Source organism: Sphingobacterium paludis, assembly GCF_004364125.1.
GTDB classification, from domain to species: Bacteria; Bacteroidota; Bacteroidia; order Sphingobacteriales; family Sphingobacteriaceae; genus Sphingobacterium; species Sphingobacterium paludis.
The window spans coordinates 230687-461372 of sequence record NZ_SNZV01000002.1 but is presented as its reverse complement, the minus strand read 5'-3'; the positions used below and the strand labels follow the sequence as shown (position 1 = coordinate 461372).

Here is a 230686-nt window from a genome sequence, read left to right as displayed (position 1 = left end):
TAGACGGCTTATCGCTCCTTTTCGCTTTGCTGATCACCGGCATAGGCTCCGCTATATTTTTCTATGCACGCACCTATCTGAAGGGGCATGTATACTACGATCGATTTTTTGCCTACCTATTGCTTTTTATGAGCGCTATGTTAGGCGTCGTTTTATCCAACAATATTTTAACGCTTTTTGTATTTTGGGAGCTGACCAGCATAAGTTCCTTTTTCCTTATTGGCTTCAATAATGATAGCAAGGAGTCACGTGCCAGTGCACTTACAGCGCTAAGCATCACCGGGCTGGGCGGTTTTTTCTTGCTCGCAGGACTAATTTTAATGGGGCAAATTGCAGGTACCTTCGTGATCAGCGAATTGTTTAACAAGCATGATTTTTTGCTGGCACACCCCCTTTATCCGTTGATTGCTGGACTTATTTTTATCGGAGCCTTTACAAAATCGGCGCAATTTCCTTTCCATTTTTGGCTTCCCGGAGCCATGAAGGCACCCACGCCAGTCTCTGCCTACCTCCACTCGGCCACCATGGTGAAAGCAGGAATTTACCTTCTTGCACGCTTTACACCGGTATTGGGGGGCAGCGAACTGTGGAATAACACCTTGCTTATTGTAGGAGGCTTTACCATGGCTTTCGCAGCTATACATGCATTGTTTCGTGTAGATCTGAAGGGTATCCTGGCCTACTCAACCATCTCTGCACTAGGCATGTTAACCTTCCTTCTTGGCTTGGGCACGCAGGAAGCCTTCATTGCGGCAGCTGTATTTACCCTCGTGCACGCTTTGTATAAAGCCAACCTGTTTATGGTCACCGGTATAATTGACCACGAAACACACAGCCGTGATATCAGCAAGCTAAGTGGTCTTCGGAAGGTATTGTTCCCTGTATTTATTGCAGCGCTGTTGGCGGCCCTTTCCAGCGCGGGTCTACCTTCTACCTTCGGGTTTATCGGTAAAGACCTTATCTATGAAGCCACGCTTCATTACGAAGCAAACTGGGCACTATGGCTCACAGGCCTTGCGATCATCACCAATATCGGTTTGGTTGCAGCGGGTTTTATGGCGGGATTGACCCCGTTTACCGGCAAACTCCCTGCTACTTTTGAAAAGGTGCACCTACCCTATCCTTCTATGTGGATACCGCCCCTGCTTCTGGGTGTATTGGGTTTAGCCTTTGGACTTTTCCCCGGAATAGTGGGCGATCTTTTCAATAACCAAGCGGCCAATGCTATTGCCCAAGCAGAAACAGGCATGAAGTTAAAAATCTGGCACGGTTTCAATACGGTATTGTTATTAAGTATTGCGACGCTGGCTGTCGGAATACTCGTTTATCTGATCAACAAACCCAGCGAACGGAAGTTGGCCGCTGTGGAACGCTTTAATAGCATAGCCCCACAGCGCATTTTCATTCGCCTTGGAAGATCTATCGTTCGCTTATCTGCATGGTATACGCAGACGTTTCATAATGGCTACCTTCGCTCTTACCATATCAAGATTATCATCTTTGCAGAATTGCTGCTTGCTTACAAGCTTTGGATAAGTGGACCAATACAAATCAATTGGGAAGAACTTACGCCCTTATCGTGGTACGAAGTGGGCATCGTCGCGATACTGCTCGGCGCCCTGTACATCATCGTAACAACGGGTTCCCGATTGACGTCTGTCGTATCGACCAGTGTCATTGGGTACTGCATATGTTTGATGTTTGTGTTCTACAGCGCCCCCGATCTTGCGATGACGCAGTTTACCATCGATACATTGACAACAGTACTTTTTGTGCTGGTACTGTACAAGCTGCCCAGCTTTATTAACATCACAAGCCGATGGATACTTATCCGCGATGCAATCGTTGCGCTTGGCTTTGGCGTTATTTTATCGTTGATTGCGCTGAAAGTGCTTCAGGAGCCGAACTCTACCGAAGTTAGCAACTTCTATGGCGAAAATTCTTACTTATTGGCGAAGGGAAAAAATGTAGTGAATACCATCTTGGTAGATTTTCGGGGGATCGATACCATGTTTGAAACGGTGGTACTATCGATCGCTGCCATAGGGGTATACAGTTTAATAAGACTCCGATTAAAAGCATCGGAAAAAGAATAGTAAGATCCGTCAGGTTGATGGATATATATGATACGTGAACATTTATGAAAAGTGCGATTTTACAAACAGCAACCCGGTACCTGTTACCTATTTTGCTTCTATTTTCTTTTTTTCTATTACTGCGGGGGCATTACTACCCTGGAGGAGGATTTGTGGGTGGATTGGTAGCTTCCATTGCTTTTGTCTTGCATAGCTTTGCCAATGGCACCGAGAATACCATGAAGATTTTACGATACAAGCCGCTCTCGCTCATTCCTATTGGATTGGCCATATCGACGTTGAGCGTGGTTGCACCCCTGTTATTTGGGCTACCGCCGATGACGGGTCTATGGTTCGAAGAGCCTATACCGGTGATCGGCATGATCGGATCCGCATTGTTTTTCGACCTTGGTGTTTATCTCGTTGTTATTGGTGTCGTACTCACCATTTTATTTACTATAGCGCTAGAGCAGTAATATGGAACTTCTTTTAGTTATTGTGATTGGTTTACTGTATTCCGCGGGGGTGTATCTTATCCTGCGCCGGAGTATGGTAAAACTACTCCTAGGAATTATGCTTCTTGGTAATGGCACAAATATCCTTATCTTCCTCTTAGGAAAGATCACCAAGGGTACGCCGCCTGTCATTAATGAAGCGTATAAAGTCTTTCAGGATATTTACGCTGACCCTATTCCACAAGCGTTGATACTAACGGCAATCGTCATCAGCTTTGCCCTTACATCTTTTGCTATTGTTTTGTTGAAACGCGTCTATGCATTGGTCGATTCGGACGACCTTGACGACTTAAATACCCCCGAAGAAGAAGATTTATGATAGACAACCATATTTTGGCTCCTATTTTTGTGCAGTTGTTTACAGCTATTGCCCAGCTTATGTTTTGGCGAAAAACGCTTACCCAACGTTTTTTAAGTGTAGGGGGAAGTATTATTAGCTTACTGGTTGCAATCCGACTTTTCAGCAGGGTGCAGTCGGATGGAATATTGACCATGAATGCGGCAAATTGGGATGCACCTTTCGGAATTGTATTTGTTGCAGACACCTTGAGTGTGACGTTGGTGCTGCTCACCTCCCTTGCTGGGGTGGCTGTATCCATATTTTCTTCCGTTAGTCTGAGTAGGCAACGGATGCTGTATGGCTATTTCCCGATCTTTCACTTCCTGATTATGGGCTTGTATGGAGCTTTCTTGACCGGAGACATCTTTAATCTTTATGTATATTTTGAGGTGATCATCATATCTTCGTTCGTACTGATGACTTTGGGCGGTAGGAAGGCGCAACTGGAAGGTGCCGTAAAGTATATGGCCATGAACATCCTCGCTTCCATGTTTTTTCTAACAGGCATTGGGATTCTTTACGGTATTACGGGTAGTTTAAATATGGCAGACCTTGCCCTGAAAATACAATCCGTACAAAACAAGACGTTAGTGGGGATCACATCCTGCTTCTTTATCATCGGGTTTGGGATTAAATCTGCTGTATTTCCGCTGTATTACTGGCTACCCTCCTCCTATCATACACCACCATCCGCCGTTGCCGCTACATTCGGCGGGTTGCTTACCAAAGTAGGTATTTATGCTATGATACGCGTGTTGAGCCTTATTTTTATACCCGATGATTTCACGAAAACGTTACTGATGGTGATTGCTGTATTAACCATTGTAACAGGTGCTTTCGGCGCGCTTATCAAATCCAACGTACGTCGGCTTTTCTCTTACCTCATCGTTTGTCATATCGGATTTATGGTAGGTGGTATCGCCATGTTTACCAAAGTTGCGCTGATGGGTACGGTGTTTTATCTGATTCATGATATTATGGTGAAGACCAATATGTTTCTGATAGCCGGGTTGATTCGCCAGCTACGTGGAACATTAGATATGGAAAAATTAGGCGGTCTTTACCGGGATTATCCGAAAATATCGCTGCTGGTGGCGATCGTTCTCTTTTCATTAGTAGGCATACCGCCCCTCTCCGGCTTTTGGCCAAAAATCTTTCTGTTTCAGAATGCCTTCAGCCAACAGCAATACTTTTTCGCAGGGGCTTTGTTGTTCGGAAGCTTTATCACGCTATTTGTTATCGCGAAAATGTGGTCGCAAGTATTTTGGAAAAATCCGCCGCAGGAGGAGCTTATTGATGACCGTTTCGCGCCGATGCCACCTTACAAAAAGTTACTGATGGTCCTACCTATCGCTTTTCTAGGAGCTATCACGCTATACATTGGGTTGAACGCAGAAGCGATCGTCAACGTTACAGATGAAATTTCTAATCAACTAATAGATAACTCTTCTTATATCGAAGCGGTATTGGGAGACAAAACGAACTAGCACATGATTAAGTACTTTTTAATGAATTTGCTTCTTTCGGGGATCTGGGTAGCACTAACGGGCTCCATGTATTACACGAATTTTTTGTTCGGCTTTATGCTTGGCTTCTTTGTGCTGTGGATTATGAACAGGACAGAAACAGATCAGCGTTATTTCTATCGCGTTCCCAAGATTATCAGTTTTATCTTTTATTTTTTGTACGAAGTATTTCGCGCGAATATACAAGTAGCATTTGACGTCGTTACGCCAAAATATTTCTTTAAGCCGGGGATCGTGAAATATCCGTTGAATGCTTCTACAGACTTTGAGATCAACTTGCTGACGACGATGTTGTCCTTGACGCCAGGCACACTGATCTTAGATATTAGCGAAGACAAAAAAACGATCTATATACATGTGATGTACCTCACTGATCCCGAAACCTTTGTTAGGCAAACTAAAACTGGATTGGAAAGAAGACTATTAGCAATTTTACGATGATTACACTCGAAACATATTTTGATTACGTGATCCTGCCCATCTTGGCGATCTCCGTCATGATGGTCTTCATTCGACTGTTCAAAGGTCCTTCTTTAGTCGATCGCGTGATCGCTCTGGATCTGATCATCACGACCGGGATCGGGATCATTACCGTGTACAGCATACGTTCCAATCAAGCTGTATTCTTGGATGTCGCCATCATCCTCGCACTGATTGCCTTTTTGGGAACCGTTGCTTTTGCTTACTATATAGAAAAACAGAAAGATGATTGATATAATTTTAGCGATCCTGAGCTCCATAGGTGCCTTGTCCATTTTGTTTGCTTCCATCGGCATCTTGCGCATGCCCGATTTCTATTTAAGGCTATCGGTTACCGTAAAGGCATCTACACTGGGTGTAGGACTGTTGCTAATATGTGCCGCCATTATGTTTCCCGACGTTTCCGTGACCACAAAAGCAATTGCCATTATTTTCTTTTTGATCATTACGGCACCCATTGCAGCACACATGATTGGTCGTTCTGCTTACTTCACAGGAACACCGCTTTGGAAAGATACGGTTATAGATGAGCTTGCAGGGATGTATAACAAAGAAACCCACGAGTTAGAAAGCAAAGAGGAGGAAGCAGAAAACCCCGCCAATGAAGGTCCGAATATCGCGAAATCGGAAGAAGAGACGGAATAAAAAATAAGAAAAAAGCATCTCCTTATGATGTTCAAACAACTTAAGAGATGCTTTTCGTACTGTAGGTTACGGCATTAAAAAAGGATACAGACTGGTGTGGAAACCTCAATCTTTTTGCCGGTATCTTGAAGCTCACCGGTGTTAAGGTCTCTCGCGAATACCGTAATATCATCTGTTGACTGATTGGCCACAAGTAAAAAGCGCCCATCAGGACTGATATTAAAATTACGGGGCTCTTCTCCCTCCGTAGCATATACCTTTTCGCGTTTTAACGTACCTGATTTTTCGACAGAAAACAAAGCAATGCTATTGGCCTCGCCGCGGTTACTGGCATATAGGAATTTAAAATCGGGAGAAAATTTGATCTCAGCAGCGCCATTTTCGCCGGTAAACCCGTCGTCGTTGATGGATAGTGTATCAAGCAGCTGCCAAGTCTTATTTCCCTTTTTGTAATGAGCGATCTGCGCCTTCATTTCCAAAAGCACATACATGTTCTCCTCTTTTTTATCGAATGCGATATGTCTGGGGCCTCCTCCGGCTGGTGTGGAAATAACAGTTTCCTCCACAAGTTGGTACGTGCCTTTTTCCTGTGCTACCCGAAAAATCGTAATTTGATCGGTACCAAGGTTTTGTACGAAAACGTGCTCTTCGTCGGCACTAAAAAAAGCTGAATGCACGTGCGAGGCTTCTTGGCGCTCTTTATCAGGACCCTGCCCTTCTTGCTGGATCAATTGGATGTGCTCACCCAATGCTCCATTGTCCTCAAGCTTAAAAACAGTTAATGAGCCGCCTCCGTAGTTGGACACAAGCGCCAACGGATGATTTTTCGCCACGGCAACATGGCATGGCGAGGACCCCAGCGTAGGCTGGCTGTTAACGAAGGAGAGGATGTCACCATCAAAAGTAAACGCAGCTACTTCGGCGCTCTTTTGATCTTGTTCTTTCACCGCATAAAGTGTCTTACCATCCTTGGATTTTGCTAAAAAGGAGGGATCTTCCGCAGCCGTGGCAGAGTATAGTGTCGCTTCACCATCTTCGGTATTAAACATGTATAGATAAATGCCTTGACTTCCTTTATGGGTATAGGTTCCGACAAACATAGGTATTTCCTGCGCAATTGATTGAAGCATAAAACAACTAAATAAAAATGTAATTAAAGTTTTCATATTATCCACATGTAATAACTGTTACAAGGTACATATTATTACAACAATAAGGAGAACAATCGAGCTGTTAAATATGGTTAAAGAATAATTACTTTTTAACATTTTTAATAATTTAGCGCGCTGAGATTTACGTATCTTTGGATACGATAGTGAGCGTTTAAAATTATGAAGAAAGGATCATTACATTCCCATTATTTCTGATAATTTTGCAATGCGTAAAGGCGGAGATTCTATGACAAAAAAATACATATACTTATTAGGAACAGTACTTATGGCGATCTGTTGTCTGCAGAATGCGGTAGGTCAAGAACGTTTGGTAGATCGAGTTGTGGCCACTGTAGGTTCTGGCATTATTTTGCAATCCGATATTGAAATGCAGTACGCACAATACCTGGCACAAGGTGAAAAGCCAAATGATAACATGAAATGTTATTTGTTGCAGCAGTTGGTTACGCAAAAACTATTGTCACAGCAAGCCATTATTGACTCGATCGAAGTGTCAGAAGCGGAAGTCGATGATAACTTGAACAGACGTATGCAAATGATGGTAAGGCAGGCGGGCGGTAAAGAACGTTTGGAAGAATTCTTAAATCGCTCCTTACTTCAATACAAGGAAGAGATGCGTCCAAGTATCGGCGAACAGTTGAAGGCGCAAAAAATGCAACAAAACATCGTGACCACGATCAATGTTACACCGCAAGAGGTGAAAAGTTATTTCACAGGTCTTAACCAAGATAGCCTGCCCTATTTCAATACCGAGGTGGAAGTTGGTGAGATTGTCATCAATCCTGTACTAACGAAAGAAGAAAAGGAGCAATTTAAACAGAAAGCAGAGGGCTACCGTCAACAGGTCGTCAACGGTTCTGATTTTGGTACAGTAGCTCGTCTTTATTCGGAAGATGGATCGGCGCCATACGGTGGTGAATTAGGATTCGCGACAAGGGATAACTATGTGAAAGAGTTTTCGGCCATGGCGTTCAAACTTAAAGAGGGCGAAGTATCACCCGTATTTGAAACGATGTATGGGTTTCACTTTTTGCAGGTTCTACAACGCCGGGGCGAAGAAGTAAATGTACGCCACGTATTGATAAAGACAAAACCAACAGCATCTAGCCTAGAACGTGCAAAAGCAAAATTGGATAGCATTTACGATAAGGTAGAGCAAGGCAAATTAGGGTTTCACTTGGCCGCGTCTACCTATTCCGACAATAACGACACGAAATACACTGGCGGTATGATTGTGAATGAAGAAGATCGCTCCAGCTTGATTCCTATGGATAAGTTGGATCGGGAAACGTTTACGGCTATTGACCCATTGAAAGTAGGTCAATATTCCAAATCATTCCTTTCTAAAGATCGCATGGGAAGTCAGGTATATAAATTTATGTATTTGAAATCTCGCGTGGCGCCGCACAAAGCTAACTTAGAGCAAGATTTTGCCAAAATTCAGGAAGCTGCCAAGCAGGATAAAGTTAATAGGAAACTTAGTGAATGGTTTGAAGCACGGAAGGAAAATACTTTTATCGACATCAATGCCGATTTCCTTACCTGCGATGAACTGAAGCTTTGGATGACTAACGAAAGCTTAGCGCAAAAATAGTAACGCTCGGTATCTTAAACCGTAGAATGGGATCAAAAACAAACGGCCTCTATTCGGATTAAGCCAACATAAAAAAAAGACTGAACGAAAAAAGCGTTCAGTCTTTTTTTATGCGCCCAACTTTTCTTACTTGCCCTTTACGTGTGTAGTTTTATCCCCCTACCCATGTAAAAAAGAAATCAAATCTTAAAGCCTTTATACGCAGCATGAAAGAAAATTCTGGACGCTATTCAGTGGACATCCAACTGCAACAAAACCGCATATCCGAGACGAGTACGAGCTAATTATTGTTTAAAGGTTCGGAGTGGATCGCGCAGCGCGCGGAAGATATCCAACAGCGTTAAAAAGTAACTATACATGGGCCCTCACGACATCCCTATATCTACAAAAGTGACGAAATATCTACGCCTGCTTGGTGGGATGGTTTAGAGATTTCATAACAAAAAAGCGCATTCCAAAAAGGAATGCGCTTTTTTGTTATGTCGTTGCGTCGCGTTTATCGCTCGAACATCATTTCGATAAGTACGCGCCATTGATAGTCATCCTTCAACTGCCATATGCGGATATAGTTAAATTTCACCACTTTCTCCTTTGAGCGTACAGAGGCCGTGCCTGATGTGTAAGCATATTCGCCACTGTAGGCCCGTCCCACGCCGGATGGATCTGTGGTTATCTCAATACGTTTTTTCTTCAGGAAAGCCAGCACATTTTTCTTGCCCTCTATTTCTGGCTCCCAAGGGTAATAGTAACGTATATCATCCGACAAAAACTCCTTAAAGGCCGCTTCGTTATTGGCTTTCAAAACAGTAGAAAATAGTTCATCACTTTGGGTCACAACTTCCTCGCGTTGTTGCAAACGAACTTTCGAGCGGTGCTTCAAATACCAAGAATCATCAGGTTCATAATAGACCAAATCAGACTTTGGCCCTTTACCAAAATTTTCAACTTCGGCACGTAGATGCGCTTTCCAATTTCCTTTTCGATCCCTGCGCCAAACGGTAAGGTATTGGCCGTGTCTTTTGACAGCGCCCACTTTTTGAAATTCCATAGGCCCCGAAGTAACCCCCCAGTCCAAACTTTTAGAAACCAACGCAAAATTGGGTTGCCATGTTAATACGTCAGGAATATTGGGCCTATTACTTAGGTAGTTGACCGCATTCACAGGAGACGGAACATACAGGGTAGATTCTTTGTCCACGATAGACATCAAAGCATCATGTGGGTTCGACGTCTTCGAGATATTTGCCGCTGTGCGATCTGCTCGTATTAAGCCTCCTACCTTATCAGGCAGCTGCGCGTGCGCAACCATCGATAGGGTCAGTAGCCATGCACAAACAAACGAACAAATTTTGATTAATTTCATGTACACATTTTTGTCGTCTTACAATCAAATCTTATTCCAAAGTGTGCCATCCTTACTATCTTTTAGTTGGATACCAGCCGCGCTAAGCTTTTCACGAATGCGATCGGATGTTGTAAAGTCTTTATTTGATTTTGCCTCATTACGTATGTTGATAATAATCTGCATCAGCTCATCCATATTTCCAGCATCTGAACCAGTCGAATCATCATGCAATCCCAAAATGTCATGAACGAAGCTCTTCATTAGTGCTTTAATTTCCGAAAGGAGTTCCGCACTAAGCTTTGCCTTTCCATCGTACGCCGCATTGATAAACCGTACAACCTCGAATAGCTCTGCAATTAAAACAGGGCTGTTAAAATCGTCATTCATCGCATCATAGCAGCGTTGTTTGACGCCTTGGATATCAAAATCACTTTTATCAGCATTTTCTGGCTTCAACTTATCGAGCAAAGAGATGGCTGTCATTAAACGTCTATATCCCTTATCAGCTGCATCTAGTGCGTCATTCGAGAAATCCAACGTACTCCTGTAATGCGCTTGCATCATAAAGAAGCGCACGGCCATAGGGGAATAGCCACGGTTTAACAAGGCATGCTCTCCAGTGAACAGTTGATGGGGCAAAAAGCCATTGCCCGCAGATTTTGACATACGTGCTCCATTTACCGTTAACATATTGGTGTGCATCCAATATTTGGCAGGATGTACATGGTTACATGCTTCGGATTGCGCAATTTCGTTGGTATGGTGCGTAGCCGCTAAATCCATACCTCCGCCGTGAATATCAAACTGTGCACCCAAATATTTGCTGCTCATAGCAGAGCATTCAATATGCCATCCTGGAAAACCAACGCTCCACGGCGATGGCCAGCGCATGATATGCTCGGGTTTGGCTTTGATCCACAACGCAAAATCCAATCGCCCACGCTTCTCATCTTGTCCACCTAGTTCACGCGTATTATTTAAAAGATCCTCGAGTTTGCGATTCGTCAATACCGTATAGTCATGGTTCTTGACATATTTTTCCACATCGAAATATACCGTTCCATTAGCTTCATATGCAAACCCATTCGCGATGATTTCTTTGACCATCTCGATTTGTTCGGAAATGTGCCCTGTAGCCGTAGGCTCGATGCTGGGCGGAAGGGTATTAAACAACCGCAAAACATCATGGAATCCCAAGGTGTACTTCTGCACGATCTCCATCGGCTCGAGTTGCTCCAGCTTCGCTTTCTTTGCAAACTTATCATCGCCTTCATCGCGATCGCCTTCCAAATGTCCGGCATCTGTAATATTGCGCACGTAACGAACCTTAAAGCCGAGGTGCAATAGGTATCGGAATATAAGATCAAAAGAGATGAACGTACGGCAATTCCCCAAATGCACATCGCTATACACAGTTGGGCCGCAGACATACATGCCAACGAAAGGCGCATTTAATGGTTCAAACTTCTCTTTTTTTCGTGTTAACGTATTGTAAAGGACAAGATGGTTTTCCATGTATTTACTAAAATAAACCGCTTATTTTTGTCTAAAGAATATCTGAATGGGCACTCCTTTAAAATCGAAATTATCCCGCAGTTTGTTTTCAACAAATCGTTTATAGGGATCTTTGATATATTGCGGAAGATTGCAAAAGAAAGCAAACATTGGCGATCTTCCTGGGAGTTGGGTTGCGTATTTAATTTTGATGTATTTTCCTTTTGTGGAAGGCGGCGGGTAGTTTTCAATTACCTGGAGCATTACATCGTTTAATTTCGACGTCGAGATTTTTTTTGTTTTGTTTTTGTAAATCTCCATGGCCGTCTCGACGACCTTGAAAATACGCTGTTTTTCCGTTACTGAGGTAAAAACGATCGGAACATCAGTGAACGGCGCAATTTTCTCTCTAATCTTCGCTTCAAACTCCTTCGTTGTTTTGTGGTCTTTCTCGATCGTATCCCATTTGTTGACAACAATCATAATTCCTTTTTTGTTCTTCTCTGCAAGATGGAATATATTGATGTCTTGTGCTTCAATTCCGTCATTAGCATCCAACATCAAAATAACAACGTCGGAATCTTCCAACGCTTTAATGGTGCGCATAACCGAGTAAAATTCAATATCCTCATTCACTTTGGATTTACGGCGAAGTCCTGCGGTATCAATCAGCAAAAATTCGTGTCCAAACTGATTATAGTGTATACGGATAGAGTCGCGCGTAGTACCAGCGATATCAGTAACGATATTACGATCCACGCCAAGAAGGGCATTTGTAAGAGATGATTTACCCACATTTGGGCGACCAACAATGGTAATTTTAGGAAGTGTTTCCTCTTCCTCATCTTCCTGCTCCGGGAAGTGAGATACTACAGCATCGAGCAACTCGCCTGTTCCGGATCCTGTAGCCGATGAAATATTGTAAATTTCACCCAACCCAAATGCATAAAACTCGGCCGAGTCGTGGTGAAGTTTGGCATGATCAACCTTATTGGCAACCACATATACGGGTTTCGAACTGCGGCGTAATAAGTCTGCAATTTCATCGTCCAAATCGGTAATACCCGTGGTGACATCTACCATAAATACAATTACTGAAGCTTCCTCGATCGCGATATGCACTTGATCGCGGATGGCCTCTTCAAAGATATCATCCGAGCCATGCACAAAACCGCCGGTATCTATCACCGTAAATTTCTTTCCAATCCATTCCGCTGATTCGTAATGACGGTCACGAGTAACTCCGCTAAAGTCATCTACGATAGCTTTTCTACTCTCTGTCAAACGATTAAATAATGTGGACTTACCCACATTTGGGCGACCAACGATTGCAACAATATTTGCCATAACTATATCCGGTATTTAAAACGTTACCTCACGGCAACTTGCTTTTATTCAAGCCCACAAAGTTACAATAAAATACCTGATTATTTAGGCTCCGCCGTAAAAATGGCTTTGCGGTGTTGCAAAGCCATTCTTGTTTCATTTAAATAAGCCAGACTTAGCTAGACCCTACTGCGTAGGGTTCTGCGTTAATGTCCCAGGATACGAATTTATAGCGTCTTGTGGGATGTAGTAAATAACGCGATAATCGGTGGCTAAGATGCTTTCGGTTTGCACTTGCGGCCCAGGATAGGCCCGTCTCAATGAGCCGCCGTTACGAAAAACATCGTAACTGCGCTCCGCTTGGTAGGCCAACTCCAACTGACGCTCTTTATCGATGCGAAGACTAGCGTTGGAAGCATCTAGATTTGTATAGCCACCGTTGACAATGGAACGTGTACGAATAACATTCAAATCCGTTAGCGCCGCAGCATAGTTCCCAAGTTTCGCGTGAGCCTCTGCCCGGTTGAGATAAATCTCCCCCAAACGGCTGATTACAGGTGAATGCAGATGGGAGTCTTCTCCCTCACGAGATGCTTTGGTAATGTAAAACTGTGGATATACCCTATTTAGGGTTATAAAGTTATCCAGCACACCGGTATACGTTTTATTATCGCTGTAATTGATACTATATACCTCTTGCGCAGCATCGACGACCGATAGCGTGTATGTTTGATCACCATCTCGACAGGTGATCACATTTCCATTGCGCGTAATAGGCGCCTGTACATAATTGAAACCATTGGCAGGGTCTTGCTTAATAAAACGGAACACTTCCGTGTAAGCTCCTGTAGTCGCATTTCGAGCATAGGTCGGCTCGATAAATGCGGCGCGCGCATCTATAATACTGTATTTTTCTGGCCTCCAATCATTACGCCCCGTTTCATTAAGCAGGTCAATATATTTTGCACTTGCATACATTTCACCCCAGCCCATTCCCCCAATATTGGCATACATACCGCCCACGCCATAAAAATGATCGGTACCCGAAAACTCAGATGCTACCCGCTTCACCGCAAAAATTGTCTCTGCATTGTTCTCTGGCGTATAGGTATTATAACGCATAAATTGTTCGCGTGGCAACAATGCATAATCGCCCGAATTGATCACCTTATCGGCATATTCCACAGCTAATTGTGCATACTGTGTGTTCGGGGATGTGTAGGTTCCGCTCATATAAAGATATACTCGAGAAAGCAGCGCTTGGGCTGCCCCTTTAGATGCATAAATATGACCATTATCAAGCGTAAGCATTTCTTCGGCTTTACTTAAATCTGCAATAATCTGTTCGTAGGTTTGCTGAACCGTAGCTCGATCGGGCAACTCCAAATTAACAACATCTTCCGGAGTACCATTGACAATCGGGACACCTAAATTGCTGTTGGGGTTTTGATAGAATGGTCTGCCGTAGGCGCGAACTAAATAGAAATACATCATGCCTCGTATGTAATAACACTCGCCCAATTTATTGTCAAACTCCGCACTTTGTCCCTCTTCGAACATATTGATGATGTTTGAGGCCTGTGCGATCGCTTTATATCCATAGTTCCAGAATTGGTTTAAGCGTCCATTATTAGGCGTCCGGGAAAAGGAAATAAATTCGTAGAAAGCATCGGTAGAGGCTCCACGGATCATCATATTGTCACCGGCATATTCACCGCATCGGTGCATCGGGTCTGCCCATAGCTTTAATTGGGCGTATGTGCCATTCAATAGAGACTCAATGTACGCATTCGGGTCATCCTCTATTCGATCAGAGTCCATTGATCCGTAAGGCAAACGATCTATATCGCAGGAAGCGAGGCCAACACAGGTCAGAATAGCAAAAAATATTTTTTTCTTCATGTTTTTCAGTAGTTTTAGAATGAAAGATTTAGGCCCATCATAAAGCGCCGAGTAGCAGGGTAAACGGATGGACCGGTGGATCCGAGCAATGCCTCGACAGGCTCTCCTAAGCTCGCCTCCTCATCAACTTTGATAGACAATTCGGGATCTACACCCGAATATTTAGTCAGCACAAACAAATTCTCCCCGGCAAAATACACGCGTAGATTTCTGACCTTATATTGATCTAACTTAAAAGTATAGCCAATCGTTAAGGAGCGGAGGCGTAAAAAGTCACTACTTTCGATAAACCGCGACGACGCTTGGTTTCCACCATCCCGGTTGTTGTATTTCGCAACGGGATGAGTCGCGTGGTCACCCTCCTTTTCCCAACGGCTCCAACCCGGCATCAACTTCATTTGATTACGATCCGTGTAGGTTCCGTCGGCATCGTACTCCTGCCGAGAATAATTGTAAATCTCTCCGCCTATTGAGTAACCGAATACAGCGTTTAAATCGATAGCTTTATAGCGCAGGGCGGTTGAAAATCCACCAAAAATATTTGGGGCAGCATTGCCTAATTTCTCGAATGTTGCTTCAGAGTAATTAGACGTTGTGGCGCGCGATGTTTCATTGCCGTTGGCGTCCCGCTGCACTTTGTACCACATCGGCGCACCGTTCTCCGGGTTTACCCCTGCCCATTCTTTTAGGTAATACGTATCAACAGGAAGCCCTGGCTCTAAAATACGCTGTGATGACCCGGCAATGCCTAAACCATCTCCTACAATAACTGGACGTACCACAAAATTGCCACTCGCATCCTTTGTTGGGTACAGTTGGGTCAGTCGGTTTCGGTTGTGTCCAACATTCAGATCTACACTCCATAACCAATCGTCGTTTCGAATGATGTCACCACCGATAGCAAGCTCAAAACCGGTATTGCGCATCTCGCCGATGTTTCTCCATATGCTGGTGATACCTACCGTTCCTGTGACTGGCACCTCATACAGGATGTTATCCGTGTTCTTGATATAGTAGTCAAGTGTTACGCGTGCACGATTATTCAATAGCGAGGCATCAACCCCCACACCTGTGGTGTACGTTTTCTCCCAGGTCAGATCCGGGTTTCCTTTTTGATTGATAAGCGCACCGGGATTCCCATTGTATCCTGATGTAGCAGATACGGCATACAGATTGTACTGCGGGTACAATGCACTAGGCCGATTTCCTACAGAGCCATATGCCGCCCTCAATTTCAAAGCGTCTACCCAATCGGCCTTAAACCATTCTTCATTATTCATATTCCAACCAGCGCTGACTGAAAAAAAGTTTCCATATTTTGCGTTGTCGCCGAAATTCGAAGCTCCATCGCGACGAAAGGAAACTTGCGCCAGATACCGATTGTCGTAGGCATAATGTACATTGGATAGCAACGATTGCACGGCCCATTCATTAATTTTACCACGTGTGCGCTCGGGCTTGTTCACGACATCCAATACCTGAAAACCTGGAATAAATCCTGTTCCATAGACGTCTAACACCTTTGCGCTATAGTCGTTAAATTCGTAAACTAAAACGCCGTTTAGCGCATGGGCACCGAAGGTTTTGTTCGCCCGCAAGATCTGACTCGTATAGCGTCTCGCAAATTCGGTACGATACTCCGTCAATCGGCCGCTTACACTTTCGCCTTCATTAGAGCGCGGGTCTATATAACCGCTGGAGGAATAGTTGTTGTAGCGGTAATTATTTACCGAAGAGAAAGTAAGCCAGTCGGTAAGTTTGACATCAAAATCAAGATTTCCCATGAGCTCGTAGTTGGTATTCGTGGAATTATTCCACTGCAAATCATACAAGTAGTTGGTACTTGCGCTGTTTACCCAACCACTGTAGCGGTGTGGCACTAAATTACCATTCGCATCAAAGGGACTATCCCACGGGAAATTGGAGTACATGGCCGTTGTAGAATATTCTCGATCTTCTACCCCTCGGCGCGCCCCAACGAAGGATGGCTTCACCGTTAACCAATCAAAAGGTTTATAGGTCTGTCGAAAACGGACGTTGTAGCGCGTAAAGTCATAGCCTCTCACCGCCCCTTGCTCGTCGTACAATCCAATGGAAAGCAAAGATTGGACAGTTTCCGTTCCTCCCTGCAAAGTTATATTATGGTTTTGCGTAAATCCGTTCTTGGTTGCAACCTTCCACCAATCAAAATTACTGTTCCGTAAATCGGCATTCCATCTGGGAAAGGCAATGGTATTTGCATTGGCGAACGAAGCATAATAGTCGTAAAGCTCCTCCCCATTCATCATCTCGAGATTACCGTTGGTAAGTTGATTGAAACCTACCTTGGTTGAGACATCGATGGTGGTTTTTCCACTCTTTGCATTCTTGGTCGTTACCACAACAACGCCATTGGCCCCTTGCGAGCCATAGATCGCCGTAGACGCAGCGTCTTTAAGAACCGTCATAGACTCCACATCATCAGGATTAAGGTCGCCAGGAGATGTACCGATGATCACCCCATCTATTACCCAAAGCGGACTGGTTGTCCCACTGAGGGTTGCCTGCCCGCGTATCACCACCGCACCTCGTGAGCCGGGCTGTCCGGTGCCCGGCGCAACATACACACCGGGGGCCTTTGCATTTAACATGTTCTCCACGGAAGGCGTCGTAATATCGCGTAGCTCATCGCCTTTTACGGAGGTCAGCGCTCCAGTCAAGCTCTCTTTTTTCTGTGTGCCGTAACCCACCACAATCACCTCCTCTAAAGCTTGATCACCGTTCGTTAATAAAACTTGTATGGAATTTCCATCGACCACTTGGGTATGCGGCTCGAAGCCTATAGCGTTAAATACCAAAACATCGCCTAACTTGGCATCAATCGTAAAGTTACCCTGATCATCCGTTGCCGTAGAACTAGATGCTTTTCCCTGCACGGAAACTGTAGCACCTGCAACCGGGCCGGATGCCGCTGTAACGCGCCCGGTTACCATTTGTTGGTAGAATGAATGTGCGTAGAATGCTGTAGTCTTTCCGAACGCGGCGTTCTGGTGGACTACGGCCCCTAGCACCACCAGGGAAGCTAGCCGAAAACTTCTACAAACAGACAAAGGGTTTGTCGTTTTTTTTATCATAAAAATGCTTTTAAGGTTTTTGTTGAACTAGTAGATTACCATAATCTTATGGAGCCAAGTTAACGGAAAGTAACCTGATCGAAGACTCTTCACGAAACGAAATCGATTGCACAAAATCACACAATCGTTTGCGCAGGAACTCCTTCGGAACCGTGCAAATTGTTCACTTTAATGTGAATTCTCCAAATATCACTTAAGGCAATGCATCAAAATCTATGACAGGAGCTATCTGCGGACTTGGAATGGAAAAGCTGCTGGTAGGCTCCACTATCGTATTAAAGAAACCACCGTTCTGTAAGTAAAATTGGTTGCTTTCTACACCTCCGATAGCGTCTATACGTTGTTTGGCGTTGTAAGTTGCGTCAACGGTGAACTTTGCTGATTGTATAGGAAGCCATGTTCCGGAAACGGTACGCACCCAGCGATTAGTGAAAAGTACCTTACGCCCTAAATGTCCGTTGTTAGGATTAAAATTTTCTAGAAAACTATGAAAACCCGACAGATTTTTATCGGTTTCTGGTCTTTTCCAGCTGGCTATCAGATACCATCCACCCTTTTCTGGAAGGTCTATCCAAGCCGTATAGTCTGTAGAACCTGAGCCATCCGGTTGACCTTTTAGCAGAAACCTATACGTTGCTCCCGCTACCCAATTGTATCGTAAAAAACTTTGTCCTCCAGATCCCTCATTTCCAAACTCTCCGGTCTGGACATCGGCGCCTTTTTTATTGAGTTTCACCCGTAAGTGTTCGGGGATATCTGCTGGGTTATCGGTGTTATGCGGACTCCAAACAGAAAACAGAATCCGACGTTCCGCTTCAGCATTTACTTGGATCCCGAAATAACCTTCCGAGAAACCGTTGCTCATAAAGTATGATCCTATGGCGTCCTCCCCTGTCGGAACTGTGAGCTCTCCATAGTAATACTGAATGGGATCCTGCGTTGGGATGTTATACCCGATGTGGCAGGAAGGACCCCTTCTAGCCCAATAGTAATAATCAGGGTCGTCAGCGTATAAAAGATTTCCTTGGGCCACTCCGCCGACTAATACATGCGATACGTCTCCAAAATAGCCACCGGTCTTTGAAATTCCTTGTATATCAACTTTTACATAGCCCGCCGGGACAGTAAAATGTCCGATTTCGTAGTCCTCGAAATCAGACCCAACTAGATCAATCTCTCTAGCGTTTCCATTAACGGTGATCTTGATTTTACTACTATTATTTGCAGGCGCAACCTTAGCCCGCAGCTTCAAGCTTACACTGCCTGAATCCTGTACCCGGAAGTAGACGCTAGTGACGCTTTCCTTGTTTGTCCAGTTGGCGAGGCCATTTTCAGTAATAAGCTCATTCGCATCCGAAGGCTTAATCGTCACGAAAGCATTGCCGGCTAATGGCACGTCATAAAAACTGGTATCTGTGGCCGTTATACGTTCTGGAATTCCTGCTAAATCTTCTGTAACATGTGCACAGGAAATTAATCCGGTCAAAAAAATGCTAAATAATGCAAGAAATTTAAAAAAGGTTTTGGTACGCATATTTCAAGTTTATTTCAGTAAACCTAAACAAGATTGTCGAGCTAAAAAAGTGGAAGCGGCAAGCAAACGATTGCGCATTTTTCTACATACAATCTAAGAAATCGGAATATGCATTCGTTTTTTCCCCTCAATCCGCTAGAGGCTTTACTAACCAAGGTCCTAATAAATAGTCTTCCTCGTGCGCTTTTTAACTCTTTCTCCCGGCGCATAGCTTCCTGCTTGGTCGAATATGCCTCGGTATAGCGTAGTTGTCAAGGGCGGAACCGGATTGTCCATCCTTTACTTCCTAATTCATTATGTGACGAGAGGCGTCCATTAAGATCTGGGGCATATCCGATATAGATCTTATCGTAATTTAAAGAATAGATTACATAAACCGTATATGCCATAATTGGTAGTATGGTATCTAAATAAGAGCTTAGCGAAACTTAAATCCAGACTCGAACTGATGTCCGCCAACTGGCGGATAGGAGCCCGACATCTTCAGTAACCTCTCCACAAAAAGCCTAACATTATGTAAAAACAAAGCCCTAAGTTTCCTTAAGGCTTATTGTGTAGCGGGAACCAGACTCGAACTGATGACCTTCGGGTTATGAGCCCGACGAGCTACCAACTGCTCCATCCCGCAATGTGTTGTGAATGTCTTCGAGCTAGGCTTACGCCTAGCTCTTTAGTAGCGGGGACCAGACTCGAACTGATGACCTTCGGGTTATGAGCCCGACGAGCTACCAACTGCTCCACCCCGCAATGTATTTTCTGTTATTTAGCTAAAGCATCGCGCTTCGCTTTTTCAATATCTTCGAGCTAGGCTTACGCCTAGCTCTTTAGTAGCGGGAACCAGACTCGAACTGATGACCTTCGGGTTATGAGCCCGACGAGCTACCAACTGCTCCATCCCGCAATATATCTTTAATTTCAACTGGTCAAGCATCGCGCTTGACTGATCGGGTTTTGAACTGATGTCCGCCAACTGGCGGATATGAGCCCGACGAGCTACCAACTGCTCCATCCCGCAATATATCTTTAATTTCAACGGGTCAAGCATCGCGCTTGACTGATCGGGTTTTGAACTGATGTCCGCCAACTGGCGGATATGAGCCCGACGAGCTACCAAAGCTCTATCCCGCATATATTTTCAATGTCGTCCATCAAGCATCGCGCTTGAATCCAGTAATGTTTCCTGTAAAAATCGCGTTTTTCGTATCGTTAACGCAAGATAACATTCCGTTTAATTGGAGTACAAAGATATTATTTGTTTCTTTGTATTCCAAATAAAAAACAGATAAAATGTCGCATAAAGCAGGATTTGTAAGCATCATCGGAAAACCTAACGCAGGTAAGTCTACCTTAATGAACTCATTAGTAGGTGAGAAGATGTCCATTATCACACCCAAAGCCCAAACAACGAGACACCGTATTATTGGCATTGTCAATGACGAGGACCATCAAATTGTCTTTTCAGACACCCCCGGCGTGATAAAACCGAACTATTCTTTGCAGGAATCCATGATGAATTTTGTTCAAGGATCGCTTATCGACGCCGATATTATCCTTTTTGTTACGGATATCCATGAGAAATATGATGAGAACGATGTGATTGAGAAATTGAAAAAAACTTCCTCACCGGTAGCCGTTTTGATAAACAAAATTGACAAATCTTCGGAGGAAGAAGTAAAAAGCAAGATAGAATTTTGGGAGGAGAAGCTGCATCCCGATGCCATTTTCGCTATATCCGCGTTGAAAGATCATGGCGTGACGGGCATTATGCAATACATCAAAGAAAAACTTCCGGAGCATGCTGCATACTACGAAAAAGATGAGTTGACGGACAAAAACATGCGATTCTTCACGGCAGAAATGATACGGGAAAAGATTTTCAAGTTGTATGACAAGGAAATCCCTTACAGTACGGAAGTGGTTGTAACATCCTACAAAGAAGAGGCAAACATCACGAAAATTGCTGCCGAAATAATCGTCGAGCGCGATTCTCAGAAAAATATTATCATCGGCAAAGCGGGTGCAATGATCAAAAAAGTCGGCACTTATGCCCGTCAAGACATGGAAGAGTTTATTGGCGGAAAAGTATTTCTTGAACTTTTTGTCAAAGTTATTCCTGATTGGCGTAGCAAAAAGAACTATCTAAAAAAATTCGGTTACGACGATTAGTCCTGAAAATAGCCGCGAAGTGCCTTAACCTGCTTTTGGTTAAGCACTTTGCCTAAATCTTCATCACTAGCTGCTTGTACCTTTTTCGCGGATTTAAAAGTTTTTAATAATTTCTCGACCGACGTTTTTCCTATCCCCGGTATGTTCTCTAGTTCTGAAACAAATGTTTTCTTACTCCGCTGATTTCGGTGAAAGGTAATCCCAAATCGATGGGCCTCGTCCCGCAAATGCTGAATGATCTTTAGCGTTTCCGATTTTTTGTCGAGATATAACGGATATTGATCTCCGGGATAATAAAGCTCTTCCAAACGCTTTGCAATGCCGATTACGGTTACCTTCTTTTCAATTCCTAGCAGCTTTAAACTTTTCAACGCAGCCCCCAATTGCCCTTTACCTCCATCAATAATGATAAGTTGAGGCAACGTTTGGTCTTCGTCCAACAAGCGTCTATAGCGTCTAAAAACTGCCTCTTCCATTGTGGCAAAATCGTTCGGTCCTACAACCGTCTTGACGTTGAAATGCCGATAGTCTTTTTTAGATGGCTTCGCATCTTTGAATACAACAATGGCAGATACGGGAAAGTTCCCCTGTATATTGGAATTATCGAAACACTCAATGTGGCGCGGCAACACATTCATGCGAAGATCTTTCTGCATCTGCTTCAATACACGTTCCGTTTTAAGCTCCGGATTCAGTCGTTCGTATTGCAGCATACGTTCCTTCTTGAAATACGCTACATTTTTATATGAAAGATCCAATAGATTTCGTTTATCTCCGGCTTTCGGGATGGTAAATTTAAGATCCCCACTTTCCTCGATGTTGATATCAAACGGGACGATAATCTCTTTGGAAGTACTTTTGAATCGGCTGCGGATCTCTGGGATCGCTAAGGCTAATAGTTCTTCTTCTGATTCATCTAACCTTTTCTTCATCTCCAAAGTCTGAGTTTGGATCACGACACCGTGTGCGACCTTGAGGTAATTGACAAACGCATGGCTATCGTCCGACGCTATGTTAAATACATCGATGTTGTTGATGGACGAACTTACTACGGTAGATTTGCTTTGATAATTCGAGAGTTTATCCAGCTTACTCTTCATTTTATAAGCGACTTCGAAATTCAGGTTAGTAACCGCATCATTCATTTGCGTTTTCAAACGATTTGTGACGACAGAGATTTTGCCATTTAGAATGTCTTTGATATCCGATAGATTCTGCGCATAATCTTCTTCAGATTGATAACCTTCGCAAGGCCCTTTGCAATTACCAATTTGATATTCTAAACAAACCTTGTATTTGCCTTTGGAAATGTTTTCTGGGGCAAGGTTTAGGTTGCAGGTACGCAGCGGAAATAACTCGCGAATCATATCTAAAATGATGTGCATCATACCTACAGAAGCATAGGGGCCGTAGTATCTGGATCCATCTTTAATATACTTTCTTGTCCAAAATATACGTGGAAAATGCTCGTTCTTGATCACAATCCATGGATAGGTTTTGTCATCCTTCAGCATCACGTTGTAACGTGGCTTATGCTTCTTAATCAGGTTGTTTTCAAGCAGCCAAGCATCGATCTCGGTATCGACAATGGTAAAAGCTATACGCGTTATCTTGCGAACCAAAACCCGGGTTTTACTGTTCAGCTGACTGTCATTGACAAAATAAGAACCAACTCTGTTACGCAGGTTCTTTGCTTTCCCGACATATATCAGTTCGTTATGTTTATCAAAATACTGATACACCCCAGGTTTATGTGGTATCCTCTTTAACTCTTCTTTATAATCAAATGACTCCATATCCACAAAAATGCCGAACAACAAATTTCGTTAAAATTTACTGTTCGGCCATCATAAAGTTATTGCACGTTAAAAACCTAAACGGTCATCATTCAGTTGTCCTTCCTCAGATGGTGTACCGTAGAACGGCGTATACCGGCTACAGTCAATTTCCCTCGTCAGCCCTCCCGGAGGCTGTGGAAAATCGTCCTGCGTATAACGGAGTTGTTTATCATTATACACCTTGCGCATATATAAACCGAAAATAGGCAGCGCAGCAGAGGCTCCTTGCCCGGAGGCCATACTGTAAAAACGGATGCCACGATCCTCCGCACCGGTCCAAACTCCCGTCACCAAGTCTGGTGTAATGCCGATAAACCACGCATCAGAGTTGTCATTCGTCGTACCTGTTTTCCCACCCATTGGGTTGGTTAAACCACCATACTCAGCGCGGCGAACACGTGATCCTGTTCCGCCGTCGACAACACCTTTTAGCATATCCACCATGATATAAGCCGACTCGCTATTAATAGCCTTCACCACTTTAGGCGTTCGCTCATAAATTGGCGTGCCGTTTTTATCTTCAATGCGCAAGATCATCGTTGGCTCAATCCAAGTTCCATGGTTCACAAACGCAGAATAAGCACCTACCATATCAAAAACGGAAGCTTCATACGCCCCCAAGGATATGGATGGATAGTTCGGAACATTGGAGGTGATTCCCATCCTCTTTGTCAAGGAAGCTACATTTGATGCGCCCACTTCGTTAATAACGTGAGCAGTTGCGAAGTTTTGGGAATACTTTAAGGCATTTTTTAGCGTGATAGGGTCACCACCCTGTACCGTGCCTCGCGGCGTCCAGTTTCCATATGTCTGCATATGGTTGGGTACCGTGAAGCACGGTGAATAACCATTATCAATAGCTGTGGCGTAGGTGAAAGGTTTAGCCGTCGAACCAACCTGCCGTTGCCCTTGCTTGACGTGGTCAAATTTAAAGTGCTCAAAATTTATCCCACCTACCCAGGCTTTTATATGCCCTGTTTTAGGTTCCATAGACATGACAGCATTACGCAGGAAAAGTTTGTTGTAGCGAATGGAATCCATAGGCGTCATCGTCGTATCGACGTTACCTTTATACGTAAAAAGGGACATCGGCACCTTTTTATTAAATTCCTTCTTGATTTCATCCTCAGACATCCCGGCGTCTTTCAATACGCGGTATCGATCCGATCGTTTCATACCGGCAACCAAGAGCTTGGCATTTTCCCCGCGAAACGGATCCGAATTGCGATATTGACGATCGAAATCTCGTTGCAATTTCATCATCCATTCTTTTTGAGCGTCTTCCGCATATTGTTGCATGGAGTAGTTGATCGGCGTGTAGATTTTTAATCCATCACGATCCAAATCATAAGGCGTACCATCTGCTTTTGTGATGGACAGGCGTTGAAATTCCTTCTTTATTTCCTCTTTCAGAACAGCGCGGAAATAAGGAGCTAGACCTTCGCCATAGTTGGAAATGCGTAGCTTCAAGTTAATAGGGTTAGCCTTTGCTTTCGAAAGTTCATCGGCCGTCAGAAAATTCTGATTGGCCATATTGTTTAATACCGTGTTTCTTCTCGCTAAAGCGTTGTCAGGAAATTTCACGGGTGAATACAACGATGGTCCCTTCAACATACCTACCAAAATAGCCGCTTCTTCGGCAGACAATTTATCGGGTGTTGTGCTGAAAAAAGTCCGGGCAGCCGATTTTATACCATAGGTATTTTTGTATCCAAAATCCACGGTATTGAAATACATAGTAATAATCTCTTCCTTCGTATAACTCCTTTCCAATCGTACTGCCGTGATCCACTCTTGGAATTTTTGCATGACGCGTTTAAACGTGTTACGTTCTCTTCGCTCGGAGAACAAATTGAGTGCGAGCTGCTGCGTAATTGTACTGCCGCCCTGTTTGTCGCCTAAGATCGTATGGAAAACAGAAGTTATTGTTCTGGAGTAATCAATCCCGGCATGGTCATAAAACCTTTTATCCTCGGTGGATATCAATGCTTGTACCAAATATGGAGATAGCTCACTATACTTCACATTGGAGCGGTTGTGCCGATAGTAGGTACCCAATACCTTCAGGTCGTCAGAAAGAATCTCGGATGCCAGATTGCTTTTCGGATTTTCCAACTCTTGAAACGACGGCAGTTTACCGAAAACCCCAAAGCGCACGCTCGCTATAAATAGCGCACCCAGAAAAATAATAGCTGCCAATATTTTCCAGAAATTAAGCGTATATCGTTTAATATCGTCTTCTGTCAATCTATTTTGCTTAGATTCTCTCTTCATAGCATTTTAAATACTTTTTACTGCCTTATATACCAACGGGTACTTTCAAATTGTAGTTCATCAGTTAACGTGCCAATTCCTTCTCGCAGGATGACAAAGCTGTTGTAATCTTCTTGTGGCACGTTCATACTTCCGAGAAGCAAAGGTAAGATTCTAGTTTCATAAGTTTTAACTTCTTCAAAAGTTTCGAACAGCGCTAACTGCAATAGATGATTTTATGTATCTAATCTGCGAGATCTCTAACGAAGCACGCACTTTGTATATTTGTTCAGCGAGTTACCTGCGTACGCTCTAAATCGTGGATTCAAAAATATTTGTGTCACTCCTAATTAAAACACTACTTTAGGAAAAAAATTAGAAATGAGCCATTAGGCTTTCACTATGCTAGTAACGAAAAAATCCGGTTTATTTTTTATTTTTCTAACCGTCGTCATCGATACGATAGGGTTAGGCATTATTATCCCGGTCCTTCCATCGCTAATTAAAGAGTTAATCCACGGAACCCTCAGCGATGCTTCGCGTTATGGAGGCTGGCTGATGTTTGCCTACGCATTTACACAATTTCTTTTTGCTTCCGTATTAGGTAATTTAAGCGATTGCTATGGGCGACGCCCCGTATTGCTATTTTCCCTTCTTGGGTTTTGTGCAAACTATGTGTTGATGGGATTCGCGCCTTCGATTGCCTGGCTGTTTTTGGGAAGACTTGTAGCAGGTGTGACGGGCGCAAGCCACACGGTAGCTGCTGCTTATATTGCAGACATCAGCAGTCCGCAAAACAAAGCACAGAACTTTGGGTTACTCGGAGCTGCCTTTGGCCTCGGCTTTATTATAGGTCCCGTTATAGGCGGGTTGCTAGGGCAATACGGCGCCCGCATTCCATTTTTTGCAGCTGGCGGACTTAGCTTATTGAATTTCATTTATGGTTATTTCGTCGTCCCGGAATCACTGAAGGAAGAAAACAGACGATCATTTTCATGGCGCAATGCGAATCCCGTTGGAGCATTTCGTCACATGGCCAAGTACCCGCAGATATACGCACTGGTGGCCTGTATTTTTCTTGTCAATATTGCTGCGCATGCCGTGCAGAGCACATGGTCTTACTACACCATGGAAAAGTTTCAATGGGATGAAAAAATGGTCGGCATCTCCTTGGGCTTTATCGGCACCCTACTTACTATTGTACAGGCGGGGCTATTGCGTATTGCTATTCCTAAATTAGGCCTCCCTAGATCCATATTAATAGGTCTGTTATTGCACAGCATCTCGCTACCACTTATTGGCTTGGCAAACTCCACATTCATGCTCTATGCTGTCAGCATTCTTTACGTTTGTGGGGGCATCGGCGGGCCGGCCCTGCAGAGTATGATTTCAAACCTCACGCCTACCAATGAGCAGGGACAGATACAGGGTGGTATAGCTTCCCTTATCAGCCTCACTGCCATATTTGGTCCCCTACTCATGAGCAATCTTTTCGCTGTGTTTACAACAGAGAAGGCGGCATTTTATTTTCCCGGTGCACCGTTTATGGCAGGGGGCCTCATGACATTGACCGCCTTGTTTACCGCCTATATTTACTTCCGAAACGTTAAGGCTTCGAAATAAGACAGACCGCATACGCCACCACACCTTCTTTTCTACCAATAAAGCCCATAGTCTCGTTTGTGGTCGCTTTAATTGATATATCGTCAATATCTAAGCCTGTAACGTCAGCCAGGTATGCTTTCATGGCTGGTATATACGCCTTTATTTTTGGTGCTTCCAACACGAGCATCGCATCTATATTCCCGATTTCATAACCTTTTTCAGCTATCAATCGCACGCATTCCTTCAACAACAGCAGACTGCTTATCCCCTTCCACTTTACATCCGTATTGGGAAAATGGTAGCCTATGTCTTCCAAATTGGCCGCCCCTAAAATGGCGTCGCAAATAGCGTGCACCAATACATCTGCATCGGAGTGGCCAAAAGCGCCGGCATGATGATCCAGCGTAACGCCGCCTACCACAAACGGATGTCCTTCTTTCATTTGGTGAACATCAAAACCAAAACCAACTTTCATTTTCATATCGCCGCTAATTTATGAATAAAAACCATCGAAAATTAAATTTTTACCGCGCGCATCAGCCCTAAAACGATACCGCCTTTTGCCATGCAATAAGCGATCTTAAAAAGTCTCATTTGCGGTGTGCAGCCTAATACATAGTGATAATTATTTCCTATTTTTGACAGGCAAAAGCTATGCAAAAGTCTATTGGGACGACAGACCATGTAATCATACTGTCAATAGATCGGTGTAGGGTTTAACAAGAAAACACATAAAAAGTAAAAAAATAATCCTCGAACTAGGTTACTATTTGGCTAAAAAGGTATTAATAAGTGAGTAAGGAAAAAAGCGATATACATATTGATTTAGAGATCCTACAAGGTATTGCAACTGGAAATAATTTGGCCATCCAAAAACTGTACAAATTGCATTTTCCGGCGATAGCAAAACTGATCATTAACAATCAAGGTAGCAGAGAAGAGGCGCAGGATATTTTTCAGGAGGCTGTAATGGTGCTCTACGACAAAGTAAATCAAGGAAACTTCACACTGAGCAGTAAATTGCAGACCTTTCTTTATGCTGTTTCCAGAAGACTATGGCTGAAACAACTTACTCGCGGGGTCTCAAAATATCATCAAGACCAGATCGATAGTTTGGAGGACTCCTTAGCTGCTGAAGAGGCAATCGAAGAACATGTACTAACGGAGGCAAATCTGAATCAAATGGAAGATGCGCTGCTGAATTTAGGCGAACCTTGCAAAACGATCTTGCACGATTTTTATATCATGAATGCTTCGATGACGGAAATTTGCGAGAAATTTGGGTATACAAATCCAGACAACGCAAAGAACCAGAAATATAAATGTCTTCAACGCTTAAAAAAGATATTTTTTAAAAAGTAAGGAATTAGAAGGTCATGAGAGACTTAGGTACGCAAGAGTTTATGGAATGGGCAGACAGTTACCTCCGGGATGAATTGTCAGTTGAGGAACGGTTGAAGTTTGAAGAGTTTTGCGCGCAAAACCCTACTTATGCAACCCAATTTTCGGAGCATGCCACTTTTCTATCTCAGTTAAAGCAAATGGATGCAAGAGCCACTTTTCGGCAGACCCTCGCAAAGTCAGCTCAGCAATATCACCACGAGCAGCGTGTCAAAAAACCGGCGAAAATCATCCGTTTATGGAATAGTTTACAATTAAATGCTGCTGTAGCAGCAGCCATCGCTATTGTATCTGTCTTTTCTACGCTCTGGCTAACCGGATACTATTCCAATCTGAAGAAAACCACAACCGACTACAGCGCATTACGTCGTGATATGAATACCGTAAAGCGGAATGTCAATGCACATAACGCTGAAATCAAGAATATCAAAAGCGACAAAGATAACAGCGAAGATATGCATTTCGGTGCCACGGGTTTTATGATTACGCGAGATGGCTATGTGGTTACCAATTATCATGTCATCACAGGAGCGGATTCGGTGCATCTCCAAAATCACAAAGGACAGTCTTTCAAAGCAGAGATTATTTTTACAAATCCTGAGAAAGATTTGGCGATTTTGCATATTAACGATTCTACGTTTAAATCGTTAAAAAACCTACCCTATACGTTTAAAAAACAAGATTCAGATCTAGGCGAAGATATTTACACGATTGGTTTCCCTCGCGACGAAGCTGTATATGGACAAGGTTACCTAAGTTCGTCGACAGGCTATGCAGGAGACACGCTTGCCTATCAAATATCCATACCCGTCAATCCGGGCAATAGTGGCGGGCCTGTGCTAGATAAAGACGGAAATGTAATCGGGATTATCAGCGGCAAACAAAAGGGCATTGATGGCGCTGCATTTGCCATCAAAACAAAAGCATTATTGGAAACATTGAATAGCATTCCCGTTGATTCGCTCAAAGGAAATATTGTACTAAGTAACCGCAACGGTTTAACCAACCTAAACCGTACCGATCAGATTAAACGCCTTCAGGACTATATCTATATTGTAAAAGTCTATTAAACAAGATTAAGTTAAAAACAAGAAGGGTGAACGCATGTTCACCCTTCTTGTTTTTCCGTAGTTTGCTAATTTTAGTCCTTATTTGGTTGCGGGGTAGTGCGTAAATAAGGCTTAATTTCCGTATACCCTTTTGGAAATTTCGCGGGTATGTCTTCCGTTTTTATGGCCGGAACCACAATTACATCTTGCCCATCCGTCCAATCAGCTGGTGTAGCTACGGAATATTTATCCGTAAGCTGCAACGAGTCAATCACGCGCAACACTTCATTAAAGTTTCTCCCTGTAGATGCGGGATATGTCAAAGTCAACTTTACTTTTTTGTCCGGCCCTATAACAAAAACAGAACGAACGGTCGCTGTAGCCGATGCATTTGGGTGAATCATGTCGTAAAGCTCAGCCACTTTACGATCTTTGTCTGCGATGATTGGAAATTCAACCGTTGTGTTTTGCGTTTCGTTAATGTCTTTTATCCACTCCAAGTGATCTTCCACTGAATCAACGCTTAACGCCAAAACTTTAACATTTCTTTTTTCAAATTCCGACTTCAACTGCGCTGTACGTCCCAATTCGGTCGTACACACAGGTGTATAGTCAGATGGATGCGAATAAAGCACGGCCCATCCCCCGTCGATGTACTCGTAAAAATCAATTGGCCCTATCGATGTCTCAGCCTTAAAATTTGGTGCAGTATCTCCTAGTTTTATACTCATATTGAATCTCCTTTCGTATTAAATGATAATCTACAAATTTAGTAGATTATTTTGCTTTTCAAAGCTTTAGCTAAAAAACCGAAACAAAACGAGGAAACATTACAATTAATTTACTATGCTAGCATATCATTATTTAGTATATTTGATTCAACTAAATAAATCTGTTATGCATTTTGAACTAAGCGAAGAGCATCAACTTATCCGCAAAGCAGCCAAAGAGTTTGCTAAATCATTATGGGAAGGCGTTGTCGAACGTGACGAGCAGGCGAAATTTCCTGACGAGCAAGTCCGACAAATGGGCGAACTTGGTTTTATGGGGATGATGGTGGAAGAGAAATACCATGGCGCCGGTATGGATACCCTCGCCTACGTGCTCGCTATAGAAGAAATATCAAAGGTGGATGCGTCTGCAGGCGTTATCATGTCTGCACATAACTCACTTGTACTATACGGATTGCAGGCTTTCGGAAGCGATGCGCAACAAGAGAAATACCTTAAGCCTCTGGCATCCGGCGAGAAACTTGGTGCATTCGCACTTTCGGAACCAGAAGCTGGATCTGATGCCACTTCGCAGCATACGACCGCTATCGATCATGGTGATTATTATTTGCTAAACGGAACTAAAAATTGGATTACGAATGGCGGCCATGCCGATGTCTATCTTGTCATTGCACAAACAGATTCGGAAAAAGGTCATCGCGGGATCAACGCGTTGATTGTAGAAAAAGGTGCGGATGGCTTCACCATTGGGCCGAAGGAAAACAAACTAGGCATTCGAAGTTCAGATACCCATTCTTTACTGTTTACGGATGTGCGTGTTCCCAAAGAAAATCGAATTGGCGACGAAGGTTTTGGATTTAAGTTTGCAATGAAAACCCTAGATGGTGGACGGATAGGGATTGCGGCGCAAGCATTAGGCATTGCTGCCGGCGCTTACGAGCTATCCTTAGCTTATTCCAAAGAGCGCAAGACTTTCGGAAAGGCCATTTGCGAACATCAAGCCATACAATTCAAGCTGGCAGACATGGAGGCAGAAATTGAAGCAGCACGCCTGCTGACATACAAAGCGGCCTGGCTCAAGGATCAAGGAAAACCGTATGCCAAGGAGGCCGCTATTGCTAAGCTTTACGCTTCCGAGGTTGCAATGAAGACTGCAATAGAGGCGGTGCAGATACACGGCGGATATGGCTATGTTAAGGAGTATCATGTGGAGCGCTTTATGCGCGATGCCAAGATCACGCAGATATACGAGGGTACATCAGAGATACAGCGTTTAGTTATTGCACGCGATATTTTAAAGTAAACCATAGCATACGACCGGATCGAAGCAGTGAACGAATTTGCTTATCATAGGCTTGCATGATTGATTTTTGCGGCTTTTGGCTGCATATGTTCAATCTCGTTGTTATTCAGAGCGCAACAATTTATCGATGGTGGCTAGGTTTCCATAATCTTCGAACGAGAAACTTCCTAGCTTCGTGGAAACATAATTCAATAAAAATTTGGAACGTTTCAGCAGCGTCTGTTGATCTTCTGGATTAGACGCAACCAACGCATCCTGCAAAAAAAGAAGCGCTAGTGGACGTATCTGTTCGAGCTCCAATTCGTTGTCAACGTAAGCCTGTAGATCGGTTTCAGAACGGGTTAGCATCCATGTTCGCTCTTTGTTAAAAAACTCGCGATATCCATTCGCTATAATCGTGGGATCGACAGGTTCATCAAAAGCCTCATATTTATCAACTAACAGCCTTAAAAACTTCCCCATCTCATTCACCCAATTGAGTATGGTATCTTTCTCATAACGTATTCCCATGTCTTATCTTATTTGTCCATTACCCGTGACGTACCATTTTTCCGTTACTAATTTCTCTAGCGCGAATGGCCCTCGAGCGTGTAATTTTTGAGTAGATATGCCAATCTCAGCTCCCAACCCGAATTCCCCGCCGTCAGTAAATCGGGTGGAGGCATTCGCATACACCGCAGCTGCATCTACCGCCTCCATAAAAATAGCAATCTTTTCTGCATCTTCCGAAACGATGCACTCCGAATGCTTCGAAGAGAAGTTGGCGATGTGCGTTAGGGCTCCTTCCAACGTTTCAACAACTTTTACGGAACATTGTAACGATAAAAATTCGCGTCCGAAATCTTCGGAGGACGCCTTCTCCAAATGCGGATATTGCAGTTTGCTTAAAATCGCGTAAGAGGGGGCGTCCGCATACATGCGCACTTGATGTTCCTTAAATAAGTTAGTCAAGATCGGAAGAAAAGATTCCGCCACCGCCTGATCAATGAGCACGGTATCCAATGCATTGCAAACGGAGGGTCTAGAAATTTTAGCGTTTGCCACAATTTGAGCAGCTTTTTGAAGATCCGCATGCTTCTCTACATACGTATGACACACCCCAGCTCCCGTCTCTATGACAGGCACTTTTGCATTCGCCCGCACAAAATCTATTAAGGTTTGCGAACCTCGAGGAATAATAATATCAACATACGCAGTTGCTGTTAGCAGCTCGGTGACATGCTTCCTTTCCGTCGGCAGCAACTGCAGCATATTTACGTTTAGTCCATGTTTGGCGTATACACCCCGAACAAGATGAACCAACACGGTGTTGGTGAACCAAGCGTCAGAGCCGCCCCGCAACAAGCATACGTTGCCCGATCGTAAACATAAGGCCGCGACGTCTACCGTGACATTGGGTCTCGATTCATAGATAACACCTACAACACCTAACGGCACGGTCTTCTTCTCCACCAATAAGCCGTTGTCCAATTGTTTACTTGACAATAATGTTCCTGCGGGATCATCTAAATCGGATACCGCCAAAACGCTATCCGCCAGACCCAAAATGCGATCTTCGGTAAGAAGCAGCCGATCGTAACGAGAATCCGTAGGCTCCATTCGCGCCAGATCCTTCTTGTTTTCGCGGAGAATATGGCCAACGTTATCTTTCAATTCAGCGGCTATTACAACCAAAAGATCACGTTTCAATTCGTTTGGTAATTGCTTCGTCCCAACGGTAGCCGCTTTTGCAGCGCTTAGTTCCTCTTCGATATTTTCTTTCATTATTTTTTTCAGCGTTATAGATCAAAGTAAAACAATGTCATCGGCATGTGCTACCGCTATGTTTTTCTTTTTGTGAATGGATGGCAGATCAACGATCGCTATTTTTGCCTTGGCTACGGCGAACACACTACCATCGGCATCAGCAATTTGAAATACCTCCCCCACTTCCAGACTTTGGTTGACGGCAATAATGCCTACCGCAAGCAAGCTCTTACGATCTTGTATTGCTTTTGCTGCACCTAGGTCTACGGTGATGAGTCCTTTAATTAAACTCCCACTCGCCAGCCATTTATTGCGAGAAGACACTTTCTTTATCTGTGCTTTACAAACAGTGCCAGTCTCTCCACGAACAGCTTTTAAGATCGCATCTTCCGTTTGCATACTAAAAATAACTGCTTGAATGCCCATTTGATTCGCTAAGCGAGCAAAATTAAGTTTAGACGTCATGCCGCCCAATCCCACAGCAGATTTTTCTTTTTTTGCGAGTAATAAGGCATCCTTATCAATAACCTGTATTTCTGGCACCACTTTGCCCTTTGCATCAAGTACACCGGGCACGGAGGTACCAAACAGTATCTGCTCTGCATCAAAACCTACCGCGATCAATGTTGCCAGTTCGTCATTATCTGAAAATTTAAGTTCCTTGTTACTCACCACGTCATTCTCATTGGCAATGGGGATCACATTGTTCTTCCATAATTCGCGATAGGTATCCTTTAACTGTAGGAATTGTGCGCGGTTTGCGAAATGCTGACGCTCACATAAACTCTGCGCCAATGCAATCTTAAAAGGCTTAAAATAGGTGTTGTAGGTACGGACGAGTAGCGGGTTTCCAATGGCTGCCGCTGCCTTACGTTCAGACAAGGTTCCTTCGTAGTTGACCAAAAACTTCTTTCCTGCTGCCACCGCTCCCGACGATACCAAAACAATATTGTATTTCGCCTGCAGCTGTGCTGTTTGCCGCGCAATCTCAAGTACAATACGCTCGTCAATCTCGCCATCTTTCGTAGTGATAGACGCTGACCCAAATTTTATGACCAGTACTGGCTTTTTCATTTATTAAAAATTTGACAATCGTTTACAGGTTTATTTAAACAAATGTAAATGTAACAAGCTTTTTGTTAAAAATTGAATGCTTATTGGAATTTTAGGTTAGTTTTTGGTACGGTTTATGGGTTAGCTGCATAGTAAACTTAAATAAGCACATGAACGTTCCCATGTTTGTAAAGCACGAACGTCGAGGAACAAAGGCAGAACATGCCGCCGGCGAATGCCCCTGATTACCCGACACTAAAAGGATCGAAAACCAGGCGGACGTGCCGGAAACAGTTTAACATTAATTATCTATATATGAACTATGCTACCCTAATACTATTAGCGCTTTCACTATCAGCATGCCATAGTCCGTCTCGTGAAACAGCCAAAGACAATAAGTCGGATATTCCGCAGATAGGCGGAAATCAAGATACGAACGGCTGCCTCACGGCAGCAGGATATACATGGTCTAAAGTGAAAGAAGATTGCATCAGACCATGGGAAGAGGCTATAACGTTAAACGTTACAGACACATCTACCAATTTTGAAACAGCCGCCTTTGTCTTGATTGACTCTACGAAACATAAAGCGGAAATCTTTCTTAAAGAAGCCGAAGAGAGCATTCTGCTGGACAGTATATCTCCACTACTCTATGCGAATAAGCAGTATCAGCTGAAGCAGGAAAACCATTGCTGGTCTTTGATTCATCAAAATGAAATGCTTTACGAAGAAGTAAAGTAGGCAACACCTACTTTATTTCTTTCCAAAACGATCTTCGTAGAGTTTTTCCATAGCAAACATCTCGTCCCGCAATTTTGCAGCAGCGAGAAAGTCCATTTCTTTCGCCGCCTTTTCCATTTGTTTGCGTACATTTTCGATGGCCTTACGCATATCCTTATCGCCCAAATATTCCATTACAGGGTCTGCAGCGATTAATGTTGCGGCATCCGGCTCTACGTAAGCTTTCGCTTCTCCCGGTTTAAAGTCAGCAACGGAGGTTTGTTCCAAGATTTCCTCTCTGGTCTTTCCTACCGTGCGCGGTACAATCCCATGCTCCGCATTATAAGCAATTTGCTTCTCCCGTCGTCGATTGGTTTCATCTATCGTGATACGCATACTGTCCGTCATCTGATCGGCATACATAATTACCCGGCCTTTGTCATTCCGGGCGGCACGTCCGATAGTCTGGATCAAGGAACGCTCCGAGCGAAGGAAACCTTCCTTATCCGCATCCAAAATTGCAACCAACGTAACTTCCGGAAGATCGAGTCCCTCACGCAGCAAGTTGACACCAACCAAGACATCAAACTCGCCAAGACGCAAACCCCGCAAAATTTCTACGCGCTCCAAGGTTTTAATTTCCGAGTGGATATAGCGCACTTTGATGTTGAGCCTACTCATATATTTCGTCAGCTCTTCGGCCATACGCTTGGTTAGCGTGGTGGCTAATATTCTCCCACCTTCTTTAATCGTTTTATCTACCTCTTCCAGGAAATCGTCGACCTGGTTGATAGCGGGGTGAACCTCAATTATCGGATCAAGCAACCCGGTAGGACGAATAACCTGCTCGACCACTACGCCTTCCGTTTGCTGCAGTTCGTAATCCCCGGGCGTAGCCGACACATATATCGTTTGATTGGTCAACGATTCGAATTCGGGAAAGTTCAAGGGCCTATTGTCCAGCGCCGCCGGCAAGCGAAAGCCGTGCTCCACGAGCGAAACCTTACGCGACCGATCTCCTCCATACATCGCTCGCAATTGGGGCAAGGTAACGTGACTTTCATCGATAACCAGCAAATAATCTTCTGGAAAATAATCGATCAGGCAAAAAGGGCGCATGCCCGGTTGACGGCCGTCGAAAAAGCGAGAATAGTTCTCTATTCCGGAACAGTAACCCAATTCACGCATCATCTCCAGATCGTAATTCACGCGCTCTTCCAATCGCTTTGCTTCGAGCATTTTTCCTTCTCCTTCCAGCTGCGTCTTGCGCTGCACCAGCTCATCCTGAATTTCCCAGATAGACTTGGTAAATTTATCTTTCGGCGTTACGAATAGGTTTGCAGGGAACAAGGCTATATCTTCAGTTTTAGACAATGTCTTGCCCGAAGTAGGGTCTATCTCACTGATTTCATCAATCTCGTCGCCGAAAAAGGAAATCCGAAAAGCGTAGTCCAGATAAGCAGGGTAAACGTCTACAATATCACCTTTTACACGGAATGTCCCGCGCTTGAAATCTGCGGTGGTACGTGCATACAATATTTCGACAAGCCGATGCAGAAAAGCATTCCTGCTGATGGTCATGCCTACCGCAAACCGAAATATGGAACGAGAAAAATCTTCTGGATTTCCCATACCGTAAATACAAGACACCGAGGACACCACTACCACATCGCGCCGGCCAGACATCAACGATGATGTCGTGGCTAGTCGAAGCTTTTCAATCTCTTCATTTATTGCTAAATCCTTCTCAATATAGGTATTTGAAGAAGCGATGAAGGCTTCCGGCTGATAATAATCATAGTATGAAACAAAATAATTTACCGCATTTTCGGGAAAAAATTGTTTAAACTCCCCATACAACTGCGCAGCCAATGTTTTATTATGGCTTAAAATCAGGGTAGGCCGCTGCGTTTCCTGTATCAGGTTTGCGACGGTAAAGGTTTTACCAGAACCCGTAACACCTAATAGTGTTTGGTACCTTTCCCCTTGTTCCACGCCTGCTACCAACTCTTTAATCGCCTGCGGTTGATCACCTGTCGGCTTATATTCAGATGTTAAATTAAACTTCATTCGAATTTTCCGGATTAAAATCTAAAAATAACGAAAAAAGAATAAATCTTTATCGCTACACTGTCACGTTCGTGGTATAAAAATTGAAAGGCTTTTAGTAAATTAGTAAAACACTTAAACAGTCTCCCTATGGTAACGATACTGACCAAAGAAAATAGTATTGCTAATCACTACCTCGTTGAGTTACGTGATATCAATATTCAACAAGATCGCATGCGTTTCCGTCGCAACCTAGAACGTTTGGGTGAAATTACGGCCTACGAAATCAGTAAAACACTCCCTTTTGTTCCTACTACGGTGGAAACACCGCTAGGAATGGCTAGCCATAACGTTTTGGAACAACAGCCCATTTTAGCAACCATTATACGTGCCGGTCTACCGTTTCACCAGGGTCTTCTCAACGTCTTTGACCGCGCTGATAGCGCCTTTATAGCGGCCTACAGACACACAAAGAAGAGCGGTGAAATCGAGATTCATAAAAAATACAGCAACACACCGAACTTGGACGACAGGATTGTCATTATCGCAGATCCTATGCTCGCTACAGGGCAGAGTCTCGTGTTGTGTTGTAAGGAACTTTTAGCAGATTACAACATAAAGGAATTGCACATAGCCGTGGTCATAGCTTCAGAAGAGGGACTGCAACATGTACGCGCTTTCCTCCCCGAAGCGCACCTATGGATTGGCGCGGTTGATAATGAAATGACTTCAAAAGCTTATATTGTACCAGGATTAGGTGACGCTGGAGATCTGGCCTACGGCAATAGAGAAGAAGGATAGCACACGTAAACACCAGCATTAATAACACAAATTTAACAGCAAATAAAAACACAATGCACACATTATCAATAAATTTATATAAACAATTTCATCACTATGGTTTGGCAAAAATACAATGGCGAAACAATTCGCTCATCGATCAACGAGGCCGTTGAGGAAATTATCAAGGCGGAGACGCATATCGGAAACAAACTAAAGGTATACATCGGTACCGACTCGCAAGTTAAGCGTGGAATTATAGAGTTTGCTACGGTGATCGTCTTTCTGCGGGAACACAAAGGTGGTTTTATGTTTATACACCGCGATCGCAAAACGCAACGGCAAAGCATCAAAGAAAGGATGCTTACTGAGGTCCAAAAGTCTATCGACATTGCTTACCTCTTGTGCCCTCTTCTGGATCAGTACCATATCGATCTGGAGGTCCATGTCGACATCAACACCAATCCAAACTTTGAATCCAATGTAGCGCTGAAAGAGGCTATGGGCTACATTATGGGCATGGGCTTTCAATTTAAGGCTAAACCGGAGTCATTCGCCAGCACAAACTGCGCCAATAAAATTGTGCAGTAAACACCGAAGGTTGCCTACTCTTTAAATGAAAGTGTATCTTTAGATGAAATTTAAAGGTATGCCTGAACTTTTCACCTCTTTATATCAGCAATTTCTTACCACAACCCCTTTAGAATGGCTCGCCACGCTATCTGGCTTTCTTTGTGTCCTTCTAGCGGCCCGGCAACATATCTTAAATTGGCCAATAAGCATCATTAGCGTTTCGATCTACGCCTATATATTTTTTCAAAACAAACTGTATGGCGATACGGTACTACAGTTTTATTTCCTCCTTACGGCGGTCTACGGTTGGTATTATTGGTCAACATCAGACACACAGGACAATCGACCAATCACGGGATTTACAACCCGACAGATGTTGGCGACAGTTTCCCTCACGTTGTTATTGGCAGCGATACTAGGTGGACTACTTCGGTTCTTCACCGATACAGATGTACCTTTTGCAGATGGTTTTTGCACCGCGGTAAGCTTCGTAGCGCAATTTCTCATGACAAGAAAAGTATTACAAAACTGGCTGATGTGGGTGTTGGTTGATTTGCTCTACATCCCGTTATACATCCATAAAGATTTACTATTGACGGCTGTTCTTTACATTGCTTTTGCTATTATTGCATGGAAGGGCTACCGCGCGTGGCAGCTCGCTTATCAAAAATAACATCGAGACGTTGAACAATAATTTAATAAAAAAAATCGCCGTCGTCGGCCCCGAATCTACCGGAAAATCCACGGTAGCAAAGTTCCTTGCTGCTCACTTTAACACAGTATGCGTCCCGGAGTACGCCCGATACTATTGTGAAGGTTTAGACCGGCAATATACCTTACAGGATGAGGTCAACATGTATCACGGGCAGCGAGCTTTAGAAGATGCATCACACGCGCTCGTGCAAAACGACTTCATGATTTGCGATACAACGATCTTAACCGTGAAAATCTGGTGCGATCACCTCTTCGGCGGAACGCCCAAAGAGGTAACGGACGAAATCCAACGGAGGAAATACGATTTTTATTTGTTAATGGACATCGACTTGCCGTGGGAGGATGACCCCCTACGAGATTTCCCGCAAGAGCGAGAACATTTTATGGCGGTGTGGGAAAAGGAATTGACGACGCTAGGTGCTCCGTATACCATTATTTCGGGAATAGGCGATGAGCGATTAGAAGCGGCGCTACGTTATTTTAAAACGATGTTATTGTAATACACAAAACGGGGCGGAAAAATTTTGTTTGATAAGGAACCAGCAAATAGACCGAATGATACAAAAAAAATCATCCTAGGAAAGTATAACTACAGCTGAAGACCGCTCCAAAAGAAACCAATCTGCATTTTTTTACAAACTATAGATTGCTTCGTCGTCGTTCCTCCTTCTCGCCATGAAGCTCGAGTACAGCAACTTTATACCAAAAAACACGGCATTTAAGTAAGAAAGACGAAGCAATCTCATTTTTATAAACTATAGATTGCTTCGTCGGCCTTCCTACTTCTTCAGTAGGCTTAATACACTAGTACCTGTATGCTTCAGGCTTATAAGGCCCTTCAACTGTAACCCCTATGTATGCGGCCTGATCCTGCGTTAAGGTCTCCAGCTCCACGCCAATATGCGCTAAGTGCAAGCGTGCAACTTTCTCGTCCAGGTGCTTCGGTAAGGTATAAACTTCCTTACCATATTTATCTGTATTCGTCCACAATTCAAGCTGCGCTAGCGTTTGATTAGTAAATGAATTTGACATCACAAAAGAAGGGTGTCCTGTCGCGCATCCTAGATTCACGAGACGGCCTTCCGCCAGCAAAATAATATCATTCCCGTCTATCGTATATTTATCGACTTGTGGTTTGATTTCAACCTTTGTTGCACCGTAATTACTATTTAACCAAGCGACATCAATTTCATTATCAAAGTGGCCGATATTACAAACAACCGTCTTATCTTTCATCGCCTTGAAGTGTTCTGGACGAACGATATCTTTATTACCCGTTGTCGTCACCACGATATTCGCTTCCTTCACCGCATCGGCCATTTTCTTCACTTCAAAACCTTCCATAGCAGCTTGCAGTGCACAAATAGGATCAATTTCAGTCACGATAACTCGTACGCCCGCTGAACGAAGAGATTCTGCAGAACCCTTCCCCACATCGCCATAACCAGCCACAACAGCCACTTTGCCGGCTAGCATTAAGTCTGTTGCACGACGAATGGCGTCTACCAGAGACTCCCGGCAGCCATACTTATTATCAAACTTTGATTTCGTTACCGAGTCATTTACATTAATCGCCGGCAGATGTAGCGTTCCGTTTTTCATGCGCTCATACAAGCGATGTACACCAGTTGTTGTTTCTTCCGAAAGCCCCTTTATGCCAGCAATGAGTTCTGGGTATTTGTCGAATACCATATTCGTCAAATCTCCACCGTCATCCAAAATCATGTTCAGCGGTTGGCGATCTTCGCCAAAGAATAAGGTTTGCTCGATGCACCAATTGAATTCTTCTTCATTCATTCCCTTCCAGGCGTATACCGGGATGCCGGCAGCAGCAATCGCAGCAGCAGCATGGTCTTGCGTAGAGAAGATATTACATGATGACCAGGATACGTCAGCTCCAAGTTCAACTAAAGTTTCGATAAGTACTGCTGTTTGGATGGTCATATGGAGACATCCGGCAATGCGTGCTCCTTGTAACGGTTTAGAAGCGCCAAACTCGGTGCGTAAACTCATCAAACCTGGCATTTCGGCCTCAGCCAACTCTATTTCTTTCCTTCCCCATTCCGCTAAAGAGATATCTTTTACTTTGTAAGGAACATACGTAGTTTCTATAGAAGACATAATATTTAATATTTAAGATTCACAAAAATAACCTATACTGTATTGATTTCAAAGTGATTTGGAAAGCATTGTAGCTAAATCTGACATTATCTTGAGGATCGGTTCTTGACTCATGTGCAGCAATATATTACATTTGTACAATAGGTTTCGGCAGGCTGAAGTCGTGTTACTACAGCGCGTGAATCTTACTTGGCAATGTATATTATTTAATAAAAAACAAGATGTATCCAGAATATTTAGTAGCCCCTATGCGTCAAGAATTAACTGATGCAGGTTTTCAAGAATTAAAAACGGTAGCAGACGTTGATACGGCAATCCCATCAGAAGGTACCGTATTTGTTGTGGTTAATTCAGTGTGTGGTTGTGCGGCAGCCAATGCTCGCCCTGCAGCTCGTTTCGCTGTGGAGAATGGCAAGAAACCTAGCAAGTTGGTAACTGTCTTCGCAGGCATGGAAAAAGATGCTGTCGATAAAGCACGTGATTATATGTTGCCTTACCCGCCATCATCTCCAGCCATGGCATTGTTTAAGGATGGCAAATTGGTACACATGATCGAAAGACATATGATCGAAGGGCGCCCGGCACAAATGATCGCTGATAACCTGATAGCAGCTTTCGACGAGTACTGCTAGTCTTTAGATTTTTGAATGTTGAATAAAAAGGCTTTCCTATTTTTCTGGGAGAGCCTTTTTTAGTACTTTAATGGTTTCCAAGCCTGCTAACATGAAGTTTATATATAGTTTATCGGTTATTGCTTTTTTCTTTCTACATGCCTGTACAACAAACAAGGAGGTTGATCTTATCGTCTACAATGCAAAAATTTATACGGTAGATTCCAGTTTTACGATTGTTGAAGCACTGGCCGTAAAAAATGGTGTTTTCGTTGACATGGGCAGCTCCAAGGAGATTTTGCGCAAATATAACGCAAAGGAGAGCATTGATGCCGCTGGAAAGCCCATTTATCCCGGCTTTTATGATGCCCATGCACACTTCTTTATGTTTGCCGACTTATTGGATCAAGTGGATCTCAATGGCGTGAAATCAGTTAGCGAAATTGTACAGCGACTCCAACTCTACCAGAATGCCCACCCTGATAGCAAATGGATAATTGGTGGCGGATGGGATCAAAATCTATGGAAATCGAATGGGTATCCGACAAAAGATAGCCTCGACAAATACTTCCCTGAGACCCCGGTTTTCCTATCGCGCGTAGATTATCACGCTGCATTTGTCAATAGCAAAGCGTTGGAACTTGCGCAGGTAGACTCCCTCTTTCAGGTGGAAGGTGGCCTTATTATCGCCGATAGCACCGGCGCACCAAGTGGAATTTTGATTGACAACGCCATGTCTCTCGTATCCCAGCATATTCCTTTATCCGAAGAACGCACGCTCCTGCTCCGCTTAAGAAGAGCACAGGATTCTTTATTATCTGTAGGGTTGACAACAATTGTCGATGCAGGCCTGACATTGGAACAATTGGATTATCTAAAGAAATTCTACGAGCAAGATTCGTTGAAGATTCGGGATTATGCCATGATTGCGGGCAATCCGCTTAGTATTGATCGCTACTTGAAGGAAGGTTTCTACAATTCCGAACGCCTAACCATACGCTCGATCAAATTGATGGCCGATGGCGCTTTAGGATCGCGGGGCGCCTGCTTATTAGACCATTACCAAGACGCGCCGACGCGTGGATTTCTCTTGCATAGCCCGGCGCAATTTGATGAAGTAATCAAAAAGCTTGCAGCCACAGATTTTCAGGTTAATACCCACGCCATAGGCGACTCCGCAAACAGGCTTATCCTCGATAGTTATGGAAAATACCTTAAGCAGCCGGAGGAAAGACGATGGCGGATAGAACATGCGCAGATCATTGCACCCAATGACTTTTCGAAATTTGATAAATTTCATATTATTCCCTCGGTGCAGCCTACGCATGCCACCTCCGACATGTATTGGGCGGCAGAACGTCTAGGTGCCGAACGCTTAAAAAATGCATATGCCTATAAGGAGCTTTTAAAACAGTATGGCATGCTAGCGCTAGGTAGCGATTTCCCCGTCGAGCACTTCAATCCGCTGTATGGGTTCCATGCTGCCGTAGCGCGCGTCGATAAAAATGGATTTCCCCAGGGAGGATTCCAAATGGAAAATGCATTAACGCGAGAAGAAGCGCTACGTGGAATGACTATATGGGCGGCCTATTCTTGCTTCCAAGAGCGCCAGCGGGGGAGTATAGAACGGGGCAAGGATGCTGATTTTGTAATCTTAGACGATGATATTATGAGCGCAGCATTCGATGATCTTCGCGCTATAAAAACTTTGCGAACGGTTATTGCGGGTAAAACGGAGTTTGAAAGGCGTTAGTGTTTGTCAGCATGCGGCCTAAGCCGTCCCACTTACGTAATCAAGCGGGGCAAAAGCCTATAAAAAAGAAGCCCCGGCTACATCAGTCGGGGCTTCGCTATATATAAATAATTCCTGTTATTGCATATCAAACAAATGCTTTTCAGCGTGATAGGAGGAACGAACCAACGGTCCAGATTCCACATACTTGAATCCCATTTTTAAGCCAATCTCTTTATACTTCTCAAACTGTGCTGGCGTGATCCATTCCACAACCGGATGATGTGCTTTTGTAGGCTGTAAATATTGGCCAATCGTTAAAATATGAACACCGACGTTATATAGATCTTGCATAGCTTCTATGACATCTTCCTCGGTTTCGCCAAAGCCAAGCATGATACCTGACTTAGTACGCAGCCCTGCTTCGGAGATGCGACGAAGACATTCCAGTGAGCGATCATATTTTGCTTGAATACGCACCTCGCGCGTCAACCTGCGAACGGTTTCTAAGTTATGCGAAACCACTTCCGGACGTACCGCAAGAACGCGTTCCAAATTTTCCCATTGGCCTTTAAAGTCTGGGATCAATGTTTCCAACGTCGTTTCTGGGCTTTCCCGGCGGATAGCGTTAATAGTCTCTGCCCAAATGGTCGAGCCGCCATCTTTCAGATCGTCTCTATCCACAGAGGTAATGACACAATGCTTAACCTGCATCAGCTTAACAGAATCTGCCACTCGATTAGGCTCATCCAGTTCTACTGCCTTGGGACGTCCCGTTGCCACCGCGCAGAATGAACACGAACGCGTACAGATGTTTCCCAAAATCATAAAGGTCGCTGTACCCGCTCCCCAACACTCACCCATATTCGGGCAGTTACCGCTTTCGCAAATGGTGTGCAGTTTATGCTCATCCACCAGATTCCGAACATGACGATACTCTTTGCCCACAGGCAATTTAACGCGTAGCCAATCTGGTTTGCGCTGCGTTTCTGCTACTCGAATTACAGGAAGTTCAATCATAAGGCAAAGTTAATCATTATTCTCTTAAAATGACGACACCTCAATTGTAGTTACAATATCATATTCGGTAGCCCGATTAAAATGTAATGAATGTCGATAAAAAAATATTTGTGATATTTGTCAGATCAAACTAATACGAAAACTAGACATGCGAATTATCCCGATCCTCTTGTTGATTTTATTGCATCCTTATTTGAGCATTGCGCAAAAAAATGGCTTGAACTTAATCCCCAAACCCAATAAAGTGGTGTACGGAGAAGGGACCTTTCAGATACCAGCGGATATCGCCTTATTTACAACCGTCGATTTCGTCGAAGCAACTGCGCTACTTACAGCATATCCGCAGCTCAAAACAGCTCCGGTTGAAATTTTAAAGAAAATTACCAAAAAGCACCAACACGGGCTTCGCATCTTGCCAGCGGAGCCTGTCGATAAAATTGCGCCCAATGCCTACCGTCTGCAGGTCGACGAATCCGGCATACTTATCAAAGCAAATGATCAAAAGGCTATGCTGGCCGGCATGTACACGTTTATTCAGTTAGGATTACTGCAAGATGATCCGCTAACGCTACCGCAATTAACCATTGATGATAGTCCGCGCTTTGGTTACAGAGGCCTGCATTTGGATGTATCCCGCCACTTCATGCCACTCTCTTTTATCAAGAAGTATATTGATCTGATGGCAATCTATAAGTTTAATCAGTTCCACTGGCACCTCACGGATGGCGCTGGCTGGCGGCTGGAGATTAAAAAGTATCCAGAGCTGACGCATACCGCCGCTTGGCGTACGCACCGCAACTGGAAAGACTGGATGGCCAATGGCAGGCAGTATACTGTGCAGGGCACTCCAAATGCAAGCGGCGGATATTACACCCAAGAGCAGGCGATGGACATTGTGCGCTACGCCGCAACAAAAGGAATTAACGTCATTCCGGAGATAGAGATGCCCGGACATTCCGAAGAGGTGTTGGCCGTCTACCCGCATCTTGCTTGCTCGGAAAAGCCATACACGCAGGGCGAGTTTTGTATCGGAAATGAGGAAACCTTTACGTTTATGAAAAATGTATTAGACGAAGTACTGACGATTTTCCCTTCGGAATACATCCACATCGGCGGGGATGAAGCGGAAAAAAAACATTGGAAAACTTGCAAAAAATGTCAGGCGCTGAAGGAAGCAAAAGGATTTAAAGATGAAGAGGAGCTGCAGAGCTACGCCATTCAGCAGATGGATGAATATTTGCAATCCAAAGGCCGCAAACTAATTGGTTGGGATGAAATATTGGAGGGAGGCTTAACCAAAGGCGCAACCGTGATGAGTTGGAGAGGAGAAGAAGGCGGGATAAAAGCCGCACAAATGGGCCACAATGTTATTATGACGCCAGGCAGCCACCTGTATTTCGATAGTTACCAAACGGATCCGCGTACACAGCCTGAGGCTATTGGCGGGTATCTCACAATTGATAAGGTTTATTCGTATAACCCCGTCCCGAAAGAGCTTGATGAAGACAAAGCAAAACACATCCTAGGCGCCCAAGCAAACCTCTGGACAGAATACATGCCCACGTACCAACATGTCGAATACATGGCTTTCCCGAGGGCACTCGCCTTGGCCGAGGTGAACTGGACAAATCAAGAGTCAAGAAATTGGATGGATTTTAAAGAACGGTTGCAACATCACTATAAACTGCTTCAGCAATTGGACGTCAATTATTACCGTCCCTCCTACCATGTTACGTCGGAAATTTCCTTCAATAAAGAGAAGCAAAGTAATACGGTCGATCTTCATTCCGAACAGCTAGTACCGAATATCTTTTATACCACAGATGGCACGGAACCGACAAGCTCCGCCACACCATTTACAAACCCCATCGAGTTTACGACGACGGCTATCATAAAAGCAGCGTCGTTTATAGATTCTGCCCGTGTAAGTCCCGTGGAAGAAATAAAATTAGATATCCATAAAGCCATCGGGAAAAAGGTCTTCTATAATAACAATTGGGAAGGCTACCCGGCGCAGAGGGAGTTTACGTTAACAAATGGGGAAACGGGCGGGCTTAGCTATCAGGACGGGCAGTGGCAAGGATTTACAAAAGATTTCGATGCCTATATAGACTTCGAACGACGTGAAGAAATCAATACCGTTTCCATGCGTTTTATGCAGATTCCCGGGCCCGGCGTTTTCTTCCCCGGAGAATACCTCGTGTTGTTATCGGATAACGGAAAAAATTACCGCAAAGTTGGGTCAATCACCAACTTGGAAGATTCAGAAAACCCCAATCTAAAGTTTAAGACCTTCACCGTAACATTGGATAAACCGCAAATGGCCCGCTATGTTAAAGTTGTTGCAACCAATGTGAATAAAGGCTTTTTGTTTGCAGATGAGATTGTAGTTTATTAAAAGATTAAGTTGGACGATGGGTCTATAAAGATGCCCCCTACACAATCCCTTCCGCCGCATGCCGCGGCAAGGCATTACTTTTGTAGGGCAAAAGTAACAAAACCCCGTCGCTGTTTTTTGTTGAATCATTAGTGGATACTGCAAGGGCAAATTGATACATACTCAACAAAAATGAGGCGACATTGCCGCTAATAATGGGAATTTGCGATAAATATTATTATTTCAACAAGCCTGTCTAAATAGGAAGTACCATCTACTAAAGTCTATTATAAACAGCCATTCCCCATTTAAAAACAAAAAGGTGCGGCTTTTAAAAAACCGCACCTTTCTATCTGTGTGTAAGCGTTTTACTATTAAAATACGTAACGCGCGGTAACACCACCATTTGCGTAGAAATTGTTGTAGTACCCAGCACCATTAACGATGTGAATCGTCGGTCTGATATCTGCTGAGAAGGCGAAAGGCGCGTTTTTAAGCTTATAATCTACACCACCTGTCGGGTAGATCCCCACGTTAAAGCCCTTTACTTCGTCAAAATCTGAAAATGTGTTGGATAGCACGGCGCCACCTCCCACAAACCATTTAAAGCCTTGAATATTTCCTATCGGAAAATGATGTTGATACGTACCTGCAAAAGATACACTGGTGAAGTCGTCCCCAACAAATCTGTCGGTATCAAAACCAGCATTAAATTCTAAAGCAGCAGGCTGAGAGATAAAGGTTTTAAACGAGGCCGCCACAACATCGTAGTAACCGCTTCCAAGACGGATACCAATAGAGTTTTTGTAATCTTGCGCGAATACGCCGGCAGTGAACAGAAGGGCTACAAAAGCCAACATCAATTTTTTCATACGTTGTAATTGAAATAATATAAAAAATTTTATTAATAGAGTATCCAAGCGCACGTTGTGATAAGTTTTTCAAACCCGTAACGCTTGCATACACAGGGCAAAACATAAATCGTGCCTAAAGTTTTAAAAAACACATCGGTTTTAAATAAATTAATGTAACTTTGCACTCCGACAAAGCAGTCGGAATTCCCTCCTCTAAAAAGGCACATTTCGTTGCTCTGTCTAGCACAACAGATTGAAAGTTAATTTTTTGAAGAAGAAAAATAATGCCTAGAAACACCTCCATTAACTCCGTTTTAATCATTGGTTCGGGACCTATTGTCATCGGTCAAGCCTGTGAATTTGACTATTCTGGATCGCAAGCTTCGCTTTCTCTGAAAGAAGAAGGGATCACCGTATCCATTATCAACTCGAACCCTGCGACGATTATGACCGATAAGGTTATTGCAGATCACGTTTATTTGTTGCCGCTTACTTGCGAAAGCATTGAGAAGATCTTGCAGGAACAACAAATTGACGCCGTTTTACCAACCATGGGTGGACAAACAGCGTTGAACCTTTGTATCGAGGCGTCGAACCTTGGACTATGGGAAAAATACAACGTCAAAGTTATTGGCGTAGACGTTGCTGCCATCGAGAAAACGGAAAACAGAGAGGAATTTCGTCAACTGATGATTGACATTGGCGTAGGTGTTGCTCCGTCGAAAATCGCAAATTCCTTTTTGGAAGGTAAAGAAGCTGCACAGGAAATTGGCTTCCCATTAGTTATCCGCCCTTCCTATACATTGGCTGGTACCGGTGGTGGCTTTGTTCATAGAAAGGAAGATTTTGACGCCGCTTTGAACAGAGGTCTGCATGCATCGCCAACACATGAGGTGCTTGTGGAGCAAGCTGTACTAGGCTGGAAAGAGTTTGAGTTAGAACTACTACGCGATACCAATGATAACGTAATTATCATCTGTACGATCGAAAACTTTGATCCTATGGGTATCCACACTGGCGACTCGATTACAGTAGCACCTGGAATGACGCTAAGTGATAAGTGTTACCAAGATATGCGTAATCAGGCTATTCGCATGATGCGTTCTATCGGTAACTTCGCTGGCGGATGTAACGTGCAGTTCTCTGTGAATCCAGAAAACGAAGACATCATTGCCATCGAAATTAACCCGCGCGTTTCCCGCTCTTCCGCGCTGGCATCCAAAGCAACAGGTTACCCTATCGCTAAAATTGCAGCCAAATTGGCCATAGGCTATAACCTTGATGAACTGCAAAACCAAATCACCAAGACTACATCCGCCTACTTCGAGCCTACGCTAGATTATGTAATCGTGAAGATTCCGCGTTTCAACTTCGATAAATTTAAAGGTGCGAACAAAGAACTAGGCTTACAGATGAAGGCCGTAGGTGAAGTGATGTCTATCGGACGTACATTTATCGAGGCATTGCAGAAAGCCTGTCAGTCGCTAGAAACTAATCGATGGGGATTAGGTGCAGATGGTCGGCAGTTGCGCAACCTTGAGGAAATTATGGATAGTTTGGAACATCCGAGTGGTGACCGCATTTTCCATATCAAAGATGCCTTTGAATTGGGCGTTCCATTAGAATCTATCCGCAAGGTAACCCGCATAGACAAATGGTTTTTAGTACAGATCCAAGAGCTTGTTCAGTTGGAAACAGAACTTCGCCGCTATCAGTTGAATAATATTCCGCGCGACTTTTTCATGACCTTGAAGCAAAAAGGGTATTCTGACGCGCAGATCTCTTGGTTGCTAGGCAACGTGTCAGAAGACGACGTGTATGCACGCCGTAAAGAGCTCGGTATCAATCGCGTTTACAAAATGGTGGATACATGTGCCGCAGAATTTTCCGCTAAAACACCGTATTACTATTCTACCTTCGAAGAAGAAAACGAATCCATCATATCGGATAAGAAGAAAATAGTTGTATTAGGTTCTGGTCCTAACCGTATCGGGCAAGGTATCGAGTTTGATTACTCTTGTGTGCATGGACTTATTGCCGCGAAAGAATGTGGCTTTGAGGCCATCATGATCAATTGTAATCCGGAGACGGTTTCGACAGACTTCAATATGGCGGATAAGCTTTATTTTGAGCCCGTGTTCTGGGAGCATGTGCGCGAGATCATCGAATTGGAAAAACCAGAAGGTGTTATTGTCCAACTAGGTGGGCAAACAGCACTAAAGATGGCTGAAAGACTGGAAGCGCTAGGTGTAAAAATCATTGGTACTTCGTTTTCTGACATGGACTTGGCTGAAGATCGCGGTCGTTTTTCTGACTTATTGAAAGAGCTTGATATACCGTATCCGAAATACGGCGTAGCAACCTCTGCCGAGGAAGCACTAAAAGTTGCGAATGAAGTAGGATATCCTGTACTTGTTCGTCCTTCCTACGTATTAGGGGGGCAAGGCATGAGCATTGTTATCAATGATGAGGATCTGGAAAAAGCGGTCGTAAACTTGCTAAAAAATCTTCCGGGCAACCATATCTTGATCGATCATTTCTTGGATCGTGCCGAGGAAGCAGAATCAGACTCTATCTGCGATGGAAATGATGTGCATATCATCGGTATGATGGAACACATTGAGCCAGCCGGTATCCACTCTGGTGATTCGTCTGCGGTGTTGCCCCCATTCAGCTTATCGAATGCGGTACAAGAGAAGATGGAAGAATATTCTATTAAATTGGCCAAAGCGCTAAATGTAAAAGGATTATTAAATATACAGTTTGCGGTAAAAGGCGAGAAAGTTTACGTTATCGAAGCGAATCCTCGTGCATCACGTACTGTTCCATTTATAGCGAAAGCTTACGACGTGCCTTATATCAATATCGCTACGAAGGTAATGCTTGGTGCCAATACGTTGAAGGACTTTACCATTGAACGTAAATTGAATGGTTATGCGATCAAAGAGCCTGTGTTCTCGTTCTCGAAATTCCCTGAGGTGGATAAAACCTTAGGGCCAGAGATGAAATCGACTGGTGAAGCCATACGTTTTATCAAAGATCTACAAGATCCGTTCTTCAGAGAGCTTTATAGCCAAAAATCTATGTTCCTCAATGCGCAATAGCACCGCATAAAGACATTAGATGAAACTGAAGAGCTATCTAACGATAGAAGCTTACGCTACTAAATCCCCGGCATACATTATGCCGGGGATTTTTTGTCTTATAAAGGCTATGCTCACTTTTGTAAACTTTGCAAAGCTTTTAAGGGGGAATTAATAGCGAAATCAGACTATTCTTTATTTCAAGAAAAGCTCATCATCGATAGAACGAGCAACGGAAGTGTTATAGAGACATATAACGTTATCCACTGAAAGGCTTTTAGAGACCGTTCTTTCCCAATTTCTATAACAAAGACCCATCCTGCAGCAGAAGCAACGCAAAAATCAAGCAATCGTTGAAGACGCGCCCATGTGGTTGAATTAAGCAACTCGTCTGATGATGGCTGTAAAGGGTTTATGATACTCAATACATCAAAATAATAACAGACGTTGGCAATTTTCAATATGTTATACGTAATAAAAACTAAGCTTATTTGTGTTAAACCGTGAACCAAAACCCGCTTTTCAAGCTGCAAGGAGCACAATCTTGCGCTAAAAAACGAGATTATACCCAACACGAGTGCATACGCAGGAATCAACGCTACATTAATAAGCATACTAATTGAACTAGTTAACCTTGCAGTTCGTTTAAAAACTTCGTCGTCGACATGAGTGAGGAGAGTTTCACTAAGAAAAATTAAATAAAACGCTTGAATAGCACACCAAACAACGAGCGTCACTTTAAATTCTTTATTGATTAGTTTCATAATGTATTTTGTACATTTACTATAAGTAATGTCGATAAGCAAGAAACTCTAATAGTGCGGCAATACTTATTAATATAAATGGTAGAACAAAAATCTGTTTTAATTTCTTGAATTCAACAGTCAGCTTACTTACCGAAAAGTCTGCCTGAAGAAAATAGCTTATTGAATCCACCCTTATCAAAGTCAGCGAGCCCGCGAGCACAAAAGCTGTAATTTCCAATGGCCCGTGCCCGCCCAATAATACAATCAGCTTTCCAACACTAAAACCGATAGCCGTTGCTTTCTTTACATATAAACCAAGTAAGAAGCCATTAAAAATGAAACTGGCAATAGTATAAATTCCAAACGACAAAAAACCAAATACATAGATTGAAGTCAGATACAAATAGTTGTTAATTAGAATATTCAATATCGGATGCAGTTTCAATTGTATTCCTAGATCTGTAATTACCATATTAGTCTTCGCGTTTACACTTCCGCTTAGGGAAATAATGGAAGCCAGTATACCTCCTACTATCCATGCGACAAAACAAATAGATACCTTTCCATACTGATAATTATAGAGTGTCTTCATTTTTCAATTTACTTAATCGTTGCTGCAGATTTGGGTGATAGAAATCGCTTTGCGTAAGTGCGCCCTGTGTCAGCTGATCAAGATTTTGAAGCATTCGTGAATAACACCCTACACCGATTTTTTTTGCCGCGTAAGAATCCGCATCATATTCAAATTTTTTCATGATGGGAACTGGAATAAAATAGGCTAATAAACCAAATACTGATGCGCCAGCTATGATACACGAAAACTTCTCCGCGATGGTAAAGTCCGTACTGATTCTAAAAAAATAAATGAGTAGTGTATAATATGTAAATGCTGTAAACAGATTATACAAGTAAAGCTGTAAGAGATGCTTTCCTTTCAAATGCCCAACCTCGTGTAACAAAATCGCTTTCACATCCGTCTCGGCCAATTGCTCTATCAGTTGTTCACTCATGACTATTAGCCTAGAAAAAGGCAGAGCACCAAATGCATAGGCATTGATAAATTTGACCGGGCTAATAACTACCGCAACCTGTAGGTTTGTTTTTGCCAATATATATTGCTCAAAGAGCGCAGTTCTGTTTCTACTTTGAAGAGCACAGAAGAATGGCTTTAAAATAGATTTATAAGAAATGAATGAGGAAATTAAAATAATGGTGATAAAGTTTGAATCATAGCACACACTCAGCATATACAACAAGCCAAATGAAATCGAAAAAAGAGCGAATTCCAACAAAGGAATTCCCCGCTTACCTTCATCTAAAATAGCACTATCCATCGTTTTGCCCAGCAGAAATGCAATAGCTTTCCCAACCACCCACTGGGAGAAGCAGATCAAAAAACCGATGAGACAACCAATCAAAAAATGTAAAATCATAAGGAGAAAAGCGAAGGCTGTATTGCCTTCGCCAATAACAAGTTAATTACAATCCTCCTACTAATGCACCTGATAATGCTCCAATAGGGCCAGCATAGGCACCAATACGTGCTCCCCAGGAGGCTCCCCGAATAGCCGTTGCGACCGCTTGTGTCGTAGCAATAGCCGCTCCTGTACCGGAGACTCCAGCTGCCGCTTCACTCTTTGATAATTCGTGTACACCCCAAGCCACTTTAGCCTGAGAACTATACGATAAAATGCTTACGGAAAACAGAAGAAAAACTCCAACCGTTAACCCAAATAAATCGGTTTTTTTCATAATTATTACGTTTATATAAATAATTACATAAAGTTAACATAAAAAATTAATGTAAAAGAATTTTAAAATGTATTTTAATAGCTTTTTTAATATACTAGAAATAATAAATCAATACTATACAAATTAACTGTGCTGGGTAAAGGAGTAACATAATTCACATTTCCAGACGTATTTTTGCGATCTAATTCTGCTGATTGGTTTTATCAGTAGGTCGCTACCAAGCGAAAATTACTTCATCATTTACGATATATAGCTCTTTTTAGAAGCGTAACATTAGCGCCGTAGCGACCGAATTAATTGGCAGCGCATTAATTTAAGAATATCATTTAAAAACATCTGTCACAGTAAACATCGTCAAGCATATCCAGCTGATAGATCGTATCACACTGCTTATGGAGGTAGTAACAGCCCATAAAAAAGGCCGGAATTTCTTCCGGCCTCAAACTATCTTGCAGATAAATATGCTTCTTAAAGTACCTTAACAGTTACATTCTTCAACCATACGTCATCGCCGTGATCTTGAAAACCAATCACGCCGGATTTTGATTTTCCGCCTACATTATTAAGCAATTCAAAAGCTAAAGGCCATTTGGCTTGGCTGAATTTGCTCGATTGGAGCATTTTTGTCCAATCCGCTGTCCACAAGCTATATTCCACAACCTTCACATCGTTCTGGTAGTGCGTAACTTTACCTTTGTTAACCACGATTTTTGCTTTATTCCATTGTCCGGCAGGATTACCGTTTTGAGGTTTTGCTGGAATCATGTCGTATAAAGATCCGGATTTTCTATTGCCATCTACACCCATTTTTGCATCAGGATGGTTATCATTATCCAACAATTGATACTCTGGACTCGATATATAGATCGGTTGGTCTTTCACCTCTTTGGCAAGGACAAACACGCCCGAATTTCCGGATTGGGAAATCTTCCATTCAAACTCCAACTCAAAATTTTTGAAATCATGGGCAAAGATCAAATCACCGCCATCGGGATTAGTAACGCCAGCCGGATTTTTTGAAAACTTCAGCATGCCGTCTTCAATCCCCCATTTCGCAGGAACTTTTTCTTTATTATATCCCCTCCATCCATTTAACGAGGTGCCGTCGAAGATAACATAGGCTCCTGCCGCATTTTTCTTAAACGCTTTAAGATCAACCTTCGGTAGATTTAAAATTTCGTACGATGGAACATCGGCATTAGCTTTTTTTGCCGTTTGCGCCTTGCACGCCAAAGTGGTTACGAGCATCGCAGCTCCAATCACATACATAAAATTTCTCTTCATTTTAAAATACTTAAGTCTAGTTGCTAATTAAAGGTAATAAAAATATAATTAAAAACCACCGCCCATATCGCCTTCTGCTTCGCCATTATCTCGCTGCTCCCGTTTTTTTGTTAAATCTTGAAGACCGAATCTGTAGGAGAACGATAACGTAACCATACGTTTCATCCAGCGGTGCTCAAAGTCGGTTACGACCTGCGGCGTTGTCGTTTGCGCTCCGAAACGGCGGGTGTTGAATAAGTCTCGAACATTAAGCGATAAGTTTGCGCGTTTGTTCATGAATTCCTTTTTTACCGCGACGTCCACACCTGTCATATATTTTGTTTTTCCTTGTGCCATCACCCGCGGTGCGAAGTAATCTCCGCGCAGCTGAAACGCCCAGTTTTTTGGAAACTTCAAGTTCGTGTTTAAATTGGCATTCCAGTTCACGCCCTCCTGTTCTTGTATCGCGAAAGCCTCGTTTCCTTCAAATTTATTATAAAATAGATTCCCGTTCCACGTTGCATCCCACCAGTTTGTGATGTTAACTTTCGTAATCAACTCCAAACCGGCAACGTTTGAGCTCGTTAAATTCTCCCAGCGGCTAAACGTTACGCTGTTTTCATCCACGAGATAAATATAAGGCTGCATAACATCGTTCATCCGGCGGAAATATGCCGTCGATATGAAATTCCACTTGCTATACGTTTTCGCAAAGCTTGCCTCAAAAGAATGGATATCTTCCGGCAGCAGGTTCGGGTTTCCCTGTCTCCTATTCATTTCATCAGAGACATCAGGGAATGGGTTAACTTGCCAGCCTCTTGGGCGTTGCACCCGGCGAGAGTAACTCAACTGAACTTTATCACCACCGTCATTAACGTCGTACGTTAAGAATACTGTCGGATACAAGCGGAAATAGTTTTGCCCGCCATCGACCACACGTTCCGCTTCAGAAAGTCCAGGCTCTTTTGCAAAATAGCGGGTATCCAAATCCACTTGTTCCGCACGAAGTCCTACCTGATAACCAATTTTCTTGGTCAGTTTGTTTTGGTAATTCGCATACAAGGCATGAACCGCATTGGTCATATCAAAATCGTTGCTGATACTGTAATCAGGAAAATATTGGTTATTTCCTGTATTTAGTGTATCAGAAAATTGCGTATCAAAAGATTTGCGAATCAAACTTCTATATCCAGCTTCAAACTTACTGTTTTCGTTGAAGGGCAATACATAGTCTAGCTGGATATTCATCATCTTTCCGTCTTCACTGGTATTATTGATACGCCCATCAGTCGGCATACCCGAGCTATAGGTTTGTGTAAAACTGTTTATACCATCTTCCGTATCGCGACCATAATTAAAGTTAGCCACTAATTCAGCTCCTTCACGATCGAATTTTCGGATCAGGTCAACATTAAACTCATAGCCTAAATCGCTCTCTTCTTGTCGTGATAAGCGCATACTCGTCCCGGACAAGCTGGGGTGATCGACATACTGATAAAGGAGATCCGCATCTCGGTTATTATCGCGTATGCTTACGTTACCGGAAACACCGATAGTGGTTTTGTCATTCAAAAAATAATCAGCGCCTAACTTCACCGTATTGTTGATCCCTCGACGAGATGTTTCCTCGGTGTTGTTAATGCGGCTATTGTTATTGGTATATAAGTTGTTTCGCGCGCCAGATCCAAGCATATTACGGCGGTTGAAATTATAACTACCGAAATAATTGAATTTTTTATTCCTGTAATTTAGGGTTACACCTGCCATGTAGTTATTGTACGACCCTGCCGAAGCAGTTGCCGTACCATTAATGCCGGTACTGACGTTCTTTTTCAATACGATATTAATAATACCGGATTGCCCCTCAGCATCATATTTTGAGGATGGGTTGGTAATAATCTCGACCTTATCAATAGCATTGGCAGGAAGAGATTGCAGCAATGCATTGACATCGCTCCCGGCCAAGGCAGACTCTCGCCCATCGATAAGTATCTTAACGCCGTTTGATCCCCTCAAGGAAACGGCTCCATCCATATCCACCTGCAACGTGGGCACATTTTGCAATAGATCTGTTGCTGAGCCGCCCACACTTACCAAGCTTTGTGAAACATCGAATACTTTTCTATCGATCCCTAACCGCATTTCGGGCGTGCGACCCTCGACAACGACTTCTTGGATTACCTTGCCATCGCCGGTCAACAAAATCTTACCAAGATTAAGGGTTTCCGTACTATTAACTTGAATATTTTCCCGGATAATATCCTGCTTTCCTACATAGGTTACCCGCAATGCATAACTGCCTGGGCGGACACCGTTAAAAGACAAGTTTCCTTGTATATCGCTTTGCGCGCCTAAGACATATTTTTTATCAGCTTGTTGAAGTAAGGAGGCACTCGCTCCAATAATGGGCTCATTCGTTTCCGCGTCTACGACGATCGCTTCAATTTTCCCTGTTTGAGCCAGAAGAATAAAGGGTGAAAGAATAAAGATGAAAAGTAACTTAACGTTTTTAGTTGATACCATTGTGAACACAGACATTTCCACAAAGCAACAAAATAAAAGCCTCTAACGTTCTATCGTAACTGCATTATTACGATGTGGCGTGTCTACTCAACGGAGACCGTCAAACCCTCGGATTTCAAAATTTTTCGGTAGACTTCCATCTCCGTAAATGAGCCCTCCAATACGACACATTTACCTTCATTGTGTACTTTCCAAGCGATCTGCTCGGCCTGCGGCTCGGTATATTGTAGGTGTTTGATCAGGCATTCGATAACGTGTTCAAAGGTGTTGATTTCATCGTTCCAAAGAACGAGACGATTGGAGGTCTTTACTGCGGCTAAGATCTCTTCTAGCGTAAACGTCTCTTGTTCGGTTTGTACACTCATACTGCAAAAATAGTTATTTTTTAAAAATTATGTACTTTTACCAGCTAATCAAATTGATATAACTTATGTTCCAGTCGAAGATAGCAGGCATAGGCTATTATGTGCCTAAAAATGTATATACAAATGAGGACTTGACCCGCTTTATGGATACAAGCGATGAGTGGATTCAAGAGCGCACGGGCATTAAAGAACGTCGTTACGCAGACCGATTGGAAGAAACGACGACCACCATGGGTATTGAAGCCGCTAAAGTAGCGATCGAGCGCGCAGGCACAACGGCTGAAGATATTGATTTCATTATCTTTGCTACCCTTTCCCCGGATTACTATTTCCCAGGTTGCGGCGTTTTATTGCAACGCGAAATGGGCATGAAAGAAGTCGGTGCCTTGGACATTCGTAACCAATGTTCAGGTTTTGTCTATGCTCTTTCCATCGCCGACCAATTTATAAAAACCGGCATGTACAAAAACATACTTGTGGTAGGTTCAGAGAAACATTCTTTTGCCTTGGACTATTCGACGCGCGGACGTGCTGTATCTGTCATCTTCGGTGACGGCGCTGGTGCGGTTGTGCTACAGCCAACAACAGAAGAAGGAAAGGGGATATTGAGCACCCACTTGCATGCCGATGGCGCAGACGCCGAAAAATTAGCCATGTACTACCCTGGCGCATCGGGCGGAAAATGGCTAGATAACAAACCGTCGTGGCCGGAACAAGAACTCGGCGGCATGCTAATGACGCCAGAAATGCTGGAAGATGGCACAGCCTTTCCTTTTATGGACGGACAAACGGTATTCAAAAAAGCGGTTGTAAAATTCCCTGAAGTTATTCAAGAAGCGCTGACAAAGAACAACCTTCGCACAACAGATATTGATATGCTTGTTCCACATCAGGCAAACCTTAGGATTTCGCAATTTGTGCAGAAAACATTAGGCCTTCCTGACGATAAGGTGTTTAACAATATACAGCGATACGGTAACACGACAGCGGCTTCAGTTCCTATTGCGTTGTGTGAGGCATGGGAAGCAGGCAGAATAAAGGACGGTGACCTGGTATGCTTAGCCGCATTTGGTGCAGGCTTCACCTGGGGTGCAGCGCTAATCAGATGGTAATTATCGATATTGGGCCGCTTTAGCGGCCCAATATCGATGGTTCTATTTCCTTTTCTTAAAACCAGAGTTGAATATGGAATCCCAGATTCCCGAACTTACTCCAAACCCACGTTCTGGATCGGAATAGTGATGCAGCATGTGATGGTCTTTTATCTTTTTGAATAAGCCAGATTTGAAATTTGCATGGTGCATGGCGTAATGACACTCATCGTAAATCAGGTAGCCAACCAAAAAGCCAGCGAAGAAGGACCACAGCGTAAAATCTTCAAAGAAAAAACTGAAGATAAAATAGATAAAGGCCGCCATGGGTATACTGGCAGATAATGGCATGACTAACCGCAGACGGTCTTTCGGGTAATCATGGTGCACGCCATGAAAGATAAAATGAATACGTTGTCCAAAAGCTGAGGTGGGATGAAAATGAAAAACCCAACGATGAAGCACATATTCTGCTAAGGTCCAGAACGCTAGACCGAAAAAGAAATAAAGTGCAATGTCGGAAATGTCCATTTCGCCAGTAGCGTAAGACTTGTATATCAAATAACAAATAACAGGCACCCAAAAAATTAACGGAACGCTGTAATGTATTTTTGTTAAAGACTCTAAGAAATCGTTCTTGAACATCCGTGTAGATTCCGTAGAATTTGAAACGTATAATTTTTTTGCCATAACCGGATGGATTTAAATAAGGCTGTAAAATTAACAAGTCTAGCACCGGTATCAAAGTTTTACTTTTTGAACTTTTTCACCGTTTTGTCAAATAACGAATCAATGTTTTTAGTTCGCAATCAGCTAAACAAACTAAAAAACTGTATTCCAACGGTATAGACCATTCTCCAAAATAAGGTGCTCTTCATCTAATAATTCGCGAATGACCGCTACTTTCATCTCGTCATTGCCCGCCGTTAAATCGTCTACAAGTTGCTTTATGGATCGCTCTTTTACCACTAACAAATTTTTAATCTCCTCGCGCAGCTTTTGTTCAATACCCCTGCGGTGCGCCCGCATCAAGCAAAGATCACAGACTTCACAATAGGTATCGTCTTGTTCTCCGAAATAACGCTGCAACGCTTTACTCCTACAATCCGTGTCATCCAGATAGGCATAAATGGCTTTCAGCTGCGTTTCCTTAATGGTCTTCCGCTCCTGTATAAAAGCTGCATCTATAAAAAGATTTTTGTAGTCTACCCGAGCCTGTAAAAACTCCAGTTGAGGCGCATCGGTTTTCGGAAGATAGCTTGCCAACTGTAGTTTCTGGAGGGAGATGAGCATATCCACGACATTGCTGTACGACGTTTTTAGTTTTTTCGCGAATTCATATTCATGTAAGGGTACATAAAACTCAAAGACGCCGCCATAAGTTCGCAAAATTAGTTTAATCAAAGGGTCGTATTTGGCCGACTGCACCTGAAACTTGTAGAGTTCTTGATAGTCTACCTCAAATTTAAAACGAGAGGGAATAAACACGGCTTCGGACACGCTAATCCACCCGTCTTTTTCCAAAAATTTAAGTGCGCTCATCGTCGGCAAAATCTCGATTTGATAACGTTTACAAAAATCAACAATATCAAAATCGAAGAAAGACCCCTTTCCTGCTCCGTAGGCAATCTGGAAATAATTCCCAAGATGATGGTACACGTGCTGTATAAATTTAACGGATGGATAACTTGCTTCAAAATTTTCCCAAAGCTTATTCCGATCCGCCTGCTGATACATCAAGACTGGAAAGGCTTTTTTACCGTCACGCCCCGCGCGTCCGGCTTCCTGATAGTAGGCTTCCAACGAGTCAGGAATGTCCAAATGGAGCACAAAGCGTACGTCGGGTTTATCGATCCCCATTCCAAAGGCATTTGTCGCAACGATAACGCGCACCTTGTTATCCATCCAGCTATCCTGCTTTAGCGAACGCACATTGGCTTCTAGACCAGCATGATAAAAATCTGCGGAAACCCCATGGTTGACTAGAAATTGAGCGATTTCTTGTGTTTCCCTTCTGTTGCGAACATAGACCACCCCGGAACCACCCAACTTGTTGATCATTCGTAACATCCTACCCATCTTATCATCTTCAGCCAGGGCCATATAGCCCAAGTTGGCCCTGCGAAAGCTCATTTGAAAAACCTGCCGTCCTACGAACAATAATTTGTCTTGAATATCTTCTACGACAGCGGGTGTTGCCGTTGCCGTAAGTGCCAGAAAAGGCACTTCCGGATGTAGGGTACGGAGGTTGCCAAGCTGCAGGTATGGCGGGCGGAAGTCATACCCCCACTGCGATATACAATGTGCTTCATCAATGGCGAAAAGACTGACTTTCATATAGCGAATACGCTCGCGCACCATATCGCTGTATAAACGCTCTGGTGACAAATAAAGAAACTTTATCCGGCCATACACACAGTTATCCAGCGCGATATCCACCTCACGATGCGACATGCCCGAAAAAATAGCGACCGCATCAATGCCTTTCTTTCGCAGATTCTGCACTTGGTCTTTCATCAAGGCTATCAACGGACTAATAACCACGCATATGCCTGCCAGCTGCATGGCCGGCACTTGGAAACAAATCGATTTTCCGCCGCCGGTCGGTAAAAGTGCCAACGTATCTCTTCCTTGCAGAATAGATTCTATAATTTCGCTCTGCAAAGGCCGAAACGAGTCGTGCCCCCAATATTGCTTCAATATAGCTAAACTCTTACTTTCCATCTTCTAATCGGGCTTCGCCCAAACATAAGCAAAATTATCTTTCAATACATAATATTCAACATGCGCAGAATCGGCCTTTTCACACAACACGCTAATGGCGTTCTCCGAGTTGGAACCGTCTAAAATAAGGAATGTTCCCCGACGTATGGAGGATAAGATACACGCGTCACTTTTTCGCATATCGCGAAATAGGATCCAGGTTGTCGAATCTGGAATTGGCGAGCGTAGGTAGCCGTCCACGATTAGCATGTTACCCAAAGCGCTACTGACGGTATAGTTCCTTCCTGCCTGCCGATTTATCTGTGTAAACCGCACTTGATCCATCTTGGCATACATGAGCAAATCGGGCCAAACTTGCGTCTTCAAACTGGGGTGGTCAATCGTGTCTAAGGTCGAGATCAATGACACTCGGCCTTTGTCAATGAACGCGACGGCTAAATCACGCTTTATGTTATATACCTTTACCCCTCTAAACGTGCTGTGCGTATGAGAATAGTACGTGGAAGAGGCACTGAACAGCAAGAGAAAGACCATTGCCAGAAATAATATAAGCTTCGATCGCATACGCCACGACATGACGAAAAACAGCAGCAACAACGTCAATAGAATCATTTCAAGAAGACCCAATTGAATCCCGGAGATCACGGCCAGTGGTAATCGCTGCACGATATACAAGCCCTCTAGCATAAACTTACATACGTATACCAATCCCATTCCGATAAAGCTATTTAAAAATGCCCATGGCGAAAAACTCAATAAAATTCCTAAGTACATCAGTAAGGTGGAGGGAATTGCAATAAATAAATTTCCCAGAAGGAAGTAGGTCGGAAACTGCTGAAAGTAATAGACGGCGAATGGCGCGGTGAACAATTGGGCGCTCACCGATACCCAGATTAATTGCAGCGTAACGCGCGGCAACCAATATCGTGGCCTAATGAGGCCATTTAGTAAGGGATACAGGGTAAATAGACCAAATACCGCCATATACGACAACTGAAAACCCACGTCGAAAAGCAATAATGGATCAAAAAGAAGAAGTACAAACGCTGAGGCAAAAAGAGAGTTTAAACTGCCATACTTCCGTTTTCCCAAATTGGCAAGTAAAAGGAAAGAGATCATTAAGCCGGCACGAAGGATAGATGGAGCCATTCCAGTAAGAATCACATAACTCCATACAGCGAGCATAATAAACAGGAAACGACACAGCTTTCCATATCGTATGTTGTCCAAAAAATGGCAGATAAGGTTTAAGAGATAAAAGACGATTCCTACATGCATGCCAGAAACGCTCAAAACATGTATGGTACCCGTTTCAGAAAAGACTTGCAAGGTTTCATTATTGAAATCGCTACGGTGGCCAAAGATCAGCGCCGCACAAACCTGCAAAGCTTCCTGGTCGTAAACAACTTTTGAAAATTTCTCTTTTAATTTATGGCGTAGGTCAAGCGCTAAGCCTACCAAAAGATCTCCCCGCTCGTGACCGATAGCTTTATAATCATCGATGCGAACGTAGGCTTGGTAGTGGATATTTTTGTTTGCGCAATAGCGCTTATAGTCAAACTGCTGCGGATTATACGGGGGCGGTATCGGCTGTAAGGTATTTTTAAACGCAATTTTATCACCGTATCGAAACTCCTGTACTTCGTCGCCGCGCGCCACACTGAGCATTACTTTAGCTGATAATGGGAACCTTCGATCACCTAATTGCCCTTGTTGAAGTACTACAGGGAAGCGAATAACCTTCGCCCGCACACTGGGTTCGTCGACGATCACACCGATACAAGTTTCCAATTGATCTTGGTCAAAACTGCTCCTTTGATGTGTTGCAAGAGGTTGCGCAACAGATAGCATACCGAAAATAAGCAAGCAAACATAGAAAAGTATAGGAAATAGAAATGGATTCATCTGCTTCGTGAAGGCAACCAGGAACAACATGACCGCAACCAACAGCAAGGCGCTTCCGCTTATGATGAGCAAGAAGCTGGGCGGCATCTCCTCCATACGGCCAAGCAAGATGCCCCCAGCATAGCATAGCAAGACCCGCAGAAAGGGCATCCTTCGAAGCGCTTCGGTGAAAGACAAGCTTACCATCTGTACCGCATTTGTATTTTTACCTCCGAGCGAACGGCACCATCACTTCGATCTAAACCAGACCCCACCGTTTCAACATTCCGGTAACTGCTCACGCTATAACGTGCCCAAAAGTCCACTTGCTTCGTCATCCGGTAACGTAGGTTTGCATACGATCTCCAGCCTTTTCCGTTGTATAACGGGAAAGAACTAGCGTACAGCACATCGTTTTCGAAGGCATACAGCCGAGCATCGTAGGAGTCTGTATGAAACATCGCCATCCGCATGTTAAGGTGAAAGGGCAATTTTTGAGGTGTCCAAAAAACATCCTGAAAAAACAGCGTTCCTCGATCAAAGCGATATTCTTTCTGGAAAGACACGGTCTCACATCGCGACCGAATTTCCCAGTGTCTGCTTAGTTTGTATTGAAAATTTAAACGTACCTGATGCCGCCATATATCAGCCAGCAGGCGTTCAGGTCTAGGATCGGGACTATTCTCTTGCTTCACTCGGTACCGATAGCGCAGTGCTATGTTTCCTTTCTTGTACCACGAGTAGGTAAACTGCGAAAAGATATCAAAGCCAGCACTAGGGGCGTCCACACGGTAGCGCAACCAAGGAAAACGAAAAATATCTACGTAACTGACCCAGTCTACCTTCCTAGCAAGGCGGTAAGAAATGCCGGAATAAACTCCGCGTTCGTTGGTTACCCTACTTCCTTCGCCTAGGGCTTGGCTAAGCGGTGCATAATATCCTTTTTGGTAATTACGATAGTTGGCAAAAACAGAGACTTTGGGGTGCAGGCTTGCTATGATCCCGTTTATTGTCGCCCAATCACCATCTATTTGGTACGCGTATTCCCCAAAAAAATATGCATTACGCAGGGTAAACTGGTAGTTCACGGCGACATTAGTACTTTGCTGCCCACGGAAACTATACAGGTTGCGCAAACCTGCTGCAGGAACGATGGTACCATTGTAACGGCTGTAAAGCGCAACGGCCCCGAGACGCAAACGCCGTCGATTGTAGTAAACATTGGCACCCGTAACCAGTTGTCGGACTTGATGCCGGTTGCGCAATTCTGTCGGTGTGCGATGCAGTCCCGTTAACGAAATAGAACGAATTTCGGTGCCACCTTCTGTTTCTACTACCGATCCAGAGAGGTGGCGCAGCGAAGCAAATGGTGTAATCTCCACATCTCTCCAACGCAAAGTGGCAGCCACGCCACGTAGAAAGTTAAACTCGTTCATGGATGTATAGGGACGAATGGTAGCTGCATGACGCGCGCTCGTCGTAATCATAGCACCCTTGCCAAAACTTAAGCCATTCCATGCAACTAACCCCTGCCCAACCTGCAACGCATAATCGCCAATAATTAATTCCTTCAAGGTTGTCTCGCCTTTCACATACAAGCTTGCTCCGTAATGATCAAAGCCAAATTGCTGTTGCTCACGAAAAAAAGGTTCTCCGGCGTCCTTTTTCATGTTGACGGCCAGCATAACCTTATCGGCCATGTTTAAGCGGTAGCGAACCATATATCGGTTTGGATCTCCCAAATACCTAGACCGGTTCGCATCCTCGATAGTGTAGCCTAGTTGCTCTTCGAGCACTCGCCCATAACGAAGTATTGCCTCCTGATCGGTTTTGCCACGGAGCTCTTTCCACGTCAAATCCCGAAAATTACCTCGCGGACGAACCGTCACAAAAGGGAGTAGCATCTCTGCTGTTTGTAGATCAAGTTCTTCTACAGCCTGCAATTCTACAACCGACAAAAAAGCGCCCGTGGAATGGCGATGTTTAATTATTCCCAAGACCTGAAGTGGGCTTAAAAATAAAAGATCGCGCAGTTCCTTGCCATCGGTGGTATTCAAATCGATCTTATGTTTTAGGTAAAAACGAAGCAGCTCGGTAAATTCACTCAGATCAACTTCTTGATCCAAGTTATCCAGAATTTGCTCCACAATCTCTTGCTCCATCGTTATCTCCGAAAAAACCTGACCGGCTGATTCAAATACCCACATAAAGAAGCATACAGTTAATATGGAAGCTTTAAAACACATAGGACATTGATAAAGGTAGCGGTGAAAGAAAAATGGATAGCATGATTGATGAGAGATCATCAAGCGGAGACATGAGTATATATGTCAAATTTGCCACATAAAGAGGCAACTTCGATGCTAGGGAACGATGGTTGGAGAAGGCAAACGCGAAGAATGTTAACCCAACCTGCGAGATGGCTGCTTTGGCTCGCCTGATTATTTCTGACCGCTTCACATGCTGTTGAAGAGCAGCTCGGCCTACACCACGGGGGTGAGTTGATGTATTACCTGCCGAATTATCCTGCGATGCAAAGATCTCCTCGTATGTCGAGCCGACAACGCCCGCCCCCAAATAAAGAGGGAAAGAAAACTGTTGAGCAGATAACCGACGGGTAATTACTCGGAGAAGTAACACCTTGATTATCATAATTCACTATAATTGATGCTTAAAGATAAAATAAATTTTCTAAAAAAAGCATAAATTGCGATAAAAATTTAATCAAGTAAAATCAAGCTGTCATGTAGCATGTGGAAGCGCTAGAAGTATGCCCAGTGCAATAGCACGTGGGGCGATAGCGAGGGCGAGAACAAAAAAAGGGGTCGAAGATGGCTATGGCCATACAAAGTAAAAAGGCTGCTCATCGTTACATGAAGCAGCCTTTTTTATAGTATTAAAGTAGACTTATCCGTTTGACAAAGCTGCAGCTCCAGAAACAATCTCCGAAAGCTCGGTTGTGATTGCAGCTTGGCGAGCCTGGTTGTAGGAAAGTTTTAGCGATTTGAGTAAATCGCCAGCATTTTCAGTCGCTTTATCCATGGCCGTCATACGCGCTCCATGCTCGGAAGCATTGGAATCTAGAACCGCCTTATACAATTGCGTTTTGATAGCTTTTGGAATCAGCTCTTCGATAATTTTTTCTTTCGATGGTTCGATAATATAATCTACTTCGGCATTGGATTTCTCCACTTCCGCTGTCTCTTGAGGAACCAAAGGCAATAGTTGTTCTGCTGTCAAAATTTGGACAGCAGCATTGCGGAACTCGTTGTAAACAACCTCTACACGATCGATATTTCCAGCTTTGTATTCCTTCATTACATATTCTGTAACCTGTGATACATTCAGGAAGTTAAGATCACTATACAAGTCATTATAGTTGCCAATGACATTAAAACCACGTTTTTGAAAGAAATCGTGACCACGTTTACCAATAGCGATGATGCTTAAGTTGCCTCGGGCATGCTGCTCCGCATACTTGCTAAAAATCAAGTTATTAGCTGTTTTTATTGCATTAGCATTGAAAGCACCGGCTAGACCTCTATTTGATGTCAACACAATAACCAATACCTTTGTGGGGATACGGTCTTGCGTATAGGGAGAGTCATTTCCTTCCACAGAAGCGGAAACTTGCGCTAAAATATCTCTTAGCTTATTGGCATACGGACGTAACTGTACTATAGCATTTGTCGCACGCTTCAATTTCGCGGCCGCCACCATTTTCATGGCCTTGGTGATTTGTTGCGTCGAGCTTACCGAGCTAATCCGGTTTCTAACTTCTTTTAAATTTGCCATATACTAGTGTCGATTTGAGCTTCGCGCATGGTCCATACAGATTATGCACCACGCGCTACACCCCTATCTGATTAATATTTTGCTGCTAACTCTTTAGCTACTTTATCTAACACATCCGTCAATTCATCGCTGAATTTTCCTGCTTTCAAGCCGGCCAACACTTCTGGATGACGTTGCTCTAGTTGCGTTAAATACTCTTCTTCAAATTTACGAACATCCTTCACCGGTACAGAACGGAACAAACCTTTTGTACCTGCGTAGATAATCGCCACTTGTTTCTCTACCGCTACTGGCGAATATTGGCCTTGTTTCAATATTTCAACGTTACGAATACCTTTATCAAGAACCGCTTTGGTAGCTGCATCTAGGTCAGAACCAAACTTAGCGAAAGCTTCTAACTCACGGAACTGCGCCTGATCCAATTTTAATGTACCAGAAACCTTTTTCATTGATTTGATCTGCGCGTTACCACCTACACGCGATACCGAGATACCTACGTTGATCGCTGGGCGGATACCTGCGTTGAACAAGTTGGATTCCAAGAAAATCTGACCATCCGTAATCGAGATTACGTTCGTAGGAATATAAGCTGATACGTCACCTGCTTGGGTCTCGATAATCGGAAGCGCTGTCAATGAACCACCGCCTTTTACCAAGTGCTTGATTGACTCAGGGAGGTCATTCATATTGCGCGCGATATCATCAGAAGAGTTGATTTTCGCAGCTCTCTCCAATAGGCGAGAGTGCAAGTAAAACACGTCTCCTGGGTATGCTTCACGTCCTGGAGGACGACGTAACAACAAGGAAACTTCACGGTATGCTACGGCTTGTTTTGATAAATCATCATAGACGATCAACGCCGGACGACCTGTGTCACGGAAAAATTCTCCGATTGCAGCACCTGACATTGGTGCATAGAATTGCAACGGTGCAGGATCTGCAGCAGAAGCCGCAACAACAACCGTATAGGCCATGGCTCCTTTTTCTTCCAATACGCGAACGATATTGGCTACTGTAGAATTTTTCTGACCAACTGCAACATATATACAGAATACAGGATGACCTGCATCATAAAACTCTTTTTGGTTCAAAATGGTATCAATACATACCGCAGTTTTACCTGTCTGACGGTCACCGATGACAAGCTCCCGCTGACCACGTCCTACAGGGATCATCGCGTCAATTGCTTTGATACCTGTCTGTAATGGCTCCGTTACGGGCTGACGATAGATTACACCTGGCGCTTTACGCTCAATAGGCATCTCGTACGTTTCGCCTGCTATAGGTCCTTTACCATCGATAGGCTGGCCTAATGTGTTCACCACGCGACCCAACATACCTTCACCAACCTTGATAGATGCGATGCGTTTTGTACGTTTTACGGTATCACCTTCTTTGATTTCGTCTGAAGATCCTAAAAGTACAACACCCGCGTTGTCTTCTTCCAAGTTCAATACGATACCTTCTAATCCGTTATCAAATTCAACCAACTCACCGGACTGAACTTTAGTTAAGCCGTAAATACGAGCAATACCGTCACCCACAGTAAGTACGGTACCCACTTCCTCGAGTTCGGCTTCTGATTTAAAGCTTGACAATTGCTCTCTAAGAATTGCCGAAACTTCATCTGGTCTTACCTCTATCATTGTTATTAGTATAAGGGGTTTTTGATTTTATTTTTTATCCAAAAGTCAATGCGAATTAAACGCCTTGACTTACAAAATATTTTTCCAATTTATTCAATTTACCGGCTATCGTTGCGTCGATCTGTCTGTCGCCAACAAGAAGTTTGAAACCACCGATCACGGAAGCATCTACCTTGTTCTTGAGCAATACCTGCGCGTTGATTTCTTGAGAAATCTTTGCCTGTAAATCATTCAGATTTTTTTCCGATAATTTCGTTGCCGAAATAACAGTCGCATTAACGATACCTTTCAATTGGTTGTATTCGCGAATAAATTCCTGAGCGATATCAACTAGAATATTACCACGCCCCTTGCTTACTAATACATTGAAAAAGGATACGATCAAGGGGTTCACCTTTCCATCGAAAAGGGCCTGTAAAATACTCCGCTTTTTATCTGCACTAATGATAGGGTTTTTTAGAACTGTCTGAATTCCCGTATTGGACTTCAAAACGACAACGATTTGATCGATATCGGCTTTAACAGCGTCTAAATTACCTTGCTCCTGGGCTAGTTCAAGAAGTGATTTTGCATATCTGGAGGCAACTGTAAAAATTGACATGTTATTAAATTATCGTTGATGAGCTCGCTACGCTCGGTTTAAAAAGTAAAAATTGAAAAATAAAAAAGCCTAATTGCTTTTCAATCTTAGTTTAATTTAACATCCTTCAACAAGTCTGCAACAAACGCTTCTTGCTTGCCTTGGTCTTGAAATTCTTTTGTCAATACCTTACGCGCAATATCCAAAGATAAAGAAGAAACTTGGTTCTTAACTTCAGCTAATGCTAAGTTCTTTTGCTCTTCGATTTCCTGCTTCGCTTGTTCCAAGATTTTCTTCGCAGAATCTTGCGCTTCGTGCTTTGCCTCAGAAACGATTTTATCTTTCAGTTCTTTCGCTTCTTTCAAAATCTCATCTCTCTCTGCACGCGCCTCTTTTAATAGTTGCTCATTCTCATTGGTTAAACGAGCCATCTCCAATTTAGCCTTCTCCGCAGAAGCCAAAGCATCAGAAATACCTTTCTCGCGTTCTTCCAAAGCATTGATGATTGGCTTCCATGCAAATTTACCCAAGATAAAGATCACGATCAATAAAATGATAATTTGCCAAAAGAACAAACCATACGAGAACTGATTAATTAATGCATCCATTGTATAATAGTATAAATGATAATATTTCTATTTTTTGTCTTTTAAAAAAGCACCTTTGCAACCAACCGTTGCAAAGGATGCCTTGTACTGTACATTGGTTTATTTACCTAAGATTAAAGCACCGAATGCTAAACCTTCTACTAGGGCACCAATGATGATCATAGCAGTTTGAATTTTAGATGCTGCTTCTGGTTGACGAGCGATAGCTTCCATAGCTGAACCACCGATTTTACCTAAACCTAAACCTGCACCGATTACGATTAAACCTGCTCCAATTAAGTTGTACATAGTAATGAATTTATAATATAAAATTTAACAAAAAATGCTTAGTGATGAGCGTGCTCCTCGACAGCCATCCCGATAAACAACGAAGACAACATAGTGAAGATAAACGCCTGTAAAAAGGCAACCAACAATTCCAAGAAGGTCAAGATTAATGTCAATACCAAAGAGACACCAATACTACCTGGCACAGTCAGTTGCTGTTGAAATAAATATACGATTGCGATAAGTCCCATCACCACGGAGTGACCCGCAGTAATGTTGGCAAACAAACGTAGCATAAGCGAAAAAGGCTTCGTAAACATACCCAACACTTCGATAGGTGCGAGTACAAATTTGAATGGAACAGGAACACCTGGCATCCAAAAAATATGCTTCCAGTAGTCTTTGTTCGCCTTGAAATTCGTAATTAAAAATGTGAAAAGGGCTAAACACAAAGTGACCGAAATATTCCCTGTAACGTTAAACCCAAGTGGAGTTAAGCCCAATAAGTTCAAAACAAAGATTAAGAAAAATACCGATAAAAGATACGGCATGAATTCTTTGTACCGGTGACCGATGTTAGGCATAGCCATTTCATCGCGAACATAAAGTACCAAAGGCTCTAGTGCACGACCCATCCCTTTCGGAAGGGCATTCGGACCTTTCTTATACGTTCCTGCTAAGCTAATAAAACCCCAAAATAACAACGCTGCCGCAAGGAATAAACCTACTACGTTTTTTGTGATCGAAAAGTCTAAAGGTTTTGCATTTGTAGCATGGTGATGCTCATCAAAGGTTAACGTTCCAGCAGCATCCGTTTTGTAGATCTTGCCGTGGTGTAGCTTGTAAAATTGACCGTTCTTCTCAACTACAGACTCTCCATGGTGAAATTCTCCAGACGAAAAAACCTGAAGACCTCCGTCAATCAAGATAACCGGCAACGGAAAACCATAGTGCTTCCCAGCTTTTTTATCCGTAAACAACGAAAAATAATAATCGTCCTCCAAGTGATGCTGACTGTATTCCTGAATTTCCTCCGCTTGGGATTTAGACGCTTCTTCATGATGCGCTTCTTCTGCGGCACGAAGTGCGGTAAACGGGGCAACAGCAAAGAAGATTACTGTAAAAAATAAAAGTGCTCTCTTAAGACTCACCATTTCGATTTACTATTGAATGATAAAAAATTTTGCGCAAAAATACAACTTTATTTGGCATTTGTTAACAAATGTTAGAACTTTTTATAGATTTACTTTTCAACAACCTTTACTCCTTGATTCACAAGCTTATAAGCCACCAAAATATCATATAATAAAAAGATAAAAAACACCACCAAAAAGTTCAATTCTAAAAAGTCGTTTTCGAATAAATTGAGGCCGGATCGAATAAACAAATAGCTCGCGATAGCCTTTACCAGAATACAGCCCAGAAATACGAAACTCAGATAATTTGGAAAAGCAAAATCTGCTAATAACAGGAGGACGGTAACCGCCAGTGAAGCTCCAAAAAAGAACAGATACATGCCCGTCAGGGAAAAATCAGTTTGTAGCCAATACGAATCAACTCCCAGATTTTGTAAGATTAATGTATGAAGGCCATAACTTACTCCTGCTAACAGCAACAGAAAAATACCGAAACGCACATACTTATTCATTCTTGTTCAAATAATTGACCTGTCTTATAAATTGATACATGGATACGACAACACCCAACATGGTTAGCCCTTTCATCCACCACTCTCCTTCCACCGAATAGCGCTCGTCCAACCAGCCGCCCAATCGATAAAACAGATAAATTGTTACGCCCATTTGTATGGGCATAGAAGTAAAGACCAACCATTTGTTCTTCGCGTTACTTCCCTTTTTTTCTTCCATTTTCCCTCGGCAACTAAAAGGACTCAAAGATAGGATTTAATATGCAGAAACTATCCTGCACACTCCGGCTTTTCCCACTTTCCTTTAAAAAGAAAGTAAAAAACTAGCCTGCAGCAAGTTCGAGCATCTTTTGTCCAATTTTAATATCCGGATAGTCGAATTCTGCCCCCAAGATCACTTTCAGTTCAGAAGAAGACTTATCTGGATTTTGGCGGATGACATCCATTATCCTCTCAAGCTTTTCTTCGGCGATAAGATCTGTCGCTTCCACCTCCGTTCCCACGTAATTGATCAAATGTCCATAAATGGTGCCTACCACCATATCCCTCTTCTTCGCAATATCTTCGATGCTTAGCCCGTCCATAAACATATCCAGCGAAATAGCCTTCGTGTCTTTTACCGCATCATCGTCAGCCGCGGATTTCACCTCGCTATCCTTTGTCTTTTCCTTGGCATGGAGTGAGTCTACAACCTGCGACAAATCACCCTCCTGCGTTAATATGTCAGCGATGGTAAGACAATGCGCTAGCTGCTCTTTTTTACGTCTAAAATCCAACAACAGCGAACGTAACTCTTCAACATACTTTTTGGTGCGTTTTTTCACTTTCCACGCTTCAATATGTTCCTGCATGGCGATCAAAACATCGTTATCAAATTTCGGAAGAAACCAAGCCACAGCAGACTGTGTGCGTTCGCAAATCTTACCGTAGTCTAGTTGCGCCTTATCGCGCAGCATAGCATATAACTGTGTGATGAATTTATTGGCCACTTTTTCCTGTTCACGTAAGGCGCCTGCCACGCCGTTCAACACGAGAAGGGCCGCATCCTTGCTATCAATATTTCGTTTTGCCAAGGATTCGCTCAACTCATCTACGCCCTCAACCAGGGTTGTCCAGCGAAAACTTTGTAAAAGGATTTGCCCAAGATAGTGCCGCTGACATAACTCCAACATTTTTGCTACTTCATCTCCTGGGCGCATACGCTTCATAAAGTCAACCACCTGAAAATCTGTACGAATGGAATGATGTGGGATTTTGGACTTCAAAACCAATCCTTCAAGCCCTGTGAGCCGGCTGAGTGCGACATAAACCTGACCTGCAGCAAACGATGTACCTGCATCGATAACCGCCCGATCAAAAGTTAAGCCCTGACTTTTGTGGATCGTAATCGCCCAAGCCAAACGCAGCGGAAATTGGGAGAAAGTCCCCATTACCTCCTCTTCGATCTTATCTTCCCCTTTATTGTAATTATAACGAATATTTTCCCAGGTTTCCCGGCGAACTGTGACATCCTCTGAGCCATCCTGAAAAGAAACAACAACTTGATGCTTATCCAAATGCAACTCCTTCACCGTCCCGATCTTTCCATTGAAAAACTTCCGATCCTCGCCGGTATCGTTTTTAATAAACATCACCTGCGCACCAATTTTAAGAGGAAGCACCTCTTCGGCAGGATACGATGATTGCTGAAATTCATCTTTAACCACCGCTTTGACATTATGCATAGTGCCGCTTAATTTCATGAGCTGCTCTTGGTTAATGCCTTCTGCCAGCTTATTATGTGAGGTTAGTGTAATAAACTGCTCACCATCTTCGGGAGAGAACTGCTCGCGATAATGCGCATTTAAATAATCCAGATCCGCTTGTGAGCACTCATTATTTCGGATATTATTTAACAAACCAATAAAGTCGCTATCGTTTTGCCGGTATATTTTGTTTAGCTCTAGGAGCACTGGCGGATGTTCGCGCAACACTTTCGCATCAAAAAAGAACGGGCTGCTGTAGTGCTGCCGCAACACTTGCCACTCATGGTCACGCACCACGGGCGGCAGCTGATAGAGGTCGCCGATGAACAACATCTGCACCCCACCAAATGGACGCATATCGCGCCGTACCGATTTTAAAATCACATCGATAGCATCCAGCGTGTCTGCACGAACCATCGACACCTCGTCAATCACCAAGAGTTCAAGCTCCTGCAAAATAGCACGGCGCTGTTTGGTCAATTTGATGGTTGAAAAAAGCCGGCTTTTGTTGTAGATATGGCTATCCTGTTCGTCCCATTTCAGCGTATAGTCTTCGATAAACACACCGAACGGCAGCCAGAATAAAGCATGTAAGGTTGTGCCTCCCGCATTCATCGCTGCAACACCGGTAGGCGCCGTTATCGCCATTTTCTTATATGAATTGTCTCGGATATATTTTAAAAAGGTGGTTTTACCTGTTCCGGCCTTCCCCGTTAGAAATAAATGCTGATTGGTTTGATTAACGAAAGAAACGGCCTGCATAAAGGCCACATTTTTACCGTCAACTTCTGTATGTCCCATGAATTTACTCCCTGATTATTGATGAACCACAAAGATAGCAATATCTATCTGTTCAGCCGAAGGTCGCAATCGATATGCTGTAGAAAGACATCGTATCCATACTCTACAATGCACGCATAATCCATTTAGCATCGAAAAAAAACGCTCAAACATGCTTTTTTTTGGTGTAATTTCAGAAAACTATTAACTTCACCACAAATACTTAAAACATGGCAGAACATATGGAGAAAGGCGAATTATTTAGCCAGATTGAAGAAAAACTAAAAACAGAAGGTTTCGAAATTGACAATATCGATCAAACAAGACCTTGGGGTGGCTTTTTCGTTATTAATGAAGACCAAGCGCAGCAATTCGCAGATCAGTACTTCGACGGATTAGATGTGCAAGGCTTAAAAATATCTGGCAAGCTAAGCCCTAAAATACTAGTTGTCGCTCCCAACAAACGTTTATCATGGCAATACCACCACCGTCGGGCAGAAATTTGGCGCGTCACACAAGGTGAAGTGGGGGTCGTAACGAGCAATACGGATGAAGAGAATGAGCTGAAAAGACTTACCGTGGGTGAATTCATTCGGTTGTCGCAAGGCGAAAGACATCGTCTGATCGGACTAGAAGGATATGGCGTGGTGGCTGAAATTTGGCAACATACCGATAGCGAGAATCCATCTGACGAAAGCGACATCGTGCGTGTACAAGACGATTTCGGTAGATAGTTGTTATTCTGAACTGGGGTAAGATCAAGTGTTTTAAAAAGCACGGAATAAAAAAATGCGTCATCGCGAGTAAGCATGACGCATTTTTACAGGGCAAGACCGGTTAACGTCGCCTGGCTCCTTATGCCTTACGAAACATGCTTTTGAGTGAATCCAAAAGTGTGGGTTTAGCAATGCCAACGCCTAGTCCGTAGGCGCTGCGCCCAATTTCCGCGTATTTATCACGCAGCGAAGGTATTTCGGAAACGGGCACCTCAACATTGGACAATGGAACAAATTCAATATCGGCTACAGCCCCGTACCGTTCTATCTTCTTTTTAATCGTATATTTAAACAGCTCGTATTCGACGGCCAATTGCTTATTAGTTACTTCATCTCGTACATCAATAGGCTTGTCCGAGCGTATATTGATTTGATACTTTTCTGACTCAAACGATTGCCAAAAGCTCACATCTTTCTGCACGTAGTCGCGCAAATTTTGTTTCAAGATACTTGCGTCGTAGAATTTTAGATACTTCCGCCCGTCACTCGTTATGTAATAAGGCTTCTCAATCGTAGCCGTGTACTCCGTAATAAAGAGGTTATCGGTTTTATCATCATGCACTACGGTAATCGTAGCATCTTTGAAAATATCGCGCTTATCGTTTCCACCATCAGGTTCCACGATGTCCATGCAGCTAAAGACGAAGTTATTGGTATGGTCTACAATAGCTTTCTTATTGGTGTTCTTGAAATACCTGCGCATAGCATTCGCACGGTTGTACCTATACGTTGTTTTCAATGTGATAAATCCTACATCGTTTTTGACTTCAAACAGAATTTGATCAAAAATGGAAAAACCAGGCGATTTATACCCTTTGCGCTGCTGCATGGTGCTTTCCGGCTTTATTTCTAAATAATTTAAGAAACTGATGAACGACCTATTTTCCAAGGAGCCATATTCATCACGCGAGGTCGCATCCACAAAATAATCCACATTTTGATGAGCGATCTTCAGGATAACATGGTTGAAATTAAAAAGCGAAGGCAGGTACTTGTTGACGTAAAAGTCTGCATTAAAATTTACCAAGACAATGCTACACTCTACACCAAGGTATTGCAGGATGCTCTTAAGAAGTATTGTTTTGGCTTTGCAATCTCCTTGCTTAAACGCATAGGTAACCCAAGGGTCCTGGGGCTTGTGTCCGTGCATCTCGTCCTCGTTGTACAGATAGCGCACACTGTTTTGCACGTACTCAATGGCGAACTGTATCTTAGCGTCCAGATCGTTCAGCGCATCCAGCCTCGTCACCAATTCTGGCGCATATTCGTCGAGCGATTTTGTTGCTAACGCGGTTTGGTAGTAAGCGTACACCAATTGCATCAACTCTTCGTAATTACGATCCGTTGCAAAATCGATAAAGGGATATACCTCCCGGTTGATATCTACTGCGTTTATATAATCGGTGAAGCCAAGTGAAAACGTTTCGCCGGGACCGATCAAGCCCTCCTCAATAGGCAACAGCTCGCCAAGGTCGTCACGGAAATATAGCTTCTTAAACCGTATAGGATCTTGACGTTTATTAATCAAATCAAACTCGTATTTGCCATACGCCCAATACACGTCCGGACTAAACCATATATATTTAATCAGCGCCTTCCGTAGAAAATCCTTTTCTGTAAAATGAACAACGCGGGTATCTTCCACGATCATAATATCGTGGAGACGAATGTCTTTGATGACGATATTCACTTTTTTTGAACTATTTAAAACACCATCTATACTTTGTGTTTCATTATCTAATACCTTGAAGGTTGTATCCGGCAACTTATCAATCAGCACACCTTCTCGCAACACTGCTATACGATGAAATTCGATATGCTCGGCTTGATACAACACAAATTCATTCACCGACGCAAAATCGAGTGTACCAGGTTGCTGAACACTATAAGCCATAAAATTGTATTCCGCATTCTGGATATCATCGGTATACTGAACCTTTCGTAAGAAATAACAGTAGTCTCTGCCATCATCATACTGCCGCTGAGAAAAGTCTGTTTCGACAATCTGCGAAAGCAACTGTTCGTCGGTGACCGTTTCCACCCAAGCTGCGGGCGGCACAATTTTATATTTCTCCCGTGATTCCTGTTCCATAAAAATCGCTTTTGTTAAATATAAGTAAAAGCGTAACGCAGTAGAAAAAAATAGTTGCTAAAATACTTGATTTTGGCAAAAAATAGCAATTTTCAGGGATCCTGTGTTTTTGTGTCTAGCCGTGCTGCTTTTTTTCCTATTTTTGTTTCGAAAAATAAACCATCATAACGTTAATGACGACTTATAACGAAGACAGTATACGATCGCTGGATTGGAAAGAGCATATCCGCCTACGTCCTGGTATGTATATTGGAAAATTAGGAGATGGCTCGGCCTACGACGATGGCATCTATGTGTTATTGAAAGAAATTGTTGATAATTCCATCGATGAGTTTGTAATGGGAGCGGGCAAAACAATAGACATTACGGTTCATGAAAATAAAGTTGCCGTCCGTGACTACGGTCGTGGTATTCCAATAGGGTCGGTAGTGGATGTGGTTTCCAAAATAAACACCGGTGGTAAATATGATAGCAAAGCGTTTCAAAAATCCGTAGGTTTAAATGGTGTTGGTACGAAAGCCGTTAACGCCCTTTCTAGCCAATTTGTTGTGCAGTCTTACCGTCAAGGTGTAACGCGCATTGCGCAATTCAGTTGTGGCGAGCTCGTCAGCGACGACCAAAAGGATACGTCGCAGCGCAATGGCACCGCCACCAGTTTCTACCCAGATGAATCTATATTCCGCAACTACAAATTTCGTACAGAGTTTGTAGAAAATATGATCTGGAATTATGTGTTTCTCAACTCGGGATTAACCATAAATTTTAATGGGCAGAAGTACATCTCCGAAAACGGTCTCAAAGATCTTTTGGAAAGAAACATTGATACCGAATCGATGCGCTACCCGATTGTTCACCTGAAGGGCGAAGATATAGAAATTGCTTTAACGCACGGCCAACAATACGGCGAAGAATATTACTCCTTTGTCAATGGGCAACACACCACGCAGGGAGGTACACATCAAGCCTCTTTTCGCGAGGCGCTCGTTAAGACCGTTCGGGAGTTCTATAAAAAAGAATTTGACGCAGCAGATATTCGCTCGTCCATTATCGGTGCTATCGCCATAAAAGTGCAGGAGCCTGTTTTCGAATCGCAGACAAAAACAAAGTTAGGCTCGCAAAGCATTGGTCCCGATGGACCGACGGTACGTACCTTTATCAATGATTTTATCAAAAAGGCGCTTGACGATTACCTACACAAAAATCAAGATACCGCAGACGCACTGTTGAAGCGCATATTGCAATCTGAGCGAGAGAGAAAGGACATTGCAGGCATCAAAAAACTTGCGAATGAGCGGGCTAAGAAAGCCTCTTTGCACAATAGAAAGCTTCGTGATTGCAAGGTTCATTTCAATGATAAAAGTGACCGAAATCAGGAAACGACACTTTTTATCACCGAGGGTGACTCCGCCAGTGGTTCCATTACCAAGTCTCGTGATGTACAAACACAGGCTGTATTTAGTCTGAAAGGAAAACCCTTAAATTCGTACGGCATGTCTAAAAAGATTGTCTATGAAAATGAGGAATTTAACTTATTGCAACACGCGCTAAATATTGAAGACGGAATTGATGGGCTACGCTATAACAACATCGTTGTAGCAACCGATGCCGATGTGGATGGCATGCACATTCGTTTGCTGTTATTGACCTTTTTCCTTCAGTTTTTTCCGGACTTAGTAAAAGCCGGTCATGTTTCTATCTTGCAGACGCCGCTATTCCGGGTACGAAACAAAAAGGAAACCATCTATTGCTATTCCGACGAAGAACGGCAAAGGGCCATCGCCAAATTAGGTGGCAAGCCAGAGATCACACGATTCAAAGGTTTGGGCGAGATCTCACCGTCAGAATTTGGACTATTTATCGGAAAGGATATTCGTCTTGATCCCGTCATTCTATCAAAAGACAATAAGCTTCCGCAATTACTGGAATACTACATGGGAAAAAACACCCCTGATCGTCAAAAACATATCGTAGAAAACCTCCGGATAGAAGTAGATTTAGAAGAAGAACTAGCAAACGCTGCTGTAGCATCATAAACCTATAGCGCAAGCATCCAACACATATGCACAGCCAAACCCTTATTCTCATTCAATGCCAGGACGCTGTCGGGCTAGTTGCGAGCATCGCACAAATTATTGCTAAACATCAGCTCAATATCGTGACGATGCGAGAGTTCGTGGACGAGGAAAATAAAAAATTCTTTCTTCGGGTAGTCTGTAGCGGCGTCCCTGCCGCCCCGATCGCCCTACAGCAAAATCTATATGCAGATTTGCCTGCCCATGCATTGGTAACAATAAACCCCGACAGGCAAAAAAAGCTGGTTGTGCTCGTTACCAAAGAGCATCACTGTCTAGCAGATATCTTGGTGCGTCATTTCTTTCAAACGCTAAATGCCGACGTGAAAGCGGTAGTGGGAAATTACGATACATTGAAAGACTTTACCGAAAAATTTGACATTCCTTATTACGTGGTTTCCCACGAACATAAAACGAAAGAGCAATTCGAGACCGAGCTTGCCGCTACCATCGAGCCCTTCAATCCGGATTACATCGTCCTCGCTAAGTTTATGCGTATCCTTTCGCCAAGTTTCGTTTCCCGGTTTGAGAACAAGTTGATTAATATTCACCATTCGTTTCTACCCGCTTTTATCGGTGCCAGCCCTTATCGGCAGGCTTACAAAAGAGGCGTCAAAATCATTGGTGCTACCGCGCATTTTGTCACCAACGATCTGGATGAAGGCCCCATTATTGTACAGCGTACAAAGTCCATCAATCATAGTTATGATGTGCCAAACTTGGTCACTGCCGGAAAAGAAATCGAAAAGGCTGTCCTCAGCCATGCCATACAATTATTGATGGAAGATCGAGTCATGCTGCAAGGCAACAAGACCGTTGTTTTTGAGTAGTGCGCATAACAAGTACACATGGCCAGAATCTTGCTGCAAAAACGTAAGACGAACAAAATGACTGATATCATTTTTTACTAAGGGCTCCATTATTTTATAGCTACCCATATTTGCCTTACTTCGCAGGTATATTATAGCTATATGAAACATGGTTTCCACATCCCAGTATTAGGACTGGCTTTTTCCATAGACACTCCACTTAAGGTCGCCAAATTCGGCATCAATTCTGTCATCTCGATCGTTGACGATGAGCTGATCGAACGGATGCGTTTGTATTATCTGGAGAAGAATAATATGCCTTCGCAGCCCATTTCAAAAAAGGAACAGGACTATCGTGCAAAAAGAATCACCGCTTATCTTGATATGATCCAGTATTTAGTGGATGCTGATTTAAAGCGTATGCAGGAGGAGCGCTTTGGCACAGGATCGGACTTAGACCGTTATTTCCAATTGTTACCGAACGACAGCCCAGAAAGACAAGCCTACTTGGATTTGCTCAACAACAAAGCCGGTGCAACACAGACCCAACTTATCGATTACCTCAAAAACAGCCTGCAGCCGGGCGATATTGATGTCAATATCATGTCAAAGGTAGATAAGATAAACGTCGATGGGCTGGGTATGCCATTGGAAGATCGTTATTCTGATGCCGCAGCAGCCCTGCGAGGATTTGCGAACGCTACATTGCGCTCCTCCGTTATCCTTTCTGCAGGCATGAACCCTAGGCTGTACAACTACCTCGCCGAGATTCCGGCGTTCCTGCCAAACGAATTAGGAGCATTCGATAAAAAAATCACGCTCAAGGTTTCGGATTTCCGATCAGCGCATATACAAGCAAAGTATTTGGCAAAAAAAGGGCTATGGGTTTCTGAATTTCGCATAGAGTCTGGGCTGAACTGTGGCGGCCATGCTTTTGCAACGGATGGTTATTTATTAGGGCCTATACTGGAGGAGTTTAAACAGCGGAAAGACCAGCTTATTGATGAATTGTGGAGCATTTATCGACAGGCTTTACAGGCTAAAAAAGAGCAACTATTCCCAGTTCCTAGCGTGCGCTTTACCGTACAGGGCGGCATTGGTACGGCTGATGAACAATCATTTTTAGTAAAACATTATGGTTTTGATAGCGCCGGTTGGGGATCGCCCTTTCTATTGGTTCCAGAAGCAACTACGGTTGATAGCGGAACATTGAAAGCACTTGCGGAAGCGAAAAAAGAAGATTTTTACCTAAGCGATGCTTCGCCGCTTGGTGTGCCATTTAACAATTTCAGGGGAAGTACAGCGGAACAGGAGCGTTTGGAACGCATTCGAGCAGGCCGTCCCGGGAGTCCCTGCACCAAGAAATATTTAATTTCCAACACCGAATTTTCCGATGCAGCCGTTTGTACCGCCTCACGCGTTTATCAACACGCCAAAATAAAGGAATTGGAAACAAAGCAACTATCTGCAGACGCTTATCAGCAAGCTTTTGATAGCATAACGGAAAAAACCTGCCTCTGCGATGGCCTAGCCACGTCGGCATACTTAACGTACGAGATTCGCAAAGCGAAGGAAAGTAGTGCGGTAGCCATATGCCCAGGACCCAACACTGCCTATTTTAAAGATACATACTCCCTTCAACAGATGGTGGATCACATCTACGGACGCGTCCCTCTCGACCTTCCGCAGAGACCTCACATGTTTATCAATGAACTACAATTGTACGTAGATTATTTACGTGCCTACATGCGAGAAGCAGCACACGATGCCAAGAAGGTAAAATTTGCGGAGAAATTTAAAGCACAATTAGTTGCTGGAATAGCCTATTATCGTACACGAGCCGAAAAGCTCAGCGAGTTTGGTTTCCTAAACTTACCGACCTTTCTATCCGGACTCACGGCATGCGAAAAGCAACTTTTGAAGCGCTAAAACACAAAAAAAAGGCTGTCCAAAAGCTAGGTATCGTAGTCATCGGCAATTTTTACCGCACACCAATGTTTTTTAGACAGCCTCAATAAAATTTGATGGCTAAGTTGTGATTGTTACTTTGCTATCTTTCGGAATTTTCCAAATACGCCCAGCGGCAGTTTTGAACCGGCCGTGGCTTGTAAGTAAAGCTCCCCTATCTCCAAATTTTCTACTGCAGGAAATGATGTACGAATCAGGTTCTCCACAATTACCGAAGAAAATCCTAAGGAGTAGGTATTTAAGATCAAGAAGTGCTCTTTCGGATCCAGCAATTGGACAACATCGCGCATCATCTCCATAATATGATCTTCGAGCTTCCATTTTTCACCTTTGGGGCCATGTCCATAAGCTGGCGGATCTAAAATGATACCATTGTATGTATTTCCTCTTTTAAGTTCGCGTTTTACGAATTTCAGTGCATCTTCGACCACCCAACGAATATTATCGATTGCGGAAAGTTCTTGGTTTTCGTTCGCCCAGGTGACGACCTGTTTTATAGAGTCTACGTGTGTCGTATCGGCACCCGCCGCCTTGGCGATTAACGAGGCGCCGCCCGTATAGGCAAAGAGGTTGAGCACTTTCGGATGAGGCGTTTTGAATGACTTTACCGAATCTGAAATGTAATCCCAATTAACGGCTTGCTCGGGGAAAATACCCACGTGTTTGAAAGACGTTAATCCTAAACGAAATTTTATGGCGACATCATCGTTTTGGTAACGGATATGCCACCGGTCTTGTATAGTTGGTGCCTTTTTCACCCAATCGCCAGACGTAGCTGAACGTCCTTTGAAACGAATATGATGTCTTTTCGTCCATTCGGCCTCACTCAAAGACTTCGGCCACACCGCTTGCGGTTCTGGCCGAATAAGCACAGCGTTGCCAAAGCGTTCTAGCTTTTCAAAATCTCCGCAATCTATAAGTTCGTAATCTTCCCAGTGTTTTGGGGTAAGCAGTTGGATATGTGTTGTTGAAGCCAAAAGTTAAAGTTCAAAAAATTAAAAAAATGTCCACGTGCAACAGCGCATCATGGAATGGAGGCTGTGTGCAAAAATATGAACTTAACAGCGACTTATCAAATCGATCGATCTCAGCCTACTTAATTGTCGTTCGGGCAGCCTTCATCAGCGGACTTGCAAAAACAAAATCATTCAGCTCCTGAACATCCGACCGCAACATTTCTTCGTTAGAGCCTTCCCAAAATTTTTCTCCTTTATAGAGAAATAATATGTACTCTCCGATACCCATGACCGAATTCATATCATGCGTAACCACGATAGTCGTACACTGATATTCTTCCGTAAGTTCCTGTATCAGCTCATCAATTAAAATTGACGTAGCTGGATCCAGTCCGGAATTGGGCTCATCGCAAAAGAGATACTTGGGGTTCATACTGATCGCCCGCGCTATCCCTACCCGCTTTTTCATACCGCCGGATAGTTCTGCAGGATACAACTTGTTTTTATCTTTCAAATTGACACGCTCCAAGCAAAAATTTGCACGCTCGATCTTCTCCTTCTTGCTCAAGTCCGTAAACATATCAAGCGCAAACACGATATTCTGTTCGACGGTCATCGAATCAAATAAGGCCGAATTCTGAAAAAGCATTCCGATATCGCGGCGGATGGGAACGCGCTGTTCAAAATCCATCCCTGTAAACTCTTCCTTACTGAAGAAAACCTTGCCCTCTTCAGGCTCATGTAAGCCCACGATGCATTTGAGCAATGTACTTTTTCCCGATCCAGACCCGCCTATGATTAAACTGACTTTACCCGGTTCAAAAATGGCATCAATACCTTTCAATACATGGTTTTCGCCAAAAGATTTGTTTATGTTTTGAATTTCAATCATATGTTAAAGCATCAACGCCGTAATTAAGTAGTCTGACACTAATATGGATATACAGCCGATCACAACAGCTTTGGTACCTGCCTGCCCTACTTCTAAAGCTCCTCCCCGCACGTAGAAACCCATGTAGGCGGGCACTGACGTGATAATAAAACCAAAGACAAATGCTTTCACTAATGCCACGGCTACTGTGAATCCGTTAAATCCACCTTGTATACCTTGGATGTAATCTGATGGCGCTACCGCGCCGGACAGCGAGCCGCCGATCAACCCACCCGTTATGGCACAAAAAATCGCTATAATCACTAATGCAGGAACCATCACTGCTCCCGCAACCACCTTGGGCAAAATAAGATAGCCTGGAGCATTAATTCCCATAATCTCCAACGCGTCAATTTGCTCCGTAACACGCATCGAACCAATCTGTGAGGATATAGCAGATCCTACTTTACCCATGAGTACGAGTGCTGAAATCGTGGGACCCAATTCCAAGATATTGGAGTCACGGTTAATCTGACCGATCACCGTCGGTGGAATAAGATCAGAAACCAGCTGAAATGCAATCTGCAACGTCATGACGGCACCGATGAACGTGGATATAATGACAATCAGACCGAGCGATCCAATACCAATTTCGTTCATCTCATGAAAAATCTCCTTTGAATATATCTTCCATTTTTCAGGCCTTTTGAAAACCTTGCGCAATAACAAAACATACTTACCAAAATGGTGGAATATCATAGAAAAATTGACTCTTAAATTAACATTATGGCAAGATACACATTTACAAGGAAGAATTTTCACCGCCTCAATGCTTTCTTTCACCGAAGATATTAACAACATAACCTAAAACTGGTTTTATAAAAAATTAGTATGTTATAGTTTTGACCTATATATTTACAGTGAAATACAAAATATGGAAAACAAAATTACCTCCGGAATTTGGTTCGTTTTTATAGGGTTGATCCTCTTGTTGCACAACATTGATGTTATCGACTTTAACTTTATCGCGACGTTAAAATATTGGCCTTTGCTTATTGTTATTGTGGGTATAAACCTGATGGTGCAGAATCGCGTGTACGGAAACTATATCAAAATCGCATGCAATGTCATTTTTCTGGGTTGGCTGACGTATGTGGGGCTTACAAAACCATCTACGCACTGGGCATCTGACCTACTGAATAATAAAGACATCAAAATCGGCGACCTGGATGATCGTGATCCGTTAGTTCAGCAGGTGGAGAGTGCCTTGGATGATTCTGCATCCGAGGCGAAACTTGAATTCAATGGTGGAGCAGGTAAGTTTAGTGTCAATAGCAGCGATATTAGTCAACTGATTACGGCCAAAAGTGACGACGACAAGATGGGTATGAATATCAAATCCAGCCTAAATAGTGGCAAGCAGATCGTGGTATTAAATGCAAAGCCAATTACGGATGGAAAAAAAACAGGTATGGTTTCCATCCATCTCAATGCAACACCGCTATGGGATTTTGAATTCAATTACGGAGCTGCCACAATTGACGGCGACCTATCCGCCTTACGGTTTAAGAACTTAGCGATAAATACCGGCGCAAGCAATATGGATTTAAAACTCGGGATGCCGGAAGTCGAGCGATCTAAAATCAATATTGCTACGGGCGCTTCTAAGATACATTTTAGCATTCCTAAAGAAGCCGCCATCAGCGTAAAATATTCCTCTATACTATCAAAAAACGCGTTTGAAGGTTTCGCAACAAAGAAAAACGGTAAGGCTAAAACGGCAAATTATGATGAGGCAACGAAGAAGTTTGACATCGAGCTAGATGGCGCAGCCAATACATTTACAATTACCCGCTATTAATATAAAATAGCTAACTTTGTGACAACACATGGACACAAAAGACGCAATTCATTTGGCTGGAGGTTACTGCAACTCCAAAACGACATATAGCAGATTTTTGACGCGGGAAGTTAAGGTTGGTGACATCCCAATGGGCGGCAGCAACCCTATTCGTATCCAAAGTATGACGACCATTGACACGATGGATACGCTGGGCTCTATCGAGCAAACCATACGGATGGTTGATGCGGGCTGTGAATATGTAAGGATCACGGCACCGAGCATCAAAGAAGCCGAAAATCTGGCTCTTATAAAAAATGGATTAAAAGCGCGAGGTTACCATGTGCCCCTTGTAGCCGACATACATTTCACGCCAAATGCTGCAGAAACTGCTGCACGTATAGTCGAAAAGGTACGAATCAACCCGGGCAACTATGCCGATAAGAAAAAATTTGACCAGATTGATTATACGGATACAGCTTACCAAGCTGAGCTGGAAAGAATCTATAAAAAATTCGCGCCGCTCGTAAACATCTGTAAAGAGTATGGCACGGTGATGCGTATCGGTACGAACCATGGCTCGTTATCCGATCGTATTATGAGCCGTTATGGCGATACACCGGAAGGCATGGTTGAGTCAGCGCTCGAATTTATGCGTATCTGTGAGGACTTAAATTTCTACAATCTAGTAGTGTCCATGAAGTCGTCCAATCCGCAGGTCATGGTAAGTGCTTACCGCCTATTGGTTGAGAAAATGGTCGCGGAAAACATGAACTATCCGCTACACCTCGGCGTAACAGAAGCCGGAGACGGTGAGGATGGACGTGTTAAATCCGCCGTTGGCATTGGTACGCTGTTGGAAGACGGGCTTGGCGATACGGTTCGGGTTTCGCTCACGGAAGAGCCCGAAAAAGAAGCACCTGTCGCGATAGCATTGGTTAAGCGATATGCGCAGCGCCAGAAAGATATCGAGCAGCATCAATCCAGAGAGATTGTCAATTTGTCTGGCGATACGATCACCACTCCGTATGAAACAGCAGAAGTAAACACGTTTATAGGCGGTTCCTTGGTACCTCGGGTCGTGGTGGACATCTCGCATGAAAACTTAAAAGATCCGTTTGTATTAACGCCTGTAGGCTACCGATATGATGCAGTAAACGATAAATACCACATGGGCGACCAATCGGTAGATTTTGTTTATCTGGGTAAGAATCTTCCCTCCTTCACGCTTCCGGGCAACCTGAAGGTTTTATACGATTACGACACATGGCAAAACCTCGCCGACAAAGGCAATAAGCACCCTGTTTTTAGTTTAAGCGAGTATAGCAATGCAACCAGCCATGATCCTGTATTGAACCTTGTCCGTATTAAAAATGATGACTTACTTGGCGATGCTTTTGCGGAACTAAAGCTGGATAAGACAATTGTGTTTGTTTTGGAAACTGCGCACGTACATGGAATGGCCGATCAACGCCAGTTTTTCAACAATATACAGGCCATGGGTTTAGACATCCCCGTCATCATCAAACGATCTTATTCTCCTGAACAGTTTTCGGGCCCCATTGGCGAATGGACGAGCCCCGAGGAGCCTATCTCTAAAATTCAACTATACGCCGCGACGGATCTGGGCGCGCTATTGGTTGATAAGTTAGGTTCGGGTGTATGGATAGACTCCCCTGCCACCCCAATAGATAAAATTGCATCTTTATCTTTCGGTATTCTGCAGGCTACACGGTCCAGAATCTCAAAAACCGAATATATATCTTGCCCTAGTTGTGGACGTACTCTTTTTGATCTCCAAGAAACAACACAAATGATCCGGAGCCGTACCAACCATCTGAAAGGATTGAAAATTGGTATTATGGGATGTATCGTAAATGGCCCTGGAGAAATGGCAGATGCCGATTACGGATATGTGGGTGCTGGTCCAGACAAAATAACCTTATACAGAGGCAAAGAGGTAGTCAAGAAAAACGTTAGCGCAGCCAATGCGCTTGATGAATTGATAGAGATTATCAAAAACGATGGTCTTTGGATAGAGGATACGGAGTTAAGCAATTAATTTTAAGTTATTAAACGGGGTGTCCATCCCACATACCTCTCCGCCGCATGCCGCGGCAAGGCATTACTTTTGTAGGGCAAAGGCTTTTCTTCTTGGTTTGTCCAACGCAAACCCCTTCCGCCGCATGCCGCGGCAAAGCATTACTTTTGTAGGGCAAAAGTAACAAAACCCCGTCGCTTGAAACCTTTGCAGGGATGGCAAGTGCAAGGGCAAATTTCTACATATTGCAAAGCTTTCGATGCGACATTTCGTTTAATAACAGTCAGTGCAGTCGAAAGTAAAAAGTCAAAATTAAAAAATAAAAAAAATTGTACGCATTACACAATTCTACATACTAAGTACTAAATACTAAATACTATCTACTCAGTACTAAAGCATTACGCAATACAAATAAACGGCTTAACGTACAGAGATACGCTTAACAACAGTCTCGGCACCGGAGGTGACGCGGACAAAATAGAAGCCTGTCGTTAATTTTCCATTGGAATCGAAAGATAAGTTCTGGATTCCTGGTTCTAAACTTCCATTCATAAGATTAAGCACCTCATTGCCTAAAGCGTCCATTACTTTTATCGTTACGGTACCTTGTTTCGCAAGTTTAAAGTTGGCGGTGATCTGCTCGGCAACAGGATTGTAGAAAACCTTCACATTATTGATCAGTTTCTCGCCATCTTCTTTCACTAGGGTTGCCTTAGTCGCTGTAGCAGAAGATAAATGAAAAGATGAGGCACCAATAGCTTGACCGCTCTGGAACATAAAAATGCTCGCGAGGGCTAAAAACGCTATTTTTCTCATCAATTTTATCATCGTGTACGAAGTGTTTTTTTAGGTAGTCGGCTTAAAATCATAATTTCATTCCATAATATAAAAACCGCCTGTCCCAAAGTTAATTGTTTTGGAAGTATCTTGGATATATTATTTAAAATAAATTTTCCATTTAACAATTTTTAACAAGAATATTCGTTGTCGGCATTTCGCTATATGTTTGGCACATAATTTACTGTAATTTTGCAGGATAATTTTTTTCACATGAAGACCCATAAGCATCACGATGCGCACAAGCTCAGTTTCGCCGGTTTACTAATAAGCTTAGGCATTATTTTCGGCGACATAGGCACATCGCCGCTGTATGTAATTAAAGCGATTTTTAACAAAGGCACCATTCAGGAAGACCTTATTTTGGGAAGCTTGTCTTGTGTATTTTGGACATTGACACTTCAAACAACCATTAAATACGTGTGGATCACGCTTAATGCGGATAACAAAGGCGAAGGCGGCATACTATCGCTGTATTCGTTGGTGAGGAAGAAGGCAAAATGGTTGATCATTCCGGCCATTATCGGAGCGAGCACCCTACTTGCTGACGGAATGATCACACCGGCGATCACCATATCTTCGGCAATCGAAGGGCTCGCCATCAGACATCCCCAAGTACCGACCGTACCGATCGTGGTCATCATTATCACCCTTCTTTTTGTGATACAACGCTTTGGAACTTCCATCGTAGGTCGAATATTTGGTCCTATGATGTTTATTTGGTTCACGACGATAGGCATTCTGGGCGCTCTTTACATCAAACATGCGCCCGAGGTATTTTACGCATTAAACCCTTACTATGCAGTTACTACCATCATTAATCATCCTAACGCATTATTTTTGATTGGTGCTATCTTTCTATGTACCACCGGTGCAGAGGCATTGTATTCTGACATGGGGCACTGTGGAAAATCAAACATACGAGTGAGTTGGATTTTCGTTAAACTGACGCTGGTATTAAACTATTTTGGTCAGGGAGCTTGGCTTATGCAACACGCTGGCACACAAATGGGCGAAAAAAATCCGTTTTACGCGATTATGCCAGAAGGATTTGTTGTCTATGGAATTGCCATTGCAACGATGGCCGCCGTTATAGCCAGTCAAGCCATGATCTCGGGCTCATTCACACTAATCTCTGAGGCCGTGCGCCTCAACATATGGCCTAAAGTATCTATACGCTACCCTAGCGACCAAAAAGGTCAACTCTACGTGCCATCTATCAACCTCATTCTTTACATCGGCTGTATGCTCATTATTGCCGTATTTAAAGAATCTTCGAATATGGAAGCGGCCTACGGTTTAGCCATCAACCTGACATTTATCATGACAACGATCCTGATGTGTATATTCTTGGCGCGCGTACATATACCCAAAGTCTGGATCGTGATTTTTGCTGCATTTTATTTGACGATAGAAGTTGCGTTCCTTGCCGGTAACCTAGTCAAGCTGACGCACGGCGGTTGGCTAACACTACTGCTTGCCTCCACACTATTTATCGCGATGTTCTCTTGGTATGGGGCTCGGAAAATAAAGAACAGCTTCGTTCGATTCAACAATATTCGGAATTACTTCTCCATTATATCCGAGCTGAGTGAAGATAAGTCCGTCCCCCTATTCGCTTCGCACCTAGTCTACCTCACGAGCGCGAATAATAAAAATGAGATTGAATCAAAGATTATTTACTCAATCATCAATAAAAAGCCAAAACGTGCAGACGTATATTGGCTGGTACATGTAGATGTGATGGACAATCCGCATACGCGTGAGTTTGTCGTCGAGCAGCTTATCCCAAATAAGCTTATCCGTATTGATTTCAAGCTTGGATTTAGGGAAGAGCAGCGCATCAGCTTACTATTCAGAAAGGTCGTGGAAGATATGGTCGAGAAAGGTGAAATCGACATCACCAGTAATTACGACACGCTGAAAAAACATAAGATCGCTGGTGACTTCAACTTTGTTGTATTGGAAAAAATGATCGCCAAAACGCACGATCTGAAATGGCATGAAAAAATTATTCTGGAAATCTATAAGATCTTGAAAAAATTTAGCCTTTCCGAAGAGAAGGGCTTTGGGTTAGACAGCAGCTTTGTGACATTGGAACGCGTACCGCTCAACATCCCTACCACAAAAGAAGTCAAACTCAAACGACTGGATTAATTTATCCATACGGCATAAAACCCAACAATAAATAAGGGAAACTTTTTCACGAAGTTGCCCTTATTTATTTACCCGGTTTTCCGAACTAACCGGTGATCTTGTTCAACTTGGAATGTCTGTATCCATAGGCAAAATAAATAATCAGACCGACGAGCAACCACAGAATAAAAATAATCCAGTTGCTGGCACCTAACTCGCTCATGAGGTAAAGATTGATCAAGATACCGATAACAGGCAACAACGAAAAATTATATCTAAAACCTAAGACCGCGAGTAATACCCAACTGCCCCAAAATACCAGTACCAACGACTTATGTTCTATAATTTCGGCGAAGGAAAGGGCACGCCATTCCGAGATGGTGCTTTGCGCATAGCTGTACACCAATATCCACGCTAAAACAAAGCCTACTCCGATAATGTATTTTCCATTTATATAGGGTACTTTAAACTTTGATCGGGCCGATAAACCTACATGGTCCATGTACAGCACACCCGCGCAAACCAAAATAAAGGCGAAAAACGTCCCTACGCTGGTTAAGTCGACAAAGAAATCCATCTTAAAGAACAAGGATGGGATAGCAACCACAATACCGGTTACAATGGTTGCGTATGAGGGTGTTTTATATTTTGGATGGATGCGTGCAAATCTTTTGGAGAGCAAACCGTCGCGGCTCATAGTCATCCAGATTCTTGGTTGCGCCAGCTGGTACACAAGCAAGGCACTGGTGATCGCAATAACGGAAGTTACCGATACGATACCAGCCATATGATCGAAGCCAACATATTTAAACACGAAAGCTAAAGGATCTTTTACATTCAGCTCCGTGTAGTTTACCATGCCTGTCAGCACTAATGTGATGGCGACATAGAGTACCGTGCAAATGATTAAGCAAATGATCATGGCTCTTGGAAGATCGCGTTGCGGATTTTTACATTCTTCGGCTGTTGTCGAAATGGAATCAAATCCGATGAATGCGAAAAAAACGGCGGCAACTGAGCCCATTACACCGCGCAAACCATTTGGCGCGAAGGGCGTCCAGTTTTCGGGCTTGATAAAGAATATTCCACCTAAAACAACTAAAATGATAATACCCACCTTGATCATCACCATGATATTACTGGCACGCTGAGATTCCTTAATCCCAATATAGACCAGCCAAGTAACTAAAAGCGTCACCAATCCGGCCGGAAAATCAAAGATAATCGGCATGTCAGCAATTCGTGGTGCGGTCATATAGGCTTCCAATCCGGCTTTATCCGCCACATTCAGCGCTGCCATGCCCTCTGCGAGAAATTTAGCATGCGCATCTAGCGCATAGCCGGGCGCCATAGTAATCCATTTGGGCAGCAGGATACCAAACCCTTCCAACATCGACACGAAATACTGCGACCACGATATAGCGACAACGGTATTGGAAACAGCGTATTCTAATACCAAAGCCCAACCAATGATCCAGGCAAAAAGTTCACCAAAAGCAACATAGGCATACGTATAAGCACTTCCTGACACCGGAACCGTACTTGCAAACTGTGCATAGGCCAATGCCGTAAAAACACAGGCAAACGCTACGAAAATAAATAATAGGGAAATCGCGGGGCCACCTTCAAAACTAGCAAGACCGATGGTGCTGAAGATACCGGCACCTACAATGGCAGCGATGCCTAACGACACCAAATCTTTCACTCCTAGCACTTTCGCCAATCCAGTACCATCCTGGGAGTCTTTCAAAATTTGGTCGACACTCTTCTTCCGGAAAAGTTTATTTATCATATCAAACTGTTAATATATTGCTTCGTTACAAAAACGCAAAAATGATAAAATTTAGGTAAACTACTTCATGTTACCCTGGATATTATGAAAAATATCCAAATAGTTTTTTAGATGGTGTTCCTTATAATGTGACAAACAAGCCGTGAGTTCATACAGGTCGGCATCAGTGGTCTGAAACACCCATACCCGCTTACAAATATTAAACAACGCATGCGCGAGGTTACTTACATCATGATAGCTCAACATGTATCTGGATTCCAAGAATCGGGTATAAAAATTTTTAAACTCCGCGATATCGACATCACCCAGCGTGCGGAGATATTTTTCGATCAGATTGGGGGAGATGTGTTCCAAGTGCTCGTACAAACGCTGCGCATTGACAATTTGCTGGTCGATCAATAAATGATCCAATAAGAGCTCGATACTAATATGGGCTAGAAAAGAAGCGCGTATAGGCAGGTGCGCTACAATCGGGTCGAGCAACTTTCGTAGTACGTGACAGTGCTCGATGAAAAATTCAGAACTGTGAAACAGCTTATCAACTTCGACATGCCGGTACCAGCCTTCCGAAACGTAGCGGGTCTGTGGGTGCGCAAAAAGGGCTTCTTCGAAACGTTGCGGATGGAAATTGTATGCCTTATTCACATTTTTAAGTAAATCCGGAAGTAGCGCGCCAAAGACGGTTTCCGCATGTGGACTATAACGTTCGAAATAATAATGCGACAAAAAATTCACAATTCAATCTGCTCAATTAATATCGTAAGATACGGCTTAATCTCTTATCTTTGCAATCTTAGTTTAAAAAATCGTAATCATAAAAAAATGAGCTTTGTAGAAGAACTACGTTGGAGAGGTATGTTACAAGATATAATGCCTGGAACCGAAGACTTACTGAATAAAGAAAAGGTTTCTGGATATATCGGATTCGATCCAACAGGCGATTCGTTACATGTGGGGCACCTGACGCAGATTATGACGCTAATTCATTTTCAAAATGCCGGACATAAACCCGTAGCCCTTGTGGGCGGTGCGACAGGTATGATTGGTGACCCTTCTTTTAAATCCGCAGAACGAAACCTGTTGAATGAGGAGACCTTACAACATAACTTGGACTGCTTGAAAAATCAACTGGCCAAGTTTCTCAATTTTGGCGACGGCGAAAACGACGCTAAAATGGTCAACAACTACGATTGGTTTAAAGATTTCAGCTTTCTGGAATTTATTCGTGATGTGGGAAAGTTAATCACGGTCAACTATATGATGGCCAAAGATTCTGTCAAAAAGCGTTTAGAGGGTGACAACGGCCTATCCTTCACGGAATTTACCTACCAACTGATACAGGGCTACGATTTCTATTATCTGTGGAAACACCACAACTGTAAAATACAAATGGGCGGCTCCGATCAGTGGGGAAATATCGTGACTGGCAGCGAGATGATCCGAAGGCAAGATCAAGGCACCGCCTACGCTCTAACGACCCAATTGATTAAAAAGGCTGACGGACAAAAATTTGGTAAGACGGAGTCAGGGGCCATATGGTTGGATCCGAAGAAGACATCCCCATATAAATACTACCAGTTTTGGCTCAACACCTCTGATGACGATGCAAAGAACTGGATTCGAATTTTCACGCTGAAGACGGAGGCGGAGATTAATGCGATCATTGCAGAGCATGATGCAGCTCCACACACGCGTGCGGTACAAAAAGCCTTAGCGAAAGATATTACCATTCGCACACATAGCGAAAAAGACTATGAGACTGCCATTAAAACTTCGGAATTTCTTTTTGGCAATGGTTCATTAGATTTTATTGCTGATTTGCAGCACGATGCCGTATTGGAAGTGTTTGATGGGGTACCACAGTTTGAAATTAACAAAAGTGATTTAGCCGCAGGTATCAACGTCCTGGATCTTTTGGCCGTAGAAACACAGGTCTTCCCTTCTAAAGGCGAAGCGCGTAAAATGCTGCAAGGCGGCGGTGTAGCGATCAATAAAGAGAAAATTAACGATATTGAACTTACGATCAATACCAGTAGCTTGATCAACAGCCAGTATATCGTTGCTCAACGCGGTAAGAAAAATTATTTTTTGATTATTGCCAAATAGCTTTTAATTTCGGTGAATGATGATCCAAGCCATTCACCGAAATTAACATGATAAAAAACCTCGCCTTCTTCATCCTATTATTACTTTTTTCAAGCTTCAGCTTGCTTGCACAACGAAAGCAGTTGAGCTATCACGATTCCTTAGGGCGAACTGTACAAACGCGCGAACAATCCTACTATTACCGTGTCATAACTCCGGATGAGCAATATCCCAATCTTCGGAAGTATAAAGAGTATTACACAAAAGGCGATCGTCTCAAACTTGTCACACGATTAACGAATGGCAGTATGACATCGTCTAAAATCGGAGAATGTCTGACATATTATGCGAATGGGCAGCTACAGGAAAAACAGCATTACAACGACAAGAATCAACTGATAGACAGCGCATATGCCTATTATCCTAACGGCCAATTGTATACGTTAAGCTTGCACAAGTTCGTTTCTTCCGATCAGCGCGTTGCACCACGTCTCCTTATGGAAGGCAACGAATCGAGTAGGCAGCGTATCGTCGAGTATATATTGGTAAAAGACAGTCTTGGCGAAGTGGTTGTTAAAAATGGAACTGGCGATTTTCCTGTTTTCGACCTGGCGAATTTGGTATTGTTGGAACAAGGACCGCTGTTGAACCACAAAAAAAATGGCGAATGGAACGGTAAATCCGGTAAGCGCACATTTAAAGAGATCTGGCAAAATGACAAATTAATAAGCGGTGTGATCAAAGATTCTCTCGGTGTAGCGACAAATTATAACGAAGACACGTATGCTGTCCCTCCGGAATATCCCGGGGGAACCTCGGCGTTAAGAAGGGTTGTCGCGAATAACTATAGATACCCCCGTGCAGCTATAGACGCAGGGGTATCTGGCACGGTGCAGATCGAGTTTATCGTTGAAAAAGATGGTAGCATGAGCAGTTTCAAGGTGAGCAAAGACCTGGGATATGATACGGGGGAAGCAGCAATTGAAGCCATAAAAAAAGCAAAACGCAAATGGTCTCCCGGTATACAAAGAGGACTCCCTGTTCGAGTTTCGTACGCATTACCTATACAGCTGAACTTGAGTAGTTAGCCAGTGATATCTCTAAAGATGGGCATTGGGCATTTATATCCTGCGCTAAAATTCTCATCAGATAGTCATCCTTTTTTTTTAAGTTTGTGTCTAGGAGGATTATCTATTTTTCATGTCAAACAAAGGAAATACGTTTAAAAATTCCAGCAATGGTGGCAGCACGAAACGCGCTCCACGTAGTGTTGGAAATGTAACATACAATAAAAAAGAGCACTTCAAATCTTTCGAAAAAATAAATTTTTCCGAAGGGCAACGTAAAGCACTTAAGATTCTAGGCATTTTTCTGCTTTTCGTATCGTTTGTGCTTGCGGTATCATTTGTTTCTTACCTCCTTACGTGGAAACAGGATCAAAGCTACATCGCGGAAACAAATGGTGGTTGGTCAACGCTGTTCCAAACAACGGAAGAAATTGCTGATGAGCGAATCGATCTTCCGGTTGTGGAGAACAAACTGGGCAAACTTGGGGCGCTGCTCGCCAATCAGTTTATTTATGAGTGGTTTGGTGTGGCTTCCTTCCTTTTTGCGCTTATGTCCTTCGTCATAGGCTACAAACTTCTTTATAAAAGATCGATCTTACCCGTTTGGAAAACGCTAATCTACTCATCTATCAGTATCATTTTTCTATCGGTTACACTTGGATTTTTACAAGACTTCCTGACTGATTCGCCTCACATATTGGAAGGCAAATTTGGCTATTGGACTAATCAGCTGATGAAGGCACAGATTGGCTCAACGGGCATAGCCGCTCTTCTGGTATTTGCATACCTGACCGCTTTAATTTTGATTTATAACCTGGATCTAAAATGGACTTGGACTTCCAGAAAAGAAGAAGAGGAAGAGTTGGAAGAAGATGATGATAATTTTGAAACATTTAGACGCACCAATACGGTGGCGACAGCTGGGTTGACACGAAACGAAGCCTTAGCCGCCACGCGTGCTGAAGTAGATGAACCGATACTGGATAAGCAGGAAGAAACGCGTCTTTCGCCTACTCCGTTAAACACGTTCAATGAAGCGCCGGCTAATGCCATAGCTGCGGCTGGAGCGCGCAAACGGGAAGAGTTTGCTATGAGCGACCTCGACGAGGAAGAAGAGCTTTCTGTAGCATTAAAGCCAACAGCAACCAATGAAATTACCTTTTCTGTAGACAATGCGGAGGATTTTGTGGATGATAGCGAACCTATTGAAGAAGAAGAACCTACCGCATTGGAAGACGGCCCCGTGCTGCGTGTAGAGAAAGTTGTTGAAGAGAAAGAGATAACAGCTAATGACCTGGTCGCTCAATTCGGCGAATACGACCCGAAGCTTGATCTTTCTGGTTATCAATACCCGACCCTCGACCTGCTCAAAGACTACGGAACGGGCAAGATCACGATCAATCAGCAAGAGCTGGAAGCCAATAAAAACCGGATTGTCGACACGTTGCGGAACTATAATATCGAGATCGAGCATATAAAAGCTACTATCGGCCCTACGGTGACACTCTACGAGATCATTCCGAAACCCGGTGTTCGGATTTCGAAAATTAAGAACTTGGAAGATGACATCGCACTAAGCTTAGCGGCATTAGGCATCCGTATCATTGCCCCCATGCCAGGCAAGGGCACGATCGGTATTGAGGTACCAAACAGTTCGCCAGAAATGGTCTCCATGCGCTCGGTCTTGGCGACGGAAAAATTCCAAAAAACGGATATGGATCTGCCCATAGCTTTAGGGAAGACCATCTCCAACGAGGTATTTATTGCCGACTTATCAAAAATGCCACACCTTCTCGTAGCGGGAGCCACCGGTCAGGGGAAATCAGTGGGGATCAATGCGATATTGACCTCGTTGTTATATAAAAAGCACCCGGCGGAACTGAAATTTGTGATGGTCGATCCTAAAAAGGTGGAGCTTTCTTTGTTTAAAACTATTGAAAGACATTTCCTTGCCAAACTTCCAAACGAAGAAGAAGCGATCATTACCGACACAAAAAAGGTGATCAATACGCTCAACTCGCTGTGCATAGAAATGGATCAACGCTATGACCTGCTAAAGAATGCGCAAGTCAGGAATTTGAAAGAATATAACGTAAAATTTGTTGGACGCCGATTAAACCCTGAGGAGGGTCATCGATTCTTACCCTTTATAGTTCTAGTAGTCGATGAGTTTGCAGATTTGATGATGACGGCCGGAAAAGAAGTAGAAACCCCTATTGCGCGACTCGCACAGCTAGCCCGTGCGGTTGGCATACACTTAGTGATTGCTACGCAAAGACCTTCGGTGAACATCATTACGGGTACGATAAAGGCAAACTTCCCGGCTCGATTGGCATTCCGTGTATTGTCTAAAGTTGATTCACGGACAATTTTGGATACGGGTGGTGCAGACCAGCTAATAGGCCGGGGCGATATGCTCTTGTCTACGGGTAGTGATCTAACGCGGATACAGTGTGCTTTTGTCGACACACCGGAGGTAGATAAGATCTCGGAGTTTATAGGCAGCCAACGCGGCTATCCTTCCGCATTTTTGCTACCGGAATATGTGGATGAGAATGGCGAAGGTGGGGGCAGCATGGATTTTGATTTGGACGATAGAGATCAACTTTTTGAAGACGCAGCGAGACTTATCGTGATGCATCAACAAGGCTCCACATCATTAATTCAGCGCAAACTGAAACTAGGTTACAATAGAGCTGGGCGAATCATAGATCAACTGGAGGCCGCCGGAATTGTGGGCCCATTTGAAGGAAGTAAAGCGCGCGAAGTGCTTTACCCTGATGAATATTCGCTAGAACAATATTTAGAAACCTTGAGAAAAAACGATTAGTGCATGAGATTACACATAGTTCTATTTACATTCTTGCTATGGACAGGTGCCGTAGCAACAGCGCAGAATGATCCGACCGCTAAAAAGCTACTGGACCAAGTATCAAAAAAGTACGATGCTTACCACAGCATCCAGTCAAATTTCAGTTTTTCGATGCAGCCGATGCAGGGAGATTCATATACCGACCAGGGAACTTTGTATTTGAACAAGCCGAAAAATCAATACCGTATACAGCTGAATGCTCAAGAATTGATAAGTGACGGTAAGGCTATCTACAGCATTTTGAAGGATGATAAAGAAGTGCAAGTGTCTACCGCCGAAGAAAGCTCAACGAGTATCGGTCCAAACAACCTTTTCACTTTTTACAAAAGTGGTTTTACATACGCAAGCCGCGGGACAGAAAAGGTTGGAGCTGACCTGCTAAATGTTGTCGAGCTAAGCCCAATAGATAGCAAAAACAATTACTCGAAGATTAAAATCCGCGTAAATAAGAACAAACATATCCACGATGTTTCAATTTTTGACAAGTCTGGCGCGCGCTATACGTATACCATAAAAACGCTGTATGTTAACCATACTTTGCCAACGTCTCAATTCACGTTCAACAAATCCAACTACCCTGGTTTCGAAATTGTCGATTTAAGATAGATCTTTATGGCGAAGACGACGCTCAAGAATTTGGCTGCGGCATTAAACATGTCGGTTTCTACTGTTTCCAAAGCGCTTAATGATAGTTACGAAATCAGTGAGGTAACCAAAAAGCGTGTCAGAGAATTTGCTCGGGAGCTGAATTATCAGCCGAATGTGCTTGCCCAATCGTTGAAGACGGGAAAGACCCAAACCATCGGTATCGTTTTGCCTAAAATGACTAGCCCCTTTGAGTCGCAGATTCTGGAAGGGATGCAACATGCTGCCCGCGAAAGAAACTACCGCGTGGTAATCATGGTGAGTATGGAGAACGAAGAACTGGAGCATGCGGCTCTTCAAGCGATGCTAGACAAGGGTGTCGATGGTCTGTTATTTTGCCCTATTCACGAGAACTCCAATGTGAAGCTTGCCACGCAAATTATTGCCCACACGCCCATCGTGATTTTTGATCGTACGGACTATCCCCTGGAAACCCATAAGGTTGGCGTGCTCAATGCCGACGGAACGTACAATGCATGTCAGCATCTTTTTGAGAGCGGCAGGCGTCGTGTAGCGATTTTCTGTGGGACGAAGCAAGGCATCACGGCCAAGCGTTTGGCAGGATACCGGCAAGCGCACGAAGAGCGGGGACTGGCTATCCACCAAGAATACATTGTTTACTGCGATGTGAAAACGATTGAAGGGCTTCATGCCGAAATGGAGCAGCATATCCTCCGCTTGAGGGCGCTCCCCCAGCCTCCAGAAGCCATTTTAGGCATTGCGGATACCATTACGACCCATTTATTAGGAGTGATGGCGAAACTCGAAATCAAGGTACCTGAGGAGATTGCCGTAATTGGCTTCGCGAATACTGACCTTGCACTGTCACTGAACCCCTCTCTAAGTACCATTCGGCAACCCACAAAAGATATTGGCGAGATTTCCGTAAATAAACTGATCGACGTTATTGACAAAAATCATCGGAACCAAATAGAATGGGAAGACATCAAATTACCCACGTCCATTCAGCTCCGACGATCGACTAAGATCTAATCAACCTCTATCTCTAGATTTAATAATGCCCAATTCGAGGCCACGGAGCTCCGCAAGCCCTCGCAGTCTGCCAATAGCTGAGTATCCAGGATTAGTTTTTTTATGCAGATCATCCAACATCTGATGACCATGGTCGGGCCTGAATGGAATAGCGATTTCTCGCTGTTGGTTTTCTTCGACTAGCCCTTGCATCACGGCATACATATCGACGTCTCCGTCCAAATGGTCGGCTTCATAAAAGCTACCGAGTTCGTCGCGTTTCACATTACGCAGATGTGCGAAATAGACGCGGTGTGCTACCTTCTTTAAGATAGCGGGCAGATCATTCGCAGGTCCAGCGCCTAGTGAGCCCGTACAGAAACAGACACCATTAAATGGCTTATCCACGCAGCGAATAATGTATTGAAAGTCTTCGATATTGCTGGCGATTCGCGGTAAGCCTAAAATAGGATAAGGCGGATCATCCGGATGAATGGTCATTTTTATACCATTGCGTTCGCAAACATCCGCTATCGAGCTTAGGAAATGCTTTAGATTTTCTCGCAACCCATCGAAGCCTATTTGCGCATAGATCTCAATGCTATCTCTGAGCTCTTGCAGGGATGGATCTTTCTCCCCTGGAATACCCATCAGTACATTATGCTGTAAATGCGCTTTCTTTTCGTCGTTAAATGTTTCGAACCGTGCTGCTGCTAAGCTCTTGATATTTTCCGGATATGACGCAGCAGCACCTGGACGCTCCAGAATATAGATATCGAAAATTGCCAAATCAATCCAATCGAAATAGAGTGCCTTTGATCCGTCAGCCATCAACATATCGAGCTGCGTGCGAGTCCAATCTAATACCGGCATAAAATTGTAGCACACGGTTTTTATACCGCAATCTGCAAGATTTTGTAAGGTCTGTTTATAATTCTCTAGGTAATGCTCTACACCGGCCGACTTTGTTTTGATTGCTTCATGGATGGTCACGCTTTCAACGACGCTCCACACCAACCCGGCCTCTTCGATAATGGCCTTACGTTCCAAAATATCGGCTGTTGGCCAAATCTTGCCATGCGGAATATGGTGAAGTGCCGTGACGATAGCCGTTGCTCCCGCCTGTTTCACATCTTGCAAGGAAACAGGATCGCTTGGGCCGTACCAACGCCAAGCTTGTTGTAAATATTGTTCTGCCATGTTCGTTATGCTTTATACGCCAGACCAGCTATTAAAACCTCCGTCCACAAATATAGTCTCCCCGGTCACAAATGCCGAAGCATCGCTCAGCAAGTAGATCAGGGTGCCTTCTAGCTCCGAAGGATCGCCCAACCGAGCGAAAGGTGTTCCCTGTACGAATTTATTCGCGCGGTCGGTATAGCTGCCGTCCGGATTGGTGAGCAGCGTTCTATTCTGTTCGGTGAGGAAAACGCCGGGCGCTATTGCATTAACGCGTATTTTATTGGAATAGCGCAGAGCCAGCTCGGCAGACATCCATTTTGTGAACCCATCCACGCCATGCTTAGCAACGGTATAACCTAAAACGCGTGTGAACGGACGACTTGACGCCAAAGAAGATATGTTAATGATGGAACCTTCGCCCTTATTGGCCATCACCTCGCCGAAAACCATGGAAGGGATAATCGTTCCATACAGGTTCAGCTCGATCGCTTTGATAGTATCAGCTATTTTATTATCAAAAATACTTTCATCAGGGCTGATTGTCGCTCCCGGGATATTTCCTCCAGCGGCGTTAATAAGCCCGTCAATAGTTCCCCACTTGGCTACGATTTGTTCGCGAGCAGCACGCATAGACTGTTCATCCATGACATCGGCAACAACAGCAAAGCCCTCTGCTCCTAGCGTATTGACCAATCTAACTCGTTCATTAGCCCGCTCTGCATTCCTACCGATAATGCAAATTTTGCATCCGGCCTCGGCAAGGGCTTTTACAAAAGCTTTTCCTAAAATCCCCGTTCCTCCCGTCACGACAATTACTTTGCCTTTTAAGGAGAACCTCTCTAGAATATTCATAGTTTGATTTTTAGTTTATAAGCCCCAATTATAGCGGTTTTTTACGGCATATGGATAGCAAAAAACCTAGAATTAACGATAACGATTTCGTAGTCCCATGGAAAAGAAAGAGAAAATAACGTTAATTTACGATCCAAAATAAAATCGCATATGAACCGTATCTTATCATTTGGTGAAATTCTTATTAGACAGCAAAGTTTAGGCACGAGCTTCTTTGATAAGAAGAACAATAAACTTGAAATCTTTCCAGGCGGATCCGAAGCAAATGTAGCAGCATCATTAGCGCAGATGGGCAATGCTGTAGCGTATTGTAGCGCCTTTCCGAAAAATGCCCTCTCTGACGAAATTTTTTCCATTCTTGAAAATTTAACGATTGATGTATCCAAGTCTATAGCTGCTGGTGATCGCATTGGTTCTTATATCTTGATGTCGGCCAATGGCTTATCAAAAGGAGAAGTAATATACGATAGAAAATACTCTAGTTTCAGTTTATTAAACGAACATGATATTGATTTTGACAAGCTGTTTGAAGGTATTACATGGTTTCATTGGACAGCCTTGACACCTGCTCTTAACGCAGATATGGCAGCGTTGATGCATAAATTGTTGGAGTATGCTGCGAAGAGAGAAATCACCATATCGGTCGATCTGAATTATAGGAATAGATTGTGGCAATATGGCCAGGAACCTATCGCGGTAATGCCACAGCTGGTGGCTTATTGCGATGTCATCATGGGCAATATTTGGGCGGCTAATAAGATGTTGGGTGCAAAGGTTGACGAAACATTGGATCGCAATACCTCGAAAGAAGAATATTTGGCTGCAGCCAACGCGTCGGCGCAGGAGGTGTTTGAGCAATATCCTCGATGTAAACATATCGCATATACGTTTCGGTTTATGGACAATCCACAGCATAATCTATTCTACGGCACCTATCATAATCGCACGACTGATGTACATTCAAAAACACTGGAGACACAACAGGTTATTGATAGGATAGGGAGTGGAGATGCATTTATGGCGGGGCTAATTCATGCGCTGGTACATGATATGAGCGCACAACAAATTGTTGATACCGCGACCGCCGCAGGTTTCCACAAGCTATTCATCAAAGGGGATTTTGGCGACGGACAGATCAGCTGGTTTTAACATACAATTTCTTCAAAACGAAAAAAGGGTAGCGATGTGTCGCTACCCTTTTTGGTTGTGGATCAAATGGATTAATCTTCTTCTTTAGAAGCTAATAGTTGATCATATTCTTCACGAGAACCTACAATGATATTGCTGTACTCACGTAAACCAGTACCTGAAGGAATCAAGTGACCAACGATTACGTTCTCTTTCAATCCTAACAAGTCATCGCGTTTACCTGCGATTGCTGCCTCATTAAGCACTTTCGTGGTTTCCTGGAACGATGCCGCTGAGATAAATGACTTGGTACCCAAGGATGCACGTGTGATACCTTGCAATAAAGGACTAGAGGTCGCTGAAATCGCATCACGCACTTCCACAGTTTGCAAATCTTGACGTCTCAATAGCGAATTCTCTTCACGAAGCTTACGCATCGTTACAATCTGGCCTGGACGTAAGGTTTTAGAATCACCTGCTTCAACAACGACTTTTTTGTCGAACAACGAGTCGTTTTCTTGCATGAAATCCCATTTGTTCACTGCTTCTTTCTCTAAGAATCTTGTATCTCCTGGATCTTCGATATTCACTTTTTGCATCATTTGGTGAACGATAGTTTCAAAGTGTTTATCGTTGATTTTTACCCCTTGTAAGCGGTAGACCTCTTGAATACCATTTACAATGTACTCTTGAACAGCCGCTGGGCCTTTGATCGACAAGATGTCACCAGGTGAAATAGATCCATCTGATAGTGGCATACCTGCTTTCACAAAGTCATTATCCTGTACCAAGATGTGTTTCGAAAGTGGTACCAAGTATTTCTTGATCTGTCCGTCTCTAGACTCGATCGAAATTTCGCGGTTACCACGTTTCACCCCACCCAAGGTAACAATACCGTCAATTTCGGTTACTACCGCTGGGTTAGAAGGATTACGTGCTTCGAACAACTCGGTCACACGTGGAAGACCACCCGTGATATCTCGTGTTTTACCCGTAGCACGTGGAATCTTCGCCAAGATCGTACCCTCTTTAATTTTCTGTCCGTCTTGAACCGAAACGTGGGCACCAACAGGGATGTTATACGAACGTAATGTGTCGCCCGTTAAATCCGCAATCTTGATCGTCGGGTTCTTCGTTTTATCACGTGTTTCGATAATAACTTTCTCTTTGTGACCTGTTTGCTCATCAGACTCATCACGGAAAGTAACACCTTCGATAATAGCCTCAAATTCAATTTTACCACCGAATTCGGAGATGATTACCGCATTATATGGATCCCAGTCAACAAGGGTTTTTCCTTTTTCAACTTTGTCACCTTCATTTACATACAAATTAGCACCGTAAGGGATAACCTGTGTATATAGAACTTTCTTCTCGTCGTTAACGATACGGATCTCGCCGGAACGTCCAATGACGACTTGGTAAGGACCATCTTCGCCTTCCTTGGCAACGGAACGTACATTCTCAAATTCGATCTTACCATCGTATTTAGCGACGATACTAGAATCTGCTGCGATGTTCGAAGCCGTACCACCCACGTGGAACGTACGAAGTGTAAGCTGTGTACCTGGCTCACCGACAGACTGTGCTGCGATTACCCCTACTGCCTCACCTAGCTGAACGCGTTTACCAGACGCCAAGTTACGGCCGTAACAACAAGCACAAACACCACGCTTAGACTCACAGGTCAATACTGAACGAATCTCCACACCTTCAATGCCGGCTTCTTCGATTTCAGCAGCTACTTCTTCTGAAATATCGATGTTAGCAGCGATGATTAACTTCCCTGTTTCAGGGTGAAACACATCGTTAAGTGGCGTACGACCAAGAATTCTATCGTACAATGGCTCCACGATATCATCGTTTTCACGCAATGCTGTTTTGTAAATACCACGCAGTGTAGCACAATCGTCTTCTACGACAATCATATCCTGGGCAACGTCATGTAAACGACGCGTTAAGTAACCCGCATCCGCCGTTTTCAATGCCGTATCCGCAAGACCTTTACGCGCACCGTGGGTAGAGATAAAGTACTCCAATACGGAAAGACCTTCTTTAAAGTTGGATAAGATCGGGTTTTCGATAATCTCTCCACCTGAAGTACCAGACTTTTGTGGTTTTGCCATCAAGCCCCGCATACCGCAAAGCTGACGAATCTGCTCTTTGGATCCACGTGCTCCAGAATCCAACATCATATATACTGAGTTGAAACCTTGGTTATCGTTGGATAAAATATTCATAACGTGCGAAGTCAACTTGTTGTTGATACGCGTCCAAATATCGATGATCTGGTTGTAACGCTCGTTGTTGGTGATGAAACCCATATTGTAGTTGTTTTTCACCTCATCAACTTCGCTTGTCGCTTGCGCAATCAAATCAACTTTTGCAGCTGGAATATTTAAGTCTTGTAGGTTGAAGGACAAACCACCTTTGAAGGCTGTTTGGAATCCTAACTCTTTCATATCATCCAAGAACTGTGCAGCACGAGCCATACCCGTGTTCTTCACAATCTCACCGATGACGTTACGTAAAGACTTTTTAGTCAATAATTCGTTGATAAAGCCCATCTCTTCTGGCACGACTTGGTTAAAGATAACCCGACCTACCGTTGTCTCTAAGATGGTATCAACAATTTGACCTTCTTTGTTTCTAGTTTTTGTTTTAACCTTGATGTAAGCGTGTAGGTCGATTTTTTTCTCATTTAGGGCGATAATAACCTCTTCCGGAGAATAGAAAATCATATCTTCACCTCTTACCACGTGGCTTTCTACACTTCTGCGGCCTTTTGTAATATAATAAAGACCCAAAACCATATCCTGTGAAGGTACTGTTACCGGTGATCCATTCGCAGGGTTAAGGATGTTATGTGAGGCCAACATCAAGATCTGCGCTTCCAAGATCGCCGCATTACCTAAAGGTAAGTGAACCGCCATCTGGTCACCGTCGAAATCGGCGTTGAACGCTGTACACACTAAAGGGTGTAATTGGATCGCTTTACCCTCTACCAAGGTAGGCTGGAAAGCTTGAATACCCAAACGGTGAAGCGTAGGCGCACGGTTTAATAGTACCGGGTGACCCTTCAATACGTTTTCCAAAATATCCCATACGACAGGATCTTTGCGGTCAACGATTTTCTTTGCAGATTTTACGGTTTTTACAATACCTCTTTCAATCATCTTACGAATGATGAATGGTTTGTAAAGCTCGGCAGCCATATCTTTAGGAAGACCGCACTCGTGCAATTTCAGGTTAGGACCAACGACGATTACCGAACGAGCCGAATAATCCACACGTTTACCTAACAAGTTTTGACGGAAACGACCTTGCTTACCTTTCAAGATATCCGATAATGATTTCAACGCACGGTTACCTTCGGTTTTCACCGCATTCACCTTACGTGAGTTATCGAACAACGAATCTACAGCTTCCTGCAACATCCGCTTCTCGTTACGCAAGATAACTTCTGGTGCTTTGATTTCGATCAAACGCTTAAGACGGTTGTTACGGATAATAACACGACGATATAAGTCATTCAAATCGGACGTCGCAAAACGACCACCATCCAACGGCACCAATGGGCGTAACTCCGGTGGAATGATAGGAACGATTTTCACAATCATCCATTCTGGACGATTTTCAATACGGCCATTCGCGCCACGGAAAGCTTCTACTACGTGAAGACGCTTTAAAGCCTCATTTTTACGTTGTTGAGAAGTTTCGTTTGCCGCTTGGTGACGTAGGTCGTATGACAACTGATCAAGATCGATCCGTTTCAACAACTCTTCCATCGCCTCAGCACCCATTTTCGCTACAAATTTTTGTGGATCTGTATCGTCTAGGTATTGATTTTCTTTAGGCAGTGTATCTAAAATATCCAGGTATTCCTCTTCTGTTAAGAAATCCATAAACGAGATACCATCTTCTTCTTTGACACCTGGTTGAATAACCACATATCTTTCGTAGTAGATGATCATATCCAATTTCTTGGTTGGAAGACCTAATAGGTATCCGATTTTGTTAGGCAGGGAACGGAAATACCAAATGTGGGCCACAGGAACCACCAAACTGATGTGCCCCATACGCTCACGACGTACTTTCTTCTCCGTAACCTCTACACCACAACGGTCACATACGATACCTTTGTACCGGATACGCTTATATTTACCACAGTGACACTCATAGTCCTTTACAGGACCAAAGATACGCTCACAGAATAAACCATCACGTTCTGGCTTGTAGGTACGATAGTTAATCGTCTCTGGTTTGGTAACTTCACCACTTGAACGCTCCAAAATAGTCTCTGGAGAAGCTAAGCTGATCGTAATCGATGTGAAATTACTTTTGATTTTGTTATCTTTTTTGTAAGACATACTTTATAAAAAGTTAAAGCTGTATGTAGAAGCCTAAGAGGTTCGAAAACCTCTTAGGCACCTGATATTAATCTAATGTGATATCTAAACCTAAACCGCGTAGCTCATGCACCAATACGTTGAACGATTCTGGTACAGAAGGTGTTGGCAGATTATTACCCTTAACGATGGCTTCATACGTTTTCGCACGGCCAACCACATCATCGGATTTCACCGTCAGGATCTCTTGAAGGATGTTAGAGGCACCAAATGCTTCCAATGCCCATACCTCCATCTCACCGAAACGCTGACCACCAAATTGTGCTTTACCACCAAGAGGCTGTTGCGTGATCAAGGAGTATGGTCCGATAGAACGCGCGTGCATTTTATCATCCACCATGTGACCTAATTTTAACATGTAGATCACACCTACAGTCGTTGGTTGATCAAAACGATCACCCGTCAAACCGTTGTATAAGTAAGTTCTACCTGATTTCGGTAATTCTGCTTTTGCGATCCATTCTTCTACCTCATCCATCTCAGCACCGTCAAAGATTGGCGTAGCGAACTTCATACCCAATTTTTGTCCGGCCCAACCCAATACCGTTTCGTAGATCTGACCAAGGTTCATACGTGAAGGTACCCCTAATGGGTTCAACACGATATCGACTGGTGTTCCATCGGCCAAGAAAGGCATATCTTCATCACGTACAATACGTGCTACGATACCTTTGTTACCGTGACGACCCGCCATCTTATCCCCTACTTTCAACTTACGTTTCTTCGCAACGTAAACTTTAGCCATTTGCACGATACCGGAAGGAAGCTCATCACCCACAGAGATGGCAAATTTCTCACGTTTGAATGCACCAAGCTCCTCGTTAATCTTGATGTTGTAAAAATGCAACGCCAACTTGATCAACTCGTTCTTATCATCATCCGTTGTCCAACCCGTTGGATTGATGTGCGTATAATCTAAGTCTGTAAGAATCTTCTGCGTAAACTTAGCACCTTTTGGCACCAATAGCTCTTTGTAAACATTGTAAACGCCTTGGCTGGTTTTGCCATTAACCACGGTGAACAACTTCTCTACCAAACGCTCTTTTAAGATCCTTGCTGCTCTGTCATGTGCGACTTCTAATTTCTCTAAAGCTTTTCTTTCGACTTCTTTAGACATCTTTTTCGCACGGGAGAATAACTTCGTATCAATAACCACACCTTTCAACGATGGAGAAGCTTTTAGGGATGCATCTTTCACATCACCGGCTTTATCACCAAAGATTGCACGAAGAAGTTTCTCTTCTGGTGAAGGATCAGACTCTCCTTTAGGTGTAATTTTACCGATCAGAATATCGCCACCATTGACCTCAGCACCGATGCGGATGATACCATTTTCATCCAAATCTTTTGTAGCTTCTTCAGAAACGTTCGGGATGTCTGCAGTTAACTCCTCTTCACCTCGTTTAGTGTCACGTACTTCCAACTCAAACTCTTCAATATGAAGTGATGTGAACAAATCTTCTGATACGACACGCTCCGAGATTACGATCGCATCCTCAAAGTTGTATCCCTGCCAAGGCATGAATGCTACTTTCAAGTTACGACCCAGCGCTAACTCACCATTCTCGGTAGCATAGCCTTCGCATAATACCTGACCTTTACTAACTTTCTGGCCTTTAATAACAATAGGCTTCAAGTTGATACAAGTATTTTGGTTGGTTTTCTTGAATTTTATTAATCTGTATGTCTTTACGTCGTCATCAAAAGATACCAAACGGTCATCTTCCGTACGCTCGTAACGGATTTTAATTTCGTTTGCATCCACGTATTCCACGACACCATTGCCTTCGGCATTAATAAGGGTACGTGAGTCAGACGCAACGCGCGCTTCCAAACCTGTACCTACGATTGGTGCGCTAGGGCGCAACAAAGGTACAGCTTGGCGCTGCATGTTCGATCCCATCAAAGCACGGTTGGCATCATCATGCTCCAAGAAAGGAATCAATGACGCAGCGATGGATGTAATCTGGTTAGGCGCAACATCCATGAAATCTAAACGCTCAGGCTCGATAATAGGGAAGTCACCTTCGTATCTTGCCTTTACTTTTGGATCTAGGAAATTACCTTTATCGTCATACTGCGCATTGGCCTGTGCGATGGTTTTGTCATCCTCATCTTCAGCGGATAGGTAAACAACCGGCTCATCAACAACAACTTTACCATTAGTTACCTTACGGTAAGGCGTTTCAATAAACCCTAAGTTATTGATTTTCGCATGTACAGCCAGTGATGAAATCAAACCGATGTTTGGTCCCTCTGGCGTTTCGATTGTACACAAACGACCGTAGTGTGTGTAGTGAACGTCACGAACTTCGAAACCAGCGCGTTCACGTGAAAGACCTCCAGGTCCTAAGGCTGATAAACGACGCTTGTGCGTAATCTCCGCCAATGGATTGGCTTGATCCATAAACTGGGACAACTGGTTTGTTCCGAAGAAGGAATTGATCACGGATGATAAGGTACGTGCGTTAATCAAATCCGTTGGTGTGAACACCTCGTTGTCACGAATATTCATACGCTCACGGATAGTACGAGCCATACGCGATAAACCGACACCGAACTGCGCATACAATTGCTCACCTACTGTACGTACACGACGGTTAGACAAGTGGTCAATATCATCCACCTCAGCTTTTGAATTGATCAAATTGATCAAGTACTTCACGATAGCGATAATGTCTTCGCGCGTTAATACCTTGATGTCATCAGCTGTGCTTAATTTCAATTTACGATTGATACGGTAACGACCGACATCACCTAAATCGTAACGCTTATCGGAGAAGAACAAACGGTCGATGATACCGCGAGCGGTTTCCTCATCAGGTGGTTCTGCGTTACGCAATTGCCGATAGATATGCTCCACAGCCTCTTTCTCCGAGTTTGACGTATCTTTTTGTAATGTATTATATATAATAGAGTAGTCTGCATTGTTTGATGCATCTTCTTTTGCAAGGATAATAGCTTTAACGCCTGCATCGATAATCAAATCAATATGATCTTCCTCTAAAACTGTTTCTCGTTCTAAAATGATTTCGTTACGATCGATAGATACGACCTCACCTGTATCCTCATCCACAAAATCTTCGATCCACTTTTTCAATACCCTGGCGGCTAAACGACGACCAACATATTTCTTTAGTCCAGATTTACTAACTTTAACCTCATCAGCAAGATCAAACAATTCTAGGATATCTTTATCCGAATCGTAACCGATCGCGCGTAGCAACGTAGTAACTGGAAATTTCTTTTTACGGTCGATATAAGCATACATGACGTTGTTTACGTCTGTTGCGAATTCGATCCAAGATCCTTTAAAAGGAATTACCCTTGCAGAATAAAGTTTAGTACCATTTGTGTGTCTACTCTGACCGAAAAATACACCAGGAGAACGGTGTAATTGAGAAACGATAACGCGTTCAGCTCCATTGATCACGAAAGTACCTTTTGGAGTCATGTACGGAATTGTTCCTAAATATACATCCTGAACAATAGTTTCGAAGTCTTCGTGCTCTTCATCATTACAAGATAACTTCAATTTTGCTTTTAGAGGAACGCTATACGTCAAACCACGCTCAATACATTCTTGAATGTCATAGCGGGGTGGATCGATAAAATAATCCAAAAACTCTAAAACGAAGATGTTTCTTGAATCAGAAATAGGGAAGTTTTCTGCGAAAACCTTGAACAGCCCTTCCTGATGGCGATTGTCAGAAGTAGTTTCTAATTGAAAAAACTCCTTGAAAGATTGTAATTGCACGTCCAAGAAGTCCGGGTAATCAATTACCTTCTTACTTGTAGCAAAATTCACGCTTTCTTTTTGAATATTATTGTTTGCCAAGGGAATAAGAATTTTAGTTTAAAAAAACTGAGCCAACTATGCTGTAATCATGTTTTTGCCAATGTCAGCACCCATTTGGCACATGTAATAATATAAATAGGAATAGACTCTGACAAAATATTGGCAGAGTCTAAACCTTTAAGGTGCTTTAATATGTGAGATTACTTGATCTCAACAACAGCTCCAGCTTCTTCTAATTGTTTTTTCAACGCTTCAGCTTCGTCTTTAGAAACACCAGCTTTCAATTCTTTAGGAGCGCCATCAACTAAGTCTTTAGCTTCTTTCAATCCTAAACCAGCTAGGTCTTTTACTAATTTAACTACTGCTAATTTCTGACCACCAGCTTCTTTCAAGATAACGTCGAATGAAGTTTTCTCTTCAGCAGCAGCTGCGCCACCTTCAGCAGGAGCAGCAGCAACTGCAACAGCAGCAGCAGCAGGCTCGATACCGTACTCGTCTTTTAAGATATCAGCTAATTCCTTAACTTCTTTTACTGTTAAGTTTACTAACTGTTCAGCAAGTTGTTTTAAATCTGCCATTTTATTTTGAATTTTTGAATGTACTTAAATAATGTTTAATGAATACACGAACTTATTATAGAGGGGTTCGTTAGCCTCTTTCTTCTAAAGCTTTTACTAATCCTGAAATTGTATTTCCACCCGACTGAAGAGCTGAAATAACATTTTTCGCTGGTGATTGAAGCGCTGCGATAATGTCTGCAACAAGTTCGTCCTTCGATTTGAGGGTAACTAATGCATTCAATTGATCGTCACCTACGAACGCTGTCTCTTGGATATAAGCTGCTTTTAAAACGGGTTTGTCACCAGCTTTGCGCAATTCCTTGATCAACTTCGCAGGAGCATTTCCTGTTTCAGAGAACATCAATGTAGAAGCACCTTTAAGTACGCTACGTAGCTCTTCTGAATCGATACCTGCTTCGACAAGTGCTTTCTCGATCAACGAGTTTTTAGCAACTTGGATCGTGATCCCTTGATCGAAACATTTACGACGAATGTTATTGATTTTGTCAACAGTTAAATCAGCAGTATCTGTAATGTAGAAATTACCGTAAGATTTAATCTGTTCGGCCAAAGCTTGAACAATTTCTTGTTTTTCTTCTTTTCTCATGATTAAATTCCTGCTACTGATTTAGTTTCAACATGAATACCAGGACTCATTGTTGAAGAGATGTGAATACTCTTGAAGTAGGTTCCCTTAGCTGCAGATGGTTTCAAACGAGAAAGTGTTTGCAACACTTCCAATGCGTTATCATAGATCTTATCTGCGTCGAAGGACACTTTACCAACTGAAGTATGGATGATTCCTGTTTTATCAACTTTGAAATCAATTTTACCCGCCTTAACTTCGGTTACAGCCTTACCAACTTCGGTAGTTACTGTTCCTGTTTTAGGGTTAGGCATCAAGTTTCTAGGACCTAAAATACGTCCTAATTTACCCACTTTAGCCATTACACTAGGCATAGTAATAATGATATCAACGTCAGTCCAACCACCTTCGATTTTGCTGATATAGTCATCAAGACCTACGAAATCGGCACCTGCTGCTTTAGCTTCTTCTTCCTTGTCAGGAGTACACAATACTAAAACGCGAACAGTTTTACCAGTTCCGTGAGGTAATGTTGCGATACCACGAACCATTTGGTTTGCTTTACGAGGATCCACGCCTAAACGAACGTCGATATCCACAGAAGCATCAAATTTAGTCGTCGTGATCTCTTTAACTAAAGCTGCTGCTTCTTGCAAAGAGTACGCTTTACCAGCTTCAATTTTGGACAGTGCCGCTTTTTGATTTTTTGTTAATCTAGCCACTTTCTTAAACTGATTTCGTTAATTAATTGTTCCAAGGTGCATTACCAGAAACGGTAATACCCATACTACGTGCTGTCCCAGCGACCATTTTCATAGCCGATTCTACAGTAAATGCGTTCAAATCAGGCATCTTATCTTTCGCGATAACCTCTACTTGCTCCCATGTAATGGCAGCAACCTTTTTACGGTTAGGCTCTCCAGATCCGCTTTTTAATTTCGCAGCGTCTTTCAACTGAACTGCAACTGGCGGAGTCTTGATGATAAAATCAAATGATTTGTCACTGTAAACTGTAATGACAACAGGTAATACTTGACCTGGTTTGTCTTGCGTACGGGCATTGAACTGCTTACAGAAATCCATGATATTCACCCCTTTAGCACCTAATGCAGGCCCTACTGGAGGTGATGGATTGGCAGCACCGCCCTTTACTTGTAATTTTACTAACGCACTGACTTCTTTTGCCATTTTGTTTTGAATTTAATTGTTAAATGTTTGTTAGTAAGTTGGAAGCTCAAACGTAACATTTATTATTCGTTGGTCATCTCGTAACAACAATGCAACCAAACGAGGTGCAAAGATATACATAATTCTCTTTATAACAAAGAAAAGAAATAACATTTTATTTCTTTTCTTATTCGGTTTACCGATTTACGATATGTGCATAAAAAAGCCCTTTTTGAAAGGGCTTTAGCTTATTCTTTTTCGACCTGCATGTAATTAAGCTCCAATGGCGTTTTACGTCCAAATACCTTAACCATAACAGTCAGCTTTTTCTTATCTTCATGAACCTCTTCAATCTCGCCTGTAAAGCCATTGAAAGGACCATCGTTAACTTTCACCGTTTCACCTACGTAGTAAGGAACATTCATGCTTTCACCTTGCTCGGCCATCTCATCAACCTTACCTAGGATGCGGTTCACCTCTGATGGACGTAGCGGGATAGCATTCCCTGCTTTATCACCTAAAAATCCAATAACACTATTGAGGTTCTTTATCGCGTGTTCAATCTCTCCGTCAAGGGCTGCTTCGATCAATACGTAACCAGGATAGTAGTTACGTTCTTTCGCAACTTTTTTACCATCGCGCATTTGGTAATATTTCTCCATGGGTATCAAAACCTGAGGCACCAAATGCTGAATACCTAAGCGGCTAACTTCGGCCTCGACATATTGCTTTACCTTCTTTTCTTTTCCACTAACGGCACGGACTACATACCATTTTAACGATTGATCTGCCATAAAATTTCTACTGATAAATTAGGACGTAATTCCGTACAACAACTCTAATAGATTGCTTGACGCTTTATCCATCACAAATACAACCAATGCGATGAGAATAGATGCTACAAGTACTACTACTGCAGAGCTTTGCAATTGCGCCCAAGTAGGCCAAGTTACCTTTTCGGTAACCTCGATATAGGACTCTTTAAAAAAATCAAGTACTTTAGCCATTATTAGTTTACCTAAATTATTTTAGCACGGGCACCAGGACTCGAACCCAGACCAAAGGTTTTGGAGACCTTCGTTCTACCTTTAAACTATGCCCGTGTAATTTGTTTTACTGCTGCAAATATAGCGTTTAAGCCGTATTAGAGCAAATATTATTTATGTTTTTTTGCGTTTTTCACCTCCACGCTAAGAGAAAAAACAAGCTAATCAGCCGTAGCTAATTAGCTTGTTTTCTATAGTAGACGAATCTAAAAGATTACGCTAAGATTTCAGTTACCTGACCAGCACCTACTGTTCTACCACCTTCACGGATAGCGAAACGTAGACCTTTTTCCATAGCGATGGCGTTGATTAACTTCACTGTGATTGTGATGTTATCACCAGGCATAACCATCTCTGTACCTTCTGGTAAAGAAATTTCACCTGTTACGTCTGTTGTACGGAAGTAGAACTGAGGACGGTATTTGTTGAAGAATGGCGTGTGACGACCACCTTCTGCTTTCGACAATACGTAAACCTCAGCTTTGAAATCGGTGTGCGGAGTTACAGTACCTGGTTTACAGATAACCATACCACGACGGATATCAGTTTTCTCAATACCACGTAACAATAGACCTACGTTATCACCAGCTTCACCGTAATCTAAGATTTTACGGAACATTTCTACACCTGTTACAGTAGATTTCAAGTTTTCAGCACCCATACCTAGGATCTCAACTGGATCACCAGAGTTGATTACACCTCTTTCGATACGACCTGTAGCAACTGTACCACGACCAGTGATAGAGAATACGTCCTCGATAGGCATCAAGAAAGGTAACTCAGTCAAACGTGGAGGAATTGGAATGTAGTTATCTACAGCATCCATTAATTCCATAATTTTCTCAACCCACTCTGGCTCGCCATTCAACGCACCTAATGCAGATCCTTTGATTACTGGAATATCATCACCTGGGAATTCGTAGAACGATAATAGTTCACGAACTTCCATCTCTACTAAGTCTAACAACTCTTCGTCGTCAACTAAGTCAGTTTTGTTCATAAAAACAACTAGAGCTGGTACACCTACCTGACGAGCCAAAAGGATGTGCTCGCGCGTTTGAGGCATAGGACCGTCAGTAGCAGCTACAACGATGATAGCACCATCCATTTGAGCAGCACCAGTAACCATGTTCTTCACATAATCGGCGTGACCTGGACAGTCTACGTGTGCGTAGTGACGGTTAGCTGTTGAGTACTCAACGTGTGCAGTATTAATTGTGATACCACGCTCTTTTTCTTCAGGAGCAGAGTCAATTGAATCAAATGAACGAGCTTCTGACAAACCTTTATCAGCTAATACTTTAGTGATAGCAGCTGTAGTAGTTGTTTTGCCGTGGTCAACGTGACCGATAGTACCAATGTTTAAGTGCGGTTTACTACGGTCAAATTTCTCTTTTGCCATGTTTATGCGAATTAGTAATTATAAAATATTTCTTAATTAATCCTTTTACAAAAGTAATAACTTTTTGTTATGCGAGCCAAAGATGGGATTTGAACCCACGACCTCTTCCTTACCAAGGAAGTGCTCTACCCCTGAGCTACTTCGGCTTTTTCTAAAAGCTTATTTACAGATAAATGCCTCCACCTTATTTTAGATACTTTCATCAAAAAGACAGAGACTTAATCAAATATTAAAAAAAATAGAGCGGAAGACGGGTCTCGAACCCGCAACCTATAGCTTGGAAGGCTATCGCTCTACCAATTGAGCTACTTCCGCTTTTGTCCGAAAACAAACCTGCTTCCGGACGTTTTAAAAAGTGTGGAGGGAGAAGGATTCGAACCTTCGAAGCCGAAGCAACGGATTTACAGTCCGTCCCATTTGACCGCTCTGGAACCCCTCCATACCTGCAATCGAAATTGCATTTTGGAGCCTCTTATCGGGATCGAACCAATGACCTACTGATTACAAGTCAGTTGCTCTACCAGCTGAGCTAAAGAGGCATATTTATTTTAAAAAACTCTCTTTTAAGAACTTCTATCCTTTCAGATAGCGAGTGCAAAAATCCAATTTACTTTTGATATTTGCAAGTTTTTTAAAAACTTTTTTTTATCGTGTTAAAGAACGCTTTTCAATCAACTTCAAGCCGTTTAACCCTGTTTGAATTTGATGATGCAAAGATAGTCACTCCACGCATACTTCAAAAATATTTATCAAAAAAAAACAGCGTTTTCGACCATATACTTGATACGCAATGAAATAATTTACATCTTGCACCGCATTTTTTAAGGCAGCTTTTACATCGATATTCATGAAATTAACATTCACTTTTAAAAACATACTACTTTTCACGCTGTTTTGCTCTTCATTTATGCCTGCTCCCTCCACTGCACAAGAGAATAATCTGGTAAAAAAAATTATAAAAAAGTTCCTTTCGTCGGAAACGGATTCTACCAGGGGGGGTAGCTTAATCGTCCTTCCAGCCGTAGGCTATGCCCAAGAGTCGGGTTTCGAATATGGAATAGCCGGTACGTATAATTTTTATTTGGACAAATCTGATCTGAATAGTCGCACCTCAAACATCACCTTGATCGGTACGTTAACCACCGAAAAACAAAAAAATGTTAAGCTTACTTCGGATATCTGGACGAAAGGCAACGAATACCACATCCTTTCTGAACTTCGGTACCGCGATTGGCCGTTCAATTTTTACGGACTAGGTTCTGATACGTGGCTTGCCGATGAAGATTTTATCGGTCAAAAGCTTATTCGGGCCAAAGTAGATGTAGAAAAGAATATTTTTCCGAACCTCTATGCTGGTGTCAATCTAAATTACGAACATTTTAGGTTTGACGATCGCGAAGCGGGCGGGATTTTTGACCAAGATAATGTGATTGGAAAGTTAGGGGGGCAATATCTGGCCTTAGGTGTATCCTCGCTTTATGACACCCGAAATAATACAACATACACGACGGACGGCCTCTATGCCCGTTTTAAATATGACTATGCACCAAATTTCTTTGGAAAAGATAACTTCGTCGGAAGCGAGGTCGAAGTCGACCTACGTGGATTCAGGCAGATCGCGAAGCCCCTTACGCTCGCTGCACAAGTGATGTATAGGGGCACCTATGGTAAAAATGTACCATTCTATGCTTATCGGGATTTGGGTGGCGACATGACCATGCGCGGATACTACCTGGGTCGGTATAAGGATAAGAATTATGCTACAGCCCAAGCCGAGCTTCGTTATCGGTTTATGCCGAGATTTGGTGTGGTGGGATTTGCCGGTACAGGCAGCACCTTTTCGTCGCAGCATGCGCTGCGTCTTGTTCCTAGTTTCGGCGGGGGCATACGCTACTTCTTTAGTCTGGAACACAATAGCACGGTTCGTTTTGACTATGCCTTTGGCGAGCAAAGACCTGGTGAAAAAAGGCAGTCGGGATTTTATCTCAGTATCAGTGAAGCGTTTTAATCAATGGTTGTTTCCGCTATACGACCCCAGTGGGGATTAAGGTCATGGAGCATATTGTCGTTATACTTCGTGAACCCCGTTGGATTCATTTTTTTATTCGTTCGCATAGCTATCTAGACATCAAAACCCGTGAGTTGGGGCACGCAGCATTCAACGGCGATTTTGTGCAGATCCGCTATTTGTCATTCCAATAAGGATAGCGCAGTAGAAAGTTTTCTTTGCGCTGCCCGTCTCGTTGCAAGAGCAAGCCAACATGAAACAGGTCTATACTAACAATCACACGTGGATCAGCGTTCCATTGATTCCAAAGCTGTTTCGATCGATAAGGTTCATGAACAATGATAATCTTTCCCGCCTCTAACAGATCAAACAAATTGGCCATTGGATCATGCCTAGGATCGATCCAAATCGCAGCCCCGGGCTGCTCGGAATATAGCGTCGTTAATGTGTTAACCCCCATATGAGAAAGCATAGCGCCCAGTAGCTTTCGGTACCGCCATGAAAACGACGAGGGAAATGAAACGGCCACAGACCCGAGATTTGCTTTTTTGTAGATCACTTGATCTGCTAGTCCATACACGAATGGCGAATGGGTTCCATGCCGGCTATTAGCGATAATGAAATGCTTGACGAGATCCACGTAGTACTGCATCAAACAAAAATAACGTATTTTTTGCACGCTACGATTGGAACTGCAATATAAAAGCGCTACCCTCCCCTTCCTTGCTTTCGACGAACAGGTTTCCCTTGTGCAGAAGCATAATCTGCTTACTTAGCGTTAATCCTACGCCACTGCCCGATTTTTTCGTGGTAAAGAAAGGCGTAAAGATTTGCTCTTGGATGTCCGCCGGCATGCCACAGCCATTGTCCTGAACGCGTATCACGGTAAACCCATCCCGTTGTAGTCCAGCAATGCTAATATAGGGTTGCTCGGCATCTTTGACTGCTTCGATCGCATTGAGCAGAAGGTTTATCAGCGCTTGCTCCAGCAGGTTGATATCTGCCCTTAATACCAAGCGGCGGTCTTTTAATATAATATCCAGATCGATATTTTTTTGAAGCAGTGTAGGCTCCAACAACTGGTAAATATTTTCAAAAAGCACTTTCAATTGGATTTCTTCCAAGTTTGGTTCATCCACGCGGTTAATAAGGCGATAGCTCTTCGCAAACTGCAACAGCCCTTCGCTGCGTCGCTTAATGGTGTATATGCCGACTTTCAGATCATCGATGTCATCTTCCGTGTATCCGTGTTCTAAGCGATCGTGTAATGTTTCGGCCAATGAGCTAATGGGTGCGATGGAATTCATAATCTCGTGGGTCAATACACGCAAAAGTTTTTGCCAAGCCTTCGTTTCTGTGGCATCAATTGCTTCATTAATATTTTGATAGACCACGATCCGAAATTTACCATCCTGCGTTTCGAACTCCGACCCGTGCATCAACAGCTTAATCTTACCCACCGCCGAACTGACCGTTTCCATTTGCTGCGCACCAAGTGTCATATGGACGGTTTTCTCATACAACTCTTCGTGACGCTTGATTAAGCCTCGAAGATTTCCCAAGTGGGGTGTCTCGAACAGCTGTTTAAACGCATCATTAATCCATATCACTTTCCCGGTATCTGCTTGATAGAAAAGAATAGCAGAATCCAGCATATTGATCACTTTATTCAGATATTGATGTTGGATTTCTTTGTCGATGCTGATTTGCTTATAAACCTGATTGATGTTATTGAAAGCCAAAAATAATTGGCCTTCCACCGTATTGGGCTTTTTAACGGCAAACCGGCGTGTGAAGTCTCGATAGCGGACAGCTTCTGAAAAGTCAACAACATGGCTCACCAATTTTCGCTCTGCGCCGAGCCAGCGATAAACCACAAGCAAAAACAGGACAAAAAGCGCCGATGCATACAAATAAAACTGGAGAAACAGCACGTAAGCAATGGCTACTGCGGCTAGGGCAATGACTGTAGTTTTGAGAAAAAAGTAGACGCTAGACTTAGTCATACTTAAATATCATATTTCTCCATCCGCCGATACAAGGCTGCCCTTGTCAATCCAAGTTCACGCGCTGCTTTGCTGATGTTGCCGCTATACCGGTCGATAGCGGATTTAATGGCCTTGCGCTCCATTTCCTCGAGGCTCTGGTTAGAGAGGGTGGGCTGTACAAACCCACTATCGGCCAACTGCTCTTGCTCAATCGGTGAAAATAAAATATCAACATCACGAATGCTTTTCTCTTCAGCCATAATGACGGCTCTTTCCAAGCTGTATTGCAGTTCCCTAACGTTGCCAGGGAAGTGGTAAGATTTTAATTTTTGAAGAGCCTCCTTTTCTAATCCCTCTATATTCTTGTGGTATTTTTTGCTGTAGAAATCCAGGAAGTGATTGGCGAGTAGCACGATATCCTCACCACGATCGCGCAATGGAGGTACCTGAATTTCAACCGTATTGATACGATAGATTAAGTCTTTACGAAACTTGCTCTCATCAGCCAGCGTCTTGAGGGGCACATTGGTAGCGCTTAACAAACGAATATCGACAGGAATTCCTTGGTAGGATCCGAGTGGCATCACCTGTCTGTTTTGCAACACACTCAGTAGTTTTGCTTGTTGTTGTAAGGCGATGTTGCCAATCTCGTCCAGAAATAGTGTCCCGCCATTGGCGGCTTCAAATCGTCCTTGTCGATCTTCGCGCGCGTCGGTAAAGGCTCCTTTTTTATAACCAAAAAGTTCGCTTTCAAACAAGGTGTCGGTCAACGCACCTACATCCACCTTTATATAGGGGCCTTTGGTACGCAGTGAGCGTTTATGAAGCGCCTGCGCAATAAGGTCTTTACCTGTTCCGTTTTCGCCCAGAATCAAGATATTAGCCTCTGTTGGCGCCACCTTATCTATCTTGTATTGCAGGTCTTCCATAACAGAAGATTTTCCCACGATATCGTTCTCATCCTTTGGTTTCTGCATGCTGGTTTTGCTCACGGTACGGTCTTTCCCTTCCTCAGAAACGGTATGCAGTGTTTGTAACAATAATTCATTTTGCCAAGGTTTCACGATAAAGTCCGAAGCCCCTTGTTTTAATGAGCGTACAGCAAGGTCCACGGCACCATAGGCCGTTATCATGACTACCTGAATATGCGGATAGTTGCTTTTTATTTTACCGAGCCAATACAAGCCTTCATTACCGGTATTGATCGCACTTTTGAAGTTCATATCCAATAACACGACATCGACGGCCTCCCGCCCGAGGATGTGCATCAGATTTTCAGGGTTCTTCTCCACAAGGACCTGCTTGACCTTGGGCTTTAGCAATATACGCACAGCGGTCAACAGATCTTGGTCGTCATCAACGATTAATATGGTGGCTTTCTTCATGAGGCACTAAGATACTTACAATTCTAATATTCCCGAATAATAATCATTTATATATTTCTGGAACAACCACTCGTATTGCTTGATTAGTAATTGGTTTCGTGTGTTGTCCAACTTTGTCTTTGCCGTGAGAAACAAAACCGAATTGCTATTGCCCGCATCAAAATGTACTTGGGCAATGCGAAAGGCTTCCTCATAGCTGCGCTCCTGCTGTTTTAAATTTCCGACGTTCTGTTTCAGCGTCGAAAGATTGAAAACGGTTTTTGCGGTCTCCTCACGAACGAAATTTTCCCGCACTTTTTTATCCCATTGCGCTTGCTGCAGATTTATTTTTGCCAGCTTTACTTGGCTGCGTACGATCATTTGGTTAAAAATGGGAATTTGAAGCGTCAGCGAAACACCTTTTGATGGGTAGTTCCGAATCTGTTGCCAATAGTTATAGCCTAGAGCATCCACACTGGAGTAGGGTGCTTGAATATTGGCACTGAATAGCAGCGAAGGATAAAACGCTGATTTAGCAACCTTGACATTGTGCTCCGCTTCGTCGATTCGCTTGTTAAAACCTTTGAAATCTGGAAGCACGAGAAGGGCCTGCTCATAGAGAGCAGCATTGGACAGCGATGTTGCTTCAGAGGGCATTGGTAAAGGATCAAGTTCCGATAGCTCATCCCGAGGTATATACATTAATCCGGCTAGCCGCGCCTCATACGTGTATAAATCTTGCTTTGTCGTTTCGACAATATTTCGTTCTGTAGCCGCCTGTCCCTCCAGATCGTAAAAATCACCTGGATTGATAGCGCCCTCGCGCTGCATAACGCCGGCTCTATGCAGGCTTTCCTCTGTTACCGCTAGCTGGTTTTCTGCCTGCTGCAACATATCACGAGATGTCAGCACCAAGATATACGCTTCAATGACATCCAGCCGCAACTCATTAATGGCACTCTCAAATTCAAATTTTCCAGCCTCCCGCGCGCTGGCTTTACTCCGGATATCATGCAGCACTCGAAAGCCATTGAATACAGGCATCGTTAACGACAGGGACTGTCCGCCGATAAAGAGATTGTTATCCACAAATTGGTTTGTTGTACTGTTGATGCTCCGCCCCTCGCTGTAGCTATGACTTACATTACCGTTTAACGTTGGTAAACGATTGTACCGAGCCTGCCTGTAATTCACCTCATTGCGAGACAGTTCCAATTCCGAGCGCTTTAGATTCGGGTTGTTCTTTATGGCAAGCGATACGCATGAAGCCAAAGACATCCTGTCTTCAGATTGTCCCATTGCAGCATAATGCACAACACAAATCAATGATAAAACGATATATCGTAAATTATTTTTCATCAAAACCTTTTCCAGCGATCAACACAGGGCGTGCCAAAAACGTAAACTATTCATAAACAACATCATGCAAACTGAGCTAAGGTACGACTGTTCGATTACGAACAACGGGTGTACGCGCTTGGACATATGTTCGATAGCTCCACTCGTACCCATCTAATTCCGTAAGAAAAACCCCGATCCTATTGATAGCGAGATGAACATATGCCATACGGTTTGCAAAAAATAGCCAGATAACTATAAAAGGCCTGTCTATAATTCGTCAAATAGCCCATTTACCGCGTTGCCGTATACCAAACAGCTGGTGAATCATCTGTCCACGACCGAACAACCACCTGTCCGATTACGAACACATACACAACCAGCATGACAGTAAACAACTAAAATACAGTTAGTTAAAAAACTGGCACATCTTTATAGGATGATTATGAGCGTGCTTTTAGAAACACGCAATTTTATACATTTTGACCTTAATTTTTAATGGATAGACCGATAGAACAGAAGCGATGGAATACGAAACGTATCTTAACCCTGACGGGTGTATTGGGTATTGTGGGTTTAATAGGTGCGAGTTACTACTTCACTAGTGGGAATAGCAAGCTCAATGTTGAAGCAGACCGCATCAGTATTGTGGAAATAAAAGAAGGAACATTTCAAGAGTTTATCCCGATCAATGGAACTGTACTCCCCATCAGTAGCATTTATTTAGATGCGTCAGTTGGTGGCCGTGTAGAAGAAAAATATGTAGAAGACGGCGCGGTATTAAGAAAAGGCGACGCGATTATGCGCCTTTCAAATACAGATCAGGAACTGAGCCTGGTTCAACAAGAGACACAAGTATTGAACTTACTTACGCAAACGCAAATTGCCCGTACCAACGCCGAGCAGGTATCGATCAACAACCGAAATCAAATGGCTGATGTGGAACAAGCCTATCGGGAAGCGGAGCGCATTTACAAACTGAACCAGAAATTGTACAATGAAAAGGCTATTGGGAGCCAAGAGTACCAAAAGTCGTTGAATGAATACAATTACCAAAAAGAACGGGTAAGCCTGACGAAACAAATCTTGCGGCAGGATTCTATTTCTTCGAGCCAAAAAGCCTATCAAGATCGGGAGACTTACAAACGCACGCAAGGTGCTCTGGAACTGATGCAACAAAAGGTTGGAGATCTGATTGTACGCGCTCCGGTAGACGGTCAGCTCACGTCTTTCGATGCTGAAATTGGCCAGAACAAAAATCCGGGAGAACGTCTGGGGCAAATCGACGTGTTGACAGGATTTAAAGTTCGCGCAGAAATCGATGAGCATTACATAAGCAGAATCTTTACCGAACAGGTTGGCGAATTTACAATCAGTGGTAAGAATTACCAGCTGAAAATTAAAAAGGTATATACGCAAGTTACCAATGGTCGCTTTCAGGTTGACATGGAGTTCACCGGCGAAGTACCAAAAGGCATACGTCGCGGACAGACGCTACAGATTCGTCTTGCGCTAAGTGATGAAACGAAGGCGCTACTGCTTGCCAAGGGTGGCTTTTACCAGCAAACCGGCGGAAATTGGATCTTTAAGCTGGATAAAAATGGCAATACAGCCTATCGGGTGGATATGCAATTGGGCAGGCAAAATCCGGAATATTATGAAGTAGTAAGTGGCTTGCAGCCAGGCGACAAGGTCATTGTGTCGAGCTATGAAACCTACGATAAAATACAGGAATTGAATATCAGATAATTAACTAAATAACATGATCAAAATAACAAACCTCCAAAAATACTACCGCACCGAAGAAGTGGAAACCGTAGCCTTGAACAATGTCAACATCCACGTAAAGGAAGGCGAATTTGTTGCGGTAATGGGTCCTTCGGGCTGTGGTAAATCTACCTTGTTAAATATCGTTGGTTTACTGGATGATCTTGATGAAGGCAGCTACCTATTCAACAGCATTGAAGTAGCAAAATTTAAAGAAGGAAAGCGTTCCGATCTGCGCAAGCACAACATTGGCTTTGTATTCCAAAGTTTCAATCTGATTGACGAGCTTACCGTTTTTGAAAACGTGGAACTTCCTTTGGTCTACACGAATGTTCCGGCGGCAGAACGCAAACGACGTGTAGAGGAAGTTTTGGAAAAAGTGCAGATCATGCACCGCCGAAACCACTTTCCACAGCAGCTATCGGGCGGTCAGCAGCAGCGTGTCGCGGTAGCGCGTGCCGTAGTCAACAATCCGAAGCTGATCTTAGCCGATGAACCTACGGGTAACCTTGACTCGAGCAACGGTAACGAAGTAATGCAATTGCTAACGGAACTGAATGAAGCCGGCACGACCATCGTGATGGTGACGCACAGCGAGCATGATGCGAAGTTTTCTGATCGCGTTATCCGTATGCTGGATGGGCAGGTAATTATGGAAACGGAGAATATAGAAGCCCGATAGTAATCTGTAGGGAAAGGTAAGGACATAAAGCTTGCACGCACGAACAATTAAAAAACCAAGTTAGATTGAAATTATGTTAAATCTTAAAATTACAGTTAGACAGTTATGGCGGAATCGCTTGTTCACAGCTCTAAATATCTTCGGTTTGGCCATTGGTATCAGCGCCTGTTGGATTGTGTTTAGGGTTGTACACTATGAGTTTAGTTTTGACCAACACATTCCTGAGGTTGATGATATCCGGCAAGTCGTTTGTGTAGATGATGTGCCTAATCCTTCGAAAGGTTTTGCCGGTATTCCGTTAGGCATGGCACCAATAATGACTGACCAAGCATTGCCCGATGCGCTGATTGTACCCGTGTACAACCAACATTTTGAAAGGTTATTTATTTCGAAAGCTGACGGAACTGAGCCCGACGTTTATGAAGAACATCCCATTGCAGGAACCAAAAGCAGCTATTTTAAGATGCTTCCCTATGAATGGCTAGCAGGAAATCCGGAAACCGCACTCGCAGCCCCGCACAGTATAGTGCTTCGTGAGGATCGAGCGGCCCTCTATTTCCCAAACATGAAGCCTTCCGAATTAGTCGGTAAAACGATCCGCGCCGATAGTACAGAATTCCAGATCACTGGCGTTGTTAAGATGCTAGCATTCCCGAGTAGCTTTCAATCGTCTATTTTCATACCGATACCCGAGAAAGAATGGTCTAATCACGATTGGCATAGTTTCAATTCTAACCATGTTTTATATATAAAATCGAAAAATGAGGCATCGGTAAGAGCACTCCTACAGGCTGCTCAAAAGCAATATAACCAGGTAGCGGCGAAAGATCATGCTTCGTTTGATTCAGCTTCTAAATTTGAGACTTTTGCGTTGCGCACAAAACACTTCGATGCAGCATACGATACAGAAGGCATTGCATCCGATAAGAAGGTCATGTACGGTTTAATCGCCATTGGATCCTTTCTGCTTTTACTGGCTTGCATTAACTACATCAACCTGAGCACGGCACAAATCCCACAACGCGCCAAAGAAATTGGCATACGTAAAACCTTGGGCGTACGCCCTATACATATTACGGTAAGTTTTTTAATGGAAACGTTGTGCGTTAGTGCCTTTGCATTACTTCTATCCTTTCCAATCGTTTCCCTTTTCAAATTTATTTTCCCAGAATTCATTCCGGTGGGGATAGCTGATTATGACAACACCGTATTACTAGCCTTATTTCTAATAGGTCTCCTGATTCTCATATCCATAGTATCCAGCCTATACCCTGCGTATCTCATTAACAAACTACGTTCTATTGAGACCTTAAAAGGTAAGGTCGAAACAAAAATTCGTGGAACCCGATTAACACTACGGAAGTCATTGATAGTTTTTCAATTTATTATTGCCCAGTTTTTTATCGTTAGTGCGTTGGTAATGAGTCAGCAGCTGGACTTTATATTACATACCGACCTGGGATTTAAATATAACGCTGTTGTCAACATCAGGATGCCTTACAAGTCTTACCAGAATAGCGAAGTAAGCCCATTATTGTACAAAGAGGCCCTAAAAAAACATCCGGAGATCGAAGGTATTTCCCTAGGCCACGAGCCTCTCAACAAGATGTACTGGGGAAGCATATACTATTTCACAGCTGATACCGGACGTATTCAGCTTAATTCGCCGCGCAAATATATAGACGAAGATTACATAGATCTTTACCAAATACAATTGCTGGCGGGCAAGAATATTCATTTTACAGATACGATGCGTGAGGTGCTCATTAACGAATCTGCGTTAAAGTCCTTGGGCATAAAGCATCCTCGGGAAGCAATCGGCAAACAACTCGTTAGATCGGACAATGCTACTTATCCTATAGTGGGTGTGTTTAAAGATTTTAACCAAAGTTCACTGCATCAAAAAGTAGGACCGTTGATTTTAGGTTCTTCAAACATCTCGAGCCAACTACAATTCTTTCATATCAAATTACCCACCGAGCGAAAACAATGGCCAAAAGCCATTGCCATCATGGAAAAGGAATGGAAGTCGCTTTATCCAAATGCGCCATTTGAATTCAAATTTAATGAGGAAAAAATCAAAAATATTTACGAAAAAGAATATCGCGCTGCCAAACTAATTGATTTAGCGACTGGCATAACGATTTTAATAAGCTGTTTCGGGCTTTTTGGGCTTGCCACACTCACCGCCTTTCAACGTACAAAAGAAATAGGTATACGAAAAGTTTTAGGCGCCTCGATCAGCAGAATAGTAGCTATGCTCTCTAAGGATTTTGTTGTGCTCGTGATTACCGCGATCGTAATTGCTACACCGCTTGTTTGGTGGGCAATGCACAATTGGTTAGATAATTTTGCATACCGAATAGAAATTCAATGGTGGATTTTTATCGTAGCCGGTTTATTAGCCATTGGCATTGCTTTAATGACAGTTGGCTATCAAGCTATCAAAGCTGCAGTAGTTAAACCTGTAGATAGTTTACGAGACGAGTGATTGTGAGTAGTGAGTAGTGAGTAGTGAGTAGTGAGTAGTGAAAAGTCACTTTCTCAGTTAGCGTCACTACAGAAGTTTTTTACTTTTTAACCGAGCGTAGCGAGCTCATCGAAGATAATTTTGAATTTTTACTTTTTTTGATCATGATCAAAAACGACATTAAAATAGCCTGGAGAAACCTTCGCAATCAGAAGCTTTTCTCTATCATTAAAATCGGCGGGTTCGCATTCGGCATTGCGGTCTCCTTGCTTATTGCCCTCTTTGTGCAGCATGAACTAAGCTATGACAAATTTTATCCAGAGGCGGATCAGATATTCCGGTTGGTTGGCGTTGCGAAGCAGGATAACGTTGTGCGGAAAGGCATTTCCCTACCCGCCCCTGCCGGGCCTACTTTCAAGGAGGAGTTTCCTGCAATAGAAGCGATGGGCCGAATGCTTTCCAACCCGCTTTTTGGTGCGGGAACCAACCAACTATCCACCAACGAAAATCCAGAGAATTTCTCCGACAATGGCTTTACTTATGTGGATCAGTCGCTCTTGGATATGCTGCCCTTGCAAACTGTATTCGGTTCGTTAACCCATGCACTCGACGAGCCCAATAGTATCGTGATTACAAAAAGCAAGGCTGAAAAATATTTCAAAGGTGATCCGATTGGAAAGATCATTTACCTAAACAACGATGAAGACAAGCCGTATACAATTCATGCCGTTATCGAAGATGTACCCAGCAATTCGCACCTGTACGGCTTTGATTTCTTTATGACACTATCGGGCATAGACTTTTATCCTGGCGAACAGCAAAATTGGGTAGCGAGCAATTATAGCACGTATATCAAAGTAAAAAAAGAGACAAATACAGCGTTATTAGCAGAACAGCTAACAAAATCTTACGTCAACGATCATTATATCCCGGCTATGTTACAGGCTGGTATGCAGGTAAACCCCATTCTCCATTCGGCGAAATTTGTATTACAGCCTCTCGAGAATATACATCTTCATTCTACAGACATACAAGATTACAAGATAGAAACCCAAAAGCGAGGCGACATCAAAGTCGTCTGGATCTTTGCCGGCATAGCAAGTTTTATCTTGATCATTGCGGCTATCAATTTTATCAACCTGTCGACTGCTAATGCCAGCACGAGAGCGAAGGAAGTCGGTGTGAGAAAGACCATAGGTTCCAGTAGAAAGGCGTTAATCAGCCAGTTTATTACCGAGTCGCTATTATATAGCGTTATTTCGGTTTTGCTAGGCATCGCGATCAGCTTCTTGCTGCTGCCCATCTTTAATAATCTAGCGGACAAGAATCTCCATATTCCGTGGAACAGTTGGTACTTTATCCCTTCGACGCTGCTTGCCACAACCGCGTTAGGGCTGCTATCAGGCATCTATCCGGCACTGTTTCTATCGGGATTCAAACCTATCGCTGTATTGAAGGGCAAGGTTTCTCCAACAAGTGGAAGTTCACTTTTTCGAAATGGATTAGTGGTGTTCCAATTTGCGACCTCGATCATGCTTATCATCGGCACGCTTATTATCAATCAACAACTGAATTTTATTCTAAATAAAGATGTGGGTTTTAATAAAGACCAAGTATTGGTGTTGCACGGAACAACAACGTTAGGCAATCAGGCGAAAACGTTTAAAGATGAGCTCAACAACATTCCTGCTGTACAAAGCGTAGCGATTAGTGATTACATTCCTGTCAATATTGACGGTTCCAAACGAAACGGCAATAGTTTCAACCTTGAAGGAAAACAACAAGAGGAAGCTGGCAAAGGAGGTCAATTTTGGGTGGTGGATAAAGATTACATCGCCACTTTTGGGCTAAATTTGATTGCTGGCAGAAACTTTAATATGGCCATAGCTTCTGATTCAGCGGCGGTGATCGTTAACCAAAAGATGGTTCAGGAACTGGGTATAAAGGATCCGATCGGCGCACACATCACAAATGGAAATACCTATACCATTATCGGGGTTGTGGAAGACTTTATTTTTGGTTCGTTGCGAGAAGAAGGCTTAGATCCGTTGTGCTTGGCAATCGGTGGAAGCAACTCCCTCATATCGATCAAGATCAAGACTACGGATCCCGCGCGGACAATAGATCACATCACCAAGGTTTGGGATAAGTTTTCGCCACAGCAAAAAATTCAATACAGCTTTCTAGACGAAGGTTTTGCAGCGCTATATAACGATGTACAGCGTACACAGCAGATTTTTACAGCCTTTGCCATCATCACGATTTTTATCGCGTGTTTGGGGTTATTCGGCTTGGCCGCCTACACTACAGCACAACGTACAAAAGAGATCGGCGTGCGCAAGGTGTTGGGAGCAAGTGTTGCCGGCATTATCCAATTGCTGTCGTTCGGCTTCCTGAAATTGGTGTTGTTAGCGCTGCTTATTGCCACGCCGATAGCTTGGTGGGCCATGCATGTTTGGTTACAAGATTTTAGCTACAGAACCGAAGTAAAGTGGTGGGTTTTTGTGCTGACGGGTGGCATGAGTCTGTTGATCGCTATGGGAACAATTTGCTACCATGCCATACGAACAGCCCGCATGAATCCGGTCAGCAGTCTGCGAGATGAGTGATGCAAAGTTAAAAGTGAGAAGTAAAAATTATCTTCGATGAGCTCGCTACGCTCGGTTAAAAAATCAAAATTGAAAAGTCTTCGATCTAACATCTATAATCTAAGTACTATTATCTATATCTAAATACTTTATCATGCTAAGGAATTTTTTAAAAACAGCGGTTCGTTACATCTTGAAAAACAAGGTGATTACGGGTATAAATATCCTAAGTTTAGCAATTGGTATCAGCGCAACATTGGTTATCTTCCTGCTGATCCAATATGATTTCAGCTTTGATAAGAACGTATCGGATCGGGATCGCGTATATCGATTAGTTAGTGATGGTGATTTTAAAAATGCGGGTACTTTGGTTCCATTGGTACGCACCTTGGAAACGGATTTGACGGGTATCGAATCGGTGGTGCCTGTATTTAAAAATAGAAATGCTAAAATCAAAGTTTCCGATGCGGCGAGCGGCGAGCCGAGGGTATTCAACAAAGAAAACGACTTTGTATTTACCAATAAGCAGTATTTTGACTTCTATCCGCATGTATGGCTTTCGGGATCGGCAGCATCGCTGGAACAGCAGAATATGGCGATTCTAACTGATAAAGACCTATTGCGCTACTTTCCGAAGAGCTCGGCAGCGGAGGTATTGGGCAAGACTTTTATTTTTGGCGACTCCATTGTCCTAGAAATAGGCGGGGTAGTAGAGGAAATGGCCTATAGCTCCGATTTTAAATTTTCAAGTTTTATTGCTGTCGCCACTATCCCACAGTATCACAGCTTAAAACAAAGCTTTGGTTGGGATGGATGGAGCAACTACTCGGATGCCAATCAGTGCTTAGTCAAGCTTAAAGCAGGCACTTCGCCTGCTCAATTGGAAGCAGATATTCTAGCCTTTGTATCCAATAATAAAAAAATCGATATCGATGGTTGGAAAGATAAATTTAAGCTACAGCCTATAGCGGATGTACATTTTAATACGGAGTTTAACTATTCAGCGATAAAACCAGAAACGTTACGTAACCTACTGATACTGGCACTTTTCCTTTTATCGCTCGGGATTATCAACTTTGTAAATCTATCCACCGCGCAATCTATTGAGCGTGCAAAAGAGATCGGAATCCGCAAGACCTTAGGCAGCTCTAAACGAAAACTGGTATGGCAGTTTCTCACGGAAACATTTGTCGTGGCTTTTGTAGCCACGCTCCTATCCATACTCCTTCTCCCGCTATTGCTGCAAGCCTTTGACGGTTTTATTCCAAAAGGACTTACTTGGCGAAATATACCAACTATGAGTATCGGCTTGTTTCTTTTCGTTCAGTTGATCCTTGTCACTTTCCTTGCTGGCTTCTATCCGGCTTGGGTGCTTACAGGCTATGCTCCGGTATTGGCTTTAAAAAATCAACTATCAAAAAATAGCAACCTTTCCAGAAGCAGTAGCATCCGCAAAACATTGACAGTTTTCCAATTTGTGTTGGCTCAGGTATTTCTGGTTGCTGTGTTGGTTGTTAGCAAACAAATCCAATTCGCGACAAATAAGGACATGGGTTTTAGAAAAGATGCGATCATTAATTTTTATATCCCAGGCTTGATGAACAACAGTGACAAAGGAAAATTATTAAAAACCAAGCTTGAAGCGATCCCCGAAATTAAGGCGCTCAGTTTCGGAAATCAATCGCCTGCATTCGCGGGCTGGATGAATACCACGATAACGACGGCTGGCGATACCGCGAGTAAGATACTTACACTGGATTCTAGAACAGGGGATGAAAATTACCTCGCTGTTTACAACATCCCATTGGTGGCCGGCCGTAATATTAGGTTGCTTGATACTACGAGCGAGGCATTGATCAACGAAAAAGCGCTAGGCTTATTAAATCTAAAATCCGCGGAGGATGCTATTGGCCTGTCACTAAACGGAGGTGAGTTAACGGTTGTGGGGGTGATGAAAGATTTCGACGTCGCTTCTGCACATTATGAAATTCGTCCGCTAATCTATTGGGGAGATGATAAAGGTTATGTAATGCACGTTGCTTTGGATCAACATCACCCGGAAAACTGGAAAGCAGCCATCGACAAAATTGCGAAGGAATATACAGTACTATTTCCAGATGATAGTTTTGAATATAAATTTCTAGACGAAACTATCGCGGGCTTCTATTTTAAAGAAGAGCAGCTATCCCAACTTCTGCGGTGGGCGGTGGCCTTATCCGTTGTTATCGCTGGATTAGGCCTTTTTGGATTGGCAATATTCACGGCAAACCAACGGGCTAAAGAAATTGGAATTCGTAAAGTACTTGGAGCTACGATAGCACAGATCGTCTTTCTCTTGTTGAAAAATGTACTCGTGTTGGTTACCATAGCCTGCGTAATTGCATTTCCAATAGCCTGGTTTCTCGTAAACAAATGGCTTCAGGACTTTGCATATCGAACCGACATAAGTTGGTGGATTTTTGCAGCTTCCACTTTAGGGTTGATAGGCGTAGCGACAGGCGTATTACTTACTCGGACGCTATTCGCTGCTCATGCCAATCCAGTAAATAGCTTACGAGATGAATGATGAAAATTAAAACGTAAAAATTAAAAAGTTAAAAGTAAAAAAGACTGGAGTTGGAAATGATAGTCGAAATCTAAAATATTATTACTGTCATCTATAATCTAAGTACTATCATCTATAATCTAAGTACTGTCATCTAAATACTATCAAATGTTAAAAAACTATATAAAAATAGCGTGGCGCAATCTGTTAATGAACAAAACCTTTTCTGTTATTAACATTGTCGGCTTAGCGATTAGTCTGGCGTCTTTTATTTTGATCGCATTGTATGTCACCGATGAGTTGCGCTACGATCAGCATCATAAAAAATCGGATCGGATATATCGGATCAACAGCGATTTGACGATAGGTGGAACAGACCTTCATCTAGCCACCTCGAGTGATCCCATGGGAGCAACACTGAAAGCCGAGTATCCAGAAGTCGAAGCATTCGTCAGATTTTACAATTCGAGCGGAGGCCGACTGCTCAAAAGAGGTGATCAATTTATCCATGAAGCAAAGATAGCGTATGCTGATTCGACCTTGTTTGATGTTTTTACGATTCCGTTGGTTGCAGGTGAGACCGCGCATGGATTAAACAAACCAAACACCGTGGTGATTAGTGAGTCAGCAGCAAAACGTTACTTTGGAACGGCAGATGTTATTGGTAAATCTATTGAAACCAATAACGCGAAGGAAGCTCCTTATAAAATCACGGCCGTATTCGAGGATATGCCCCGCACCTCTCATTTCCAGTTCGATTTTATCTTCTCGATGCACCAGGTTGATTATCCGTGGAATAGCTTTTTAAGTCATAATTTTCACACCTATGTGCTCCTAGCAGATGGTGCCGATGTGCGCAGCTTCGATCGTAATTTTGAGCAGATCATACAGAAGCACATCTTGCCGCAAGCCCGTCAATTGATGGACATCAACTCGATGGAAGATTTCCAACGTTCCGGGAACAAGATTCAATACACCTTAATGCCGCTAAAAGATATTCACTTACATTCGGATCGTTACCCAGAATTGGGTGTCAATGGCGATGTACAATATGTTCGGATATTTTCATGCATAGCTATTTTCGTGTTACTGTTGGCCTGTGTCAACTTTATGAACCTTTCTACTGCACGGTCTGCAGCAAGGGCCAAAGAGGTGGGCGTGCGTAAAGTATTGGGATCGAAGAAAAAATGGTTGATCACGCAGTTTCTAACGGAGTCGATGTTGATGGTTTGGATGGCATTTTTACTCGCCATTGGTTTATCGGCTCTCTTTCTCCATTATTTCAATACGATTGCAGGTAAGGAGTTGGCATTTGCTGACTTATTTAGCCCAGCTTTCTTATTGCTGCTTTTGCTGTTCACGCTCGTCGTAGGAGGATTGGCAGGGATTTATCCAGCATTAGTTCTATCACGGTTTAAGCCGATTTCCGTATTAAAGGGCAAGATAGACGGCGGTTTTCGACGCAGCAAATTTCGGAGTGGTCTGGTGGTTTTTCAATTTTTAACTTCTGTAGCATTGGCCGCTGGCACGATGATTATCTATCAACAACTTAATTTCATTCAGCATAAGAAAATTGGGTTTGATAAAGATCACGTGCTTATCGTAAAAGGGACACAGGCGTTGGGCGCAAATGCAGAATCTTTTAGGCATAGCATATCGCAGTTGCCAGATGTACAATCATCCAGTTTTGCGAGGTTCCTACCTGTTGCTAATTCCGACAGAAACGATAATGCATTTTCGAAAGATCCGGTGATGAATGAATCGAATTCGTTCAATGCGCAACGATGGGATATTGATTATGACTACATTCCTACGTTAGGGATGGAGATATCGCAAGGAAGAAATTTTTCCCGGCAATACGGGAGCGATTCAACCGGTATGCTCATCAACGAATCCGCTGCAAAAGTGTTGGGCTATGCAAATCCGGTAGGCCAGAAAATTTATATGCCTTATGGTGATGGTGAAAGTATGGCGTATACCGTAGTGGGGGTCGTCAAAAACTTTCACTTTGAATCGTTGCGGCAGCATGTAGGCCCCCTGGTGATGCGTTTGGGAAATAACAGGTCTGCTGCGGCTTTTCGTGTATCTTCAACAGACCTAAAGCAGTTTATTGGTAACGTTGAGCAGGAGTGGAAAGCACGTTCGCCCGCCTTGCCCTTCAGCTATCATTTTCTGGATGAGTCTTTTGACGCCATGTATAAGGTTGAGCAACGGGTAGGGAAATTAGCCATATCCTTTTCGATCTTGGCTGTTTTTATCGCGTGCCTAGGTTTGTTTGGTCTGACGACATTTATCGTAGAACAACGTGTGAAAGAGATCGGCATTCGCAAGGTACTGGGAGCCTCCATTTCTGGTATTCTCGTGATGATTTCGAAGGATTTTGTGCGGTTAGTGCTGATTGCCGTCGTCATCGGCACACCCCTGACCTGGTGGGCGATGAGCAAGTGGTTAGAAGATTTTGCCTATCGTATTGATATCAAATGGTGGATGTTTGCCCTTGCTGGATTTTTATCCATCATGGTCGCTTTAATGACCATTAGTTATCAGGCCATACGGGCAGCAAAAGCCAATCCGGTAAATAGCCTGCGGGATGAGTGATGCAAAGTAAAAATTCAAAATTCAAAAGTGAGAAGTAAAAAGTTAAAAGTAATAATGACAGGAATTGAAAATAATTAGTGAAATCTAAGATCTAATGTCTAAGTACTATAGTCTATAATCTAAGTACTATCATCTAATATCTAAATACTATCATCTAAGTACTATCATCTATAATCTACTAGAAAATGATACAGAACTTTTTTAAAATAGCATGGAGAAGCCTTCTGAAAAACAAAGGGTTTACAGCCCTAAATATATCGGGTTTGGCGATTGGTATGGCGGCAGCTATGCTTATTTTTCTTTGGGTTAGCAGCGAGGTAAGTTTCGACCGGTTCTATTTCAAGACGGATAGATTGTACGCGGTGGGTACCCGCGAACCTTTGGATAATGAAATTTCAGTATTTTTCTCCACGCCGAAGCCTTTAGCTCCGGTCATAAAAAATGAATTTCCAGAGGTCGAAAATACGACGCGCGTATCCGGTAACAACGGTATTTTGTTTACTACCGACGAACAGAAACTGACTACTGGCGAAGGTGCGTTTGTCGATTCTTCATTTCTGGAGATGTTTGGATTACCCCTGCTATCCGGCAATCCAAACGAGGTACTGAAAGATCCGTCCACTATTGTTTTATCGGAAGAGCTTGCAAAGAAACTCTATGGCACAACCGATGTCGTGGGTAAGAATCTTTCCATGGATCGTAACCAGAGTCTCACTGTAAGTGGCGTGCTCAAACTTTTGCCTAGCAATAGCCGATTTGCAAATTATGAGTATCTTTTACCTTGGACAGGTATGGAGAAGCTTGGATATGCCGACAAAAATTGGGGCAATAGCTCGGTACTTGCTTTTGTTGAGTTGGCGGAACACGCCAATCTTGCTGCTGTACAGCAAAAGATTCAAAAAATTCTACAACGTCATGCTCCAGAGTTACGTTCCGAAAGCTTTCTCCAACCGCTATCCGAGAAATATTTATACAGCAAATTCGAAAATGGTAAAGCAGTAGGCGGCCGAATAGAGATGGTACGTATCTTTATCGTGATTGCCTGTTTTATTTTGTTGATCGCTTGCATCAATTTTATGAACTTAAGCACCGCACAGTCCGAGAGACGCGCGAAAGAGGTCGGCGTCCGCAAGGTTGTTGGTGCACAAAAACGAACGCTCGTCGCGCAATTTTTAACGGAGTCTTTTTTATTGACATTCATCTCCGGGACCTTTGCGCTTCTGTTGCTTCTTCTTGCGCTGCCTTCCTTCAGCGACCTCGTTGGCAGAGCACTTCACATCAATCTTGTCTCTTGGGAATTTTGGTCTATGTTCGGAACCTTCATCCTACTGACGGGCTTATTAGCTGGAAGTTACCCGGCATTTTTCCTTTCCTCATTCCGCCCGATAAAAGTTTTGAAAGGAAAATTCTTTTCAACGCAGAGCAAGCTTAGTGCGCGAAAGGTGCTGGTCGTTTGTCAATTTGTTATCGCTATCATCCTAATCGTCAGTACGCTGGTTATCCGGAAACAGATTCAATATGGGCAAGACCGCGAAAGCGGATACCAGAAGGATAACCTGGTCTATATTCCGGAAAACGGTGACATTCAAAAAAATATACACTTGATCAAACAAGCATTAATTGATCAAAACATCGCGGCATCTGTCACCCGTACTATGTCTCCCCTCACCGAACGTTGGAGCGGATGGAATGGCTTTGAATGGGAGGGTAAAGATCCGAAAAGCAGCATACAGTTTAACAGACAAACCGCCGATGATAAACTGGTAGCAACTGCAGGATTCACGCTGGTTGAGGGTCGTGATTTTGATCTTAGCAAATTTCCGACAGACTCAAACGCAGCCATATTAAATGAATCTGCGATTAAAGTAATGGGGTTGAAAAATCCGATAGGAAGTTATATAATCGATGGGGGAAGTACTAAATTCCACATTATTGGTGTGATCAAAGATTTCATTCAAGAGTCCCCTTTTGATCCCGTGATGCCCTTAGTTTTTGAAGGTGCAAATGGCTTTGGCATGCAGACGCTCCATATCAAATTTAATCCAGCCCTCAACACCAAAGAAGCATTAGAAAAAACGGCAAAAATCTTTAAAGCGTTTAATCCTGACTACCCTTTTGAATACAAGTTCATAGACGATGAATATGCAACCAAGTTTGCGGAATCCCAAAAAATTGGACAGCTAGCCACGTTGTTTTCTGGACTCACCATTTTTATCTCCTGCTTGGGTCTTTTCGGTCTCGCAGCTTTCATGGCTGAAAACCGAACAAAGGAAATAGGCATTCGCAAAGTTTTGGGAGCTTCCATCTTTTCGATAACCAAACTGCTATCCAATGAATTTCTATCCTTGGTAGCGTTGGCTTGTTTGATCGCTTTTCCGATTGCCTTTTGGGCGATGTACAATTTCCTGAAGACTTACGCCTACCGGACAGACATTGGTTGGGATATTTTCCTACTGGCCGGTGTTGGCGCTTTGCTAATTTCTGCCGCTACAGTAAGCTATCAGTCAATTAAAGCAGCCATAGCCAATCCGGTCGATAGCCTGCGGGATGAGTGATAAAAAGTCAAAAGTGAGAAGTCAAAAGTTAAAATTGAAAAGTAATAATGACAGGAATTGAAAATAATTAATGAAATCTAATATCTAAGTACTACAATCTAACATCTATAATCTAAGTACCATCATCTAATATCTAAATACTATCATCTAAGTACTATCATCTATAATCTACCAGAAAATGATACAGAACTTTTTTAAAATAGCATGGAGAAGCCTTCTGAAAAACAAGGGCTTTACGGCCATCAACATATTAGGCTTGGCGATAGGTATGGCGGCAGCGATATTGATCCTCCTTTGGGTTCATAGTGAGCTTACCTATGACCGCATGTATAAAAAGACGGATCAATTATACCTGCTGGGCAATAAAGATAAATGGAATGACGAAACTGCCGTCTGGTTTGCTACACCAAAACCATTGGCGACAGCACTGAAATCCAAATTCCCAGAAATAAAAAATGTGACGAGAATGAACAGTGCCGAAGGCTTTCTATTTACCGTCGGTGAGAAGAAAATTACACCCGGATCGGGGCTTTTCGTTGACACCTGCTTTCTTGATATGTTTGATTTGAAAGCGATATCAGGAAATGCACAACAGGCTTTGCGCAATCCCACAGAAATTGTGCTTACCGCAACGCTCGCCGAAAATCTTTTCGGAACAACGGATATCGTAGGCAAATCGGTCAAGGTAGACAGTGCCGATGTTTTTACAGTAGGCGCTGTGCTAGAAGATATGCCAAGCAACAGCTCTTTAAAAAACACCAAATTCTTTCTTCCTTGGCGCTACATGGAAAAGATTGGATTGTCGGACGAAAGCTGGGGAAATAACTCCGTCTTTACGTTTATCGAAGTTGATCCACATACGGACATCGCTTCCCTCGGACATAAAATCAAAGACTTCTCGAAGAAAGAGAGTGAGTTTAACACCGCTGAAAATGTGTTGAAACCACTAAAGGAATATTGGCTGTACAGCAAATATGAGAACGGTAAAGTGGTAGGTGGAAGAATAGATACGGTAAACGTTTTTAGCATTGTCGCTGGCCTTATCTTGCTAATTGCCTGTATCAATTTCATGAACCTCAGTACTGCCCAGAGCGACAAGCGGGCACGCGAGGTTGGTGTAAGAAAGGTGGTAGGTGCAAGAAAATCAACACTCATCATGCAATTCCTGGCGGAATCGGTCCTGATTGCGACAATAGCCGGCGTATTGGCACTTATTTTCGTACAGCTCAGCGTTACGGATTATAGCAATCTCGTGGATCGGAAACTATCTATCGCATTTTTGGATGTACGCTTTTGGTTATTCTTTATCGGATTTATTTTATCCACAGGAATACTTGCGGGCAGCTATCCGGCCTTCTTCCTGTCTTCTTTTAAGCCAATTAACGTATTAAAAAGCAAGCTATTTCAACGGACTTCCAAGATCAGCGCCAGAAAGGTGCTTGTCGTGAGCCAATTTAGCATCGCCGTTGTATTAATCATCAGTACGCTTGTCATGAAAAAGCAAATTCAATATGGACAAGATCGGGAAAGCGGTTATGACAAAGATCGATTGATCTATGTGCACGATCAAGGGCAGATTTCGAGCAAATTCACGCTTATTAAGCAAGCACTTTTAGAACAGGGTATTGCAAGCAGCATCACACGCACCATGTCGCCGCTAACGCAGCGATGGAGCAACAGTGGCAGCTTTTATTGGGATGGAAAAGAAGAAGGCAACAGCGCCGTCTTCAACCGCTCGACAGCAGACGATAAGCTTGTGGAAACCACCGGCTTTACATTGGTAGCCGGACGAGATTTTGACTTGGCGACCTACCCCACCGATTCATCGGCGGCAATACTAAATGAATCGGCCGCGAAAGCAATGGGATTCGACGAGCCAATAGGAAAAGTTATTAAAGATCTCGGCCGGGATTGGCATGTGATCGGTGTGATTAAAGACTTTGTACAGGAATCTCCATTTGAAGCAGTCAATCCTTTGGTGATCGAAGGGGCGCATGCTTGGATGAAAACTACGCATATCAAATTCGCAAAAAATTTAAATACCCGAGAAGCTTTGGCAAAAACCGAGAAGATATTCAAAGCATTTAATCCAGATTATCCTTTCGAATACACCTTTATCGATGAGGAATATGCGCGAAAGTTTGATGAGTCGCAAAAAACCGGAAAATTAGCCAGCTTGTTTGCCGGGCTAACCATTTTTATCTCCTGCCTTGGACTATTCGGACTATCGGCCTACATGGCTGAAAGTCGAATCAAAGAAATTGGCATCCGCAAAGTTTTGGGAGCTTCCGTATTTTCACTAACTAGGCTATTATCGGCTGAATTTTTACTGTTGATTCTGCTGGCTTGCATCATCGCTTTCCCCATCGCCTTTTGGATGATGGATAGTTACTTAACAAAATTTACGTATCGCATCGGCATCGGCCCGGAAATATTCCTCGTGGCCGGCGCTACTGCTTTGCTGATTACGGTAATCACCGTGAGTTATCAGTCGATTAAAGCAGCCATAGCCAATCCTGTAGATAGTTTACGGGATGAGTGATGAAAAGTTAGAAGTGAAAAGTAAAAAGTCAAAATTTAAAAGCTAGAAGTAATAAATACAGGATTTGAAAATAATTAGTAAAATCTAAGATCTATAATCTAAGTACTACCATCTAAATACTAGAAAGCGTAAAGAACATTGCTGTATAGCGCAAAAAAATCCGCAATGAACAAGGCATGAACTGTTCGATTACGGACAGTTACTGTTCGATAGCGGACGACTATCAATTAAGAAATGCACCTCTATTCGTCAATTAAGCGGTTTTTGGTTTCGGCAGATTAGTTGCTGATCGTTTTATGTTGATGTTTGGCCTTAGCGATATTTTAAGTATGAAGAATAAGTAGCCAAGCATTACGAATGCGAGAGATCAAACATCTAAATAACGAAAACTACCATGATACTAAATTATATTAAAATAGCCTGGCGAAGTATTGTTAAAAATCGCTTCTTTAGTTTGCTAAACGTACTGGGCTTAGCCATAAGCTTGGCCGCAGCGATTTTATTGCTATCCTTCGCTCGACAAGAATGGAGCTACAACAAGCAATTTGCTAAAGAATCGAGCATTTATCGCGTTTACCTGCAAGCGACTGCGGAGTACAATTTTGAGAAGTGGACAAACCTGCCTAATGCTGTGGGACCAAACATGCTGACTGATATCCCCGAGGTAAAATCCTTTGCTCGTTTAGTGAAGCTCGACTTTACAGGCTTCGCCTCCATTCAGGCAAAAGAAGATACCTACATCGAAAAAAAAATCTTCCTTACCGATTCTGCCTTCTTCGATATATTTGATGTAGAATTTTTGGAAGGCAGCCGGCAAAGCAGTTTTTCTCGACCTAAAAGTGTCGTAATCTCGGCAAGTGAAAAGAAGAAGCTCTTCGGCGACAGCCCAGCTCTCAACCAAACGATTGTCCTCAATCAACGGGATACCGTGAACATAGCTGGTGTCTTTCAAGATTTCCCGACAAATAGCTCCTTCGATGCTACGATATTCCTAAACATGATGGACTCCTGGATGGGGACGAATGTATACTGGTCGAATGCCAGTTACCAAACGTTTTGCTTGCTGGACGGCAAGGCGATACCGGCAGATGTAGAACAGAAAGCCACCGCCTTGATCGATAAATATGTTCCGAAAGACGACCAATACTACACCCAATTCTTTCTACAGCCGCTTTCTAAAGTGCATCTTTATTCTGCCGACTTAAAAGACAATATCCTCAGAGCTGCAGGAGACATCGCCAGTGTGAAGATGGTTATTCTCCTAGCTGCACTTGTTATATTAATTGCCTGCATAAATTACATGAACCTGGCCACAGCGCGTTCGCAACGCCATGCAAAAGAAGTAGGAATAAATAAAGTCCTCGGCGCTCATCCTCATCAAATCAAAATACGATTCTATCTGGAAACAGGCCTAATCACATTTTTTTCGATTGGCGCAGGTTTGATGATAGCCTTGGCGATGGCCCCTGTTTTTAATAATCTGGTGGGTTCCAATATTTCTGCAACGCAGCTTTTCAGTGCTGAAAATATGGGCTTGAGCTTGGCTTTATGGCTCGTCACAACGCTGCTAGGGGGTAGCTATCCCGCTACATTGATGGCACGAATACCGTCCCTATCACTAATGAAAAAGATGACCTCATCGAAGCGCGGAATGCCGATTTTCCGTCAGGGACTCGTGCTTTTTCAATTTACCTGTTCCACGATTTTAATTATCGGGGTTATTGTTATTTCCTTACAAATGAAGCACGTTGCCAACAAGGATTTAGGCTACCAACCCAGCAACATCATGATTGTCCCGATACGCTCCATCCCATCTACGGATAAATATCAGAGCATCAAAAAGGCTGTCGAAGACCTTGCTGGCACGGTGAGCACGGCTACCGTACAATCCTTTCCAGGCTATGGCGAGAGTGGAAAAAATGTATACAACCCCAGCTCCCCCCAAGCAGGTTTGCCAACGTCAAATTCAAGCACCAATGGCCCAGTCGTGCAGACCTTAGGTTTACACCTATTGGCGGGCACCGACTTACCGCAGCAATTAAACCCGAACGACACGACTTGCTATGTGCTGATCAACGAAGTGGTTTCATCTTTTCTGGGCTACGCCGATCCAAACGATGCTATTGGAAAAAACGTCAGCACGGAAATGAGCCGCCATTCCGTGATAAGCGGTGTTGTGCGTAACTTCAATTTCAATAGCCTGAAAGGCAACATCGGCGGTTACGTATACTCGCGCATGAACAATCCTTCAGAGGGCTACAGGTACTTACTGCTGCGTTACGACACCAATAGGAAAGAAGATTACGTGGCGCAAATCCAGTCCATATTTGAGACACAAATACCGCAAGCTGCATTCGACTATCAGTTTTTAGATGACCATATCAAGAGCTTTTATACCGCTGAAAGCAGAACAAATAATATCGTTGCTACGGCCTCGATCCTGACGATAGTAGTTGCTTGTATTGGCTTGTTCGGACTAGCGGCATTTACTGCTGAGCAACGTAAAAAGGAGATTGGCGTACGCAAAGTTCTCGGCTCCAGTATTTACAACATTGTGCAATTGCTATCTGCGCATTTTCTTCTACTAACCATTCTTTCATTAATCATCGCAAGTCCGATCGCCTGGTGGATATTCTCTGAGTGGCTACAAAACTTCAACGATAAGATTAGCATTCCGTGGTGGTCGTTTTTAGTTGCAGGATTATTTTCAACAGGTATAGCCGTGCTGACCATCGGTTATCAAGCGCTCAAAGCAGCCAGAGCCAACCCGATAAACAGTTTGCGGGATGAGTGATAATGAGTAGTGAGTAATGAGTAGTGGGTTAGCGGGTAGTGAAAGTTATTTACCGTAGGATATCGATAATCCTCTCCTTACTTTCGATTTTTTTTTACTTTTTAATTTTTACTTTTTAATTTCCAAAACATGCTAAAAAACTACATAAAAATTGCCTGGCGAAACCTTCTGAAAAACAAGGGATATTCTTCCATCAATATCCTAGGTTTGGCAATTGGTTTGGCCTGTTGTCTACTCATTGTCTTATACATTCAAGATGAGCTGTCGTTTGATCATTACCACGAGAAGAAAGATCGTATCTATCGCGTAGTTCACGATTGGAAAGAGAAAAATGGGATGGAAACGCACCAGATATGGGGAAATGCACCAGTCGGTGCAGCGCTGAAAGCAGATTTTCCCGAAGTGCAGAAGGTCGTACAGTTCTCTGGTCAGATTTCCATTTTGCTCAAGCATGGCGAAAAAGCGTTTCAGGAAGAGCGTATTTTCTGCATGGACTCCACAGCTTTTGATGTTTTCAGTTGGAAATTTATTGCCGGCAATCCACAAACGGCTTTAACGGCCCCCTACTCGATTGTATTGACCGAAACCATGGCAAAAAAATACTTCGGCGACAGCAATCCCATTGGACAGACCTTGGAAGGCGGCGTGACCGGCGGGCGCGCTGCACCCGGAATATATACGGTCACTGCTGTGATCGATGACCTACCGAGCAACTCCCACTTTTCGTTCGATGCGTTGCTTTCCATGAGTTCTTTTCGGCAGTCATGGTCCGAAGTATTCGACCAATGGGGCTATGTAGATTTTTACACCTATCTCCTGCTACCTGAAGACTATGATATCACAAAATTGGAAACACAGGTTCCTGATTTCATAACGCGGCACCAAGCTTCGCAGGAAGGTAAATACAGCATTCACTTTGAGCCACTGCTGGGTGCCTATCTAAATTCTAAAGCAGATCGGCAACCGGGCCCTGTAGGAAGCATGCAAAATATATACATTTTTTCCATCATCGGCGTTTTCATCTTATGCATTGCCTGCGTCAACTTTATGAATCTTGCGACATCCCGATCATTGGAAAGAGCCAAGGAGGTCGGTGTTAGAAAAGTAGTAGGTGCCAATCGGAAAAACCTGATCGTGCAGTTTATGAGCGAATCGCTGATGTTGGTATTTTTCGCAAGCCTGTTGGCGCTAGCGCTGGTAGTTTGCCTATTACCATTTGTAGAGCTGTTTGCTGGTAAACGCTTTACCTTCGCAAGTTTATTCAATCCAGTAACCTTCAGTCTATTTATCGGCATCGTACTGACAACGTCGTTACTGGCGGCCAGCTATCCCGCATTTGTATTGGCAAACTTCAAACCCGTCAAAGTGTTTAAAGGTGCATCCCACTCTGCCGCTGGTGGCGCTTGGTTACGAAAAGGATTAGTAGTTTTCCAATTCGGACTCTCTATCGCGTTGATCGCGGGCACTTTTATTGTATTCTCACAACTACGACACCTACAGCAAACCGACCTCGGATTTGAGAAAACACAAATGTTAGTCGTTGATTTCAATTATGATGACCAAGTGCTGCAGAATTTGGAAGCCATCAAGCAAACCCTCGCGCAGCAAAAAGACGTACTATCTGTTTCCGCGTCGCGAAGCATACCCGGGTCTTACTTCCCTAACGCTGGGACACAAGTAGAATTGCCAGACGGAGAGATGAAGGTGCTTAACCAGGCTATTTTTGAGGTCGACGTTGATTTTATCTCCAACTTCGGCGTTCAAATGGCCGCCGGCCGACCTTATTCGAGAGATTTTCCAGCTGATACGATACACTCCTTAGTCATCAACGAAGCAGCCGCCAAAATTTGGGGATATTCGGACCCCGAAAAAATCATTGGAAAACGTTTCGCGCAATGGGGACGTGAAGGGCAAGTCATTGGTGTAGTCAAAGATTTCAACTACCTATCGCTCCACCAAAAAGTAGAGCCACTTACGTTACGGCTAGAACCGCTGAGTAGTAAGTTTATCACACTTAAGATTCGGAATGCCGGAACGCTTGAAACGGTTGCAGAACTAGCAGATATTTGGAAAAAAGCGGCACCTCACCGTCCTTTTCTATACAGTTTTCTTGATGAGAGTTTCAACCGGCAGTACGAAGCCGACTACCGCTTTAGAAGACTGTTTTCAGCGTTTTCAGGGTTGGCCTTGTTTATAGCTTCCTTGGGTCTTCTTGGCTTGGCAACCTACACGGCACAGCAACGTACAAAAGAGATCGGTATACGTAAAGTATTAGGGGCATCGACTTTTAGTATCGTTAAACTACTTTCCGTCGATTTTTTGCGTCTTGTCACTATGGCCATATTTATTGCCGTTCCGCTCGCTTGGTGGGCAATGAATCTGTGGTTGAATGATTTTGCCTACCACATCACTATTCAATGGTGGATTTTTGCCATGGCCGGCGCTGCCGCTTTATTTATTGCAATTTTTACGGTAAGTGGACAAGCCATCCGAGCCTCATTAGCAAACCCTGTGGATAGCTTACGCGATGAATGATGGAAAGTAAAAATTTAAAAGTAAAAAGTCAGAAGGAAGAAGTGAAAAATAAAAACGAACAGTACGAGCATCGACGCCTTCGCTCTAACATCTGTAATCTACCATCTAAGCACTGCAATCTGCATACTATCATCTAAATACTAAAAACGTGATTAAAAACTACATAAAAATTGCCTTTCGGTCTTTGTTAAAGACCAAGGCATTGAGCGCCATTCATATCTTTGGATTGGCCGTGGCTATTGCGGCATCCACCCTACTTTACCTGACCGCGATGTTTGAGCTTTCGTTTGATAATTTTCACAAGAATCGCGAACAAGTAGGATTAATTTACACCGAAAGCCATCCGCAAAACGGCGTGAGACGCAGCGCTACGGTTTCTACGCCGCTGGCACCACTTTTAAAATCTTCATTCCCAGAAATGGAGTATGTAAGCCGATATATGAACAGCGGCATCATCCTGCGAAACGGAGACAAGCAGCTGGAAGCAAGTAACAAATACGTCGATGCGGACTTTCTTTCCATTTTCAGCTTTACTATGCTACATGGCAACGTGGCTGCACTCAACGACCTGAACAACGTCGTCATTGATGAGAGCATGGCGGACAACCTTTTTGGTTCGAGCAACATTGTTGGCAAGCAGGTAGAGGTATATCAAAACGGTCGATGGGAATCAAAAAATATTACCGCTGTCATTTCAAAAAACCCAAAAAATTCAAGTTTGACCTTCAATACCTTATTGCGTTTTGAGCACAAGCCGAATTATCAAGCGACGATTGACAATTGGAGCCATGAAGACCATAACATATTTGTAAAACTAAAATCGGGCGCGATAAACGATGAGGCATTCACTCAAAAAGCAAAAGCATTCGTAGACCTGTATTACAAAGAGGAGAGCGACATGCGCAAGCGTGATGGATGGGGTACAGATAAAAACGGTGCTTACGTAGCACTTCACCTGCTACCTTTAGCGAAATATCACCGCAATGATCTTGATATTGGTCAAGGATCTGCTCCAATATTTCCGTGGATATTGCTCATTATTGCCGGCTTGATTCTTTTTATCGCATGTTCCAACTTCATTAATCTATCTTTAGCCAATTCTTTCGCAAGAAACCGAGAAATAGGAACACGAAAAACACTGGGTGGAACCACGTTACAACTCATGTTGCAATTGTGGACAGAATCATTTTTATTGTGTTTATTAGCCACATGCATTGGAATTGGGTTAGCTTGGGTGTTATTAGCACAGTACAATGCTATTATGAATTATAGCTTGTCCATTAGTCAACTGCTGTCGCCCGTCAACCTTGCTTTCTTTTCGCTAACACTACTGCTCCTAACCCTGCTATCCGGCGGCTATCCAGCATGGCGCATTGCAAAAGCAAATATTATACAAACCTTAAAAGGAAAAGCATCAATAAAAAGCAGCGGATTACGCAATAGCTTGACCGTACTGCAATTTTCCATTGCTATTGTTCTGATTCTAGCCACCATTATTATCAGTTTTCAGTTACGTTACATAGCAGACCGCCCATTGGGCTTCGATAAGACGGAAGTGATCAGCATCCCTATTGGCGAAGGAATAGACCATGAAAATGCGCTACAGCAGATGCGCGTAGCGTTAGCCGCTCAACCATGGGTGAAAAGTGTCAGCGCATCTGATATGAATCTTGGTCGAGGGCGAGATGGCAGCATGTCTACTAGCCGCATGGGCTTTGATTTTGAAGGAAAGCAAGTCTACACGAATTTTATGCGGATCGATTTCGATTATTTAGAAACGCTGGGAATCAAACTGCTGGAAGGCCGTGATTTTGACCGCAGCCACCCCAGCGATACGGCAAGCGTCATCATCAATACACAAATGGCCGCGCAATTGGGCGGTGCAGACAAGGTATTGGGAAAAACGATAGAGATCGATGGAAATCCGCAGGTGATCGGTATTATTGATGACTTCAATTTCCAAGATCTGCGCCGTAAGGTAGAGCCGCTCACATTATCAATCAACCCTAATATTTTTTCTGTTTCTTATCTTTTTGTACGCGTGAAAACGGATAATCTGAGCGAGAGTATGACGAAGCTCGAGGCTATTTGGAAAAAGATAAATCCAAAAGCGAATATCGCGGCTTCATATTTGGACGAAAATACGCAAAACATGTATCGCGACGAGCAGCGCTTTGTGCAGATCGTAGTCAGTGGTGCCGTTGTTGCCATCGCCATTTCCTGTCTCGGACTCTTCGCTTTAGCATTGTTAATGATTAATAAGAGAATCAAAGAAATCGGTATTAGAAAGGTGTTAGGCTCTTCAGTCATGCAAATTGTAGTGCTACTTTCCAAAGAATTTATGAAGCTGATGCTGTTGGCTTTTGTCCTTGCCTGCCCATTAGCGTGGTGGATGATGAATGCCTGGTTGCGGGGCTTCGCTTACCGTATCGACATACAATGGTGGATGTTCGTGGCAGCAGGTTTGCTCACCATCGGCATAGCCCTGACCACGATCGCTTGGCAGACGCTGCGCGCCGCAACAAGCAACCCAGTGGATAGTTTACGGGATGAATAGTGAGTAGTGAGATATTTGGATTAATAGTAGTAATGTCTTTGCGAGGAGGAGGCACGACGACGCGGCAATCTTACGCTTGTAAAAATGCAGATTGCCACGTCATACTTCCTTACGATGACGCATTTTCACTTTAACGTCTAACTTTTTATTTTTTAAATTTTGAATTTCAACTTTTTAATCTTTCTAAAAATAGCTTGGAGAAATATACGCCGAAACAAAGCACACAGCATACTAAACATTGCTGGACTTGTGGGTAGCATGGTATTTGTGCTTTTAATTGCGGCCTATATTTGGCAGGCTTATCAAGTCAACAGCAACGTCCGTCATAAACAGCAGCAGTACATGTTACAGAGCAAGTACAAGCAGCCTGGTATTGGTATGGAGCTTACGACCGTCGGAGCGCTTCCGAAAATGTTGAAAGAGCAGTACCCAAGTTTGGTAGCCGATTACTATCGATTAGATGGATTGACCTGCATCGTTTCGAATGGTACAGCGGTGTACGAGGAAAATGTCTCGCTCGGAGATCCCTCGCTTTTAAAAATGTTTGGCTTTCAGTTGTTGGCTGGCGATGCACATACCGCTCTTTCATCTCCTACTAACGTGGTGATAAAAGAAGAAGTAGCATTGAAATATTTCGGTAAAACCGATGTCATAGGGCGACAACTAAGCCTGCGTAATTTTGCCGGCGATATACAAAATTTCCAAATAACGGCGGTCGTAAAGTCTGTAGGCCAAAATTCCGTGATGGAGCTGATGCCCAGCATGCAAACCGGCATATTCTTACCCATAAGCAGTGAGAAGTATTTCGGCAGAGATATAGATAGTTGGAATAACTTATGGATCGTAGGATTTCTCGAACTACAAAAAGGCATTTCGCCCGACCAACTTACAATTCCTATACAAAACTTGTTGAAGCAGCATGCTAATGAACAAGTTTTCACCAATCTGCAACCCGACCTAAAACCATTAACAACGTATTATCTTGATGATAACAAAGGAGCAGTCCGAAAATTCATTGCAATCTTAGGCTATATAGCACTATTCCTGATCCTCATGGCCACGATCAACTTTATTAATCTCAGCATAAGCCAAAGCTTCAACCGCCTAAAGGAAATTGGCGTTCGCAAGATTATGGGAAGCAGTAAAAGTCGTCTCATCTTACAATTCATGACCGAATACTGCGTGATCGTCACCATCGCAGCCCTGCTCGCTTTAGCGGTCTATCCGTTGCTATTGCCTGTTTTCTCTGCCGTTATGATGAAACACCTTCCCGCGCTAACGGAACTGCCGCTTTCATTTTACATTAGTTTTGCCAGCGGCACACTGGCTTTAGGATTCGCGGCCGGGATATATCCTGCCGTAAAGTTGTCCACTACAGCCGTCACGAATGCTGTAAAAAGTCAACTCAGCGATCTTGGAGGGAAAAGTATGATCCGACGCACCTTGCTGTTTCTCCAGTTTGCCGTCGCGCTTATTGTCCTCATTTCCGCAGTCATCATTACCCAACAGGTCGACGTATTTATTGCCGGAAACCTAGGCTACAACAAAAATTACCTGCTCACTGCACAAGTGCCTCGCGACTGGACAGAAAAGGGTCTGAACAAGATGGAATTGGTACAACAAGAACTCAAGCAACTACCGCAGGTTGAAGAAGTCAGCCTTTCCTATGGCGTACCGAGTTCTTTTAGCGATGGCGTTCAAATAATCCGAAATCCGGGCAACAGTAAACAAACCGATGCCCTGCTTATCACATCTGATTCCTTTTATGCCGCTACTTATCAAATACCAGTTCTCGCCGGTCAATTTTTTGGTGCGCCGGGCGACCCTAGTATGGCATCGAAATTAGTGATTAATCGCAAAGCAGCCTTGGATTTGGGATACGCTTACCCCGAAGACGCTATAGGCCAGCGGATCAGTCTTTTTGACGATAGGTTTTCAGGAACAGTAGCTGGAGTGACGGAAAATTTCTACGCCAATTCTATGCATGCAGCATCTCCCGCTGTCGTTTGGTTTCCGGTAAAAGCCAGCAGCCAATATCGCTTTTTATCCATCCGCCTAAAGGCCGGTTCTTTATCTGCTGCGGTTGCTGCGATCGAGCACACTTGGCATAAACTTCTACCCAACGCGCCATTTAACTATACATTCATGGATGATACCTTGCAAAAAATATACAGCAGCGAGGTGCAACTTAAACGTGCTGCACAGACAGCAACTGGTATTTCCATTATAATCGTCGTGCTTGGCGTTGTTGGCCTTACTTCGCTTTCCATAAATCTGCGTTTGAAGGAAGTGGGAATTCGAAAGGTACTTGGTGCAAACATGCGAAACATCATTATGCTATTTAGTAGAGAGTTTTACATCTTGTTTTTCGTTGCATTGTGCATAAGTTGCCCAATTTCTTATTACCTGATGGATCGTTGGCTGATGAATTATGTCTTAAAGACGCCATTGGATCTTAAGATGTTTCTCCTACCGGTCGCAGCGCTTTCCATGGTGCTATTCCTATTTATTACCATCGTTGTTATACGCGCAAATCGAACTAATCCCATAAAAAATCTACGTGACGAATGATCACGTGTCCATACTTATACTTCGGACTTCCCCCCTTTTAAAATGACAAGTCCGAAGCGCTTAGTAAACAGCAAAAAGCAAAATGCTAAAACAGTCCCGAAAACGCCGTAGTATGCGTCGACGATGTCTCGCGTATTAAGTATTGGAATCCAAAGCTCATAAACAAAATTACAGCAGATCAATAATACGCTATAAACAACAAGAAACCTTGTCGGAATGCCCATTAGGATCCAAATAAAGCCTACCCCAGACAACATCAGGTAGCTGATCGAAAGATTAGATACATGGAGATAGAAGTCGGGCCATAGATCCAATATAAATTGAGGACGCAAAGATGCCGTCTTACGACCAAAAAACAAAAGCATAACGATGACCAAAAGCAACAGATATGCTATCGCGGCGGGAAGTTTGGGGGCATACTTAATACCATTTATTCTTTTCATACGATTGGTTGTATATATCCAATTAGTCCGGATAAAAATACATCGAAGATTTTTCTTTTGGAAATGATTCCGAAACGACTATGTGAACTATAAGTGAAGGACAGCGCAGTATGTTGTTGACAAAGTGCTTGCCTAATTAGGCAGTTCAACATCACGGATGTGAGCCTACGGCTATTTCCTATTCAAGCTTACCAATAAACAGCTTCCTTGTAAACCCTATTTTTCACATGACAAAATACCTTCTGTAGATGCCATGGCAAAGCAACCCCTAATGAGCAAACGTGAAAAACCCTTTTTTTGCGCAAATTTTTACCAATATTTAAGTTAATAAATACTTGCTAATATGAGTTCTGCGTGTTATTTTTGATATGAACCAACAAAAAAATTGACATGACATTGTGTAACTACTCCAACTTCGTATCCCGCGCACCGAGCTAAACGCCAGCCTCTCCGTTGTCGCCTACCTCTTATAGCATAGAAAACCGCAGTATTCTCCGTATAAACCGTCATAGTCTATAAGATCCGATCCTTCAGTAAGTCATCCTATCACATCCGTTTTCTAAATTATCATGATAAATAAGGTTCATCAAAGACAAATCATTACTGCCCACTTCAATATGCTTCGCGAAGGCGAAGAGAAAGGGCTACGCTTTTTTTATAACCAATTCTTCCCTGCCTTGATGAAGCGGACAGCAAGCAGCATACATGATGAATGCGCGGCTGCAAGCATCGTACAAGAAGCTTTTTTGCGGTTGTGGATATTCCGAAAAAAACTAGATCAAATTGATGATACCCTGCCCTTCTTGCACAAACAAGTAAGCGAAGCGATCAAATCTTTTTATCGCAAAACGCAGAATAGATTTCACCGAAGTTTGCTACGTCTGGACGATCTGGAAAACTATAACGATTTTATGCACAGTGATGAACAGGATGAAGATAATATCATCGATAGTAGTTGCATAGAACAGTCGCAAAGCGATAATATGGAGAAAGTGCAGGCACTCCTGCCCCACCTACCAAAAGAGCAGCAACTTATCATCGGCTTTTGTTTAAAATACAATTTTAATTACGAGCGAATTGCCTATTATCTGGGTGGTATATCCGACTACGAAGTCTGTTTGAAAGTGGAGCGTTCAATCGCATTGCTTAAGACAATTCTCTTAAGTGATTCCAAAATTGCGGCAATAAGCCATACCCAACATATCGCTATTCAGGGTCAATTTGATCATACCCAAGCAGAGATTTTCCGAATGCGCTATGAGCTGCAGCTATCCTTTGAAGAAATCGCTACAGCGCTAAAGCTTGAACCTACAGTAATCAAAAGACTTTTTGTACATGCTTATGCCCAAATCAAAAAATCGAAGCAAACGGCCTAGCCGAACATAATGGCCGAGCTGTATATAGTCGGCATAACTGTAACCTGTCCACTGGCGAACGCCAACTGTTCGATATCGGACATTTGTTAATCACCTTTTTGACACAAAACATTGACTACCAAATATTTAAAAATATGGCGTAAGCATTGTGATCTATTGATTATATCATAACCAACTAACTATGAAAAATATAATAGCTGTAGGATTTCTTTTTTTAGCGACATGTACCTACACTGCGGCGCAAACCGTTAACAATAAGTCGATCACGTGGGAAGCCAGTGACGACAACGGTAAAACGAAATTAATCGTAAAGGGTGAAGTAAGCATGAGTGATGACGATGAACGTATCGTCTCGATAGCTAAAAACGGTGCTATAAACTTCGAACAAAAGTTGAATAAGCTACAAGTTACACCAGGTGATAATGGCAAATTGATCTATCGCGTTAACAAAAGAGAAAAGGCTATGCTCGACGCAGACGACAAGAAGCTGTTGCAAAACGCGATTCATATGATGATTAGCCGGGGTATCAATGCCGAAGCACGTACCAAGCGGCTATACGCGAAAAGTGGCACAAGGGGGGTACTTCAGGAGCTACCGAAGCTACACGGCGATTACGCTCGTCAAAAATACCTTTCCACACTACTTACATTGGGCATAAGCACGACCGAGATGACCAACATCCTCAAAGCAAGTGGGCAATACCTTACGAGCGATTATTATAACGCTGAGCTCCTTGCAGATGTGATGAAAACCTACCTGCTTGAAGAAGAAACATCGACGGCCTATCTAGCAATTGTACGCAATATGAAATCAGATTACTACCAACACAGTACTTTACAAAAGCTGATGAAGAATGAGTTGACTAGCGAACAAATGACTTCGGTGGTCGGCATCATCAAAACAATGAAATCAGACTACTATCAATCGCAAGTATACAACGACCTTTTGAAGCAAGCATCTTTTGGCGGTGCGGCTTTTGAAGAAGCAATAGCGTTGGTGTTTGGTATGAAAAGCGACTATTACAAAACTGAAATCGTTAAAAATTTGATAAAACGGGAATTGACGGACGCAGACTGGACCAGCTTACTGAGCTACGCAAACAAAATAGGCTCCGATTATTACCAATCAGAACTGATCCTCAACATCGCCGATAAGATGCCGGACAAGGAAGTATTAAAAAAAGGTCTATTAGAGGCTGCTAAAACCATCAAATCCGAATATTATTATGGAAAAGTGATGCGCAAAATTACCACGTCCTCATAAAGAGAAAATTTGGAATAGACCAGAACCTCGATGGGACCACGGACAGGTGATTGATCGATAAGTTACACCGGTCTTTTCCCAAAAAACAAATAAAACAGTAATCTGATATACCGTGCGTATGGCTAACAGTTTCTTTACCTTATTTTGGCGCAATTTATTCAAGAACAAGGTTTTTTCTTTCATAAATATTGCGGGACTAGCCTTAGGTTTTGCCGGGTTTATAGTTTCCTATCAATACATTAACCGGGAAACCAGTTATGATCGTTGGAACAAAAACTTGGAAGACATCTATTTGGTGGGGCTCACGCAGGAAGGAAATCACAGCGATCAAACGCCCTCGTCCTTAGCAACAGTCCTTCAAGACAACCTCCCGGAAGTAGTACGGGCGGGTCGTAAGATTAATTACTTTTATGGCGATTATCCGATCTTTGGCGAAGAAACGATCTACGTAAAAAAAGCAATCGCTATCGATTCTGCGGCGGCGCGTATCTTCGATATTGAACCGCAGTACGGCTCCTTATACAAGTCCGCGGAACAGCATGAGGCCACCTTGGTCACGGCGTCATTAGCAAAAAAACTTTTTCCGAAAGACCCTGATTTCAGCGAACCCAAAAAAGTGCCGGTGTTAGCCTTACCCTTGGGAATGGAAGAAACAATCTACGGCGTTAACAAACATAAGGGCTTGTCATTTCTTGATTTTGACCTGCTATTTATCAAAGAAATGGGGGGCGAGCAAGATTTATTTACGTACCAAACATTTGTTCAGGTAAAAACCGGGACAGACCCGAGTTTATTGGAAACGAAGATCAACCGCTTATTTCATGACAAGCTTGCCAAGCAAGCCAATCGTACCGCTTCAACTTTTTCCAACGGCTCCATTTACCTAGACCCATTAGCCAACTTACACCTGCGACCCAAACATGGATCAAATAGTGCATACGTAACAATTTGGGTATTGGGGATTTTATCTATGGTTATCTTAACACTAGCGGCAGCAAACTTTACAAATCTAATGTTGGCACAAGCTGATAAAAGAGCAAAGGAAATTGCATTGAAGAAGGTTTTTGGAAATAACCGTGGGCGCGTGGGCGCAGAATTTCTACTGGAAGCATGTTTACAATGTGTGCTTGCTGCGTTGATCGCATTGCTGCTGCTTACCATTACCAGTAATGTTCTCGAAAAGTGGTTCAATGATGATCTTGGAAAGCAACTACTAAAAAGCGCAACCTTTTTGCAACTACTTTTCGCTTTATTGTTCACTAGCCTGCTATCTGGCGTATATCCTGCATTCATCCTCTCTGCATACAAACCCGTTCGCCTTTTGAAAGGCTCGTCAATTAGCCACGCAAACCGAATGTTCCTGCGAAACAGTCTCTTAGTATTCCAATTTGTCATTGCCCTTGTTTTTATTGCAGGCGTCATTACCGTGAAAAGTCAAATAGACTTTATGCAGCAAACGGAAAAAGGCTTTGAACCCGGTCACGTCATCAACTTTAAGAGTATAGGCCTCTACTACGATACGAAACTAGACGGCGCTTTTCAAGATCTCAAAAGCCGTTTGGCACAAAAGCCTGGCATCGCGTATGTAGCCGCCGCAAGCAACGTGCCTGGCGGCGCAGAAGCGCCCCCAAGAAAGCAATTTACCCATATTGATGGAGCTGCCGAGATGGATCATGTAGGCGTGGACATCGATTATTTCAAGACGTTAAATATCGAAACCAAGGAGGGTTCTACAACGGTTTCCCTGAGCCAACTGCTGGCAGACAGTAGCAAAAACTACGCGGTGGTCAATGAAACGGCCGTTCAAAAGCTCGGCTTGTCACAGCCCATAGGCGCAACAGTAAGTGGCTGCGCAACGGATTTCACTGTAATAGCTGTTGTGCCAGACGTGAAAGCCTACGGTTTTGAAAACAAAGTGGCCCCTACCCTCTACTCGTTTAAAGATGAGTGTGGCCCCGGTCACTTTAAAATAACCTTAATGGTAAAAGCAAATGCTGGGAAAAACGATGACGCCATAAAAGCAGTACAAGAAGAGTGGAATAAAAACCCAAATGCCGAATCTCTACCCTTAGACTACACATTTCTCGATCAACAGTACGCCCAGCAATATGCAAAACAAGAACAATTAAGCAACGTTTTATATGGATTTACCTGCCTGTCTGTCATTATCGCGTTAATGGGACTTTTCAGCATGTCTGCTTACCAAATAAGTACACGCCAAAAAGAGACAAGTATCCGCCGGATTTTGGGAGCTTCCATCGTTGCAATTTTTATCCAATTCAATAAGGTGTTTTTTAAAATCATTATCATCGCGGTGGTTTTGGCGATTCCAATAAGCTACCTCATTTTGTATCTTTGGTTAGCTAATTTTGCTTATAAAACGCCCATAAACAACTGGATATTTATTTGGATAAGCTGTTTTTTTGTGTTCATGTCGACCCTGACGGTTGCCTATCAATCGATAAAAGCTGCTCGAGCGAAACCGGTAGACAACTTGCGCGACGAATAGGAAATCATATCTTGGCATGAATAGTAGGAGTTAAAATAGAATTTAAAACATGATAAAACTAGAAAGTATTTTTAAATGGTATAATGTAGGAGGCGCACGATCCTTCATTTTGAAAGATATCAATCTTGAAATCCAGCAGGGCGATTTCGTATCCATTATGGGCCCCTCGGGTTCCGGGAAATCTACCTTACTGAATGTGATCGGTCTGCTTGATGAGCCTAACGAAGGCAAATACTATTTCTTGGACGAAGATGTATTGACCATGAAGCCGAAAAAGCGCACTGCACTATTCCAATCGCACATGGGCTACGTATTCCAGTCCTATCACTTAATTGATGAATTGACCGTCTATGAAAATATTGAAACACCGCTGATCTATAAAGATCTTTCGGGCAAAGAACGCAAAGCAATCGTAGGCGATATGCTCGATCGTTTCGGCATTGTAGGCAAAAAAGACCTTTTCCCGGCTCAATTGTCAGGGGGTCAGCAGCAAATTGTAGGGATTGCTAGAGCCTTAGCTGCTTCGCCAAAATTATTACTTGCCGATGAACCTACAGGCAACCTGAATTCCAAACAAGGCGAAGAAATCATGCAGCTCTTTAAACAGCTTAATGATGATGGCGTGACCATCATACAAGTCACGCATTCCGAGAAAAATGCAGAGTATGGTAAACGAATCATCAATTTGTTGGATGGCCAGCTGAAGCTGGACTAGCAACAGAAAACACAAAACAAACAAATAGCCGTGCAATCATATAACCACGTACAGCGCTAAACAACGCTGCACGTGGTTATTAACAGTAGTAAACAGCACCATCTTCATCCTTCCAACCACCATCCACTTTTGAATCTGTCGCTTTTCTTTCCAATCCTCCGAAAAATTAGTAAATTCGTTTTGATGAAGGAACACGAATTAAAGGCATTGATATCTTTACTGGATGATCCGGATACGGACATCTATAGAGAACTGGAAGATAAGCTCATCACTTGCGGCCCCGAGGTTATCCCCGCATTGGAACAATCGTGGGAAGAGTCCTTTGATGTGTTGCTGCAAAGCCGGGTTGAACAAATAATCCATAAAATACAGTTTAACGAGGTACAAAATGATCTGCAGCTTTGGAAAATGAGCAATAAAGACGATCTGCTGGAAGGGCTTTTAATCGTCAACCGTTATCAATATCCAAACCTCGGAGAAGAGGAAGTCTATACAAAGCTTGCCGAGTTAAAGAGAAGCGTTTGGTATCATTTAATCTATGATATGAGCCCGCTTGAAAAAGTAAAACTGTTGAACAACATTATGTTTCGTGAATATGGGTTATCAGGCAACACCTCCGATTACCATGCACCGCAAAACTCATTCATCAACAAAGTCCTCGAAACAAAAAAAGGAAATCCAATTTCACTTGCCTGTATCTATAGTATTGTCGCGCAGCGGCTGGACATCCCCATTTATGGTGTTAATTTGCCGAAACATTTTGTGCTAGCTTACATGAATGAGGAGAATCCGGAGGAAGTTTTATTTTATATAAACGTTTTTAATCGTGGTCAGGTGATGCGAGAAGACGATATCCGCTCTTTCTTGAAACAGTTAAACTTGCCTGCTAGTGAAGACTACATAAAGCCTTGCGACAACGTTGCGATCATCAAACGCGTACTGCGCAATCTGGTCGCAGCTTACGATCATGTAGCAAACGTCGAGAAACGAGAAGAGATACAGCTGTTACTGGATCTCATGGAACACAACAAGTAACCGAATTATTGCAATTCACGCACATCCAACGTCAAGCCTACCGGTATTTGGTTGCCCGTTGATAAGGATTGATCGGGTGCTACATTACCACTGTCCCCGATTGAGAATCTTGATATTCTTCTAGCTACTCGATCTGCTACATAGATGTAAGTTCCCGTTTCACGAGGATCAATCAGCACCTCCACAGGTTGAAGCAATCCGGTGGCTGCACCCGAAATGATACGAGTAGGTCTGATCGTCGTGCCCGCCGTGCTATTTAGCATCTCGGCAACGTTTTCAAATACGAGAATACGACCGGATCCTGCTGAAAAATCAACCATTGCCAAGACATTTTTCACGGTGTCATAAGACAATCCACGTAGGTTTTGCGCCCCTTCAATGGGCAATACACGTGCATTCAAACTTAAATCGGCAACAGAATCAGTCGGCCTGACATCAATCGTGGTGATGTTATCAAAAATACAAAGTCCACCTTCAGCCCCCAGCTTAGAAACCAGCAATTTATTATCCGCATAAGCGGCGCCCCACATCTGATAGCCCAACGTTCGTAACCTCTTCACTGGAGCGGCAAATCCCGTCCTACTGCGCGGACTGTCGACGACATATACGCCTGCATTCGCACCACTACCATTCACAATAAATAGCCTATTGCTCAACGCGTGGTAGGTCAAGCCCCGCACCGTGTTGTACAACCTATTTCCCATTCTACCGACATTCCTTAGTGTCCCTGTATTACCGCCAACGTTCAGCGTATAAACGGATGTATCGTTTACACCGTTTAGATTTGCACTAGCCTGAAAAAGAGACGCTAAAGTGGAGTGATAAAAAATTGGGCCGCCACCCTGCGCGTCAGACACGTGCGCCTGCGAAAAACGAAATAGGCCGGATGAGTCAGCAGGATAAACCATGCGAATATTGCTATCTGGAGCCGTGGTAGACGAGCGAAACCCCTCAAACGATACGTACAGCCGCGAAAATCTACGCATCTGCAAATCAGGCTCGGCATCATTACGCTCACAAGAGTAAAATCCGATAACAGCCGTTAGAACAATAAATGTATATTGAAAAAGACGCTTTTTTAGCATACCGCAATGATGTTTAATGTTACAAACATATAAAAATAAATGCTAGCCAAGTCATTTAGGAACCATAAGGCACGTTAAGTTTTGTAAAATCTTTCGGTTTTCCGTAAAATTGCACCATTAATACATGGACATATGAGCAACAAGGAATTGGTACGTGAAAAATTGACTTTGCCTAACGAAGGTAAAAAGCTCTTATTGCACTCTTGCTGCGCACCTTGTGCCGGAGAAGTGATGGAAGCACTTATTGCTTCAGATATAGATTTCACCATCTACTTCTATAACCCCAATATACATCCGCGCAAGGAGTATGACTTGCGGAAGGAAGAAAATATTCGTTTTGCCGAGAAGCATGGCATTCCTTTTATTGACGCGGATTATGACGTTGACCACTGGTTTGATCTAGCCAAAGGCATGGAGCAGGAACCCGAACGCGGTATACGCTGCACGATGTGTTTCGATATGCGCTTTGAAAAGACAGCGGACTACGCCGCTGAACATGGATTTGATGTGATTTCCAGCTCCCTGGGCATATCGCGCTGGAAAAACATGGAACAGATCAACGATTGCGGACTTCGGGCGGTGTCTAGGCACCCGGGAATGGATTATTGGACATTCAACTGGCGTAAGAAGGGCGGATCGGCACGCATGCTTGAAATCAGCAAGAAAGAGAATTTCTACATGCAGGAATACTGCGGTTGTGCTTACTCGCTGCGAGACACCAACAAATGGCGAATGGCAAATGGACGCGAGAAAATCGAACTGGGGAAATATTATTATGGCGACGATCCACAATAATTTTGCAAAAAAGTTTCCTTTGTAACGAAATATTAATTAATTTTGCAGGCTCAAATGCAGATGGTGAAGTATCTAAAACAGTATAGAATTCCATTTTCAGGCCTGTCTGCCGGAAAGCACAAGTTTGACTTTGAGATAGATAATAAGTTCTTTGATTGTTACGAACACAGCATAGTTAAGAAGGGGCAATTAAAAGCCGATGTAGAATTGACCAAGCAGGAAAACATGCTGGTTGTCAACTTCCACATTTACGGCAAGATTCAGCTGAATTGCGATGTTTGTTTATCCGACTTTGAAGCGCCGCAAGATTTTGAAGAGCGTGCTCTGGTTAAATTCACCGAAGAAAGCTGGGAAAACAACACGGAAGAAGTAATCGTCCTGGCAAAAACAGACTACGAACTCGATATTGCAGCATTGCTTTATGAGTATATCAACGTTCGGGTTCCATATTACAGCAAATGCACCGAGCAGGGTGTAAATTTGAGCTGCGACCCGGAGATGTTGGCCAAGATCAGTGCTGATGTAACGGAACAAGACGAGGAAAATACAGAAGAAAAGATAGACCCACGTTGGGATATATTAAAGAATATTAAAAATAACTAAAACAGAAATACGAGATGGCACATCCAAAGCGTAAAACTTCCAAATCCAGAAGAGACAAGAGAAGAACACATTATAAGGCTGAAAGACCTACTTTAACAGTATGTAAAGAAACAGGAGCTGTACACACTCCGCATCGTGCATACACAGTTGATGGCAATTTGTACTACAACGGTAAGTTAATTATTGAAAACACAGCTGCTGTCTAACGACGTCATTCAAGAAATTAAACATCCCAAATAGGTGTAAAATTCCATTTTTATACTTTAATTTGGGATGTTTTTGCGTATTATTGATTTAAAATAATAACGGATGAAGATTGGTTTAGACGTTTTAGGAGGTGATTATGCCCCCGAATCTACGATAACTGGTGCAATCGAGGCCCAGAAAATATTGCAAGATGATCAACGTCTTGTGCTCTTCGGTGATGAAAACGATACCGTTGAGCGATTAAAGCAAGCTGGAGCAAATCCAGATAACTTTGATTTTATCCACGCTCCTGATGTGATAGGCATGCATGAGCATCCTACAAAAGCGATCAGCCAAAAACCAAATTCCAGTATCGCCAAAGGTTTTGAATTATTAAAAGATAGAAAAATCGATTCATTCTCATCTGCTGGTAACACAGGTGCCATGCTTGTAGGTTCTATGTTTAGTGTAAAAACCATCCCCGGCGTCCTAAGGCCAGCCATCGCGACAAATGTTCCTAAAATAAAAAGCGGTTATGGGATCTTGCTAGATGTTGGTGCTAATGCAGACTGTAAACCTGAAATGCTTAATCAGTTCGCTTTGTTGGGAAGTTTATACGCTCAACATGTATATGGCTTGGACAACCCAAAGGTAGGCCTACTGAACATTGGAGAAGAAGAGGAAAAAGGAAATAACTTAACAATATCAACCTACCCTTTACTGAAGGAAAATTCCAACATCAATTTTATTGGAAATGCGGAAGGCCGAGATCTGTTTACGGATTTGGCGGATGTATACGTATGTGATGGTTTTACGGGAAACGTGGTGCTGAAACTTGCGGAATCTTTTTACGTAGTAACCTTAAAAAAGGGAATGAAGGATGATTTTTTTGATAGATTCAACTATGAAAGATATGGTGGAAGCCCCATATTAGGTGTAAATGCTCCTGTCATCATTGGCCACGGAATCTCTACTCCTGAAGCTATCAAAAACATGGTTTTACTTTCAAGAGACATGATAGAGTCTAATTTCATAGACAAAATTAAGTCTGCTTTCAACTAATTTTATATGTCTAAAATACATGCTGCTATTACTGCAGTAAACGGATATGTGCCCGATTATATTTTGAGCAATAAAGAACTCGAGAAGATGGTCGACACAAACGACGAGTGGATTGTCTCTCGAACAGGAATTAAGGAAAGAAGAATCCTGAAAGGAGAAGGAAAGGCTACTTCTGATCTTGCGGTGCCTGCCGTAGAAGGACTATTGAAAAAACGTGGAATTACAGCAAATGATATCGAACTAATCATTTTCTGCACCAGCACGCCCGACATGCTGTTCCCAGCAACAGCGAATATCTTGGCGGAGAAAATCGGTGCCAAAAAAGCATGGGGGTATGATTTGCAGGCGGCTTGCTCTGGCTTTCTATTTGGGCTAACTACCGGCGCGCAATTCATTGAATCCGGGAAACACAAGAAAGTGCTCGTCGTGGGCGCTGATAAAATGTCTTCTGTAGTAAACTATGAAGATCGTAACACCTGTATCCTTTTTGGCGACGGCTGTGGTTGTGTTTTGCTAGAGCCCAATGATGAAGGAAACGGACTTATCGATGCTGTCCTCAAGACCGACGGCGCTGGCGGCCCCTTTTTAAACATAAAAGGGGGAGGCTCGCTCAATCCAGCCACCCACGAAACTGTGGAAGCTGGGTTACACTACGCCTATCAAGAAGGCCGTACGGTATTTAAATTCGCCGTGACAAACATGGCCGATGTAGCCGTCGAAGTTATGGAGAAAAATAACCTTACTTCAGCAGACATCAGTTACCTCGTGCCTCATCAAGCAAATAAGCGCATTATTGACGCTACTGCTGAACGGGCAGGATTGCCCGAAGAAAAAGTGATGGTAAATATTCACAAGTATGGTAACACCACAAGTGGCACTATACCGCTGTGCCTTTGGGAATGGGAAGATAAATTGAAAAAAGGAGACAATTTAATTCTCGCTGCTTTCGGAGGTGGTTTCACTTGGGGGTCGATATACCTGAAGTGGGCCTACACGAAATCATAATATTTATTTAACTTTAAAAATTAATAGAAGAGAAATTTATACATAAAACCTACTAGAGATATGAGTATGGATATTAAACAGATTCAAGATCTGATCAAATTCGTTTCAAAATCAGGCGTGAATGAAGTCGCTATTGAAGAGAAAGACTTTAAAATTACGATAAAGACTAATCAGGAGCCAACCTATGTCACGGCTACTGTTCCAAATCCGGTAGCTGTACCGGTACAAGCTGCCGCAGCTGTCGCGCAGCCAGTTTCGGCGGTATCAACGCCAGCCACACCGGCTGCTGCTCCTCAAGAAGCGTCAAACTTAATCACGATCAAATCGCCAATGATTGGTACATTCTATCGCGCTGCCGGACCAGAAAAACCTTTGTTTGCAAATGTTGGTGACGAAATCGCTCCAGGCAAAGTTTTATGTATCGTGGAAGCAATGAAACTTTTCAACGAAATCGAGTCTGAAGTTTCAGGTAAAATCGTGAAAATCCTAGTAAATGATGCGCAGCCTGTAGAATTCGACCAACCTCTTTTCTTGGTTGATCCTAGTTAATTGTGTTTCCATTCCGGGGACATAATTCATCGCGAATATTCGCATACAGTTACAACGTTATTTATCTATGTTTAAAAAAATATTAATAGCAAATAGAGGAGAGATTGCTCTTCGTATCATTCGTACGTGTCGCGAAATGGGTATTAAGAGCGTCGCCGTTTATTCTACGGCTGACCGCGACAGCTTACACGTGCGCTTTGCGGACGAAGCCGTTTGTATTGGACCTCCTGCCAGTAAAGATTCGTATCTAAACATCCACAATATTATCTCGGCTGCTGAGCTAACCAATGCGGATGCTATACACCCCGGATATGGATTCTTATCGGAGAATGCTAAATTCTCTGCCATCTGTACAGAATACGGCATTAAATTCATTGGTGCAACGGCTGAACAGATCGAGAAAATGGGTGACAAGGCCTCGGCCAAAAGTACGATGCAGCAAGCAGGCGTACCGACGGTGCCAGGCTCCGCAGGATTAATACCTGATGTAAAAACAGGCATCAAGCTTGCCGGAGAAATTGGATATCCCGTTATTATAAAAGCAACAGCGGGCGGCGGTGGCCGCGGTATGCGTATTATCTGGAAAGACGAAGAGTTTGAACCAAACTGGGATTCTGCACGTCAGGAAGCAGCGGCTGCCTTCGGAAATGATGGGATCTACTTAGAGAAATTCGTTGAAGAGCCACGCCACATCGAAATCCAGGTTATCGGCGATCAATACGGCAAAGTATGTCACCTATCTGAACGGGACTGTTCCATTCAGCGTCGTCATCAAAAATTGGTAGAGGAGGCTCCCTCCCCTTTCATCACGCCTGAACTTCGCGAAAAAATGGGCGAGGCCGCTATCAAAGGGGCACAGGCAGTGAATTACGAAGGTGCCGGAACCATTGAGTTTTTAGTGGATAAACACCGCAACTTCTATTTCATGGAGATGAACACCCGGATTCAGGTAGAGCACCCGGTGACCGAAGAAGTAATAAACTTCGATTTAATAAAAGAACAGATCAAAGTCGCTGCAGGTATCCCTATCTCGGGTAAAAGTTATGAGCCTACCATGCACGCTATAGAATGTCGTATCAACGCGGAAGATCCATTTAACAACTTCCGTCCCTCACCTGGAAAGATTACTAATTTCCACTCACCAGGTGGCCATGGTGTTCGCGTCGACACACACGTGTATGCAGGATATACCATCCCGCCAAACTATGACTCTATGATCGCAAAGTTAATCACGGTTGCGCAAACACGAGAGGAAGCCATCAACACGATGGAAAGAGCGTTAAGCGAATTTGTTATCGAAGGTATCAAAACAACCATCCCGCTACACCTCCGCCTAATGCGTGATCCCAATTTCAGAGCAGGTAACTTTACGACCAAATTCATGGAGACTTTTGATTTAACGGAGTACCCAGAAGACGAAATTGAATAATATTTTGTTTACATAAGTATATCATACCATTCTTATCAATAAGAATGGTATTTTTGTTTCTATTGGAATTAAAATTTTACGATGTCGAAATCAAACGATCTAATCAAAGCAATAAAAGATAAGGGAAAAACGCTGGAGGCAGAAATGTCCTTTTTTGACCATCTGGAAGTATTGCGCTGGCATATTATCCGTTCAGTAATCGCTATAGCGGTCTTTGCTATCTTGTCTTTCACTTTCTACGATTTCGTCTTCAACGATATCATTATGGGGCCAAAAAACTTAGATTTTTGGACATACCGCATGATGTGTAAAGTAGGCGATCTACTAAGTCTAGACGGTTTCTGCGTGCAAAAGATACCGTTCAATATTATCAACACGGAGCTAGCAGGGCAGTTTATGCTCCAGATCAACTCCTGTTTGTTAATGGCATTGGCATTGGGATTTCCTTATTTACTTTTCGAAGTTTGGCTTTTTGTTAAGCCAGCGTTGACTGATGTGGAACGCAAGTCGGCACAAGGTTTTGTCGTCTATGCCACGATCTTGTTTATTCTCGGTGCTTTATTCGGTTACTACATCGTTGTTCCCTTATCTGTAAACTTCTTGGCGAACGTCTCCCTGAGTGAAGAGATAACGAACCAAATTACGATAGACTCCTATCTATCTACAATTGCAACGTTGACCTTAGGTTGTGGTGTGGTCTTTCTCCTGCCGATCCTCGTGTTCATCCTTTCGAAAATTGGCATCATGACGCCTGAATTTATGCGTGCCAGCAGACGTTATGCAACGGTTATTATCTTGATCATTGCAGCCATCATTACACCAACGGCAGATGTCATCACCTTATTGACGGTGAGTGCGCCGATGTTCTTACTGTATGAATTGAGTATTATGGTATCTGCAGACGTTAAAAAGAAAAAGCAACAAGCTGAAAAGAAATTTTACAACCAAAAATAGTATATCATGTCAAAAAAAATTGCAATAGGCAGCGATCACGCGGGGTTTGAATATAAAACTGCACTTATAGACTTTTTGAAAGAAGGGGGTTACGATGTGGAAGATTTTGGCCCTACGACAGCAGACTCTGTTGATTATCCTGATTTTGCACATCCAGTAGCTTCCACAGTAGAAGAAGGTAAAGCAGAGCTTGGCATTCTAATTTGCGGCAGCGCAAACGGCGTAGCGATAACAGCGAACAAGCATCAAGAAATTCGCGCTGCCATTGCTTGGCAAAATGAAATCGCTGCATTAGCCCGTCAGCATAACAATGCAAATGTGATTTGCATTCCCGCTCGCTTTATCGACATCGAACTAGCGAAAAAGATTGTAGACACCTTTGTCACGACAGAATTTGAGGGTGGAAGACATGCTACCCGCGTAAATAAAATCGCCTGCAGCTAACCGTATATTACTATGCTAAAAAACTGGATTAAAGTTTTCATTCTCTTACAAGCGCTACATAGCTGTGCTGTGGCACAGGACCCAGTACAACGTAAGTACGCCGATCTACTGACGGAAGAATCAGCAAAACAACACCTCACTTTACTAACTTCACCGGCATTTGAAGGACGTGGAACCGGCCAAAAAGGAGGCGAAAAAGCCGCACAATACCTAGCGGAACAGTTTAAATCTTTTGGCCTGAAAGCTCCTGTTAACGGAAGTTATTTTCAACCCTTGAAGCTAGTTCGCTCGTCGTACCTGGTGAAAACATTCACCTTGGATGGAAAGAGTTACCAAAATGGGAAAGATTTCTACGTCCAAGGAGATAACCCGCTAACTGATTTTAGCGCTTCCGAAGTCGTCTGTGTAGCTTTTGGTATTCAGGATGCAAAGCATGATGACTTGAAAGGTATCGACGTGCGTGACAAGGTCGTTCTTGTGATCAACGAGGATGAGCCAACCGATGCAAATGGAAACTCGGTATTAACTGGAACAACTAAAAAATCCGAATGGTCAACAAGTCGGCTGAAACGCCTTCAGGAACTCGCTAAACATAATCCAAAAATGATTTTGGCTTACAGTAGCGCGGTACCGCAAATGATTGAGCGCTTTGGCAACCGAATAACGGCGGGACGCTTCGCGCTTGACAGCAACAAGGACGCTGTTCCGGAAAAGAACGCAGCGCAAATGGCACCCGTTGTTAACATCAGCCCGGAAATTGCCAACAGCATACTGGCTAAAAAGCAAACTAACGTTGAAGCGCTTAAAAAGAAACCTAGCAGCTTTCGTGTACCGACCAAACTGCTGGCCAACATGGGAGTCTCCAAACAAAATTTTTCCGACCCTAATGTACTGGGACTATTGGAAGGTACCGATCTAAAAAATGAGATTGTTGTCATCTCCGGTCACTATGACCATGACGGCATTCTACCTGATGGGACAATCTATCCGGGAGCGGATGATAATGGATCGGGCACGGTGGGCGTTTTGGAATTGGCTAAAGTGTTTTCCCAAGCGAAGAAAGATGGAAAGGGACCACGCCGAAGTATCCTCTTCATTGGCTTTGCCGCGGAGGAAAAAGGCCTTTTAGGTTCACAATTTTATTCAGAAAACCCTATCTTCCCGCTGTCGAATACCGTTACATGTCTGAACATGGACATGATCGGGCGCATAGACGACAAGCATCTCAACGGAGATCACAATTACATCCACGTAATTGGTTCGGATAAATTAAGCTCTGAACTCTATCAAATCAACAAAAAATCCAACGACCTGTATACGAAGATGGAGATCGACTACATGTATGACGATCCTAAAGATCCGATGCGCATATACTACCGATCCGATCAATACAACTTTGCAAAACACGGTATTCCTGTCACGTTTTATTTCTCCGGATTGCATCCTCATTACCACACGCCGGATGATACAGTAGATAAAATCGACTTTCCGATGATGGTAAAGCGGGAAAAGCTAGTATTTCACACGGCTTGGGAAGTGGCCAATCGCGAGGATCGTCTTGCTGTAGATAGCAACAAAGAATAAGTACAGTCTATTGATAAGGTTGTTGATCAACCGCTACGCATACGTCATACAAAGATCCCATCTCAGAAAGGTGGGATCTTTTTTTATAACCGGCGGAACCCTTTTTTGCTTCGCTTCGCGAACAATCTATCTTTCAGATTGTTTTTAAGGTATACAAAAAGATCAGTATGGCATTCGTAGATTATTACCAAGTATTGGGGTTGGAAAAAGGAGCTTCTGCCGATGATATCAAAAAGGCGTATCGAAAACTTGCTCGAAAATATCATCCCGATATGAACCCTGACGATGATGCTGCCAAGCAAAAGTTTCAAGAAATAAACGAAGCTAATGAGGTGTTGACCGATCCGGATAAGCGCAAAAAGTATGATCAATATGGTGAAAACTGGAAACACAGCGAGGCATATGAACAAGCGCGACGGCAAGACAATCAACAGCGCGGAGGCAACCCATTTGAAGGATATGACTTCGGCGGGTATAACGGCAACTATGATGCTGGCGAATTCTCCGACTTCTTTGAACAGATGTTTGGAAGCAGATCGGGTGGCGGAAGGCAAACAAAATATCGAGGCAATGATTTCACTTCCACACTGGAACTAACCTTACAACAAGCGTACACGACGCAGCAACAAACCTTTACGATCAACGGTAAAAACATCCGGATCACCATTCCGGCCGGTGTAGAAAACGGTCAGAAAATTCGACTCAAAGGTCAAGGCGGTGAGGGTGTACATGGCGGCCCCAACGGCGATCTCTTTATACAGTTTGATATTAAACCTGATCCCGCCATACAACGAAAAGGCAACGATCTGTATAAAACGCAAGGCGTGGATCTCTACACGATGGTGCTTGGTGGCGAAATGCTCGTTGATACTTTTTCCGGAAAAATAAAAGTAAAAGTGAAACCGGAAACCAAAAATGGGACAACTATCCGATTGAAAGGACGCGGGTTTCCGGTGTATAAGAAAGAAAATGAGTTTGGCGATCTATTGATCAGTTTGCAGGTAGACCTGCCGACAAATTTATCCGACGCTGAACTAGCGCTATTCAAACAACTTGCTGCATTAAAAAAATAAGGTTATGGAACGAACTTGGATAAAAATATACGATGTATGCACCTCGCACAAAATAGAAATGAAATTTATTCGCGATCTATCGTATAGCGGATTGATTGAAGTTGTTACAGAAGAAGATGTTGAATTTATAGACGAAGAACAGCTCTTATTACTGGAACAATTTGCGTCTTGGTATTATGAACTGGAATTGAATATGCAAGGCATTGAAGTGGCCAAACATTTGCTATCAAAAATTCAACAGTTGCAACGTGAGATTGCGGTGTTGAAAAGCGTGTAGTTCGCTATCGCTACACCTAGGAAGCATTATCTAGCGCTATTGAAAAGGCGCCGATCCGTTCTCAGCCACCATGCTATCCGCAATATGTAGCGTATCGACTTTTAGCAGCTCGTCTTGCCTACTGCGGTACTCAATAGCATAACTGTTCGGACACAACGATAAAGACAACGAGTCAGGATCCTTCTTCGTCAGGATTTTCGCATACGAAATGCCGCGATTGTTCTCATACAACGTATACATTTTTAAGTAGACTACTTTTTGCTTCTTCGTTAGTTGTTGCCTGATCTTAAACGTTAGTGCCACCTTCTCGCTATCCACACAATCGGAAACTTGCCAAAAATTACGAAAGGACTCCCTGCCTTGCAGTTCCTGCGCATTGATATCAGCAAGATAGTTTAACATCTTAAATCCATCGTCTGCATGCTTATCCTTGTCAACATAATACAGCATGCTCATCAATCGCTTGCCAGCATAGGGAATGATGACATGCCTAATGACCAAGAAATCATGTTCAAAATCCCTGTAGAAATAGTGGCTATTCTTTCCATCGAATCTCTTGTAGTTCGCATAATCGAACGTATTGCGCCGATGTTTCAATACAGCCAAGTGATAATTTAGTCGGCTTTTCGGCTTGGCTGTAAAGAGGATACGGGTTCGGGAACCGTGCAATCCTACAAGGTCGAAAATTTCTCGATCTTTTGGATATAGGCTGTCCATTCTTACGCCGGTATTACCATTGTAAGCAAGATAATCCATGTAAAGCCAAACATTGACTTGCTGATGCAAGTTGAAATATTCATCCACACCATCGATAAAATGGCCTTTCTTCGCAAAGCGATAATTATTGCAAGACGCCATACTGATAACTAGAAAAAAGAGGATCAGAAATTTCATAGATAGAGTTGCTGCAAATTACGCCCTTGCAAAGAAACACCTTACACGGGAAAAATCATTTAATTACAATAGCTTACGCCATCTAGTATATACTTAACGCGATTCTAAATCGCTTTTTTTTTGCAAATTTAAGGCAATAGGCAGCGTATAAGCCACCTTAACTTTTCTTCCGTTTTGAATACCCGGACGCCAGTTCGGTGCTTCCCGTAATACGTCCAGAACAGCTTCTCCGGTTCCATGTCCCAAATCTTTAATAATCTTAAAACTACTGAGCGCACCATCGTTTTCTACGACGAAAGATACCACGATCTGTCCTTTTATAGCCGCATCGATAGCCTCTTGTGGGTACTGAAAATTATCACCTACCCATTTTCGGAAGGCCGCCAGTCCTCCCACCGGTTCTGGATTTACCTCTACCGCGGTAAATAGCTTATTGTCTTCGTCTTTCCTATCAGCACGAGCCCGAATGCTATCGCGTTGTTCTTCCGTATAAGTGGCTGTACTTTCCAGGAGAACCGCTTTTGATGTAACATTATTCTGGTCATCTTTCCGAAAAGAGGTATGAACGCTCGTCCAAGCTCGTACAACTTGCCCATCATGTTGAGCTGCTGTCCACTTACTCTTGGCCAATTGCTGCGTAGGCAATTCTACTGTACCTTCACCCTCTTTCGTCGTTGCGAAAGCTTGGCTTATCCGCCCGTCTTTCTCTATCAACAGGCGGAATGCTACGACCTTCTTTTCCGAGCCTTCCTTTATGGCAGCCGCGTTTGCCCATGCATCGAGCAAGACTTTGATTGATCCCGCATCAACAGGTTTCGGCTTCACTTGTGGCCGCGTGTAAACAGAGTCTTCCTGCATGTGCTGCCGCCCTGCCACATTCGTCAATTCTGCTCGCAGGTTAGCATCTTGATACACTGGATCAAAACTAGTCTCTTTTAAACTACGTAGTGTTGTACTTTCAACCTTATCTTCGATATCCCGAACGATGTTTTTGGCGTGTGTACTATTGAATACCAGCGTGGACAAGGTGGTCAGCCCCAAAATAGGCATAATGGAAAAGTACAGTAGTTTGTACCTTTTATGCGATCGATCTTTAAATAACATCGCAATTCTATTTTTTAAAAATGATTGTTTGGAAAATTCATGCAGAAAATGGCTGTGTTCAACCTGCATAGCTTGTGCAACAAGCAGTTCCGCATAAGCCACCCGATCTACAGAGCATTGCGCATCGGCAATACATTCATGCTGAAACTTCAGCTCTTTAAGATAATGGTGCAGTATCGGGTTAAACCAATTGAAAACACGAACGAACTCCAGAAATAGAATATCATAGGTGTGGCCCTGCCGAACGTGGGTTTGTTCGTGCTGCGCGATAATGTAGTTGTTTCTCACGTTTTCTCCCAATACGATCTTCTTAAAAAATGCAAAGCTGAACGAATTGCTTCCGTTACGAAGAATAGCAAACACGCGTATACAACGAAAACAGAGCCAGGCCATTGCAAAAAAGCATCCTGACCAATATATTCGTTGCAGTAAACCGTAGATAAAGATGCTTCCGTGCTGCGACGCGCCAATCTGCAATTCATCCTCCAACAACAGATCTAAATCAATGGTAGGAAGGTTATCTTGCACAATCGCCGTACGGGGAATTTCAATAAACAAACCAATTGGAATCAGAAGCGATACCACAACAGCTCCCAACAGATACATTCTATTGAGCTGAAAAAACGTTAATTTTTTAAGGGAAGTGCTGTATAGTGCGTAACACAATAGCAGTGTCAAATTCGCTAATATCAAATAAATCATAATACAAATGTTTATGAAGGTGGTTAAGCTTTATCTGTTTTTATTGATGATCTGCATAATCTCCTCCAATTCCTTAACATCCATCTTTTTTTCCTCCAAAAAGAAAGACAGCATGCTTTTGGCGGAATTATCGAAATAATTGTGCAGCAGCTTGCCGGTAACTAATCGCTTGTATTCCTCTTTGCTGATGGTGGGTAAATAGCGATGGCTTTTGCCAAAAGACTCATGCTTGACGAAACCCTTCGTTTCGAGAATGCGTATAATGGTCGACACGGTATTGTATGCCGGTTTCGGATCGGGCAGTTGCGCAATCACATCTTTCACAAATCCCCCACCTATATCCCACAACTCCTGCATGATTTGCTCTTCCGCTTTTGTAAGTTCTTTTAAGTCGTCCATAACTGTAGCTTAACAGACAATATCGTCTGCAATAAAGTATAAAACAAACATAAAACTAAAAATTTAGTTTTACAACTAAGGATTTAGTTTAATGGAATAACAAAATATAATCTACTGAATACCAATATTATAAAATTAATCAAGATCAATCTTTCCCCGTAGCGATTTTTTTTGCGCATTTTTTTTCTTGCGATCCAACCGATCTAATACCTTCGATTTGGGAATACGGGTCGGGACACGCTTCTTCTCACCTGCTAAAGCCGTTTGAATCAATGCTAGAAATCGATCAACAACAATTGCTTTATTTTTCAATTGGCTTCGTGTATCGGATGCATCGAGTTGTAAGTAGCCATCTTTACTCAGTCGGTTCGCAAGCTTATGTTTAAGACGTTCGAGTTGACCTTCCGTGATCACTTTGGATAAAAAGGGATTCCAATACAACGATACTTTAGACTCCACTTTATTGACATGCTGCCCGCCGGCACCACCGGAACGGGAGGTACTGAAAACAACTTCCTTTATTAACAATGTACGATCTATGGACATAAAAAAAAGTATTAAATGAGCCACTAAATTATTGCAAAACAATTATAAAACCATCCTTATATTTACGCGGTTAATTAACTGCAGATGCAGGATACAATATGGACGCCGCTAGGACCACATTCGTTTCGCATTCGCGACTGTTGCCTGATAAAAATATTACATAATCCGCGTGATTAAAAACAAACTATTCGTATGAAAATCGGTATCGTATGCTATCCTACCTTTGGAGGAAGCGGTGTCGTAGCCACGGAGCTCGGAAAAGCACTAGCCTCCAATGGTCACGAAATACATTTTATAACCTACTCTCAACCTGCCCGTCTAGATTTTTTCTCGGAAAACCTATACTACCATGAGGTATCCATGGCACAATATCCGCTATTTGATTTCTCTCCCTACGAGTCGGCTTTGGCCAGCAAACTTGTCGATGTTGTAAAGTTTGAAAAGCTAGATCTGCTCCATGTACACTACGCTATTCCACATGCTTCGGTAGCCTACTTAGCAAAACAAATTTTAGCTACCTATGGCATAGATATACCCGTAGTAACCACCCTGCACGGAACAGACATCACACTCGTTGGCAAAGACAGGAGCTTCAGCCCAGTTGTTACCTTTTCGATAAACCAGTCAGATGGTGTGACTACTGTTTCCGAAAATCTGAAAGAGCAGACTTTAGAATATTTTAACATCGAGCGCGATATCCGTGTGATTCCTAATTTCATCGATTTTTCTCGTTTCCACAACAAGAGCAAGGAGCATTTCAAGCGTGCTATTGCGCCGGGGAATGAGCGGGTTATCACCCATACATCCAACTTTCGAAAAGTGAAGAACACGCAAGACGTGGTACGCATATTCAAGAAAGTGAATGAAGTTATCCCAAGTAAATTGCTGATGGTCGGTGACGGGCCAGAGCGACATAACACAGAAGACCTGGCGCGGGAATTGGGCGTTAGTCAGGATGTACGGTTTTTAGGAAAGCAAGATGCGATTGAAGAAATACTATCCGTTTCGGATTTATTTTTAATGCCTTCCTCTTCAGAGAGCTTCGGATTGGCCGCTTTAGAGGCTATGGCTTGCCATGTACCGGTGATATCGTCCAATACAGGCGGCCTACCTGAGCTGAATGTGCAGGGTAAGAGCGGTTATTTAAGTGATATCGGTGACGTGGACGACATGGCTAGACATGCCATCCATATTTTAGAAGATTGTGAACGGCTTCAAACCTTTAAAAACGCGGCCTTTGCGCGCGCTCAGGAATTTGACCTGTCTAAAATACTTCCATTGTATGAAAAATACTACGAAGAAGTAATATCGCGCTCGAAAAAAGGCTAAGTTAATCCGCTATGCCAAAAAAAAGTTTTATCTTTGGCTTTTGGGAATGCTCCAAAAAAACAATCATGAAATATAAACGTATCTTACTTAAACTTAGTGGCGAAGCCTTAATGGGCGAACAAAGTTACGGCATCGACATCAACCGTGTGATGCAATACGCAAACGACATCAAAGAAATACATGCGCAAGGTCTGGAAATTGCAATCGTCATTGGCGGCGGCAATATCTATCGTGGCTTAAGTGCCGAGAAGGCAGGCATGGATCGGGTGCAAGCGGATTACATGGGAATGCTGGCGACCGTAATCAATAGTATGGCTCTTCAAGATGCGTTGGAAAAAGTTGGCTTAAAAACACGGTTATTAACGGCCATCAAAATGGAGCAGATTTGCGAACCATTCATTCGCCGACGCGCTGTGCGCCACTTGGAAAAAGGAAGAATCGTAATTTTCGGCGCTGGAACAGGAAACCCCTATTTCACGACCGATACAGCGGCCTCTTTACGCGCCATTGAAATCAATGCGGACGCCGTACTCAAAGGAACCCGCGTGGATGGCATCTATACAGCCGATCCGGAAAAAGACCCGACAGCGAAACGTTACGATACCATTTCATTTCAAGAGGTTTATGCAAAAGGTCTAAATGTAATGGATATGACCGCATTTACCCTTTGTCAAGAGAACAACCTACCTATTATAGTTTTTGATATGAACAAAGCTGGTAACTTAAGGAAACTGGCGGAAGGTGCAAATATTGGCACTATTGTCAGTTAAAAAAATAGCAATAGAAACAAAAAAGATATGAACGAACTAATTTCCTTGGAACTAGATGACTGTAAGGAGAGCATGGGAAAAGCTGTGGCTCATACAGAATCTGAGTTAACTAAAATCAGAGCTGGAAAAGCTTCCCCATCCATGTTAGACGGTATATCCATCGATTATTATGGTAGCATGACTCCGCTTTCGCAAGTTAGCAACGTCAACACGACCGATGCGAGAACTATCGTGATTCAGCCGTGGGAAAAGAATATCATTTCTACTATCGAGAAAGCGATTATGGAATCGAACATCGGGTTAAATCCTCAAAATGATGGCTCTATCATCCGATTGGTGGTTCCAGTACTAACCGAAGAAAGACGTCGAGACCTGGTCAAAAAAGTAAAAGAGGAAGCAGAAAAAGGACGCATCGCCATCCGGAATATTCGTAAGGATGCCAACGAATCCATTAAAAAGCTTAAAAATGACGGCGCTTCTGAAGATGAGATTAAAACAGGCGAAGCAGAAGTTCAGAAATTAACAGATAGCTTCATCGTAAAAGTTGATCAGCTATCTGAATTAAAAGAAAAAGATATCATGACCGTATAAGGTAGTACAGACCTATACGACAAAAAAGGATTCTGCGTGTCAGAATCCTTTTTTTTGTTTTGGTTTTTTGCTTAACTTTCCTCTTCAATCATCAAAGCAAAAAAATGGAGAATAGTAGAAGAACATTCTTGAAACGGGCTGGGCTAGGCGTATCAGCAGCCTTATTAAGTCCTTATCTTTTCTCGTGCCAGGGAAGTAAATTAGGTGGCGGGCCATTCCACGATTTGGGTATTCAGCTGTATTCTCTTCGGGATCTGATAACCGAAGATCCTCTCAAGACTTTGGAAACCATTCGAAAGATCGGTTACACGCATGTGGAAACTTTTGGGGTTGATGCCGAAGCTTCGAAATTCTGGAACTTATCGGTGCCAGAATTAAAAAAGGTTTTGGATGATAATGGGCTCAAAACGCATAGCGGGCATTACGATATGTCTAAATACCTTAGCCGAACACAAAGTGCCAAGGAAAATATAGAAAAGTATATTGAAATAGCACATAGCTTAGGACAGAGCTATGTGGTGGCGCCTGTCACTCCAATGGATGATATAAACAATCTCTCCGTTGCAGACTACCAGTTTGCTGCCGAACAACTTAACAAAGCGGGAGAACTGGCGAAAACAGCCGGACTGAAAATAGGCTACCATAATCATTTTTGGGAGTTCCGCAGCCTTCCTAATGGCACGAAAGGGCTAGATATACTTATTGCGTTCACTGAGCCATCGCTTGTAGACTTCGAGTTAGATTTGTATTGGATCGAAAAAGCGGGATATAGTGCGCAGTCTTATTTTGAAAAGTATCCGGGACGTTTCTCCATGTGGCATCTAAAAGACATGGACAAGAAGTTTACGACACCTGTCGTAGGGGAAAAATATGACAAGACTGGTTTTATGGATATCATGAAGGAGATTCGATATGCCGAGGTAGGCACCGGAGCAATAGATTTTGTCAATATTGCTAGTTATGCAGACAAAGCCGGCTTGAAATATGCCTTCGTCGAACAGGATGATATCTATATGCCCAATAAATTTGAGAGCGTCAAGAAAAGCTTTGACTACGTGCAGAAATTTCTAACAAAATAAAGAGAGAGAGCCATTTGTGCTCTCTCTTTATTAGAATGATGTTGTTTCTACCTCTTTCGCGTTTGTCTCCACCGCTCGGCGCAGCTCCTCTTTATAAGCAAGCACGCGTTCCGCAACAGGCGCGGAGGATGTTGCCAGAATTTGCGCAGCCAGTATGCCAGCATTCTTCGCTGCGTTAAGCGCCACGGTTGCCACAGGAATGCCGTTCGGCATCTGCAAAATAGACAAAACAGAATCCCAACCATCAATAGAATTGCTCGACTTTACAGGAACGCCAATCACAGGAAGGTGCGTAATGGATGCGACCATGCCTGGAAGATGGGCAGCGCCGCCAGCACCGGCAACGATAACCTTCAAGCCCCGTGCAGCGGCAGATTTAGCATATTCAAACATCCGCTCTGGCGTGCGGTGTGCCGAAACGATGGAAACCTCAAACGGGATATTAAACTTTTTCAAGATATCTATTGCATCTTGCATAACCGGAAGATCTGACTTGCTTCCCATTATAATGCCGACTAGGGCGGTATTCTCTATACTCATGCGTACTACGCTTTAACTTTTAATGTTTCCTGCACCCATCGGGCATTCTTAACAGCGGTTTCCCGATCGTCATTGATGACACACACGTGCCCCATTTTACGGAAAGGCTTAGTATATTTTTTACCATAAAGGTGTACAAAAACGCCATCTACCGCTAAAACCTCTTCCACACCATCATACTTAGCCAGCCCTTCATATTTAGCTTCGCCTAACAGATTGATCATCACGGCTGTAGAACGCGCCGCGGTTGAGCCTAACGGCAAATTAAAAATAGCGCGAAGGTGCTGTGCAAATTGCGAGGTAATATTACCTTCGATCGTCTGGTGACCGCTGTTGTGCGGGCGAGGGGCTAGTTCGTTAACTAGTATCTGGCCTTCCTTGGTCAGAAACATTTCAACGGCCAAAAGTCCAACTATTTGCAGATCTCCAGCTATTTTCCGCGCGATATCTTCTGCCTGTGTTTGTATTTCAAAGGGTAAAATAGACGGCGAAATTAAAAACTCGACCAAGTTGGCTTCCGGATTAAATTCCATCTCTACCAAAGGAAAAGTAGAGACGTCCCCCCGGTCATTGCGGGCAACGATCACGGCTATTTCTTTCTCAAAATCAATCAGTTCCTCCACCAATGACGGCTGCGTAAATGCTTCTTCGATATCATGAACACTATTAATCCGCTTGACACCCTTACCATCGTAACCATCGCGCCGAAGCTTCTGGATGTAAGGTAAGGCGATGGCACTTTCGTAAAGATTATCTTTCGAAGAGATCAGTTGAAACGGTGCCGTGGGTATATCATTTTGTTTAAAGAACTGCTTTTGCATACCCTTATCTTGGATAAGGCGGATAACGCGGGACTGTGGGTATACCAACACCCCTTCATCTTCGAGCTTCTCCAACGCGTCTACATTGACCTTTTCGATCTCGATGGTTATCATGTCCAACTCCTTTCCGAAGTTATAAACGGTATCAAAATCACTTAATGAACCGCATTCAAAACGGTTGCATAATTTACGGCACGGCGCATTTTTGTCAGGATCCAGTACGTGGACATTCACATTGTAATTAATTGCCTCTTGAATGAGCATACGGCCAAGCTGTCCTCCACCGAGAATACCTAACTGCAACTCACCATAAAAATCTTTCGCCATAATAACTGAACTATATTATATATTTGTTGGAAAATATTGATCCTGTAAAATACTTTCCGTTTCTATTTTTTTCTGGAGCTCTAAAAAAGCGCCAATTAATGCTTCGGGCCGCGGCGGGCATCCTTGTACATATACATCAACGGGAATAATTTTGTCGACACCTTTCACGACATGGTAGCCATGCTGCCAATAAGGACCTCCGCAGTTCGAACAAGAACCCATAGAAATCACATACTTCGGTTCTGGCATTTGTTCGTACAGCTTCCTTATACGATCAGCCATTTTAAATGTAACAGTTCCCGCAATGATCATGACGTCAGACTGTCTTGGCGAAGGCCGCGGAAAAACGCCTAAGCGATCCAAGTCATACGTAGCCGCCATGGCGCCCATCATTTCAATAGCACAACACGCGATACCAAAACTTACGGGCCACATCGATGATAATCGTGCCCAATTGAGCAAATCATCAATTTTTGCGACAACCACTCCTCCACTTTGTATTTGACCTTGAGGCGCACTCATAGCGTATCTAATTTGATTTTTTAAACTTAGGTTTAAATCCCAATGAAGGCTTCACATGAACTTTGCCTACGTTGTCTTTACTTTCCTCTTCCATAACTACTGTATCTTGCGGTACGTATTGCCGTACATGGTAAACCTTCTCGTTTAGCATATCATACGCTTGGAGAGGAATACCTACACTGACCTTGGGCGTCTGGTGCTTCGGCTTGATCCAGGATATATCGCCTCTTTTCCAAACATATAGCAGACCGATCAGCAAAATACCCAGAAAAATCCCCATCTCCACCAGTGTAAACCAGCCCCAACGCGCATCGGCCATCGCAAGATCCCGGCTCCCAAACACTGTCGCCCACGGAAATACAAAAATCAATTCGACATCAAAAAGAAGGAAAACAAGCGCGATAACGTAAAAGCGAGAATTTATTTGAACCCACGAACTTCCAAGGGACTCTTCGCCGCATTCATAGGTACTTAGTTTTTCAGGGTTTGGGTGCTTAGGAGAGAGCGTTTTCGCCAAAAGAATAGTAGCGCATACCAACAGAATACCTACTAGGGCAATCAATAATATCTTTCCATATTCCGAAAGCTGCGCGGGATCATCCATGAAGCAAAATTAATAAATATTAACGGTAAAATTAGGTAAACATCTGCAAAAATAAAACCTTCGGCAAGGTTCCTCTTTCGTAGGAATGAAATAAGCGGTAAGAGCTGTCTTGCTTTTCCATTTTTACCCAATAACACAAAAGGAAAGCTGCGCTTTCCTTTTGTGTTATCGTGTCTCTGCCTTATTTTATTAAAACGGTTTCCCAGGCATCTGTGGCATATTGCGCATCATCTTTGCAGCCATACCTGGGTTAGACATCTGCTTCATTACTTTACGCATGTCAGCGAATTGCTTCATCAACTTATTCACCTCGTTGATATCCGTACCGGATCCCTTTGCAATGCGTAACCGTCTTTTCGTATCAATAGCATCTGGGTTTTCCCGCTCGAACGGCGTCATGGAGTCTATAATCGCCTCAATCGGTTTGAAAGCATTATCATCAATTTCGACATCTTTGATTGCTTTACCCACTCCGGGGATCATACCCATCAGATCTTTCATGTTACCCATTTTCTTGATCTGTTGGATCTGACTTTTAAAGTCATTGAAATCAAACTTATTTTTACGTATTTTCTTTTGCAGTTCGGCAGCTTGCTTTTCGTCAAATTGCTGTTGCGCGCGCTCCACAAGAGAAACCACGTCTCCCATACCAAGGATACGGGAAGCCATACGATCTGGATAAAAAACATCCAGTGCTTCCATCTTTTCGCCCGTACCAATGAACTTGATCGGTTTGTTGACGACAGATTTGATAGATAAGGCAGCTCCACCGCGCGTGTCACCGTCTAATTTGGTCAGTACCACACCCGTGAAATCCAAACGATCGTTAAAGGCTTTAGCCGTATTGACAGCATCTTGCCCTGTCATAGAATCCACCACGAAAAGTATCTCGTGCGGTTGCGTTGCATCTTTAACCGCGGAAATCTCATTCATCAACGCTTCGTCGATAGCCAAACGACCCGCAGTATCAATAATGACGACGTTTTGTCCGTTTCGCTTCGCTTCTTCTACACCCTCCCGCGCAATAGCAACAGGATCCGTTGACTCACGATTGACATACACAGGCACATTAACCTGTCCTCCTAGAACCTGGAGCTGATCAACGGCTGCTGGCCGATACACATCGCCGGCAACCAACAAAGGCTTCTTACCTTTCTTCTCCCGAAGGAAATTCGCTAATTTTCCGGAAAATGTCGTTTTACCCGCTCCATTTAATCCAGCAATCAAAATGATCGTAGGCGTTTTGGCAACTTCCAATTCGGTAACGGTGCCGCCCATGAGCGCGGTAAGCTCATCACTCATTATTTTGGTCAATAACTGACCGGGAGAAATGCTGGTCAACACATTCTCGCCAAGTGCTTTCTGCTTAACGTCATCGGTGAATGTTTTCGCTGTCTTATAATTCACATCGGCATCTAACAGTGCCTTGCGAATTTCCTTCATCGTCTCCGCGACGTTTATTTCAGTAATACTTCCTTGTCCCTTTAGTACTTTAAAGGCCCTATCCAGTTTATCCTGTAAATTCTGAAACATGTATTTATCGTCTTAAGTATGCTAAGTGCCAAAGTTACAAAATACTGGCGAAGCTACCATATATTTGTAGGCATAAAAAATGCGACGCTGTAGGCGCCGCATTTCTCCAATAAAATAGCTTATTCGGTATTAATCTCTTCTTCCGAAGAGGATATATGCGTAGTATAAAAGCGTCACGAGTGCTGACAGGGCTGCAACCACATACGTCATGGCCGCCCACTTCAAGGCATCTTTAGCGCCGTCATGCTCTTCGCGGGAATGCGTTACATTTGCTTTATCCAACCACGCTAATGCGCGATTTGATGCGTCAAATTCGACAGGCAGCGTGATAAATGAAAACAAGGTTGTCAAAAACAACGCCCCAACACCAATGGCTAAAACGTAAGGGTTTTGCATAAAAGCCATCAGCAATACACCAGCCATAAGTACCCATGATGTCAAGCGCGAAGCAATGCTCACGACAGGTACCATCGCCGATCGAAATTGCAGCCACGAGTATGCTGTAGCATGCTGCACGGCGTGACCGCATTCGTGCGAAGCAACTGCAGCAGCAGCGACACTGCGCCCATGGTATACCTCCGGACTTAGGTTCACCGTTTTATTGCCCGGGTTATAATGGTCAGATAGCTGCCCTTCATTTGCAACCAGTATTTGAACATCATAAATACCGTTGTCATGCAACATCTTCTGCGCTACCTCAGCGCCCGATAAACCGGATGATAATGGGAATTCCGAATATTTTTTAAATTTATTTTTAAATCTAGACTGCACAATCCAACTGATCAATGCTATACCAATAAATATAATCCAATACATATCTTATTTCTTTAGTTAATCCTTACCAACGCTATAGGTCTATCAAACAACAGTCCATAGACTCAAAATGACCTAAATATATGAAAAAGCCTTTAATATGGCAGGATCAAATTCGAATAGCTTGGTAAACCATGTCAATATTGCTGAAAATGCCACCCCGAGCAGACGGAATGGCAAGCCACCGGGTTATCGCGATATCGACTATCCCAAATTCATCATCATATTATGCTCCTCAATCATCTTCCTTAAATTATTCAGCGCGTAACGCATTCTTCCCAAAGCCGTGTTGATGCTCACTTCTGTAATATCGGCTATTTCCTTAAAGCTCATATCACAAAAATGCCGCATAATAAGAACCTCTTTCTGGTCATCCGGAAGTCGCTGTATAATTTTGCGTAGATCAACGTTACGCTGGTTCAGCACGAGCTTGGATTCCGCACTCTCATCGGCAAACTCCAGTACGCCAAAAATGTCATAGCCATCACTACTGACCACGGTAGGACTTCTTTTTGCCTTCCGAAAATGGTCTATCACCATGTTTTGAGCAATACGCACCACCCAAGGTAAAAATTTACCTTCGTCATTATAACGACCAGACTTTAATGTATTGATTACCTTGATAAAGGTCTCCTGAAAAATATCCTCAGCGAGATATTCATCTTTTACCTGAAGATAGATGGATGTATATATCTTAGTTTTATACCTATTCAGTAAGATCTCGATCCCCGCTTCCTCCCCCGCTACATACGCCTGAATAAGTTCTAGATCACTTTTTTCTTTTAAAGCTTTCATAATAAATCTCCCAGATTTAGTTTGAATTAATTTTAAGAGTAAAGTGTTTTATAGGCTATCCTTTTTTTTGATTACAACCCAAATCAACTGAAAAAATACGAAGATTCAAATTGGATAATTGATATTTAACATTTATTTACATTCCACAACACACCCGTTATACAACTGCAAAACAGCTTGGATGAAGCATTGTTTCCTGAAAAAAAAATAAATGACCACTATAATTAGCGTTACGTCGAATAAAAAAAGAGCCCCACCGTATAGAAGTGAGGCTCAAATACCACGTAGGGCAATAATCTATTTATAGAGCGGGAACGCAGCCATCAACGATTTTACTTTATCGTGGATAGCGGAAAGCGCAGCATCATCGGAACGATTAGCCAATGCATCATGAATAAACTCCCCTATTTGAATGATTTCATTTTCTTTCACACCGCGTGTGGTAATAGCGGCCGTACCAAAACGAACACCTGACGTTACAAAAGGTGAGCGCGTATCAAAAGGAACCATGTTTTTATTGGTCGTAATACCTGCTTTACCTAACACGGCTTCGGCCTCTTTACCAGAAATATCTTTGTTACGCAAATCCACCAACATCAAATGGTTGTCTGTACCGCCAGAAATGATATTATAGTCTTTTTCAACAAAAAACTGAGCCAAAGCAGCGGCATTTTTCTTCACTTGTTGAATATAGGTCAAATACTCATCCGACAGGGCCTCACCATAGGCAATAGCTTTTGCCGCGATCGTATGTTCTAACGGACCACCTTGGGTACCTGGGAAAACCGCTAAATCCAACAATTGCGTAATCGTGCGGATCTCGCCTTTCGGTGTCTTTATGCCCCAAGGGTTTTCGAAATCTTGACCGACCATGATCATACCGCCGCGAGGACCGCGAAGTGTCTTGTGCGTAGTTGTCGTAACGATATGACAGTGTGGTAGCGGATCGTTTAATAAACCCCGTGCAATCAGACCAGCAGGGTGAGATACATCGGCCACAACAAGTGCTCCAATTTCATCAGCAACCTTGCGGATGCGCGCATAATCCCAATCGCGCGAATAAGCTGATGCACCACAGATAATCACTTTGGGCTTTTCTTGCAATGCAATTTCTTCAAGCTTCTCGTAATCGATAAGACCAGTGTCTTCCTTCACACCATAGAATAAGGGCTCGTAAAGTTTACCGGAAAAGTTTGCTGGCGAACCATGGGTTAAGTGGCCACCATGCGATAGATCGAAACCTAGAATCTTATCACCAGGCTTTAGTATAGCTAGGAACACCGCAGCGTTAGCCTGTGCGCCAGAGTGCGGTTGTACATTCACCCAACTTGCGCCAAACAACTTTTTAGCCCGATCAATTGCGATAGTCTCAATCTCATCAACCACCTCGCAACCGCCATAATAACGTTTGCCCGGCAAGCCCTCTGCATACTTGTTGGTTAAAACAGAACCTGCAGCTTCCATCACTTGCTTACTGACAAAATTCTCCGAAGCGATTAACTCAACACCCTCTTCTTGGCGCTTTAGCTCATCAGCTATTAGGTTAAAAACGACCTGATCTCTTTCCATTATTTTATTCTTAAAGAGTAAATTTTATTAAACTTCTAAATGCGATGCAAATATAATATAAATCCAACAAAAACATGCCCACCAACTTGGCATATCTTCCCGATCTTGCGAACTACGTATGTTTCATCGCGCTCTGCAGGGGTTGTTCTTGTTTTATCGCTGACCTTGGTTACGCTTGATAGCTGGAATAGCGTCAGGCCATTCTCGCTCATGCTCCCAAACCTCGTCAATGGAATTTCATAACCTAGATTTACTTATTTTAAATGATGGCGCCTGTGATTACTGCCGGTTGTGTGCAATGTTTTATTAGTGTCAAAAATGCCGCCTATCTAAAAATCTGTCTAAAAATATGTAAATTTGTTCGTTAAGTAAGGCATAATTTTGAACACGACGAATATGACAACAGCAACTGCTACAGCTCCCGTAAGCTTAACCCAAGGAGCTGTTAATGAATTAAAAAAATTGATCGATCAACAAGAGATAGGCCCAGATTTCGGTTTGCGCGTAGGCGTAGAAGGTGGCGGATGTTCAGGCATGAGCTACATTCTAGGCTTTGATCAAATGAAAGAAGGCGATAGCGAATATAGCATTGAAGGAATCCGCATTTTCATGAACAAAGCACACGGCCTTTATCTTGCCGGCATGGAAATCGACTTCAAAAACGGTTTAGACTCGCGCGGCTTTACCTTCAATAATCCTAACGCGACGAGCACCTGCGGTTGCGGTAGTTCATTTTCTTCCTAACACGTACGCTGAAGAAGAAGATTTCCGTCAGTTATGGAACACCAATACAATGCGTCTTTGCCAACCAAATATACGGAAGCGAAGACGCATTGTCGCTGATGGAACGATAGCTCTCATTCACCTCTGCGGTGCATGCATTATACTTCCTACTTAATCCCGCCTCGACGCTTGCCGGGCCAACTCTTTCCTGTATTAGAAAGCACACATTGCGTTTTAGATAGCTTTTTTCATGTAAAATGAGGCTGCTCTTTGCTGCGCTGATCATTTATTCTTATCGCGTATTAAGCGGCGTTAAACAAGGCCGATTCCCGCACGATTAGCTATTTCTTCTTAAATTAAAAATCATTAAATTAGCGACCTTTATAAAACAACAGCAAATTCGGATGTACAAGGAATATAAGCAGTTAAATCTGCCGGAAATAGGGAAAGAAATATTGAAGCGTTGGGAGTCGAATAATATCTTTGAAAAGAGTATCTCGAATCGCCCAGCAAGTAAACCATATACCTTTTACGAAGGCCCTCCTTCGGCAAACGGCATGCCGGGCATACACCACGTCATGGCTCGCTCTATTAAAGATATTTTCTGTCGTTATAAAACCTTGAAAGGCTACCAAGTGAAGCGCAAAGGGGGGTGGGATACGCACGGGTTGCCTATTGAACTTGCTGTGGAAAAAACCTTGGGCATTACCAAAGAAGATATTGGTAAAAAGATTTCTGTGGAAGCTTATAATGAAGCTTGCCGGAAAGAGGTCATGAAATATACCGATGTATGGAACGATCTGACTCAAAAGATGGGATACTGGGTTGATTTGGATAATCCATACATTACTTATCAAAATGAGTATATTGAAACCCTATGGTATCTGTTGAAAGAACTGTACAAAAAAGGGTTGCTTTATAAAGGTTACACCATACAGCCTTATTCACCCGCTGCCGGAACAGGCTTAAGTTCTCATGAATTGAACCAACCTGGCACCTACAAAGATGTAAAAGATACAACCATTGTTGCAGAGTTTCGTCTTGACAAAACGCAGGTGCACCCTCTGGTTAGCACCTTGGTAGAGACTGAGGAAGAAGATGTAGCCTTTATCGCTTGGACAACGACTCCTTGGACGTTACCGAGCAATACAGCGTTAGTGGTGGGGAAGAACATTGACTACGTTAAAATCAAAACATTCAACCAGTACACAGGCTTGCCGGTATCGGTTATATTGGCGAAAAACTTAATCAGCAAGCACTTTAAGGCTGAGGCCAAGGATGCGCCATTTCAAGATTTTCAAGTAGGTGCTAAGCTTGTGCCTTGGGAAGTAGCAGGAGAATTTAAAGGCGAAGCCCTTGTAGGCTTACGCTACCATCAGTTGTTGCCATATATCACAAGCGAAGCGTTGCAACGCGATGCTTTTCGTGTTATCCCCGGTGATTTTGTAACGACAGAGGATGGTACAGGTATTGTACACGCCGCCCCGACCTACGGTGCCGATGACTTTCGCGTGAGCAAGGAAAACGGTATCCCGGCAATTTTGGTACGCGACGAAAATGGCAAGGATGTGCCTACGGTAGATCGCACTGGCCGTTTTGTGAAGGAGATTACCGACTTTGCTGGCCGCTTCGTAAAAGAAGAATATTACAGCGCTGAGGAGCGTGCCGATAAAGAGTTCCGTCCGACCGATGTGTTGATCGCCATCAAACTAAAAGAAGAAAACAAGGCATTTGATGTCAAAAAATACGAACACACTTACCCGCATTGTTGGCGCACGGACAAGCCGGTTTTGTATTACCCGCTCGACAGTTGGTTTATCCGCACGACAGCCGTGAAAGAACAGTTGGTAGGTTTAAATAAAACCATCAACTGGAAACCGGAAACCACAGGGTCAGGTCGATTTGGAAATTGGCTAGAAAACCTTGTCGACTGGAACCTCTCGCGGTCACGCTATTGGGGTACTCCATTGCCTATTTGGCGCTCTGCGGATGAAAATGAAGAGTTGTGTATTGGTTCCCTTCCTGAATTAAAAAGCCAATTGCTTTATGCCATTGAATCTTCCGTCTTAAGTGCAGAAGAGAAAGCCATAAATCAAGAGTATCTTGATAAATTTGATACCGATGCGCTGGACTTGCACCGTCCGTACGTAGACAATGTGGTGCTGGTATCGGAAAATGGACAGAAGATGTTTCGCGAGCTTGACCTTATCGATGTTTGGTTTGATTCAGGAGCTATGCCTTACGCACAATGGGGCCTCGATCACGAGAAGCTCGAAAATGGCGACGAATATCCGTTCAAAGAGGGTTACGAACAGGCATTCCCTGCAGACTTTATTGCCGAAGGCGTGGATCAGACAAGAGGCTGGTTCTTCACGTTACATGCCATTTCCACAATGATCCGGGGTTCAGTAGCCTTTAAAAATGTGATATCCAACGGATTGGTACTGGACAAGAACGGCAACAAAATGTCTAAACGCCTCGGTAATGGCGTAGATCCGTTTTCCACGATCGATCAATATAGTGCCGACGCTACGCGCTGGTATATGATCAGTAATGCTGCACCTTGGGACAACCTGAAGTTTAACGTGGAAGGTCTCGATGAGGTTCGCCGTAAATTTTTCGGAACATTATACAATACCTATGCATTCTTCGCGCTATATGCCAATATTGATAAGTTCTCGTATAGCGAAGCCGATATAGCACTGGAAAAACGTCCGGAGATCGATCGTTGGATTATTTCGTTACTGAACAGCTTGACGAAGGAAGTGGACGAATGTTATGCAGATTACGAGCCCACGAGAGCCGCGCGTGCTATCCAAAATTTCGTTGATGAGCATTTGAGTAACTGGTACGTTCGCTTGTGTCGTCGCCGCTTTTGGAAAGGCGAATATACAGAAGATAAGATCTCGGCCTATCAAACACTGTATACGTGTTTGGATACGGTAGCAAAACTGATGTCGCCTATATCGCCATTTTTCTCTGACCAGTTGTTTCTGGATTTGCAGGCCGGAACACAAAAAGACAGCAAAGAATCTGTACACTTGACAGACTTTCCTCTGTATCGTGAGGAATTGGTAGATAAAGATTTGGAAGAACGGATGTCCATAGCACAAGATATCTCTTCCCTGACACTTTCTTTGCGCAAAAAAACAGGAATAAACGTTCGCCAACCTTTAAATAAAATTTTGGTACCCGTCTTGGACAGCTCCTTCCAAACGCGCGTGGAAAAGGTGAAAGAACTGATTCTATCAGAAACAAACATCAAGGAAATAGCCTTCATTACCGACACAACCGGCATAATTAAAAAGAAAATAAAACCGAATTTCAAAGTTCTTGGCGCGAAAGTTGGTAAGGATATGAAAACTGTCGCAGCAGCAATACAAAGTCTTGATGATTCACAAATTAATACGTTAGAAAAATCGGGATCCTTGGCGCTAGCTGGAACAACATATAGTATCAAACCGGAGGATGTAGAAATTATCGCAGAGGATGTTGCTGGGTGGCAGGTAGCTAATCTTGGAAAATTAACCGTAGCATTAGACGTCAATATCACAGAAGAATTGAGGAAAGAAGGTCTTTCACGAGAATTGGTGAATAGAATTCAGAACCTTCGTAAAGAAAAGGGATTTGAAGTTACCGATAAAATTCACGTAAACGTAACACAAAATACTGAAATTCAAGACGCTGTCAAAGATAATTTGTCGTATATTTGCACCGAAATTCTAGCAAACTCTTTAGACTTTAACGAAGCAGTTGAATCCGGAGATACTATCGAGATCGATGGTATAGAATTAAAGGTATTAATTGGTAAAATTTAATTTATGGGAACGACTAACGAAAAAACACGCTACAGCGATGCCGAACTTCAGGAGTTTAAAGATATCATTCTGGAGAAGCTTCGCATTGCAAAGGAAGAGTTATCCGCACTAACTTCAACATTGAGTAACAGTAATGCCAATGGTACGGATGATACGGCGGGCACGTACAAGACGCTTGAAGATGGCTCTGCTACATTGGAAAAGGAGCAAGTAAACCAATTGGCGGCGCGTCAAAAGAAATTTATTGATAATCTTGAAGCAGCCTTGGTTCGTATCGAAAACAAAACGTATGGCATTTGCCGTGAAACGGGCAAACTTATCCAAAAGGAGCGTTTAAAAGCAGTTCCACACACGACGTTGAGCATCGAAGCTAAGAACAAACAGTATTAATTTTTAATGAATTTTAGAATGAGGATGCCTCCATATTTTGGGGCTGCCTCATTTTTCATCTATATGAAAGGCTACACAAAACCACTCGTACTCATTGCCGTCATCCTTCTCGTTGATCAATTGTCTAAATTTTGGGTAAAACTGAACATGACCATTGGTCAAGACTTTAACGTTTTGGGGAATAAATTCCTGATTCACTTCATTGAAAACAATGGCATGGCCTGGGGAATGGAGTTCGGCGGCGAGTTCGGAAAGTTGTTTTTGACATTATTCCGGATAATCGCGGTAGCGGGTATTGGTTATGGGCTATTTTACATGGTCAAGAATAAGTACCACAGAGGATTTATATTAAACGTAGCGCTGATATTTGCGGGCGCACTCGGAAACATTATCGATTCCACCTTTTATGGTCTCATCTTTAGCGAAAGCACCTTTTATGACAAAGCAGTTTTGTTCCCAGATGGAGGTGGATATTCTTCGCTGTTCCATGGTAAAGTCGTGGACATGCTGTACTTCCCCTTAGTAGAAGGAACCTTCCCCGACTGGTTTCCCGTATGGGGAGGTGAACATTTCTTGTTTTTCCGGCCTGTTTTTAATGTAGCTGATTCAGCAATATCTGTCGGCGTATTTCTAATACTGATCTTTCAACGGCGCTACTTCAAAGAAGAGCATGTCGAGAAAGAATCGGCAAATAGCGAAGTTTTGGAAGATTAACAGCAGCCCCGATTCGATCCCGATTCGGGGCTTCTTTTTTCCCCACGTCCAGATGCATCGACAAACATCGATGTACCGCTTCCCTTCTGGCCTGCAAGTTGCATATCCTAACGAATTTTTCTAAGTTTGAACATGAAAGAAAATCTCCGCAATTTAAGAACGGTAATGCTTTGCTTATCGTTGTTGTCACTCGGAAAAATTGCCTTCGCACAGATGGACACCGAACGGTTGAAGAAACACATCTATTTTCTTGCTGATGACAACATGAAAGGACGCGGAACAGGCTCCAAACAGGTGAAAAAAGCAGCCAACTATATCGAAAAAGAGTTCAAGCGCTATGGGCTTACCCCCAAAGGCGAAAAGGGGTACCGCCAAACGTTCACGGCAAAGGTAACGCGGGTGGTCGTGAAAGACAGCATCCGCAAAGCAGACAACATCATTGGGTTTATAGACAATGGTGCGCCATACACCATTGTGATAGGCGCCCACTATGATCATTTGGGAGAGGGGCATCAAGGTAGTTCACGAGATTCCCTAGGGGTTGGCAAGATTCACAATGGTGCTGATGATAATGCCTCTGGGGTTGCTGGTTTACTGGAATTGGCTCGCCATTACGCAACCAATACGGAAAAAGAGAAGTGCAATTTGCTGTTTATCGCATTTGGGGCGGAGGAACTCGGCTTATTGGGTTCCAAATATTTTACAGAGCATCCTACCCTACCGCTAGCTGACATGCAGTGGATGTTGAATATGGATATGATAGGCCGCTATAACCCTGAAAATGGACTTGCTATCATTGGATACGGTACCAGTTCAAAATTCCCGGCAATATTTACGAACGTTAAAAGTGACATTAAATTTTACACCAGCAAAGATGGCAACGGTGGTTCTGATCAAACATCATTTTATAAAAAGAATATCCCCGTATTGTTCTTCCATACTGGGGGGCATGATGATTACCATAAACCGGGAGATGATGCGGATAAGATTGATTACAAAGCCTTACACGCTATACTAGAATTGGAAAGAATGGTGATAGACAATTCCATGAACGAAGCAAAAATGGATTTTATATGGACAAATTAAGGGATCAGCGTGAAAAACGCATTCTCGTAACGGGCTCGAATGGATTCCTTGGTCAGAAGCTTATTGATAAACTGGCGAGTGCCCCGAATGCCACGGTACTGGCTACATCAAAAAGCAGCAATCGAAATCCAAACAAAATCGGGTATACCTTTGTGGCATGTGATCTGGAAGACGATGGATCTTTTCTTAAGCTGGTAGCGAGCTTCTCACCTACCCATATCATCCACACGGCTGCAATAACCAGCGTAGAACTTTGCGATCGTGATCCGGAATTGTGCGAGCGCGTGAATGTCTTGTTTGTAGAGCGACTGGCTAAAATTTGTTCGGCACACGGAATACATTTGACGTTTTTATCTACCGATTTTGTATTTGACGGGAAGAAGGGCCCCTATGGGGAAGATGATTTGCCAACCCCCTGTAATGCCTACGGGCAAAGCAAGCTGCTTGCCGAGCAAGCCATCCAGAACACGGACTGCACCTGTGCCATTTTGCGCACGATACTTGTCTATGGTGTGATCAACGATCCCAACCGATCGAACCTCGTCCTTTGGGTGAAGAATAAACTAGCCCAAGGCGAAACCATAACCGTGGTAAAAGACCAATGGCGTATGCCGACTTGGGTTGACGACCTCGCAGACGCCTGTATCTTGGCGGCGCAAAAGGAGGCCTCCGGGATATACCATATCTCCAGTGAGCAACTCTTCAGCATTTTGGAAATCGCACAGCAGGTAGCCGATTTTTGGCGGCTGGATCAGCAGCTCATTCAGCCTATCTCGGCTGCGGATATTGGACAGGCAGAAAACAGACCTGCCAAAACAGGATTTATACTAACGAAATCGAAACAAGAGCTTGGCTTTCGCCCTACCCCGTTACGACAATCATTTGAAGCAATAAAGAGACAATTAGCATTATACACGCAGCCATGAATACAAAATTAGCAAAGGAATCCTACACCGAAATGAACGAACTGGTGTTACCAAATGATACCAACACGTTCGGAAACCTCATGGGCGGGCGGTTATTGTACTGGATGGATATCTGCGCAGCAATGGCCGCGCAAAAACATTCCAACAGTCCGGTAGTTACCGTCTCTGTAGACAATGTATCATTCAAACGGTCGATAAAATTAGGTGAAGTCGTCACGATACAGGCGCAAGTGACGCGGGCTTTTTCGACATCTATGGAGGTACGTATGGAAATATTCGCGCAAAACCTTCCCGAAGGAACACGGGAAAAGTCCAATGAGGCCTACTACACCTTTGTCGCGATCAATAAAGACAATCAGCCTACAAAAGTGCCTGAGCTTATTCCGGAAACAACACTTGAACATGAACTGTACGAGCGGGCGTCACAGCGCCGAGCTTTACGGCTGATACTGAGTGGGAAGATCAAGCCTGAAGACGCTATTGAGCTCAAAAATATTGTGAATGCGGCGCTAAAGGATTAGCAGCTCATAAAAATCTAGATCAACGTAGCGAAAACGCGCCATTGCTTGGTAACGGACCCTGGCAATGACGCGTTTTTTATAGGATGATCTTTATAGGACTTATCTATTGTTATCCTGCATTGCCGAGCGCGATGATCCGATCAAACTCCTCTACTTTTAGCGGCATAACAGAAAGTCTCCCTTGGCGCACAAGTGCGATATCCTGTAGAAATTCGTCGGCCTTAATGGTTTCCAGCGTTACTGGCGTTTTAAAAGTTTCCACCGGAGCCAAATCCACCACGACCCAACGTTCATCGTCCGTCGTCGGATCTTGATAAAACTCTTTCACCACTTTTGCTAAGCCCACGATCTCCTTCCCTTCATTACTATGGTAAAAGAGCACAAGATCGCCGTTTTTCATCGCTTTGAGATTGTTACGAGCTTGATAATTCCGTACACCATCCCAAAAGGTTTCTCCATCTTTATTAAACTGATCCCAGCTATATTTAAAGGGCTCAGACTTGACAAGGAAATAATTCATCGTATTACGTTTCAATAAAGGAGGTACTCCGTTTAAGATTCTTGTTCCAATACTTCCATTTTATCACCAAAGTGTGCACAGTAATCCCGCAAATCCGCGATGACTTTTTCGGCCATAGGATCACCACCTGAGGCGCGTAAAAACGAATCGCCTAATGTCTGTAGGGTTTCGTAAAAGAATCTTTTCATCTCATCATACGGCATCTCTTTTGTCCAAAGATCAATGCGCAACGAGTTCTTGTACTGTGCATCCCACAAGGCTAGAAACATCGCTTTGGCAGGCATTTGGTCGGCTGTCTCGCCGTCTGTTGATGACCAATCAATACTATCTGGAACGTTGTTTTCATCTAAAACAACATTCAGTTTTATTTCTGCTTTCTTCATTTTTATACGTTATTTTTTTTTTGTCGAGACCATGGCTGCAATCCAAATCTAAATTGGGTTGGAAAAGCACCAATGGCCTATCGACTAATTCCAAAATATTTTCAAACCGACAGCTAGTATTCCCGAAACAAGGACAAAGCCTATTTCCAAGATCCATAGCTTTTTTATATCCTTCACAAAAACCCTGAACAAAATATCGGCAAAGAGCAAGCTTCCTGTAAAAAGGGCGACTTGCCACCAAGGTAAAAGCAGCTGCTCGCTTCCCCACTCGGATATTATCCAAGTAATCACACAGGCCAGCACGATATTTAGCGGGGTCAATCTCATGTATTAGCGTCCTTTTTTAGTTTTTACACCCGTTCTTTTTTTTCCAGAAGCTTTCTGGCGGGCGTTGCTTTTATGCGCATGTTTCTTCTCGTGAAAGGCTCCTTTAAAATCTGGGTTTTCCTTCCGCTTCTGCGCATCGATCTCCCGAGCTATATCCTGCTTTTCTTCATAGCCCGTATCTTCCACAAATACATTTGCTGGAAACTCCTTCCGCGGTATTTCTTGCCGAATCAATTTTTCGATCTTTTCAATGTAATACGCTTCTGCCGGGTTACAAAACGTAATGGCATCACCTTCGTTGTAAGCACGCCCCGTACGCCCAATACGGTGCACATAATCTTCCACCACAATAGGTACATCAAAATTAAAGACATGACTAACGTTGGATACATCCAACCCTCGCGCTGCAACATCAGTTGCTACTAAAATACGGATAGACCCTTCTTTAAAAGCGTTGATAGAATTTATGCGCGTATTTTGACCCTTGTTGGCATGGATCACACGCACATGCTCATCGCCATATTTACGCTCCAAAAAGTGAAAGACATTGTCTGCCACGTTTTTCGTTTTACAGAAAACGATTATACGATGAAAAGATTCGCTATCGAGCAGCAAGTACTGCAACAAGTTTAACTTGGTTTTTAGATTAGGCACCTCATACAGGCTTTGCGCCACAGTCTGTGCAGGCGTTGCCTGCTCCGTTACTTCGATCACGGTTGGGAAAGCAAGGAAGTCGCCGGATATTTTACGGACCAACTCACTCATGGTAGCAGAAAAGAGCAGGTTTTGGCGCTTTCGCGGCACAACTTCTAAAATCCTGTGAATCTTCCCAATAAATCCCATATCCATCATCTTATCGGCTTCATCCATCACCAAAAACTTCAAACTTTTCAGGTTGATATCCCCCTCTAAGTATAAATCGAGAAAACGCCCAGGTGTAGCGACGATGATGTCACAGCCTTTCGCAAGCTGCTCTTTCTGCGTCTTTGGTCCTAAACCGCCGTAAAGCACGATCGTGCGCAGGTCTAAATACGTAGAAAACGTACGCACATTCTCTTCAATCTGCATCGCCAGCTCGCGGGTCGGAGACAATATCAAGGCGCGTGGGTCTTGGCCCTGAGCATACTTCAATTTCATGAGTAAAGGCAAGACGAAAGCGGCGGTCTTTCCTGTACCGGTCTGAGCAATCCCCATTACATCCTGCCCCGCTAAAATCGGCGTGATTGCTTTTTGTTGTATTTCTGTAGGTATACGGTAACCAGCCTCTTCAATTGCATTAAGCAGTTGCCTATTAAGTTTGAAATCTTCAAATGATGCCATTTGGCAAAGATAAAGAAATGAATCCACATGGGTTTTATTATTCCGCAGATATGACATTGCGCTTTATCTTGCTACTAAATTCTTCTTAAATTTTGATTTGAACAGGATTTAAATCAACTTTGTCACACATTAATTGGTTGAAAACATGAAAAAAATCTGGATTTTCTTACTACTATCGGTAGTGAGTATGACGACTTTCGCCGACGAGGGAATGTGGTTTTTAATGCACCTAAAGCGTCTTAATGAGGCCGACATGCAGAAGAAAGGCCTCAAACTGACGGCGGAAGAAATTTATAGTATAAACAATTCTTCATTAAAGGATGCAATCGTCCAATTCAATGGTGGTTGTACGGCAGAAATCGTCTCTGGACAAGGGTTGGTCTTCACCAATCACCATTGCGGCTATGGCGCTATCGCCGAACTATCGACACCGGAGAATGACCACTTGACGAATGGCTTCTGGGCAAAATCCCTGACAGAAGAGTTAAAGCCCAAATCACTTTCCGTTCGTTTCTTTGTGCGTATGGATGACGTTTCAAAACGCATCTTGGGATTGGTGAACAATGACATGAGCGAAAAAGAGCGCGAAAAGATCATCAACCAAGAGATCGCAAAGATTGAAAAGGAAAACAGCGAGGACGGCAAGTATGTGGTATCGGTAAAATCCTTTTACAATGGAAATGAATACTACTACTTCGTTTACCAAGACTACACCGACGTGCGTTTGGTGGGTACGCCGCCTAACAGCATCGGTAAGTTTGGCGGCGACACGGATAACTGGGAATGGCCTCGACATACGGGAGACTTTTCAATTTTCCGCGTGTATGGCGACAAAAATGGAAACCCAGCAGCCTACTCTACAGAAAATGTACCGCTCAAGCCTAAACACTTTCTCCCGGTAAGCTTGAAAGGCATCAAGGAAGGTGACTTCTCCATGATCCTGGGCTACCCCGGAAGAACCAACCGCTGGATGACCGCCGCAGGTATCGATCAAAACGTAAACTACGCTTACCCAGCTTGGGTAGAAGCCTCGAAAGTAGGTATGGATGCCATGAAGAAACACATGGACAAAGACCAAGCCGTGAAGCTGAATTATGCTTCGACCTATTCCGGCGTGGCGAATTACTGGAAAAATCGCCAGGGAATGATCGATGCCCTAACGAAACACAATACCGCAGCGACGAAACGTGTAGCGGAAGCGAAGTTCCAAAAATGGGCGAACAAAAAAGCGAATAAGAGCCTTTATGCAGACGTGCTTCCTACAATTAATGCATACTACGAAGCTACGAATGATAAAGCAAGACATGATAACTATCTTATCGGTATGCTTCGCTCTTCGACATTTGCGGCATTGCCATATAGCTTAGGTGCTGCTTTAAAACAGTATGCGGCGGCAAATGAAGCGAAGCGCGCAGAAATGCGTCCAAATTTTGAAGCAGGCTTTACAGAGACCTTTGAAAACATCTATCTGCCATTAGAAATCGACGTATTAGCTGACGAGCTTAATCTGTACGCAAAGAAAGCGGGAAACATCGCACCGTACATCGAAGAGCTTAACAAAAAGAATGCGGGATCATTCGGCCCTGAGGTGCAAGCCGCTTTCGACAAAAGCATCTTCTCCTCGGCAGAAAAATTGCAAGCATTCTTAACTAATCCATCAGCCGATGTGATCGATACCGATCCTTTGTACCTGATCTCCAAATCATTAATGGATAAATACCGCGAAAAATCACCGGAGGCTGATGCTTTGGCTGATAAATATCAAGCAGCATACCGCAAGTATATAGCAGGTGTATTGGCTTCCAATCCAAAAGGTAAGTATTATCCGGATGCAAACTCCACGCTACGTTTAACTTATGGAACAATTAGAGCATTGCCACAAGACCCGCGAAACGATGCGAAAATCAATAACTACACCACGTTGAAGGGCACCATCGCTAAATACAAACCCAATGATGAGGAGTTTGATTTGCCAAAACGGTTGATGGAGCTGTACGAAGCGAAAGACTATGGCCGCTACGCCGATAAAGAAGGCTATATGCCGGTCAACTTTTTGAGCGATCATGATATTACAGGAGGTAATTCAGGATCACCGGTATTAAATGGCAATGGAGAACTTATTGGCTTAGCTTTTGATGGAAACATTGAGGCCATGGCCGGTGATGTGATTTTCGATCCAAAACTTCAACGGACGATCTCTGTCGATATTCGCTATGTGTTGTTTATTATCGATAAGTTCGCGGGTGCTCAAAACATTATTAACGAGCTGAAAATCATCGAATAAGGGCTTTTCGCCCAAATAAATTGGGTTTTTATTTTAAAAATCGGATATTAGTTCTTTGTTTTTGAATATTTATTATATCTTAGAACAAGAATTAAGAGAAACTTAAAATTATATAATTGAAAATGGAAAATTACAACAAATTAAAAAGCTTAATAGCTTCAATCGAAGGCGATGCAGACAAATTCTTCAACAACGGAAATTCAGCTGCAGGTACACGTGTACGTAAAGGCTTACAAGAGATCAAAACGTTAGCACAGGAGATTCGTAACGAAGTTACTTCGAAGAAAAACGACGAAAAGAAATAATTTTTTGAGTTTAATAAAAAATCCCCTTCATTTCGTTGGGGATTTTTTATTGACGTCTCTTTTGTCCGTAACGGCCTACAACAACATATTGACCATCATAAAATTAAACTCAGCCTCCGTATACCAATCGCCTACCCGAAGTCGATCCCGCATAAAGGTTTGAAAATCGGCTCTACGCATAGGTTTATCACGTTTTTTAGCAAACTCACTATGAATTTGTGGCTGCCCCATTTCTACTTTTGTTGCGTAAATACTGTAGTGCTGCTCAGGCACCGCAAAACCTAAAATCATTCCCGGGAGACCATTAGTGCCCATAGGCCCCGAAGATAGTGGAATAGCATCGGTATAGAAAGCCACCACAAATATAGAGTCTAGCAATACACCATTGGCACGGCGGCAGTTATAGCCCGCAATATCCCGGTACTCATTTGTTATTTTCCACTTGATATGCAGCAGCGAGTCCTCCAATAGAACATTTCCACCATTATAGTCGAGCTTATTTTTGAAAACCCCTTTTTCTATATCTTGGTAGTAGCTCCCGGCATAGTCAAAACCATACCATTCCAGGTTGCGCATGATCGCTGTTGACTCCTCCTTCACCGGGTCATACCGCGATTCCGAACCGTTAAATGATAAAATGCTTTTATAAACGTAAGATTCTGGTGCTTTGCTCATCAATTGCTCCATATACGAACGGTCGAAGTTATCGCTTTTTGACAAGGCCATCTTGCGCTTCATAAAGTTCTTGAGGTGCACTCGCTTTTCGAAATGTATGATACCTCCGTCCGGAAAATAGGCGTATTGCCCAAAGCTGAGCGTGGAAAACAATGCATTGACTATACATAAGGTTATAAACTTTTTCATTATTCTGTTCCTCCTTTCATGGATGTGAAATCCCAACTTACTTTTAACATGAAATACCTGGCTATTGTATTATAGCGGTCTTGCACGAGTGTGCTGGCATTTTGGCGCCTAGTAAAACCGATGTTTTGGTTCAGTGCATCGTTAATGAAGAAATTGAGCGTTAAGGATTCATTTTTTAAAAACTTCTTAGTAACACCGGGCTGCCATAAAAACCGTTCGAATTTTTCGGAAAATACCTTTGTCGGGGCTTGATACAGATAATTAATCGTTGAATACACCTTAAGCTTCCATGGCAGATAGTACTCTAAATTCGCATTGCTGTTGTATACAAAGCCATTGCTATTCAGATCGGGCTGCAGCGAGTTTCGAAGCAGACTATAGCCCGGTCTAAATCCTATTGAAAAGTCAAACCCTTTCTTGACGCTTCTATCAAAATTTAGGGATAAAGACAAATCAATATTATCATTCTCGCTCAATGCACCATTGATGTAATTGAAATAGTTATTATACGTACCATCGAAATCCAAACTACCTCTCACTTTTTGCTTTTTTAGCAGATCGCGACCTAGACCTGTCCAAAGACTGACCGTATTCGCCACCCGGTCGAGGTTGGCAAAAGAAAGTGTCCGCCTTCCATTTTCGATCTGGATATTTTGCTGAATATTATTGAACTGCTGTGACCAGTTTAGCGATACGTACATGTATGCATTCTTTAGCATATTATAGGTGTTGAACCGGAGGTTGTAAGAATTGCTTTGCGAAGGGCGTAAGTTTTCGTTCCCCACCACAATATTCAGTTGGTCTGTATTTTGCCGCAATGGCTGGATTTGTGTTAAAGATGGGAGATTGTTATTGCGGTTGAAGCGGAAATACACACTTTTAGATTTAGACATTTTATAGCGGAAAAACACGGTCGGATTGTACGTTATGAAGTTTCTACTCAGATCCATCCCTTCATAATTATTCACTTGGTATAGTTCATCATGACGAACATTATTGGTCAAATTTGCATCAAACAGATCTGAGCGATAATTGAAAGAGAGGTTTGCCGCATGACGCGTCGTATTAAAATCAAAATCGTTACTAAATTCCTGATCCAGCTCATCATACTCACCCGTTGCAGCCGACTGATTGAACGAACTATTGATAGAGGACGATACGCCTCGACTAAATTCATACTGCAGACTAGACGTTAATCGCTTCCATAGTGGCTCGGTGTATGCAATGGACGTGCGAAAGTTATTCCCAAACGACCGCATGGTCTTGCGTTGGTCAATCTCGGAAACACTATCCAACGCAAAAAAATTAGCCGTGGAATTCAACCAACCCTCGCCCTTGCTTTCATTGTGGTTTCCGTTCACACGCAGGGATATTGATCGCCCCTCTTTGCGTAGCTTACGTGTCAAATACGCGCTATAATCTATCGATTGATTGTCCGACTGCATATTTTGGTTCGCGACATTGTCGTTAATCTGATTGCCCTCGCCATCGAACGTATTGGTTTCTTGGGATCGTCTACTTTCTACATTTCCGGCAGCAGCGCCAAGGCTTAATGTCAACGTGGTCAACGAATCAATTTTCAGGTCGTAACGTCCGTTAAAACGATGTTTCTGATCTCGCGCCTTGCTAGAGCTCTCTTCATTGGAATTCAGTACGGCATCCAACAAATTCTCTTGCAAAGTGCGTGTGCTTTCCTCTTCGTTCTCTATGATGCCAAATTTATAGCTGGTATTAAGTTTATGTTTCGAATCCTTCCAAGCATCAGCGAACGACACTCCAGTGCTTAACGCTCTAGGCCGCCCCCTCCCGTTCCAGTAATCCATAGCATCGCCCTGCCAGGAGAATGATACGGAACCATCGTCTGAAACTTCTGTACTTAAATCCGAAAATCCAAATCGATCCCTATCTTCCCAATTCAGTGACACCGTACCATCATTTGATGTAAGGCCAAACACCCCAAGTTTCTGGCTGCCGTTAAACTTGTTAAGGGCGAGCGTTCCGCTGTAGAACCCCCTATCGGTATCGCCACCGCCACCGGCCTCCGTTTTTCCAAACATGCCTTTCTTCGCATCTTCCTTAAGCTTTAAATTGATGGTCTGTATGCGTTGCCCATCATCCACTCCGGTACGATCTGCCTCTTCTGATGTCTTCTCGTAAAGCTGCACCTTGTCCACCATATCTGAACGCACATTACGTGTCACCAAAGTAGGATCATTCCCAAAAAACTCTTCCCCATCTACCAACACCTTTTCTACCGTCTTGCCTTGTGCCGTTATTTTTCCGCTTGCATCTACGGATATACCAGGCAGCATTTTCAGCAAATCCTCCACCTTCGCATTTTTCTCTACTGCAAAACTTGAAGCGTCGTATTCTGTCGTATCGCCTTTAATGACGACGGGAATTTTACCCGTAACGATAACCTCTTCCAGCAACTGGCTCACATTGCTTAAGCGTACCGTCCCTACAGCAACATCGGTTTCGGCGGTGATGGTTTTATAGTAATCACCGTATTTTGGATACGTAATAATGAGCAAGTAGGGAATCGTATCAGGGCGTAATAAGGAAAATCTGCCTTGTTGATCCGTTCGTGTGTGCTGCACTAAAATAGAGTCCTTAGCACGCAGGAGCATAACAGAAGCTTTAGCTAATTTTGTTTCCTGTTCCGTGTCATCCACTACCTCGCCCGTCACTTTGACTTGCGCATGCACCGCAAAAAATCCGGCAAATAGAATGAACCCAACGAGGGCGGTTAGTCTTTTCATAAAAATTGGTAGTATCAGATATCCTATCTACGAAAATATCATAATTCAATCGCTATTCAAACAGTATTGAAATGTTTAACATTTTTTTAACAAACTATCCCACACAATAGCCAACCTGTTCTCCCAATAGAATAAAATTATAATTGCTAGCTTTGCAAAAACACATAGCACATGCAAACGATAAAAGAATATGTTCAATCCAATCAGGAGAGATTTTTAGAAGAGTTGTTCGCCTTATTACGATTCCCTTCGATTAGCGCCGATCCGGCGTACAAGAAGGACGTGGAGAAAACAGCAGACTTCGTTGCTGAAAAACTAAAGGAAGCGGGAGCAGACAACGTCGAGGTTTGTCCGACTGCAGGTAACCCTATTGTTTATGGAGAGAAAATTATATCCGATGATTTACCTACCGTCCTGGTCTATGGCCACTACGATGTGCAACCGGCAGATCCTTTAGAATTATGGGATACGCCACCTTTTGAACCCACCGTCCGTGACGGAAAAATCTATGCACGCGGAGCAGCGGACGATAAAGGTCAGTTTTACATGCATGTAAAAGCCTTCGAATATATGATGAAAAATGACGCCTTAGCTTGTAACATCAAGTTTATGATCGAAGGAGAGGAAGAGGTTGGCTCGGCCAACTTGGCCACCTTTGTAAAAGCAAATAAAGAACGCTTGCAAAACGACGTCATTGTGATTTCCGACACGTCCATGATCAGCATGGAACAGCCGTCCTTGGAAACAGGATTAAGAGGTTTATCCTACGTAGAAGTAGAAGTTACTGGTCCCAATCGAGACCTGCATTCCGGGGTATATGGGGGCGCCGTGGCCAATCCGGCAACTATACTTGCCAAATTGATCGCCTCGCTTCATGATGAGAACAACCATATTGCTATTCCGGGCTTTTATGATGACGTGATTGAATTAAGCGACGAAGAAAGAGATGCGTTGAATAAGGCTCCTTTTGATATTGAGGAATACAAAAGCGATTTGGGCGTAGCGGATGTATGGGGAGAAAAAGGATACAGCAGTATCGAACGCACCGGAACCCGCCCTACCCTAGAGGTGAATGGTATCTGGGGTGGTTATATCGGTGAAGGTGCCAAAACGGTACTTCCATCCAAAGCGTTTGCTAAAATCTCGATGCGTTTAGTACCGAATCAAAACTCGGAGCGGATCACGAATCTTTTCAAAGAACATTTCGAAAAGATTGCACCAAGTTGCGTGACAGTGAAGGTGAAACCACACCATGGGGGCGAACCCGTGGTGACACCAACGGACAGCATTGCTTATAAAGCTGCTGAAAAAGCACTTGAAGATGCGTTTAACAAAAAACCTATACCGACACGTGGCGGAGGTTCTATACCCATCGTCGCACTTTTTGAAAAAGAGCTTGGCGTAAAAACCGTCCTTCTGGGATTCGGATTGGATAGTGACAACTTACACTCCCCAAATGAGAAGTATGGCATAGAAAACTATCTGAAGGGCATTGAAACGATACCTTCGTTTTTCAAATACTTTGCTGAATTGAGTAAATAGCATGCAAGTCTGCCTGCGGTAGCTAGCTACCGCAGGCAGACCTTTCCACCAAACAAACCATCCATAAATCGGCACGTCCTGTTATTTCCCATGCACAGGCTTCTGCCTGTACATGTAAGCCGTTTATACAAACCCTGATGACAAACGCGTCATTGTATATCAAAACAAATTTTCATATGTTTGAAAGATGCTTAGACTATTGAGAAAAATACACCGCTATGCTTATTTTGCATCGGTTCTTTTTTTCTTCGCCTTGGCTTATCCCCTCCTGCTTTTTTATGCGCGCAATCCTCATAAAAATTACCGAAAAATAGTCTCCTTCCGGAAATGGATAAGTGTTGCTGGCATGTATGCTGTTGGTATTCGGATTCATGTAAATTACGAGGCTGATGTGGATTGGTCAAAGACCTATATTATTTGTCCAAATCACACCTCATTCCTCGATATTAGTGTACTGACTTTTCTTTGCAAAACGCCATTTTCATTTATGGGCAAGGATGAATTGTTGCAAAATCCGGTCACCCGCATTTTCTTCGAAACCATAGATATCCCCGTTAAAAGAGACAGCAAAATGTCTTCCTTTAAGGCATACAAAAAAGCACTGGAGCTACTTTTCGATCGAAAATCGTTGGTTATATTTCCGGAGGGAAAGATTGATGACCACTACCCGCCAATTTTGCATCCGTTTAAACCGGGGGCATTTCGCTTGGCTACCGAACATAACATCGCGATACTACCGGTCGTGATACAGGATGCCTGGAAGATATTTTGGGATGACGGGCGAAAATTCGGATCGCAACCGGGCGTGATACACGTCCATGTGCTTGCACCAGTGGAGACCAGCGCTGTTGGAAAAGAAAACGTCATGCAATTGGAAAGGGAAGTATACAATAAAATGAAAGACACTTGGGATCTCTACAATAAATCGTAACTTCATAACAGGCTATAGCGCAAAACGTATGGAACAGCATTTTTTAATTCAGATAGATGATATCGGTAGGGAATATATCATTGGTACAGAAAAGATTCACGCGTTGAAATCCGTTTCGCTAAATATAGAAAAGGGCGAATTTGTAGCGTTGATGGGACCTTCTGGATCCGGAAAATCCACCTTGATGAATATCCTGGGCTGTCTTGACACGCCAAGCAAAGGCCAATATATCCTGAATGGTATCAACGTATCCGATATGACCGAAAACGAGCTCGCAGAAGTGCGCAACAAGGAAATCGGATTTGTCTTCCAAACCTTTAATCTGTTGCCAAAAAGCACTGCTTTAGAAAACGTCGCCCTTCCACTGATCTATGCTGGATACAGTAAAAAGAAAAGAGATGAGCAGGCATTGAAAGCGCTGGAAGACGTCGGGTTAGGTAACCGCGTAGACCATAAACCAAATGAGCTTTCCGGCGGGCAACGTCAACGGGTGGCCGTGGCTCGCGCATTGATTAACAAACCGTCCATTATCTTGGCAGATGAACCTACGGGAAATCTGGATACCAAAACCTCCATAGAAATTATGGGATTGATGGAAAATATCCACGCTAAAGGGAACACGATCATCTTAGTGACCCACGAAGAAGATATCGCTCAACATGCGCACCGGATCGTCCGTATGCGCGATGGACTTATTGAAGATGATTATAAAAATCAACATATCAAATCGGTCATTCCTCGATTAGATGCCTTAAAAGAAAAAGGTTCTGATTTTGAAAAGATATAATTTTAAAAACCTTACACACAAGTAATTATATTATAATAAATTTGATAACACCCATTTGACTTGTTTTATTTAATAATAATGTTATTTTTGCGGAAAATAGCAATTTAAATTATTAGATATGTATTGGACACTAGAATTAGCATCGCATTTGGAAGATGCGCCATGGCCAGCAACTAAAGATGAGTTAATTGACTATGCTATTCGTTCGGGGGCTCCGGTTGAGGTAATTGAAAATCTTCAAGCCTTAGAGGACGACGGAGAGCCATATGAAAACATCGAAGAGATTTGGCCAGACTATCCTACCAAGGATGACTTCTTTTTTAATGAAGATGAGTATTAGATTAACATAAAAAACGTCTCTCCATGAGACGTTTTTTATTGCCCATTAATCCTTGAGGCTCGTACCGTGTCTAACCTACTCATTAAATGAATGAAGATGTATTTTAAGTGTTTCGTCACCTTAATTTTAATGGTTTTGACAATGTCTGTAGGTCATTGCCAGGAGCAAAGTAAAGAAGATCTGGATTTCGCCGTCATTGACTCTTTTTTAACGGATCTAGATGACCCCTCCTTCCGTGCAGACGTTATTTTGAGCAAGCACATCCTCATTGAGCAGACCGATACCGACGAAGGCTATGATTATCTAGAGGCGAGCATCAATGAAATCAGACTAAACCTGCAGAGTAAGCAGCTTGACCAGATTGAGGCGATCCCTTTCCATAAACTCCCCAAAAAAGAGACCCGCGATATTGATCCAGAAGGAAAATCAACAAGTGACATGTATTTCCTATTTTATAAAGGACGGCAGATGCTTGCCCTGTATCTGAAAAATGACAAAATCGCTTCGTTCACGTTGGTATCTAAAGGCAACAATTTAGCGCACTTCGTGACCTACTAATTTCTCTTCAAAAAATTTGCACTTCATTAATAAATATTAGATATTTGTTTTTAACGAATTACAAATGAAAACAATCAATGTAAATAAAGCGTGGTGGTGGCACAACTATTGAAGTTGTGGCAGAAATCTATTGCTTGAAATTTACATCAACAGATAGTGGCTTGCCTGAATAGGTAAGCCTTTTTTATTGCACAGAATTACAATTTATGAAAGAGATATTGGCTCATTTATTTGAGTATAAAACATTTACGAAGGATGAGGCATATACCATACTCACCAACATTGCTACAGGAAAATATGACTCACACCAAATCGCTGCATTCATGACTATATATGGTATGCGTAGCATCCGGGTGGAAGAATTAAGCGGTTTCCGTAATGCTATGTATGATCTGTGTGTCAAGGTGGAGTTGCCGGGATACGAGCTTATTGATCTGTGCGGAACGGGGGGGGATGGAAAAAACACCTTCAATATCTCCACGCTAGCATCTTTTGTGGTAGCCGGTGCCGGCTATAAAGTTGCAAAACATGGGAATGTCGGTGTTTCCTCGGGCTGCGGGTCATCCAATGTGATGGAGCAGCTCGGCTATCGTTTCACGAATGATGTCAGCGAGTTACAACGTCAATTGGATCAAGCAGGTATCTGCTTCCTTCATGCGCCGCTTTTTCACCCCGCCATGAAGACTGTGGCGCCGATCCGCCGCGCGTTAGGCGTTAAAACTTTTTTTAACATGCTGGGACCATTAACAAACCCGGCGAATCCTACATATCAGGCTGTTGGTGTGTTTAGCCTCGAGTTAGCACGTCTCTATAATTACCTTTATCAAAATACCGCCAAGCAATACAGCATTATCCACGCACTGGATGGCTACGATGAAATCTCGATGACAGGAGATTTCAAAATTATCAACAACAACGGCGAAAAATATTACAAAACAGAAGACATAGGCTTCACGCCTATTCAGGCCATTGAACTAGCCGGCGGTGACACTGTAGGCGAGGCTGCTCAAATCTTTCAACATATCATCCGCGGCAACGGCACCTCGGTCCAAAACAATGTCGTGCTTACCAACGCGGCCTTCGCCATCAAAACCATCCATCCGGAAAAAACTTTTGGCGATTGTTTTTATGAAGCAGAAGAATCGCTATTGGGGCTTAATGCCTTAAAAAGTTTTAACACACTAATCGGCAACTAAAATGGATGTGCAGGTAAAGGTGTGTGGCATGCGAGAGCCAGAAAACATTACTGCGCTGGTGGCGCTTCCCATAGATTATATCGGCTTTATTTTCTATGAAAAATCTCCTCGGTTTATTCCCCATGTTCCGACTATGATATCCATTCCGCAAAACATAAAAAAGATAGGTGTTTTCGTAGACGCGCCAGAGAGCTACATTCAGGAGAAGCTGGAAGAGGGTTTAGCTGGTATACAGCTTCATGGAAACGAATCAGCCGAAGCATGCCGGCGCTTTAAGCAGCAAGGTGTTCTCGTAGTAAAGGCCTTCGGAATAGGGCAAAATTTTGATTGGCAGCAATTGTATCCGTATCTTGATGTCGTTGACTATTTCCTTTTCGACACGAAAAGTACAGCACATGGGGGAACAGGTCTTGCATTCGATTGGACACTCTTGACCGGATATCCTTTTGATGTACCCTACTTTTTGAGTGGTGGCCTCTCACTAGCAAACATAGAGGAAGCCAAGAATTTAATGGACGATAGGCTTCAAGGCTTAGACCTGAATTCGAAGTTCGAATCCGCTCCGGCTTTTAAAGACATAGACAAACTAGCAAACGCTTTGAAAATTATTAAAGATGAGTAAATATCAAGTTGACAAAAAAGGATATTATGGGCCATTTGGTGGTGCATACATCCCAGAAATGCTGTATCCAAATGTGGAAGAGCTCCAGTCAAGATACCTGGAAATCATGCAAGAAGAGAGTTTCCAGCAGGAATTTCATGCCTTGTTAAAAGATTACGTAGGTCGTCCATCGCCATTGTATCACGCCAAAAGGCTTTCGGAACGATATGGAGCAACTATATTTTTGAAAAGAGAAGACCTGAATCATACCGGTGCACACAAGATAAACAACACGATTGGGCAAATCCTTTTGGCAGAGCGACTGGGTAAAAAGCGCATTATTGCGGAGACAGGCGCTGGGCAACATGGTGTAGCGACCGCTACGGTATGTGCTTTAAAAGGTCTTGAATGTGTCGTATATATGGGTGAGGTAGATATCGCGCGCCAAGCCCCTAATGTAGCACGCATGAAAATGATGGGTGCGAAAGTCGTTGCGGCAACCTCAGGCAGCAAAACCTTGAAAGACGCCACGAATGAAGCGCTTCGCGATTGGATAAACAATCCGGTAGACACGCACTACATTATCGGTTCTGTGGTGGGGCCACACCCCTACCCTGACTTGGTTGCGCGTTTCCAATCCATCATTTCGGAAGAAACGAAAAAGCAGCTAGTCGAAAAGACCGGAAGCACAACGCCAGACTATGTATTGGCTTGTGTTGGCGGTGGTTCTAATGCAGCGGGGATGTTTTATCATTTTCTAGATGATGAGCAGGTGAAGTTGATTGCCGTAGAAGCGGCCGGCCATGGCGTTGATAGCGGCGAGACTGCCGCCACGACCGCTTTGGGCAAAGACGGTGTGTTGCACGGTAGCCGCTCTATCTTGATGCAGACTGAAGATGGTCAAGTAATCGAACCCTACTCCATATCTGCCGGCTTAGATTATCCAGGTATAGGCCCACAGCACGCTTGGCTCTTTAAAAGCGGCAGGGGGCAATATGTAAGCATCACTGACGATGAAGCCATGCAAGCCGGATTATTACTCACCAAACTGGAAGGTATCATTCCGGCCATAGAGAGTTCGCACGCATTGGCCCACCTCGAAAAAATGACGTTTACAGGTGATGAAAATGTTGTCATCTGCCTATCAGGTCGAGGAGACAAGGACTTGGATAACTACATGAAATATTTTGGTTTTTAACACATGAAAGAGAATATATTCCAGCACAAGCAGCAAAAACTGCTTTCCATCTATTACACGGCAGGTTATCCTACATTGGACAGCACCATCGATATTGCTGAGGAACTGGAGAAATCCGGCGCAGACTTCTTAGAAATTGGCTTCCCTTATTCAGATCCGGTAGCCGATGGGCCGGTTATCCAAAACAGTTCGGAGCTCGCGCTACAAAACGGCATGAATTTAAAAGTACTGTTTGAACAGTTGAAAACGCTACGTTCTCGTGTTTCAATCCCTGTTTTTTTGATGGGATATTTTAATCCGGTACTACAATATGGCGTAGAGAATTTCTGCAGATCCTGTCAGGAAGTGGGCGTGAATGGGGTCATCATTCCTGATTTGCCGATGTATGAGTACGAAGACTTATACGAGACGATTTTTAAGCAACATGGTATCAGCAACATTTTTCTGGTAACGCCGCAAACTTCCACCGAGCGGATTCGTAAGATCGACAAGCTTTCCAACAGCTTTATCTATCTTTTATCTTCCAATGCAACAACAGGTAAGAACTTGGAAGTGGGAGAATCTTCTACGGCCTATTTCAAACGCTTAAAAGAAATGGAGCTGGAAAATCCACTTGTCATTGGTTTCGGAATATCCAATGCAGAAACGTTTGCAAAAGCAACAGCTTACGCGCATGGAGCCATCATTGGGTCGGCCTTCGTAAAATTGTTGTCTCGCCCGGATTACCACAACGAGATTAAAAATTTTGTAAAAAAGATCAAGTCTTAACCATTCCAGGTAGCTAGCGGTACGCGGAGCCGTTAGCTACTCGTTGCTGATTAGATTGTATGCCGTTATGCCAACCTCTAATCCATTCTGATTTATTTTCTTATATTTGCAGTGTATGAAAGTATTCGTTGCTTATATCATGATGGTTCTCTATGCGGTCACCTGCACGGGCGCTACTGTATATATGCATCGGTGTCAAGAAGGCGATCTTATCGTTCTTAAAACGAAGAAAGAATCCATGCCTGATGCGTGTCCACACTGTATGGAATCGGAAGGCTGCGCGGAGAATAGCAACGATACCCAAACGGACTGTCACGAAAAGGAAAATTGCTGCTCAGAGATTGTCCTCGACCTTCGAAAAGGTGAAACCAAAATGGAGAACGCATCGAACATGCTTCCACTTTTTACCACTTCACCGGCGATATTGACACTCTTCTGGATCCTTCCTATCCCTGATAGCAATGATCATGTGTTTCAAGCGCCTGTTTTCCAATCTTCGCCAACCTCGGTCACGGACTCCCCTCCCTATCTTATTCATTGTAATTTCCGTATTTGATTTTTAAACTGAATTCGATTGTTTCCGTTACGCTTTGCGTGCGGCCTACCTCTTTTTAGTTTTTTATTATCAAATTCTATTACATGCATACACTATTTAAAGCATTTTTAATACTTGCCTTTACCCTTATCTATACAGCAACGTTTTCGCAACAGCGAGATACGATACAATTTGAAGTAGCAGGGAACTGCGGGCTGTGTAAACAGCGCATAGAGAAAGCAGCCAAAATTAAAGGCGTTGATGAAGCCGTTTGGGACATGGAGACCAATATGGCTACCGTTTACTTCCACAGAGATAAAACCTCCAGCACCGCTATTAAACAGGCTATTGCCGATGTGGGTCATGATACCGATGACATCCGTGCCCAGGATGACGTTTATGCGAAACTGCATGAATGTTGCCTGTACGAACGGCTGGATTCAGCTTCAGAAACAAATAGCCTGGACGATCACGAAAATCACGATCACGAGCATACCGTACGTGGTGTAGTTGTACAAGAAAATGGGAAAGGGGAACTCACACCCATTGCCGGCGTCAACATCAGCTGGCAAGAAAATCCGCAAAAAACGGTACAAACCAACGAAAATGGCGTATTCGATATTGTTCATCAGACGGGATATGCCAACCTAATCGTCAGCTTCGTCGGGATGAAGGCAGACACCATTCTGGTGAAAAACCTCCACGAGGTTTTGGTCATTCACGCGAAAGATAATGTATTGGCCGAGGTCGTGGTGTCCCGAAAACAACGATCCAATTACATCGCTAAACTTTCTCCCAATCGTATCGAAATGATCACGGCAAAGGAATTATTTAAAGCCGCCTGTTGCGATTTAAGCGAGAGCTTCGAAACCAATGCGTCGGTCGATGTAGTCAGTAGTGATGCCGTTACCGGAGCCAAACAAATCCAACTGCTGGGCTTGAGCGGCGTTTACACACAGCTAACTGTAGAAAATCTCCCCGGTCCACGAGGCTTTGCAGCACCACTTGGACTAAACAGTATGGCTGGACCCTGGATTGAGTCTATACAGATCAGTAAAGGGATGGGATCTGTAGCCAATGGTTTCGAAAGCATGTCAGGCCAAATCAACGTGGAACTCAAAAAGCCGCATAATACCGATCAGCTTTATTTTAATGCCTATGCGAATAATATGGGCAGAACGGATGTAAACCTCAATCTAGCAAAAAAAATAAACGACAAGTGGTCGGTTGGACTATTACTACATGATAACTTCATGTATAACAAATCCATGAACTTTAGCAATAATGGCTTCCGCGACATGCCTGTAGGCAATGTCTTTTCTGGTGTGAACAGATGGCATTACGAAAACGGCAAAGGCCTTATCGCACAGTTTGGAATAAAATACTTAAGTGATGATCGCACGGGTGGAGAGATCGACTTTAATGAAAGGACGGATAAGCTAACAACCAACAGGTATGGGTTGGGCTTTGACATCGACCGCATCGAGGGTTTTGCCAAGATTGGTTATGTATTTCCAAATCACAAACTGCGAAGTATAGGGCTACAAGTATCTGGCGCGCACTATCGCCAGGACAGCTACTTCGGTTTAACCACCTACAACAGTGAACAGCGTAGCGGCTACGCGAATCTGCTCTATCAAGATGTATTGGGTAGTGTGATGCATAAATACAGAGCAGGGCTGTCTCTGTCTTACGACAAATACAACGAGCAGATTGTAACGAATGACTTTCGTCGCACGGAAGCGGTGTCTGGCGCTTTTCTGGAATATACATTCGCGCCCAATGAAAAATTTGACGCTGTTTTGGGAATTCGTCAGGATTATAATAGCATCTATGGGTGGTTTACCACACCCCGAGCGGTATTGCGCTACGCCCCTGCTCCGAATACCACCTTTCGCCTAAGTTCCGGCAGAGGACAACGTACGGCCAATATATTTGCCGAAAACATGGGTATCTTTGCGTCGAGCCGGGCTGTAGATTATGCACAACTTGCTTCGTCAAGCAACACTGCATATGGCTTAAAACCAGAGGTTTCTTGGAATACGGGACTTACGTTCGATCAGGATTTTCAGCTTTTCGGAAGAGAATCTGGCTTTTCTGTCGAACTTTTCCATAACAACTTTAGCAATCAAGTGGTCGTGGATTGGGAAAACCCGCGTGCCGTTTCGTTTTACAACCTAGACGGCAAATCATTTTCCAACAGCCTTCAAGCAGATTTCCGTTTTATGCCTATAGCGCATCTAGAAACGCGATTTGCCTACCGCTTACTTGATGTACAGACCGACTATCAAGCTGGCCGATTGCAAAAGCCTTTAACAGCAAAGCATAGGGGATTTGTAAATATGGCCTACAATTTACATAGTGGTTGGAGCTTTGACTACACGCTAAACGTGGTTGGCAAAAAGAGGCTTCCTTCTACGGTAGAAAACCCTGCTGCCTATCAACTGCAAGCCTATTCGGATGCCTATGTAACGATGAACGCACAGGTTAGTAAAAGTCTGGGAAAAGAGAAAAACCTTACGGTCTATCTAGGGGGAGAGAATTTAACCAACTTTTTCCAGAAAAACCCGATCCTGGCTTTTGATGAGCCTTTTGGACAGTTTTTTGACACCAACCTTCTTTGGGGGCCGATCGCCGGACGACTTTTTTATGCTGGTTTAAGGTATACGATCAAATAACCCAACGATGCTGGACACATGACCATGTGCCGCAATATGTACAAAAAAGTCTTGCCTACTTCAAAGCGGCAAGACTTTTTGTTTACTTCATAGTTTACAGCCTTAGGCGCTAGCAATAATTACTTTTAATTCTTGATACAGTCGTGCGGTGGGTAGCCCCACCACATTCTCATAAGAACCTTGCAAAGCTTTCACGCCGATCAGACCAATCCATTCTTGTATTCCGTAAGAGCCAGCCTTATCCAATGGTAGGAAGCGCTCTACGTAGTCTAAAATTTCATCCTCATGTATCGGATAGAAGCAAACACCGGTACGCTCAACAAACGAATGGATCTTACCCTGGTACCCCATAGCAACAGCAGTAAGCACATCGTGCGCTGTTCCCTGCAATTTCCTGAGCGTGGCAACCGCCTCATCTATGTCTTTTGGCTTGCCCAAGATTTGCCCATCGTGAACGACTACCGTATCTGCCGTAATCACAAGGCTATCAACAAATAGATCATCATGAAATGCAGCTAACTTCTTCAAGGCAATGCTCCTTACAATGTCATCTGGTGATTGCTGTGGATTAAACTCCTCATCGGTTTCCCTTACGATAACCTGAAAATCTATACCAAGGTTGGCCAAAAGTTCCTTTCGCCGTGGCGACTGCGAACCCAATACCACAGGGATTCCGTCTATTTGCTTTATCAACATACTATATACTTTTTATTCCCGTTTCTACGTTCCATAGTCCGCGAAGTCGCAGAATCTTTTCCAATACATCGCGTACGCATCCCTCACCGCCACGGTATGGCGAAACGTAAGCCGCAATATTCTTTATTTCGTCTACAGCATCTTGCGGACAAAGTGCCAATGCAACATCTTTCATGCACAGTAGATCAGGAATGTCATCGCCCATAAACGCTATATCTTGTATAGCTAAACCTAGGCGCGAGATAATCTGGCGCATCAGGGTCAATTTATCCGAAACGCCTAAATGCACTTCCTTGACACCAAGACCGCTCATCCTTTGTAGAACACCTTGCGATTGCCCTCCACTGATAACGATGATATGCAGCCCCGCTTTCATGGCAAGTTGAATAGCATAGCCATCTTTAATGGAAAAACGTCTCAACTGCTCGCCAGCTTCCGTTACCAAGACAGTGCCATCTGTAAGCACGCCATCAACGTCCAACACGACGGCTTTAATTTTTGCAAACTGCTGTAAAACCATAGCGTCAAAAATAAGAAATTTGAAGCGTAATGCTTAATGAGGAGGGTCGCAATCCAGATCAGACAATTATTTATTGAAAAAAGACATTACATCAAAGGTTTGTCAGAATTTAGTTGTTATCACAACTAAATAGGCAAAAAGCATGGATTGCTTAGATTTTAGACGTACATTTGTATTGTGATCGATCAACAAGAGCAATCACGACATAACATTGTCTTTTCATAATTTAGGTTTATAATTGGTTAGTAGCAAACCCTGACGCCCATCGTCAGGGTTTTGTATGTATAACAACTATTTTCCTAATAACTCGTTAACTTTTACCTTTATCATTACCGGAAGGTTTCGCTATGGAACTTCGCATATCGGTATCTGCCTGTATATTCTGCATCTTGTAATAATCCATGATGCCTAAATTACCATTGCGAAAGGCTTCGGCCATGGCCATAGGCACCTGTGCTTCCGCTTCGATTACTTTGGCTTTTGCCTCTTGTGCTTTAGCACGCATTTCTTGCTCATTAGCTACGGCCATAGCACGACGTTCTTCTGCGCGCGCGTTTGCCACTTTCAGATCTGCCTCTGCCTGGTCGGTTTGTAGCTTTGCGCCAACGTTTTCACCAATATCTATATCCGCAATATCTATGGAAAGAATTTCGAAGGCAGTTCCTGAGTCCAGCCCCTTCGATAAGACTGTCTTTGAAATCCGATCCGGATTTTCCAAGACCTCTTTATGGTTGATAGAAGAACCTATCGTAGTCACAATCCCCTCACCTACACGGGCTAAAATTGTTTCCTCACCGGCTCCCCCTACCAATTGGTTGATATTTGCACGAACTGTTACGCGCGCCTTCGCGATAAGTTGAATGCCATCTTTTGCGACAGCAGCCACGGGCGGCGTATTGATCACTTGCGGATTAACCGATAACTGTACCGCATCAAACACGTCACGTCCTGCCAAATCAATTGCCGTGGCCAGTTTAAAATCCAAAGGAATATTAGCCTTATCTGCCGAAATTAAAGCTTTGATTACCTTATTAACGTTCCCTCCAGCCAAATAATGGGTTTCAATTTCATTGGATGTGATACGAAGACCTGCCTTCGTGGAGGTGATCATAGCGTTGGTAACCAGCGAAGGCGGCACCTTTCTCAATCGCATCAACACTAAATTCAACAGGCTTATCTTCACGTTAGAAAGTTGTGCTGTAAACCACAGATTCACCGGCAACAAATACAACAACAGAAAAAACGCAACGACGCCACCAACGATAATTAAAATTAAACTAATTCCTGGATCCATAAATCTTGACTTTAAGTAATAGCTTAAAGTTATCACTTTATTTAAGATATCCCATACATTGCGTTCTTAAACTTCCTTTTTTATAGGGGATGAGGCCCGCATTTCTTCCTCCAAAGCTTCCGTGTCGCCCCCAACAAATGAAATTATCGAAAGGCGGTAAACCATATTTTGTTATCAGCTATAGAAAGCATTGCAATTAATAGTTACTTTTGCAGAAATAGCAGACTATCAGACAAGCCGTATCACATGAAATTCAAAAAAGAAGCAGTCCTGAAATGGGAGTTATTCATCGGAATAATAGTTGCTTACCTCATCATTATCGGCACCGCCGTGTATTTTTTTACCGCGCTTGGCACCCGAGTCGACCATGTGAAGGTAGCCAATGATCGACTTCAGAAAAAAGCAAATATCCTTAATGAAATCGACCAACAGATTTTCAAAGCCATTCAGGAAAAAACACGCTACTTACTAAAGGATGAATCCCAAGACCTGAACAACTTCACCAATCTCTTAAAGCTCGTTGAACATTCCGCTATTGATTTGAAGGAAGATTTTGACGAAAATCACCCTTTCAGTAGAGAGGTGAACACTTTTGAGACCGCTAGTCGCCAGATGTTCGATGCGGATACCATTTGGAAACAAAGGAATGACGACATCATCGATAATAAAGAGTCACTTTTACAAGAGCAGTCTACGCTAAATAAGAGCATGCTCACGTTGCGTAACATGATACTGCGTGAACGGCAGCAGGTCTCCAGCGATTTCCATCGCTCGGTGACGACGCTAAAGACCACGGCTTATTTTCTTATTGGGCTACCTTTGATCTTCATTTTATTTATTTTCAATCGTGTAGTTCGGATTATTCGTGAACTGAGCCGTCGCTCAAAAGAATCATTGAAATTAAACAAAGAGATCCATCAGGCGCAGCAAAACATAGAATTGACCAATTGGGTATTAGCGGAATCCGGCCTACTGAGCGAGAAGTTGACCGGTATTGATGATGAAAACGTAATCGCGGAGACGGCATTCAATACCATAGTAAATTCGATTCGTTTTTTTGCGGGAGCATTGTACATACGCCGCATGGACTCCTATGAATATGTTTTGAAACAACAGATCGGTATTGATAACGACACCGCACCCCATCCTACGTTTCTTCATGGAGAAGGCCTTTTGGGCGGCGCAACAAAGGGAAAAGAAATCAAGATACTCAATCAGCATACCAAGGAGGTCATGACGTCTTCTTCTAGCTTAAAAGGAAACCAAATTAGCACCATTATCCTTGTTCCTCTCGTCTTCGAACAACAATGTCTGGGAATATTGGAGATTGGCGGTGCGTTTGACGACATGGCCTTGACGAAGACTTTGCAATATCTGGAACGGGTATCACGCATACTCGCAATGTCCATAAAATTCGGGCAGAGCCATATGCTGGTGGAAAGCTTGCTCGAGGAAACCCAACAACAAACCGAAGAGCTGGAGGCGCAGCAGGAGGAATTACGCATCACGAACGAAGAGCTTATTTATAAAACGAATTTGCTGGAAGCTTCAGAGGAGGAGCTACGCGTACAACAAGAAGAGCTTCAACAGACAAATTCTGAATTGGAGGAGAAAGCAAAGCAGCTTGAACTCCGTAACCAAGAACTTAATACCGCCCAGAAAATCGTAGAAGAAAAAATACAGGAAGTAGAACTGGCCAGTAAGTATAAGTCTGAGTTTATGGCCAACATGAGCCACGAACTGCGCACCCCATTAAATAGTATTCTTATACTTGCAAAGTTACTTCAAGACAACAAAAACCGAAATCTAGATACCGATCAAGTAAAATACGCCTCCGTCATCCACAGCGCCGGCAGCGACCTTTTACAACTGATTAATGAGTTGCTCGACCTCGCAAAAATTGAATCAGGCAAAGTAGAGTTGAATTACGAGCGCATTAATATGCGGGAGTTTATTAACAATCTTGAAAATCTGTTTTCATCCGCCGCCGAAGAACGCAATATATCATTCACCATAGATCTGCAGGAACCGATACCGCCCGACTTTGTCAGCGATGAATATCGCCTAGAGCAAGTGCTTAAAAATTTCCTTTCCAACGCCTTCAAATTTACAGACAAAAAAGGTTCCGTTGAATTGACGATCAAAGTGGTCAATGAGAACCTGAAATTCATTGTTACCGATAATGGAAAAGGGATTTCAGAGGAGAAACAGCAGCTAATTTTCGAAGCTTTTCGCCAAGAAGATGGATCGACCAGCCGCAAATATGGCGGTACAGGACTAGGCCTTTCCATCAGCAGAGAGATAGCTTCACTTCTGGGTGGCCGCATCACGCTAAGCAGCGAACTGCATAAAGGAAGCACATTCACCTTAATTATACCTTACAAAACTGCGGGAGATATCCCTTTAGTACAAGAACCCGAGAAAAAAAGTACCGGAAGCTTGCTGGCCAACAATCCAAAAACCGAGGTCAATGCCTTACCTGTTTCTGAAAATTCCACGCTTGAACCGCAGGAAGAAACAACGAGCAAAAACTTATTGATTGTTGAAGACGACATTAAATTCGCCGATATATTGCGAGACTTTGCTCATATGCATGGTTTTCAGGTTATGCTGTCCCACGACGGTGTCGATGCCGTACAAAAGGCAAAGCAATTTAAGCCGCATGCGATCATACTTGACGTGATGCTACCCCTCTCTGACGGCTGGGAAGTACTGAAAACGTTGAAAGGAATACCGGAGACCAAGCATATTCCTATACACATGATGTCCGCCGCGAACTTTACACAACGCGAGTTTATCGAAAATGGTGCGATAGGCTTCCTGTCCAAGCCAGTTTCCGAAGATTCGCTGAAAAAAGTTTTCGATAACATTCGCCTAAATATTAATAGTAGCATTAAAAAGGTATTGCTTATCGAAGATCAAGAATTTCAAAGCGAAATCATCAAATCTGCATTTGCCGAGCAAAACATCAACGTTATTCAAGCTTTTTCTGCGAGCACTGCGCTCAGCAAACTTGATACAGAGGAGAATATCGATTGCGTGATTCTTGACATTAAGCTACCCGATGCCGACGGACTAGACGTTCTTGATCAAATCAAATCGATGCCCAACTACACCGAGACACCAATCATCATCAACACGGCCTATGATTTATCAAAAAAACAGATAGATCACATCCAGCAATACACGAAGGCGATGGTCTTGAAATCCGGGAAAAGTAACAGCCGTTTGATCGACGAAGTGAAGTTGTTCTTAAACAAGATCATCTCTGATGATTATATGCCGGTCAAAAACATTGAGAAACTTGACAACCTCGGCAACAGTACCGACAACCTGCACGGAAAGACGGTATTGATAGCGGACGATGATATGCGCAATGTCTTTGCGCTTACCACGATGCTTCAAGGGTATAATATGGAGATTGAAATCGCTAACAATGGCCGGGAAGCCGTCGATATCGTAAAACAAAGCGCCCGAAAAATTGACATCGTTTTAATGGATATCATGATGCCTGAGATGGATGGGTATGAAGCGATAGCAGAGATCCGGAAAGATAAAGCCTTCGCAAATCTTCCGATCATCGCGGTAACCGCCAAAGCCATGAAAGGCGACCGCGAGAAATCCATCCAGATAGGAGCTAGTGACTATGTTAGCAAGCCCATTGATATTAATAAACTTGTTTCCTTAATGCGTGTATGGCTAAGTTAAGCGTATCCCATATTAGCTTCCTCGAACTGCAGGAAATTGTGGATTTATTTGGCAAGGTATCTGGCTATGATCTATCCGGCTACAGTAAATCTTCCCTCAAACGGCGAATACAGCGTGTTTTGGACTTGGAGCGCATGGATGTTGTTGACCTTAAAAATGCCATCACCAACATTGAAAGTTTTCAGACTTATCTGATGAACGAAGTTACGGTAAACGTAACCGAAATGTTTAGAGATCCACAATACTATGCGGCGCTACGCAATGATGTACTCCCTTACCTGGAAACCTATCCACAACTGAAATTTTGGAGTGCCGGATGTTCGACGGGTGAAGAAGTGTATTCGCTCGCCATTTTGTTGATGGAGATGGGGCTCTACGATAGAAGTTTCATTTACGGAACGGATATCAATGGAAGTGTATTGGAAACAGCGAGAAAGGCAATATACCCGTTGAAAAAAATAAAAAGTTACAGCGAAAACTACAATGCCTCCGGATCGCATGGTAGCCTGTCAGACTATTACACAGCAATGTACGAAGCTGCCATCGTGAATGCTGAAGTCAGGAAAAATATCCTTTTTTCTCAGCACAATCTAGCTACCGATTACATCTTTAATGAATTTCAATTCATATCTTGCCGCAATGTGCTGATCTACTTCGACATGGAACTGCAAAACAAGGTCTTTAACTTATTTTACAATTCGTTGGTGGAATTTGGCTTTCTGTGTTTAGGTTCCAAGGAAACACTATTAAACAGGGATATTATGTCTAATTTTAAGGTGATAAATAAAGAATTCAACATCTACCAGAAGATTAAGTGATGAGCAAGGCCGATGAAATCATATTGATAGGCGGAAGCGCAGGTTCGTACAATCTGATTGTAGCAATTATCGAATCGCTGCCGTCCTATTTTATATATGCAATCGTCGTGATTATACATCGCAACCCTAAGTTCGTTACCCGGATTGAAGACACGCTAGCAGCCAGGTTACACCGACCTATTATACAAGCCGGCGACAAAACGAATATATCGAAGAATATGATCTATTTTGCGGTACCTGGATACCATTTACTCGTCGAACCAGACCGCACGTTTTCCCTGGATATTTCCGAACAGATCCAGTTTTCCCGGCCATCTATTGATGTGCTGTTTGAAACAGCGGCAGAGATCTATGGGAAACGCTGTAGCGCCTTTCTGCTCTCCGGCGCCAATAAAGATGGAACAGATGGCATAAGAATCGTACAGAAAATGGGGGGAAAAGCTTTTGTACAGTCGCCAGAAGAAGCTCGTATGCGCACCATGCCTGAGAGTGCGATACGCGCCAATCAGGAAATCAATATATTTACAGATCAAGAGATCATTTCCTATTTCAGGGATCTAAAATAAAGTCTATGAAAAATGTAAATCTTCTTATTTTAGATGACAAGGAAGAAAATATCATCAGCTTATCCGCTTTGTTAGCCGATGTTCATCACATTAATATAATCAGTTCGACAGATCCGAATGAAGCGTTAAAGATTTGTTGGAAAAATGATATTGCGATTGCTTTAGTTGATGTGCAAATGCCGGATATAAACGGCTTTGAATTTGTGTCGTTATTAAAATCAAATCCAAAGACCAACCACATCATGGCCATTATGGTCACGGCGATTTCGAAGGAAGAGCGCTACTTTCTAAAGGGATTGGAAAGTGGAGCTATCGATTATCTCTACAAACCCCTTAACCCTGAAATCACGGTCGCAAAGGTGACGTCCTTCGTCAATCAAATCCATATTCAGGAAGAAATAAAGCAGAAAAACATAGCGTTAGAAGAATCCCGGAAGCAGCTCTTGGCAGCTAAGGAAGATGCAGAGGAAGCACGAAAATCAAAGGAAATCTTCTTGGCCAACATGAGCCATGAAATCAGAACGCCTATAAATGGTATTATCGGCATCATACATATGCTTCGCAATTCAGAACTCAACGTCGAGCAGAAAGACTGGATCCAACGACTGGATATTGCATCCAATTCATTGCTGCTGATTATTAACGATATTCTCGACATCTCTAAAATTGACTCGGGCATGATGAAGGTAGAGAATGAGAGTTTCTCACTGAGACAGAAGTTGGAAGATATTCGCAAAATATTTAAGGTCAAAGCGTTGGATAAGCAGCTTGATTTCGAGATGGAAATAGACCCGCGTCTTCCGGAATATGTAAAAAGTGACCCGTTAAGGATACAACAAATAGTCAATAACTTCATATCAAACAGTCTAAAATTTACGGAGACTGGCACGATTAGATTAAAAGCAGAGGTTCTTAATCAATCCAACACAGAATCTACTATCAAACTTACGGTAACAGACACGGGTATTGGTGTAAAGGCTGACGCGATTGATAAGATTTTCCTAGCTTTTGAGCAGGCGGACGATGGAATCACCAAAAAATTTGGCGGAACAGGTCTTGGATTGGCCATTGTCAAACGTCTTGCGGATCTCCTCAACGGAACGGTCAGCGCCGAGAGCATCTATGGTGATGGGTCTGCCTTCTCCTTCCAAGCGACTTTCGAACATGCGGAGCATTTTCCCAACGAGGATAAAATGGATAAAAAAGTATTTTCAAAACTGGAAAAATTTGAGGATCTAAGTATCCTCATTGCCGAAGACAACGATCTTAACAGCTTCATGCTGGCCCATATGCTTGAATCGTGGGGGTGTAAGGTCGACAATGTCAAGAATGGACGGCAGGCTGTTGAGAAGGTCAATCAGTACGATTATGATCTGATTATGATGGATACGCACATGCCGATCATGTCAGGTTTTGAAGCGATAAAAGAGATCAAGAAGAATTCCAATATGCAAAAAACCTTTATCCCAATTATCACGATCTCGGCGTCGGTACTCGAACACGAACAGGCCGCTGCTTACGAAGCTGGGGCCGACAGTGTCATCGGAAAACCGTTTGATCCGCTAGATCTGCATCAGAAAATAAGTAACCTCATCAGCAAGAAAAGAGTACAGTACGATTAAAAAATAATGATTAGCTTTGTTGAAAGCACACATATTTAATTTGTAAAATGAAAAGATTATTTGTTTTTCCAGCGATTGCTATTGTCCTTTCGCTTGCAGCATGTGGAGGTAGTGAGAATAAAAATACTTCTACAACCACAGAGGAAACCACTTCTTCATCAGAGAGCGCAACAGCCGAAACCGTCCCTGGTATTGAAAATGTAGAAACATCAAACACGATCGTTGTTGAATCCAACGACCAAATGAAATTTGACAAAGAATTGCTTCGCGTAAAAGCTGGCGAGGAGATTTCATTGACTTTGAAAAACGTAGGTACGTTACCAAAAGAATCTATGGGACATAATTTAATTGTTTTGAAACCCGGTGTAGATGTTGCTACGTTTGCTGGTGAAGCTACGGCTGCTGCTGATGCCGACTACATTCCAAAAACGGCTCTGAGCTCAATCGCAGCACATACAAAACTATTAGGTCCCGGTGAAGAGGATAAAATATCGTTCACCTTAGAAAAAGGCGTTTACACGTTCATTTGTAGTTTTCCAGGACACTACGGCGTGATGCAAGGAAAAATCGTGGCAGAATAGTACTAACGATCTACTTGATATAACAAAGCACTTATTGAATAATAAGTGCTTTGTTGCTTGTATACACTTGGTTTTTTACATCTTAAATACAATTTAGTTTATATAAATTACCTAACTTTGATACCGTAACTTTATACCAAATTTTTATGCAATACGACGTAATCGTTATAGGAAGTGGTCCAGGTGGATATGTTGGAGCTATCCGCTGTGCACAACTAGGCCTTAAAACAGCCGTTATTGAAAAATATAGCACATTTGGCGGTACATGCTTGAATGTGGGCTGTATTCCTTCTAAAGCCTTATTGGACACATCCGAACACTATCACAATGCAGCACATAACTTCGAGACACACGGTATCGGACTGAGCAATTTAAAGATTGATGTTAAAAAAATGATCGATCGTAAGAATGATGTGATCGCTCAAAATACCGCAGGTATTACTTTTTTATTCAAGAAAAATAAAATAGATAGTTATGAAGGCGTAGGATCATTTGTTGATAAAAATACGATTAAGGTAACGAAGAGTGATGGAAGCACGGAAGAGCTAAAAGCAAAAAACGTCATTATCGCTAGCGGTTCGAAACCTACGGCTTTGCCCTTTTTACCGATTGATAAAAAACGTATCATCACATCCACAGAAGCGTTGAACCTGCAAGAAGTTCCGAAACACCTCATCGTTATTGGTGGCGGCGTTATCGGCTTGGAACTAGGTTCTGTATATGCACGCCTGGGTGCTAAAGTTTCTGTCGTAGAATTTGCGAAATCAATCATTGGAACGATGGATGGCGGACTTGGAAAAGAGTTGCAGCGCGTATTAAAGAAAAACCTGGGCATGGAATTTTTCTTGGGTCATAAAGTGACCGGCGCTACGACAAAAGGTAAAAATGTAACTGTTACGGCAGAGGATCCGAAAGGACAAACTGTTGAATTGCAGGGCGACTATTGTATCGTGTCTGTAGGTAGAACGGCATATACAGAAGGGCTAGGCTTGGAGAACATCGGTATTACACCAGAAGAGCGCGGCAATAAGATTCCAGTGAACGAGCATCTAGAAACATCCGTCGAGGGCGTGTACGCAATCGGCGATGTGATAAAGGGCGCGATGCTGGCTCATAAAGCAGAAGACGAAGGGATTTATGTTGCCGAGCGCATTGTCGGTCAAAAACCGCATATTGACTATAACCTTATCCCTGGAGTTGTATATACTTGGCCAGAGGTTGCATCTGTTGGAAAAACAGAAGAGCAACTGAAAGAAGCGGGTGTGAAATATAAAACAGGTTCATTCTCCTTTAAGGCTTCCGGCCGGGCGAAGGCCTCTGGCGACACCGATGGCTTTGTTAAAGTTTTGGCTAATAGCGAAACTGACGAAGTGTTAGGCGTGCACATTATTGGTCCACGCGCGGCAGATATGATTGCTGAAGCCGTGGTCGCGATGGAGTACAGAGCCTCTGCCGAAGATATCGGTAGAATATGCCATGCGCACCCAACATACACGGAAGCGCTGAAAGAAGCTGCGCTTGCCGCAACAGCAAATAGAGCTATTCACGCATAAAAACAGAGAATATGTAAAAAGCAAGAAGGAGCATCCTTCTTGCTTTTTTAACAAAATAACACCATGAACTTTTATACCCGAAAATGGATTAAGCCAGAAGATTTAAACCCAAACGGTTCACTCTTCGGCGGAACTTTGTTGCGTTGGATAGACGAAGAAGCCGTTATATATGCCATTGTACAACTGGGTAATCCACATGTGGTCACAAAATATATTTCGGAGATCAACTTCGTGAGTTCCGCAAAACAAGGTGATATTATAGAGATGGGCATCGAGGCTGTAAATTTTGGGCGCACTTCACTCACCATGCGCTGCGTCGTACGAAACAAGATCACGCGAAAGATCATCCTTTCCATCGACAAACTCGTGTTTGTCAATTTAGACGGAGAGGGTAACCCTACCCCGCACAACAAATCGGAAATTACCTATGCCTACAGCGGCATAGAAAAGACAAATCAATAGCTTCTACTTTTTAGAAGCTATTTGCTTTTTAAGATCTCGCTCTACCCAAAATGAAACAATAGGGATCAACGACACGACGAAATACGTTATCACCCTTTTGATCGGCCATTTATACTCATTCCAGCACATAATCAGTAGAATGACAAATAGCACGACCAAGAAACCATGGATGGAGCCAGCGACTTTGACGGCTTCAGGCACATCGGCCAGATACTTAAGCGGCATCGCTAAAAAGAACAGGACAACCGTTGAAATGGCTTCCCACAAGGCAATCTGTTGAAAAATTCGTAACATAACTGATTCACAAATAATTTCCGCAAACATACGCCAAAAAGAAAGAGCTTGGCCGATTTAGTCATCTATTGACCTAAAATTGACAACTATGTGCGTAATCCGTTACGTAGCGCTCAATAAACCGAAAAAACGGTTGTTTGTTACCCGAAAAAATATGTATTTTTGAGAGTTCAGAAGAAGAACAAAGTCTTAACTACAAATATTTTCGAGTGGTATATCGTGCGCTAATTTTTTGCACGTCAATATACACTTAAGACGTTAAAATTAACATACATATGAATTACGACATCGTAGTAATCGGTAGTGGTCCTGGAGGATATGTAGCTGCTATCCGTGCATCTCAATTAGGTTTCAAAACCGCAATCATTGAACGCGAAGCATTAGGAGGAATCTGCTTAAATTGGGGGTGTATCCCGACCAAAGCCTTGTTGAAAAGTGCTCAGGTTTTCGAATACTTGAACCATGCCGAAGAATACGGTATCAAAGTAGAAGGTGGAGAAGCTGATTTTTCCGCTATTGTCAAAAGAAGCCGCGGTGTGGCAGATGGCATGAGCAAAGGCATCCAGTTCTTAATGAAAAAGAACAAGATCGATGTCATCATGGGTACGGCCAAAGTTAAAAAAGGCGGCAAAATCGAAGTAAAAGGTGCCGATGGTGCCGTCAAGGAATACAGTGCGAAGCACACAATCTTAGCGACGGGCGCACGTTCACGCGAGTTACCTAATCTGCCGCAAGATGGTAAAAAAATCATTGGCTATCGCCAAGCGATGAATCTTCCGAAGCAACCTAAATCGCTTGTTGTGGTGGGTTCAGGAGCTATTGGTGTTGAATTTGCTTATTTCTACAGCGCTATCGGCACACAGGTTACTATTGTAGAATTCATGGACAGAATTGTTCCGGTAGAAGACGAGGAAGTGTCTAAACAACTGGAGAAGTCGCTTAAAAAGGCTGGCATCACCATTTTGACCAAATCAGAAGTCCAGTCGGTTGATACCGCAGGTGATTTGAGCAAAGTTTCCATCAAAACAGCAAAGGGTACCGAGACAATTGAAGCAGAGATCGTGCTGTCTGCAGTTGGTATCACACCAAATATCGAAAACTTAGGCCTAGAAGAGGCTGGCATTAAAACCGACAAAGGTCGTGTACTGGTTGACGATTTTTACAAAACCAATGTAGATGGCGTTTACGCTATTGGCGATATCGTTAAGGGACAGGCTCTGGCCCACGTTGCCTCGGCTGAAGGTATTACCTGTGTAGAAAAGATTAAAGGTCTTCACGTGGAACCAATCGATTACAACAACATCCCTGGTTGTACATACTGCTCGCCAGAGATTGCTTCCGTTGGCTATACAGAAAAAGCGGCGAAAGACGCTGGTTATGAAGTAAAAGTTGGTAAATTCCCATTCTCAGCTTCTGGAAAAGCTTCTGCCGCTGGTGCAAAAGACGGTTTCGTAAAATTGGTTTTTGATGCCAAATATGGTGAATTATTGGGTGCACACATGATCGGAGCAAACGTTACCGAAATGATCGCAGAAATTGTTGTTGCCAGAAAACTGGAGACAACGGGGCACGAGATGATCAAAGCGATCCATCCGCATCCAACCATGAGTGAAGCGATTATGGAAGCTGCAGCTGACGCTTACGGCGAAGTGATCCACTTATAAAAAATAAGATCTGGAAAGACCGCATACATAAAAAAGGACGACGTGAGCGTCATCCCAGAAGGAGGCAAAAAGACGGAGCAATCTTAGTGTTTGAAAAAATGTAGATTGCTTCGTCATGCGTCCTAGCAAAGACGATTTTTCAGGTCTTTAACAGCCTTTTCATCCATCTACACCGATGTGCAAGCGTCTTCCAAAGGCTCGATACTGCTACTTGAAATGAAGAAACAGGGACTTTTTTCCACAGCACCTGCCAACCTTACCTTTTATCCCGAATACACGTTTGAAGCGAATGCTGTGCTCAACTAATTTTTGAGTTCCAATTTGGATTCAAAAACAACAGCCTGAGGTTTTGTATCCTCTGTGCTCCCGATTTGCGAAAAGAGCATTTCTGCAGCTCGTCTTGCCTGACGGTCAGGATATTGTTCTATACTTCCCATCGGTGGGTTCTCCATGTATTTCCATAATGGATAATTCGCGTAGCTAATAAAAAAGATATCCCGTTTCTGTACGAGCCCTTTTTGTCGCACATGCTTAATCACATCCAAAGTCACGAAGTCGTTAAATGATACAATCGCTGAAGGACGGTCAGGAAGCAACAAAAGCTTTTCCATCGCTTCGATATTTCCATTCTCCGTTAAATCGGTATTGACCACGTATTTTTCATCGAATGAGAGATTCTCTTTTAAGAGTGCTTGTCTGTAGGCAGCGGCCCGTTCCTGTGAAGCAAGTAAGTTCTCGGGACCATTTATCAACGCGATATTTTTATGACCAATGGAAGCAAATGATTGTATAGCCTCCCGCATGCCCGATGACAAATCGCTATACACCTTATTCACCCCTTCAATCTTAGGCACGCAGTCAAAAAAGACGATCGGCACCTCCGATTCCTTGAGCATATTTACAAATCCCAAATCTTCGGTATTTTTTCCCAAAGACATCAATATACCATCTACGCGATGCTTTTTGAAGGTGTGTATAATCTGCAGCTCTCTTTCCGCGTCATCATGAGATTGCCCCATTAATACCGTATAGTTTTGCTCGGCCGCCACATTTTCAATTTCGCTAATAGCGGAGGAAAAAAAAGGCTCCGATAAACTCGGCAAAATAACGCCTATCGTAAATGTACGACGCTGCTTGAAAAATATTGCGGTTTGATTAGGCTCGTAGTGCAGTTCTTGAGCCATCTTCTTTACACGCATTGTTGTTACTAAACCAATACTGGGATGGTCATTTAATGCTCGCGAAACTGTCGATGCCGAAATCTTCAGCTTGCGTGCGATTTCTTTGATCGTGGCAGGCTTCTTTTTCATATACTATTGGCTATTGGGATAAGTAAAGATTTTCTCTTTCCGCCATATTTGATAACGGAAACCTAAACTTACTGTTTTTTCAAGACTTCTCAGACAATTTTCTAGATAAATTTCTCTACATCGGTGCAATTTGGTCATCGAAATCAGTCACAAATTCTACATCATCGGGGGAAACTTCATAATCCTGCGCGATAAAATCTAGGGGAACAAGTTTTCTAAAAGTCAATTCTTTTACGAAATAAACTTTTAGCAAGGGCAAGTACTCGCTAACGTCTTGCCAGTCGATATGCTTCAGCTTGTTAAGCTGTTCCACCGGATTTCCGTCTGTCAAAATCCCCACCTTTTTTCCCGCAGCAAAGAGTGACAGTAAAGTCGTCTTTGTTTCCTCACGTAAAAATAGCTTAAGCGGTAAATGCGCATTGGTACGTAAGCGTTCAAAATTTTCAAGGTAGCTATCTTCCAGTTCAAACTGACGCAAGGCAGCAGGTATGACAGCATCCTCTCCTTCGGCTTCAAAAACCATGGTCAGATAGCCCAGTAGTTCTTTACTTAGCTCCCGGCCTTCTGTGTACTCCACAAAATTCGCAAAGAGGTAGTAGACTTGTAACAAGTAATCCCGTTTTGGGATCAGTACATCGTCTATCTCAAACATATAGACGGATCTATCGAATGTCATATTTCAATCTTACCCATTAAACCATACAGAGGGCAGCCTCTTCACCCTCATCAGCTAAAACAAACGCTCCCGATAGCGAGGAGTCAACCAAATTTTGGCCTGTGAAAATATCATTGCCCTCTTTTACAACATGGATGGTTAGCGAAGAAGGCGGATTTTCCAGTATATAACAGACATCGGGACGTTTCGGCAACAAAACAGTTATCCCATATTCTTCGAATAACACACGTGTTTCGTTCAGCGGTTGCAATTCACTCTTTCCTAAAGGCAGCACATGGGTATAGCCCTCGTCCAAACAAAGCTTTAGTAGCTCATGCGCAAAAGTAGGGTTTACTGCTGTTGGAATTTGTCGGTAGTCTCCCTTCAATAATATCGAGGGAATTTGTTCACAGCTTGCATAATGGCAGGTAAATATTGTCGATAGAAGCTTCCCAAGTCGTTGCGCAAATGGGCGCGTGCCATAAGTTATTAACAGTTTATCCATGTACTAAAGTATTTGCCCATCACGCATGTGAATGGTTCTGTCGGATATGTTGGCCAACTCTTCGTTATGCGTCACAATGATAAAGGTTTGGTTCAGGGAATCACGCAATTCAAAAAATAGCTTATGTAAAGAGGCTGCGTTTTCAGAATCCAAATTGCCTGAAGGCTCGTCGGCCAAAATCAAAGCGGGGTTGTTCATAAGTGCTCGAGCCACAGAAACACGCTGTTGCTCTCCACCAGACATTTCTGAAGGCTTATGCTCGGAGCGATGCTTTACCCCTAGTCGGTCAAGCAACTCCATCCCGCGCAACTCCGATTGCTTTTTATTTTTGCCACTGATAAACGCGGGTATACACACATTTTCTAGAGCCGTAAATTCTGGCAATAAATGGTGAAACTGGAAAACAAAGCCGATGTGTTCATTTCTAAATAAACTCATCTTTTTCTGACTTAATTCCCCTACGTTGACGTCGTTGATCACCAACCTCCCGCGGTCGGGCTTATCCAGTGTGCCAATAATGTGGAGCAACGTACTTTTACCGGCACCTGAGGCACCCACGATAGAGACAATCTCACCTTTCGCCACAGTGAGATCTACACCACGAAGAATAGGAAGCTGTCCAAACGATTTATGTATTTGACTTGCCTTCAATATCATATTGCGAAGGTAATGAAAAAGGAAGAAAACTATCGGAAGATTTCAATGCGATTGAAACCACCGCAAAATAGCCTCCATTATAACGTTTTTTACCAAAGAATTACTTGCCCCTTCCATTTAAAAACCATATTTTTACCACAAATTTTTTAAGATGAACATTCACGAATATCAAGCAAAAGAAATACTTAAAGGTTTTGGTGTAAGAGTTCAAGAAGGAATTCTTGCGGAAACTCCAGAGCAAGCTGTTCAAGCTGCACAAAAATTAAAACAAGATTTTAATTCAGACTGGGTGGTTGTAAAAGCGCAGATTCACGCTGGTGGCCGTGGTAAAGGCGGTGGTGTGAAGTTAGCTAAAAACCACGATGAAGTACAACAACGTGCTACCGACATCATTGGTATGCAATTGGTTACTCCGCAGACTGGTTCCGAAGGCAAGAAAGTTCACAAAGTTTTGGTTGCACAGGATGTGTATTACCCTGGAGAAAGCGAAATCAAAGAATTCTATGTTTCCGTGTTGCTAGATCGTGCTAAAGGCCGCAATATCATCATGTACTCTACAGAAGGTGGAATGGACATTGAAGAAGTAGCTGAAAAAACGCCACACTTAATCTTCAAAGAAGAGGTAGATCCTAAGGCGGGCCTACAAGGGTTCCAAGCGCGGAAAATAGCGTTTAACTTAGGTCTTGCTGGACCCGCGCACAAAGAAATGGTTAAGTTTATTAGTGCGCTTTACAAAGCATACGATACCATTGATGCATCGTTGTTCGAAATCAATCCAGTACTAAAAACGTCAGACGACAAAATCTTAGCTGTTGATGCGAAGGTAAATTTTGACGAAAACGCATTGTATCGTCATGCTGATTATGCTGCTCTGCGCGACGTACTCGAAGAAGATCCTACAGAAGTTGAAGCAGGAGCTTCTAACTTAAACTACGTAAAATTAGATGGTAACGTAGGCTGTATGGTTAACGGTGCCGGTTTAGCGATGGCAACTATGGACATTATCAAGATTGCAGGTGGTGAACCAGCAAACTTCTTGGACGTAGGTGGTACAGCTAACGCAGAAACTGTTAAAGCTGGTTTCAATATCATCTTAAAAGATCCGAATGTGAAAGCAATCTTGATTAATATTTTTGGTGGTATCGTTCGTTGTGATCGTGTTGCCCAAGGTGTTATCGACGCTTACAATGAAATTGGCGATATTCCAGTGCCTATCATTGTTCGTCTGCAAGGAACAAATGCTGCTGAAGCGAAAAA

General features: G+C 43.2%; 187 protein-coding genes, 8 tRNA genes and 1 pseudogene (2 of these 196 cut by a window edge). 99 read left to right on the top strand and 97 right to left on the bottom strand.

The features are described 5' to 3' along the window. The 7 genes in view from B0I21_RS04875 to mnhG are tightly spaced (at most 44 nt apart) and all read left to right on the top strand, a layout consistent with a single transcriptional unit that may run on beyond the window. Positions 1-2096, top strand: partial view of a putative monovalent cation/H+ antiporter subunit A gene (locus B0I21_RS04875; RefSeq protein WP_133639333.1) — the 3' portion only. 214 nt of this gene lie to the left of the window's left edge; only the last 2096 of its 2310 coding nucleotides appear in the window; the start codon falls outside the window, past its left edge; it ends in the stop codon at positions 2094-2096. A gap of 44 nt (positions 2097-2140) precedes the next feature. After that, positions 2141-2551, top strand: coding sequence for a Na+/H+ antiporter subunit B (locus B0I21_RS04870; RefSeq protein WP_133639332.1), 411 nt, complete (start codon positions 2141-2143; stop codon positions 2549-2551). A 1-nt stretch (position 2552) separates the two neighbouring features. Further along, positions 2553-2909, top strand: a complete 357-nt coding sequence (locus B0I21_RS04865; protein WP_133639331.1) for a Na+/H+ antiporter subunit C — start codon at positions 2553-2555, stop codon at positions 2907-2909. Next, the gene (locus B0I21_RS04860) at positions 2906-4417 is read left to right on the top strand and encodes a proton-conducting transporter transmembrane domain-containing protein (protein ID WP_133639330.1); all 1512 of its coding nucleotides are present in this window, start codon (positions 2906-2908) and stop codon (positions 4415-4417) included. The genes B0I21_RS04865 and B0I21_RS04860 overlap by 4 nt, the downstream gene beginning before the upstream one ends. 3 nt (positions 4418-4420) lie before the next feature. Next, positions 4421-4897: a Na+/H+ antiporter subunit E gene (locus tag B0I21_RS04855; protein ID WP_037495361.1), complete on the top strand. Its 477-nt coding sequence runs from the start codon at positions 4421-4423 to the stop codon at positions 4895-4897. Beyond that, positions 4894-5169, top strand: coding sequence for a monovalent cation/H+ antiporter complex subunit F (locus B0I21_RS04850; RefSeq protein WP_133639329.1), 276 nt, complete (start codon positions 4894-4896; stop codon positions 5167-5169). The genes B0I21_RS04855 and B0I21_RS04850 overlap by 4 nt, the downstream gene beginning before the upstream one ends. Beyond that, positions 5162-5581 (top strand): monovalent cation/H(+) antiporter subunit G, encoded by a 420-nt coding sequence (mnhG, locus tag B0I21_RS04845; protein WP_133639328.1) that lies wholly within the window; start codon positions 5162-5164, stop codon positions 5579-5581. The genes B0I21_RS04850 and mnhG overlap by 8 nt, the downstream gene beginning before the upstream one ends. A 74-nt stretch (positions 5582-5655) precedes the next feature. Here mnhG and B0I21_RS04840 read toward each other — a convergent pair whose 3' ends face one another. Beyond that, entirely contained in the window at positions 5656-6711 is a 1056-nt protein-coding gene (locus tag B0I21_RS04840) for a lactonase family protein (RefSeq protein ID WP_133639327.1), read from the bottom strand. A 247-nt stretch (positions 6712-6958) separates the two neighbouring features. Between B0I21_RS04840 and B0I21_RS04835 the strand changes: the two genes are divergently transcribed. After that, on the top strand, positions 6959-8347 hold the full coding sequence (locus B0I21_RS04835; protein WP_133639326.1) for a peptidylprolyl isomerase: 1389 nt from the start codon (positions 6959-6961) through the stop codon (positions 8345-8347). Positions 8348-8843: 496 nt separating this feature from the next. Here the strand turns inward: B0I21_RS04835 and B0I21_RS04830 are convergent, their stop codons facing one another. The 10 genes from B0I21_RS04830 to B0I21_RS04785 form a co-directional block, all read right to left on the bottom strand. Further along, on the bottom strand, positions 8844-9710 hold the full coding sequence (locus B0I21_RS04830) for a DUF4440 domain-containing protein (protein ID WP_133639325.1): 867 nt from the start codon (positions 9708-9710) through the stop codon (positions 8844-8846). A 24-nt stretch (positions 9711-9734) separates the two neighbouring features. After that, a complete protein-coding gene (cysS, locus tag B0I21_RS04825; protein ID WP_133639324.1) occupies positions 9735-11207 on the bottom strand; it encodes a cysteine--tRNA ligase in 1473 nt (490 codons plus the stop codon). 21 nt (positions 11208-11228) lie between these two features. Continuing rightward, on the bottom strand, positions 11229-12533 hold the full coding sequence (der, locus tag B0I21_RS04820; RefSeq protein ID WP_133639323.1) for a ribosome biogenesis GTPase Der: 1305 nt from the start codon (positions 12531-12533) through the stop codon (positions 11229-11231). A gap of 165 nt (positions 12534-12698) precedes the next feature. Then, the gene (locus tag B0I21_RS04815; RefSeq protein WP_133639322.1) at positions 12699-14414 is read right to left on the bottom strand and encodes a RagB/SusD family nutrient uptake outer membrane protein; all 1716 of its coding nucleotides are present in this window, start codon (positions 14412-14414) and stop codon (positions 12699-12701) included. A 14-nt stretch (positions 14415-14428) separates the two neighbouring features. After that, positions 14429-17527: a SusC/RagA family TonB-linked outer membrane protein gene (locus tag B0I21_RS04810; RefSeq protein ID WP_133639321.1), complete on the bottom strand. Its 3099-nt coding sequence runs from the start codon at positions 17525-17527 to the stop codon at positions 14429-14431. A 193-nt stretch (positions 17528-17720) separates the two neighbouring features. Continuing rightward, complete coding sequence (locus B0I21_RS04805; protein WP_133639320.1) at positions 17721-19061, bottom strand: DUF3472 domain-containing protein; 1341 nt, start codon at positions 19059-19061, stop codon at positions 17721-17723. 251 nt (positions 19062-19312) lie between these two features. Next, positions 19313-19450 carry a GIY-YIG nuclease family protein gene (locus B0I21_RS20350; protein WP_243835949.1) on the bottom strand — a complete coding sequence of 46 codons (138 nt, stop codon included), beginning with the start codon at positions 19448-19450 and terminating at the stop codon, positions 19313-19315. A gap of 166 nt (positions 19451-19616) precedes the next feature. After that, positions 19617-19689, bottom strand: a tRNA-Met gene (locus B0I21_RS04795). A gap of 46 nt (positions 19690-19735) precedes the next feature. Next, positions 19736-19808, bottom strand: a tRNA-Met gene (locus B0I21_RS04790). Between the two features lie 81 nt (positions 19809-19889). Then, a tRNA-Met gene (locus B0I21_RS04785) sits at positions 19890-19962 on the bottom strand. A 386-nt stretch (positions 19963-20348) separates the two neighbouring features. Here B0I21_RS04785 and era point away from each other — a divergent pair. Continuing rightward, complete coding sequence (gene era / locus B0I21_RS04780; RefSeq protein ID WP_133639319.1) at positions 20349-21227, top strand: GTPase Era; 879 nt, start codon at positions 20349-20351, stop codon at positions 21225-21227. Here the strand turns inward: era and uvrC are convergent. Together uvrC and B0I21_RS04770 are read right to left on the bottom strand one after the other, a co-directional pair. Beyond that, a complete protein-coding gene (gene uvrC / locus B0I21_RS04775; RefSeq protein WP_133639318.1) occupies positions 21224-23023 on the bottom strand; it encodes an excinuclease ABC subunit UvrC in 1800 nt (599 codons plus the stop codon). The two genes, era and uvrC, sit on opposite strands and share 4 nt — an antisense overlap. A gap of 69 nt (positions 23024-23092) precedes the next feature. Beyond that, complete coding sequence (locus B0I21_RS04770; RefSeq protein WP_133639317.1) at positions 23093-25339, bottom strand: penicillin-binding protein 1A; 2247 nt, start codon at positions 25337-25339, stop codon at positions 23093-23095. Positions 25340-25720: 381 nt separating this feature from the next. On the opposite strand from B0I21_RS04770, the gene B0I21_RS04765 reads away from it, so the two are divergent. Further along, positions 25721-26941 (top strand): TCR/Tet family MFS transporter, encoded by a 1221-nt coding sequence (locus tag B0I21_RS04765; RefSeq protein ID WP_133639316.1) that lies wholly within the window; start codon positions 25721-25723, stop codon positions 26939-26941. Here B0I21_RS04765 and ispF read toward each other — a convergent pair. Further along, a complete protein-coding gene (gene ispF / locus B0I21_RS04760) occupies positions 26925-27404 on the bottom strand; it encodes a 2-C-methyl-D-erythritol 2,4-cyclodiphosphate synthase (RefSeq protein WP_133639315.1) in 480 nt (159 codons plus the stop codon). The genes B0I21_RS04765 and ispF overlap by 17 nt on opposite strands. A gap of 311 nt (positions 27405-27715) precedes the next feature. Here ispF and B0I21_RS04755 point away from each other — a divergent pair, with 311 nt between their 5' ends. Together B0I21_RS04755 and B0I21_RS04750 are read left to right on the top strand one after the other, a co-directional pair. Next, positions 27716-28285, top strand: coding sequence for an RNA polymerase sigma factor (locus B0I21_RS04755; RefSeq protein ID WP_133639314.1), 570 nt, complete (start codon positions 27716-27718; stop codon positions 28283-28285). A 14-nt stretch (positions 28286-28299) separates the two neighbouring features. Further along, on the top strand, positions 28300-29394 hold the full coding sequence (locus tag B0I21_RS04750; RefSeq protein ID WP_133639313.1) for a S1C family serine protease: 1095 nt from the start codon (positions 28300-28302) through the stop codon (positions 29392-29394). A 71-nt stretch (positions 29395-29465) separates the two neighbouring features. Here the strand turns inward: B0I21_RS04750 and B0I21_RS04745 are convergent, their stop codons facing one another. Next, positions 29466-30104, bottom strand: a complete 639-nt coding sequence (locus B0I21_RS04745) for a peroxiredoxin (protein ID WP_133639312.1) — start codon at positions 30102-30104, stop codon at positions 29466-29468. Positions 30105-30270: 166 nt separating this feature from the next. On the opposite strand from B0I21_RS04745, the gene B0I21_RS04740 reads away from it, so the two are divergent. Then, positions 30271-31407 (top strand): acyl-CoA dehydrogenase, encoded by a 1137-nt coding sequence (locus B0I21_RS04740; protein WP_133639311.1) that lies wholly within the window; start codon positions 30271-30273, stop codon positions 31405-31407. 102 nt (positions 31408-31509) lie between these two features. Here the strand turns inward: B0I21_RS04740 and B0I21_RS04735 are convergent, their stop codons facing one another. From B0I21_RS04735 to proB, 3 genes are read right to left on the bottom strand one after another with little or no spacing between them, the layout of a single operon-like run. Then, a complete protein-coding gene (locus tag B0I21_RS04735; RefSeq protein WP_133639310.1) occupies positions 31510-31917 on the bottom strand; it encodes a hypothetical protein in 408 nt (135 codons plus the stop codon). Positions 31918-31920: 3 nt separating this feature from the next. Further along, on the bottom strand, positions 31921-33171 hold the full coding sequence (locus B0I21_RS04730) for a glutamate-5-semialdehyde dehydrogenase (protein WP_133639309.1): 1251 nt from the start codon (positions 33169-33171) through the stop codon (positions 31921-31923). 21 nt (positions 33172-33192) lie between these two features. Beyond that, positions 33193-34227 carry a glutamate 5-kinase gene (proB, locus tag B0I21_RS04725; RefSeq protein ID WP_133639308.1) on the bottom strand — a complete coding sequence of 345 codons (1035 nt, stop codon included), beginning with the start codon at positions 34225-34227 and terminating at the stop codon, positions 33193-33195. A 294-nt stretch (positions 34228-34521) separates the two neighbouring features. On the opposite strand from proB, the gene B0I21_RS04720 reads away from it, so the two are divergent. Beyond that, positions 34522-34947, top strand: coding sequence for a hypothetical protein (locus tag B0I21_RS04720; protein ID WP_133639307.1), 426 nt, complete (start codon positions 34522-34524; stop codon positions 34945-34947). Positions 34948-34959: 12 nt separating this feature from the next. Here B0I21_RS04720 and uvrB read toward each other — a convergent pair whose 3' ends face one another. Further along, positions 34960-36996: an excinuclease ABC subunit UvrB gene (gene uvrB, locus B0I21_RS04715; protein WP_133639306.1), complete on the bottom strand. Its 2037-nt coding sequence runs from the start codon at positions 36994-36996 to the stop codon at positions 34960-34962. 129 nt (positions 36997-37125) lie between these two features. Here uvrB and upp point away from each other — a divergent pair, with 129 nt between their 5' ends. The 4 genes from upp (at position 37126) to B0I21_RS04695 (ending at position 39542) form a co-directional block, all read left to right on the top strand. Next, a complete protein-coding gene (gene upp, locus B0I21_RS04710) occupies positions 37126-37776 on the top strand; it encodes a uracil phosphoribosyltransferase (RefSeq protein ID WP_133639305.1) in 651 nt (216 codons plus the stop codon). A gap of 96 nt (positions 37777-37872) precedes the next feature. After that, positions 37873-38346, top strand: coding sequence for a ribonuclease H-like YkuK family protein (locus tag B0I21_RS04705; protein WP_037495489.1), 474 nt, complete (start codon positions 37873-37875; stop codon positions 38344-38346). Positions 38347-38389: 43 nt separating this feature from the next. Further along, entirely contained in the window at positions 38390-39001 is a 612-nt protein-coding gene (gene pnuC, locus B0I21_RS04700) for a nicotinamide riboside transporter PnuC (protein ID WP_243835948.1), read from the top strand. Positions 39002-39011: 10 nt separating this feature from the next. Next, positions 39012-39542: an AAA family ATPase gene (locus tag B0I21_RS04695; RefSeq protein WP_133639304.1), complete on the top strand. Its 531-nt coding sequence runs from the start codon at positions 39012-39014 to the stop codon at positions 39540-39542. Between the two features lie 304 nt (positions 39543-39846). On the opposite strand, the gene ahcY is transcribed toward B0I21_RS04695, so the two are convergent. Further along, positions 39847-41163: an adenosylhomocysteinase gene (gene ahcY, locus B0I21_RS04690; RefSeq protein ID WP_133639303.1), complete on the bottom strand. Its 1317-nt coding sequence runs from the start codon at positions 41161-41163 to the stop codon at positions 39847-39849. Positions 41164-41384: 221 nt separating this feature from the next. On the opposite strand from ahcY, the gene B0I21_RS04685 reads away from it, so the two are divergent. Both B0I21_RS04685 and B0I21_RS04680 read left to right on the top strand, forming a co-directional pair. Further along, the gene (locus tag B0I21_RS04685) at positions 41385-41795 is read left to right on the top strand and encodes a BrxA/BrxB family bacilliredoxin (RefSeq protein ID WP_133639302.1); all 411 of its coding nucleotides are present in this window, start codon (positions 41385-41387) and stop codon (positions 41793-41795) included. 91 nt (positions 41796-41886) lie between these two features. Next, a complete protein-coding gene (locus tag B0I21_RS04680; RefSeq protein ID WP_133639301.1) occupies positions 41887-43527 on the top strand; it encodes an amidohydrolase in 1641 nt (546 codons plus the stop codon). Positions 43528-43644: 117 nt separating this feature from the next. Here the strand turns inward: B0I21_RS04680 and lipA are convergent, their stop codons facing one another. Further along, on the bottom strand, positions 43645-44526 hold the full coding sequence (gene lipA, locus B0I21_RS04675) for a lipoyl synthase (RefSeq protein WP_133639300.1): 882 nt from the start codon (positions 44524-44526) through the stop codon (positions 43645-43647). Between the two features lie 148 nt (positions 44527-44674). Here lipA and B0I21_RS04670 point away from each other — a divergent pair, with 148 nt between their 5' ends. Further along, the gene (locus tag B0I21_RS04670) at positions 44675-46924 is read left to right on the top strand and encodes a glycoside hydrolase family 20 protein (RefSeq protein ID WP_133639299.1); all 2250 of its coding nucleotides are present in this window, start codon (positions 44675-44677) and stop codon (positions 46922-46924) included. Between the two features lie 353 nt (positions 46925-47277). Here the strand turns inward: B0I21_RS04670 and B0I21_RS04665 are convergent, their stop codons facing one another. Further along, the gene (locus B0I21_RS04665; protein WP_133639298.1) at positions 47278-47775 is read right to left on the bottom strand and encodes a hypothetical protein; all 498 of its coding nucleotides are present in this window, start codon (positions 47773-47775) and stop codon (positions 47278-47280) included. A gap of 266 nt (positions 47776-48041) precedes the next feature. Between B0I21_RS04665 and carB the strand changes: the two genes are divergently transcribed. Next, on the top strand, positions 48042-50861 hold the full coding sequence (gene carB, locus B0I21_RS04660) for a carbamoyl-phosphate synthase large subunit (RefSeq protein ID WP_133639297.1): 2820 nt from the start codon (positions 48042-48044) through the stop codon (positions 50859-50861). 762 nt (positions 50862-51623) lie between these two features. On the opposite strand, the gene B0I21_RS04655 is transcribed toward carB, so the two are convergent. The 6 genes from B0I21_RS04655 to B0I21_RS04630 form a co-directional block, all read right to left on the bottom strand. Beyond that, positions 51624-52178: a stage II sporulation protein M gene (locus B0I21_RS04655; protein WP_133639296.1), complete on the bottom strand. Its 555-nt coding sequence runs from the start codon at positions 52176-52178 to the stop codon at positions 51624-51626. Then, positions 52162-53019, bottom strand: coding sequence for a M48 family metalloprotease (locus tag B0I21_RS04650; protein WP_133639295.1), 858 nt, complete (start codon positions 53017-53019; stop codon positions 52162-52164). Before B0I21_RS04650 ends, B0I21_RS04655 begins: the two co-directional genes overlap by 17 nt. Positions 53020-53065: 46 nt before the next feature. After that, positions 53066-53338: a hypothetical protein gene (locus B0I21_RS04645; protein WP_133639294.1), complete on the bottom strand. Its 273-nt coding sequence runs from the start codon at positions 53336-53338 to the stop codon at positions 53066-53068. 468 nt (positions 53339-53806) lie between these two features. After that, the gene (locus B0I21_RS04640; RefSeq protein WP_133639293.1) at positions 53807-54622 is read right to left on the bottom strand and encodes a 3-keto-disaccharide hydrolase; all 816 of its coding nucleotides are present in this window, start codon (positions 54620-54622) and stop codon (positions 53807-53809) included. 48 nt (positions 54623-54670) lie between these two features. Then, positions 54671-57124 (bottom strand): outer membrane beta-barrel protein, encoded by a 2454-nt coding sequence (locus tag B0I21_RS04635; protein WP_133639292.1) that lies wholly within the window; start codon positions 57122-57124, stop codon positions 54671-54673. An 83-nt stretch (positions 57125-57207) separates the two neighbouring features. After that, positions 57208-57489 carry an ATP-dependent Clp protease adaptor ClpS gene (locus B0I21_RS04630; RefSeq protein WP_133639291.1) on the bottom strand — a complete coding sequence of 94 codons (282 nt, stop codon included), beginning with the start codon at positions 57487-57489 and terminating at the stop codon, positions 57208-57210. A 65-nt stretch (positions 57490-57554) separates the two neighbouring features. Here B0I21_RS04630 and B0I21_RS04625 point away from each other — a divergent pair, with 65 nt between their 5' ends. After that, on the top strand, positions 57555-58601 hold the full coding sequence (locus B0I21_RS04625) for a 3-oxoacyl-ACP synthase III family protein (RefSeq protein WP_133639290.1): 1047 nt from the start codon (positions 57555-57557) through the stop codon (positions 58599-58601). 42 nt (positions 58602-58643) lie between these two features. Here the strand turns inward: B0I21_RS04625 and B0I21_RS04620 are convergent, their stop codons facing one another. The 14 genes from B0I21_RS04620 to B0I21_RS04555 all read right to left on the bottom strand — a co-directional run bounded on the left by B0I21_RS04620 (position 58644) and on the right by B0I21_RS04555 (position 74278). Continuing rightward, on the bottom strand, positions 58644-59270 hold the full coding sequence (locus tag B0I21_RS04620) for a sterol desaturase family protein (protein ID WP_243835947.1): 627 nt from the start codon (positions 59268-59270) through the stop codon (positions 58644-58646). A 132-nt stretch (positions 59271-59402) separates the two neighbouring features. Next, complete coding sequence (locus B0I21_RS04615; protein WP_133639289.1) at positions 59403-61304, bottom strand: RecQ family ATP-dependent DNA helicase; 1902 nt, start codon at positions 61302-61304, stop codon at positions 59403-59405. A 3-nt stretch (positions 61305-61307) separates the two neighbouring features. Continuing rightward, a complete protein-coding gene (locus B0I21_RS04610; RefSeq protein WP_133639288.1) occupies positions 61308-63395 on the bottom strand; it encodes a ComEC/Rec2 family competence protein in 2088 nt (695 codons plus the stop codon). Further along, on the bottom strand, positions 63389-65395 hold the full coding sequence (locus B0I21_RS04605) for a helix-hairpin-helix domain-containing protein (RefSeq protein WP_166637771.1): 2007 nt from the start codon (positions 65393-65395) through the stop codon (positions 63389-63391). The genes B0I21_RS04610 and B0I21_RS04605 overlap by 7 nt, the downstream gene beginning before the upstream one ends. 28 nt (positions 65396-65423) lie before the next feature. Beyond that, positions 65424-65840 carry a hypothetical protein gene (locus tag B0I21_RS04600; protein WP_133639286.1) on the bottom strand — a complete coding sequence of 139 codons (417 nt, stop codon included), beginning with the start codon at positions 65838-65840 and terminating at the stop codon, positions 65424-65426. A gap of 255 nt (positions 65841-66095) precedes the next feature. Then, positions 66096-66983 carry an ATP synthase F1 subunit gamma gene (gene atpG / locus B0I21_RS04595; RefSeq protein ID WP_133639285.1) on the bottom strand — a complete coding sequence of 296 codons (888 nt, stop codon included), beginning with the start codon at positions 66981-66983 and terminating at the stop codon, positions 66096-66098. Positions 66984-67054: 71 nt separating this feature from the next. After that, positions 67055-68629, bottom strand: coding sequence for a F0F1 ATP synthase subunit alpha (gene atpA / locus B0I21_RS04590; RefSeq protein WP_133639284.1), 1575 nt, complete (start codon positions 68627-68629; stop codon positions 67055-67057). Positions 68630-68684: 55 nt separating this feature from the next. Continuing rightward, entirely contained in the window at positions 68685-69230 is a 546-nt protein-coding gene (locus B0I21_RS04585) for a F0F1 ATP synthase subunit delta (protein ID WP_133639283.1), read from the bottom strand. Between the two features lie 86 nt (positions 69231-69316). Further along, positions 69317-69817, bottom strand: a complete 501-nt coding sequence (locus B0I21_RS04580; RefSeq protein WP_133639282.1) for a F0F1 ATP synthase subunit B — start codon at positions 69815-69817, stop codon at positions 69317-69319. A 99-nt stretch (positions 69818-69916) separates the two neighbouring features. Beyond that, positions 69917-70105 (bottom strand): ATP synthase F0 subunit C, encoded by a 189-nt coding sequence (gene atpE, locus B0I21_RS04575; protein ID WP_028070619.1) that lies wholly within the window; start codon positions 70103-70105, stop codon positions 69917-69919. A 38-nt stretch (positions 70106-70143) separates the two neighbouring features. Further along, positions 70144-71238 (bottom strand): F0F1 ATP synthase subunit A, encoded by a 1095-nt coding sequence (gene atpB, locus B0I21_RS04570; protein WP_133639281.1) that lies wholly within the window; start codon positions 71236-71238, stop codon positions 70144-70146. An 89-nt stretch (positions 71239-71327) separates the two neighbouring features. Then, positions 71328-71732, bottom strand: coding sequence for a hypothetical protein (locus B0I21_RS04565; protein WP_133639280.1), 405 nt, complete (start codon positions 71730-71732; stop codon positions 71328-71330). Next, entirely contained in the window at positions 71725-71952 is a 228-nt protein-coding gene (locus B0I21_RS04560; RefSeq protein ID WP_133639279.1) for an AtpZ/AtpI family protein, read from the bottom strand. Before B0I21_RS04560 ends, B0I21_RS04565 begins: the two co-directional genes overlap by 8 nt. Before the next feature lie 103 nt (positions 71953-72055). Next, the gene (locus B0I21_RS04555; RefSeq protein ID WP_133639278.1) at positions 72056-74278 is read right to left on the bottom strand and encodes a helix-turn-helix domain-containing protein; all 2223 of its coding nucleotides are present in this window, start codon (positions 74276-74278) and stop codon (positions 72056-72058) included. A 209-nt stretch (positions 74279-74487) separates the two neighbouring features. Between B0I21_RS04555 and B0I21_RS04550 the strand changes: the two genes are divergently transcribed. Beyond that, positions 74488-74991: a cupin domain-containing protein gene (locus B0I21_RS04550; protein WP_133639277.1), complete on the top strand. Its 504-nt coding sequence runs from the start codon at positions 74488-74490 to the stop codon at positions 74989-74991. Positions 74992-75112: 121 nt separating this feature from the next. On the opposite strand, the gene B0I21_RS04545 is transcribed toward B0I21_RS04550, so the two are convergent. Further along, positions 75113-77125, bottom strand: a complete 2013-nt coding sequence (locus B0I21_RS04545) for a hypothetical protein (RefSeq protein ID WP_133639276.1) — start codon at positions 77123-77125, stop codon at positions 75113-75115. A 173-nt stretch (positions 77126-77298) separates the two neighbouring features. Here B0I21_RS04545 and B0I21_RS04540 point away from each other — a divergent pair, with 173 nt between their 5' ends. The 3 genes from B0I21_RS04540 to B0I21_RS04530 all read left to right on the top strand — a co-directional run bounded on the left by B0I21_RS04540 (position 77299) and on the right by B0I21_RS04530 (position 81935). Next, positions 77299-79158 carry a DNA topoisomerase IV subunit B gene (locus B0I21_RS04540; protein ID WP_133639275.1) on the top strand — a complete coding sequence of 620 codons (1860 nt, stop codon included), beginning with the start codon at positions 77299-77301 and terminating at the stop codon, positions 79156-79158. Between the two features lie 26 nt (positions 79159-79184). After that, positions 79185-80027, top strand: a complete 843-nt coding sequence (gene purU / locus B0I21_RS04535; protein ID WP_133639274.1) for a formyltetrahydrofolate deformylase — start codon at positions 79185-79187, stop codon at positions 80025-80027. A 141-nt stretch (positions 80028-80168) separates the two neighbouring features. Continuing rightward, positions 80169-81935: a hypothetical protein gene (locus B0I21_RS04530; RefSeq protein ID WP_133639273.1), complete on the top strand. Its 1767-nt coding sequence runs from the start codon at positions 80169-80171 to the stop codon at positions 81933-81935. A gap of 113 nt (positions 81936-82048) precedes the next feature. Here the strand turns inward: B0I21_RS04530 and B0I21_RS04525 are convergent, their stop codons facing one another. From B0I21_RS04525 to B0I21_RS04515, 3 genes are all read right to left on the bottom strand, one after another. Further along, positions 82049-82951: a class I SAM-dependent methyltransferase gene (locus tag B0I21_RS04525; protein WP_133639272.1), complete on the bottom strand. Its 903-nt coding sequence runs from the start codon at positions 82949-82951 to the stop codon at positions 82049-82051. A 115-nt stretch (positions 82952-83066) separates the two neighbouring features. Next, complete coding sequence (locus tag B0I21_RS04520) at positions 83067-83822, bottom strand: ABC transporter ATP-binding protein (protein WP_133639271.1); 756 nt, start codon at positions 83820-83822, stop codon at positions 83067-83069. A 3-nt stretch (positions 83823-83825) separates the two neighbouring features. Next, a complete protein-coding gene (locus B0I21_RS04515) occupies positions 83826-84560 on the bottom strand; it encodes an MlaE family ABC transporter permease (RefSeq protein WP_133639270.1) in 735 nt (244 codons plus the stop codon). Positions 84561-84735: 175 nt separating this feature from the next. On the opposite strand from B0I21_RS04515, the gene B0I21_RS04510 reads away from it, so the two are divergent. Both B0I21_RS04510 and ispG read left to right on the top strand, forming a co-directional pair. After that, entirely contained in the window at positions 84736-85662 is a 927-nt protein-coding gene (locus tag B0I21_RS04510) for a LiaI-LiaF-like domain-containing protein (protein WP_133639269.1), read from the top strand. Positions 85663-85690: 28 nt separating this feature from the next. After that, entirely contained in the window at positions 85691-87703 is a 2013-nt protein-coding gene (gene ispG / locus B0I21_RS04505; protein WP_133639268.1) for a (E)-4-hydroxy-3-methylbut-2-enyl-diphosphate synthase, read from the top strand. 399 nt (positions 87704-88102) lie between these two features. Here the strand turns inward: ispG and B0I21_RS04500 are convergent, their stop codons facing one another. Then, positions 88103-88498 carry a T9SS type A sorting domain-containing protein gene (locus B0I21_RS04500; protein WP_166637770.1) on the bottom strand — a complete coding sequence of 132 codons (396 nt, stop codon included), beginning with the start codon at positions 88496-88498 and terminating at the stop codon, positions 88103-88105. Positions 88499-88732: 234 nt separating this feature from the next. Here B0I21_RS04500 and B0I21_RS04495 point away from each other — a divergent pair, with 234 nt between their 5' ends. Beyond that, positions 88733-90676, top strand: coding sequence for a KUP/HAK/KT family potassium transporter (locus tag B0I21_RS04495; protein ID WP_133639266.1), 1944 nt, complete (start codon positions 88733-88735; stop codon positions 90674-90676). An 85-nt stretch (positions 90677-90761) separates the two neighbouring features. Here B0I21_RS04495 and B0I21_RS04490 read toward each other — a convergent pair whose 3' ends face one another. Together B0I21_RS04490 and B0I21_RS04485 are read right to left on the bottom strand one after the other, a co-directional pair. Then, on the bottom strand, positions 90762-92447 hold the full coding sequence (locus B0I21_RS04490) for an amino acid permease (protein ID WP_133639265.1): 1686 nt from the start codon (positions 92445-92447) through the stop codon (positions 90762-90764). A 60-nt stretch (positions 92448-92507) separates the two neighbouring features. Next, entirely contained in the window at positions 92508-93182 is a 675-nt protein-coding gene (locus B0I21_RS04485) for a hypothetical protein (RefSeq protein ID WP_133639264.1), read from the bottom strand. Between the two features lie 87 nt (positions 93183-93269). Between B0I21_RS04485 and tyrS the strand changes: the two genes are divergently transcribed. The 5 genes from tyrS (at position 93270) to B0I21_RS04460 (ending at position 100109) form a co-directional block, all read left to right on the top strand. After that, positions 93270-94553: a tyrosine--tRNA ligase gene (gene tyrS / locus B0I21_RS04480; protein WP_133639263.1), complete on the top strand. Its 1284-nt coding sequence runs from the start codon at positions 93270-93272 to the stop codon at positions 94551-94553. 47 nt (positions 94554-94600) lie between these two features. Further along, positions 94601-95620: an energy transducer TonB gene (locus B0I21_RS04475; RefSeq protein ID WP_243835946.1), complete on the top strand. Its 1020-nt coding sequence runs from the start codon at positions 94601-94603 to the stop codon at positions 95618-95620. A 112-nt stretch (positions 95621-95732) separates the two neighbouring features. Next, positions 95733-98429 (top strand): FtsK/SpoIIIE family DNA translocase, encoded by a 2697-nt coding sequence (locus B0I21_RS04470; RefSeq protein ID WP_133639262.1) that lies wholly within the window; start codon positions 95733-95735, stop codon positions 98427-98429. Between the two features lie 3 nt (positions 98430-98432). Next, the gene (locus tag B0I21_RS04465; RefSeq protein WP_133639261.1) at positions 98433-99077 is read left to right on the top strand and encodes a LolA family protein; all 645 of its coding nucleotides are present in this window, start codon (positions 98433-98435) and stop codon (positions 99075-99077) included. A gap of 6 nt (positions 99078-99083) precedes the next feature. Continuing rightward, positions 99084-100109 carry a LacI family DNA-binding transcriptional regulator gene (locus B0I21_RS04460; RefSeq protein WP_133639260.1) on the top strand — a complete coding sequence of 342 codons (1026 nt, stop codon included), beginning with the start codon at positions 99084-99086 and terminating at the stop codon, positions 100107-100109. Here B0I21_RS04460 and uxuA read toward each other — a convergent pair whose 3' ends face one another. Next, positions 100110-101288, bottom strand: a complete 1179-nt coding sequence (uxuA, locus tag B0I21_RS04455) for a mannonate dehydratase (RefSeq protein WP_133639259.1) — start codon at positions 101286-101288, stop codon at positions 100110-100112. A gap of 12 nt (positions 101289-101300) precedes the next feature. After that, on the bottom strand, positions 101301-102122 hold the full coding sequence (locus tag B0I21_RS04450; RefSeq protein WP_133639258.1) for an SDR family oxidoreductase: 822 nt from the start codon (positions 102120-102122) through the stop codon (positions 101301-101303). A gap of 150 nt (positions 102123-102272) precedes the next feature. Between B0I21_RS04450 and B0I21_RS04445 the strand changes: the two genes are divergently transcribed. Next, positions 102273-103271, top strand: coding sequence for a sugar kinase (locus tag B0I21_RS04445; protein WP_133639257.1), 999 nt, complete (start codon positions 102273-102275; stop codon positions 103269-103271). A gap of 71 nt (positions 103272-103342) precedes the next feature. Here the strand turns inward: B0I21_RS04445 and rpoC are convergent, their stop codons facing one another. From rpoC to B0I21_RS04375, 14 genes are all read right to left on the bottom strand, one after another. Continuing rightward, positions 103343-107620 (bottom strand): DNA-directed RNA polymerase subunit beta', encoded by a 4278-nt coding sequence (gene rpoC / locus B0I21_RS04440; protein ID WP_133639256.1) that lies wholly within the window; start codon positions 107618-107620, stop codon positions 103343-103345. Positions 107621-107687: 67 nt separating this feature from the next. Beyond that, positions 107688-111497 carry a DNA-directed RNA polymerase subunit beta gene (gene rpoB / locus B0I21_RS04435; RefSeq protein WP_133639255.1) on the bottom strand — a complete coding sequence of 1270 codons (3810 nt, stop codon included), beginning with the start codon at positions 111495-111497 and terminating at the stop codon, positions 107688-107690. A gap of 161 nt (positions 111498-111658) precedes the next feature. Beyond that, positions 111659-112036 carry a 50S ribosomal protein L7/L12 gene (gene rplL, locus B0I21_RS04430; RefSeq protein WP_002992785.1) on the bottom strand — a complete coding sequence of 126 codons (378 nt, stop codon included), beginning with the start codon at positions 112034-112036 and terminating at the stop codon, positions 111659-111661. Positions 112037-112106: 70 nt separating this feature from the next. After that, positions 112107-112625, bottom strand: a complete 519-nt coding sequence (rplJ, locus tag B0I21_RS04425) for a 50S ribosomal protein L10 (RefSeq protein ID WP_133639254.1) — start codon at positions 112623-112625, stop codon at positions 112107-112109. A 2-nt stretch (positions 112626-112627) separates the two neighbouring features. Then, positions 112628-113326: a 50S ribosomal protein L1 gene (gene rplA / locus B0I21_RS04420; RefSeq protein ID WP_037495624.1), complete on the bottom strand. Its 699-nt coding sequence runs from the start codon at positions 113324-113326 to the stop codon at positions 112628-112630. A gap of 22 nt (positions 113327-113348) precedes the next feature. Beyond that, on the bottom strand, positions 113349-113792 hold the full coding sequence (gene rplK / locus B0I21_RS04415; RefSeq protein WP_133639253.1) for a 50S ribosomal protein L11: 444 nt from the start codon (positions 113790-113792) through the stop codon (positions 113349-113351). A gap of 227 nt (positions 113793-114019) precedes the next feature. Continuing rightward, positions 114020-114565 (bottom strand): transcription termination/antitermination protein NusG, encoded by a 546-nt coding sequence (nusG, locus tag B0I21_RS04410; RefSeq protein ID WP_037495630.1) that lies wholly within the window; start codon positions 114563-114565, stop codon positions 114020-114022. A gap of 18 nt (positions 114566-114583) precedes the next feature. After that, a complete protein-coding gene (gene secE / locus B0I21_RS04405; protein ID WP_133639252.1) occupies positions 114584-114778 on the bottom strand; it encodes a preprotein translocase subunit SecE in 195 nt (64 codons plus the stop codon). 25 nt (positions 114779-114803) lie between these two features. Next, positions 114804-114874, bottom strand: a tRNA-Trp gene (locus B0I21_RS04400). A 157-nt stretch (positions 114875-115031) separates the two neighbouring features. Further along, entirely contained in the window at positions 115032-116219 is a 1188-nt protein-coding gene (tuf, locus tag B0I21_RS04395; protein ID WP_133639251.1) for an elongation factor Tu, read from the bottom strand. Between the two features lie 74 nt (positions 116220-116293). After that, positions 116294-116365 (bottom strand) — tRNA-Thr (locus B0I21_RS04390). A 96-nt stretch (positions 116366-116461) separates the two neighbouring features. Beyond that, positions 116462-116534: transfer RNA gene (locus B0I21_RS04385), tRNA-Gly, on the bottom strand. Positions 116535-116577: 43 nt separating this feature from the next. Beyond that, positions 116578-116658 (bottom strand) — tRNA-Tyr (locus B0I21_RS04380). Between the two features lie 24 nt (positions 116659-116682). Further along, a tRNA-Thr gene (locus B0I21_RS04375) sits at positions 116683-116758 on the bottom strand. 308 nt (positions 116759-117066) lie between these two features. Here B0I21_RS04375 and B0I21_RS04370 point away from each other — a divergent pair. Continuing rightward, on the top strand, positions 117067-118227 hold the full coding sequence (locus B0I21_RS04370; RefSeq protein ID WP_133639250.1) for a BamA/TamA family outer membrane protein: 1161 nt from the start codon (positions 117067-117069) through the stop codon (positions 118225-118227). 175 nt (positions 118228-118402) lie between these two features. On the opposite strand, the gene B0I21_RS04365 is transcribed toward B0I21_RS04370, so the two are convergent. From B0I21_RS04365 to B0I21_RS04350, 4 genes are read right to left on the bottom strand one after another with little or no spacing between them, the layout of a single operon-like run. Beyond that, positions 118403-118882 carry a hypothetical protein gene (locus B0I21_RS04365; RefSeq protein ID WP_133639249.1) on the bottom strand — a complete coding sequence of 160 codons (480 nt, stop codon included), beginning with the start codon at positions 118880-118882 and terminating at the stop codon, positions 118403-118405. Between the two features lie 25 nt (positions 118883-118907). Then, the gene (locus B0I21_RS04360; protein WP_133639248.1) at positions 118908-120233 is read right to left on the bottom strand and encodes a sensor histidine kinase; all 1326 of its coding nucleotides are present in this window, start codon (positions 120231-120233) and stop codon (positions 118908-118910) included. 2 nt (positions 120234-120235) lie between these two features. Beyond that, entirely contained in the window at positions 120236-121600 is a 1365-nt protein-coding gene (locus B0I21_RS04355; protein ID WP_133639247.1) for a sigma-54-dependent transcriptional regulator, read from the bottom strand. A gap of 15 nt (positions 121601-121615) precedes the next feature. Beyond that, positions 121616-122938 carry a TolC family protein gene (locus tag B0I21_RS04350; RefSeq protein ID WP_133639246.1) on the bottom strand — a complete coding sequence of 441 codons (1323 nt, stop codon included), beginning with the start codon at positions 122936-122938 and terminating at the stop codon, positions 121616-121618. Between the two features lie 477 nt (positions 122939-123415). On the opposite strand from B0I21_RS04350, the gene B0I21_RS04345 reads away from it, so the two are divergent. The 12 genes from B0I21_RS04345 (at position 123416) to B0I21_RS04290 (ending at position 151121) form a co-directional block, all read left to right on the top strand. Then, positions 123416-124666 (top strand): efflux RND transporter periplasmic adaptor subunit, encoded by a 1251-nt coding sequence (locus B0I21_RS04345; RefSeq protein ID WP_133639245.1) that lies wholly within the window; start codon positions 123416-123418, stop codon positions 124664-124666. A 13-nt stretch (positions 124667-124679) separates the two neighbouring features. Next, entirely contained in the window at positions 124680-125366 is a 687-nt protein-coding gene (locus B0I21_RS04340) for an ABC transporter ATP-binding protein (RefSeq protein ID WP_037495654.1), read from the top strand. A gap of 73 nt (positions 125367-125439) precedes the next feature. Beyond that, complete coding sequence (locus B0I21_RS04335; RefSeq protein ID WP_133639244.1) at positions 125440-127857, top strand: ABC transporter permease; 2418 nt, start codon at positions 125440-125442, stop codon at positions 127855-127857. 143 nt (positions 127858-128000) lie between these two features. Then, positions 128001-130445: an ABC transporter permease gene (locus tag B0I21_RS04330; protein ID WP_133639243.1), complete on the top strand. Its 2445-nt coding sequence runs from the start codon at positions 128001-128003 to the stop codon at positions 130443-130445. A gap of 133 nt (positions 130446-130578) precedes the next feature. Further along, positions 130579-132990, top strand: a complete 2412-nt coding sequence (locus B0I21_RS04325; protein ID WP_133639242.1) for an ABC transporter permease — start codon at positions 130579-130581, stop codon at positions 132988-132990. A 147-nt stretch (positions 132991-133137) separates the two neighbouring features. Continuing rightward, complete coding sequence (locus B0I21_RS04320) at positions 133138-135567, top strand: ABC transporter permease (protein WP_133639241.1); 2430 nt, start codon at positions 133138-133140, stop codon at positions 135565-135567. Between the two features lie 185 nt (positions 135568-135752). Further along, a complete protein-coding gene (locus B0I21_RS04315) occupies positions 135753-138122 on the top strand; it encodes an ABC transporter permease (RefSeq protein ID WP_133639240.1) in 2370 nt (789 codons plus the stop codon). Between the two features lie 178 nt (positions 138123-138300). Next, on the top strand, positions 138301-140664 hold the full coding sequence (locus tag B0I21_RS04310; RefSeq protein WP_133639239.1) for an ABC transporter permease: 2364 nt from the start codon (positions 138301-138303) through the stop codon (positions 140662-140664). Positions 140665-141058: 394 nt separating this feature from the next. Further along, positions 141059-143458, top strand: coding sequence for an ABC transporter permease (locus tag B0I21_RS04305; protein ID WP_133639238.1), 2400 nt, complete (start codon positions 141059-141061; stop codon positions 143456-143458). A gap of 129 nt (positions 143459-143587) precedes the next feature. Then, positions 143588-145993 (top strand): ABC transporter permease, encoded by a 2406-nt coding sequence (locus tag B0I21_RS04300; protein ID WP_133639237.1) that lies wholly within the window; start codon positions 143588-143590, stop codon positions 145991-145993. A gap of 148 nt (positions 145994-146141) precedes the next feature. Next, the gene (locus B0I21_RS04295) at positions 146142-148550 is read left to right on the top strand and encodes an ABC transporter permease (RefSeq protein ID WP_133639236.1); all 2409 of its coding nucleotides are present in this window, start codon (positions 146142-146144) and stop codon (positions 148548-148550) included. Between the two features lie 159 nt (positions 148551-148709). Beyond that, positions 148710-151121 carry an ABC transporter permease gene (locus tag B0I21_RS04290; RefSeq protein WP_133639235.1) on the top strand — a complete coding sequence of 804 codons (2412 nt, stop codon included), beginning with the start codon at positions 148710-148712 and terminating at the stop codon, positions 151119-151121. Positions 151122-151135: 14 nt separating this feature from the next. Here the strand turns inward: B0I21_RS04290 and B0I21_RS04285 are convergent, their stop codons facing one another. Further along, the gene (locus tag B0I21_RS04285) at positions 151136-151564 is read right to left on the bottom strand and encodes a hypothetical protein (protein WP_133639234.1); all 429 of its coding nucleotides are present in this window, start codon (positions 151562-151564) and stop codon (positions 151136-151138) included. A 569-nt stretch (positions 151565-152133) separates the two neighbouring features. On the opposite strand from B0I21_RS04285, the gene B0I21_RS04280 reads away from it, so the two are divergent. The 5 genes from B0I21_RS04280 to B0I21_RS04260 all read left to right on the top strand — a co-directional run bounded on the left by B0I21_RS04280 (position 152134) and on the right by B0I21_RS04260 (position 158463). After that, a complete protein-coding gene (locus B0I21_RS04280; protein WP_133639233.1) occupies positions 152134-152940 on the top strand; it encodes an RNA polymerase sigma factor in 807 nt (268 codons plus the stop codon). 181 nt (positions 152941-153121) lie between these two features. Next, entirely contained in the window at positions 153122-154204 is a 1083-nt protein-coding gene (locus B0I21_RS04275) for a hypothetical protein (protein ID WP_133639232.1), read from the top strand. A 118-nt stretch (positions 154205-154322) separates the two neighbouring features. Further along, on the top strand, positions 154323-156713 hold the full coding sequence (locus B0I21_RS04270; protein ID WP_133639231.1) for an ABC transporter permease: 2391 nt from the start codon (positions 154323-154325) through the stop codon (positions 156711-156713). Between the two features lie 49 nt (positions 156714-156762). Next, positions 156763-157428: an ABC transporter ATP-binding protein gene (locus B0I21_RS04265; protein ID WP_133639230.1), complete on the top strand. Its 666-nt coding sequence runs from the start codon at positions 156763-156765 to the stop codon at positions 157426-157428. 183 nt (positions 157429-157611) lie between these two features. After that, positions 157612-158463, top strand: a complete 852-nt coding sequence (locus tag B0I21_RS04260) for a transglutaminase-like domain-containing protein (RefSeq protein ID WP_133639229.1) — start codon at positions 157612-157614, stop codon at positions 158461-158463. Positions 158464-158468: 5 nt separating this feature from the next. Here B0I21_RS04260 and B0I21_RS04255 read toward each other — a convergent pair whose 3' ends face one another. Continuing rightward, a complete protein-coding gene (locus tag B0I21_RS04255) occupies positions 158469-159548 on the bottom strand; it encodes a hypothetical protein (RefSeq protein ID WP_133639228.1) in 1080 nt (359 codons plus the stop codon). A 132-nt stretch (positions 159549-159680) separates the two neighbouring features. On the opposite strand from B0I21_RS04255, the gene B0I21_RS04250 reads away from it, so the two are divergent. The 12 genes from B0I21_RS04250 to B0I21_RS04195 all read left to right on the top strand — a co-directional run bounded on the left by B0I21_RS04250 (position 159681) and on the right by B0I21_RS04195 (position 169509). After that, the gene (locus tag B0I21_RS04250; RefSeq protein ID WP_133639227.1) at positions 159681-160343 is read left to right on the top strand and encodes an epoxyqueuosine reductase QueH; all 663 of its coding nucleotides are present in this window, start codon (positions 159681-159683) and stop codon (positions 160341-160343) included. Between the two features lie 60 nt (positions 160344-160403). Beyond that, positions 160404-160946, top strand: a complete 543-nt coding sequence (locus B0I21_RS04245) for a YceD family protein (protein WP_243835945.1) — start codon at positions 160404-160406, stop codon at positions 160944-160946. 14 nt (positions 160947-160960) lie between these two features. Further along, on the top strand, positions 160961-161152 hold the full coding sequence (gene rpmF / locus B0I21_RS04240) for a 50S ribosomal protein L32 (RefSeq protein WP_071790457.1): 192 nt from the start codon (positions 160961-160963) through the stop codon (positions 161150-161152). Between the two features lie 103 nt (positions 161153-161255). Beyond that, positions 161256-162194, top strand: a complete 939-nt coding sequence (gene plsX, locus B0I21_RS04235) for a phosphate acyltransferase PlsX (protein ID WP_133639226.1) — start codon at positions 161256-161258, stop codon at positions 162192-162194. A 6-nt stretch (positions 162195-162200) separates the two neighbouring features. Then, the gene (locus tag B0I21_RS04230; RefSeq protein WP_133639225.1) at positions 162201-163199 is read left to right on the top strand and encodes a beta-ketoacyl-ACP synthase III; all 999 of its coding nucleotides are present in this window, start codon (positions 162201-162203) and stop codon (positions 163197-163199) included. A gap of 60 nt (positions 163200-163259) precedes the next feature. Then, complete coding sequence (gene accB / locus B0I21_RS04225) at positions 163260-163748, top strand: acetyl-CoA carboxylase biotin carboxyl carrier protein (protein WP_133639224.1); 489 nt, start codon at positions 163260-163262, stop codon at positions 163746-163748. 67 nt (positions 163749-163815) lie between these two features. Next, the gene (gene accC, locus B0I21_RS04220) at positions 163816-165177 is read left to right on the top strand and encodes an acetyl-CoA carboxylase biotin carboxylase subunit (protein ID WP_133639223.1); all 1362 of its coding nucleotides are present in this window, start codon (positions 163816-163818) and stop codon (positions 165175-165177) included. Positions 165178-165258: 81 nt separating this feature from the next. After that, positions 165259-166131 carry a twin-arginine translocase subunit TatC gene (gene tatC, locus B0I21_RS04215; RefSeq protein WP_133639222.1) on the top strand — a complete coding sequence of 291 codons (873 nt, stop codon included), beginning with the start codon at positions 165259-165261 and terminating at the stop codon, positions 166129-166131. Positions 166132-166137: 6 nt separating this feature from the next. Continuing rightward, positions 166138-166575 (top strand): ribose 5-phosphate isomerase B, encoded by a 438-nt coding sequence (rpiB, locus tag B0I21_RS04210; RefSeq protein ID WP_133639221.1) that lies wholly within the window; start codon positions 166138-166140, stop codon positions 166573-166575. A gap of 69 nt (positions 166576-166644) precedes the next feature. Further along, positions 166645-168159, top strand: coding sequence for a M28 family peptidase (locus B0I21_RS04205; protein ID WP_243835944.1), 1515 nt, complete (start codon positions 166645-166647; stop codon positions 168157-168159). Between the two features lie 167 nt (positions 168160-168326). Beyond that, entirely contained in the window at positions 168327-169232 is a 906-nt protein-coding gene (locus B0I21_RS04200) for a DnaJ C-terminal domain-containing protein (RefSeq protein WP_133639219.1), read from the top strand. A gap of 4 nt (positions 169233-169236) precedes the next feature. Then, positions 169237-169509 (top strand): chaperone modulator CbpM, encoded by a 273-nt coding sequence (locus B0I21_RS04195; protein WP_133639218.1) that lies wholly within the window; start codon positions 169237-169239, stop codon positions 169507-169509. A 36-nt stretch (positions 169510-169545) separates the two neighbouring features. Here the strand turns inward: B0I21_RS04195 and B0I21_RS04190 are convergent, their stop codons facing one another. From B0I21_RS04190 to arfB, 4 genes and pseudogenes are all read right to left on the bottom strand, one after another. Further along, complete coding sequence (locus B0I21_RS04190; protein WP_133639217.1) at positions 169546-170403, bottom strand: hypothetical protein; 858 nt, start codon at positions 170401-170403, stop codon at positions 169546-169548. Between the two features lie 93 nt (positions 170404-170496). After that, on the bottom strand, positions 170497-172209 hold the full coding sequence (locus B0I21_RS04185) for an energy transducer TonB (protein WP_133639216.1): 1713 nt from the start codon (positions 172207-172209) through the stop codon (positions 170497-170499). 30 nt (positions 172210-172239) lie between these two features. Continuing rightward, positions 172240-172608, bottom strand: coding sequence for a BlaI/MecI/CopY family transcriptional regulator (locus tag B0I21_RS04180; RefSeq protein ID WP_133639215.1), 369 nt, complete (start codon positions 172606-172608; stop codon positions 172240-172242). Positions 172609-172743: 135 nt separating this feature from the next. After that, a pseudogene (arfB, locus tag B0I21_RS04175) lies at positions 172744-173115 on the bottom strand (alternative ribosome rescue aminoacyl-tRNA hydrolase ArfB); the annotation flags it as partial. 231 nt (positions 173116-173346) lie between these two features. Between arfB and bshA the strand changes: the two are divergent. The 4 genes from bshA (at position 173347) to B0I21_RS04155 (ending at position 176923) form a co-directional block, all read left to right on the top strand. After that, positions 173347-174483: an N-acetyl-alpha-D-glucosaminyl L-malate synthase BshA gene (gene bshA, locus B0I21_RS04170; protein WP_133639213.1), complete on the top strand. Its 1137-nt coding sequence runs from the start codon at positions 173347-173349 to the stop codon at positions 174481-174483. Between the two features lie 65 nt (positions 174484-174548). Further along, on the top strand, positions 174549-175253 hold the full coding sequence (gene pyrH, locus B0I21_RS04165; protein ID WP_133639212.1) for a UMP kinase: 705 nt from the start codon (positions 174549-174551) through the stop codon (positions 175251-175253). 27 nt (positions 175254-175280) lie between these two features. Next, positions 175281-175844 (top strand): ribosome recycling factor, encoded by a 564-nt coding sequence (gene frr / locus B0I21_RS04160; RefSeq protein ID WP_133639211.1) that lies wholly within the window; start codon positions 175281-175283, stop codon positions 175842-175844. Between the two features lie 104 nt (positions 175845-175948). Then, positions 175949-176923, top strand: a complete 975-nt coding sequence (locus B0I21_RS04155) for a sugar phosphate isomerase/epimerase family protein (RefSeq protein WP_133639210.1) — start codon at positions 175949-175951, stop codon at positions 176921-176923. Positions 176924-176953: 30 nt separating this feature from the next. Here the strand turns inward: B0I21_RS04155 and purE are convergent, their stop codons facing one another. The 8 genes from purE to glyA form a co-directional block, all read right to left on the bottom strand. After that, entirely contained in the window at positions 176954-177463 is a 510-nt protein-coding gene (gene purE / locus B0I21_RS04150) for a 5-(carboxyamino)imidazole ribonucleotide mutase (protein WP_133639209.1), read from the bottom strand. A gap of 5 nt (positions 177464-177468) precedes the next feature. Continuing rightward, on the bottom strand, positions 177469-178611 hold the full coding sequence (locus B0I21_RS04145) for a 5-(carboxyamino)imidazole ribonucleotide synthase (protein ID WP_133639208.1): 1143 nt from the start codon (positions 178609-178611) through the stop codon (positions 177469-177471). A gap of 15 nt (positions 178612-178626) precedes the next feature. Beyond that, on the bottom strand, positions 178627-179133 hold the full coding sequence (locus tag B0I21_RS04140; protein ID WP_133639207.1) for an NADH-quinone oxidoreductase subunit B: 507 nt from the start codon (positions 179131-179133) through the stop codon (positions 178627-178629). Between the two features lie 7 nt (positions 179134-179140). After that, a complete protein-coding gene (locus B0I21_RS04135) occupies positions 179141-179737 on the bottom strand; it encodes an NADH-quinone oxidoreductase subunit A (RefSeq protein ID WP_133639206.1) in 597 nt (198 codons plus the stop codon). 189 nt (positions 179738-179926) lie between these two features. After that, a complete protein-coding gene (gene ffh, locus B0I21_RS04130) occupies positions 179927-181270 on the bottom strand; it encodes a signal recognition particle protein (RefSeq protein WP_133639205.1) in 1344 nt (447 codons plus the stop codon). Positions 181271-181399: 129 nt separating this feature from the next. Further along, positions 181400-182086, bottom strand: a complete 687-nt coding sequence (locus B0I21_RS04125) for a zinc metallopeptidase (RefSeq protein WP_133639204.1) — start codon at positions 182084-182086, stop codon at positions 181400-181402. Between the two features lie 201 nt (positions 182087-182287). Then, positions 182288-182878 carry an RNA polymerase sigma factor gene (locus tag B0I21_RS04120; RefSeq protein WP_133639203.1) on the bottom strand — a complete coding sequence of 197 codons (591 nt, stop codon included), beginning with the start codon at positions 182876-182878 and terminating at the stop codon, positions 182288-182290. Positions 182879-183175: 297 nt separating this feature from the next. Next, the gene (gene glyA, locus B0I21_RS04115) at positions 183176-184447 is read right to left on the bottom strand and encodes a serine hydroxymethyltransferase (protein WP_133639202.1); all 1272 of its coding nucleotides are present in this window, start codon (positions 184445-184447) and stop codon (positions 183176-183178) included. A 396-nt stretch (positions 184448-184843) separates the two neighbouring features. Between glyA and B0I21_RS04110 the strand changes: the two genes are divergently transcribed. From B0I21_RS04110 to B0I21_RS04080, 7 genes are all read left to right on the top strand, one after another. After that, complete coding sequence (locus tag B0I21_RS04110; protein WP_133639201.1) at positions 184844-185191, top strand: HesB/IscA family protein; 348 nt, start codon at positions 184844-184846, stop codon at positions 185189-185191. Between the two features lie 383 nt (positions 185192-185574). After that, positions 185575-188988 (top strand): isoleucine--tRNA ligase, encoded by a 3414-nt coding sequence (ileS, locus tag B0I21_RS04105; RefSeq protein WP_133639200.1) that lies wholly within the window; start codon positions 185575-185577, stop codon positions 188986-188988. Between the two features lie 3 nt (positions 188989-188991). Beyond that, a complete protein-coding gene (locus B0I21_RS04100; protein ID WP_037495781.1) occupies positions 188992-189378 on the top strand; it encodes a TraR/DksA family transcriptional regulator in 387 nt (128 codons plus the stop codon). Positions 189379-189441: 63 nt separating this feature from the next. Further along, entirely contained in the window at positions 189442-190092 is a 651-nt protein-coding gene (locus tag B0I21_RS04095) for a lipoprotein signal peptidase (RefSeq protein ID WP_133639199.1), read from the top strand. Between the two features lie 132 nt (positions 190093-190224). Further along, positions 190225-191178 (top strand): M20/M25/M40 family metallo-hydrolase, encoded by a 954-nt coding sequence (locus tag B0I21_RS04090; RefSeq protein WP_243835943.1) that lies wholly within the window; start codon positions 190225-190227, stop codon positions 191176-191178. Continuing rightward, positions 191166-192104: an SDR family oxidoreductase gene (locus B0I21_RS04085; RefSeq protein WP_133639198.1), complete on the top strand. Its 939-nt coding sequence runs from the start codon at positions 191166-191168 to the stop codon at positions 192102-192104. The genes B0I21_RS04090 and B0I21_RS04085 overlap by 13 nt, the downstream gene beginning before the upstream one ends. Beyond that, the gene (locus B0I21_RS04080; RefSeq protein WP_133639197.1) at positions 192101-192625 is read left to right on the top strand and encodes an acyl-CoA thioesterase; all 525 of its coding nucleotides are present in this window, start codon (positions 192101-192103) and stop codon (positions 192623-192625) included. Before B0I21_RS04085 ends, B0I21_RS04080 begins: the two co-directional genes overlap by 4 nt. 109 nt (positions 192626-192734) lie before the next feature. On the opposite strand, the gene B0I21_RS04075 is transcribed toward B0I21_RS04080, so the two are convergent. The 4 genes from B0I21_RS04075 to B0I21_RS04060 form a co-directional block, all read right to left on the bottom strand. Further along, on the bottom strand, positions 192735-193145 hold the full coding sequence (locus B0I21_RS04075) for an EVE domain-containing protein (RefSeq protein WP_133639196.1): 411 nt from the start codon (positions 193143-193145) through the stop codon (positions 192735-192737). A gap of 32 nt (positions 193146-193177) precedes the next feature. Next, the gene (gene gldC / locus B0I21_RS04070; protein ID WP_133639195.1) at positions 193178-193528 is read right to left on the bottom strand and encodes a gliding motility protein GldC; all 351 of its coding nucleotides are present in this window, start codon (positions 193526-193528) and stop codon (positions 193178-193180) included. Positions 193529-193612: 84 nt separating this feature from the next. Further along, complete coding sequence (locus B0I21_RS04065) at positions 193613-193855, bottom strand: hypothetical protein (protein ID WP_133639194.1); 243 nt, start codon at positions 193853-193855, stop codon at positions 193613-193615. Between the two features lie 3 nt (positions 193856-193858). Further along, entirely contained in the window at positions 193859-195175 is a 1317-nt protein-coding gene (locus tag B0I21_RS04060) for a DEAD/DEAH box helicase (protein ID WP_133639193.1), read from the bottom strand. Between the two features lie 145 nt (positions 195176-195320). Between B0I21_RS04060 and B0I21_RS04055 the strand changes: the two genes are divergently transcribed. Next, positions 195321-197459: a S46 family peptidase gene (locus B0I21_RS04055; protein WP_133639192.1), complete on the top strand. Its 2139-nt coding sequence runs from the start codon at positions 195321-195323 to the stop codon at positions 197457-197459. 122 nt (positions 197460-197581) lie between these two features. Further along, complete coding sequence (locus B0I21_RS04050; protein WP_133639191.1) at positions 197582-197764, top strand: histone H1; 183 nt, start codon at positions 197582-197584, stop codon at positions 197762-197764. A 75-nt stretch (positions 197765-197839) separates the two neighbouring features. Here the strand turns inward: B0I21_RS04050 and B0I21_RS04045 are convergent, their stop codons facing one another. Then, entirely contained in the window at positions 197840-198628 is a 789-nt protein-coding gene (locus B0I21_RS04045) for a GLPGLI family protein (RefSeq protein ID WP_133639190.1), read from the bottom strand. After that, positions 198628-201390 (bottom strand): outer membrane beta-barrel protein, encoded by a 2763-nt coding sequence (locus B0I21_RS04040; protein ID WP_133639189.1) that lies wholly within the window; start codon positions 201388-201390, stop codon positions 198628-198630. The genes B0I21_RS04045 and B0I21_RS04040 overlap by 1 nt, the downstream gene beginning before the upstream one ends. Positions 201391-201561: 171 nt before the next feature. On the opposite strand from B0I21_RS04040, the gene B0I21_RS04035 reads away from it, so the two are divergent. The 11 genes from B0I21_RS04035 to B0I21_RS03985 all read left to right on the top strand — a co-directional run bounded on the left by B0I21_RS04035 (position 201562) and on the right by B0I21_RS03985 (position 212524). Next, positions 201562-202932, top strand: coding sequence for a dipeptidase (locus B0I21_RS04035; RefSeq protein ID WP_133639188.1), 1371 nt, complete (start codon positions 201562-201564; stop codon positions 202930-202932). A 187-nt stretch (positions 202933-203119) separates the two neighbouring features. Next, positions 203120-203863, top strand: coding sequence for a lysophospholipid acyltransferase family protein (locus tag B0I21_RS04030; protein ID WP_133639187.1), 744 nt, complete (start codon positions 203120-203122; stop codon positions 203861-203863). 28 nt (positions 203864-203891) lie between these two features. After that, on the top strand, positions 203892-204650 hold the full coding sequence (locus tag B0I21_RS04025) for an ABC transporter ATP-binding protein (protein ID WP_133639186.1): 759 nt from the start codon (positions 203892-203894) through the stop codon (positions 204648-204650). A gap of 118 nt (positions 204651-204768) precedes the next feature. Then, positions 204769-204990 (top strand): DUF2795 domain-containing protein, encoded by a 222-nt coding sequence (locus B0I21_RS04020; RefSeq protein ID WP_002996718.1) that lies wholly within the window; start codon positions 204769-204771, stop codon positions 204988-204990. A gap of 96 nt (positions 204991-205086) precedes the next feature. Further along, positions 205087-205548, top strand: a complete 462-nt coding sequence (locus tag B0I21_RS04015) for a hypothetical protein (RefSeq protein ID WP_133639185.1) — start codon at positions 205087-205089, stop codon at positions 205546-205548. Positions 205549-205754: 206 nt separating this feature from the next. Further along, positions 205755-206744: an anthranilate phosphoribosyltransferase gene (gene trpD, locus B0I21_RS04010; RefSeq protein WP_133639184.1), complete on the top strand. Its 990-nt coding sequence runs from the start codon at positions 205755-205757 to the stop codon at positions 206742-206744. A 1-nt stretch (position 206745) separates the two neighbouring features. Next, positions 206746-207366, top strand: a complete 621-nt coding sequence (locus tag B0I21_RS04005; protein ID WP_133639183.1) for a phosphoribosylanthranilate isomerase — start codon at positions 206746-206748, stop codon at positions 207364-207366. Further along, positions 207359-208543, top strand: coding sequence for a tryptophan synthase subunit beta (trpB, locus tag B0I21_RS04000; protein ID WP_133639182.1), 1185 nt, complete (start codon positions 207359-207361; stop codon positions 208541-208543). The genes B0I21_RS04005 and trpB overlap by 8 nt, the downstream gene beginning before the upstream one ends. Positions 208544-208546: 3 nt before the next feature. Beyond that, positions 208547-209311 (top strand): tryptophan synthase subunit alpha, encoded by a 765-nt coding sequence (trpA, locus tag B0I21_RS03995; RefSeq protein ID WP_133639181.1) that lies wholly within the window; start codon positions 208547-208549, stop codon positions 209309-209311. Between the two features lie 115 nt (positions 209312-209426). Continuing rightward, a complete protein-coding gene (locus tag B0I21_RS03990; protein WP_133639180.1) occupies positions 209427-209867 on the top strand; it encodes a hypothetical protein in 441 nt (146 codons plus the stop codon). A gap of 83 nt (positions 209868-209950) precedes the next feature. Next, a complete protein-coding gene (locus tag B0I21_RS03985; protein WP_133639179.1) occupies positions 209951-212524 on the top strand; it encodes a TonB-dependent receptor domain-containing protein in 2574 nt (857 codons plus the stop codon). Between the two features lie 102 nt (positions 212525-212626). On the opposite strand, the gene B0I21_RS03980 is transcribed toward B0I21_RS03985, so the two are convergent. From B0I21_RS03980 to floA, 3 genes are all read right to left on the bottom strand, one after another. Further along, on the bottom strand, positions 212627-213220 hold the full coding sequence (locus B0I21_RS03980; protein ID WP_133639178.1) for a Maf family nucleotide pyrophosphatase: 594 nt from the start codon (positions 213218-213220) through the stop codon (positions 212627-212629). Between the two features lies 1 nt (position 213221). Then, complete coding sequence (locus B0I21_RS03975) at positions 213222-213740, bottom strand: KdsC family phosphatase (protein ID WP_133639177.1); 519 nt, start codon at positions 213738-213740, stop codon at positions 213222-213224. A 310-nt stretch (positions 213741-214050) separates the two neighbouring features. Continuing rightward, positions 214051-215034, bottom strand: a complete 984-nt coding sequence (gene floA / locus B0I21_RS03970; RefSeq protein ID WP_133639176.1) for a flotillin-like protein FloA — start codon at positions 215032-215034, stop codon at positions 214051-214053. Positions 215035-215280: 246 nt separating this feature from the next. On the opposite strand from floA, the gene B0I21_RS03965 reads away from it, so the two are divergent. The 7 genes from B0I21_RS03965 (at position 215281) to B0I21_RS03935 (ending at position 224344) form a co-directional block, all read left to right on the top strand. Next, positions 215281-218742, top strand: coding sequence for a response regulator (locus B0I21_RS03965; protein ID WP_133639175.1), 3462 nt, complete (start codon positions 215281-215283; stop codon positions 218740-218742). Beyond that, positions 218730-219560 (top strand): CheR family methyltransferase, encoded by an 831-nt coding sequence (locus B0I21_RS03960; RefSeq protein WP_133639174.1) that lies wholly within the window; start codon positions 218730-218732, stop codon positions 219558-219560. Before B0I21_RS03965 ends, B0I21_RS03960 begins: the two co-directional genes overlap by 13 nt. After that, on the top strand, positions 219560-220126 hold the full coding sequence (locus B0I21_RS03955; RefSeq protein WP_133639173.1) for a chemotaxis protein CheB: 567 nt from the start codon (positions 219560-219562) through the stop codon (positions 220124-220126). The genes B0I21_RS03960 and B0I21_RS03955 overlap by 1 nt, the downstream gene beginning before the upstream one ends. A gap of 5 nt (positions 220127-220131) precedes the next feature. Beyond that, on the top strand, positions 220132-221748 hold the full coding sequence (locus B0I21_RS03950; protein ID WP_133639172.1) for a response regulator: 1617 nt from the start codon (positions 220132-220134) through the stop codon (positions 221746-221748). Between the two features lie 47 nt (positions 221749-221795). Beyond that, complete coding sequence (locus B0I21_RS03945; protein ID WP_133639171.1) at positions 221796-222329, top strand: plastocyanin/azurin family copper-binding protein; 534 nt, start codon at positions 221796-221798, stop codon at positions 222327-222329. 146 nt (positions 222330-222475) lie between these two features. Then, complete coding sequence (gene lpdA / locus B0I21_RS03940; RefSeq protein WP_133639170.1) at positions 222476-223882, top strand: dihydrolipoyl dehydrogenase; 1407 nt, start codon at positions 222476-222478, stop codon at positions 223880-223882. A 63-nt stretch (positions 223883-223945) separates the two neighbouring features. After that, positions 223946-224344 carry an acyl-CoA thioesterase gene (locus B0I21_RS03935; protein WP_037495870.1) on the top strand — a complete coding sequence of 133 codons (399 nt, stop codon included), beginning with the start codon at positions 223946-223948 and terminating at the stop codon, positions 224342-224344. Between the two features lie 3 nt (positions 224345-224347). Here the strand turns inward: B0I21_RS03935 and B0I21_RS03930 are convergent, their stop codons facing one another. Further along, positions 224348-224638, bottom strand: coding sequence for a DUF3817 domain-containing protein (locus tag B0I21_RS03930; protein ID WP_243835942.1), 291 nt, complete (start codon positions 224636-224638; stop codon positions 224348-224350). 275 nt (positions 224639-224913) lie between these two features. Here B0I21_RS03930 and lpdA (B0I21_RS03925) point away from each other — a divergent pair, with 275 nt between their 5' ends. Further along, positions 224914-226302, top strand: a complete 1389-nt coding sequence (gene lpdA / locus B0I21_RS03925; protein ID WP_133639168.1) for a dihydrolipoyl dehydrogenase — start codon at positions 224914-224916, stop codon at positions 226300-226302. 302 nt (positions 226303-226604) lie between these two features. Here lpdA (B0I21_RS03925) and B0I21_RS03920 read toward each other — a convergent pair whose 3' ends face one another. The 4 genes from B0I21_RS03920 to B0I21_RS03905 all read right to left on the bottom strand — a co-directional run bounded on the left by B0I21_RS03920 (position 226605) and on the right by B0I21_RS03905 (position 229426). Continuing rightward, entirely contained in the window at positions 226605-227612 is a 1008-nt protein-coding gene (locus B0I21_RS03920; RefSeq protein WP_133639167.1) for a LacI family DNA-binding transcriptional regulator, read from the bottom strand. Positions 227613-227727: 115 nt separating this feature from the next. Beyond that, the gene (locus B0I21_RS03915; protein WP_133639166.1) at positions 227728-228288 is read right to left on the bottom strand and encodes an HAD family hydrolase; all 561 of its coding nucleotides are present in this window, start codon (positions 228286-228288) and stop codon (positions 227728-227730) included. Between the two features lie 16 nt (positions 228289-228304). Beyond that, a complete protein-coding gene (locus B0I21_RS03910; protein ID WP_133639165.1) occupies positions 228305-228772 on the bottom strand; it encodes a hypothetical protein in 468 nt (155 codons plus the stop codon). A 3-nt stretch (positions 228773-228775) separates the two neighbouring features. Then, entirely contained in the window at positions 228776-229426 is a 651-nt protein-coding gene (locus B0I21_RS03905; protein WP_208292271.1) for an ABC transporter ATP-binding protein, read from the bottom strand. Between the two features lie 154 nt (positions 229427-229580). Here B0I21_RS03905 and sucC point away from each other — a divergent pair, with 154 nt between their 5' ends. Then, on the top strand, positions 229581-230686 hold the 5' portion of the coding sequence (sucC, locus tag B0I21_RS03900; protein WP_133639163.1) for an ADP-forming succinate--CoA ligase subunit beta. It continues 88 nt past the right edge of the window; 1106 of the gene's 1194 nt are visible here — the first part of the coding sequence; it begins with the start codon at positions 229581-229583; its stop codon lies off the right edge, out of view.

Bases quoted from the DNA above. Each gene is read 5' to 3' on its own strand.
- B0I21_RS04490 (WP_133639265.1), bottom strand. From the start codon at position 92,447: ATGATAAATAAACTTTTCCGGAAGAAGAGTGTCGACCAAATTTTGAAA.
- B0I21_RS04255 (WP_133639228.1), bottom strand. From the start codon at position 159,548: ATGCTAAAAAAGCGTCTTTTTCAATATACATTTATTGTTCTAACGGCT.
- ileS (WP_133639200.1), top strand. From the start codon at position 185,575: ATGTACAAGGAATATAAGCAGTTAAATCTGCCGGAAATAGGGAAAGAA.
- B0I21_RS04300 (WP_133639237.1), top strand. From the start codon at position 143,588: ATGCTAAAAAACTACATAAAAATTGCCTGGCGAAACCTTCTGAAAAAC.
- B0I21_RS04140 (WP_133639207.1), bottom strand. From the start codon at position 179,133: ATGAGTGCGCCTCAAGGTCAAATACAAAGTGGAGGAGTGGTTGTCGCA.
- gldC (WP_133639195.1), bottom strand. From the start codon at position 193,528: ATGAAGAAAGCAGAAATAAAACTGAATGTTGTTTTAGATGAAAACAAC.
- B0I21_RS04855 (WP_037495361.1), top strand. From the start codon at position 4,421: ATGATTAAGTACTTTTTAATGAATTTGCTTCTTTCGGGGATCTGGGTA.
- rpiB (WP_133639221.1), top strand. From the start codon at position 166,138: ATGTCAAAAAAAATTGCAATAGGCAGCGATCACGCGGGGTTTGAATAT.
- uvrC (WP_133639318.1), bottom strand. From the start codon at position 23,023: ATGGAGTCATTTGATTATAAAGAAGAGTTAAAGAGGATACCACATAAA.
- B0I21_RS04155 (WP_133639210.1), top strand. From the start codon at position 175,949: ATGGAGAATAGTAGAAGAACATTCTTGAAACGGGCTGGGCTAGGCGTA.
- atpE (WP_028070619.1), bottom strand. From the start codon at position 70,105: ATGTACAACTTAATTGGAGCAGGTTTAATCGTAATCGGTGCAGGTTTA.
- B0I21_RS04640 (WP_133639293.1), bottom strand. From the start codon at position 54,622: ATGAAGAGAAATTTTATGTATGTGATTGGAGCTGCGATGCTCGTAACC.
- bshA (WP_133639213.1), top strand. From the start codon at position 173,347: ATGAAAATCGGTATCGTATGCTATCCTACCTTTGGAGGAAGCGGTGTC.
- B0I21_RS04355 (WP_133639247.1), bottom strand. From the start codon at position 121,600: ATGAAGAAAGCCACCATATTAATCGTTGATGACGACCAAGATCTGTTG.
- uvrB (WP_133639306.1), bottom strand. From the start codon at position 36,996: ATGAAGTTTAATTTAACATCTGAATATAAGCCGACAGGTGATCAACCG.
- uxuA (WP_133639259.1), bottom strand. From the start codon at position 101,288: ATGGCAGAACAATATTTACAACAAGCTTGGCGTTGGTACGGCCCAAGC.
- B0I21_RS04645 (WP_133639294.1), bottom strand. From the start codon at position 53,338: ATGAAAAAAACCGATTTATTTGGGTTAACGGTTGGAGTTTTTCTTCTG.
- B0I21_RS03980 (WP_133639178.1), bottom strand. From the start codon at position 213,220: ATGTTGATAAAGCAAATAGACGGAATCCCTGTGGTATTGGGTTCGCAG.
- B0I21_RS04625 (WP_133639290.1), top strand. From the start codon at position 57,555: ATGTTCCAGTCGAAGATAGCAGGCATAGGCTATTATGTGCCTAAAAAT.
- B0I21_RS04350 (WP_133639246.1), bottom strand. From the start codon at position 122,938: ATGAAAAATAATTTACGATATATCGTTTTATCATTGATTTGTGTTGTG.
- B0I21_RS04770 (WP_133639317.1), bottom strand. From the start codon at position 25,339: ATGAAGAGAGAATCTAAGCAAAATAGATTGACAGAAGACGATATTAAA.
- B0I21_RS04805 (WP_133639320.1), bottom strand. From the start codon at position 19,061: ATGCGTACCAAAACCTTTTTTAAATTTCTTGCATTATTTAGCATTTTT.
- B0I21_RS04030 (WP_133639187.1), top strand. From the start codon at position 203,120: ATGCTTAGACTATTGAGAAAAATACACCGCTATGCTTATTTTGCATCG.
- ffh (WP_133639205.1), bottom strand. From the start codon at position 181,270: ATGTTTCAGAATTTACAGGATAAACTGGATAGGGCCTTTAAAGTACTA.
- B0I21_RS04005 (WP_133639183.1), top strand. From the start codon at position 206,746: ATGGATGTGCAGGTAAAGGTGTGTGGCATGCGAGAGCCAGAAAACATT.
- B0I21_RS04450 (WP_133639258.1), bottom strand. From the start codon at position 102,122: ATGAATATTCTAGAGAGGTTCTCCTTAAAAGGCAAAGTAATTGTCGTG.
- trpA (WP_133639181.1), top strand. From the start codon at position 208,547: ATGAAAGAGAATATATTCCAGCACAAGCAGCAAAAACTGCTTTCCATC.
- B0I21_RS04310 (WP_133639239.1), top strand. From the start codon at position 138,301: ATGATACAGAACTTTTTTAAAATAGCATGGAGAAGCCTTCTGAAAAAC.
- B0I21_RS04090 (WP_243835943.1), top strand. From the start codon at position 190,225: ATGAAAGAAAATCTCCGCAATTTAAGAACGGTAATGCTTTGCTTATCG.
- pyrH (WP_133639212.1), top strand. From the start codon at position 174,549: ATGAAATATAAACGTATCTTACTTAAACTTAGTGGCGAAGCCTTAATG.
- B0I21_RS04600 (WP_133639286.1), bottom strand. From the start codon at position 65,840: ATGATAATCAAGGTGTTACTTCTCCGAGTAATTACCCGTCGGTTATCT.
- B0I21_RS04540 (WP_133639275.1), top strand. From the start codon at position 77,299: ATGACGACTTATAACGAAGACAGTATACGATCGCTGGATTGGAAAGAG.
- B0I21_RS03945 (WP_133639171.1), top strand. From the start codon at position 221,796: ATGAAAAGATTATTTGTTTTTCCAGCGATTGCTATTGTCCTTTCGCTT.
- B0I21_RS04555 (WP_133639278.1), bottom strand. From the start codon at position 74,278: ATGGGACATACAGAAGTTGACGGTAAAAATGTGGCCTTTATGCAGGCC.
- cysS (WP_133639324.1), bottom strand. From the start codon at position 11,207: ATGGAAAACCATCTTGTCCTTTACAATACGTTAACACGAAAAAAAGAG.
- B0I21_RS04810 (WP_133639321.1), bottom strand. From the start codon at position 17,527: ATGATAAAAAAAACGACAAACCCTTTGTCTGTTTGTAGAAGTTTTCGG.
- B0I21_RS04685 (WP_133639302.1), top strand. From the start codon at position 41,385: ATGTATCCAGAATATTTAGTAGCCCCTATGCGTCAAGAATTAACTGAT.
- B0I21_RS04035 (WP_133639188.1), top strand. From the start codon at position 201,562: ATGCAAACGATAAAAGAATATGTTCAATCCAATCAGGAGAGATTTTTA.
- ispG (WP_133639268.1), top strand. From the start codon at position 85,691: ATGGACACAAAAGACGCAATTCATTTGGCTGGAGGTTACTGCAACTCC.
- glyA (WP_133639202.1), bottom strand. From the start codon at position 184,447: ATGGAAAGAGATCAGGTCGTTTTTAACCTAATAGCTGATGAGCTAAAG.
- B0I21_RS04475 (WP_243835946.1), top strand. From the start codon at position 94,601: ATGATAAAAAACCTCGCCTTCTTCATCCTATTATTACTTTTTTCAAGC.
- tyrS (WP_133639263.1), top strand. From the start codon at position 93,270: ATGAGCTTTGTAGAAGAACTACGTTGGAGAGGTATGTTACAAGATATA.
- B0I21_RS04325 (WP_133639242.1), top strand. From the start codon at position 130,579: ATGCTAAGGAATTTTTTAAAAACAGCGGTTCGTTACATCTTGAAAAAC.
- B0I21_RS04345 (WP_133639245.1), top strand. From the start codon at position 123,416: ATGGATAGACCGATAGAACAGAAGCGATGGAATACGAAACGTATCTTA.
- B0I21_RS04285 (WP_133639234.1), bottom strand. From the start codon at position 151,564: ATGAAAAGAATAAATGGTATTAAGTATGCCCCCAAACTTCCCGCCGCG.
- B0I21_RS04765 (WP_133639316.1), top strand. From the start codon at position 25,721: ATGCTAGTAACGAAAAAATCCGGTTTATTTTTTATTTTTCTAACCGTC.
- B0I21_RS04520 (WP_133639271.1), bottom strand. From the start codon at position 83,822: ATGATTGAAATTCAAAACATAAACAAATCTTTTGGCGAAAACCATGTA.
- B0I21_RS04580 (WP_133639282.1), bottom strand. From the start codon at position 69,817: ATGGATGCATTAATTAATCAGTTCTCGTATGGTTTGTTCTTTTGGCAA.
- B0I21_RS04020 (WP_002996718.1), top strand. From the start codon at position 204,769: ATGTATTGGACACTAGAATTAGCATCGCATTTGGAAGATGCGCCATGG.
- B0I21_RS04860 (WP_133639330.1), top strand. From the start codon at position 2,906: ATGATAGACAACCATATTTTGGCTCCTATTTTTGTGCAGTTGTTTACA.
- B0I21_RS04265 (WP_133639230.1), top strand. From the start codon at position 156,763: ATGATAAAACTAGAAAGTATTTTTAAATGGTATAATGTAGGAGGCGCA.
- upp (WP_133639305.1), top strand. From the start codon at position 37,126: ATGGTAACGATACTGACCAAAGAAAATAGTATTGCTAATCACTACCTC.
- B0I21_RS04720 (WP_133639307.1), top strand. From the start codon at position 34,522: ATGAACTATGCTACCCTAATACTATTAGCGCTTTCACTATCAGCATGC.
- trpB (WP_133639182.1), top strand. From the start codon at position 207,359: ATGAGTAAATATCAAGTTGACAAAAAAGGATATTATGGGCCATTTGGT.
- rplL (WP_002992785.1), bottom strand. From the start codon at position 112,036: ATGGCAGATTTAAAACAACTTGCTGAACAGTTAGTAAACTTAACAGTA.
- proB (WP_133639308.1), bottom strand. From the start codon at position 34,227: ATGAAAAAGCCAGTACTGGTCATAAAATTTGGGTCAGCGTCTATCACT.
- B0I21_RS04185 (WP_133639216.1), bottom strand. From the start codon at position 172,209: ATGATTTATTTGATATTAGCGAATTTGACACTGCTATTGTGTTACGCA.
- B0I21_RS04545 (WP_133639276.1), bottom strand. From the start codon at position 77,125: ATGGAACAGGAATCACGGGAGAAATATAAAATTGTGCCGCCCGCAGCT.
- B0I21_RS04080 (WP_133639197.1), top strand. From the start codon at position 192,101: ATGAATACAAAATTAGCAAAGGAATCCTACACCGAAATGAACGAACTG.
- B0I21_RS04510 (WP_133639269.1), top strand. From the start codon at position 84,736: ATGGAAAACAAAATTACCTCCGGAATTTGGTTCGTTTTTATAGGGTTG.
- accB (WP_133639224.1), top strand. From the start codon at position 163,260: ATGAGTATGGATATTAAACAGATTCAAGATCTGATCAAATTCGTTTCA.
- B0I21_RS04740 (WP_133639311.1), top strand. From the start codon at position 30,271: ATGCATTTTGAACTAAGCGAAGAGCATCAACTTATCCGCAAAGCAGCC.
- B0I21_RS04045 (WP_133639190.1), bottom strand. From the start codon at position 198,628: ATGAAAAAGTTTATAACCTTATGTATAGTCAATGCATTGTTTTCCACG.
- B0I21_RS04670 (WP_133639299.1), top strand. From the start codon at position 44,675: ATGCGAATTATCCCGATCCTCTTGTTGATTTTATTGCATCCTTATTTG.
- B0I21_RS04320 (WP_133639241.1), top strand. From the start codon at position 133,138: ATGTTAAAAAACTATATAAAAATAGCGTGGCGCAATCTGTTAATGAAC.
- B0I21_RS04245 (WP_243835945.1), top strand. From the start codon at position 160,404: ATGGTGAAGTATCTAAAACAGTATAGAATTCCATTTTCAGGCCTGTCT.
- B0I21_RS04015 (WP_133639185.1), top strand. From the start codon at position 205,087: ATGTATTTTAAGTGTTTCGTCACCTTAATTTTAATGGTTTTGACAATG.
- B0I21_RS03955 (WP_133639173.1), top strand. From the start codon at position 219,560: ATGAGCAAGGCCGATGAAATCATATTGATAGGCGGAAGCGCAGGTTCG.
- B0I21_RS04515 (WP_133639270.1), bottom strand. From the start codon at position 84,560: ATGATATTCCACCATTTTGGTAAGTATGTTTTGTTATTGCGCAAGGTT.
- B0I21_RS04665 (WP_133639298.1), bottom strand. From the start codon at position 47,775: ATGAAAAAATTGATGTTGGCTTTTGTAGCCCTTCTGTTCACTGCCGGC.
- B0I21_RS20350 (WP_243835949.1), bottom strand. From the start codon at position 19,450: ATGGCATATACGGTTTATGTAATCTATTCTTTAAATTACGATAAGATC.
- B0I21_RS04470 (WP_133639262.1), top strand. From the start codon at position 95,733: ATGTCAAACAAAGGAAATACGTTTAAAAATTCCAGCAATGGTGGCAGC.
- rpmF (WP_071790457.1), top strand. From the start codon at position 160,961: ATGGCACATCCAAAGCGTAAAACTTCCAAATCCAGAAGAGACAAGAGA.
- floA (WP_133639176.1), bottom strand. From the start codon at position 215,034: ATGGATCCAGGAATTAGTTTAATTTTAATTATCGTTGGTGGCGTCGTT.
- mnhG (WP_133639328.1), top strand. From the start codon at position 5,162: ATGATTGATATAATTTTAGCGATCCTGAGCTCCATAGGTGCCTTGTCC.
- rplK (WP_133639253.1), bottom strand. From the start codon at position 113,792: ATGGCAAAAGAAGTCAGTGCGTTAGTAAAATTACAAGTAAAGGGCGGT.
- B0I21_RS04635 (WP_133639292.1), bottom strand. From the start codon at position 57,124: ATGGTATCAACTAAAAACGTTAAGTTACTTTTCATCTTTATTCTTTCA.
- B0I21_RS04060 (WP_133639193.1), bottom strand. From the start codon at position 195,175: ATGGCATCATTTGAAGATTTCAAACTTAATAGGCAACTGCTTAATGCA.
- B0I21_RS04230 (WP_133639225.1), top strand. From the start codon at position 162,201: ATGTCTAAAATACATGCTGCTATTACTGCAGTAAACGGATATGTGCCC.
- B0I21_RS04125 (WP_133639204.1), bottom strand. From the start codon at position 182,086: ATGTATTGGATTATATTTATTGGTATAGCATTGATCAGTTGGATTGTG.
- B0I21_RS04610 (WP_133639288.1), bottom strand. From the start codon at position 63,395: ATGGTAAGCTTGTCTTTCACCGAAGCGCTTCGAAGGATGCCCTTTCTG.
- B0I21_RS04655 (WP_133639296.1), bottom strand. From the start codon at position 52,178: ATGAAGACACTCTATAATTATCAGTATGGAAAGGTATCTATTTGTTTT.
- B0I21_RS04650 (WP_133639295.1), bottom strand. From the start codon at position 53,019: ATGATTTTACATTTTTTGATTGGTTGTCTCATCGGTTTTTTGATCTGC.
- atpA (WP_133639284.1), bottom strand. From the start codon at position 68,629: ATGATAGAGGTAAGACCAGATGAAGTTTCGGCAATTCTTAGAGAGCAA.
- B0I21_RS04110 (WP_133639201.1), top strand. From the start codon at position 184,844: ATGACAACAGCAACTGCTACAGCTCCCGTAAGCTTAACCCAAGGAGCT.
- B0I21_RS04530 (WP_133639273.1), top strand. From the start codon at position 80,169: ATGAAACATGGTTTCCACATCCCAGTATTAGGACTGGCTTTTTCCATA.
- B0I21_RS04135 (WP_133639206.1), bottom strand. From the start codon at position 179,737: ATGGATGATCCCGCGCAGCTTTCGGAATATGGAAAGATATTATTGATT.
- B0I21_RS04565 (WP_133639280.1), bottom strand. From the start codon at position 71,732: ATGAATAAGTATGTGCGTTTCGGTATTTTTCTGTTGCTGTTAGCAGGA.
- B0I21_RS03935 (WP_037495870.1), top strand. From the start codon at position 223,946: ATGAACTTTTATACCCGAAAATGGATTAAGCCAGAAGATTTAAACCCA.
- B0I21_RS04075 (WP_133639196.1), bottom strand. From the start codon at position 193,145: ATGAATTATTTCCTTGTCAAGTCTGAGCCCTTTAAATATAGCTGGGAT.
- B0I21_RS04050 (WP_133639191.1), top strand. From the start codon at position 197,582: ATGGAAAATTACAACAAATTAAAAAGCTTAATAGCTTCAATCGAAGGC.
- B0I21_RS04330 (WP_133639243.1), top strand. From the start codon at position 128,001: ATGATCAAAAACGACATTAAAATAGCCTGGAGAAACCTTCGCAATCAG.
- B0I21_RS04620 (WP_243835947.1), bottom strand. From the start codon at position 59,270: ATGGCAAAAAAATTATACGTTTCAAATTCTACGGAATCTACACGGATG.
- era (WP_133639319.1), top strand. From the start codon at position 20,349: ATGTCGCATAAAGCAGGATTTGTAAGCATCATCGGAAAACCTAACGCA.
- B0I21_RS03915 (WP_133639166.1), bottom strand. From the start codon at position 228,288: ATGACATTCGATAGATCCGTCTATATGTTTGAGATAGACGATGTACTG.
- accC (WP_133639223.1), top strand. From the start codon at position 163,816: ATGTTTAAAAAAATATTAATAGCAAATAGAGGAGAGATTGCTCTTCGT.
- B0I21_RS04615 (WP_133639289.1), bottom strand. From the start codon at position 61,304: ATGGAAAGTAAGAGTTTAGCTATATTGAAGCAATATTGGGGGCACGAC.
- rplJ (WP_133639254.1), bottom strand. From the start codon at position 112,625: ATGAGAAAAGAAGAAAAACAAGAAATTGTTCAAGCTTTGGCCGAACAG.
- plsX (WP_133639226.1), top strand. From the start codon at position 161,256: ATGAAGATTGGTTTAGACGTTTTAGGAGGTGATTATGCCCCCGAATCT.
- B0I21_RS03990 (WP_133639180.1), top strand. From the start codon at position 209,427: ATGAAAGTATTCGTTGCTTATATCATGATGGTTCTCTATGCGGTCACC.
- B0I21_RS04815 (WP_133639322.1), bottom strand. From the start codon at position 14,414: ATGAAGAAAAAAATATTTTTTGCTATTCTGACCTGTGTTGGCCTCGCT.
- secE (WP_133639252.1), bottom strand. From the start codon at position 114,778: ATGGCTAAAGTACTTGATTTTTTTAAAGAGTCCTATATCGAGGTTACC.
- B0I21_RS04465 (WP_133639261.1), top strand. From the start codon at position 98,433: ATGAGATTACACATAGTTCTATTTACATTCTTGCTATGGACAGGTGCC.
- purU (WP_133639274.1), top strand. From the start codon at position 79,185: ATGCACAGCCAAACCCTTATTCTCATTCAATGCCAGGACGCTGTCGGG.
- B0I21_RS04340 (WP_037495654.1), top strand. From the start codon at position 124,680: ATGATCAAAATAACAAACCTCCAAAAATACTACCGCACCGAAGAAGTG.
- lipA (WP_133639300.1), bottom strand. From the start codon at position 44,526: ATGATTGAACTTCCTGTAATTCGAGTAGCAGAAACGCAGCGCAAACCA.
- B0I21_RS04830 (WP_133639325.1), bottom strand. From the start codon at position 9,710: ATGAAATTAATCAAAATTTGTTCGTTTGTTTGTGCATGGCTACTGACC.
- B0I21_RS04445 (WP_133639257.1), top strand. From the start codon at position 102,273: ATGAACCGTATCTTATCATTTGGTGAAATTCTTATTAGACAGCAAAGT.
- B0I21_RS03975 (WP_133639177.1), bottom strand. From the start codon at position 213,740: ATGGTTTTACAGCAGTTTGCAAAAATTAAAGCCGTCGTGTTGGACGTT.
- B0I21_RS04200 (WP_133639219.1), top strand. From the start codon at position 168,327: ATGGCATTCGTAGATTATTACCAAGTATTGGGGTTGGAAAAAGGAGCT.
- B0I21_RS04315 (WP_133639240.1), top strand. From the start codon at position 135,753: ATGATACAGAACTTTTTTAAAATAGCATGGAGAAGCCTTCTGAAAAAC.
- frr (WP_133639211.1), top strand. From the start codon at position 175,281: ATGAACGAACTAATTTCCTTGGAACTAGATGACTGTAAGGAGAGCATG.
- B0I21_RS04085 (WP_133639198.1), top strand. From the start codon at position 191,166: ATGGACAAATTAAGGGATCAGCGTGAAAAACGCATTCTCGTAACGGGC.
- B0I21_RS04040 (WP_133639189.1), bottom strand. From the start codon at position 201,390: ATGAAAAGACTAACCGCCCTCGTTGGGTTCATTCTATTTGCCGGATTT.
- B0I21_RS04840 (WP_133639327.1), bottom strand. From the start codon at position 6,711: ATGCTTCAATCAATTGCGCAGGAAATACCTATGTTTGTCGGAACCTAT.
- B0I21_RS04370 (WP_133639250.1), top strand. From the start codon at position 117,067: ATGAAATTAACATTCACTTTTAAAAACATACTACTTTTCACGCTGTTT.
- B0I21_RS04250 (WP_133639227.1), top strand. From the start codon at position 159,681: ATGAGCAACAAGGAATTGGTACGTGAAAAATTGACTTTGCCTAACGAA.
- nusG (WP_037495630.1), bottom strand. From the start codon at position 114,565: ATGGCAGATCAATCGTTAAAATGGTATGTAGTCCGTGCCGTTAGTGGA.
- B0I21_RS04730 (WP_133639309.1), bottom strand. From the start codon at position 33,171: ATGAAAGAAAATATCGAAGAGGAACTAAGCGCTGCAAAAGCGGCTACC.
- pnuC (WP_243835948.1), top strand. From the start codon at position 38,390: ATGAAATTTAAAGGTATGCCTGAACTTTTCACCTCTTTATATCAGCAA.
- B0I21_RS04585 (WP_133639283.1), bottom strand. From the start codon at position 69,230: ATGTCAATTTTTACAGTTGCCTCCAGATATGCAAAATCACTTCTTGAA.
- B0I21_RS04870 (WP_133639332.1), top strand. From the start codon at position 2,141: ATGAAAAGTGCGATTTTACAAACAGCAACCCGGTACCTGTTACCTATT.
- B0I21_RS04190 (WP_133639217.1), bottom strand. From the start codon at position 170,403: ATGAAATTTCTGATCCTCTTTTTTCTAGTTATCAGTATGGCGTCTTGC.
- B0I21_RS04280 (WP_133639233.1), top strand. From the start codon at position 152,134: ATGATAAATAAGGTTCATCAAAGACAAATCATTACTGCCCACTTCAAT.
- B0I21_RS04260 (WP_133639229.1), top strand. From the start codon at position 157,612: ATGAAGGAACACGAATTAAAGGCATTGATATCTTTACTGGATGATCCG.
- atpB (WP_133639281.1), bottom strand. From the start codon at position 71,238: ATGGTGAGTCTTAAGAGAGCACTTTTATTTTTTACAGTAATCTTCTTT.
- B0I21_RS04460 (WP_133639260.1), top strand. From the start codon at position 99,084: ATGGCGAAGACGACGCTCAAGAATTTGGCTGCGGCATTAAACATGTCG.
- B0I21_RS03960 (WP_133639174.1), top strand. From the start codon at position 218,730: ATGGCTAAGTTAAGCGTATCCCATATTAGCTTCCTCGAACTGCAGGAA.
- B0I21_RS03910 (WP_133639165.1), bottom strand. From the start codon at position 228,772: ATGGATAAACTGTTAATAACTTATGGCACGCGCCCATTTGCGCAACGA.
- B0I21_RS04630 (WP_133639291.1), bottom strand. From the start codon at position 57,489: ATGAGTGTACAAACCGAACAAGAGACGTTTACGCTAGAAGAGATCTTA.
- B0I21_RS04745 (WP_133639312.1), bottom strand. From the start codon at position 30,104: ATGAGTATAAAACTAGGAGATACTGCACCAAATTTTAAGGCTGAGACA.
- ispF (WP_133639315.1), bottom strand. From the start codon at position 27,404: ATGAAAATGAAAGTTGGTTTTGGTTTTGATGTTCACCAAATGAAAGAA.
- B0I21_RS04305 (WP_133639238.1), top strand. From the start codon at position 141,059: ATGATACTAAATTATATTAAAATAGCCTGGCGAAGTATTGTTAAAAAT.
- tatC (WP_133639222.1), top strand. From the start codon at position 165,259: ATGTCGAAATCAAACGATCTAATCAAAGCAATAAAAGATAAGGGAAAA.
- carB (WP_133639297.1), top strand. From the start codon at position 48,042: ATGCCTAGAAACACCTCCATTAACTCCGTTTTAATCATTGGTTCGGGA.
- B0I21_RS04100 (WP_037495781.1), top strand. From the start codon at position 188,992: ATGGGAACGACTAACGAAAAAACACGCTACAGCGATGCCGAACTTCAG.
- trpD (WP_133639184.1), top strand. From the start codon at position 205,755: ATGAAAGAGATATTGGCTCATTTATTTGAGTATAAAACATTTACGAAG.
- B0I21_RS03965 (WP_133639175.1), top strand. From the start codon at position 215,281: ATGAAATTCAAAAAAGAAGCAGTCCTGAAATGGGAGTTATTCATCGGA.
- B0I21_RS04145 (WP_133639208.1), bottom strand. From the start codon at position 178,611: ATGGCGAAAGATTTTTATGGTGAGTTGCAGTTAGGTATTCTCGGTGGA.
- rpoC (WP_133639256.1), bottom strand. From the start codon at position 107,620: ATGTCTTACAAAAAAGATAACAAAATCAAAAGTAATTTCACATCGATT.
- B0I21_RS04195 (WP_133639218.1), top strand. From the start codon at position 169,237: ATGGAACGAACTTGGATAAAAATATACGATGTATGCACCTCGCACAAA.
- B0I21_RS04605 (WP_166637771.1), bottom strand. From the start codon at position 65,395: ATGTGGGTATTTGAATCAGCCGGTCAGGTTTTTTCGGAGATAACGATG.
- purE (WP_133639209.1), bottom strand. From the start codon at position 177,463: ATGAGTATAGAGAATACCGCCCTAGTCGGCATTATAATGGGAAGCAAG.
- B0I21_RS04835 (WP_133639326.1), top strand. From the start codon at position 6,959: ATGCGTAAAGGCGGAGATTCTATGACAAAAAAATACATATACTTATTA.
- B0I21_RS04180 (WP_133639215.1), bottom strand. From the start codon at position 172,608: ATGGACGACTTAAAAGAACTTACAAAAGCGGAAGAGCAAATCATGCAG.
- B0I21_RS04335 (WP_133639244.1), top strand. From the start codon at position 125,440: ATGTTAAATCTTAAAATTACAGTTAGACAGTTATGGCGGAATCGCTTG.
- B0I21_RS04360 (WP_133639248.1), bottom strand. From the start codon at position 120,233: ATGACTAAGTCTAGCGTCTACTTTTTTCTCAAAACTACAGTCATTGCC.
- B0I21_RS04495 (WP_133639266.1), top strand. From the start codon at position 88,733: ATGAAGACCCATAAGCATCACGATGCGCACAAGCTCAGTTTCGCCGGT.
- B0I21_RS04850 (WP_133639329.1), top strand. From the start codon at position 4,894: ATGATTACACTCGAAACATATTTTGATTACGTGATCCTGCCCATCTTG.
- tuf (WP_133639251.1), bottom strand. From the start codon at position 116,219: ATGGCAAAAGAGAAATTTGACCGTAGTAAACCGCACTTAAACATTGGT.
- B0I21_RS04275 (WP_133639232.1), top strand. From the start codon at position 153,122: ATGAAAAATATAATAGCTGTAGGATTTCTTTTTTTAGCGACATGTACC.
- atpG (WP_133639285.1), bottom strand. From the start codon at position 66,983: ATGGCAAATTTAAAAGAAGTTAGAAACCGGATTAGCTCGGTAAGCTCG.
- B0I21_RS03920 (WP_133639167.1), bottom strand. From the start codon at position 227,612: ATGAAAAAGAAGCCTGCCACGATCAAAGAAATCGCACGCAAGCTGAAG.
- lpdA (WP_133639168.1), top strand. From the start codon at position 224,914: ATGAATTACGACATCGTAGTAATCGGTAGTGGTCCTGGAGGATATGTA.
- B0I21_RS04735 (WP_133639310.1), bottom strand. From the start codon at position 31,917: ATGGGAATACGTTATGAGAAAGATACCATACTCAATTGGGTGAATGAG.
- B0I21_RS04705 (WP_037495489.1), top strand. From the start codon at position 37,873: ATGGTTTGGCAAAAATACAATGGCGAAACAATTCGCTCATCGATCAAC.
- B0I21_RS04680 (WP_133639301.1), top strand. From the start codon at position 41,887: ATGAAGTTTATATATAGTTTATCGGTTATTGCTTTTTTCTTTCTACAT.
- B0I21_RS04095 (WP_133639199.1), top strand. From the start codon at position 189,442: ATGAAAGGCTACACAAAACCACTCGTACTCATTGCCGTCATCCTTCTC.
- B0I21_RS04550 (WP_133639277.1), top strand. From the start codon at position 74,488: ATGGCAGAACATATGGAGAAAGGCGAATTATTTAGCCAGATTGAAGAA.
- B0I21_RS03985 (WP_133639179.1), top strand. From the start codon at position 209,951: ATGCATACACTATTTAAAGCATTTTTAATACTTGCCTTTACCCTTATC.
- B0I21_RS04025 (WP_133639186.1), top strand. From the start codon at position 203,892: ATGGAACAGCATTTTTTAATTCAGATAGATGATATCGGTAGGGAATAT.
- B0I21_RS04270 (WP_133639231.1), top strand. From the start codon at position 154,323: ATGGCTAACAGTTTCTTTACCTTATTTTGGCGCAATTTATTCAAGAAC.
- B0I21_RS04065 (WP_133639194.1), bottom strand. From the start codon at position 193,855: ATGAGATTGACCCCGCTAAATATCGTGCTGGCCTGTGTGATTACTTGG.
- lpdA (WP_133639170.1), top strand. From the start codon at position 222,476: ATGCAATACGACGTAATCGTTATAGGAAGTGGTCCAGGTGGATATGTT.
- ahcY (WP_133639303.1), bottom strand. From the start codon at position 41,163: ATGTCTTCTATAGAAACTACGTATGTTCCTTACAAAGTAAAAGATATC.
- B0I21_RS04055 (WP_133639192.1), top strand. From the start codon at position 195,321: ATGAAAAAAATCTGGATTTTCTTACTACTATCGGTAGTGAGTATGACG.
- B0I21_RS04500 (WP_166637770.1), bottom strand. From the start codon at position 88,498: ATGAGAAAAATAGCGTTTTTAGCCCTCGCGAGCATTTTTATGTTCCAG.
- B0I21_RS04120 (WP_133639203.1), bottom strand. From the start codon at position 182,878: ATGAAAGCTTTAAAAGAAAAAAGTGATCTAGAACTTATTCAGGCGTAT.
- B0I21_RS04750 (WP_133639313.1), top strand. From the start codon at position 28,300: ATGAGAGACTTAGGTACGCAAGAGTTTATGGAATGGGCAGACAGTTAC.
- B0I21_RS03930 (WP_243835942.1), bottom strand. From the start codon at position 224,638: ATGTTACGAATTTTTCAACAGATTGCCTTGTGGGAAGCCATTTCAACG.
- B0I21_RS03950 (WP_133639172.1), top strand. From the start codon at position 220,132: ATGAAAAATGTAAATCTTCTTATTTTAGATGACAAGGAAGAAAATATC.
- B0I21_RS04865 (WP_133639331.1), top strand. From the start codon at position 2,553: ATGGAACTTCTTTTAGTTATTGTGATTGGTTTACTGTATTCCGCGGGG.
- der (WP_133639323.1), bottom strand. From the start codon at position 12,533: ATGGCAAATATTGTTGCAATCGTTGGTCGCCCAAATGTGGGTAAGTCC.
- B0I21_RS04560 (WP_133639279.1), bottom strand. From the start codon at position 71,952: ATGGAAGAAAAAAAGGGAAGTAACGCGAAGAACAAATGGTTGGTCTTT.